Source organism: Rhodococcus sp. OS5 (assembly GCF_056837585.1).
Map to the genome: position 1 here is coordinate 5,447,906 of NZ_CM166368.1, position 227,223 is coordinate 5,675,128.

General features: G+C 62.3%; 225 protein-coding genes and 1 tRNA gene (1 of these 226 running past the window's edge). 97 read left to right on the forward strand and 129 right to left on the reverse strand.

Going from position 1 to position 227,223, the window contains the following annotated elements; all coding sequences use genetic code 11:
• Window positions 1–225: 225 nt before the first annotated feature.
• A complete protein-coding gene (locus ACVZUB_RS25410) occupies window positions 226–828 on the forward strand; it encodes a TetR/AcrR family transcriptional regulator (protein WP_042448650.1) in 603 nt (200 codons plus the stop codon).
• Here the strand turns inward: ACVZUB_RS25410 and ACVZUB_RS25415 are convergent, their stop codons facing one another.
• Entirely contained in the window at window positions 829–1,422 is a 594-nt protein-coding gene (locus ACVZUB_RS25415) for a TetR/AcrR family transcriptional regulator (RefSeq protein ID WP_003940428.1), read from the reverse strand.
• A 117-nt stretch (window positions 1,423–1,539) separates the two neighbouring features.
• Between ACVZUB_RS25415 and ACVZUB_RS25420 the strand changes: the two genes are divergently transcribed.
• The 3 genes from ACVZUB_RS25420 to ACVZUB_RS25430 all read left to right on the forward strand — a co-directional run bounded on the left by ACVZUB_RS25420 (window position 1,540) and on the right by ACVZUB_RS25430 (window position 4,409).
• Window positions 1,540–2,301, forward strand: coding sequence for an enoyl-CoA hydratase-related protein (locus ACVZUB_RS25420; protein WP_003940058.1), 762 nt, complete (start codon window positions 1,540–1,542; stop codon window positions 2,299–2,301).
• 241 nt (window positions 2,302–2,542) lie between these two features.
• Window positions 2,543–3,058 carry an OsmC family protein gene (locus ACVZUB_RS25425; protein ID WP_030536951.1) on the forward strand — a complete coding sequence of 172 codons (516 nt, stop codon included), beginning with the start codon at window positions 2,543–2,545 and terminating at the stop codon, window positions 3,056–3,058.
• Window positions 3,059–3,095: 37 nt separating this feature from the next.
• Window positions 3,096–4,409, forward strand: a complete 1,314-nt coding sequence (locus tag ACVZUB_RS25430) for a bifunctional o-acetylhomoserine/o-acetylserine sulfhydrylase (RefSeq protein ID WP_003939848.1) — start codon at window positions 3,096–3,098, stop codon at window positions 4,407–4,409.
• A gap of 63 nt (window positions 4,410–4,472) precedes the next feature.
• On the opposite strand, the gene bphC is transcribed toward ACVZUB_RS25430, so the two are convergent.
• The 4 genes from bphC to ACVZUB_RS25450 form a co-directional block, all read right to left on the reverse strand.
• Window positions 4,473–5,393, reverse strand: coding sequence for a biphenyl-2,3-diol 1,2-dioxygenase (gene bphC / locus ACVZUB_RS25435; protein ID WP_007732786.1), 921 nt, complete (start codon window positions 5,391–5,393; stop codon window positions 4,473–4,475).
• Between the two features lie 35 nt (window positions 5,394–5,428).
• Window positions 5,429–6,607: an acyl-CoA dehydrogenase family protein gene (locus ACVZUB_RS25440; protein ID WP_003940250.1), complete on the reverse strand. Its 1,179-nt coding sequence runs from the start codon at window positions 6,605–6,607 to the stop codon at window positions 5,429–5,431.
• Between the two features lie 171 nt (window positions 6,608–6,778).
• Complete coding sequence (locus ACVZUB_RS25445) at window positions 6,779–7,648, reverse strand: alpha/beta fold hydrolase (protein WP_003940235.1); 870 nt, start codon at window positions 7,646–7,648, stop codon at window positions 6,779–6,781.
• 76 nt (window positions 7,649–7,724) lie between these two features.
• The gene (locus tag ACVZUB_RS25450; RefSeq protein WP_007729442.1) at window positions 7,725–8,633 is read right to left on the reverse strand and encodes an IclR family transcriptional regulator; all 909 of its coding nucleotides are present in this window, start codon (window positions 8,631–8,633) and stop codon (window positions 7,725–7,727) included.
• Window positions 8,634–8,771: 138 nt separating this feature from the next.
• Between ACVZUB_RS25450 and ACVZUB_RS25455 the strand changes: the two genes are divergently transcribed.
• The 3 genes from ACVZUB_RS25455 (at window position 8,772) to ACVZUB_RS25465 (ending at window position 11,548) form a co-directional block, all read left to right on the forward strand.
• Window positions 8,772–9,647, forward strand: coding sequence for a TIGR03619 family F420-dependent LLM class oxidoreductase (locus tag ACVZUB_RS25455; RefSeq protein WP_482627869.1), 876 nt, complete (start codon window positions 8,772–8,774; stop codon window positions 9,645–9,647).
• 32 nt (window positions 9,648–9,679) lie between these two features.
• Window positions 9,680–10,171, forward strand: coding sequence for a nuclear transport factor 2 family protein (locus ACVZUB_RS25460; RefSeq protein ID WP_003939809.1), 492 nt, complete (start codon window positions 9,680–9,682; stop codon window positions 10,169–10,171).
• Between the two features lie 129 nt (window positions 10,172–10,300).
• Window positions 10,301–11,548: an Nramp family divalent metal transporter gene (locus ACVZUB_RS25465; protein ID WP_482627870.1), complete on the forward strand. Its 1,248-nt coding sequence runs from the start codon at window positions 10,301–10,303 to the stop codon at window positions 11,546–11,548.
• A 56-nt stretch (window positions 11,549–11,604) separates the two neighbouring features.
• On the opposite strand, the gene ACVZUB_RS25470 is transcribed toward ACVZUB_RS25465, so the two are convergent.
• Entirely contained in the window at window positions 11,605–13,200 is a 1,596-nt protein-coding gene (locus tag ACVZUB_RS25470) for an acyl-CoA synthetase (protein WP_482627871.1), read from the reverse strand.
• A gap of 369 nt (window positions 13,201–13,569) precedes the next feature.
• On the opposite strand from ACVZUB_RS25470, the gene ACVZUB_RS25475 reads away from it, so the two are divergent.
• Together ACVZUB_RS25475 and ACVZUB_RS25480 are read left to right on the forward strand one after the other, a co-directional pair.
• Complete coding sequence (locus ACVZUB_RS25475) at window positions 13,570–14,508, forward strand: 3-oxoacyl-ACP reductase (protein ID WP_007729451.1); 939 nt, start codon at window positions 13,570–13,572, stop codon at window positions 14,506–14,508.
• A 26-nt stretch (window positions 14,509–14,534) separates the two neighbouring features.
• Window positions 14,535–15,278: an SDR family oxidoreductase gene (locus ACVZUB_RS25480; RefSeq protein WP_054781716.1), complete on the forward strand. Its 744-nt coding sequence runs from the start codon at window positions 14,535–14,537 to the stop codon at window positions 15,276–15,278.
• Between the two features lie 22 nt (window positions 15,279–15,300).
• Here the strand turns inward: ACVZUB_RS25480 and ACVZUB_RS25485 are convergent, their stop codons facing one another.
• Window positions 15,301–16,206, reverse strand: coding sequence for an amidohydrolase family protein (locus ACVZUB_RS25485; protein ID WP_179090785.1), 906 nt, complete (start codon window positions 16,204–16,206; stop codon window positions 15,301–15,303).
• 125 nt (window positions 16,207–16,331) lie between these two features.
• Here ACVZUB_RS25485 and ACVZUB_RS25490 point away from each other — a divergent pair, with 125 nt between their 5' ends.
• The 3 genes from ACVZUB_RS25490 (at window position 16,332) to ACVZUB_RS25500 (ending at window position 19,076) form a co-directional block, all read left to right on the forward strand.
• The gene (locus ACVZUB_RS25490) at window positions 16,332–16,859 is read left to right on the forward strand and encodes a nuclear transport factor 2 family protein (protein ID WP_050654616.1); all 528 of its coding nucleotides are present in this window, start codon (window positions 16,332–16,334) and stop codon (window positions 16,857–16,859) included.
• 4 nt (window positions 16,860–16,863) lie between these two features.
• On the forward strand, window positions 16,864–17,997 hold the full coding sequence (locus ACVZUB_RS25495) for an oxidoreductase (RefSeq protein ID WP_003940612.1): 1,134 nt from the start codon (window positions 16,864–16,866) through the stop codon (window positions 17,995–17,997).
• A gap of 80 nt (window positions 17,998–18,077) precedes the next feature.
• Window positions 18,078–19,076 carry an MDR family oxidoreductase gene (locus ACVZUB_RS25500; RefSeq protein WP_482627872.1) on the forward strand — a complete coding sequence of 333 codons (999 nt, stop codon included), beginning with the start codon at window positions 18,078–18,080 and terminating at the stop codon, window positions 19,074–19,076.
• Window positions 19,077–19,081: 5 nt separating this feature from the next.
• Here the strand turns inward: ACVZUB_RS25500 and ACVZUB_RS25505 are convergent, their stop codons facing one another.
• A complete protein-coding gene (locus tag ACVZUB_RS25505; RefSeq protein ID WP_436382908.1) occupies window positions 19,082–19,633 on the reverse strand; it encodes a ribonuclease H family protein in 552 nt (183 codons plus the stop codon).
• Window positions 19,634–19,678: 45 nt separating this feature from the next.
• Here ACVZUB_RS25505 and ACVZUB_RS25510 point away from each other — a divergent pair, with 45 nt between their 5' ends.
• The 3 genes from ACVZUB_RS25510 (at window position 19,679) to ACVZUB_RS25520 (ending at window position 21,909) form a co-directional block, all read left to right on the forward strand.
• Window positions 19,679–20,632 (forward strand): DNA-3-methyladenine glycosylase family protein, encoded by a 954-nt coding sequence (locus tag ACVZUB_RS25510; RefSeq protein WP_042448519.1) that lies wholly within the window; start codon window positions 19,679–19,681, stop codon window positions 20,630–20,632.
• Between the two features lie 17 nt (window positions 20,633–20,649).
• Window positions 20,650–21,300 (forward strand): pyridoxamine 5'-phosphate oxidase family protein, encoded by a 651-nt coding sequence (locus ACVZUB_RS25515; RefSeq protein ID WP_007729471.1) that lies wholly within the window; start codon window positions 20,650–20,652, stop codon window positions 21,298–21,300.
• 111 nt (window positions 21,301–21,411) lie between these two features.
• Entirely contained in the window at window positions 21,412–21,909 is a 498-nt protein-coding gene (locus ACVZUB_RS25520; protein ID WP_003940625.1) for a hypothetical protein, read from the forward strand.
• A gap of 7 nt (window positions 21,910–21,916) precedes the next feature.
• Here ACVZUB_RS25520 and ACVZUB_RS25525 read toward each other — a convergent pair whose 3' ends face one another.
• Genes ACVZUB_RS25525 through ACVZUB_RS25545 form a run of 5 tightly spaced genes read right to left on the reverse strand, consistent with a single transcriptional unit; the run spans window position 21,917 to window position 26,030 of the window.
• On the reverse strand, window positions 21,917–22,306 hold the full coding sequence (locus ACVZUB_RS25525; protein ID WP_003940184.1) for an ArsR/SmtB family transcription factor: 390 nt from the start codon (window positions 22,304–22,306) through the stop codon (window positions 21,917–21,919).
• Window positions 22,307–22,366: 60 nt separating this feature from the next.
• Window positions 22,367–23,563, reverse strand: a complete 1,197-nt coding sequence (locus tag ACVZUB_RS25530; protein ID WP_003939885.1) for an acetyl-CoA C-acetyltransferase — start codon at window positions 23,561–23,563, stop codon at window positions 22,367–22,369.
• Between the two features lie 40 nt (window positions 23,564–23,603).
• Window positions 23,604–24,056, reverse strand: a complete 453-nt coding sequence (locus tag ACVZUB_RS25535; protein WP_003940415.1) for a MaoC family dehydratase — start codon at window positions 24,054–24,056, stop codon at window positions 23,604–23,606.
• 44 nt (window positions 24,057–24,100) lie between these two features.
• The gene (locus ACVZUB_RS25540; RefSeq protein ID WP_193594922.1) at window positions 24,101–24,847 is read right to left on the reverse strand and encodes a GntR family transcriptional regulator; all 747 of its coding nucleotides are present in this window, start codon (window positions 24,845–24,847) and stop codon (window positions 24,101–24,103) included.
• Window positions 24,848–24,878: 31 nt separating this feature from the next.
• Complete coding sequence (locus ACVZUB_RS25545; RefSeq protein WP_003940468.1) at window positions 24,879–26,030, reverse strand: acyl-CoA dehydrogenase family protein; 1,152 nt, start codon at window positions 26,028–26,030, stop codon at window positions 24,879–24,881.
• A 200-nt stretch (window positions 26,031–26,230) separates the two neighbouring features.
• Between ACVZUB_RS25545 and ACVZUB_RS25550 the strand changes: the two genes are divergently transcribed.
• From ACVZUB_RS25550 to ACVZUB_RS25560, 3 genes are read left to right on the forward strand one after another with little or no spacing between them, the layout of a single operon-like run.
• Entirely contained in the window at window positions 26,231–27,106 is an 876-nt protein-coding gene (locus ACVZUB_RS25550; RefSeq protein ID WP_482627873.1) for an HpcH/HpaI aldolase/citrate lyase family protein, read from the forward strand.
• On the forward strand, window positions 27,103–28,101 hold the full coding sequence (locus ACVZUB_RS25555) for a MaoC family dehydratase (protein WP_287981050.1): 999 nt from the start codon (window positions 27,103–27,105) through the stop codon (window positions 28,099–28,101). Before ACVZUB_RS25550 ends, ACVZUB_RS25555 begins: the two co-directional genes overlap by 4 nt.
• 31 nt (window positions 28,102–28,132) lie before the next feature.
• Window positions 28,133–29,353 (forward strand): CoA transferase, encoded by a 1,221-nt coding sequence (locus tag ACVZUB_RS25560; RefSeq protein ID WP_064074256.1) that lies wholly within the window; start codon window positions 28,133–28,135, stop codon window positions 29,351–29,353.
• Between the two features lie 66 nt (window positions 29,354–29,419).
• Here the strand turns inward: ACVZUB_RS25560 and ACVZUB_RS25565 are convergent, their stop codons facing one another.
• A complete protein-coding gene (locus ACVZUB_RS25565) occupies window positions 29,420–30,577 on the reverse strand; it encodes an acyl-CoA dehydrogenase family protein (protein WP_003940617.1) in 1,158 nt (385 codons plus the stop codon).
• 195 nt (window positions 30,578–30,772) lie between these two features.
• Between ACVZUB_RS25565 and ACVZUB_RS25570 the strand changes: the two genes are divergently transcribed.
• From ACVZUB_RS25570 to ACVZUB_RS25590, 5 genes are all read left to right on the forward strand, one after another.
• Window positions 30,773–32,236 carry an MFS transporter gene (locus ACVZUB_RS25570; protein WP_174519483.1) on the forward strand — a complete coding sequence of 488 codons (1,464 nt, stop codon included), beginning with the start codon at window positions 30,773–30,775 and terminating at the stop codon, window positions 32,234–32,236.
• A 134-nt stretch (window positions 32,237–32,370) separates the two neighbouring features.
• Window positions 32,371–33,501, forward strand: a complete 1,131-nt coding sequence (locus ACVZUB_RS25575; protein WP_030537190.1) for a thiolase family protein — start codon at window positions 32,371–32,373, stop codon at window positions 33,499–33,501.
• Between the two features lie 54 nt (window positions 33,502–33,555).
• Window positions 33,556–34,320: an SDR family NAD(P)-dependent oxidoreductase gene (locus ACVZUB_RS25580; protein ID WP_482627874.1), complete on the forward strand. Its 765-nt coding sequence runs from the start codon at window positions 33,556–33,558 to the stop codon at window positions 34,318–34,320.
• Window positions 34,321–34,361: 41 nt separating this feature from the next.
• Window positions 34,362–36,017, forward strand: coding sequence for a class I adenylate-forming enzyme family protein (locus ACVZUB_RS25585; protein ID WP_166503000.1), 1,656 nt, complete (start codon window positions 34,362–34,364; stop codon window positions 36,015–36,017).
• Window positions 36,018–36,070: 53 nt separating this feature from the next.
• Window positions 36,071–36,976, forward strand: coding sequence for an NAD(P)H-dependent flavin oxidoreductase (locus tag ACVZUB_RS25590; RefSeq protein ID WP_202427117.1), 906 nt, complete (start codon window positions 36,071–36,073; stop codon window positions 36,974–36,976).
• Here ACVZUB_RS25590 and ACVZUB_RS25595 read toward each other — a convergent pair.
• The 6 genes from ACVZUB_RS25595 to ACVZUB_RS25620 are packed head-to-tail and all read right to left on the reverse strand — an operon-like array spanning window position 36,973 to window position 43,016.
• Entirely contained in the window at window positions 36,973–37,869 is an 897-nt protein-coding gene (locus ACVZUB_RS25595) for a LysR family transcriptional regulator (RefSeq protein WP_003939949.1), read from the reverse strand. The genes ACVZUB_RS25590 and ACVZUB_RS25595 overlap by 4 nt on opposite strands.
• Window positions 37,870–37,872: 3 nt before the next feature.
• Complete coding sequence (locus ACVZUB_RS25600) at window positions 37,873–38,775, reverse strand: LysR family transcriptional regulator (protein WP_007729501.1); 903 nt, start codon at window positions 38,773–38,775, stop codon at window positions 37,873–37,875.
• 30 nt (window positions 38,776–38,805) lie between these two features.
• Window positions 38,806–39,618: an enoyl-CoA hydratase/isomerase family protein gene (locus ACVZUB_RS25605; RefSeq protein ID WP_064688122.1), complete on the reverse strand. Its 813-nt coding sequence runs from the start codon at window positions 39,616–39,618 to the stop codon at window positions 38,806–38,808.
• Window positions 39,615–40,376, reverse strand: coding sequence for a crotonase/enoyl-CoA hydratase family protein (locus ACVZUB_RS25610; RefSeq protein ID WP_065351440.1), 762 nt, complete (start codon window positions 40,374–40,376; stop codon window positions 39,615–39,617). The genes ACVZUB_RS25605 and ACVZUB_RS25610 overlap by 4 nt, the downstream gene beginning before the upstream one ends.
• A gap of 37 nt (window positions 40,377–40,413) precedes the next feature.
• Window positions 40,414–41,460, reverse strand: a complete 1,047-nt coding sequence (locus ACVZUB_RS25615) for an MBL fold metallo-hydrolase (RefSeq protein ID WP_116057842.1) — start codon at window positions 41,458–41,460, stop codon at window positions 40,414–40,416.
• Window positions 41,457–43,016: a long-chain-fatty-acid--CoA ligase gene (locus ACVZUB_RS25620; RefSeq protein ID WP_285182123.1), complete on the reverse strand. Its 1,560-nt coding sequence runs from the start codon at window positions 43,014–43,016 to the stop codon at window positions 41,457–41,459. The genes ACVZUB_RS25615 and ACVZUB_RS25620 overlap by 4 nt, the downstream gene beginning before the upstream one ends.
• A gap of 187 nt (window positions 43,017–43,203) precedes the next feature.
• On the opposite strand from ACVZUB_RS25620, the gene ACVZUB_RS25625 reads away from it, so the two are divergent.
• On the forward strand, window positions 43,204–44,148 hold the full coding sequence (locus tag ACVZUB_RS25625) for a LysR family transcriptional regulator (RefSeq protein WP_482627875.1): 945 nt from the start codon (window positions 43,204–43,206) through the stop codon (window positions 44,146–44,148).
• On the opposite strand, the gene ACVZUB_RS25630 is transcribed toward ACVZUB_RS25625, so the two are convergent.
• On the reverse strand, window positions 44,082–44,972 hold the full coding sequence (locus ACVZUB_RS25630; RefSeq protein WP_030537198.1) for a LysR family transcriptional regulator: 891 nt from the start codon (window positions 44,970–44,972) through the stop codon (window positions 44,082–44,084). The two genes, ACVZUB_RS25625 and ACVZUB_RS25630, sit on opposite strands and share 67 nt — an antisense overlap.
• A 212-nt stretch (window positions 44,973–45,184) precedes the next feature.
• Here ACVZUB_RS25630 and ACVZUB_RS25635 point away from each other — a divergent pair, with 212 nt between their 5' ends.
• Window positions 45,185–46,825, forward strand: a complete 1,641-nt coding sequence (locus ACVZUB_RS25635) for a chitobiase/beta-hexosaminidase C-terminal domain-containing protein (protein ID WP_482627876.1) — start codon at window positions 45,185–45,187, stop codon at window positions 46,823–46,825.
• Window positions 46,826–46,889: 64 nt separating this feature from the next.
• Here ACVZUB_RS25635 and ACVZUB_RS25640 read toward each other — a convergent pair whose 3' ends face one another.
• Window positions 46,890–48,080, reverse strand: a complete 1,191-nt coding sequence (locus ACVZUB_RS25640) for an acyl-CoA dehydrogenase family protein (protein ID WP_007729528.1) — start codon at window positions 48,078–48,080, stop codon at window positions 46,890–46,892.
• 310 nt (window positions 48,081–48,390) lie between these two features.
• On the opposite strand from ACVZUB_RS25640, the gene ACVZUB_RS25645 reads away from it, so the two are divergent.
• Window positions 48,391–49,611 carry an acetyl-CoA C-acetyltransferase gene (locus ACVZUB_RS25645; RefSeq protein WP_007729531.1) on the forward strand — a complete coding sequence of 407 codons (1,221 nt, stop codon included), beginning with the start codon at window positions 48,391–48,393 and terminating at the stop codon, window positions 49,609–49,611.
• A gap of 5 nt (window positions 49,612–49,616) precedes the next feature.
• Here the strand turns inward: ACVZUB_RS25645 and ACVZUB_RS25650 are convergent, their stop codons facing one another.
• The 5 genes from ACVZUB_RS25650 to ACVZUB_RS25670 form a co-directional block, all read right to left on the reverse strand.
• Window positions 49,617–50,813: a CaiB/BaiF CoA transferase family protein gene (locus tag ACVZUB_RS25650; RefSeq protein ID WP_063315750.1), complete on the reverse strand. Its 1,197-nt coding sequence runs from the start codon at window positions 50,811–50,813 to the stop codon at window positions 49,617–49,619.
• A 72-nt stretch (window positions 50,814–50,885) separates the two neighbouring features.
• Window positions 50,886–51,626: a 3-oxoacyl-ACP reductase FabG gene (fabG, locus tag ACVZUB_RS25655; RefSeq protein WP_003940214.1), complete on the reverse strand. Its 741-nt coding sequence runs from the start codon at window positions 51,624–51,626 to the stop codon at window positions 50,886–50,888.
• A 42-nt stretch (window positions 51,627–51,668) separates the two neighbouring features.
• The gene (locus ACVZUB_RS25660; protein WP_007729538.1) at window positions 51,669–52,835 is read right to left on the reverse strand and encodes an acyl-CoA dehydrogenase family protein; all 1,167 of its coding nucleotides are present in this window, start codon (window positions 52,833–52,835) and stop codon (window positions 51,669–51,671) included.
• Window positions 52,836–52,955: 120 nt separating this feature from the next.
• Window positions 52,956–54,476 (reverse strand): acyl-CoA synthetase, encoded by a 1,521-nt coding sequence (locus tag ACVZUB_RS25665; RefSeq protein ID WP_063315749.1) that lies wholly within the window; start codon window positions 54,474–54,476, stop codon window positions 52,956–52,958.
• A 45-nt stretch (window positions 54,477–54,521) separates the two neighbouring features.
• Entirely contained in the window at window positions 54,522–55,319 is a 798-nt protein-coding gene (locus ACVZUB_RS25670; RefSeq protein WP_003939812.1) for an enoyl-CoA hydratase, read from the reverse strand.
• Window positions 55,320–55,428: 109 nt separating this feature from the next.
• Here ACVZUB_RS25670 and ACVZUB_RS25675 point away from each other — a divergent pair, with 109 nt between their 5' ends.
• Window positions 55,429–56,859 carry a coniferyl aldehyde dehydrogenase gene (locus ACVZUB_RS25675; protein ID WP_007729546.1) on the forward strand — a complete coding sequence of 477 codons (1,431 nt, stop codon included), beginning with the start codon at window positions 55,429–55,431 and terminating at the stop codon, window positions 56,857–56,859.
• A gap of 36 nt (window positions 56,860–56,895) precedes the next feature.
• Here ACVZUB_RS25675 and ACVZUB_RS25680 read toward each other — a convergent pair whose 3' ends face one another.
• The 9 genes from ACVZUB_RS25680 to ACVZUB_RS25720 all read right to left on the reverse strand — a co-directional run bounded on the left by ACVZUB_RS25680 (window position 56,896) and on the right by ACVZUB_RS25720 (window position 66,803).
• Window positions 56,896–58,818: an SEC-C domain-containing protein gene (locus tag ACVZUB_RS25680; RefSeq protein ID WP_234551272.1), complete on the reverse strand. Its 1,923-nt coding sequence runs from the start codon at window positions 58,816–58,818 to the stop codon at window positions 56,896–56,898.
• 35 nt (window positions 58,819–58,853) lie between these two features.
• Window positions 58,854–60,746, reverse strand: a complete 1,893-nt coding sequence (locus tag ACVZUB_RS25685; protein ID WP_234551271.1) for an SEC-C metal-binding domain-containing protein — start codon at window positions 60,744–60,746, stop codon at window positions 58,854–58,856.
• Between the two features lie 18 nt (window positions 60,747–60,764).
• Window positions 60,765–61,442, reverse strand: coding sequence for a GAP family protein (locus tag ACVZUB_RS25690; protein WP_030537205.1), 678 nt, complete (start codon window positions 61,440–61,442; stop codon window positions 60,765–60,767).
• Between the two features lie 49 nt (window positions 61,443–61,491).
• The gene (locus ACVZUB_RS25695) at window positions 61,492–63,045 is read right to left on the reverse strand and encodes an acetolactate synthase large subunit (protein ID WP_063316036.1); all 1,554 of its coding nucleotides are present in this window, start codon (window positions 63,043–63,045) and stop codon (window positions 61,492–61,494) included.
• Window positions 63,046–63,195: 150 nt separating this feature from the next.
• Complete coding sequence (locus tag ACVZUB_RS25700; RefSeq protein WP_482627877.1) at window positions 63,196–64,770, reverse strand: polyamine aminopropyltransferase; 1,575 nt, start codon at window positions 64,768–64,770, stop codon at window positions 63,196–63,198.
• The gene (locus ACVZUB_RS25705; protein WP_042448576.1) at window positions 64,770–65,273 is read right to left on the reverse strand and encodes a DUF350 domain-containing protein; all 504 of its coding nucleotides are present in this window, start codon (window positions 65,271–65,273) and stop codon (window positions 64,770–64,772) included. The genes ACVZUB_RS25700 and ACVZUB_RS25705 overlap by 1 nt, the downstream gene beginning before the upstream one ends.
• Entirely contained in the window at window positions 65,270–65,686 is a 417-nt protein-coding gene (locus ACVZUB_RS25710) for a DUF4247 domain-containing protein (RefSeq protein WP_037128670.1), read from the reverse strand. The genes ACVZUB_RS25705 and ACVZUB_RS25710 overlap by 4 nt, the downstream gene beginning before the upstream one ends.
• On the reverse strand, window positions 65,674–66,174 hold the full coding sequence (locus ACVZUB_RS25715) for a DUF2617 family protein (protein ID WP_063315746.1): 501 nt from the start codon (window positions 66,172–66,174) through the stop codon (window positions 65,674–65,676). The genes ACVZUB_RS25710 and ACVZUB_RS25715 overlap by 13 nt, the downstream gene beginning before the upstream one ends.
• Window positions 66,171–66,803 carry a DUF4178 domain-containing protein gene (locus ACVZUB_RS25720; protein WP_050654601.1) on the reverse strand — a complete coding sequence of 211 codons (633 nt, stop codon included), beginning with the start codon at window positions 66,801–66,803 and terminating at the stop codon, window positions 66,171–66,173. The genes ACVZUB_RS25715 and ACVZUB_RS25720 overlap by 4 nt, the downstream gene beginning before the upstream one ends.
• 171 nt (window positions 66,804–66,974) lie before the next feature.
• Between ACVZUB_RS25720 and ACVZUB_RS25725 the strand changes: the two genes are divergently transcribed.
• Together ACVZUB_RS25725 and ACVZUB_RS25730 are read left to right on the forward strand one after the other, a co-directional pair.
• Window positions 66,975–68,288 (forward strand): YhgE/Pip domain-containing protein, encoded by a 1,314-nt coding sequence (locus tag ACVZUB_RS25725; RefSeq protein ID WP_063315745.1) that lies wholly within the window; start codon window positions 66,975–66,977, stop codon window positions 68,286–68,288.
• A 99-nt stretch (window positions 68,289–68,387) separates the two neighbouring features.
• Window positions 68,388–69,764: an NAD-dependent succinate-semialdehyde dehydrogenase gene (locus ACVZUB_RS25730; RefSeq protein ID WP_039973099.1), complete on the forward strand. Its 1,377-nt coding sequence runs from the start codon at window positions 68,388–68,390 to the stop codon at window positions 69,762–69,764.
• Window positions 69,765–69,898: 134 nt separating this feature from the next.
• Here the strand turns inward: ACVZUB_RS25730 and ACVZUB_RS25735 are convergent, their stop codons facing one another.
• On the reverse strand, window positions 69,899–70,177 hold the full coding sequence (locus tag ACVZUB_RS25735) for a hypothetical protein (RefSeq protein WP_058037626.1): 279 nt from the start codon (window positions 70,175–70,177) through the stop codon (window positions 69,899–69,901).
• Window positions 70,178–70,444: 267 nt separating this feature from the next.
• On the opposite strand from ACVZUB_RS25735, the gene ACVZUB_RS25740 reads away from it, so the two are divergent.
• Window positions 70,445–70,669: a hypothetical protein gene (locus tag ACVZUB_RS25740; protein ID WP_482627878.1), complete on the forward strand. Its 225-nt coding sequence runs from the start codon at window positions 70,445–70,447 to the stop codon at window positions 70,667–70,669.
• A gap of 4 nt (window positions 70,670–70,673) precedes the next feature.
• Here the strand turns inward: ACVZUB_RS25740 and ACVZUB_RS25745 are convergent, their stop codons facing one another.
• Window positions 70,674–71,507 carry an alpha/beta fold hydrolase gene (locus ACVZUB_RS25745; protein ID WP_482627879.1) on the reverse strand — a complete coding sequence of 278 codons (834 nt, stop codon included), beginning with the start codon at window positions 71,505–71,507 and terminating at the stop codon, window positions 70,674–70,676.
• A 74-nt stretch (window positions 71,508–71,581) separates the two neighbouring features.
• Between ACVZUB_RS25745 and ACVZUB_RS25750 the strand changes: the two genes are divergently transcribed.
• The 5 genes from ACVZUB_RS25750 to ACVZUB_RS25770 all read left to right on the forward strand — a co-directional run bounded on the left by ACVZUB_RS25750 (window position 71,582) and on the right by ACVZUB_RS25770 (window position 77,475).
• Window positions 71,582–72,061: a MarR family winged helix-turn-helix transcriptional regulator gene (locus ACVZUB_RS25750; RefSeq protein WP_054781681.1), complete on the forward strand. Its 480-nt coding sequence runs from the start codon at window positions 71,582–71,584 to the stop codon at window positions 72,059–72,061.
• Window positions 72,058–72,690 carry a 5-oxoprolinase subunit B family protein gene (locus ACVZUB_RS25755; protein ID WP_058037624.1) on the forward strand — a complete coding sequence of 211 codons (633 nt, stop codon included), beginning with the start codon at window positions 72,058–72,060 and terminating at the stop codon, window positions 72,688–72,690. The genes ACVZUB_RS25750 and ACVZUB_RS25755 overlap by 4 nt, the downstream gene beginning before the upstream one ends.
• Window positions 72,687–73,550 carry a 5-oxoprolinase subunit C family protein gene (locus tag ACVZUB_RS25760; RefSeq protein WP_058037623.1) on the forward strand — a complete coding sequence of 288 codons (864 nt, stop codon included), beginning with the start codon at window positions 72,687–72,689 and terminating at the stop codon, window positions 73,548–73,550. The genes ACVZUB_RS25755 and ACVZUB_RS25760 overlap by 4 nt, the downstream gene beginning before the upstream one ends.
• A 46-nt stretch (window positions 73,551–73,596) precedes the next feature.
• A complete protein-coding gene (locus ACVZUB_RS25765) occupies window positions 73,597–75,147 on the forward strand; it encodes a bifunctional 3'-5' exonuclease/DNA polymerase (protein WP_063315744.1) in 1,551 nt (516 codons plus the stop codon).
• Window positions 75,148–75,249: 102 nt separating this feature from the next.
• On the forward strand, window positions 75,250–77,475 hold the full coding sequence (locus ACVZUB_RS25770; RefSeq protein ID WP_482627880.1) for an MMPL family transporter: 2,226 nt from the start codon (window positions 75,250–75,252) through the stop codon (window positions 77,473–77,475).
• A gap of 4 nt (window positions 77,476–77,479) precedes the next feature.
• On the opposite strand, the gene ACVZUB_RS25775 is transcribed toward ACVZUB_RS25770, so the two are convergent.
• Genes ACVZUB_RS25775 through ACVZUB_RS25790 form a run of 4 tightly spaced genes read right to left on the reverse strand, consistent with a single transcriptional unit; the run spans window position 77,480 to window position 79,959 of the window.
• Window positions 77,480–78,325 carry a DNA-3-methyladenine glycosylase family protein gene (locus ACVZUB_RS25775; RefSeq protein ID WP_007729596.1) on the reverse strand — a complete coding sequence of 282 codons (846 nt, stop codon included), beginning with the start codon at window positions 78,323–78,325 and terminating at the stop codon, window positions 77,480–77,482.
• Complete coding sequence (locus ACVZUB_RS25780) at window positions 78,322–78,921, reverse strand: methylated-DNA--[protein]-cysteine S-methyltransferase (RefSeq protein WP_482627881.1); 600 nt, start codon at window positions 78,919–78,921, stop codon at window positions 78,322–78,324. The genes ACVZUB_RS25775 and ACVZUB_RS25780 overlap by 4 nt, the downstream gene beginning before the upstream one ends.
• Window positions 78,918–79,472, reverse strand: coding sequence for an RNA polymerase sigma factor (locus ACVZUB_RS25785; protein ID WP_080961251.1), 555 nt, complete (start codon window positions 79,470–79,472; stop codon window positions 78,918–78,920). The genes ACVZUB_RS25780 and ACVZUB_RS25785 overlap by 4 nt, the downstream gene beginning before the upstream one ends.
• Window positions 79,459–79,959 (reverse strand): methylated-DNA--[protein]-cysteine S-methyltransferase, encoded by a 501-nt coding sequence (locus tag ACVZUB_RS25790; RefSeq protein WP_003940613.1) that lies wholly within the window; start codon window positions 79,957–79,959, stop codon window positions 79,459–79,461. Before ACVZUB_RS25790 ends, ACVZUB_RS25785 begins: the two co-directional genes overlap by 14 nt.
• 144 nt (window positions 79,960–80,103) lie before the next feature.
• On the opposite strand from ACVZUB_RS25790, the gene ACVZUB_RS25795 reads away from it, so the two are divergent.
• The gene (locus ACVZUB_RS25795; RefSeq protein ID WP_007729604.1) at window positions 80,104–80,649 is read left to right on the forward strand and encodes a hypothetical protein; all 546 of its coding nucleotides are present in this window, start codon (window positions 80,104–80,106) and stop codon (window positions 80,647–80,649) included.
• A 4-nt stretch (window positions 80,650–80,653) separates the two neighbouring features.
• Here ACVZUB_RS25795 and ACVZUB_RS25800 read toward each other — a convergent pair whose 3' ends face one another.
• From ACVZUB_RS25800 to ACVZUB_RS25815, 4 genes are all read right to left on the reverse strand, one after another.
• A complete protein-coding gene (locus tag ACVZUB_RS25800; protein ID WP_030537223.1) occupies window positions 80,654–81,391 on the reverse strand; it encodes an SDR family NAD(P)-dependent oxidoreductase in 738 nt (245 codons plus the stop codon).
• The gene (locus ACVZUB_RS25805) at window positions 81,388–82,413 is read right to left on the reverse strand and encodes a phosphotransferase family protein (RefSeq protein WP_007729609.1); all 1,026 of its coding nucleotides are present in this window, start codon (window positions 82,411–82,413) and stop codon (window positions 81,388–81,390) included. Before ACVZUB_RS25805 ends, ACVZUB_RS25800 begins: the two co-directional genes overlap by 4 nt.
• Entirely contained in the window at window positions 82,410–83,621 is a 1,212-nt protein-coding gene (locus tag ACVZUB_RS25810; protein WP_482627882.1) for an acyl-CoA dehydrogenase family protein, read from the reverse strand. The genes ACVZUB_RS25805 and ACVZUB_RS25810 overlap by 4 nt, the downstream gene beginning before the upstream one ends.
• 75 nt (window positions 83,622–83,696) lie before the next feature.
• Window positions 83,697–85,475: an ABC transporter ATP-binding protein gene (locus ACVZUB_RS25815; RefSeq protein ID WP_058226602.1), complete on the reverse strand. Its 1,779-nt coding sequence runs from the start codon at window positions 85,473–85,475 to the stop codon at window positions 83,697–83,699.
• Window positions 85,476–85,570: 95 nt separating this feature from the next.
• On the opposite strand from ACVZUB_RS25815, the gene ACVZUB_RS25820 reads away from it, so the two are divergent.
• Window positions 85,571–86,158: a TetR/AcrR family transcriptional regulator gene (locus ACVZUB_RS25820; protein ID WP_030537226.1), complete on the forward strand. Its 588-nt coding sequence runs from the start codon at window positions 85,571–85,573 to the stop codon at window positions 86,156–86,158.
• Here the strand turns inward: ACVZUB_RS25820 and ACVZUB_RS25825 are convergent.
• Entirely contained in the window at window positions 86,093–87,628 is a 1,536-nt protein-coding gene (locus ACVZUB_RS25825; RefSeq protein WP_058226603.1) for a helix-turn-helix transcriptional regulator, read from the reverse strand. The genes ACVZUB_RS25820 and ACVZUB_RS25825 overlap by 66 nt on opposite strands.
• Window positions 87,629–87,799: 171 nt before the next feature.
• Here ACVZUB_RS25825 and ACVZUB_RS25830 point away from each other — a divergent pair, with 171 nt between their 5' ends.
• From ACVZUB_RS25830 to ACVZUB_RS25855, 6 genes are all read left to right on the forward strand, one after another.
• Window positions 87,800–88,174, forward strand: a complete 375-nt coding sequence (locus ACVZUB_RS25830) for a PLDc N-terminal domain-containing protein (RefSeq protein ID WP_482627883.1) — start codon at window positions 87,800–87,802, stop codon at window positions 88,172–88,174.
• Window positions 88,171–88,608 (forward strand): DUF6325 family protein, encoded by a 438-nt coding sequence (locus ACVZUB_RS25835; RefSeq protein ID WP_007729624.1) that lies wholly within the window; start codon window positions 88,171–88,173, stop codon window positions 88,606–88,608. Before ACVZUB_RS25830 ends, ACVZUB_RS25835 begins: the two co-directional genes overlap by 4 nt.
• Window position 88,609: 1 nt before the next feature.
• Window positions 88,610–88,918, forward strand: coding sequence for an SHOCT domain-containing protein (locus ACVZUB_RS25840; protein WP_007729626.1), 309 nt, complete (start codon window positions 88,610–88,612; stop codon window positions 88,916–88,918).
• 65 nt (window positions 88,919–88,983) lie between these two features.
• Window positions 88,984–89,961 (forward strand): DUF1214 domain-containing protein, encoded by a 978-nt coding sequence (locus ACVZUB_RS25845; RefSeq protein WP_003940299.1) that lies wholly within the window; start codon window positions 88,984–88,986, stop codon window positions 89,959–89,961.
• Between the two features lie 27 nt (window positions 89,962–89,988).
• On the forward strand, window positions 89,989–90,402 hold the full coding sequence (locus tag ACVZUB_RS25850; RefSeq protein WP_020970904.1) for a phage holin family protein: 414 nt from the start codon (window positions 89,989–89,991) through the stop codon (window positions 90,400–90,402).
• A gap of 38 nt (window positions 90,403–90,440) precedes the next feature.
• Window positions 90,441–91,262, forward strand: coding sequence for a tyrosine-protein phosphatase (locus ACVZUB_RS25855; protein ID WP_042448676.1), 822 nt, complete (start codon window positions 90,441–90,443; stop codon window positions 91,260–91,262).
• On the opposite strand, the gene ACVZUB_RS25860 is transcribed toward ACVZUB_RS25855, so the two are convergent.
• On the reverse strand, window positions 91,249–92,178 hold the full coding sequence (locus tag ACVZUB_RS25860) for a DMT family transporter (protein ID WP_058226604.1): 930 nt from the start codon (window positions 92,176–92,178) through the stop codon (window positions 91,249–91,251). The genes ACVZUB_RS25855 and ACVZUB_RS25860 overlap by 14 nt on opposite strands.
• An 82-nt stretch (window positions 92,179–92,260) precedes the next feature.
• Between ACVZUB_RS25860 and ACVZUB_RS25865 the strand changes: the two genes are divergently transcribed.
• Window positions 92,261–92,839 (forward strand): TetR/AcrR family transcriptional regulator, encoded by a 579-nt coding sequence (locus ACVZUB_RS25865; protein WP_047272072.1) that lies wholly within the window; start codon window positions 92,261–92,263, stop codon window positions 92,837–92,839.
• Window positions 92,840–92,890: 51 nt separating this feature from the next.
• Here ACVZUB_RS25865 and ACVZUB_RS25870 read toward each other — a convergent pair whose 3' ends face one another.
• Window positions 92,891–93,517 carry a TetR/AcrR family transcriptional regulator gene (locus tag ACVZUB_RS25870; protein ID WP_030536574.1) on the reverse strand — a complete coding sequence of 209 codons (627 nt, stop codon included), beginning with the start codon at window positions 93,515–93,517 and terminating at the stop codon, window positions 92,891–92,893.
• An 89-nt stretch (window positions 93,518–93,606) separates the two neighbouring features.
• On the opposite strand from ACVZUB_RS25870, the gene ACVZUB_RS25875 reads away from it, so the two are divergent.
• Entirely contained in the window at window positions 93,607–94,068 is a 462-nt protein-coding gene (locus ACVZUB_RS25875; RefSeq protein WP_003940411.1) for an SRPBCC family protein, read from the forward strand.
• 2 nt (window positions 94,069–94,070) lie between these two features.
• Here the strand turns inward: ACVZUB_RS25875 and ACVZUB_RS25880 are convergent, their stop codons facing one another.
• From ACVZUB_RS25880 to ACVZUB_RS25890, 3 genes are all read right to left on the reverse strand, one after another.
• Window positions 94,071–94,718 (reverse strand): TetR/AcrR family transcriptional regulator, encoded by a 648-nt coding sequence (locus ACVZUB_RS25880; RefSeq protein WP_007730038.1) that lies wholly within the window; start codon window positions 94,716–94,718, stop codon window positions 94,071–94,073.
• A 97-nt stretch (window positions 94,719–94,815) separates the two neighbouring features.
• A complete protein-coding gene (locus tag ACVZUB_RS25885; RefSeq protein ID WP_003939707.1) occupies window positions 94,816–95,577 on the reverse strand; it encodes an SDR family NAD(P)-dependent oxidoreductase in 762 nt (253 codons plus the stop codon).
• A 73-nt stretch (window positions 95,578–95,650) separates the two neighbouring features.
• Entirely contained in the window at window positions 95,651–96,796 is a 1,146-nt protein-coding gene (locus ACVZUB_RS25890) for an acyl-CoA dehydrogenase family protein (protein ID WP_007730036.1), read from the reverse strand.
• Between the two features lie 140 nt (window positions 96,797–96,936).
• On the opposite strand from ACVZUB_RS25890, the gene ACVZUB_RS25895 reads away from it, so the two are divergent.
• From ACVZUB_RS25895 to dprE1, 3 genes are all read left to right on the forward strand, one after another.
• Complete coding sequence (locus ACVZUB_RS25895; RefSeq protein WP_030536572.1) at window positions 96,937–97,545, forward strand: TetR/AcrR family transcriptional regulator; 609 nt, start codon at window positions 96,937–96,939, stop codon at window positions 97,543–97,545.
• A 26-nt stretch (window positions 97,546–97,571) separates the two neighbouring features.
• Complete coding sequence (locus ACVZUB_RS25900) at window positions 97,572–98,150, forward strand: DUF7822 domain-containing protein (protein WP_064687765.1); 579 nt, start codon at window positions 97,572–97,574, stop codon at window positions 98,148–98,150.
• A gap of 62 nt (window positions 98,151–98,212) precedes the next feature.
• Window positions 98,213–99,625, forward strand: a complete 1,413-nt coding sequence (gene dprE1 / locus ACVZUB_RS25905) for a decaprenylphosphoryl-beta-D-ribose oxidase (RefSeq protein ID WP_058226678.1) — start codon at window positions 98,213–98,215, stop codon at window positions 99,623–99,625.
• Window positions 99,626–99,633: 8 nt separating this feature from the next.
• Here dprE1 and ACVZUB_RS25910 read toward each other — a convergent pair whose 3' ends face one another.
• Window positions 99,634–100,875: an RNA polymerase sigma factor gene (locus tag ACVZUB_RS25910; protein ID WP_482627884.1), complete on the reverse strand. Its 1,242-nt coding sequence runs from the start codon at window positions 100,873–100,875 to the stop codon at window positions 99,634–99,636.
• A gap of 6 nt (window positions 100,876–100,881) precedes the next feature.
• Window positions 100,882–101,226, reverse strand: a complete 345-nt coding sequence (locus ACVZUB_RS25915; protein ID WP_003939718.1) for a YciI family protein — start codon at window positions 101,224–101,226, stop codon at window positions 100,882–100,884.
• A 140-nt stretch (window positions 101,227–101,366) separates the two neighbouring features.
• Between ACVZUB_RS25915 and ACVZUB_RS25920 the strand changes: the two genes are divergently transcribed.
• Both ACVZUB_RS25920 and ACVZUB_RS25925 read left to right on the forward strand, forming a co-directional pair.
• On the forward strand, window positions 101,367–101,843 hold the full coding sequence (locus ACVZUB_RS25920; protein WP_003940372.1) for a DUF309 domain-containing protein: 477 nt from the start codon (window positions 101,367–101,369) through the stop codon (window positions 101,841–101,843).
• Window positions 101,843–102,481, forward strand: coding sequence for an LON peptidase substrate-binding domain-containing protein (locus ACVZUB_RS25925; RefSeq protein WP_064073901.1), 639 nt, complete (start codon window positions 101,843–101,845; stop codon window positions 102,479–102,481). The genes ACVZUB_RS25920 and ACVZUB_RS25925 overlap by 1 nt, the downstream gene beginning before the upstream one ends.
• 6 nt (window positions 102,482–102,487) lie before the next feature.
• On the opposite strand, the gene ACVZUB_RS25930 is transcribed toward ACVZUB_RS25925, so the two are convergent.
• From ACVZUB_RS25930 to ACVZUB_RS25945, 4 genes are read right to left on the reverse strand one after another with little or no spacing between them, the layout of a single operon-like run.
• The gene (locus ACVZUB_RS25930) at window positions 102,488–103,303 is read right to left on the reverse strand and encodes a mycofactocin-coupled SDR family oxidoreductase (protein WP_007730029.1); all 816 of its coding nucleotides are present in this window, start codon (window positions 103,301–103,303) and stop codon (window positions 102,488–102,490) included.
• A 58-nt stretch (window positions 103,304–103,361) separates the two neighbouring features.
• Complete coding sequence (locus tag ACVZUB_RS25935; RefSeq protein WP_482627885.1) at window positions 103,362–103,988, reverse strand: LutC/YkgG family protein; 627 nt, start codon at window positions 103,986–103,988, stop codon at window positions 103,362–103,364.
• A complete protein-coding gene (locus tag ACVZUB_RS25940; RefSeq protein WP_058226613.1) occupies window positions 103,985–105,505 on the reverse strand; it encodes a LutB/LldF family L-lactate oxidation iron-sulfur protein in 1,521 nt (506 codons plus the stop codon). The genes ACVZUB_RS25935 and ACVZUB_RS25940 overlap by 4 nt, the downstream gene beginning before the upstream one ends.
• A complete protein-coding gene (locus tag ACVZUB_RS25945; RefSeq protein ID WP_162114553.1) occupies window positions 105,502–106,251 on the reverse strand; it encodes a (Fe-S)-binding protein in 750 nt (249 codons plus the stop codon). Before ACVZUB_RS25945 ends, ACVZUB_RS25940 begins: the two co-directional genes overlap by 4 nt.
• A 98-nt stretch (window positions 106,252–106,349) precedes the next feature.
• Between ACVZUB_RS25945 and ACVZUB_RS25950 the strand changes: the two genes are divergently transcribed.
• Both ACVZUB_RS25950 and ACVZUB_RS25955 read left to right on the forward strand, forming a co-directional pair.
• On the forward strand, window positions 106,350–107,060 hold the full coding sequence (locus ACVZUB_RS25950; protein ID WP_007730027.1) for a FadR/GntR family transcriptional regulator: 711 nt from the start codon (window positions 106,350–106,352) through the stop codon (window positions 107,058–107,060).
• A gap of 53 nt (window positions 107,061–107,113) precedes the next feature.
• Window positions 107,114–107,187 (forward strand) — tRNA-Met (locus tag ACVZUB_RS25955).
• A 97-nt stretch (window positions 107,188–107,284) separates the two neighbouring features.
• Here the strand turns inward: ACVZUB_RS25955 and ACVZUB_RS25960 are convergent.
• Genes ACVZUB_RS25960 through ACVZUB_RS25995 form a run of 8 tightly spaced genes read right to left on the reverse strand, consistent with a single transcriptional unit; the run spans window position 107,285 to window position 114,260 of the window.
• Window positions 107,285–107,911 carry a TenA family protein gene (locus ACVZUB_RS25960; protein WP_218695752.1) on the reverse strand — a complete coding sequence of 209 codons (627 nt, stop codon included), beginning with the start codon at window positions 107,909–107,911 and terminating at the stop codon, window positions 107,285–107,287.
• Complete coding sequence (locus ACVZUB_RS25965; protein ID WP_003939869.1) at window positions 107,908–108,660, reverse strand: glutamine amidotransferase; 753 nt, start codon at window positions 108,658–108,660, stop codon at window positions 107,908–107,910. Before ACVZUB_RS25965 ends, ACVZUB_RS25960 begins: the two co-directional genes overlap by 4 nt.
• The gene (locus ACVZUB_RS25970) at window positions 108,653–109,744 is read right to left on the reverse strand and encodes a phosphotriesterase family protein (protein WP_007730025.1); all 1,092 of its coding nucleotides are present in this window, start codon (window positions 109,742–109,744) and stop codon (window positions 108,653–108,655) included. Before ACVZUB_RS25970 ends, ACVZUB_RS25965 begins: the two co-directional genes overlap by 8 nt.
• Entirely contained in the window at window positions 109,699–110,742 is a 1,044-nt protein-coding gene (locus tag ACVZUB_RS25975; RefSeq protein ID WP_007730024.1) for an ABC transporter permease, read from the reverse strand. The genes ACVZUB_RS25970 and ACVZUB_RS25975 overlap by 46 nt, the downstream gene beginning before the upstream one ends.
• The gene (locus ACVZUB_RS25980; RefSeq protein WP_003939830.1) at window positions 110,739–111,509 is read right to left on the reverse strand and encodes an ATP-binding cassette domain-containing protein; all 771 of its coding nucleotides are present in this window, start codon (window positions 111,507–111,509) and stop codon (window positions 110,739–110,741) included. The genes ACVZUB_RS25975 and ACVZUB_RS25980 overlap by 4 nt, the downstream gene beginning before the upstream one ends.
• 2 nt (window positions 111,510–111,511) lie before the next feature.
• Window positions 111,512–112,519 (reverse strand): substrate-binding domain-containing protein, encoded by a 1,008-nt coding sequence (locus ACVZUB_RS25985; RefSeq protein ID WP_019745494.1) that lies wholly within the window; start codon window positions 112,517–112,519, stop codon window positions 111,512–111,514.
• Window positions 112,516–113,415, reverse strand: coding sequence for a carbohydrate kinase family protein (locus ACVZUB_RS25990; protein WP_165638957.1), 900 nt, complete (start codon window positions 113,413–113,415; stop codon window positions 112,516–112,518). The genes ACVZUB_RS25985 and ACVZUB_RS25990 overlap by 4 nt, the downstream gene beginning before the upstream one ends.
• A gap of 2 nt (window positions 113,416–113,417) precedes the next feature.
• A complete protein-coding gene (locus ACVZUB_RS25995) occupies window positions 113,418–114,260 on the reverse strand; it encodes a BtpA/SgcQ family protein (RefSeq protein ID WP_003940276.1) in 843 nt (280 codons plus the stop codon).
• A gap of 234 nt (window positions 114,261–114,494) precedes the next feature.
• On the opposite strand from ACVZUB_RS25995, the gene ACVZUB_RS26000 reads away from it, so the two are divergent.
• Complete coding sequence (locus tag ACVZUB_RS26000; RefSeq protein WP_003939717.1) at window positions 114,495–115,520, forward strand: LacI family DNA-binding transcriptional regulator; 1,026 nt, start codon at window positions 114,495–114,497, stop codon at window positions 115,518–115,520.
• Here the strand turns inward: ACVZUB_RS26000 and ACVZUB_RS26005 are convergent.
• The 4 genes from ACVZUB_RS26005 to ACVZUB_RS26020 form a co-directional block, all read right to left on the reverse strand.
• On the reverse strand, window positions 115,481–116,563 hold the full coding sequence (locus ACVZUB_RS26005; RefSeq protein WP_030536559.1) for a M20/M25/M40 family metallo-hydrolase: 1,083 nt from the start codon (window positions 116,561–116,563) through the stop codon (window positions 115,481–115,483). The two genes, ACVZUB_RS26000 and ACVZUB_RS26005, sit on opposite strands and share 40 nt — an antisense overlap.
• Before the next feature lie 26 nt (window positions 116,564–116,589).
• Window positions 116,590–117,207, reverse strand: coding sequence for a sortase domain-containing protein (locus ACVZUB_RS26010; RefSeq protein ID WP_047272058.1), 618 nt, complete (start codon window positions 117,205–117,207; stop codon window positions 116,590–116,592).
• Window positions 117,179–118,876, reverse strand: coding sequence for a hypothetical protein (locus ACVZUB_RS26015; RefSeq protein WP_482627886.1), 1,698 nt, complete (start codon window positions 118,874–118,876; stop codon window positions 117,179–117,181). The genes ACVZUB_RS26010 and ACVZUB_RS26015 overlap by 29 nt, the downstream gene beginning before the upstream one ends.
• A 133-nt stretch (window positions 118,877–119,009) precedes the next feature.
• A complete protein-coding gene (locus ACVZUB_RS26020; protein ID WP_003940498.1) occupies window positions 119,010–119,582 on the reverse strand; it encodes a peroxidase-related enzyme in 573 nt (190 codons plus the stop codon).
• A gap of 154 nt (window positions 119,583–119,736) precedes the next feature.
• Between ACVZUB_RS26020 and ACVZUB_RS26025 the strand changes: the two genes are divergently transcribed.
• Complete coding sequence (locus tag ACVZUB_RS26025) at window positions 119,737–120,615, forward strand: AraC family transcriptional regulator (protein ID WP_063315728.1); 879 nt, start codon at window positions 119,737–119,739, stop codon at window positions 120,613–120,615.
• 63 nt (window positions 120,616–120,678) lie between these two features.
• Here the strand turns inward: ACVZUB_RS26025 and ACVZUB_RS26030 are convergent, their stop codons facing one another.
• Together ACVZUB_RS26030 and ACVZUB_RS26035 are read right to left on the reverse strand one after the other, a co-directional pair.
• Entirely contained in the window at window positions 120,679–121,326 is a 648-nt protein-coding gene (locus ACVZUB_RS26030) for a CoA transferase subunit B (protein ID WP_007730017.1), read from the reverse strand.
• Window positions 121,323–122,069, reverse strand: coding sequence for a CoA transferase subunit A (locus tag ACVZUB_RS26035; RefSeq protein ID WP_007730016.1), 747 nt, complete (start codon window positions 122,067–122,069; stop codon window positions 121,323–121,325). Before ACVZUB_RS26035 ends, ACVZUB_RS26030 begins: the two co-directional genes overlap by 4 nt.
• Window positions 122,070–122,240: 171 nt before the next feature.
• On the opposite strand from ACVZUB_RS26035, the gene pcaH reads away from it, so the two are divergent.
• Genes pcaH through ACVZUB_RS26065 form a run of 6 tightly spaced genes read left to right on the forward strand, consistent with a single transcriptional unit; the run spans window position 122,241 to window position 128,169 of the window.
• Entirely contained in the window at window positions 122,241–122,960 is a 720-nt protein-coding gene (gene pcaH / locus ACVZUB_RS26040; RefSeq protein WP_007730015.1) for a protocatechuate 3,4-dioxygenase subunit beta, read from the forward strand.
• Window positions 122,953–123,594 carry a protocatechuate 3,4-dioxygenase subunit alpha gene (pcaG, locus tag ACVZUB_RS26045; RefSeq protein ID WP_042446987.1) on the forward strand — a complete coding sequence of 214 codons (642 nt, stop codon included), beginning with the start codon at window positions 122,953–122,955 and terminating at the stop codon, window positions 123,592–123,594. Before pcaH ends, pcaG begins: the two co-directional genes overlap by 8 nt.
• An 11-nt stretch (window positions 123,595–123,605) precedes the next feature.
• Window positions 123,606–124,934 carry a 3-carboxy-cis,cis-muconate cycloisomerase gene (gene pcaB / locus ACVZUB_RS26050; protein ID WP_218695751.1) on the forward strand — a complete coding sequence of 443 codons (1,329 nt, stop codon included), beginning with the start codon at window positions 123,606–123,608 and terminating at the stop codon, window positions 124,932–124,934.
• Complete coding sequence (pcaDC, locus tag ACVZUB_RS26055) at window positions 124,931–126,112, forward strand: bifunctional 3-oxoadipate enol-lactonase/4-carboxymuconolactone decarboxylase PcaDC (protein WP_218695750.1); 1,182 nt, start codon at window positions 124,931–124,933, stop codon at window positions 126,110–126,112. The genes pcaB and pcaDC overlap by 4 nt, the downstream gene beginning before the upstream one ends.
• A complete protein-coding gene (locus tag ACVZUB_RS26060) occupies window positions 126,109–126,933 on the forward strand; it encodes an IclR family transcriptional regulator domain-containing protein (protein ID WP_007730008.1) in 825 nt (274 codons plus the stop codon). The genes pcaDC and ACVZUB_RS26060 overlap by 4 nt, the downstream gene beginning before the upstream one ends.
• A gap of 24 nt (window positions 126,934–126,957) precedes the next feature.
• Window positions 126,958–128,169: an acetyl-CoA C-acetyltransferase gene (locus ACVZUB_RS26065; RefSeq protein ID WP_030536550.1), complete on the forward strand. Its 1,212-nt coding sequence runs from the start codon at window positions 126,958–126,960 to the stop codon at window positions 128,167–128,169.
• Here the strand turns inward: ACVZUB_RS26065 and ACVZUB_RS26070 are convergent, their stop codons facing one another.
• Window positions 128,170–128,709 (reverse strand): MarR family winged helix-turn-helix transcriptional regulator, encoded by a 540-nt coding sequence (locus tag ACVZUB_RS26070; RefSeq protein WP_232329925.1) that lies wholly within the window; start codon window positions 128,707–128,709, stop codon window positions 128,170–128,172.
• Between the two features lie 72 nt (window positions 128,710–128,781).
• Between ACVZUB_RS26070 and ACVZUB_RS26075 the strand changes: the two genes are divergently transcribed.
• The gene (locus ACVZUB_RS26075) at window positions 128,782–129,507 is read left to right on the forward strand and encodes an SDR family NAD(P)-dependent oxidoreductase (RefSeq protein ID WP_058226621.1); all 726 of its coding nucleotides are present in this window, start codon (window positions 128,782–128,784) and stop codon (window positions 129,505–129,507) included.
• Here the strand turns inward: ACVZUB_RS26075 and ACVZUB_RS26080 are convergent, their stop codons facing one another.
• On the reverse strand, window positions 129,508–130,227 hold the full coding sequence (locus ACVZUB_RS26080) for a dienelactone hydrolase family protein (RefSeq protein ID WP_058226622.1): 720 nt from the start codon (window positions 130,225–130,227) through the stop codon (window positions 129,508–129,510). It lies immediately after the preceding gene.
• A gap of 46 nt (window positions 130,228–130,273) precedes the next feature.
• Window positions 130,274–131,323 (reverse strand): ABC transporter substrate-binding protein, encoded by a 1,050-nt coding sequence (locus ACVZUB_RS26085; protein WP_223304582.1) that lies wholly within the window; start codon window positions 131,321–131,323, stop codon window positions 130,274–130,276.
• Between the two features lie 346 nt (window positions 131,324–131,669).
• Here ACVZUB_RS26085 and ACVZUB_RS26090 point away from each other — a divergent pair, with 346 nt between their 5' ends.
• Window positions 131,670–131,873: a cold-shock protein gene (locus tag ACVZUB_RS26090; RefSeq protein WP_003939930.1), complete on the forward strand. Its 204-nt coding sequence runs from the start codon at window positions 131,670–131,672 to the stop codon at window positions 131,871–131,873.
• A gap of 69 nt (window positions 131,874–131,942) precedes the next feature.
• Here the strand turns inward: ACVZUB_RS26090 and ACVZUB_RS26095 are convergent, their stop codons facing one another.
• The 4 genes from ACVZUB_RS26095 to ACVZUB_RS26110 all read right to left on the reverse strand — a co-directional run bounded on the left by ACVZUB_RS26095 (window position 131,943) and on the right by ACVZUB_RS26110 (window position 135,670).
• Window positions 131,943–132,671 (reverse strand): Clp protease N-terminal domain-containing protein, encoded by a 729-nt coding sequence (locus ACVZUB_RS26095; protein ID WP_482627887.1) that lies wholly within the window; start codon window positions 132,669–132,671, stop codon window positions 131,943–131,945.
• Between the two features lie 70 nt (window positions 132,672–132,741).
• Window positions 132,742–133,527, reverse strand: a complete 786-nt coding sequence (locus ACVZUB_RS26100) for an alpha/beta fold hydrolase (RefSeq protein WP_482627888.1) — start codon at window positions 133,525–133,527, stop codon at window positions 132,742–132,744.
• Window positions 133,528–133,610: 83 nt separating this feature from the next.
• Window positions 133,611–134,603: an ABC transporter substrate-binding protein gene (locus ACVZUB_RS26105; RefSeq protein ID WP_007729992.1), complete on the reverse strand. Its 993-nt coding sequence runs from the start codon at window positions 134,601–134,603 to the stop codon at window positions 133,611–133,613.
• 428 nt (window positions 134,604–135,031) lie between these two features.
• Window positions 135,032–135,670, reverse strand: a complete 639-nt coding sequence (locus ACVZUB_RS26110; RefSeq protein ID WP_003939783.1) for a DUF2461 domain-containing protein — start codon at window positions 135,668–135,670, stop codon at window positions 135,032–135,034.
• 80 nt (window positions 135,671–135,750) lie between these two features.
• Here ACVZUB_RS26110 and ACVZUB_RS26115 point away from each other — a divergent pair, with 80 nt between their 5' ends.
• The gene (locus ACVZUB_RS26115; RefSeq protein WP_007729990.1) at window positions 135,751–136,602 is read left to right on the forward strand and encodes a mechanosensitive ion channel family protein; all 852 of its coding nucleotides are present in this window, start codon (window positions 135,751–135,753) and stop codon (window positions 136,600–136,602) included.
• Between the two features lie 94 nt (window positions 136,603–136,696).
• On the opposite strand, the gene codB is transcribed toward ACVZUB_RS26115, so the two are convergent.
• Together codB and ACVZUB_RS26125 are read right to left on the reverse strand one after the other, a co-directional pair.
• Entirely contained in the window at window positions 136,697–138,028 is a 1,332-nt protein-coding gene (gene codB, locus ACVZUB_RS26120; protein ID WP_063315722.1) for a cytosine permease, read from the reverse strand.
• Window positions 138,025–138,489 carry a nucleoside deaminase gene (locus ACVZUB_RS26125; RefSeq protein WP_003940577.1) on the reverse strand — a complete coding sequence of 155 codons (465 nt, stop codon included), beginning with the start codon at window positions 138,487–138,489 and terminating at the stop codon, window positions 138,025–138,027. The genes codB and ACVZUB_RS26125 overlap by 4 nt, the downstream gene beginning before the upstream one ends.
• Window positions 138,490–138,664: 175 nt before the next feature.
• On the opposite strand from ACVZUB_RS26125, the gene ACVZUB_RS26130 reads away from it, so the two are divergent.
• Together ACVZUB_RS26130 and ACVZUB_RS26135 are read left to right on the forward strand one after the other, a co-directional pair.
• On the forward strand, window positions 138,665–140,185 hold the full coding sequence (locus ACVZUB_RS26130) for a PucR family transcriptional regulator (protein ID WP_223257826.1): 1,521 nt from the start codon (window positions 138,665–138,667) through the stop codon (window positions 140,183–140,185).
• A gap of 26 nt (window positions 140,186–140,211) precedes the next feature.
• Window positions 140,212–140,856, forward strand: coding sequence for a formylglycine-generating enzyme family protein (locus ACVZUB_RS26135; RefSeq protein ID WP_063316032.1), 645 nt, complete (start codon window positions 140,212–140,214; stop codon window positions 140,854–140,856).
• Here the strand turns inward: ACVZUB_RS26135 and ACVZUB_RS26140 are convergent.
• Together ACVZUB_RS26140 and ACVZUB_RS26145 are read right to left on the reverse strand one after the other, a co-directional pair.
• Window positions 140,839–141,414: a P-loop NTPase family protein gene (locus ACVZUB_RS26140; RefSeq protein WP_064073890.1), complete on the reverse strand. Its 576-nt coding sequence runs from the start codon at window positions 141,412–141,414 to the stop codon at window positions 140,839–140,841. The two genes, ACVZUB_RS26135 and ACVZUB_RS26140, sit on opposite strands and share 18 nt — an antisense overlap.
• Window positions 141,415–141,432: 18 nt before the next feature.
• Entirely contained in the window at window positions 141,433–142,542 is a 1,110-nt protein-coding gene (locus tag ACVZUB_RS26145) for a DUF6670 family protein (protein WP_064073889.1), read from the reverse strand.
• Window positions 142,543–142,688: 146 nt separating this feature from the next.
• Here ACVZUB_RS26145 and ACVZUB_RS26150 point away from each other — a divergent pair, with 146 nt between their 5' ends.
• Genes ACVZUB_RS26150 through ACVZUB_RS26160 form a run of 3 tightly spaced genes read left to right on the forward strand, consistent with a single transcriptional unit; the run spans window position 142,689 to window position 144,961 of the window.
• The gene (locus ACVZUB_RS26150; RefSeq protein ID WP_037128701.1) at window positions 142,689–143,531 is read left to right on the forward strand and encodes an alpha/beta hydrolase; all 843 of its coding nucleotides are present in this window, start codon (window positions 142,689–142,691) and stop codon (window positions 143,529–143,531) included.
• A gap of 2 nt (window positions 143,532–143,533) precedes the next feature.
• Window positions 143,534–144,100: a nucleotidyltransferase family protein gene (locus ACVZUB_RS26155; RefSeq protein ID WP_037128704.1), complete on the forward strand. Its 567-nt coding sequence runs from the start codon at window positions 143,534–143,536 to the stop codon at window positions 144,098–144,100.
• Between the two features lie 57 nt (window positions 144,101–144,157).
• Window positions 144,158–144,961, forward strand: a complete 804-nt coding sequence (locus ACVZUB_RS26160) for a transglutaminase-like domain-containing protein (RefSeq protein WP_064073888.1) — start codon at window positions 144,158–144,160, stop codon at window positions 144,959–144,961.
• 9 nt (window positions 144,962–144,970) lie between these two features.
• Here ACVZUB_RS26160 and ACVZUB_RS26165 read toward each other — a convergent pair whose 3' ends face one another.
• The 5 genes from ACVZUB_RS26165 to ACVZUB_RS26185 form a co-directional block, all read right to left on the reverse strand.
• A complete protein-coding gene (locus ACVZUB_RS26165) occupies window positions 144,971–145,942 on the reverse strand; it encodes an alpha/beta hydrolase (protein WP_054825391.1) in 972 nt (323 codons plus the stop codon).
• A gap of 143 nt (window positions 145,943–146,085) precedes the next feature.
• A complete protein-coding gene (locus tag ACVZUB_RS26170; protein ID WP_482627889.1) occupies window positions 146,086–146,523 on the reverse strand; it encodes an SRPBCC family protein in 438 nt (145 codons plus the stop codon).
• 10 nt (window positions 146,524–146,533) lie between these two features.
• Complete coding sequence (locus tag ACVZUB_RS26175; protein WP_482627890.1) at window positions 146,534–147,073, reverse strand: LiaF domain-containing protein; 540 nt, start codon at window positions 147,071–147,073, stop codon at window positions 146,534–146,536.
• A 46-nt stretch (window positions 147,074–147,119) separates the two neighbouring features.
• A complete protein-coding gene (locus tag ACVZUB_RS26180; RefSeq protein ID WP_030536532.1) occupies window positions 147,120–147,650 on the reverse strand; it encodes a gluconokinase in 531 nt (176 codons plus the stop codon).
• A gap of 12 nt (window positions 147,651–147,662) precedes the next feature.
• Window positions 147,663–149,051 (reverse strand): GntP family permease, encoded by a 1,389-nt coding sequence (locus ACVZUB_RS26185; protein ID WP_003939838.1) that lies wholly within the window; start codon window positions 149,049–149,051, stop codon window positions 147,663–147,665.
• 133 nt (window positions 149,052–149,184) lie between these two features.
• Between ACVZUB_RS26185 and ACVZUB_RS26190 the strand changes: the two genes are divergently transcribed.
• Both ACVZUB_RS26190 and ACVZUB_RS26195 read left to right on the forward strand, forming a co-directional pair.
• Window positions 149,185–149,913: a FadR/GntR family transcriptional regulator gene (locus ACVZUB_RS26190; protein ID WP_047272025.1), complete on the forward strand. Its 729-nt coding sequence runs from the start codon at window positions 149,185–149,187 to the stop codon at window positions 149,911–149,913.
• Between the two features lie 97 nt (window positions 149,914–150,010).
• Window positions 150,011–151,018, forward strand: coding sequence for an NAD(P)H-dependent glycerol-3-phosphate dehydrogenase (locus ACVZUB_RS26195; RefSeq protein WP_003940093.1), 1,008 nt, complete (start codon window positions 150,011–150,013; stop codon window positions 151,016–151,018).
• A gap of 54 nt (window positions 151,019–151,072) precedes the next feature.
• Here ACVZUB_RS26195 and ACVZUB_RS26200 read toward each other — a convergent pair whose 3' ends face one another.
• The 4 genes from ACVZUB_RS26200 to ACVZUB_RS26215 all read right to left on the reverse strand — a co-directional run bounded on the left by ACVZUB_RS26200 (window position 151,073) and on the right by ACVZUB_RS26215 (window position 155,496).
• On the reverse strand, window positions 151,073–151,909 hold the full coding sequence (locus tag ACVZUB_RS26200) for an SDR family oxidoreductase (protein WP_256082574.1): 837 nt from the start codon (window positions 151,907–151,909) through the stop codon (window positions 151,073–151,075).
• Window positions 151,910–152,082: 173 nt separating this feature from the next.
• Window positions 152,083–152,802, reverse strand: coding sequence for a M50 family metallopeptidase (locus ACVZUB_RS26205; RefSeq protein WP_003940327.1), 720 nt, complete (start codon window positions 152,800–152,802; stop codon window positions 152,083–152,085).
• Entirely contained in the window at window positions 152,799–153,986 is a 1,188-nt protein-coding gene (locus tag ACVZUB_RS26210; RefSeq protein WP_042924931.1) for an ATP-binding protein, read from the reverse strand. Before ACVZUB_RS26210 ends, ACVZUB_RS26205 begins: the two co-directional genes overlap by 4 nt.
• A gap of 469 nt (window positions 153,987–154,455) precedes the next feature.
• Window positions 154,456–155,496, reverse strand: coding sequence for an NAD(P)/FAD-dependent oxidoreductase (locus tag ACVZUB_RS26215; RefSeq protein ID WP_482627891.1), 1,041 nt, complete (start codon window positions 155,494–155,496; stop codon window positions 154,456–154,458).
• A 662-nt stretch (window positions 155,497–156,158) separates the two neighbouring features.
• Here ACVZUB_RS26215 and ACVZUB_RS26220 point away from each other — a divergent pair.
• The 4 genes from ACVZUB_RS26220 to ACVZUB_RS26235 are packed head-to-tail and all read left to right on the forward strand — an operon-like array spanning window position 156,159 to window position 161,553.
• Entirely contained in the window at window positions 156,159–157,796 is a 1,638-nt protein-coding gene (locus tag ACVZUB_RS26220) for an ABC transporter substrate-binding protein (RefSeq protein WP_134929666.1), read from the forward strand.
• A gap of 36 nt (window positions 157,797–157,832) precedes the next feature.
• The gene (locus tag ACVZUB_RS26225; protein WP_099698652.1) at window positions 157,833–158,786 is read left to right on the forward strand and encodes an ABC transporter permease; all 954 of its coding nucleotides are present in this window, start codon (window positions 157,833–157,835) and stop codon (window positions 158,784–158,786) included.
• A gap of 1 nt (window position 158,787) precedes the next feature.
• A complete protein-coding gene (locus tag ACVZUB_RS26230; RefSeq protein ID WP_047272016.1) occupies window positions 158,788–159,639 on the forward strand; it encodes an ABC transporter permease in 852 nt (283 codons plus the stop codon).
• Window positions 159,640–161,553 (forward strand): dipeptide ABC transporter ATP-binding protein, encoded by a 1,914-nt coding sequence (locus ACVZUB_RS26235; protein ID WP_482627892.1) that lies wholly within the window; start codon window positions 159,640–159,642, stop codon window positions 161,551–161,553.
• A 789-nt stretch (window positions 161,554–162,342) separates the two neighbouring features.
• Here ACVZUB_RS26235 and ACVZUB_RS26240 read toward each other — a convergent pair.
• From ACVZUB_RS26240 to ACVZUB_RS26265, 6 genes are all read right to left on the reverse strand, one after another.
• On the reverse strand, window positions 162,343–162,666 hold the full coding sequence (locus ACVZUB_RS26240; RefSeq protein ID WP_083056531.1) for a putative quinol monooxygenase: 324 nt from the start codon (window positions 162,664–162,666) through the stop codon (window positions 162,343–162,345).
• A gap of 122 nt (window positions 162,667–162,788) precedes the next feature.
• A complete protein-coding gene (locus ACVZUB_RS26245; protein ID WP_083056529.1) occupies window positions 162,789–164,255 on the reverse strand; it encodes an NAD-dependent succinate-semialdehyde dehydrogenase in 1,467 nt (488 codons plus the stop codon).
• Entirely contained in the window at window positions 164,252–165,640 is a 1,389-nt protein-coding gene (gene gabT, locus ACVZUB_RS26250; RefSeq protein ID WP_083056527.1) for a 4-aminobutyrate--2-oxoglutarate transaminase, read from the reverse strand. The genes ACVZUB_RS26245 and gabT overlap by 4 nt, the downstream gene beginning before the upstream one ends.
• A gap of 23 nt (window positions 165,641–165,663) precedes the next feature.
• Complete coding sequence (locus ACVZUB_RS26255; RefSeq protein ID WP_235867987.1) at window positions 165,664–166,425, reverse strand: maleylpyruvate isomerase family mycothiol-dependent enzyme; 762 nt, start codon at window positions 166,423–166,425, stop codon at window positions 165,664–165,666.
• Window positions 166,426–166,467: 42 nt separating this feature from the next.
• Window positions 166,468–168,117, reverse strand: a complete 1,650-nt coding sequence (locus ACVZUB_RS26260) for an amidohydrolase (RefSeq protein WP_083056523.1) — start codon at window positions 168,115–168,117, stop codon at window positions 166,468–166,470.
• An 88-nt stretch (window positions 168,118–168,205) separates the two neighbouring features.
• Entirely contained in the window at window positions 168,206–169,534 is a 1,329-nt protein-coding gene (locus ACVZUB_RS26265) for an MFS transporter (protein ID WP_054827038.1), read from the reverse strand.
• 150 nt (window positions 169,535–169,684) lie between these two features.
• Between ACVZUB_RS26265 and ACVZUB_RS26270 the strand changes: the two genes are divergently transcribed.
• Window positions 169,685–170,860 (forward strand): PucR family transcriptional regulator, encoded by a 1,176-nt coding sequence (locus ACVZUB_RS26270; RefSeq protein ID WP_197686823.1) that lies wholly within the window; start codon window positions 169,685–169,687, stop codon window positions 170,858–170,860.
• Window positions 170,861–170,916: 56 nt separating this feature from the next.
• On the opposite strand, the gene ACVZUB_RS26275 is transcribed toward ACVZUB_RS26270, so the two are convergent.
• Window positions 170,917–171,930 carry an AraC family transcriptional regulator gene (locus ACVZUB_RS26275; RefSeq protein WP_083056519.1) on the reverse strand — a complete coding sequence of 338 codons (1,014 nt, stop codon included), beginning with the start codon at window positions 171,928–171,930 and terminating at the stop codon, window positions 170,917–170,919.
• Window positions 171,931–172,104: 174 nt separating this feature from the next.
• Between ACVZUB_RS26275 and ACVZUB_RS26280 the strand changes: the two genes are divergently transcribed.
• Window positions 172,105–173,235, forward strand: a complete 1,131-nt coding sequence (locus tag ACVZUB_RS26280) for an MFS transporter (protein ID WP_197686822.1) — start codon at window positions 172,105–172,107, stop codon at window positions 173,233–173,235.
• Between the two features lie 87 nt (window positions 173,236–173,322).
• Here the strand turns inward: ACVZUB_RS26280 and ACVZUB_RS26285 are convergent, their stop codons facing one another.
• The 8 genes from ACVZUB_RS26285 to ACVZUB_RS26320 all read right to left on the reverse strand — a co-directional run bounded on the left by ACVZUB_RS26285 (window position 173,323) and on the right by ACVZUB_RS26320 (window position 183,058).
• The gene (locus ACVZUB_RS26285) at window positions 173,323–174,699 is read right to left on the reverse strand and encodes an amidase (protein ID WP_083056515.1); all 1,377 of its coding nucleotides are present in this window, start codon (window positions 174,697–174,699) and stop codon (window positions 173,323–173,325) included.
• Entirely contained in the window at window positions 174,696–175,892 is a 1,197-nt protein-coding gene (locus ACVZUB_RS26290) for a YlbE family protein (protein ID WP_172403432.1), read from the reverse strand. Before ACVZUB_RS26290 ends, ACVZUB_RS26285 begins: the two co-directional genes overlap by 4 nt.
• Window positions 175,893–175,981: 89 nt before the next feature.
• Entirely contained in the window at window positions 175,982–176,869 is an 888-nt protein-coding gene (locus ACVZUB_RS26295; RefSeq protein ID WP_047271999.1) for an alpha/beta fold hydrolase, read from the reverse strand.
• A gap of 42 nt (window positions 176,870–176,911) precedes the next feature.
• The gene (locus ACVZUB_RS26300) at window positions 176,912–178,462 is read right to left on the reverse strand and encodes a sodium:solute symporter family protein (protein ID WP_047271997.1); all 1,551 of its coding nucleotides are present in this window, start codon (window positions 178,460–178,462) and stop codon (window positions 176,912–176,914) included.
• On the reverse strand, window positions 178,462–178,701 hold the full coding sequence (locus tag ACVZUB_RS26305) for a hypothetical protein (RefSeq protein ID WP_047271996.1): 240 nt from the start codon (window positions 178,699–178,701) through the stop codon (window positions 178,462–178,464). The genes ACVZUB_RS26300 and ACVZUB_RS26305 overlap by 1 nt, the downstream gene beginning before the upstream one ends.
• A gap of 374 nt (window positions 178,702–179,075) precedes the next feature.
• Window positions 179,076–180,080 (reverse strand): helix-turn-helix transcriptional regulator, encoded by a 1,005-nt coding sequence (locus ACVZUB_RS26310; protein ID WP_065351475.1) that lies wholly within the window; start codon window positions 180,078–180,080, stop codon window positions 179,076–179,078.
• A gap of 517 nt (window positions 180,081–180,597) precedes the next feature.
• A complete protein-coding gene (locus ACVZUB_RS26315; RefSeq protein ID WP_054827031.1) occupies window positions 180,598–181,623 on the reverse strand; it encodes a hypothetical protein in 1,026 nt (341 codons plus the stop codon).
• Between the two features lie 106 nt (window positions 181,624–181,729).
• Window positions 181,730–183,058, reverse strand: coding sequence for a hypothetical protein (locus tag ACVZUB_RS26320; RefSeq protein ID WP_139799808.1), 1,329 nt, complete (start codon window positions 183,056–183,058; stop codon window positions 181,730–181,732).
• A gap of 350 nt (window positions 183,059–183,408) precedes the next feature.
• Between ACVZUB_RS26320 and ACVZUB_RS26325 the strand changes: the two genes are divergently transcribed.
• A complete protein-coding gene (locus ACVZUB_RS26325; RefSeq protein WP_482627893.1) occupies window positions 183,409–185,364 on the forward strand; it encodes an ABC1 kinase family protein in 1,956 nt (651 codons plus the stop codon).
• A 14-nt stretch (window positions 185,365–185,378) separates the two neighbouring features.
• Here the strand turns inward: ACVZUB_RS26325 and ACVZUB_RS26330 are convergent, their stop codons facing one another.
• From ACVZUB_RS26330 to ACVZUB_RS26345, 4 genes are all read right to left on the reverse strand, one after another.
• Window positions 185,379–186,110 (reverse strand): hypothetical protein, encoded by a 732-nt coding sequence (locus ACVZUB_RS26330; protein WP_054188440.1) that lies wholly within the window; start codon window positions 186,108–186,110, stop codon window positions 185,379–185,381.
• Between the two features lie 38 nt (window positions 186,111–186,148).
• Window positions 186,149–186,433: a hypothetical protein gene (locus tag ACVZUB_RS26335; protein WP_003939785.1), complete on the reverse strand. Its 285-nt coding sequence runs from the start codon at window positions 186,431–186,433 to the stop codon at window positions 186,149–186,151.
• 127 nt (window positions 186,434–186,560) lie between these two features.
• Window positions 186,561–188,168 carry an AMP-binding protein gene (locus tag ACVZUB_RS26340; RefSeq protein WP_482627894.1) on the reverse strand — a complete coding sequence of 536 codons (1,608 nt, stop codon included), beginning with the start codon at window positions 188,166–188,168 and terminating at the stop codon, window positions 186,561–186,563.
• A 103-nt stretch (window positions 188,169–188,271) separates the two neighbouring features.
• A complete protein-coding gene (locus ACVZUB_RS26345; protein WP_039973125.1) occupies window positions 188,272–188,463 on the reverse strand; it encodes a hypothetical protein in 192 nt (63 codons plus the stop codon).
• A gap of 25 nt (window positions 188,464–188,488) precedes the next feature.
• Here ACVZUB_RS26345 and ACVZUB_RS26350 point away from each other — a divergent pair, with 25 nt between their 5' ends.
• Complete coding sequence (locus ACVZUB_RS26350; protein ID WP_003940315.1) at window positions 188,489–189,004, forward strand: CGNR zinc finger domain-containing protein; 516 nt, start codon at window positions 188,489–188,491, stop codon at window positions 189,002–189,004.
• A 10-nt stretch (window positions 189,005–189,014) separates the two neighbouring features.
• Here the strand turns inward: ACVZUB_RS26350 and ACVZUB_RS26355 are convergent, their stop codons facing one another.
• The 3 genes from ACVZUB_RS26355 to ACVZUB_RS26365 all read right to left on the reverse strand — a co-directional run bounded on the left by ACVZUB_RS26355 (window position 189,015) and on the right by ACVZUB_RS26365 (window position 191,584).
• Complete coding sequence (locus ACVZUB_RS26355; RefSeq protein ID WP_075834517.1) at window positions 189,015–189,647, reverse strand: hypothetical protein; 633 nt, start codon at window positions 189,645–189,647, stop codon at window positions 189,015–189,017.
• 87 nt (window positions 189,648–189,734) lie between these two features.
• Window positions 189,735–190,271, reverse strand: a complete 537-nt coding sequence (locus tag ACVZUB_RS26360) for a hypothetical protein (RefSeq protein WP_007729952.1) — start codon at window positions 190,269–190,271, stop codon at window positions 189,735–189,737.
• Window positions 190,272–190,420: 149 nt separating this feature from the next.
• A complete protein-coding gene (locus ACVZUB_RS26365; protein ID WP_482627895.1) occupies window positions 190,421–191,584 on the reverse strand; it encodes an LLM class flavin-dependent oxidoreductase in 1,164 nt (387 codons plus the stop codon).
• 157 nt (window positions 191,585–191,741) lie between these two features.
• Here ACVZUB_RS26365 and ACVZUB_RS26370 point away from each other — a divergent pair, with 157 nt between their 5' ends.
• From ACVZUB_RS26370 to ACVZUB_RS26380, 3 genes are all read left to right on the forward strand, one after another.
• Window positions 191,742–193,073, forward strand: a complete 1,332-nt coding sequence (locus ACVZUB_RS26370; protein ID WP_075834521.1) for an MFS transporter — start codon at window positions 191,742–191,744, stop codon at window positions 193,071–193,073.
• Between the two features lie 141 nt (window positions 193,074–193,214).
• Window positions 193,215–193,880, forward strand: coding sequence for a TetR/AcrR family transcriptional regulator (locus tag ACVZUB_RS26375; RefSeq protein ID WP_003939987.1), 666 nt, complete (start codon window positions 193,215–193,217; stop codon window positions 193,878–193,880).
• Entirely contained in the window at window positions 193,877–195,532 is a 1,656-nt protein-coding gene (locus ACVZUB_RS26380) for an FAD-binding dehydrogenase (RefSeq protein ID WP_019745556.1), read from the forward strand. The genes ACVZUB_RS26375 and ACVZUB_RS26380 overlap by 4 nt, the downstream gene beginning before the upstream one ends.
• Before the next feature lie 8 nt (window positions 195,533–195,540).
• Here the strand turns inward: ACVZUB_RS26380 and ACVZUB_RS26385 are convergent, their stop codons facing one another.
• Together ACVZUB_RS26385 and ACVZUB_RS26390 are read right to left on the reverse strand one after the other, a co-directional pair.
• A complete protein-coding gene (locus ACVZUB_RS26385; protein WP_153211511.1) occupies window positions 195,541–195,678 on the reverse strand; it encodes a hypothetical protein in 138 nt (45 codons plus the stop codon).
• A gap of 47 nt (window positions 195,679–195,725) precedes the next feature.
• The gene (locus ACVZUB_RS26390; protein ID WP_482627896.1) at window positions 195,726–198,092 is read right to left on the reverse strand and encodes an arylsulfatase; all 2,367 of its coding nucleotides are present in this window, start codon (window positions 198,090–198,092) and stop codon (window positions 195,726–195,728) included.
• Window positions 198,093–198,209: 117 nt separating this feature from the next.
• Here ACVZUB_RS26390 and ACVZUB_RS26395 point away from each other — a divergent pair, with 117 nt between their 5' ends.
• The 3 genes from ACVZUB_RS26395 (at window position 198,210) to ACVZUB_RS26405 (ending at window position 201,292) form a co-directional block, all read left to right on the forward strand.
• Entirely contained in the window at window positions 198,210–198,860 is a 651-nt protein-coding gene (locus tag ACVZUB_RS26395; RefSeq protein WP_482627897.1) for a DUF2254 family protein, read from the forward strand.
• The gene (locus tag ACVZUB_RS26400) at window positions 198,847–199,365 is read left to right on the forward strand and encodes a DUF2254 family protein (protein WP_482627898.1); all 519 of its coding nucleotides are present in this window, start codon (window positions 198,847–198,849) and stop codon (window positions 199,363–199,365) included. Before ACVZUB_RS26395 ends, ACVZUB_RS26400 begins: the two co-directional genes overlap by 14 nt.
• A gap of 94 nt (window positions 199,366–199,459) precedes the next feature.
• Window positions 199,460–201,292: an APC family permease gene (locus tag ACVZUB_RS26405; protein ID WP_482628553.1), complete on the forward strand. Its 1,833-nt coding sequence runs from the start codon at window positions 199,460–199,462 to the stop codon at window positions 201,290–201,292.
• A gap of 8 nt (window positions 201,293–201,300) precedes the next feature.
• Here the strand turns inward: ACVZUB_RS26405 and ACVZUB_RS26410 are convergent, their stop codons facing one another.
• Complete coding sequence (locus ACVZUB_RS26410; RefSeq protein ID WP_047271961.1) at window positions 201,301–202,374, reverse strand: VIT1/CCC1 transporter family protein; 1,074 nt, start codon at window positions 202,372–202,374, stop codon at window positions 201,301–201,303.
• A gap of 25 nt (window positions 202,375–202,399) precedes the next feature.
• The gene (locus tag ACVZUB_RS26415; RefSeq protein ID WP_003939910.1) at window positions 202,400–203,245 is read right to left on the reverse strand and encodes an alpha/beta hydrolase; all 846 of its coding nucleotides are present in this window, start codon (window positions 203,243–203,245) and stop codon (window positions 202,400–202,402) included.
• A 190-nt stretch (window positions 203,246–203,435) separates the two neighbouring features.
• On the opposite strand from ACVZUB_RS26415, the gene ACVZUB_RS26420 reads away from it, so the two are divergent.
• Entirely contained in the window at window positions 203,436–204,077 is a 642-nt protein-coding gene (locus ACVZUB_RS26420) for a DUF4232 domain-containing protein (protein ID WP_063315626.1), read from the forward strand.
• A gap of 1 nt (window position 204,078) precedes the next feature.
• Here the strand turns inward: ACVZUB_RS26420 and ACVZUB_RS26425 are convergent, their stop codons facing one another.
• The 3 genes from ACVZUB_RS26425 to ACVZUB_RS26435 are packed head-to-tail and all read right to left on the reverse strand — an operon-like array spanning window position 204,079 to window position 206,428.
• A complete protein-coding gene (locus ACVZUB_RS26425) occupies window positions 204,079–205,149 on the reverse strand; it encodes a hypothetical protein (RefSeq protein WP_064687790.1) in 1,071 nt (356 codons plus the stop codon).
• Window positions 205,146–206,015, reverse strand: a complete 870-nt coding sequence (locus tag ACVZUB_RS26430) for an ABC transporter ATP-binding protein (RefSeq protein WP_063315624.1) — start codon at window positions 206,013–206,015, stop codon at window positions 205,146–205,148. The genes ACVZUB_RS26425 and ACVZUB_RS26430 overlap by 4 nt, the downstream gene beginning before the upstream one ends.
• A complete protein-coding gene (locus ACVZUB_RS26435; RefSeq protein ID WP_003939899.1) occupies window positions 206,012–206,428 on the reverse strand; it encodes a GntR family transcriptional regulator in 417 nt (138 codons plus the stop codon). Before ACVZUB_RS26435 ends, ACVZUB_RS26430 begins: the two co-directional genes overlap by 4 nt.
• A gap of 308 nt (window positions 206,429–206,736) precedes the next feature.
• On the opposite strand from ACVZUB_RS26435, the gene ACVZUB_RS26440 reads away from it, so the two are divergent.
• Genes ACVZUB_RS26440 through cobU form a run of 4 tightly spaced genes read left to right on the forward strand, consistent with a single transcriptional unit; the run spans window position 206,737 to window position 210,845 of the window.
• Entirely contained in the window at window positions 206,737–207,696 is a 960-nt protein-coding gene (locus tag ACVZUB_RS26440; protein WP_063316028.1) for an ABC transporter substrate-binding protein, read from the forward strand.
• Window positions 207,697–207,703: 7 nt separating this feature from the next.
• On the forward strand, window positions 207,704–208,738 hold the full coding sequence (locus tag ACVZUB_RS26445; protein ID WP_042447095.1) for a FecCD family ABC transporter permease: 1,035 nt from the start codon (window positions 207,704–207,706) through the stop codon (window positions 208,736–208,738).
• Window positions 208,735–209,523, forward strand: a complete 789-nt coding sequence (locus ACVZUB_RS26450; protein WP_058226645.1) for an ABC transporter ATP-binding protein — start codon at window positions 208,735–208,737, stop codon at window positions 209,521–209,523. The genes ACVZUB_RS26445 and ACVZUB_RS26450 overlap by 4 nt, the downstream gene beginning before the upstream one ends.
• Window positions 209,523–210,845: a bifunctional adenosylcobinamide kinase/adenosylcobinamide-phosphate guanylyltransferase gene (gene cobU / locus ACVZUB_RS26455; protein WP_064687792.1), complete on the forward strand. Its 1,323-nt coding sequence runs from the start codon at window positions 209,523–209,525 to the stop codon at window positions 210,843–210,845. Before ACVZUB_RS26450 ends, cobU begins: the two co-directional genes overlap by 1 nt.
• A gap of 2 nt (window positions 210,846–210,847) precedes the next feature.
• Here cobU and ACVZUB_RS26460 read toward each other — a convergent pair whose 3' ends face one another.
• Complete coding sequence (locus tag ACVZUB_RS26460) at window positions 210,848–211,633, reverse strand: IclR family transcriptional regulator (RefSeq protein WP_019745572.1); 786 nt, start codon at window positions 211,631–211,633, stop codon at window positions 210,848–210,850.
• Complete coding sequence (locus ACVZUB_RS26465) at window positions 211,630–213,168, reverse strand: APC family permease (RefSeq protein ID WP_064687793.1); 1,539 nt, start codon at window positions 213,166–213,168, stop codon at window positions 211,630–211,632. Before ACVZUB_RS26465 ends, ACVZUB_RS26460 begins: the two co-directional genes overlap by 4 nt.
• A gap of 348 nt (window positions 213,169–213,516) precedes the next feature.
• Between ACVZUB_RS26465 and ACVZUB_RS26470 the strand changes: the two genes are divergently transcribed.
• From ACVZUB_RS26470 to ACVZUB_RS26505, 8 genes are all read left to right on the forward strand, one after another.
• Complete coding sequence (locus ACVZUB_RS26470; protein WP_063315621.1) at window positions 213,517–214,107, forward strand: MauE/DoxX family redox-associated membrane protein; 591 nt, start codon at window positions 213,517–213,519, stop codon at window positions 214,105–214,107.
• A 44-nt stretch (window positions 214,108–214,151) separates the two neighbouring features.
• A complete protein-coding gene (locus ACVZUB_RS26475) occupies window positions 214,152–214,760 on the forward strand; it encodes a redoxin domain-containing protein (protein ID WP_019745575.1) in 609 nt (202 codons plus the stop codon).
• 75 nt (window positions 214,761–214,835) lie between these two features.
• Window positions 214,836–215,507: a methylamine dehydrogenase light chain gene (locus tag ACVZUB_RS26480; protein ID WP_064688132.1), complete on the forward strand. Its 672-nt coding sequence runs from the start codon at window positions 214,836–214,838 to the stop codon at window positions 215,505–215,507.
• A complete protein-coding gene (locus ACVZUB_RS26485; RefSeq protein ID WP_003940153.1) occupies window positions 215,504–216,823 on the forward strand; it encodes a hypothetical protein in 1,320 nt (439 codons plus the stop codon). The genes ACVZUB_RS26480 and ACVZUB_RS26485 overlap by 4 nt, the downstream gene beginning before the upstream one ends.
• Window positions 216,820–218,409: a multicopper oxidase family protein gene (locus ACVZUB_RS26490; RefSeq protein ID WP_482627899.1), complete on the forward strand. Its 1,590-nt coding sequence runs from the start codon at window positions 216,820–216,822 to the stop codon at window positions 218,407–218,409. Before ACVZUB_RS26485 ends, ACVZUB_RS26490 begins: the two co-directional genes overlap by 4 nt.
• Window positions 218,410–218,436: 27 nt before the next feature.
• Window positions 218,437–218,784 carry a plastocyanin/azurin family copper-binding protein gene (locus tag ACVZUB_RS26495; protein ID WP_003940240.1) on the forward strand — a complete coding sequence of 116 codons (348 nt, stop codon included), beginning with the start codon at window positions 218,437–218,439 and terminating at the stop codon, window positions 218,782–218,784.
• Window positions 218,784–219,107, forward strand: coding sequence for a cupredoxin domain-containing protein (locus ACVZUB_RS26500; protein WP_080712742.1), 324 nt, complete (start codon window positions 218,784–218,786; stop codon window positions 219,105–219,107). Before ACVZUB_RS26495 ends, ACVZUB_RS26500 begins: the two co-directional genes overlap by 1 nt.
• Window positions 219,108–219,181: 74 nt before the next feature.
• Window positions 219,182–220,018 (forward strand): hypothetical protein, encoded by an 837-nt coding sequence (locus tag ACVZUB_RS26505; protein WP_050656036.1) that lies wholly within the window; start codon window positions 219,182–219,184, stop codon window positions 220,016–220,018.
• Window positions 220,019–220,113: 95 nt separating this feature from the next.
• Here the strand turns inward: ACVZUB_RS26505 and ACVZUB_RS26510 are convergent, their stop codons facing one another.
• The 6 genes in view from ACVZUB_RS26510 to ACVZUB_RS26535 are tightly spaced (at most 25 nt apart) and all read right to left on the reverse strand, a layout consistent with a single transcriptional unit that may run on beyond the window.
• Window positions 220,114–220,803 carry a SanA/YdcF family protein gene (locus ACVZUB_RS26510; RefSeq protein ID WP_482627900.1) on the reverse strand — a complete coding sequence of 230 codons (690 nt, stop codon included), beginning with the start codon at window positions 220,801–220,803 and terminating at the stop codon, window positions 220,114–220,116.
• A 25-nt stretch (window positions 220,804–220,828) separates the two neighbouring features.
• Complete coding sequence (locus ACVZUB_RS26515; protein ID WP_338926299.1) at window positions 220,829–222,562, reverse strand: ABC transporter ATP-binding protein; 1,734 nt, start codon at window positions 222,560–222,562, stop codon at window positions 220,829–220,831.
• A complete protein-coding gene (locus ACVZUB_RS26520) occupies window positions 222,559–224,373 on the reverse strand; it encodes an ABC transporter ATP-binding protein (RefSeq protein WP_233405587.1) in 1,815 nt (604 codons plus the stop codon). The genes ACVZUB_RS26515 and ACVZUB_RS26520 overlap by 4 nt, the downstream gene beginning before the upstream one ends.
• On the reverse strand, window positions 224,370–224,717 hold the full coding sequence (locus ACVZUB_RS26525; RefSeq protein WP_050656040.1) for a cupredoxin domain-containing protein: 348 nt from the start codon (window positions 224,715–224,717) through the stop codon (window positions 224,370–224,372). Before ACVZUB_RS26525 ends, ACVZUB_RS26520 begins: the two co-directional genes overlap by 4 nt.
• 10 nt (window positions 224,718–224,727) lie before the next feature.
• Window positions 224,728–226,290, reverse strand: coding sequence for a multicopper oxidase family protein (locus ACVZUB_RS26530; RefSeq protein WP_482627901.1), 1,563 nt, complete (start codon window positions 226,288–226,290; stop codon window positions 224,728–224,730).
• Window positions 226,287–227,223, reverse strand: the 3' portion of a protein-coding gene (locus ACVZUB_RS26535; protein WP_482627902.1) for an ABC transporter substrate-binding protein. Its footprint extends 86 nt past the window's final position; the window shows 937 of its 1,023 coding nt (coding positions 87–1,023); its start codon lies off the right edge, out of view; it ends in the stop codon at window positions 226,287–226,289. The genes ACVZUB_RS26530 and ACVZUB_RS26535 overlap by 4 nt, the downstream gene beginning before the upstream one ends.

Below are 227,223 nucleotides of genomic sequence, written 5' to 3' on the forward strand. Positions count from 1 at the left end.
GACTGTCAAGATTTTGTTACACGCTCGTCAAAGACCAGGGGTTACACTGATTCGGACGCGGTGATCGTGCCGCTGTGGAAACCGCAGGGAACAGGACGTGCCATCGTGACCACGACAGTCGAGAAGCCTAGTGAGGCAGGGAAAAAGGCTGCACCTAGCTCACCGGGCCAGCAGTCCGACTCCGCGAAGCGGTCCGACTCCGCCAAGCGGTCCAACGCAGACAAGGTGTCGCGTCGCCAGGTCGACAAATTCTCCGAGCGACGTGATCAACTCGCCGAGGCCGCACTGCAAACCCTGGCCGAATTGGGCTACGCACGCACGAGCCTGCGCGAAATCGCCCAGAATTCGGAGTTCTCCCACGGCGTCCTGCACTACTACTTCAGCGACAAGGTCGATCTCATCACCCACTGCGTGCGCCACTACAAGGCACGCTGCGTCACCCGCTACGACGGCATCGTCGCCACCGCGAAGACACCGGAGGAACTGAAAACCGGTTTCGGCGCACTGCTCGCCGAGACCATGATCGAAGAACCCACGATGCACCGCCTCTGGTACGACCTGCGCGCGCAGTCGATGTTCGAGGAGTCGTTCCGAGCCGACGTCGCCGCGATCGACGAGAGTCTCGAAAACATGATCTGGCGCATTGTTTCTCGCTACGCCGAGCTTCTCGACGTAGAGGCATCGGTCACCTCGGCGGCGATGTACGCAATCTTCGACGGCCTGTTCCAGCAGAGCCTGCTGCGCCATCTGTCCGGCGATCAGACTGCCGCAAACTATCTTTCGGAGAGCGTCCAGCAGATGCTGCCTCTGGTAGTGCCCACTCCCTGATCAGCGAGCAGCGATGCCTTCCGCGACGTACCTGGCTCCGCGATCGAATTCTCCGACCACGTCGTAATCGGCGTCTTGCCGCCAGAAGCGGACCAACGCTCCGTACGTACCACCGATCATCTGTGCGAGAAAGAGCGGCGGGTAGTCCGATCTCACTTCGCCGGCTTCGATACCGGCAGTGACGATCCGCAGAAGTTCCACGTGGAACCGATGATCGTGGGCCGCCCCCGCTCCGGAGGAGGCGAAGTCGCGCTCGAGTTCTGCAGTCACCATGCGCAGATAGCGCGGGTGCATGATCGCTTGCTGCGCAAAGTCCTGAAAAATCCGGGAGATCCGATCAGAAGTCGGCATCGGCGATTCCATGAGCTGATCCACCAGTGCCGCAAGCTGATCGAGATGATCACTGTGCAACGCCTCGAGAACCGAGTCCTTGCCCTGGAAGTAATTGAAGAAGGTGGCTCGCGACACCTCGGCTCGCTCGGCGATGTCGTCGACGGTCGTGCTGGCGAAACCCTGCGCCGAGAACAGAATTCGAGCAGCCGAGAGCAACCTGTCGTTGGTGTCGCGCTTGTTCTGTTCTCGTTTGGAAATCACGTCGACCTGCCCTTCTCCGCCTCAGAACACAGTCTTCGCCACAGTCCGGAATGTGTCCAATGTCCGTCCCGTCAGGTGACGCACCTCCGCCTCCGATAGGTGGACTACAGTCCAATTATGTCGACTGTTTCCACCGAACGCCATGACCGCGTTCTCATCGTCAGGATCGAACGCGAAGAACGCCGTAACGCGATCAACCGTGAGACTGCCGAGGGAATCGAAGCCGCGCTGAATCTTCTCGACGACGACCCTGATCTGTGGGTCGGCATCATCACCGGAACCCCCAACATCTTTTGCGCCGGAACCGATATCCGAGAGCGGGCCGACCTTCGCATGCCTCGCGGCGGTGAGTACGGCGTCATTCGGCGCCGGCGGAACAAGCCCCTGATCGCTGCAGTCGAGGGCTACGCGCTTGGTGGCGGTTTCGAAATCGCACTGGCCTGCGATCTGATCGTCGCCTCTGCCACAGCGCAATTCGGCCTTCCCGAAACCAAACGCGGTCTGGTTGCGACGTCCGGCGCACTCTTTCGGGCTCCTCGCGCGCTTCCGATCAACGTCGCCCGTGAACTCTTGATCACCGGCCGCACACTCGATCCCGAACGGGCAAAGGACCTCGGCGTCGTCAATGCAGTCACTGCCCCTGGTAAGGCACTCGACGAGGCACTGGTGATGGCAGCGGAGATCTGCGAGTCCTCCCCCACCTCCGTGAGTCTGAGTCTGAAGGCCATCGAGGCTCTCTACGCCGACGCCGACGCCGACGGATGGAAGGTCACCGACGACGCCAAGGACGCAGTGTTGCGCTCTCCGGACATCGCCGAAGGACTCGACGCTTTCGCCACTCGTCGGACACCCCGATGGAGCGGACTGCCGCCCGCATGACAGACCACAATCCGAGACAGATTTCCTATACGTCTGGTCGGAAAGGGTATGAACCGGTTACAGTCTCTCCTGTGACGGGAATCGGCGCATACGAGACGGGCACGCTGCTGACGCGGCGGCGCCATGTCGACTTTGCGCATGTCTGTACATCCGGGTGTCCGATCTACTGATCGGACCTACGACGTGAGCGCCGCTCACGTCGATACTCGTATGTACACCCAGATCAGGGGACATTTCTGTCATGACCACCGCCTCCATCTCACACCTGAGTTCCGTCGTAGCAGCCAACGCCGACGCCATCGACAAAGACGCGAGCAAAGCACACGTCGTATTCAAGGCTTCCGCCCAGGCGCACGACGCCGTTGCCAGCACCATTTCTATCGGTAAGTACAGCGTCGAGGTCGACGAGCCGCCGGCCCTCGGCGGCGAGAACACCGCAGCCAATCCTGTCGAGTACTACCTTGCTTCCCTGCTCTCCTGCCAGGTGGTCACCTACCGCGTCTGGGCGGACAAACTCGGTATCGCTCTCGACGACATCTCGGCCAGAGCCGAAGGTGACCTCGACGTTCGTGGATTCTTCGGCTTCGACGACGCCGTCCGTCCGGGATTCTCCGAGGTCCGCGTGGTCGTCACCCTGACCGGCCCCGAAACCCGCGAGCGCTACCTGGAACTGCAGGAAACAGTCGACGCCCACTGCCCCGTACTCGATCTCACCCGCAATCCCGTCCCAGTGCATACAGTCGTCGAAACCGCCTGACCCGCACCAACCCACCTTCACCACGGAGTATGAATTCATGAGCGAGAACACCCCCGTCGATACCGATCCGACCGCCGATTGGTCGTTCGAAACCAAGCAGGTCCACGCCGGACAGGGCCCGGACAGCGCTACCAACGCTCGGGCGCTTCCGATCTACCAGACCACCAGCTACGTCTTCGACAACACCGACCATGCGGCGGCGCTCTTCGGCCTCGCCGAGCCGGGCAACATCTACACCCGCATCATGAACCCGACGCAGGACGCCGTCGAGCAGCGCATCGCCGCCCTCGAAGGCGGAGTCGCGGCTCTGCTGGTTGCGTCCGGTCAGGCCGCCGAATCCTTCGCGATCCTCAACCTCGCCGAGGCCGGGGACCACATCGTCTCAAGCCCTCGCCTGTACGGCGGCACGTACAACCTCTTCCACTACACGCTGCCCAAGCTCGGTATCACCGTCGACTTCGTCGAGGACCCGGACAACCTCGATCACTGGCGTGAGGCAATCCGTCCGAACACCAAGGCGTTCTACGGCGAAACCATCTCCAACCCCAAGAACGACGTGTTCGACATCCCCGGCATCAGCGCAGTCGCCCATGAGCACGGCATCCCACTGATCGTGGACAACACGGTCGCAACTCCGTATCTCATTCAGCCGCTGAAGCACGGCGCCGACATCGTCGTCCACTCCGCCACCAAATACCTTGGCGGACACGGCACCGCGATCGCCGGCGTCATCGTCGACGGTGGCACCTTCGACTGGACCCAGGGACGCCACACCAACTTCACGACCCCCGACCCCAGCTACCACGGCGTCACCTTTGCCGATCTCGGTGCACCCGCCTACGCCCTCAAGGCACGCGTTCAGCTTCTGCGCGACCTCGGCTCGGCCATCGCACCGTTCAACGCCTTCCTCATCTCGCAGGGTATCGAGACACTGAGCCTGCGCATCGAGCGCCACGTGTCCAACGCCCAGAAGGTCGCGGAATTCCTCGAGGGCCGCGCCGAAGTCACGTCGGTCGCGTACGCCGGACTGGAATCCTCGCCCTGGCACGAGCGTGGAAAGCAGCTGGCTCCCAAGGGAACCGGCGCCATCGTCGCGTTCGAGCTCGCCGGTGGAGTCGACGCAGGCAAGAAGTTCGTCAACGCCCTGACGCTGCACAGCCACGTCGCCAACATCGGTGACGTTCGCTCACTCGTCATCCACCCCGCGTCGACGACGCACTCGCAGCTCACCCCCGAAGAGCAGCTCGCTTCGGGCGTCACGCCCGGGCTCGTCCGCCTCGCGGTCGGCATCGAAGGAATCGACGACATCCTCGCCGACCTCGAAACCGGTTTGGCAGCAGCAGCTTCCTGATCTATCGCACGAAAAAGCTCGGCCCCGATATGCATTGGGACCGAGCTTTTTCGTTGCGAAGAGCTAGCTCTTGGGAGTGAACGCAGCCAGCGGTTCACTGTCGGACCAGTCGTGGCCCCAGTAGCTGTCCGCCGTGATTTCCTCAGCGGTGTAAAAGGCTTCGTCGACAAGCATGCCTTCGCAACCGAACTCCAGATCCCATCCACCCGGTGCGCGCACGTAGAACGACACCATCTTGTCGTTCGTGTGGCGACCCAACGTCGAGGAGATCGAGAAGCCGAGCTTGGCAACACGATCGAGAGCCTGACCGACGGCGTCGAGAGTCTCGGCTTCCATCATCAGGTGCACGAGACCGGGCTCGTCAACCGGCGGCGCCGGGCACAACGCCAGGCTGTGGTGGCGCTGGTTGACACCCATGAAGCGAACGCGGCGAGCCGGCGGCGGCGCATCGATACCGCCGAGACGGATGGAACCGCGCGGGAGGAATCCGAGCACCTCTGTGTAGAAGGTGTATGCCTCGTCGAAACGCGTAACCGGAAGCACCACATGGCCGAGGCCCTGATCGCCGGTGACGAAACGGCCGCCGTGCGGGGTGACCAACGGGCTGTGGTCGAGTACCGGTCCGAAGAAGACCTCGACTCGGTTGCCGTTGGGATCGTCGAATGCGATGACCTGCTCGGCATCGCGGTAGCTGGCGTCGACCTCGGAAAGAACCTCGACCTCGACTCCGGCCTTCTCCACTGCTTCACGAACACGCTGGAGCGCGAACTGATCTCGCACTTCCCAGCCCACTGCGAGAGCCTTGTCCGTCTCACCGGGCAGGACGATCAGTCGCGCACGACGCTCGTCCAGGCGCAAGTAGAGGCCGTCGGCTTCCGGGCCACTACCGACCGCGAGGCCGAGTCCGTCGACCACGAGCTCGCGCCAGCGAGCCACGTCCTGCGTTTGGATCCTGAGATACCCCAGGCCCCGAATTTCAGTCATGCCTAACCGTCCTTGCTTCGAAAGTATTTGTGGGACTAGATCATCGAGCGGTGGATACCCTGCGGTTCGCCACCGAGCTGCGAGAGCGTCGACGCATGGAAAATGGAACCGGGTACGTGGATCGCATGCGCGAGACCGGCATGAGCGTCACGCCAGAACCGCTGCATCGGCGTGTTCAACTGCAAAGCCCCACCACCGGAACGAGCAAAGATCTCGTCCACCGCACGCACCGCCCGCCACGCCGCAGCAGTCTGCGTACGGCGACCGATCGCACGAAGCTCGAACGAAACTTCCTGCCCCTTCTCCGTCATGTCCCAGAAACGATCCACCGTCTCCAAGATCGCAGCCCGAGAAGCAGCGATCTCGGCCGCCGCCTCACCGATCGCGAACAGCACGTACGGATCTTCCTTGATCGGAACACCACTGACCGTCACCCGCTCACGCTGCGCCGCCATGTTGCACGCCAACGCACCTTCGGCGATACCGATCAACGACGAGGTGATCCCCAACGGGAAAATGCACGAGAACGGGAACTTGTACAACGTCTCCGTACGACCCGCTTCCTTCCACGCCGTCCCGTCGTACACCTTTCCGGCGTCGATCGTGCGGTAGGTGGGCAGGAACGCGTCCTTGACGATCAGGTCCTTCGACCCGGTTCCGCGCAGGCCCACGACATTCCAGCTGTCCTGGTCGATGTCGTAATCGGAGCGCGGCAGCAGTACGTGCAGGTGCTTCGGCGGCATCAACGGCTTGCCGGACTCGTCACCGACCATCGCGCCGATCATGATCCAGTCACAGTGATCGGTACCGGACGAGAACGACCAACGACCGTTGAGGATGTACCCACCCTCGACCGGCCTCGCCACACCCATCGGCGCATACGGTGACGCCATCCACGTATCGGGATCGGTTCCCCACACCTCTTCCTGAGCCTTGCGGTCGAAGAACGCAAGCTCCCACGGATGCACACCGACGATGCCGCTGACCCAGCCCGTGGCACCGTCCATCGCACCGATAGCCATTGCCGTCTCGGCGAATTCACGCGGATGCGCCTCGAGGCCTCCGAACTCCTTCGGCTGGAACATCCGGATGACGCCGGAGTCGCGCAAGCGCTTCGCGCTGCCGTCCGTCAAGCGCATCAGCTTGTCGCCCTCGACCCCGTCGGCGCGGATCTCGTCGGCGAACTGTGAGATGTTGTCCAGAACCTGACCCATGATTTTTCCGGCTTTCTGGTTTCGCTACCCGGCGAGTGCCTGGGCAGAATGAAAATCTGTTGGTGAAACGGTGGCAGGTAGCCCACCGAAGTGCAGAAACGCTTCCCGGTGAGTGGGAGCACCCCTGTGCGCCTTTTTGGTAGTGGGGGCTACCAAAAAGGCGCACCGTCCTTACTTGCCTTCTGGACGCGTCAGAAATGCCAGAACGGACGCGACCCAGGCGTCGCGAGCTTCGATCATCGTCCAGTGTCCGCAGTTGGGGAAGATGTGAACTTCGCCGTTGGGGATGTCGCGCATCGGCAGAATCGCCATGTCCACGGGGCTGACGCGGTCGTCGCGTCCCCAGGTCAACAGCGTTGGCGCCTTGATCTTGTTCAGCTGCGCCCAGTACGGCACGGCGGTCGACGCAGCGGCAGCCGCGCCCATGGCGGCCATGGCCTTGCTGCTGTACATACGACGGGCGATCTCGAGCGTCGTCGGCTCGGTGGCCAGGGCCCAACGCTCTTCGATGAGCTGCTCGGTGACGACGGCACGGTCGAAGACCATCGAATGCAACCAGCGGACCAGGGCTTCGCGGGTGGGGTTGTCGGTGAACTCCATGAGGAGTTTGATGCCTTCACCGGGCCCCGGCGAGAAGGTGTTCTTTCCCATGCCGCCGATGGTGACGAGCTTGCTCACCCGGTGCGGCTCGTCGATCGCGACCTTGGTGGCGACGATGCCGCCCATGGAGTTACCGATCATGTGGACCGGGCCGAGGCCGAGGCCGTCGAGGAACATCCCGACCGACGCCTGCGCCATCATCATCGGATGGTCGGGGCCGGGATCGCTGACGCCGAATCCGGGGAACTCGAGAACGTAGCAGTGGAAGTGCTTCGCGAAGTCCGCGAGAACGCCGCGGTAGTTACGCCAACCGGTGACGCCGGGGCCCGATCCGTGCAGCAGCAGGAGCGGCGGGCCGTCGCCGGCTTCGTGGTACCGGAGCACACCGAGATCGGTCTGCAGTTCCTTCAGAGTTCCCTCGTAGCTCAGTTCAGTCGTCATGGTCCGAACCGTGCCATCAGTACCGCTGAGCTGCTATGACTCGTCCCGATCAGCGAGACAAGTCGATCAAAATATGTCAGATCCAGTGGTCGGACGACGCTGCCAGCAGGCGATCCATCGTCTCCGCCGAGAACGTATTGGTCGGAACGGGAGGCGTTTTGCGGCCGCGGCGAGGAGCACCCAGTTCGGGGTACAGCGTCCGTGAGACCTCGCGAGCCGCGTCGACGACCAGCGGAGCAACTCGCTCGAGCTGAGCGGTCCGCATGTCACCACACAACGCGATGCTGCCGACGGGACCCTCGTGTCCGCGAATTGCCGAAGCCACACAAGCGACTCCACGCGCTGACTCCCCGCGTTCGAAGGCCAGTCCCCGACGCTGACGGATGCGGTTCAGTTCCTGGTGGAGCACAGCGACGTCGGTGATCGTGTTCTCGGTGCAGCGGGGAAGAGAAGCCCCGAACAGAGCGTCGACGCGCTCGGGGTCGATCCACGCCAGCATCGCCTTGCCACCAGCCGTCGAATGAGCGAGCACTCTGCCGCCGACGCGGGACGGGAGCGCCGCGGCGAATCGTCCGCCGACCTTGTCGAGATAGACGCTCTCGCGTCCGTCGAGCACCGACAGGTGAACGACCATGCCGGTCTGCAGGTGCAGTTCGTGCAGAAGCGGTGCAGCGGCTTCGCGGATCTGGCTGTGGCCGCCGTCGCCACCACCGAGGCCGAGCGCGCGACGCCCGAGGCAGTAGCCGAACGATGCGTGATCGACCCAGTCCAGCTTGACCAGCTGATCGAGAATGCGGTGGACCGTGGAGCGCGGCAACTGAGTACGGCACGCGACCTCTTCCAGCGTCAGCCGCGCGGCGCGGCCGTCGAATGCGTCGAGAATCAGTGTCATCCGCTCGACCATCGACGGCGGCAGATCCTTCTTGGGTTGCCCACCGGCAGTCTGGACGGTGGACAGTGTGTCGTTCATGTCAACAATGGTCATGGACGCCTCCCGAAAACTGGAATTGATTCTACCGACTATAACCCAGGTCACAGTTTCTGGAAAGTGAATCGATCTTTTCGATCCCGATCAGCGGTAATTCACCTGCCGCTGGGCGAGTGGGGACGCTATAAACGCCCGATGCACCTGGGAATCGTCACGCCGGTCCTGATTCAGCACCCGAGCACGCGCTCGGAGTGGGAGGCAAGTGCTGACATCGGCGAGATCGCCACAGTGGCCGCCACGGCGGATCGACTCGGTTTCCATCATCTGACCTGCAGTGAACACGTGGCGGTCCCCGAGGAGATTGCCACCGAGCGCGGCGGAACCTACTGGGATCCGCTCGCCACCCTTGGTTTTCTCGCCGCGCGTACATCACGAATCCTGCTGGCGACCCAGGTGCTGGTGTTGGGCTACCACCACCCCCTCGAGATCGCCAAGCGTTACGGAACGCTTGATCGCGTCAGCAATGGACGCCTGATACTCGGCCTCGGGGTGGGGACTCTGAAACAAGAATTCGATCTCATAAATGCTCCATTTCCCGACCGAGGAGCGCGCGCTGACGATGCCTTGGCCGCACTTCGGGCATCACTGTCGACGCCGACTCCGGAGTATCACGGCGAGTTCTACGACTACTCCGGATTTGTCGTCGAACCCCACGCCGTCCAGAAACGGGTGGCGCTGTGGATCGGCGGCCGGACCAAGAGATCGCTGCGCCGGGCCACCACACACGGCGACGGGTGGGTGCCGTTCGGGCTGCGATTCTCCGAACTGAAGGAAATGCTCGATGCCACGACGCTCCCCGACGGATTCGACGTGGTGCTTCCCGCGGGTGCGCCGCTCGATCCTCTCGACAATCGCGAATCCACCCTTCGCGCCTTGACTCGCGTCCGCGACGCCGGGGCGACCATCGCCAGTTGCTCGGTCGGCGCTCGAAGCGTCGAGCACTACTGCGAACAACTCGAAGAACTTCACCGAATCGCCCTCGCCGAGGGCTTTTCTTTCACCACTTCCTGATTCGCCGACAATCCAATGCAAAGGACGTACCGATGACCGACTCGACCGCCCTGATCGAATCCCTGCTCGCCCGAGTGGAACTGCTCGAGGACAAGCTCGCGATCACCGAACTGCTGACCACATACAGCCCTGCCGTGGACAGCGGATCAGCCGACGAGGTCGCGAACCTGTGGCTCGAGGACGGCGTCTACGACGTCGATACCGGTGCGATGCACGGCCGCGGCGAACTGCGCGCGATGGTTCACAGCGCCTCACACCAGAACTGGATCATGAACGGCGCGGCCCACATGATGACACCCGCGCACATCCGCATCGACGGCAACAAGGCCGTCGCGACCTGCCATTCGCAGTTGGTCATCAAAGATCCCGAGAACCCGACGGGATTCAAGGTCCTCCGCATCACCGCAAACCGTTGGGAACTGATCAAGACGGACGGCGAGTGGAAGGTCGAACTGCGTACCAACGCCCTCCTCGACGGCCGACCCGAGGCTCGCGCTCTCCTGGCTGCCGGCGTGACGGCCTAACCGGCCTGTGCGCGGTTAGGGACCCTCTGCGGTCGCTGACCGCGCACAGCTGTTGAAAGTTCGGCTCCCCGAACTCTATAGTTCACTTATTCGAACCAACAGGTCCGAGTACGTGTGACCAGGAGACCGATGAGCACCAGTACGCAAGAGCCGACGACTCCGCGCCGACGACCCACGGGGAGATCCATCGCCCTGCTCGGTCCGGCGTTCGTCGCGGCAATCGCGTACGTCGATCCGGGCAACGTCGCCGCCAACCTCACCGCCGGCGCCAAGTACGGCTACCTCCTCATCTGGGTACTCATACTCGCCAACGCGATGGCCGTCCTCGTGCAGTATCTGTCCGCGAAACTCGGTCTCGTCTCCGGCAGATCCCTGCCCGAAATGCTGGGTCAGCGCCTGCGTAAGAACAACCGCCGCGCCTTCTGGCTCCAGGCCGAGATGATGGCGATCGCGACCGACGTCGCCGAAGTCATCGGCGGCGCCATCGCACTCAACCTGCTCTTCAACATCCCGCTCTTCCTCGGCGGACTGATCACCGGATGCGTGTCGATGGTCATCCTGACGATCCAAAGTCGGCGCGGACAGCGCACTTTCGAGTTCGTGGTCATGGGATTGCTGGCCATCATCACCATCGGCTTCCTGACCGGGCTCGCCTTCACCGACGTCTCCGGCAGCGAGGCCGTCGCCGGACTGGTCCCCCGCTTCGAAGGAACCGAGACCGTACTGCTCGCCGCCAGCATGCTCGGAGCAACGGTCATGCCGCACGCGATCTACCTTCACTCCGCATTGGCACGTGATCGCCACGGCCACATCAAACCCGGCCCACGGTTGCAGCGATTACTCAAAGTCACCCGTTGGGATGTCGTCGTCGCGTTGATCATCGCCGGTGGCGTGAACATCGGCATGCTGCTGCTGGCCGCTTCGGCGCTGCGCGGAGTACCCGGCACCGACACCATCGACGGCGCGCATGCCGCGATCGAGAATTCGCTCGGCCCGGGCGTAGCCGTGGTGTTCGCGATCGGCCTCCTCGCCTCCGGACTCGCGTCGACCTCCGTGGGATGCGCGGCCGGCGCCGAGATCATGCATGGCCTTCTGGCCATTCGGATTCCGGTGATCACACGCCGGATCGTCACGCTCGTCCCGGCACTGATCGTGCTCGGACTCGGCGTCGACCCGACGCTGGCGCTCGTGCTCAGCCAAGTGGTCTTGAGCCTGTGCATCCCCTTCGCGATCATCCCGCTGGTGCGAATGACCTCGGACCCCGAACTCATGGGCGACGCGCGCAATGCCCCGCTCACGACCGTCGCGGCGTGGATTGCGGCGGGCTTGATCGTTGCACTCAACGTCGCTCTGCTGGTTCTGACGGTGACAGGCTAGAGCACCGGAGCCACCCAACGCGTCCCTCACAAACGCGCTGGACGGCTCCGGCCGGACTAGGAGACTTGCTCGGCGAGAGTGGCCTTGGCCCAGCGATAGTCGGCCTTTCCGCTGGGAGAACGCCTGATCGACGGAACGTTCATGACGGTGCGCGGCACTTTGTACCGAGCGACCTGCGACGCGCAATGCTCACCGATCTCGGCAGCGTCCGGGACGTCGAAGCCTTCGCGGGTCGTGATGACCGCAGCGACGCGCTCACCGAACTTCGCATCCGGAATTCCCGCGACCACAGCGTCGAGCACCGCCGGGTGACTCTTGAGCGCCTGCTCGACCTCTTCCGGATACACCTTCTCCCCGCCGGTGTTGATGCACTGAGAACCACGTCCCAGCAAGACGATCGAGCCGTCGGCTTCCACGCGTCCGACGTCGCCGAGCACCGACATCCGCACCCCGTCGATCACCGGGAACGTAGCCGCGGTCTTGACCGGATCATTGAAGTAGCCGACCGGCACGTGACCGCTGCGAGCGATGTAGCCGGTCTCGGGCGATCCCGGCTCCAGCGGCCGCATCCTTTCGTCCACGACGCGGGTCTCGTCGCGAGCGGCGATGCGCATCAGGCCGTCTTCGCCGATCTCCAGATTGCCGTCGACGCCCGACTCCGAGGAGCCGAATCCGTCGCGGATCACCAGGTTCGGAAGCATCGACTTGAGCTGCTCCCGCAGTGAGAGCGAGAACAAGGCTCCGCCGGACGAGACCATTCCGACCGTGCTGAGGTCGTAATCTGCTGCGTTTGCTGCCAATTCGTCTGCGAGCGGACGTGCCATCGCGTCTCCGACGACGGTGATGGAGACGGCCTTCTCACTTCCGGCGAGCTGCAGCGTCGCCTTCGCGTCGAACCGCGCCATGAGAATTGCGTTGGCGCCCATGAAGAATCCGGTGAACAGCGAGTACGACGCCGCACCGTGCATCAGGGGTGCGGTACTGAGCATGTTCATCGCGGGGACGTTCGGCACCGCGGCGAACAGAGCCTCGGCGGTCGTGTGCGGCGGACCGAACGGATTTCCGCCGGTGAGCGCCGCGAAGTAGAAGTCTTCATGACGCCACATGACGCCCTTGGGCATCCCCGTCGTGCCGCCGGTGTAGATGACGAAGAGGTCGTCGTTGCTGCGGGGCGCGAAGTCACGAGTAGCGGGCTGCTCCGCGGCGGCGTCGGCGTATCCAACGACGTCGACACCTTCGATGTCGCCGACCACGGACTTGCCGACGACAACGACGTGTTTGATGCCGGGCACGGCCGGGAGAACCGTCTCCACCACCGGAGCGAACTCCTCGTCCACGATCAGTGCCACCGACTGCGAATCGTTGTACAGGTAGGTCAGTTCGGCGTCGACGTAGCGATAGTTGACGTTGATCGGGACCGCGCGAATCTTGAGGCACCCGAGCAAACTCTCGACGAACTCGATGCTGTTGCGCATGTGCAGAGCAACGTGATCGCCGGGCCCGACACCGACACTCGCCAGGTGGCGGGCGATGCGATTCGAGCCCTCGTCCAGCTCGACGTAGGTGCGACGACGAACATCGCACACGAGCGCCGTGCGGTCCGGAATCAGATCCGAGATGCCCTCGTACAGATCTGCCAAATTCAGTGACACTGCTGGTGCCTTCCTTGATGTCCGGCCCGGTGAATTCGGGGCCGACCGTACTGCGTTTTCGGTGAGAACTATCCGACCCTGGAGCCGACGAATGCGGCCGAGAACTGAGCGGATCGGTGGTGACGCAAACGCGTACGCGGTGGGATCGCCGCGTCGCCCCAAGGTGGCATGCAGCGCTCGTGACCCAGATCACCGCTCCCGCTGAGTGAGACTCCTCCTCAGTCGGCCAAACTTCTGTTCAAAACTAGAACTAATTCTGATTTCGCTCGAATGATTTTTTCGGAACGACTACCGAACTCTCGACTTCAAATTAGAATGAATACTAATTTTGCAAGACCTACCCGACCGCCCGGATCGAAGGAGCACGACATGACGCAATCACTGAGCTTGGAAGGCAAAGTTGCCGCCGTCACCGGCGCCGGCGCCGGCCTGGGTCGCGCCGAAGCACTCGGACTCGCGGCTGCCGGTGCAGCCGTCATCGTCAACGACATGGGTGCAGCGGCCAACGACGTGGTCGACGAGATCAAGGCCGCAGGTGGACAGGCACTCGCCATCACCGGCGACGTCTCCGACTGGTCGCTCGGCGGGCGCATCATCGAAGAGGCTGTCAAGAACTTCGGATCCTTCGACATCCTCGTCAACAATGCAGGCATCCTGCGCGACAAGATGATCTTCAACCTGACCGAATCCGATTGGGACGACGTCATCCGCGTGCACCTCAAGGGCCACGCCGCCACCTCGCACGCAGCCGCAGTCCACTGGCGCGCAGCCAGCAAGGCAGCCGACGCACCGGTCTACGGCCGCATCATCAACACCTCTTCCGAGGCCTTCCTCTTCGGCAGCGCCGGACAGCCCAACTACTCGGCAGCCAAGGCCGGCATCACCGCTCTGACGCTCTCGAGCGCAGCAGGTCTCTCCCGCTACGGCGTCCGCACCAACGCGATCTGCCCCCGTGCCCGCACCGCCATGACGGCAGAAGCCTTCGGCGAGAACAACACCGGCGTCGTCGGCCTCGATCCGCTTGCACCCGAGCGCGTCGCGACCCTGGTCAGCTACCTCGCATCCCCCGATTCCGACGAGATCAACGGACAGGTCTTCGTCGTCTACGGCAAGATGGTGGCGTTGATGGAAGCACCCAAGGTCGAGAACCGTTTCGACGCAGCCGGATCCGCGTTCACCGTCGAAGAACTCGGTGGCCAGCTCTCGTCTTACTTCTCCGGCCGTGGGCCGTACGAGACCTACGCCGCCTACAGCATCGCCGGCCTCGAAAAGATCGCACTTGCAGTCGACGAGACCGCAACAGTTTGAGCAGCACTTACGAAGAGGAGCGTTTCATGAGGTTGAACGGCAAGGTAGCGATCGTCACCGGCGGCGCCGGTGGAATCGGTCGCGCTGTCACCCGAGTCTTCGCCCGTGAAGGCGCGAAGGTCCTGTTCGTCGACATCAACGAGGAGCAGGGCCAGGCCCTCGAACAAGAACTGGCCGGCTCCGGCAAGTTCCTGAACGTCGACCTTGCTGCCGCCGGTTCGGCCGAGCAGATCCGTGACGCCGCGCTCGAGGCTTTCGGCAAGCTCGACATCCTGGTGAACAACGCTCACGCGTCCCGTCAGGCTCCGTTGCTCGAAACCACGCAGGACATGTTCGACCTGTCCTTCAACACCGGTTTCTACCCCGTTGTCCACCTCATGCAGGCGTGCCACGACGAACTCGCGAAGACCAAGGGTTCGGTCGTCAACTTCGCATCGGGTTCAGGTTTGGACGGAATGCCCACCCAGACGTCCTACGCTGCGGCCAAGGAAGCTGTGCGAGGCCTGACGCGCGTCGTCGCCAACGAGTGGGCGCCGGAAGGCATTCGGGTCAACGTGGTCTGCCCGTTCGCCGCCACCGAAGGCGTCGTCAAGTGGCAGGAAGCCTTCCCTGAGCGCGCAGCCGCATCGGTTGCCAAGGTGCCTCTCGGACGCATCGGTGATCCTGAAACCGACATCGCTCCCGTCGTGGTGTTCCTGGCGAGCGAGGATTCCAAGTACATGACGGGTCAGACGTTGATGGCCGACGGCGGCAGCATCAAACTGCGCTGAGTCGAAGTTCTTCTCGGTGAGCTCAGCTCACCGAGAAGAGCTTGGCGGCGTTGTCGTGCACGACGGCTCGCAGCCATTCGTCTCCGAGATCGAAGCGCGTAACCGCTTGCAAGGCTGTGAGATACGGGTACGGAATGTTCGGGAAGTCGCTACCGAACAGAATCCGGTCCTGCATGTCGACGAGCCGTGATACGTCTACCTTCGGGAAGGCACACTGCTCTTCCGTGAAGTCGGTGAACGCCATGGTCGTATCCAGGCGGACGTTGCCGTAAGCCTCTGCCAGATCGAGGAATTCGCTGTACTCGGGCATCCCCATGTGGGCGACGATCAACGACAGGCGCGGGTACCGTGCGAGCAGCGAAGAAATGCGATCAGGTCCCGTGTACTCCCCCGGCGCCGGTCCCGATCCACAGTGAATCACGATGGGCGTCTCGGAGTCCTCGAGTTGCCCCCAGACCTTGTCGAGCAGAGGGTCGTTCGGATCGTAGTTTCCGACCTGGATGTGGGACTTGAAGATTCGCGCGCCCGACTCCAATGCCTTGCCGACGTACGACGCCGCCGACTCCTCGGGATAGAACGTGGCTGTGTGCAGGCAATCGGGCGTTTGCGCGGCAAATTCGACGGCCCACTGATTGAGCCACTCGGCCATCGCGTGCTTGTGCGGGTAGATCATCGACGTGAAAGCCCGGACACCGAACTCGCGGAGACGGTGTACCCGCTCCTCCTCGGCAAGTCGGTAGGCGATGGGCCAAGGACGACCGATCATCGGTCCCGCCGAATCGAAGTAACCCCACACCTTGTCCATGACGCTCTTCGGCATGAAATGGGTGTGGACGTCGATCACGCCAGGAACACCCAACTCGCGCCAAAAAGCCCGAACCTCGGCGATCTCCTCCGGTCCGGTCGATGGGACCTCTTCGGTACACACGTCTGACACCCCTTTCGTTCGCTCGACCATACCGAGTGCCGTCGCGCTCACCGGGACAGGTCGTTGACGGCCCGCCCGGAGCACCCGAATGTGAACCCATCTTGCCGATCACCGTTGGAGGTTGAATGTCTCAGGCCGAGTCCGAAGTGGGGTCGATCAGTGCCGTCGAGGAACTGCTCGCAATCGAGGAAATCAAGCGTGTGTTCGCCGCGCGCCTACGCTGCATGGACACCAAGCAGTGGCACGTCTACCCAACCCTGCACACCGCAGACGTCGTCAGCGAGACGTGGGGCGGACTCCCGACAGACAAGCAACCCAAGACCGGCGACACCTCGAACCAGGTAGTGGGCATCGACAAACTCACCGCGGCAATTCGGAACATGCTCGACGGCGAAATCCCCCTCACCACGGCGCACCACGCACACACTCCCGAAATCGTGCTGACCTCGCCCACCACCGCAACCGGCATCTGGGCGATGGAGGACATGCTGTGGTGGAACGACGGCGAGAAAGAACTGCACCTACACGGCTACGGCCACTACCACGAGAAATACCGCAAAGAAGACGGCAAGTGGCTGATCAGCTACCGAACCCTCACCCGGCTCCGTGTCGACCAGGACCCCGGATTCTTCCGATTCATGAAAGCGCTGTGACGAAGTGACCAACCCGCTGTTCCAACCGCTCCGCATCCGTTCGCTCGAACTGTCCAACCGCATAGTCATGTCGCCGATGACGCGCACGTACTCCATCGAGGGCGTGCCCGGCCGCGACGTTGCCGACTACTACCGCCGACGAGCTGAGGGCGGCACCGGACTGATCGTCACCGAAGGCGTCGCGATCGATCACGAGACTGCTGTCGACCACGCCAACGTCCCCAACCTCCACACTCCCGCTGCTCAGGCCGGATGGCGGAAGGTAGTCGACGACGTGCACGCTGCGGGCGGCAAGATCGTGCCTCAACTCTGGCACGTCGGACCTCTGTGGGGCGCGATGACGCAGATGGACCCCTCACTCAAGCCGATGCGCCCCTCTGGCGAATGGGGCCCGCTCGGCGTCACCTCGTACTCCGCTGCCTACGTCGAACGCGCACAGGCCAGCACCGAAGCGATGACCGAGCAGGACATCCAGGACGTCATCGACGCGTACGTCCGTAGCGCGAAGCACGCCGTCGAACTCGGCTTCGACGGCATCGCGATCCACGGCGGTCACGGCTACCTCCTCGATTCCTTCTTCTGGGAGGGCACCAACCAGCGCGACGACGCGTGGGGAGGCGACCTGGAGCGTCGTACCAGGTTCCCGGCCGCCGTCGTCGCCGCGATCCGCGCGGCCATCGGACCGGATCTGCCGATCATCTACCGTTTCTCACAGCACAAGCAGCAGGATTTCACCGCGAAGATCGCGGAAACCCCCGAAGAGTTGGGCGTCATCCTGGGCGCGCTGGTCGACGCCGGAGTCGACGTTCTCGACGCCAGCATCAGGCGTTTCGACGTGCCGGCCTTCGAAGGCAGCGATCTCTCGTTGGCGGGTTGGGCGAAGAAGCTGACCGGCGCCGTCACGATGGCCGTCGGCAGCGTCGGTATCGGAAAGTCGCTGCGGGACAGCCGCATCGAAGGCGTCGCACCTGTAGTCGACAACATCCCACAGCTCGAGGAGCGCATCGGCAGCGGAGAGTTCGATCTGATCGCGATCGGCCGTCTCCATCTCGCCGATCCTGCATTGGCAACTACCCTGCGCGCCGGTGGCCCGCTACCGGCGTTCGATCGAGCGGTGCATGAGGGCAGCTTGATCTAGGGGCTCCGCCCCTGTGCGCCTTTCTGGTAGTTCGCACTACCAAAAAGGCGCACAGGGCCGAAGGCCTTTATGTTCGACCCATGACTACTTTCAACGCCTGGGTCGCCCGCGACAGCGACGGCACCATCGACTTCGCCCCCGAAACCGTCGACGAATCCTTCCTCCCGGCAGGTGAGGTCACCATTCGCGTCGAGTATTCGAGCGTCAACTACAAGGACGCGCTCGCGGTCACGCCGAAAGGCGGGGTGGTTCGCGATTACCCGATCGTCCCCGGCATCGACGTCGCCGGCGAGGTCCTCGCCTCCGAGTCCGACGCATTCGCCCCGGGAGACAAGGTCGTCGCACATGGCTACGAGATCGGGACCGCCCGCAACGGCGGCTACGCCGAGATCGCCCGTTTGCCTGCCGAGTGGGTCGTGAAGCTCGACGGCATTTCCACCGCCGACGCTGCCGCGATCGGCACGGCAGGATTCACCGCAGCCATGAGCGTCCAAGCCATTCTGGCCAGCGGAGTGAAGCCCGCCGACGGTCCCGTCCTGGTGACGGGCGCGAGCGGCGGAGTCGGCACCGTCAGCGTCGACCTTCTGGCAAGCGCAGGCTTCGACGTGGTCGCCTCCAGCGGTAAGCCCGGCGCGGCAGACCTTCTGACGTCACTCGGTGCGTCTTCGGTGATCGGCCGGCTCCCCGAGGATCCCGACGCCAAGCCTCGCCCGCTCGGAAAATCTCAGTGGGCGGCGGCCGTCGACTGCGTCGGTGGAAAGACCCTCGCTCACGTTCTGAGCACGATCAACTACGGCGGTGTTGTCGCTGCCAGCGGATTGACCGGCGGCGCCGCGCTGCCTACGACCGTGCTGCCGTTCATTCTCCGCGGAGTCTCACTGCTGGGCATGGACTCGGTATTGATGCCGATCGAACCCCGTCGCGCGCTGTGGACCCGGCTGGGCTCCGACTTGGCCCCACGTCATCTGAAGGAGATCACGAACCTCGTTGCCGTCCGCGACGTCGTCTCGGTGATCGATCAGGTACGCGAAGGCAAGTACACCGGCCGGGCGCTGGTTCAGGTTGCCGACGGATTCTGAACCGCTCAGAAAAGTGTGAACAGATCTGCCGGTTCTTCGACCGTCGTGGACTTCTCCTTGTAAGGAGAGTTCACGGCGGTCGGTTCCTTCTTCACCGGGGCAGCAAGCGGCACCGATGCGATGTCCCCCGAGACGATGGCGCGTGCGGCTTCGCCGGCCAGCTTGTCTGCCATTTCGTTGTAGTGGTTGCCGACGTGCCCGCGCACCCAGCGAAAGCGCACCGGTCCGACACGATCGGTGATGGCTCGATCGATACTCTGCACCAGATCGAGGTTCTTGACCGCCCCGCCGCTCGCGGTCTTCCAGCCCTTGCGCTTCCAACTCGGCAGCCATTCCGACGCGCACTTGATGGCGTACTGCGAGTCGGATTCGATGAGCAGAGGATCAGCACCGGGATGGGCGACGACGGCCTCGAAGAGCGCACGCAACTCGGCAATCTGATTGGTACCGGACGCTTCTCCGCCGGACATGCTCGGACCCTCGTGATTGACCCACGCCCAGCCGATAGCCCCACCGGGGTTTCGCAGACAGGATCCGTCGGTGCTCACGATGATCATGGCTCGGACAATACGTTGCGCCACCGACACACGCCTTAACGGAGGATGGACGGTGGCGATACGCTGACCTCGATGACGCCGCTATCTCCGGTCGACGAAGTCACGGTGACTTCTCAGCGACCACTCGATGCCGCGCTGACGCTCAGCCCGCATCAGCGCGGACCCGGCGACCCCGCACATCGACGGTCAGCCGACGGAGCGATCTGGCGAGTTTCCCGCCAACTTTCGGGTCCTGTGACCTACCGCATCACCCAGTCGGATCGCCATACGGTCCGGGTACAGGCCTGGGGTCCCGGCGCCACGGAATTCCTGACCGGCGCCGAAGCGCTGCTCGGTCTCGACGACGAGGCCGAAGATTTTGCCCCCGAACATCCCAAGCTCGCCGAAGCTCATCGACGCTTCCCTCATCTGCGCATCGGCCGCACCGGCCGCGTCATGGAAGCTCTCGTTCCCGCGATCCTCGAGCAACGAGTCCACGGCATCGACGCATTTGCCGCGTGGCGCCGCCTGCTGACCAAGTTCGGGGAGCGCCCACCCGGCCCCGCGCCCGACGGAATGCGAGTTCCACTCACCGCGGACCAATGGCGTCGAATGCCGTCATGGGAATTCCATCGCGCGAACGTCGATCCAGCGAGGTCCAAGACGATCGTTCAGTGCGCTCGCGTCGCCGACCGCCTCGAGCAGGCATCCACGTTCCCCAGAACCGAGGCGACCAAACGGTTGCGAGCGGTACCCGGCGTCGGGATCTGGACTGCCGCCGAAGTGGCTCAGCGTGCATTCGGCGATTCCGATGCACTCTCGGTCGGCGACTACCACCTTTCTGCCGTCGTCGGGTGGTCACTGCTGGGTGAACCGATCGACGACGCCCAGATGGTGCAGTACCTCGCTCCCCTTCAACCGCATCGATACCGCGCCGTGAGGCTTCTGCAGGTCAGCGGGCAAGCCGTCAAACCCAAGTTCGGTCCGCGAACTGCCGTTGCCGACCACCGTTGGCACTGAGCATCAGGAGTTGGAAAATGTCGACCCGATACGCACACATCGCCTTCTCCCCCGCTGCGGTGGAGCGTCAGCGGTCGACCGGAAGTTTCACCGTGTACGGTTCGAAACTCGATCAGCCCGACGAAGGCCCGATGGAATTCGATTTCCGCGCGCAGGGATTCGTGAAATCCGTGGATTCCTTCTTCATGTCCACGGTGACGCCCGACGGTTGGCCGTACGTCCAACATCGCGGCGGCCCGCGCGGATTCCTGCATGTGTTGGGCCCGAATCGAATCGGATTCGCCGATCTCCCCGGCAATCAGCAATTCGTGACGCTCGGCAATCTGGAAGAGAACAATCGCACCTCGCTGTTCGTCATCGATTACCCGACGCGAACGAGATTGAAGATCTACGGGCGCGCGCAGGTGATCGAAGCGGACGAGGACCCTGCACTACTGCAACAGCTCTTGCAAGTCCCCGGCGGCACCATGACGGCAAAAGCCCAGCGTTCCATCGTCATCGACGTCGAAGCGTTCGACTGGAACTGCAGTCGAAACATCACGCCACGCTTCGACAAGGAGCGCATGGACGAATCCCTCGCTCTGGCACGCCAACCCCTGCAAGCCGAGGTAGATCGGCTTACTGCCGAGGTCGAAGAATTGCGTGCGCGGTTGTCGAAAAACGAATGAGACTAGGCGGTTTCAGGGCACTCGGAGTCGGGTAGCCACCAAACACGGCCCGTCGCGCGGAGACGACGGGTCCCGTTGTGCCCGAGGAGGTCCGCACGATCGATCCAGACGGTGGAGTTCTGGTTAACGAACTGCACCGCCACCATTCACGACTGGTTCCACACAGACAGATTGGCCGTCCCCATGAAACTGTCCCGAACTCTCACCATGTCCGTTCTCGTCGTCGCCGCAGTCGGCGCCGGAGCCGGCACCGCGGTCGCAGCGCCCCCGAATGCGGGCTTCGATCCGTCCCAACCCCTACTGACACCGACCGCAGAGTCGAACAGCCAGGCGGCGTTGATGCTCTTCCCCGGTAACGATCCGAAGCAGGCCGCGTTCGACACGATGGCCAACGAGGTCAATATCGGCTGGAACAACGGTGGTCTGCAGTCGACCCTGATCGGAGCCAACCTCGGCGTCGGAATCGGCTGCCTGTCGATCTTCCCGAACTTCATCGCCGGCTGCATCGTCGGTGGAGTCATCGGCACGGTTGCCGGAGTCGGCGCAGGAATCACCAACGGAAACCCGAACGCTGCGCCGGCCGTCGAGAAGTTCTTCGCGACTCCTTGAGTAGCGCTCAGCTGTGCGTGTGCCCGGGGGTGGGTGTCTCGTCGTGAAAATGTGTGGCGCCGATCGAATGCAGCAGCTGGTGAACGGTGTCGTCCGCCAGTTGGTATCGCATCGATCGGCCGTCGCGGGTCGCGCTCACCCACCCCTGGCTACGCAGTAGCCGCAGCGCATGTGAGACGGCTGTGCCGCTCATCCCCAGCGCCACGGACAAATCCGTGACGCAGATACCCGGTGCGTGATGAAGGCAGAGCAACAGACGCAGACGATTGGTGTCGGAGAGAAGCTCGAAGCGACCGGACCAACTGGTGACGTCCAAACCCTCGAGTGCGGCCCTGGCGCGACGAACATCCTCGACGCTCAGCGCGCCACTGGTGTCTGCTGCGCCTGCATTCGTCAACCGACTGCCTCCGTAGAACTTCCGATCCCCCGCCGCAAGTGTACCCAGAAGCGAACCTCGTCAGGCAGACTCCACCACGGCCGCCATACCCTGGCCACCGCCGATACACATGGTCAACAGCGCTTTTCCGCCGCCGCGTCGGCCGAGTTCGTGAAGCGCGGTTGTTGCCATACGCGCACCCGTCGCTCCCACGGGGTGCCCGAGCGAGATGCCGGAACCGTTGACGTTCAGGCGATCGAGGTCCTCGAATCCCCATTCCTTCACGACGCCGAGAACCTGGCACGCAAACGCCTCGTTCAGCTCGACCAGATCGAAATCGGCAAAGCCTGCCCCGGTGCGAGCAAACAGTTTCGAGACGGCGGCAACCGGCCCGAGGCCCATCAGCGCCGGTTCACAACCGGCCGCGGCCCAACTGTCGAGGAACCCGATGGGTTCCAGCCCCAGCTCGTCCAGACGATCCTCGGCGACCACCAACATCGCTGCCGCAGCGTCGTTCTGCTGGCTGGCGTTACCGGCGGTCACGACGCCTCCCTCGGTTACCGCACGCAGCCGTGCCAAGGTTTCGAGTGAGGTATCCGGACGGATCCCCTCGTCAGCACGAAACTGTGTGACGTTCCCTTTTCGATCCGTCAGTTCGACGGCGACGATTTCGGCATCGAAGCGGCCGGATTCTCTTGCCAGTGTTGCCTTTCGGTGGCTGTCGACGGCGAAGGTGTCCGACTCTTCCCGCGTGATCCCGCAGCGTGTCGCGACGTTCTCGGCCGTTTCGATCATTCCGCTGATCCGGCCGAAACGCCACTCGGGTTGCGAGCGCTCGCGGCCACGATCGAGGCGGTCGAACAGTTGCAGCCCACCGGATCTGGTGCCCCACCGCGCTCCGGTGGTGTAGTGCTCGATCCCGCTCATCGATTCGACGCCACCCGCGAGAACCACGTCGGCCGCACCCGTCTGGACCATCATGGCCGCGGTAACGATGGCCTGCAGACCCGTTCCACATCGGCGATCCGTCTGGAAGCCGGCTACCGAAATCGGCAACCCGGCCTCGAGCGCCGCCCACCTTCCGATGCACGGTGCCTCCGAATTGGCATACGACTGCCCCATCGCGACGTCGTCGATGCGGGACGGATCGATTCCGCTACGACGCACGGTCTCCTTGACGACGGTGGCAGCCAGACTTTCCGCAGGCACGTCACGAAGTGCCCCTCCGAAACGGCCCACCGCGGTTCTGACCGGCGCGACCAATGCTGCTCGTTTCACAACTGACCTCGAATCTCGTTCTGGAAGAATGGAAAAGGATTCAGGAGACCAACAGGCGCACGGTATCCGCTACCAGCGCAGGTTTACCCGCTCCTTCGATTTCGATCGTGTACCGCACGACTATCGTCGCGCCCTTCGCGGTGCGCTCGAAGGAAAGAATCTCCGCACCTGCCCGCACCGAAGAACCGACCTTGACCGGTTCGGGGAATCGCACCTTGTTGCTTCCGTAGTTCACGGTCATGGAGATTCCGTCGACACGCATCACCTGAGCGCCGAGCACCGGCAATAACGAAAGAGTCAGATAGCCGTGGGCGATGGTGCCGCCGTACGGACCCTGCGCTGCGCGCTCGGGATCCACGTGAATCCACTGGTGATCCTCGGTGGCGTCGGCGAACTTGTCGATCCGATCCTGTGTGACCGGGAACCACGCGCTGTAGCCCAAGTGCTCACCGACAGCCGTCTCTACTTCGTCGATTCCGTTGAAAATTCGCATAGTTCTCTCCTGAAAGGTGTTGAACAGCAAAGAAAAGTGCAGCGCTAATGTACGCCGCGGCGCAGCGTGACCCGATACGTGTACTGCTCCGGCAAGAAATAGCTCACCGACAACTCGTTGGCAACGCCCTGCGCGTTGGAGTACAAACGGTCCACCCGCAACATGGCGTGGCCGATTTCGCAATCGACGTCCCTGGCAACGTCCGCCGTGGCCGGGGACACCGTGATCGATTGTGCTGCTTCGACAATCGGACTGTCGATCAGCGGTTCCAGCAAGCCGATCACCGTATTGGCGCTCACCGCACCGGCCGCCATGGCGGGCAGGTCGATGATCTGCCGCGCGATCGCCTCCGGCAGATGCGCCGTCGTCTGCACGAACGGAACTCCCTCGTGTATCCGCCGGAAGACCACGGTGTACACGACGTCGGTGTCGAGCCGAAGCCGACTGGCCGCCTCGATGTCCACGCGCCGTTGCAGCGGTGACACAACTTCCATCGTCGTGTCCCGCGAAAGGTTCATGAGATCTTCGATGGATCCGAGATGACGGAGATAGCGGCCGCTGTTCTCGGTCACGAACGTTCCGCGCCCGGGTACTCGGTACACGATGCCCTCGGCAACCAGATCGTGAAAGGCTCGGCGGACCGTCTGCCGACTCACGCCGTGATGCTGCGCCAGTTCGGATTCGGTGGGCAGTTGAATGCCGTCGCGGTAGGTACCGGCAGAGATCTGCTGACGAAGCTCACGAGAGAGGCGTTGGTACGCCGGCTCCGTCTCTCTTTCCTTACCGCTCATAGCGACATGATCCTACTTGCTCACCGGTCCGTCACAGACCGCCGCGGGCAACCAGCTGCGAAACGATCACGTTGCGCTGAATTTCGTTGGTTCCCTCCCCGACGATCATCAGTGGTGCATCACGGAAATACCGCTCGACGTCGTACTCCGTCGAGTAGCCGTAACCGCCGTGGATGCGGACGGCGGACAAAGCGATTTCCATCGCCACCTCGGAGGCGTACAGCTTGGCCATGCCTGCCTCCATGTCGCACCGCTCGCCGCTGTCGTACATCTGCGCCGCGTGCCACGTCAGCTGCCGTGCGGCCGTCAGCTTCGTTGCCATGTCGGCGAGGTAATTGCCGATCGACTGGTGCTTCCAGATCGGCTGGCCGAAGCTCTCGCGCTGCTGCGCGTAGGCAAGTGAATCCTCGAGTGCGGCCGTGGCGACGCCCAGTGCGCGGCAAGCCACCTGGATACGGCCGGTCTCGAGCCCCTTCATCATCTGCCCGAAACCCTTTCCGGGAGTACCGCCCAGAATGGCCGACTCGGAGATGCGGTAATTGTCGAAGGACAGTTCACAACTCTCGACGCCCTTGTATCCGAGCTTCGGGAGGTCGCGGGAGACGGTCAGCCCTTCGCCGTGCTCGACGAGAACGATCGAGATGCCCGCATGACGAGGGCTTGCGCTTGGATCGGTCTTGCACAGCAAGGCGATCACGCCGGATCGGCGGGCATTGGTGATCCATGTCTTGGCGCCGTTGACGACCAGATCTGTGCCGTCGCTCTTGGCGTTGGTTGTCATGGCCTGCAGATCGGAACCTCCGCCGGGCTCGGTGAGGGCCATCGTTGCCCGGATCTCGCCGGTTGCCATTCGCGGCAGGTACTTCACCTTCTGTTCTTCGGTACCGAACAGCGAGATGAGCTTGGCGACCACAGTGTGCCCGCCCATCGCTCCCGCCAGGGACATCCATCCGCGCGACAGTTCTTGCGTCACCTGCGCATAACAGGGCATGGACACCGGCGATCCGCCGTACTCCTCGGGAATCGCGAGCCCGTAGATCCCGATCTGCTTCATCTGATCGATCCACTTCTCGGGATACTCGTTCGCGTGCTCCACCTCCTGGACCGTGGGCTTGACCTCTCGGTCGACGAACCGGCGCACGGTTTCGATCAGGAATGTCTCTTCGTCGTTGAGCTTGAGCATGAATCCGCCTCGACTTGAAATAAGTTTGTACGGCCATATTTCGATATTGTTCGCGCAATGTCAATACCGCGCCTTGACATCGATACGCAGCAACTGCCAGCATCGAGGCAGTTCGGTGCACATCAACGCCGTTCACGGCAGCTCATCCACTTCACAACTGGCCGTACATTTGATTTCCAGATCGAGGTAATCGACACACTATGGACGAGAACCACTACCGCGCCACCAGACGTCGCGCGTCCCTGGTCGCGCCGGGTTCTGACGAGCGCAAGGCACGCAAAGCACTCTTCTCGAACGCAGACGAGGTGATTCTCGACCTCGAAGATGCCGTCACTTCGGCGAACAAGGACCTGGCGCGAACCCTCGTGAGCACCTTGGTGCACGAGTTCGGTAGGGCGCGCACCATCTCGGTCCGAATCAACGGCCTGACCACACCATGGGCCCGCGACGACCTGATCGCCTGCGGCGCCCTCGGAGAATCGCTGACGAGCGTGATCGTCCCAAAGGTCGAGTCCGCCGACGAACTACTCGAGGCCGAGCACATCCTCTTCACTGCCGGTGGGCACCACACCACCCTGCAAGCCCTGATCGAAACTCCGCTCGGCGTCCAGAATGCCGACTCCATCGCCCGCGCGACTCCTCGTCTCCAAGCCGCGATCATCGGATACGCCGATCTCGGTGCAGCGCTCGGCCGTTCACGCTCGCCACTGCCTGAACAATGGCTTGCCGTCCAGGACAGAATCCTGATCGCCTGCCGCGCAGCCGGCGTCGCAGCCATCGACGGGCCCTTTCTCGGCATCACCGACGACGACGCTTTCCGCCGCGCCGCGCACTGGACCAGCGCTCTCGGGTTCGACGGCAAATGGGTCATCCACCCGGCGCAGATCGACTCGGCCACTACCGCATTCACTCCTTCGGACGACGCCGTCAATGACGCCCGACGGGTACTGACCGCACTCGAAGAAGCCGAAACCCTGGGTTCGGGTGCCGCCCAACTCGACGGCCAGATGCTCGACGAAGCTGTGGCCGTGGCAGCGCGTCGTACGCTTGCCCGAGCCGAAGGAGTCACCGTATGAGCGAGCACTACGTGGGAGGCCCGTACTTCGACGAGCTCACCCATGGTCAGATCTTCGACGAAGCCCCCGCGGTGACGTTGACCAGTGGACTCGCCGCCTCCCATCAGGCGATCCTCGGTGACCGCATGCGCTTGCCTCTCGACGCACATCTGTCGTCGAGCGTCACGGGTTCCGCTGCACCAGTGGCAAATCCAGGACTGGTCACCGACATCGCCATCGGTCAGTCAACCGTGGTCACACACCACGTCAAGGCAAACCTCTTCTACCGTGGACTGCGATTCCACCGTTTCCCGGTACTCGGTGACACCCTGTACACGCGCACCGAGGTTGTCGGTCTACGCGAGAACTCGGCCAAGCCGGGACGCGGCGCCACCGGACTTGCCGCGCTACGGATGACGTCTGCTGATCAGAACGGCAACACGGTCCTCGACTTCTACCGCTGCGCCATGCTCCCCCTGAGCCCCGACCCGATCGAGGCGAGAACTCGCCACGCCGACGACCTCGGGGCGATCGGTCCGTCCGAACCGGCTCCGTACGTATCACCTGACGGTTGGGACCTCGACACGTATCGAGAGCGGGTACCCGGCAGGCACTTCGATTCCGATTTGGTGGGCTCCGTCTTCCACAGCAGCGGCGACGTCGTCTCCAGCGCACCCGAACTTGCCCGGCTGAGCTTGAACATCGCAGCGACGCACCACGACGATCGCGTCGGCGCCCACGGTCGCCTCGTCTACGGCGGCCACACCATCGGGATCGCACTCGCCCAGGCGACTCGCGCTCTGCCCAACGTGGTGACGGTTCTCGGGTGGCACTCGTGCGATCACACCGGACCCGTTCACGAGGGCGATACCCTCACGAGCGAACTGCACGTCGAAAACTCGTCGCCCCTCGAACACGGAACCGCAGTGCAACTGCGTTCGCTCGTGTTCTCCCACAATGCTTCTGCAACACAAACTCCGGTTCTCGACTGGCGTTTCACCGTGTTGATGGCATGAGCACACACTCTTCTATCACGGAGGACCACACATGACTCAGAGCCCAGGCCCGCTGTCCGGGCTTCGCATCGTCGAGGTCTCGAGCTTTGTCGCCGCGCCGCTGTGCGGACTGACGCTCTCCCAACTCGGCGCCGAGGTGATCCGGATCGACCCGATCGGAGGTGCCTCCGATTACAACCGCTGGCCCGTCACAGACAAGGGCGAGAGCATCTACTGGACCGGACTCAACAAAGGCAAACGGTCATTGTCAGTGGACATGCGCGCCGAACGCGGCCAAGAACTGATTCGCCGACTGGTCACGGCGCCGGGACCTGGCGGCGGAATCCTGGTCACCAACGCCGGCGGCCGTAAGTGGATGAGCCACGACTCCCTGGCCCAGTTGCGTAGCGACGTCATCACCCTCGAGATCCTCGGACGCCGCGACGGCAGCCCCGGAGTCGACTACACGGTCAACGCCGCCTTGGGATTTCCACAGATCACCGGCCCCGCCGACTACGCCGGAGTTGTCAACCACGCACTGCCCGCCTGGGACGTCGCATGCGGGCTCTACGCCGCCCTGTCGATCACTGCCGCAGTGCGCCAACGTGACTCGACCGGACATGGATCTCGGATCACGCTCCCACTCGAAGACGTCGCATTGGCCACCGCGGGAACCCTCGGTTACCTCACCGAAGTACAAGTGAACGGTCGCAGTCGCGAGTCCGGCGGAAACGCCGTCTACGGCACGTACGGAATCGATTTCGTCTCCAGCGACAACGATCGGTTCATGATCGTTGCACTCACTACCCGCCATTTCCGCGACCTTGCGTCGGTCACCGGCACCACGGCGGCTGTCGACGCTGTCGAAGCTGCACTCGGAGCCGACTTCTCCACCGAAGCGGATCGCTACCGTCATCGAGAGGTACTCACTGCTCTGTTCTCACATTGGTTCCGGGAACACAGCGGCGCCGAGATCGCTGCAGCGCTGGACACATCGTCGGTTCTGTTCGAGAGGTACCGCAGTTTCGAGGAAGTGGTGAAATCTGGCGAACTGGAGAACAACCCGATGTTCTCCGCACTCGATCAACCTCGAATCGGAAGCTACCTGGCTGCCGCCAATCCTGCCTCGTTCGACGGCGCACACCTGGGTACCGGACCCGCCTCCGAGGTCGGCGGCGATTCGATCGCGGTGCTCGCCGACATCCTCGGAACCAACGCCGATCACGCATCGACGCTGATCGCGGACGGCGTGGTCGGGGTTCCGGCGAACTGACCTACCCGGAAGATGTTTTCGGCCTCGGAACATTTGTTCCGAGGCCGAAAACATGTCGAGAGTGCGTCAGAGACCAAGATCCTTCGCGATGATGGTCTTCATGACTTCACTTGTGCCACCGTAGATTCGTGTGACACGCGTGTCTGCGTAAAGACGCGCGATGGGATACTCGGTGATGTAGCCGTACCCGCCGTGCAATTGGAGGCACTTGTCGATCACTCGACCTGCCGCCTCGGTGCAGAACAGTTTCGCCTTCGCTGCGTCGGGAATCGTCAGAGTGCCGCGGTCATGACATTCGAGTGCGTTGTCGGACACCAGCTGGATGGCATCAACCTCGGTAGCGCATTCGGCCAGAACGAATTTGGTGTTCTGGAAGGCCGCGACCGGCTTGCCGAACACCTTGCGGTCCTTGACGTAGTCGATGGCAAAGCGAAGCGCTGCACTGGCAGTGGCGGCCGCTCCGAACGCGATGGTCAACCGCTCCTGAGCCAGGTTGTGGGTCAGATAGCTGAAGCCGTCGCCCTCTTCTCCGAGTCGGTCCTCGACGGGCACCTTGACGTCGACAAACGAAAGCTCCGCAGTGTCGGAGGTCTTGAGCCCGATCTTGTTGATCTTGCGCCCCACCGAGTATCCGGGCGACGACGTATCGATCACCAGAATCGACAACCCCGTGCGCCGGTTCTCCGCTGTGCTGGGCGCGGTACGGCACACCACCAGGACGCGGTCGGCAAGTACTCCACCGGTGATGAACGTCTTGGAACCATTGACCACGTAGTGCGTACCGTCCTCCGACAGCTTGGCCGTGGTCGCGATGTTCGCCAGATCCGATCCTGTTCCCGGTTCGGTCATCGCAATCGCGAACATCAGATCTCCGGAAGCGAAGCCCGGCAACCAGCGGCTCTTCTGTTCTTCGTTCGCGTACTCGAGCAGGTAGGGCAGGATCAGGTTCGTATGCACCGACTGCGAGCCGAACGACGCCCCGGCGGCAGCAACTTCCTCGGCGACGACGACGTTGAACTTGAGCGACTTCTCGCCGCCTCCGCCGTATTCCTCCGGCACCTGAATTCCGAGTACGCCCAGCTCTCCGAGTCGTCGGTAGAAGTCACGGGGCGGGTGACCGTCCTCTTCCCACTTCTCGTGGACCGGGGTTACTTCCTTCGCGATGAAATCGCGAACGGTTGCCCGGAATGCCTCGTGATCCTCGTTGAACACGGTGCGCTGCATGTATGAACTCCAGTCGGTCAAGGGGACAGGGTGATCCTGATCTCACCTTGCCTCAATGTTCCGCATTCGATCCAACACTCATCGGCTATGCGTCCGATAGGGCGTACCAATATGGCCTGACCTGCGATACATAGGCAACCGCTATCGTTCCGATCATCGACGCGACATTGCTCAAAGTGATCCAGAACACGTTGAATGAGTCAGCCGGCAAACACACCACCATCGATCGCTTCGAGGCCGCGCTTCGAGCACGATCGCATCCGCCCACCAGTCTCGAAGGGACGCCACGTGACCCCCATCGCGCCACAGCGTAACGACGTCCAGCCCGAAGCAACAGCAACGCCAGATTCGTCAGCAGTTCCCGTCTTCGGTACCCGCAAGCGTGCGTGGACGATGACCGGGCTCGTCGTTTTCCTCTACATCGTCAACTACGCGGACAAGGCAGTCCTCGGAATCATCGCTCAGCCCCTCGCTCGTGAGCTCGGACTGAAGTCTTCGCAAATCGGCATGGTCGGCTCGCTCTTCTTCCTGATGTTCTGCATCGGTGGATTCCTCGCCGGACCGCTCAACAAGTACCTGACCCTGCGTTGGGCGCTGTTGATCCTGGCCGCAATCTGGTCCGTGGTCATGCTCCCCCTCGTTCTCGGCGCCAGCCTCGCGATGTTGATCGTCTCGCGCATGCTCCTCGGATTTGCCGAAGGCCCCAGTTCGGCGCTGATGCACACCGCGGCGTACTCGTGGCACCCGCCGGCCAAGCGCGGCCTTCCCGGCGCAATGCTCGCCGGATCCGCCTCTGTCGCAAAGATCGCCCTCGCGCCGGTACTGACCTTCATCGCCGTTCATTACGGCTGGCGCGCAGCAGTTCTCTCGCTCTCCGTTCTCGGTCTCGTGTGGATGGGTTGCTGGCTGGCCGGTTGGTCCGAGGGCCCGTACACGAGCAAGGCCGTCAAGGCGACCAAGACTGCAGATACAGAAGCAACCGAGGCAGCCGGGACAGCCACGAAGGCGGTCACCGAGCCCAATGTTCCGTGGCGCAAGATCCTGCTCTCCCGCACCTTCGTCAGCTGCTGCTTCCTCATCGCGACCATCTACGCGCTGACCACCGTCGTTCTCACCTGGTTGCCGTCGTACTTCGAGGTCGGCCTCGGATACAGTGCGATGCAAGCCGGTTCGATGTTCGCGCTGCCCTCGATCGTCGGTCTCGTCCTCATGATCACCTCCGGTTCCGTCACGGACAAGTTGATCGGCCGCGGCTTCACCTCTCGTACGGTTCGCGTCATCGTTCCCTGTGTCGGCGTTCTGATCTGCGGATCGATTCTCCTGTTCCTGCCACAGATCTCCACCCCCATCGTCGCTGTCGCCATGGTCTCGATCGGCTACGGGTTCTCGGCAATCACCTTCCCGCTCATCAACGCTGCGATCTCGGAGCTGTGCCCGCCGCAGCAGACTGCCGGAACGATGGGATTCTTCCTCGCCATCATGTCGATCGGTGGCCTGATTGCTCCTTACGCAACGGGAGTCATCGTGGACAACGCTGCAACCCCGGCCGACGGTTACGCCCAGTCCTTCCAGGCAATCGGCGTCATCGGAGTGATCGCCGCGGTTCTGGTCCTCGTCTTCGCCAATCCCGAGCGCGATCGCAAGCTCATCCGAGGCTGAGTACTCCACGTATAGCCATTCGCTAACAAAGCCATTCACCGAAAGACATTGCCGGGTCGACCCGCTCGTGATCGACTCGAGACACGCCCCGACCGCACAGTCGCAGAACCGGGCACGAACAGCAGGAGAGATACATGCGAGATGCCGTCATCGTCGACGCAGTACGTACACCGATCGGCCGTCGCGGCCGCGCCCTCTCGGAGATCCATCCGGCCGAGTTGTCCGCCCATGTACTGCGTGCGCTCGCTGAACGGACCGGACTCGACGCGGCGACGGTCGACGACGTGATCTGGGGTTGCGTCAGTCAGGTCGGCGAGCAGGCCGGAAGCATCGCCCGCACAGCGGCACTCGCTGCCGGCTGGCCCGACAGCGTTCCCGGCGTCACACTGACCCGGGCCTGCGGATCGAGCCAGCAGGCAGTTTCCTTTGCTGCGGCCACCGTCATCTCCGGTCAGAACGACGTGGTCGTAGCCGGAGGCGTCGAATCGATGTCACGAGTACCGATGGGTACCGCCAGCAAGAACGGTGAGCATTTTCCGGCTTCGGTACTCGAACGCTACGGGGTGGACGGTTTCAGCCAGGGGACCGGCGCCGAGATGATGGCCCGGAAATGGGCACTCACACGAACAGCTCTGGACGAATACTCCCTCCGCTCACACGAACTCGCGGCCCGTGCCACCGATGAAGGGGCATTCACCGGGCAGATCACTCCGATCGCGGGCTTGTCCCAGGACGAAGGCATTCGGCGAGGCGGAAGTGTGGAGTCGCTCGCGAAGTTGCCCCCGGCCTTCGACACCGACGGTGCCATCCACGCCGGCAACTCTTCTCAGATCTCCGACGGGGCGGGCGCCACACTCGTCACGACCAGCGAGTACGCCCGGGCACGCGGGTGGAAGCCGCTCGTTCGTATTCACACCGCAGTGGTCGCAGCCGACGACCCGGTCATCATGCTCACCGGTCCGATTGCCGCCACCGCAAAGGCATTGGACCGCTCCGGATTGTCCATCGACGACATCGGCGCCTTCGAGATCAACGAGGCATTCGCCCCCGTCCCGCTTGCCTGGCAGGCTGAAACCGGCGCAGCCATCGATCGTGTGAATCCGCTCGGCGGCGCTATCGCGGTCGGCCACCCACTCGGCGGATCAGGTGCGATCTTGATGACTCGCCTGGCACATCACATGCGCGACAACGGAATTCGCTACGGTCTCCAGTCGATGTGCGAGGCCGGCGGCATGGCCAATGCGACCATTCTCGAATTGATCTGACCCGACAACGCTTTCGGGCCGACACGTCATCCAGCAGGAAAGAAGAATTGATCCATGAAACTCGAGGGACTTTCCACCGCGATCACCGGCGGCGCTTCAGGCCTCGGCCTGGCAACCGCTCGACGGCTGCTCGACGCCGGAGCGCAGGTCACGTTGATCGATCTGCCTTCGTCCGACGGTAAGCAGGTGGCGGCCGATCTCGGTGCTGCCGCACAATTCGCCCCGGCCGACGTCACCGACAGCGAACAATTCGCCGAAGCACTCGACGCGGCGCACGAGCGCGGCGGCCTCCGCGGCGTCGTCCACTGCGCGGGCGCCGGGCGTCGTATGCGCATTCTCGACAAGGACGGAAAAGCCGGATCGGTCGAAGATTTCGAGTTCGTCGTCAAGCTGAATCTTGTCGGTTCGTTCAACGCACTCCGTCTCGGCGCCGAGCGGATGGCGGAACTCGACGCCGTGGACGGTGAGCGAGGTGCCATCGTCATGACGGCGTCGGTCGCAGCATTCGAAGGTCAGATCGGTCAGATCAACTACACAGCGTCCAAAGCCGGCATCGTCGGTATGACGGTCACCGCTGCCCGCGATCTCGCCAGCCGCGGAATCCGCGTAAACACCATTGCTCCCGGCATCATGGACACTCCCCTGCTGGCGCGCCTACGCGAAGACGTGCGCACGGCCCTCGAAGCCTCTGTTCCCAATCCCTCACGACTGGGTCGTCCGGACGAGTTCGGCCAGCTCGCCGTCTCGATGCTCGAGAACGGCTACCTCAACGGCGAGACCATCAGATTCGACGGCGCTATCCGAATGGCTCCCCGGTGACGGGCACCAGCGTGATCGCCAATCCACAACTGCGGCACAACATGCAATACCCGGATACCACCATGGCGTACTGGGCGCCCAGCATGGCGGCGCTCTACGGTGACCGCCTCGCCGTCGTGGACGGCGAACGTACGTGCACCTTCCGCGAACTCGGTCAGCGCAGTGCGCAATTCGCCGGCGCACTGCGGCAAGCCGGGGTGGGCGTCGGCGACGTGGTGTTGATGCACCTCGGGAACTGCGTCGAGTTCCTCCAGGCTTACTACGGATGCCTACAGGCCGGGGCGACAGTCACATTGGTCAACCCACTGCAGCCAGAGCTCGGCCTGCGCAAGCAGATCGAAGAGACGTCCGCCGTTGCTGCAGTGACTCAGAGTTCGCAGCTGCACGTACTGCTCGCGGCCGCTTCAGGAACCTCCGTGCGTACGATCGTGATGGTCCAGGACACCGAGGGCGCGCTCGACACACCGGAGTCGGTCGTCGCATTCGACTCCTTCATCGCCGATCTACCCACCGAATTCACCCCTGCCTCGGTTCGTAGCGACGACATCGCACACATCGCGTTCACCGGCGGAACCACCGGAGTCTCCAAAGGTGTTCGTGTTCTTCACCGCAACGTCGTCGGCAACATCACGCAGATGTGTGGGTGGAGAACCGGTCACGAGTTGGAAGCAGGTCCTGACGGTCTCGTCACGCCTCGACGCATCGACGGCCTCGACGTGCTCGGTCCGACGCCCGGGACCGGGGCGACCATCGTGGTCTCCCCTCTCTTCCACGCACATTCGTTGCTCAACACGTCGTTCCTGTTGATTTCCGGTCTCACCCAGGTATTTGCCGGTCGGTTCGAACCCGGCCGGATGCTCGAGCTGATCGAAAAGCACGAGGCCACCTATCTCACCGGGTCTCCCGCTATGTGGCACGCACTGTCGGTTCATCCCGACGCTACGGTGCGCAACACCGACAGCGTGTGCGTCGTGTCTTCGGGTGCTGCCCCGATCGACAGTGTCACGCTCGCCGCACTCCGCCGGGCATTTCCCAAAGCGCTCGTCGTCGAAGGCTACGGGCTGACCGAGGCCACCTGTGTGGTCACGGCCGCACCGCTGATCAACGGCTCGGAATATCGGCAGAGCAGCGTCGGCCTCCCGATCTTCGACACCGAAATCCAGATTCGCGATCAGCTCGACCGGAAGACCGTTCTGGGCGAGAACGAACGCGGCGAACTGTGGGTGCGTGGGCCTCAGGTCACCGACGGCTATCTCGGACACCCGGAAACCACCGCAGAACAGTTCGTCGACGGCTGGTTGGACACGGGAGACATCGCGTACCTGGACTCGGACGGATACCTCTTCATCTGTGACCGGGCCAAGGACATGCTCATCTACAAGGGGTACAACGTCTATCCGCGGGAACTCGAAGAGATTCTGGTCTCGCACCCGGCGATCTCGACTGCCGCGGTTGTCGGCCGCGAAGTGGGGAGCAACGGCCAGGAGCCCGTAGCCTTCGTGGTGATGATTCCGGGCGCCGAGTTCGACGCCGAGCAGATCAAGGCGTTCGTCGCCGAGCAGGTGCTGCCGTACAAGAAGATTCGCGAAGTCGTCGAGGTAGAACTCCTTCCGACATCGGCTGCCGGTAAGGTCCTCAAGACCGACCTCCGCTCGAGACTTCTCGAATCCGTCGATCAGAAAGGCGGTTCCAGGTGACGACCTTCGCAGACCTGACGTCGCAACTGCGTGTCCCGGTTCTCGCTTCACCGATGTTCATCATCTCGACCCCTGACCTCGTCATCGCGCAGTGCACCTCTGGCATCATCGGGTCCTTCCCGGCACTGAATGCTCGTCCGCAGTCGGCACTTCGGGATTGGCTCAAACTGATCACCGTGGCTCGTGAGGAACATGATCGTGAGCACCCGGAGAATCCGTCGGCGCCATTTGCCGTCAACCTCATCGTCCACCGGTCCAACAACCGCCTGGAAGAGGATCTGGCGACCATCGCCGAGTTCGAGGTTCCGATCGTCATCACGTCCCTCGGCGCTCGCACCGACATCAACGACGCAGTCCACGCATACGGCGGAATCGTTCTCCATGACGTCATCGACAATCGCTTTGCACGCAAGGCGATCGAGAAGGGCGCCGACGGACTGATCGCGGTAGCTGCCGGGGCCGGTGGTCATGCCGGTAGGCAGTCACCGTTTGCCCTGATTCGGGAGATTCGTGAGTGGTTCGCCGGTCCACTGCTGTTGTCAGGTGCCATCGCTCATGGTGATTCGATTCTCGCTGCGCTCGCGGCCGGGGCCGATTTGGCATACGTCGGATCAGCTTTCATCGCAACCGAAGAGGCTAACGCGGATCCTGCGTACAAGGAGATGATCGTGGGTTCAGGGGCCTCCGACATCGTCTATTCCAACCTGTTCACCGGAGTACACGGAAACTACCTGCGGGGCAGCATCGTTGCCGCCGGCTTGGACCCCGACAACCTGGCCGAATCCGATCCATCCGCAATGAGTTTCGCGACCAACGACACCGATACCAAGGCCTGGCGTGACATCTGGGGCGCCGGACAGGGCATCGGAGCGATCGATGCAGTCCTTCCGACGCATGCAGTAGTAGAGCGTCTCGCCGCCGAGTACTCTGCCGCGCGAGAACGTATCTGCCGACTCTAGTGCTGTGACCGGCGTTCGTCGGACAGGTACTCGTGGATCAGGTTCACGAATACCTGTCCCACCGGCGACAACGTCGAGGGGTCGAAGGCGAGACCGTACGCACGCAGGAATCTCGGCTCGCAGGCCCGTTCCACCACCTGACCAGGCATCGATTTCGCCACCGAGCGCTCGACCAACGAACCGCCGAGTCCGGCGATGACCATCGGGAGCCGCGACTCCCGTTGCTCGGTCACCACCGCGAGTTCCGTTCTGGTACCGGCCTTTCGGATCGAATCTTCGATCGCGTCACCCATCGCTGCCCCGCGAGGAACGAATACCATGGGAATGTCCGGCATTTCCGAAAGGCGTACCGGCCCCTCGGGTAGTTCCGTTCCCGCCGGGTAGACCAGGCGGTATTCCTGCTCCCCCAATTCGACGATTTCGAGCCCTTCGCCCGCCTCGAGCGGCAGATGAGCCACCGCGAATTCGCAGTGGCCGTCCCGGATGAGACTTTCCAGATTGTCCTCACGCTCGAGTTCCGAGAATCTGACTCGTGCTTGCGGATACCGTCGACAGAACTCCGCAATCAGATCGACGATCGTCCCCGAGGTCAGTGCAGGGAAAGCCATGATGTCGAGGCGACCGACGATGGCGCCATCGGATGCCGTCAACTGTTCAGCCGCCGCAGCTACGTCTCGCAAGACCTGTCGACTCGGGCCGACCAGACTGCGACCGGCAGCACTGAGCACCATGCCTCGCCCGATGCGATGGAACAGCCTCACCCCCAGTTCACGTTCGAGCCCGCGCAACGCTTGTGACACGGTCGGCTGAGCAACGCCGAGAGCCGCTGCGGCGCCGTTGATCCCCTTGTTCTCGACCACTGCGAGGAAGTACTCCATCTGCCGGAACTCCACAGTTCACTCCTCTTCCGTGGACGGAACGGCGGAGGTGGCCATTTCCGCAGCCGTCGCGATGAATGCAGCGGCCGCCGGGGATTGCTCGCCCGAGCGATAGACGATACCGACGTCGCGTGTCAGCGGCGGATCGAAGGAGAAGGCGCAGACGTCTGTCATCTGCTGTTGTGCAACCCTTCTCGGCACTACAGTGGCGCCGATTCCTCGACGCACGAGTTCCCACGTGGTCACAGGGTGGACACAGTCCACGACTACGTTCTCGGCGCCTTCGCTGAGCAAGCCCCGGAACTGATTCGATTGATCACCGAGATCGACCACAAGCGGCAAACTGTGCAAGAGCGCTCGCGGAACCGGATCCGCCAACGGCGTTGCAAGTCGGCCGGACAACGACGCATGGGTGGCGAGCACCAACTCCTGAGTGGCAATCGGAGCCGTGACCAAACCTTCGTACCCGATACTCAGATCGGTGACGCCGACCTCGGCCGACCCTCGCCGCAACGCATTGTCGACCCCGGCCGGGCCGTACGTGTCGAGAACACGCACGACGATCTTCGGGAAGTTGGCCCGGAATCGCCGGACCAACTCGACCATCGGATCGATCGAGAACGCCGAGTACGAGACGACGTCGACACGACCGAACTCGAGTTCGCGAACGGCGGTCACTTTCGCCTTCGCGCGCTCGACGTCGGCAAGGATTCTCCTGGCCGCGAGATCGAACGTGCGGCCCGCGTCGGTAAGAACCAACCGCCTGCCCGTCCGGTCGAACAGCGTGGCGCCGAGTCGACGCTCGAGCGTACGAATTGCCTGTGACAGCGAGGGCTGCGAAATGTAGAGAGCCTGAGCGGCCTTCGTTATCCCACCGTGGTCGACAACAGCGACGAAGTAGGTGACGAAGTGCAGATCCACTCATCCATCATACGACCAGCGATCCGTCGCTCACTCCACCCGAGTTGCCCCTGGTACGGCCCACTCTCCGGTGAAGATCGGCTCCCGCTTTTCCACGAAGGCACGAACCGCGTCGGTGGCATCCGTCGCAAAATTGACCGCTTGCGCCCTCGCCTCGTTGTCCAAGGCCTCCCGCAACGAGAGGGAGGTGTGACGTTCGAGCATGGCGGCAGACTGACTCAGTGCGGCCGGCGGGCCGGCGGCGAGCCGCTGCGCCAGTGTTGACGTGTGTTCGTCCAGCTCGGCCGGTTCGACCAGATAAGTCACCAACCCGAGCTCGTAGGCTTCCTGTGCGTCGATCGTCTCGGAAAGCATCACCAGTCGCTTGGCTTGTTGGAGGCCGACCAGTCTCGGCAGGATCCACGAACCACCGAAGTCGACAGACAACCCCCGTTTGGCAAAGATCTGGCTGAACTTCGCACCCTTGGCCGCCACGACGAAGTCGCAGAGCAACGCCATGTTCCATCCGGCTCCGACGGCAAACCCGTCGACCTTCGCCACCAGAGGTTTGGGAAACTCACTCAGTGCGATTGCCGTTGCGTTGATGACACGCATGCGATCGAGCGGGTGCGACGAGCCACGCTTGTCCAGATCGGAGCCCGCGCAGAAGGTCCCATCCGCGCCGGTCAGGATCACCGAGCGAATCTGCGCGTCCTCTTGAAGTTCGAGGACTGCTTCACGTAGAGCGATCCAGGCGTCGAGATCGAGAGCGTTGCGGCGGTGCGGCCGACAGAGAACAATCGTCGCGACAGCACCGTCTCGTTCGATGCTTACGGCCGCACGCTCGATCGTCTCGGCACTCATGAACCACTCCACACGGGAGAGCGCTTCTCGGCAAATGCCGTGGCGCCCTCCTTGGCATCACGAGAGGTGAAGACCGGATCGATGAATTCGCGTTGCGCGACAAAGGCATCCGGATCGGTGTACTTGGCGGACATTGCCAGTACCTGCTTGGTCGCGCGAACAGCCAGTGGACCGTTAGCCGCTACTCGGGCCGCAAGCTCGCGTGCGACGGTCAGCGCGTGTCCCGGTTCGGCGAGCCGATTGACCAAGCCGTGATGATGCGCCACGGTGGCACTGAGTGGATCCCCCGTGATCGCGATTTCCATGGCCAACTGATACGGAAGAATTTTCGGCAGACGTAGGAGTCCGCCGGCGGCCGCGGCAAGTCCCCGCTTCACTTCGGGCAGGCCGAATTTCGCGTCCGTGGACGCCACGATCAAGTCGGCCGCCAAGGCCAGTTCGCAACCGCCGGCGAGTGCCCAACCTTCGACGGCTGCGATCAGCGGCTTCGACGGCGGTGCCTCGGTCAGACCGGCAAAACCACGACCCGGTAGCGATGGCCGCTCTCCGCGCGCAAATCCCTTCAGATCCATACCGGCGCAGAAGGTTCCACCAGATCCGGTCAGAATGCCGATGGTGAGATCGGCCCGTTCCTCGAACTCGTCGATGGCCGCAGCCAAGGCTTCGGCAAGTTCGAGATTGACCGCGTTCTTGGCCTCGGGACGATTGAGGGTGATGACGGCAACGCCGTCGGCGAAGTCGGTGAGCACGACGCTCATGTTCGGTTCCTACTTCCGTGATGAGATTCTTGAAAGGTCACTGCGCGCGAATGCTCCAGCGCACGGGTGTGCCGCCGGACGGTGTCACGATCTCCCGCTTCGCCAAAACAACAAGATGAGCATGGGTTTCGCGGACTGCCAAGCGAAGTAGTCGCGGCGACATCTGTTCGAACGGGCGAGACCAGGAGATCGTGCGTGAGAGTTCCCAGGCCGTGGATTCAGGCTCATCCTGCACCGCAGCCACGATCTCCGCCAATCGCTCCTCGTGGTGCCCCATCAATTGACGTGCACGATCGGCGATCCCACGGAATCGATATTCATGTGCCGGAAGCACTTCGCACTCGCCCAGTGTTGTCGTCGCCTCGAGCGAGAGAAGATAACGATGAAGTGGGTTCTCGAGTTCACCGGGAATCGTGGAGATGTTCGGGCTGATCCTCGGCAGCATGTGATCGCCGCTGAACAACAAGCCTCTGTCCTCTTCCACGAAACAGAGATGTCCGGGAGTGTGCCCCGGTGTCCATTGGGCGCGGAGATTCCAACCGGGTAGGTCGAGTGAATCCCCTTCTCCCAGAACGATGTCGATGGTTTCGTACTCGGCGAACCGCACCAGGTCGACCCGAGACGCGTCGAGCACTTCGGCCGGTGCGCCGAGTTCGGACAACTGCAGGTTCCAGCCACTGATGTCGTCGCGGGTCTGTTCGGGCCCGTGGTACCCGAGGAGCGTCGCGTCGGCCACGTGCATCGCAAGTGTCGCGCCGCTGACCTGCCGAAGACGCGGCGCCAGGCCGAAGTGATCGGGATGCAGGTGCGTGATTGCCGCATAGCGCACTTCGGAAACGTGGTATCCGATCGATGCTATGCCGTCGACGAGAGCCTGCCAGGACTGTTCGTGATCCCAACCGACGTCGATGAGGGCAAGTCCGTCGTCGAGCGCGAGTGCGTAGACGAGTACGTAGCGCAAAGGGTTGTCCGGCATAGGAACAGGGATCGACCACAATCCGTCCCGCACCTGTTCGACCGGTGGAAGGACTTTGTTCGCCCATGCCTCACGTTGTGCGACACCGACGTCTTCGGTCACGATCATGATGCTTCTCCGCTCGCGTTCAGCATGGTCCGCAGGCTCGACTTGAGCAGTTTTCCGCTCGCGTTGCGAGGTAGGGAGTCCACGAAATGGATCTGGCGAGGTTTCTTGTACGACGCCAACTTCGCTGTGCTGAAAGCGATCAACTCGTCGACGCTCGGCACGTCGGCACCGTCGACCAGTTTGACCACTGCGGTCACGGATTCACCCCAGCGCTTGTCGGGAACCCCGACCACCGCAACCTCGGCGACCGAGGGGTGCTCGGCCAGAATGGATTCCACCTCGATCGGATAGACGTTCTCTCCGCCGGTGATGATCATGTCCTTGAGTCGATCGGTGACGAACAGATACCCCTCGTCGTCCAGATGGCCGGCGTCCCCCGTTCGGAGGAAACCGTCGTGGGTGAACAATTCGGCGGTCTCACGGTCACGTCGCCAGTATCCGCGAGTGTTGTTTCTACTGCGCGCGACGATCTCACCGGAATTATTGGGCGGCAATTCCTCACCAGTGGTGACGTCTCGAATCGAGATCTCGACGCCGATCATCGGCTTGCCCGCAGAGCGAAGCAACTCCGAACGCGGCCCGCTCACATGATGGTCGTAAGCACGAAGGACGGATACCGAACCCGTCGTCTCGGTCATCCCGTATCGCTGAACGAATTTGCAGTTCAAGACAGTCATCGCGTGGGCGAGGAGCGCCGGAGTGATCGGTGACGCCCCATAGGCGACCACCTCCAGGCTGGTCAGATCGAAACTGTCGAGAGTCGGCAGATCTACCAGCGTCTGAATGACTGCAGGCACCAGAAATGCGTGGGTGACGCGGTGGGTCGCGATGGCATCAGCGACCCGAGCAGGCGCCATGTCTCCGAGCAGCACCAAAGGCACTCCGGCCGACAAGCATGTACTCATCCAGCCGGCACCGGCGATGTGAAAGAGGGGAAGTGCATCGAGTGCGACTGTATTCGAACCGAATTCGTAGACATCGAACCCCTCGGGCTCGTTGTACAGATTCCGGTGAGTGGCCACGACGCCCTTGGGCCGGCCGGTTGTCCCGGACGTGTACAGCTGCAGAACTGCTGCGTCCGGATCGTGCCCGTGTCCGGGGTCGACACCGGTCCCTGATGCCACGAACTCCGCCCAGGTTCGCGAATCCGGCAGGCCCCCTGCAGCTCCCACGGTTATGACCTCGATGTCCGGCAACGCTGCGGACATCGCCGCCGCCCCCGCGGCGAACTCGTCATCGACGATCAAGACGTCGAGCTCCGCGTCCTCGGCGATGTCGACGAGTTCGAGTGGGTTGAGCCGCCAGTTCAACGGGATGAACACAGCGCCTGCCTTCGCACATGCGATGAAGGTTTCCGCACCTTCGAGCCCCATCCGCAGTAGCGCACCGACACGAGCACCCGTTGTGGTCACTTCTGCCAGCGCACTCGCCAAGGTGCTGGTCTCGCCATCCAGCTCAGCCCAAGTCAGCGTTCGGTCGCCGCACGTGATTGCCGGATCGGACGGCCGTGTCGACGCCGAGTGGCGTATCCGGTTGGGTAGGTGAAGCTCGCTCACATCACGCTCCTGTGTTCCAGGTACTCACCGAGCACGAACCGCGGTCGGTGGTACTGGAACAGTCGACCATCGCTATGGCCTGCGCCACAAAGACGAGAAGGCGCACAGAGCCATAGCTCAGACCTATGTCCGCAGGTCGCAGCAAGTCACCGCCGCCAAGGCTCCGTCATCTGGGAGAATTCGTCAGATGCAGGCACCCGGCATGGACATACGCAGCGCGCAGTATCTCGTCGCGGTCGTCGATCACGGCAGCGTCACTGCCGCCGCGGACGTCCTGCGTATCTCGCAACCGTCCCTCTCGCAGGCCGTGCGCAACCTCGAACGAGCTCTCGGAGCCACACTCTTCGAGCGCACCACTCGCGGTCTGGCTCCCACCACGGTCGGACTGGCAGTTGCCGATTCTGCCCGTACGTTGCTCGCCGACGTTGCTCGGGCCGAGGCCGCGGTGGCTGCGGTAACCGCTTTGCGCGCCGAGGAACTCGCCATAGCAGTTCAGTCCGATCTCGCCATCGACCCTGTTGCAGAGGTCGCCGGACGCCTCCATCTGACGGCACCCGGAATTCGGTTCTCCACGAACGCCTCCGCCAACGCACAGGACGTGCGCGCGCTCGTCAGAGCAGGTACGTGTGAACTCGGGTTTCTCGAGACCCACCCGGGTACCGAAGTCTCCGACGGGCTTCGAGAAATTGCCGTGAGCACCCAGGAAACGGTCTTGTCGATCCCCATTCGCCTGGCCACAGACCTCCCCGATCCGGTTCCGCGCACCGTGGTCGCGCGCCTGCCAATGGTGGTCGAGGCATCCGCAGTTCGGCGCGGGCACTCGATCGACGACGATCTGGAACTCACCGACGTCGTCGTGGAAGTGCCAGATCGCCTTGCTGTCCGGGAAATGGTCGGGCAAGGTGTAGGCGCCGCGCTGCTGCCCAGATCGATCGCCGAACAAGACTCACCGGCATCTGAGGTTCGCTCGCTTTTCCCACCGATCACCCGGCAGACGATCTTGGTCTACCGCGACGGCCCGCTCTCACCGGCCGGGTCTGCGTACATCGAGAACATCTCCCCACGTCACAAGCCCTCCACGAACAGCCTGCCCAACGGCGAGAGCGTCTCCGGATCGAACTCGACGCCGTAATTCAGTGAGATCGCCGGCTCCACCGGAAATATCTCCGCGCCGGACGCGACCGATCTCTCGGCCAACGAACGCTCCATGAATGCCATGCCCAAACCAGCAAAGACGAACGCGCCGACGGTCTCCCGCTGCGCCAACTCCGTCGACATCCGAGTCCGGGCCCCGGCGGCCTGCAGAGACGACTCGATGGCAAGCCGAGCCCGCGAGTGTTTGAGCACACCCACCACGGGGAGATCGGGCAATGCCGTCAATGACACCGGCTCTCCCGCAGCGGGTTTCACACCATTCGGCCAGACGTCGGGATGAACCCCCGACGGCACTGCCAGCCAGTACTCGTTCACCCCCAACACTTTCGTGGACAGCGCCGACATGTCGGGTGGCCAATAGCTGAAGACCACCTCGCACGCGCCGTCTGCCAACACCTGCTCAGACGTTGCACCCTGCGGCAACTCACCGACCCGAACGGTCACAGCAGGCCACCGCTCACGAAAGTCTGCCACGATGCGTGCGATCGGACCTTCGAGACCATGTGCCGCGGAGCAGATGTCGAGCCGGCCACGAGGCTCGTCGGCCGTACCGATCGCGACGTCGAACGCGGCCGCGCTGCTGCGAGTCATCTGCCTCGCCGGCCCTACCAACGCCCGACCTGCTGCCGTCAGCACCAAACCGCGACCGACACGGTGAAACAGTTCGACTCCGAGTTCGCGCTCGAGGCCACGAATACCCTGCGACAGCGACGGCTTGGTGACCGACAGATTCTGCGCAGCCGTCGACAAGGACTCACCACCGGCAACGGCAAGGAAGTACTCGATCTGACGTAGGTCCACTCCATCGACTTTGCCATAAACGCAGACAGGTATACCGGTACCAAGCACTGCAGGGTGTTCACACACGCTTCATCAATCGGACATTCAGGACACACCTTCTTCTACCCGGCGCCACCTACCGTAATTGGTCCAGACCAATTACGGATAGGTCTGAACCACCGCGTCGAAGACAAGGAATCCTCGTAAGACGTACGACCATCGCGATAGCAGCCGTGACCGCGGCTCTCGCCGTTCCCGGCATCGCCCCCGCCGAATCCCACGCCGAACCCGGCTGGGGCAGTTCGTCCTTCGAATGGGGCAGCTCTTCGGGCGAGAACAACACGCCGCCCGCAGCGCCCGGCGTCAGCGTCCCCGGCGGACGGTACGAGCACCCCGTCGACCTGACCTTCACCGCCGAGCGCGGCGCCACCGTCCGCTACACCGTGGACGGAACGACACCCACCACCGACAGCCAAGCTGCCACGCCGGGACGTCCGCTGCACATCGCACAGGACACCAACGTCACTGTCGCAGCTTTCCGCGGCGATCACGCGAGCGCGGCCGTCTCGTTCGGCTACCTGATCAAGACCTCGGAAAAGCCGCTGGCTCAGGTCGTCGTGATGTCCGACGTCCACGTCGGCGATCACGCGAACAACGACAAGAAGTACGAAAGCTTCTTCGACACAATCGGTTCCATCTACCCGAAACCCGACGCCATCCTCTCCAACGGGGACATGATCAACGACAACGGAGACGGCAAGGGGCCCGACCACAAGATCGTCGCAGAAATCTTCCAGGCAAACCTCGCCCGAAAGGGCATGAACGACACACAACTCCTGATCTCCAACGGCAATCACGATGCAAGTCTCGCGGCGATCAGAGCCGGATATCCGGCGGAGTGGTTCCCGGATTCCGGTGGCGGATACTACGAATCCGACGTCAATGGTGTCCATCTCTTCACGGTCAACACCGAAACCTACAACAATGATTCAGCGCAACGCAATTGGCTGAAGTCCCGCCTGACCGAAATCACCGCGGAGTCCGGGAACCTGACCAAGCCGATCCTGGTCCAGGGACACCGGCCGGCAAGCAACACAGCCATGGACGGGCAGCAGGCGTCGAACCCTCGATTGACCGAAGACCTGAGTGCCTTCCCTCAGGCAATCTTCTTCTCCGGGCACTCACATCTGAACAACAACGACGACCGGTCGATCCATCAGCGTGACTTCACGTCGGTCAACGACGGCTCGATGTCGTACATCGAAATCGATCACGGCTACCAGATGGTGACCGAGTCCGGTCTCGCGAACCGTTTCGAATCACCCACTGCCCAAGCGCTCTTCGTCGAGGTCTACCAGAACCGCACGGAAATCAACCGAATCAACATGGCGGCAGACAAGCACGACATCTACGCCGGTGGCGCGTGGTCAGCCAACTGGCAGCCTCCGTACTCGAGCGCGGGCACGCTGAGCGGTTCGGGGTGGACAGTCGAACTCGACGGGTCGACCAACCAGCAGATCAAGGACAACTTCCGCTACACCTCGGGCGCACGGAACACGCACGCGCCGGAGTTCACCTCGAGCACTCCGCTCTCGGTGACGACCGGCGAAAACGGTGCGACCGCACTGAGGATCGCGCAGGCCAAGGACGATCAGATGGTGCACCACTACGCCGTCGAGGTCACGGACACAGCCACCGGAGCGAAGGTGGTCTCGTCGAAGGTGCTCTCGGACTTCTACTTCATGCCGCGGCCGAACAGCCTCGACATTCCGATTCCCGATGCCGCAGCGGGCACCGCGTACGAAGCCCGCGTCGAAGCCGTTGACGCATACGGCAACCGGTCACCGGTGACAACCCTGGCCTTCACCCGCTGACGTCCTCCCGCTGACCCGACACGACAAAGCGGCACCGCGCATATTCGCGGTGCCGCTTCTCGGCTCAGTTGTACGTGCGAAGCAGGCCCTTGCTGATGATCTGCTTCTGGATGTCGCTGGTGCCTTCACCGATCAGAAGGAACGGCGCCTCACGCATCAACCGCTCGATCTCGTATTCCTTGGAATAGCCGTATCCGCCGTGGATACGGAAGCTGTCCTGGGTGACCTCCGAGCAGAATTCACTCGCCAGATACTTCGCCATACCCGCGGCGACATCGTTGCGCTCACCCGAGTCCTTGAGCCTGGCAGCGTTGACCATCATCAGATGTGCCGCTTCGACTTTGGTGCCCATCTCGGCGATCCGGAACGCGATGGCCTGATGCTCGGCGATCGGCTTGCCGAAAGTCTCGCGTTGCTTGGCGTAGGTGACAGCCAGTTCGAAAGCGCGCTGGGCAATTCCGCAGGCACGCGCGGCGACGTTGACCCGGCCGACCTCGACGCCGTCCATCATGTGCCGAAATCCCGAGCCAGGGGTGCCACCGAGAACCTCCTCGGCTCCGATCTCGAAACCGTCGAAGATCATCTCCGTGGTGTCGATTCCCTTGTACCCCATCTTCTCGAGCTTGCCCGGAATGGTCAGGCCCGGGAGTACCTCGCCGAAACCTGCGGGTTTCTCGATCAATATCGTCGTCAGATTGTTGTGCGGCTTCTCCGCGCCCTCGTCCGTCTTGACCAGGACTGCCACCAAGGTCGAGGAACCCCCGTTGGTCAGCCACATCTTCTGGCCGGTGATCACGTAATCGCCGGAGTCCGTCCGCTTCGCCTTGGTCGATATGGCAGCAACATCGGAACCGAGGGCAGGCTCCGACATGGAAAATGCACCGGTGAGTTCCCCGGACGCCAAACGCGGCAGGTACTTCGCCTTCTGTTCCGGCGTCCCGTGCGCCGAAATCATGTGAGCCACGATGAAATGCGTGTTGATGACACCGGACACGCTCATCCATCCACGGGCCAATTCTTCGACGCACAGCGCGTAGGTGAGCAATGATTCGCCGATACCCCCGTACTCGGGGTCGATGGTCAGTCCGAACAGACCCATGTCCTTCATCTGCTTGACGATGTCGGTCGGGTACGTATCCGAGTGTTCGAGTTCCTGCGCCGCGGGGATGACCACACGATCGACGAACTCGCGTACCGCCCCGACGATATCGGTCTGAGTTTCGGTCAATCCCGCCGTCTGCGCCAAACGAGTCACTGTTCCACCTGTCAGTCGGTACTTCGTGCCCTCCCGGTCGACGAAATTGATTCGACTCCAGGAACTTTCATCCCGCCGCGACGTGTGTGCGGCAGAGACGCTGTATCCATTCAATCCCCGAAGGGTATATGTGTCAAAGTCGATTTCGCATACGAACCGTATGGCGGAAACTATGTCCGAACAGGTCGTTCCTGCTGTTGACAACCGCGCCACGCGTGCTGGATATTCGAGTGGCCAGGTCGCGACGGGCCCTTCGATCGGCCCGTTCACGCGACGCATTCCCCACCTCTCCTCGAGACAGGCGCATTCCATGCACGACGCAGTCATCTGTGAACCCGTTCGCACCCCGGTGGGCGGATTCGGCGGAGTCTTCAAGGACGTTCCCGTCACCACTCTCGCCGGCACTGTTGTGCGTGGCCTCGTCGAACGAACCGGCATTGCGTCCACCGATGTCGACGACGTCATCTTCGGTCAGGGGTACGCCAACGGAGAGGCCGCGGCCATCGGACGAATCGCGGCACTCGACGCCGGTCTCGACGTGTCCGTTCCCGGAATACAACTCGATCGCCGTTGCGGTTCGGGATTGCAGGCGATCATCTACGCCGCGATGCAGGTACAGACTGGGATGAGTGATCTGGTCATCGCCGGCGGCGCCGAGAGCATGAGCGGAACCGAGTTCTACTCCACCGACATGCGTTGGGGCACAAAGCGCCCTTCCGTCGAGTTCCACGACCGATTGGCCAAACCGCGCACGAACTCCGGCGGAGTCAACTTTCCGGTGGAAGGCGGCATGATCGAGACCGCTGAGAACTTGCGCCGGGAGTACTCGATCACCCGCGACGAGCAGGACCGATACGCGGTGCGATCGCACGAACGGGCCGTTCACGCCCAAGACAGTGGGTACTTCGACGACGAGACCATTCCCGTTTCGGTGCCCGGACGCCGTGGTGAGCAGACAGTCGTCACCCAAGACGAGCATCCGCGCCGAGGGATACAACTGTCCGATCTTGCTGCACTGCGCCCCATTCGAGGTCGCGTCGACCCTGAAGCAACAGTCACCGCCGGAAACGCCTGCGGCCAGAACGACGCCGGAGCCGCGGCCATCGTCACCACTGCGGCCAACGCCGAACGGCTGGGCCTGCGGCCGTTCGCGAAACTGGTCAGCTGGGGTGTGGCCGGTGTGGAGCCGAACCGGATGGGCATCGGACCGGTGCCTGCCGTGGCGAAGGCTCTCTCCCGTGTCGATCTGTCGCTGGACGACATCGACCTCATCGAAGTCAACGAGGCCTTCGCCGCCCAGGTTCTCGCGTGCGCCAAAGCCTGGGGATTGAGCGCGCAGGACATCGAGGAACGCTTCAACGTCAACGGTTCCGGAATCTCGCTCGGACATCCTGTCGGCGCTACCGGTGGGCGGATCCTCGCCAATCTGCTGCGCGAACTCGACCGGCGCCAGGCACGGTACGGGATCGAGACCATGTGTATCGGTGGCGGACAAGGGATTGCCGCGGTGTTCGAGAACCTGCGACGCTAGAAGCGTTAACCGATCGATCCGTCGCGGCGAAGTTCCGCGATCCGGTCGCCCGTAAGTCCCAACTCGGCCAGCAGAGAATCCGTCTGCTGGCCGAGTGCCGGAACGTCACCCATGCTCATTTCGACATCCGAATACGTCATCGGAGGCAGCACGGCATCGATCGGACCGTTCTCGGTGCCCACGGACCGCCACCTGGCACGCTTCTCCAGCTGCGGATGTTCCAGCAGACCGGCCATGTCGTTGAGTGCCGCGGCCGGAACACCAGCGGCGGCCAGACGCTGATCCAGATCTGTCGTCGAGTACAGACGCGTCAGAGAGCCCACCAATTCGTCCACCTCGCCACGGTTTTCGACGCGCACGATGTTGGTGCGGTAACGCGGATGATCGACCAGATCCTCTCGCTCGAACACGTCCACCATCAGCGCTCGCCATCCACGATCGTTCTGGACGCCGATCAGGATTTCGCCGTCGGCCGTGGGATACGAATCGTAGGGAACAATCGCGGCATGGCCGAGACCGACACGTGGAATCTGCTTGTCCGCATACATTTTCATGTACATCGGATGGCCCAGCCACTCGACGGTGGAATCGAACATCGAGACCTCGACGAGCGCTCCCTTGCCCGTTCGCTCTCTACGGAACAGGGCGCTCAGAATCGAAGTCAGCGCGTACATTCCTGCCGCGATGTCGGAGACCGGGATGCCGGTCTTGGTGGCCGTCTCCGGTGTGCCTGTCACGGAGATCATTCCGGTCTCGGCTTGGACCAACATGTCGTAGGCCTTACGCTCGCGCCGCGGGCCGGCACTGCCGTAGCCGGACATGTCGATCACGATGAGCCGTGGGTATTTATCGCGCAGTTCCTCCGCGCCGAACCCCAGTCTCGCGGCTGCGTCGGGAGCCAGGTTCTGCAGGAACACATCGGCTCGCGCGACCAGATCGAGAAGGATCTGCCGGCCGGGGTCCGACTTCACGTCGACGGCGATCGATTCCTTGGAACGGTTGAGCCACACGAAGTGTGATGCCTGACCGTGAACCGCCTGGTCGTAGTGACGCGCGAAGTCACCCTCGCCGACGCGTTCTATCTTGATCACCCGCGCACCCATGTCCGCGAGATGTCTGGTGGCGAGCGGTGCCGCCACCGCCTGTTCGAGTGCAACTACGGTGATTCCGTCGAGCGGAAGATCCGAGTTCGGCTGTCCCATGTCAGTAGTCACCCCAGAAGTTTTACACCCAGAATTCTCACACTCTGAATTCTTGCACTCGAACAGGACGGATCAGATGTGGCGGCCGCCGGTGATCTCGAGAACCGTGCCGGTCATGTAGCTCGAGAGGTCGCTCGCGAGGAACAGCACAACCGAAGCAACTTCCGAAGGCTCGGCTGCGCGCCCCATCGGAATCTCGGCAAGCTTCTCGTTCCAGATCCGTTCGGGCATCGCCTCGGTCATCGCCGTGCGGACCAGTCCGGGCTGAACGGCGTTGACGCGAACGTTCTTGAACGCGACCTCTTTTGCCGCGGCCTTCGTCAGACCGACGATCCCGGCCTTCGCGGCCGAGTAGTTGGTCTGCCCGAGCATGCCCACCTTGCCGGAGATCGACGAGATGTTCACGATCGCGCCCGTCTCACGCTCGCGCATGCGGGCGGCGGCAGCGCGTGTTCCGTTCCAGGCGCCCTTGAGGTGAACGGCGATCACGTCGTCGAAGTCCTGCTCGGTCATCTTCCGCATCGTGGCGTCGCGCGTCATGCCGGCGTTGTTGACCATGACATCGACTGGACCGAAAGCGCTTTCGGCCAGATCGAGCATGGCCTCGACCTGTCCGGAGTCACGCACGTCGCAGGAAGCGAAACGGGCGACCGACTCTCCACCGAGTTCGGCGACCGCAGCCGTTCCCACGGTTTCGTTGATGTCGCCGAGAACGACGGTCGCGCCTTCCTTGATGAAGGTGCGCGCAATTTCGAGCCCGATGCCCTGTGCTCCTCCGGTCACTACCGCAACCTTGCCGTCCAACAATCCCATGTCCACTCCGTTCGTGAGGTTAAAGCTCGTCTGGAAAATGTGTCAGCGTTGGTTTTGCTTTTTCGCTTGCGCCACGAGCCCACCACCGAGAATCAGACGCTGGATCTCGCTGGTTCCCTCGTACAGGCGCAACAGGCGAACTTCACGGTAGATGCGTTCGACCGGCACACCGCGCATGTACCCGTTGCCCCCGTGGATCTGCACGGCGAGATCTGCGACCTTGCCCACCATCTCGGTGCAGAAAAGCTTTGCCGCCGAAGGCCCGAGACGGCGATCCTCACCGCTGACGTACCGCGCGGCCACCTCGCGCACCATCGCGCGCCCTGCCATCACACCGGCTTGCTGGTCTGCCAACATCGCTTGAACCAGCTGGAAGTCGCCGATCGCGGTGCCGCCCTGTTCCGTGACCACGGAGAACGCGACAGATTCGTCGAGCGCTCGCTGTGCTGCTCCCACCGAGAGCGCCGCGATATGGACTCGTCCGCGCGCGAGAGACGTCATCGCTGCGCGGTATCCGGTGTCCTGGTCGCCACCGACGAGGGCCGACTCGGGAACCCGGACGTTGTCGAAGGTGACCTCGGAGGTCCAAGCACCTTCTTGACCCATCTTCTTGTCCTTGGGACCGACCGTGACACCTGGCGTGTCAGCCGGAACCAGGAACACTGCAATTCCCGGACCATCGGAATCCGCCGGGCGAGTGCGCGCGAACACCACGAACAGCTGCGCCAGTGGAGCATTGGTGATGAACCGCTTGTTGCCGTCGATCACCCAGTCGGATCCATCCAGCACTGCCTTGGTCCGAAGGCCGGCCGGGTTGGAGCCCGCGCCCGGTTCGGTGAGAGCAAAGGAAGCCACGACATCACCGGAGGCGATGCGCTCGAGCCACTGAGCCTTCTGCTCGTCGGTACCGAAGCCGACCAGCACCTGTCCGGCAATTCCGTTGTTGGTACCGAACATCGAACGCAGCGCCAGAGACGTGTAGCCGAATTCCATTGCCAGTTCGACGTCTTGGGTGAGGTCGAGTCCGAGCCCACCCCATTCCTGAGGGATCGCGTAACCGAAGAGCCCGATAGCTGCGGCCTTCTTGCGTATGTCCTCAGGAATGGCGTCGGTGTCGGCTATCTCCTGCTCACGCGGAACTACTTCCTTACGGATGAACTCCCGCGCAGTCGCCAAGATATCTGCGAAGTCATCTGCGTCGACCTGCATTCCCACCACTCACCTTGCTGTTTCCGAAGTCCATGCCGTCCCCCGAAGTCAATACCGTGAGGCAATCGGAGTCAAAGACCTGAAAACGAACCGAAGGTAAGGCAGAACCTATAGCAAGCTTCAGACGGTGCGCAGTTCCCGCTTCAGTAGCTTGCCGCTCTGGTTGCGCGGAAGCTCGGCCACGAAACGGACATGCTTGGGCACCTTGAACGGAGCGATTCGCTCCTTGACGTGGGCAATCAACGCCTCGGGCGTCAACTCGTCGTTGCCGTCCTTTAGCACGACGATCGCGGTGACGGCCTCGATCCACTTCTCGTCGGGCGTACCGATCACGGCAACTTCTGCCACGGCGGGGTGCGTGTAGACCGCATCTTCGACCTCGCGTGACGCCACCAGGATGCCGCCGGTGTTGATGACGTCCTTGATCCGGTCGACGACCGTGATGAACCCTTCTTCGTCCCGCACGACCAGATCGCCCGAATGGAACCAGCCGTCACGGAAGGCCTCGGCGGTGGCTTCCGGATTCTCCCAGTAGCCGTTGCACAGCTGCGGTGAGCGGTAGAGAACCTCGCCGGCCTCACCGTCGGCGACATCGTTTCCGTCGGCGTCGACGACGCGGGTTTCGACGAAGAACACCGCGCGACCACAGGAAGACGGGCGATCAGCATGCTCGCTGGGCTGGAGAACTGTTGCCAGTGGGCCGATTTCGGACTGGCCGAAGCAGTTGTAGAAACCGATGTCCGGGTAGCGCTCGCGCAGACGATTGAGCACGGTGACCGGCATGATCGAGGCGCCATACTGCGCCTTCTTCAGCGACGACAGATCGCGGGTCTCGAGGTCCGGATGGTTGGCCAGCGGCACCCACACGGTCGGCGCCAGGAACAGCGATCCGATCTTTTCGGCTTCGACACGGCGCAGGATTTCCGGGATGTCCGGCGCCTGCATCAGACTGACCGTCGCGCCGACGGACAGGTAGGGCAGCATGAAGACGTGCATGCCCGCGGAGTGGTACATCGGCATGCAGATCAGCGGGTTGTCGTTCTTGTCGAGGCCGAGCGCGATCACCGAGGACACATACTCGTGAACCAGTGCACCGTGAGACATCATGGCGCCCTTGGGCTTCGAGGTGGTGCCCGAGGTGTACAGGAGTTGCGCCAGATCGGTCGACGTCGCACGCGGTTCGAAGACCGGCACCTCGCCTGCCTCACCGATCGTGACGACGGACAGTTCCGCGTCCCGCAGTGCGATCACGTGATCGAGATCGAGGTCGGAGCGTACCGAGTCGAGTGTCGGCGCCAATGCCGGATCCACCAACACCGCGCGGGCGCCTGACTGCGCCACGAGGTACCGGAGTTCCTCCCCCTTCAGTGCGTAATTGACGGGAACATGCACCAAACCTGCTCGTGCACAGGCAAGAAATCCGATTGCATAGGCGTCGGAGTTGGTTCCGTATGCCGCGACGCGGTCGCCGTGTTCGAGCCCCAGACCGAGCAAGTAGGCGGCGACCCGCGTCACCGCGTCGTCGAGTTCGCGGTAGGTGCGAGTGCGATCTTCGAAGACGACGGCTACACGGTCGGGGTACTTGGCTGCCGAGCGCCGAAGCACTCCGTCGACAGTGTTGGTGCGTGGATCCAGGCTCATGCGCCTCAGGTTATAGGACGTCCAACTAAACCGGAAGAGCGATCGTTACTTATTGCGCCATTCGGGCTTTCGCTTGTCTACAAAGGCCTGCATACCTTCCTGAGCGTCGCAGGTCACGGCGTTGGTTGCCATAGTTTCCGCCATCGCCTCGTACGCCTGCGCTTGTGGCAGATCGATCTGGCGATAGAACGCCTGCTTACCGATCTTCACCGTCAAGGGGCTGGCCGTCGTGATCTTGGCGGCCAGTTCGCGCACCTCTCGGTCCAGGTCTTCGGGCGCGACGACGAAGTTCACCAGACCCCAGTCCGCAGCGGTGTCGGCGTCGATCGTCTGCCCGGTGAGCAACATCTGCATCGAGCGCTTGCGCCCTACTGCCCTGCTCAGCGCCACCATGGGCGTCGAGCAGAACAGTCCGATCTTGACGCCCGGCGTGCCGAAGACAGCATTCGACGCAGCAACAACCAGATCACACGACGCGGCCAGTTGGCAGCCCGCCGCGATAGCCGGGCCCTGTACTGCGGCAATCACCGGCTGCGGAATCCGCTGTACGGTCTCCATCATCTCGGTACAGCCGTCGAAGATCGCCCGCTCGTCCTCGAGGGTTCTCCCGATCATCTCCGTCAGATCGTGTCCGGCGGAGAACACCGGGCCTTCGGCGCGCACGATCACGACCCGCACGCGCTCGTCTACAGACAATTCGACAAGGGCAGCCGTCACCTCACGCATGGTCTCCGCCGAGAGCGGATTGCGCCGCGCCGGCCGATCGAGCGTCAGGAAACCGAGTCCCACCGATTCCTCGACGGAAATCTTCACTGCAGTGTCTTCTACCTGTGTCTGCGACATGTGTTCTCTCTACCAATCGAATCCGTCCCGGTCAACGAGACGAAAAGGACATCCACTCGCACCGCGTCGATACGGTCCGGTCAATACTTCGCCACTACGAGGAGTGCCCATGAGCACCGATGCCGCCGTCACCACTGATCTCGAAGAGATTCTGCGCGCTCAGCAGGAAGCAACTCGAGCGGCTGGTCTTCCGTCAGCGCAGACACGACGCGAGCGCATTCAACGCGTCGTCGATCTCCTGGTGGCAAACCACAAGGATCTGACCGAGGCGATCAACGAAGACTTCGGCGGCCGAATCCCGGCCTACTCGGTGATGAATGACGTTCTCGGGTCGATGGTTTCACTCAAGCACGTTCGTGATTCGCTCGAAGAGTGGATGATTCGCTCACCGAGAGCTACCGGCGCGATGCAGGACCAGTTGGGTGCCACGGCGTACGTGTCGTACCAGCCGAAGGGTTCGATCGGCATCATCGGAACCTGGAATGCTCCCCTGTTCACTCTCCTGAGCCCGCTCGCCTGCGCCCTCGGAGCAGGAAATCGCGCCGTTCTCAAACCGTCGGAGATCGTGCCCAATACTGCGGCCGTCCTGGCCGAGGCGGCGCGTCGAACTCTCGACCCCGTGGAGGTCGCGGTGGTGACCGGCGGCCCGGAAGTCGCTGATCTGCTGACGTCGCTGCCTTTCGACCACCTCGTCTTCACCGGCAGCACGACCGTCGGAAAGCTGGTCATGGCCAATGCTGCGAAGAACCTGGTGCCGGTCACCCTCGAACTCGGCGGCAAGTCACCGAGCGTCTTGAGCCGCAGTGCCGATATCAGCTCTGCTGCTTCGCGTTTGGCTATCGCGAAGTCCACCAACGCCGGTCAACTCTGTGTCTCTCCCGATCTGATCTACGTTCCGCGCGAGAACACGGAAGCATTCATCGACGCGTTCACCGACCAGTTCACGGGACTGTTTCCCACGATTGCCGACAACAAAGACATGGTCTCGATAGTCAGCGATCGTCACCTCGCACGCATCGAGGGGTACATCGCGGACGCCGAAGAACGTGGGGCACGAATCATCACCGTTCCCGACGAAGAACTCTCCGCAGACACTCGTCGTCGCCCACTGCGAATCGTGGTCGACCCTCCGACCGACGCGCAGATCATGAAGGAGGAGATCTTCGGGCCGGCCGTCGTCGTCTTGCCGTACGACCAACTCGACAACGTCGTCGCCGACATCAATTCACGACCGAAACCGTTGGCGCTGTACTACTTCGGAACCGATCTGGACGAGAAGGAATCCGTACTCGAACGCACCGTCTCGGGCGGCGTCACCATCAACGACGCGATGTCTCACCCCGGGCTGAGCGACGCACCCTTCGGCGGCGTCGGGGCTTCGGGTATCGGGCACTACCACGGCCGCGAGGGTTTCCTCGAGTTCAGTCACGCCCGAACGGTATTCGAAGCAGCGCAGCATGACCCACGCGGTGAATGGGGAATGCTCCCGCCGTACGGTGAGGGTTTCGAGCAGATGATGTTGGCTCAGGTAACGCCCTAGGGCCTCCGGCCCCGTGCGCCTTTTTGGTAGTTCGCGCTACCGGAAAGGCGCACCGGCAAGGCCGCGGCTGAGGAACTCCACCAGCTGACCCGGTTCGGTATCCACCGACTCGATCAGTTGGATCAACTCCTTCTTGTCTTCTACCGCAAGCGGTTCGATGCCACCGAACGTGCGCATCGTGGACCCGGCCGGAAGAACACGAGCACACACGAGTGTGCCTGGCTCGAGGTTCAGCGAGCCCCACTCGTCCGTGACCTTCACCAGATGCCCGTTGCGGACGTCGCTGAGGGTCACCAACTGTCCCGGCTCCGTCGAGGCGACCTTGTACACCGAGCGCGGAATCGACAACCACTGATCGGCCAGTTCGCGTTCGTCGGCAGGCAGCAGTTCTCCGCGGCGCTCGACAAAAGCTGCGAAAATACCCGCATCGAACAAGGCAGCGTCGACGGCCAAACCACCTTCGACGGCCAGCGTCAGTGCTTCTTCGCTGTTGAACTGCTCGGCACGGATGAGCGCAAGATCGAACACGGCGTCGAAGTACTCCGGCGTGCGCGAGAACAACTGAGCCTTGACGTAGAGCCAGCTGGCCCGGTCGTCGAACGTCACCTCGGACTTACCGAGATGGCAAACCTTGAACTTTCGACCGGAACCGCACCAGCACTTGTCATTTCGTCCGAGTTCGGGGTGCTCGGCCGGGGCGTAGCGCTGAAGAACCTCGTGCAGAACCTCGGACTCGCCACCCTCGATTCGGCCCAGCAAAGCCAGCGCGCGCGTCACATCGCTTCGATCGGCGGCCAGTAGCGCCAGATCGAAGATCGCGGGAGTCCAGTCGGGATCGAGATCGTGCGCTGATTCGTACGACGCCTCAGCGGCCAGGATCTTGCCGAGACGATCCGAAGCCTTGCCCGCCAGCCAGTGCGCTGCCGGCTTGACACGACGCGACCCTTTTTCGGCGAGAGCAGTTGCAACAGAATGCAATACGGAATCATGATCGTCGAGTTCGGACAACAGCTCCAACGCTGCCGCAGCCGCGGGCGGCTCGGCGAGGCCGGCGAAGGCCTGCGGATCCTCCTTGATCTGCTTGCGCGCCCAGTCCGAGACATCGTCGACGCCTTCGGCTTTCGCGGTCATGACCACATCGACGAAGGCGATCACCGACGCGGCTTCTTCGGGGTGCAGATTCTCGCGGACCTCGAGCATGCGAGCCCGGTTCGCCAGGTGGTATGCCTCGAAATCGAATCCGTCGACCGCAACGTAGTCACCGTCGCGGACGTAACCTGACGCCTCGAGCATCTCGCCCAGCGGGGCGGTCGGCTGACGGAACAGCGACGGCTCGTCGAGCATCAACTGCCAGACAATGGCATCGAGGGTGTCAGCACCGATGTCGGCAAGGACCGTCGCCAGGTGCTCGCCGAATCCGGGTGCGGGATCCAGTACCTCGGGGATGGTGCAGAGCGTCAGCTCACGGTCAGCGACGAACAATCCGATCAAGTCACCTGCCGAGCACTCGGCAAGGGTGTCGGTGTCGAGTAGAAAGCCTTCGTCGTGTGGGAACTCCGGATCTTCGATCCCACGATCAGCCAACAGGTCGTCGTCTATCCCGCGGTGCACGACGCTGATGCCATGAATCTCGTCGTCGTCACGATCGAGGAACACCCGCAGCATCATCAGATCGGGGTTCGCGTCGAGAACGCCGGACTTTATTTCGGCTTCGGTGAGCCGATGGGTCAGCACTCGATGCTCGAACAACGTGTCGAGGGCGGCGTACCGTTCCTCACTCAAGTATCCGAGCAACGGGTCCTCGACGTACTCGACGAATTCGGTCATGTCCTCGGCTGTGCCGTGGCCGGCGTCAGCCAACAGAGTGCCCCAGTCCGCCGCTGTCTGCGGGCCGTGCTCACGCAACAACTCCATCGCGGCTTCGGCGATCAAGTCATTGGCATCCATCGGTTCGTTCACCTATCCAACTTTAACGGGGTCGACTCGATACATCGTCACCGGTCATCGGTCGAGTGATCGGCGCCTCCACGCAACTCGCGCACCAGTTCTTCGGCCTCGAGATCTTCGGAAGCGAGAACCTCGAGCACCCTCGCAGCCTGCGATTCCGTTGCCATGACCACAACACCCACCGCAAACGCGCCAGTGGGGGCCGTCAGGACCCGAGCACTGATCACATCACCTGGCTTGCCTTCGACCGAGTGAGCAACCGTGACGGTCTCCTTGGACCCACGATCGAGCAGCACGACGCCGGTGTCGGACGTTTCGATCACCTCGTACACCGACCTCCGGATTCCGAGCCACTGTGCGGCTGTCACAACTTCCGCCTCCGGAAGTAGTTCGCTGCGTCTGGCCAAGAATTCGGCAAAGATTCCACCCTCGAACAGAGCGACGTCCAGTGCCGAGCCGTCGAAGATCGTGGCCGCGATCAGTTCGTCCTCGGAGAGACTTTCGTTTTCGAGATCGTCGAGCCCGGTCACGATGTCGACGAATTCGGAGGCGAACGCAAACAGGCATGCCTTCTTGTACAGCCACCGACCGTCCGCCTTGACGGATTCATCGGTCTTTCCGAGGTGGCAGACCTTGTACTTGCGGCCGGAACCGCACCAACACTTGTCGTTTCGTCCGAGTTCCGGGTGATCGGCTGGGACGAAGTCCTGCAGTACGGCGTAGAGATTCTCTTCGGTTCCGCCGTCGATCCGCCCGAGCAGTGACAGCGCCCGGGTCGCGTCGCCCCGGTCCGACGCGAACTGAGCCAGCTCGAACAAAGCCGGACCCCAACCGGATTCGGCAAGGACCGCTTTCTCGTAGTGCGCTTCCGCTTCGAGGACGCGTCCCAGCCGATCGACGGCCTTACCGGCGAGCCAATGAGCCGCCGCCCGCACCGACCGTGGCCCTCGCTCGGCCAGTTCGGAGGCAAGCGCTTCGAGGATTGCGTCGGTCACCGGGTCCTGATTCCGAAATCCGAGATCGAACACGGCCACTGCAGCACCCGGATCTGCCAGTGAGACAAAAGAGTCCGGAGCAGCGCTCACATGACGGTGGGCCCAGTCCGCGATATCGAAGTCGGCGATGACCGCGTCGGTGTATCCGCGGTCCGCCAGATCGACAAACGCAACGGCAGAGACTGCCTCGTCGTGGGTCAGGTCGTAGGTACTGGCCGCCAAGGCTGTCCGAATCTGCAGGTCGTAGGCGTCGAAGTCGAATCCCCGCCGAGCCAGTAGCTCACGCTCGTGCTCGTAACCTGCCACCTCGAAGATCTCACCCAGCGGCGCAACAGGAACCGTGAAGAGTGACGGATCCTCGATCAGGAGTTGCCAGCACACAGAATCCAGGGCCTCGACTCCGTCCTCCTCGAAGAGTTCGCCGAGCGCCGGAGCAAGATCGGGTTCGTCCTCGATCTCGACCAGACGAAACGCAAGTGTTCCGTCTTCGACAGCCAAGCCGACGAGATCACCGTCGGCGCACTCGCCGAGGGTTCCGGCCGGAAGTACCACAACTCGTCGACTCCGGAAGGGAGCAGCTCCGCGTTCGGAGGCTGCTTCTTCCGCCAGGGCCACCCGGATCGCCCCGTCGTCGTCGCCGAATGCCAAGATCGGTTCCAGGTCGGGGCTCGCGTCAAGGATGTCCGACGCAATTTCGACTTCGCTGAGCCGGTGAGTGAACACGAGCCCTTCGAGGACCGTGTCGAGAGCGACGTACTTTCCGTTGGGCAGGTACCCGAGCATCGGTTCGGACAGGTACTCGAGTACATCGGCCAACTCGGTCGCAGTTCCGTACTCCTCGAGATGGGTCGCCCACTCTTCGAGACTCAGCGGGCCTTGCTCGCGCAGAACAGCCAAAGCAGCGGAGGCAATGGAACCGGCAGCGTCGTCGTCGAAATCAGTCACCCGCCAATGGTAGGCGACCTATTGCAGCCCACTGAGCCCCTCGCCCAGCACGGTCGCACCGAGGATCGTCAGGATGACCGTCATCATCACCGCGTTGTTGGCGGTCATCCATGCCTTCGCGGACGCGAGGATCTCGTCGGCACGCTTGCCGGAGAACACCTTCACCAGGATCGGCGACGCGATGCCGACGCTCGCGATGACCGTGAAGATCACCGCGGCAACAATCTGTTGGGCAACGACATTCGTGGCGACCGCGATAGTGGCCGCACCGGATACCGCCAGCGCTGCATTCTTGGGATTGACCGCCGCGGACAAGAACGCCAATCCGAACGCCTTCCGCGGAGTCAACCCGTCGACGCTCTTCATCCACTTCGGAACTGTCGGCTCACTCCCGTTTCGCGGACGCGCGCGCCACTGCTTGTATGCCAAGCCGAACAGGACAAGACCCAACACGATTCGTACGACGCTCGACCACACCGAAGTCTGCGACGACTCCGACTCCGCAAACGAATAGTCCGCGATCACGATGGTCACCGCGACGACTGCCGAGATTCCGAGGACCCACCCGAGTAGAAAAGATGCCGCCCCTCGATGTGCTCCAGCGGTGATCATGACGAGCACGATCACCGCCATGGGCATCGAGACGAAAAGCAGGCCGAGGGCAATCGGAAGAGACAAACCGATCGCAGCTAGCACCGAAAACCTCCAGTTGAATGCACGATCGACGATCGATTCGAGGTCGAAATCACGACGTCGGAGGCAGCATGACCTCGATGAGATGCGGGCCGGGTTCCGCCAGCGCTGCGGCAAACTGTTCGGCCAACTCCTCCGCTGTGTTCGCCCGCGACGCGGGCACTCCCAACCCCTCGGAGATCTTGACGTAGTCCATGTTCGGAGATGACAGATCCAACATCGACTGTGCGACGACGCCGCCACCTTCTGCGCCGACTCGTTGCAGTTCGCCACGCAGGATGGCGTATGCGCGATTGTTGAGCAGAATCGTCGTGACGTTCAACATCTCTCGCGCCTGCGTCCACAACGCCGTGATGGTGTACATCGCGCTTCCGTCGGCTTCGAGATTGATCACCGGTCGCTCCGGCGCTGCCACAGCGGCGCCCGTCGCCACCGGGATGCCCTGGCCGATGGCACCTCCGGTGAGCGTGAGCACGTCGTGGCGCGGCGCTCCGGCAAGGGCAATCGGGATCGCCCAACCGGAAGTCGCCGCCTCGTCGGAGATGATGGCGTCGCCTGGCAGCAGGGCGCCGATCACGTCGGCCCAATTTCGAACGTCCAGAGGCCCGCTCGGCAGCGCCGGCCGATTCGCTTCCTGCAAAACAGGTTCGACTCCCGGTGCCACGAGTTCGGCCACTGCCTCCAGTGCACCGGCAACATCGTCGCCGACGCTTGCCAGCGTTGTCACCGCAGCACCCTCCGGTGCCAGATCGCTCGGTTTTCCGGGATACGCAAAGAACGAGACCGGCGAAACCGCTCCGGCCAGAACCAGCTGAGTTGTTCCGCGAAGTTGTTCGGTGGCGTGCTCGGCGAAGTATCCCAAGCGCTCGAATGACGGTAGCCCCGCACCGCGTTGAAGCCTGGCTGGAAAAGTCTCGATCAGAATCTGTGCACCGGTCGCGACCGCAATTCGGGAAGCGGCGCGCAGCCCAGCTTCGGAACAGGCTGCGCCGCCCAGCAGTAGCGTGGCGCGACCCTCGGCATTGAGCGCGCCCACCACCGAGTCGATCTGTTTTGCAGAAACTTCCGCCCGCGGCGGTATGTCCCGAGGACCCGCAAGAACTCCACCTTCGCCCCACGAGACGTCGGCAGGGAGGACAAGTGTGGCAATGTGCCCGGGCGGATTCATCGAGGCGGCAACGGCGTCGGCCGCGTCGCTACCGACGGTCGCGGTGGATTCGGAACGTCGACTCCACCCCTCCAACCATTCGGTCAGCGCATCGATGTTCGATTCGAGAGGAGCGTCGAAACCGTGGTGGTAGGTCGCGTGGTCCCCGACGATGTTCACGATGGGGGTGTGGGCGCGGCGCGCGTTGTGAAGGTTCGCCAGTCCGTTCGCCATACCGGGGCCCAGATGGAGCAGCGTCGCGGCGGGCTTTCCGGCGATCCGTGCGTAGCCGTCCGCGGCACCGGTCACGGCGCCCTCGAACAAGCCGAGTACCGCACGCATCTGCGGAACGGAATCGAGTGCGGCGACAAAATGCATCTCGGACGTTCCTGGATTGCCGAAGCACACCTCGACGCCCGAGTCGACCAGGCTTTGGATAAGCGACTGTGCACCGTTCATTTCGATCACCTCTTCTTCATGAAAAGCTGCGAATGCTTCCTGCGCTTCATCGTGAGCAACCGAACTCCCGGTGCGTGCTCCTCGATCCGAACAGTCATCCGTACCTCCGTCGTGGCCGAGAGTCTCGATTCAAGCTACTCGGTCGGGAGTTCAGCGTTCGTAGCCCTTGCGCATATCGTCGACGATGCGTGGCCGGTCGAGCGTCGAGGGCTCCAACTCCCGCCTCGGGCGATCGCGAGGAAACACCGAGGCCGACGCCAGCGTCGGCTCGTCGAGGAACCGTAGTTCCGGCACATCAGCGGGCAGACGAAGGTCGGGTGGAGTGGATCCCGCTTGCGCGAGCACATATCCCCAGTCACCGAAGCTCGGCACGAAAACGTGGTAGGGCGAGACACTCAGTCCGACAGCCGATACCGTCGACACCGTTCGCCAGTACGCATCCGGCGTCGAGTACGGGCTGCCGGATTGGACGACCATCAGCCCGCCCGGATTCATCGCGGCAGCGGCAAGTCCGTAGAACTCCATCGAATACAAGCGGCCAAGTGCGGGGGTGTCGGGATCCGGGAGGTCGACGATCACCGCATCGAAACCCGGTTCCGGACGCTCTCGCAGCCGCCGAAACGCGTCGTCGAGTACGACGTCCACCCGTGGATCCTCGAGCGCTCCCTCGTTCAGATCACGAAGACGCGTGTTGGCCAACTCGATGACTGCCGGATCGAGTTCCACTTGAACGATCTGCTCGACGCTGTTCATTCGCAGCACTTCCCGTGCAGCGAGGCCGTCACCGCCGCCCAGAATCAGCACGCGCCGGGGGTCGTTCACCAGGGCCGGATACACCAGCGACTCCGTGTACCGATGCTCGTCGACACTGGAGAACTGCAGGTCTCCGTCGAGGAACAGGCGCACGTCGTTCCCCCGCTCGGTGACGACGATTTCCTGGTACACCGATCGCTCGGCGGCCACCACGGGATCGGTGTAGAGCCGCTGCCTCGACGTGGTCTCGATGTCCGACGCTGCGATCAGCAACCATCCGATCAAACTTGCTGCCAACAGCATTGCGACGACGGCGATCGATCGTGCGCGCAGGCTGAGCTGCCACCGAAGGAGTATCAGCGCGACCACTGCCGCAGCCACGAGATTGATCATGCCGGTGAGTGCGGCACCGCGAATCATTCCCGCCCACGGCAACAGTACGAACGGCCACAGCAGACCACCGATCAATGCGCCGAGGTAGTCGGCGGCATTGAGGTTGGCCAGTACCTTTCCGGTGCTCTGTGCGTCGTTGTCGCTGCGACCGGACTGCAGGAGCGTCATCAGCAGAGGCACTTCGGCACCGACGAGGATGCCGATCAGCGCGGTCGCCGCCACCAGAACTGCTGCGCTGGAACCGAAGAACGTGAAGGTCACGTACAGCGTGACGGCACTGAATCCGCCGATCAGCCCGAGCAGTATCTCGACCGTCACGAACGAAACGGCAGCGTGTCCCAGCAGAGGTTTGGCGGCCAGCGCTCCGATACCCAGAGCCGCAACAAATCCCGCGACGATCAACGACGTCTGGGTGATGCCGCCGCCGGTCAGGCTCACGCTGAGTGTCAACAGGGCCAGCTCGTAGATCAGGCCACACGCAGCGCACGCCGCAACAGCCGCAAGGAGAAGGACGCGTGCGCGCGGGCCGAGCATCGTCGAACGCTCGTCAACTGTCACATCGGGATCAGCGGCAACCATCAGGTGAGCGCTGCGGCGTTCACCAAACCGATGGACAGCAAGCTCACACCCACAGCCCACGCGGCGCCACACATCTTCGGATCCTGCACCAGCGCAACCAACTTGCCGGGAAGGAATGCGTTCATCAATCGCAGCGCGATCGCTTGCAACACGATCGCGAACAGTCCGTACACCGCGGAGTCGGCGAGTCCCTGAGCAAAGCCGTCCGAACTGGTCAGGATTGCCGTCACCACGATGATCGCCAGCGCAAGATGATTGGAGGCCAACAGAATCGCAGCGTTCGGGTTCTTGTCGACGTAAACCTGGTGGCGGAGATTTCCGGGTGTCATGAGGTCGAGGACCAGGAATCCCGTCGCCAGAACCGCTGCACCGACGACGAAGTAGGCGAGGGTGCCGAGAACGCCCCCGACGAGCAATGCCGGATCCACCGTCCCGATCTCGACGGAAGTGGATGCAAAGATGTTCGTCACGCCGTTCTCCTTCTCATTGAGCATTACCGTCATTTGGCACTACCCGAGCCGCCGCTGCCACTGCTTCCACCCGCCGGGGATCCCGGGTTGAAGCCCGGTCCCAGGTACGCGTATCCGCCGCTGCGATACGTGCCGTCGATGTCCTCTACCTTGATGGTGCTGCCACCGCCCGAAGCCGAACTGACAGTGACGATGTCGTCGTCGTAGCGCAGGTATTCGTTGCCGCCGTCAGCACTTCGCGCCGCTGGTTCGTCCGCGTCGACAATCCGTGAGACGGTCGTGCCCACTGGATCTTTCGACGAGTACAACACGACGTCGCCATCCTGGGACGTCTTGGAATAGTTGTCCGCGATGAAGTCTTTGGCTCCACCACCGCACGCCGACAAGACAATTGCGGCCGCCAGCATCACCGGAGCCAACCACGTCCGCCCCCTCACGGCTGCCACCTGCTGCGTGTCTTCACGATCACTCCTGTCCCCTCCCCCGGGTACAAATGCCAACTCTGCCAACTCCACCCCTGGCGGTCTCGCACGCCATACAAAGCGGTCAAAGCCGTGTCGTCACCGGGAAAGGATCCGCAGATCCAACCGTCGTGGCCGGCGGACTCTTTCAACGACGCAGCTTCCGAGTCGAATTCGACCCGGTCCATCACCAGTGAGGAAGACTCGAACCGGTAGTTTTGCGTGGACTCCACTGCGGGCAGTAGTTCACCGCCGACTGCAAGAGCATCGCACGAAACCTGTTCGGTCAGTTTCTTTCCCGACGCCCAGGCCGTCACCACGTGCGAAGCCCCCAGCACTCCGAGGGTCAGCGTCGCGTCGGAAGTTCCGATCACCAACTCGGCGAGGGTCGGTGGCGCAGGAGCTCCCAGTACCAACCCCAGTGCCGAGGCATCCACGTCGGTCGGCTCCACGTCGAGTAGATACAGGCTCATTCCGGGGGGCCCGAGTGGATGACAGTGAGTTCGCTGCGAGTGACCGCCCGTCCCGTGGAAACCTCCCACGACTGTCCGCGCGCCCACTTCTCGAATGCAATCAGGCCGGTCTTGTCTGCGGTCGCATAGTCCGCGTATTCCATCGAGCCGGAAGGGGCCGTACCCGTCGTACCCTCGGCCGTGAACTTCGCCGTTCCACTTTCGATCTTGCGGTGAACCTTGTCGTCGAGAATGACGTCGCCGTTCGGGACCAGGTTGGTTCCTTCTCGACGCATCCAGAGAGTCATCTCCAATTCGCCCTCGTCGTCCTCGACCGTCAACCAACGACGACCGGTCGAACCGTCGAGAAGGTGCTCACGCCAGATGTACCCCTCTTCGTCGAGCGTGATGGTCCCTCGAACAACATGGTCGATACCCGCGTACGTGATGATGTCACCGACCCCGATCTTGTGGGGGTCGTACACCTCGGGATAGTCGGCGAGCGGGTCGACGCGAGCATTCGGCTTGCCCTGGCGTCCACGCAGGACCACAAACACGACGGCAGCGATCACTACGAGTATCAGGACAACTATCAGCACGTTGGTCAACGGTTTCTCCGAAATCGTCTCGGCAGGGTTGCCGCGGGCCATACCCTACCGATCCGTTCTCAGCCTTTTCGGATGAGACTGCCGGCAATCCGGCCTGTCGCCGACCGGACAGGTCTCCAGCGCCGCGGGCAGATCGAAAGACTGCCCCGGCGCACCTTTGCGTTTACGCTCAGCCCGAGGAACTCCGCGCGAACGAAAGCCGGTCGACTGACGATGAGCAAGAACACGGAGCCGTCTGCCCGCACCGTCATGCACACACCACGATTCTGGTTGACACCATTGATAGTGGTCACCCTCTTGATGTCTGCGCTGGCAGCGTTGTACATGGGCGGAATACTCGACCCCAAGAAACACCTGGACCAGTTCCCGATCGCCCTGGTCAACCAGGACGAAGGCGACACCCTCCCCGGTGGCGACCCCGCCGACCGCAAGAACTTCGGAAACGACATCGTCGCCGGCCTCGAAAGCGGAATCGACCACCAGAAGATCGACCTGCAGCAGATCGGTATCGCCGAAGCCCAATCGCGGTTGAGCTCCGGCACGCTGTACGGCGCGATCGTGATTCCCAGTGATTTCACGAAGAGGACGATCATCCTGGCGGAGGCCAGCGTCGTCGCCGGTGACGTAGAGCAACCGATCATCACGATCTACACCAATCCTCGCGCCGGTTCCGTCTCGGCATCGCTGGTCCAGTCGATCGGAACCACAGCCCTCGCCTCGGTCAACAAGAACATGGGCGAGCAACTCACCGCCCTTGTCACCGCGCAGTTGGAAGCGGGAGGCACCGGAGCCCAGATCTCCGGAGCGAGCCGCCTGCTGCTCGAAAACCCGGTGAACGTACTCACGGTTGCCCACGATCCACTTCCCGACGGAACCGGATTCGGTTTGGTGGCATTCTATTTCGCGCTGCTGTTGGTCCTTGCGGGATTCACCGGAGCAACCGTGGTCAATTCCTTGGTGGACGGCATGCTCGGATACGCGCCTACCGAATTCGGTCCACTCTTCGTTCAGAACGACGTTGTGGGTATCAACAGGTTTCGAACGCTGCTCGTCAAATGGGCATTCATGATCGTGTTGTCCGGCATAGTCTCCGCGTTGTTCCAGTGGATCAGTCGCGCCCTCGGAATGCCGGTCACTCACGGGCTTGCATTGTGGGAGTACGGCGCGCTGGTCATCACAGCGGTGGGCATCACGGCGATGTCGGTGATGGCCGCGTTCGGCTCGTTGGGCATGTTGATCAACCTGTTCGTGTTCGTCATTCTCGCGCTGCCCTCGTCCGGTGGCACCATCCCCCTCGAAGCCAGCCCCAGGTTGTATGCCTGGCTGGCGCAATTCGAGCCGATGCACCAGATCTACATGGGCACGCGATCGATCCTGTTCTTCGGCGCACGCGGTGAGGCAGGCCTGCTGCATGCCGTCTGGATGACGTTGGTGGGGCTACTGATCGGCGTCGTACTCGGCATCGTGACCACCCGTTTCTACGACCGCAAGGGCTACGAGCGCACCCATCGTCCCAAGGTGGCGTGACATGGTACCCAGCCGGGATTTGATCGAAACCTGTTGAGCCGATTCAATGTGATTGCGCGTTTCGGGAATCTTCGAGCCCCTTCCGCACGTTGTACAACTATGGCTAATTACAAAACAGTCAATCCCGCGACAGGTGAAACCGTCAGGGAATTCGATACTTTGGATGACGCCGGAGTTGAAGCCGCACTTGCGAACACGCATCGCGGCTACTTGACCTGGCGCAACAGTGCGCCACAGCAGCGTGCGGCAGTCCTGAGCAAGACCGCCGAACTGTACACAGAGCGCGCAGACGAACTGGCCCGAATGATCTCCTTGGAGATGGGTAAGCCGGTCCGCGAGGCCAAGGGCGAAGTACAACTCTCGGCCGCGATCTATCAGTGGTATGCAGACCACGGTCCGGCACTGCTCGAGGAAGAACGACTCGACGTTCCCGGGGCCGAGGAGTCGGTTGTGTACCGGCGACCGATCGGCGCTCTCATCGGCGTCATGCCGTGGAACTTCCCGTACTACCAAGTCGCCCGCTTCGCGGCACCGAATCTGATGCTCGGTAACACGATCATTCTCAAGCACGCATCGAACTGTCCGCAGTCGGCGCTGCTGATGGAAGAGATTCTGCGACAAGCCGGATTGCCGGACGACGCCTACGTCAACGTCTTCGCGACCAACGAGCAGATCGCGGACATGATCGCCGATCCCCGAGTTCAAGGTGTGTCACTGACCGGCAGCGAACGCGCCGGAACCAGCGTCGCCGAAACTGCCGGACGCAATCTCAAGAAGGTCGTCCTCGAACTCGGCGGATCAGACGTGTTCATCGTCCTCGATTCCGACGACATGGATGCCACCGTCAAGTCCGCAACCAAGGCACGTCTGTCCAATGCCGGCCAGGCCTGCAACGCGGCCAAGCGTTTCATCGTCACCGAAGATTTCTACGACGACTTCACCAACAAGTTGGCGACGTCCTTCGAATCCGTCACTGCCGGTGACCCGTTGGACGAATCCACAGTGTTGGGTCCACTCTCTTCGCAGAGCGCGGCAGATACTCTGATCGAGCAGATCGACGACGCTGTGTCCAAGGGTGCCACGCTGCTGACCGGTGGAAAGAAGATCGACGGCCCGGGCGCCTACGTTCAACCGACATTGCTCGCAGACGTGACACCGGACATGCGGGCCTACAGCGAAGAACTGTTCGGACCTGCCGGAGTCGTCTACAAGGTCAAGTCGGCCAGCGAGGCTGTGGAACTTGCCAATTCGTCGGTCTACGGCCTGAGCGGATCCGTCTGGAGCAGCGATCTCGATTCCGCCCGGTCGGTCGCTGCAGATCTCGACGTGGGAATGGCGTTCGTCAACGAGCACGGAACGACGTTGCCCGGTCTGCCCTTCGGCGGAGTCAAGCGCTCCGGAGTCGGCCGCGAGCTGGGTCCGTGGGGAATGGACGAGTTCGTCAACAAGAAGCTGCTCCGCGTCTCGAAGAAGTAGTTCGACACAGAAGTAGTTCGACACAGAAGTAGCTCGACACAGAAGTAGCTCGGCGCAAAGAAAGGCCCTGACCTCGATGGAGGTCGGGGCCTTTCCTCATAACCCACGGACCAGCAAGCGGGTCCGCTGCCTGGTCACTCGCTTGCCGGCGTGGCACCCCCACGAGTGAGGCTCCACCCGAACCTCGTCGCGATGACAGCTGACCCCCAGCCCAACAGTGCACCCACCAGTGGAGCAGCGACGGCGGTGTAGATCGCCTCGTTGGAAACACCAACCGACACGGCGGAGTCACCGACGAAGGCGAAATCGGTTCGGGAGGCGAAGGACGCCCACTCGATCAGGCCGGAGACAACAATAATCAGGAACCCCAGCAGGAAGCCGAAGCCGGCCAGCAGAACGTGAAGTGCGCGCATCCGGTCAGTCTGCCTGTAACACCCACCCAGATAAAACCGACCTGCTGGTATGACACTTTCACGAATCGCTCGAACTACCGTAGTCGCCGCTGCCCTCTGCGCGAGTGCAGCCATCTGTTCCGCGACGTCAGCTTCCGCGGACGTAGTCGACGTCACGATCCTTCGGGTTTCAGCAGCGGGCCGACGACGTCGTACGGAGCGGGCTGCACGTATCTGGTGGTTGCCAGGACAGCAGCGTTGAACGAGCCGAACGTCTCGATTGTCGACATGAACCGAGCGTCGACCATGTTCCCGCAGGAACTGATCTGGGACACCGTCAATCCCTACTTCACCTTGCCGGTCGTACTCGGCCACGCCGTCACGCTGTGGACTCCGACTGCACCGGGCGAACACTCTCTGATGGCCTACCAGACGTCCGCGGGCGGGCCGGTCACAACGGTCGATGTCAATCCGGCGACACCGATCGGTCCGGGGTGCGTCGTCGCACCCTGATCCGCTAGCCCTCCAAGAAGTCGACGAGCACCCGGTTGATTTCATCGGCGGGAACCATCGGAATGCTGTGATGCGAAGAAGCTTTCAGCACCTCGACACGCGCTGCGGGAACCCTCTCCCGCACTGACTTCGACACGGTTTCCGGATCATGCACCCGTCCGTCTTGTGCGAGGACCACCAGCAACTCGACATCCAGTGCGCTCAAGGCCTCCTTCGAAGGACGTCGAGGCACTACGAGATCGGGTCGCGGTAGATCCGAAGTGCCCACTTCCACAAGAGACAGCCAGTCGGAGTCGATACTCAACTCACCTGTCTCCCAATCCAACAGTCGCCGTCGGCGCGCTCGCGACGGGGAGAGCAACAGCGGAAGCGCACGCAGAAGGTAGCCCGCCTTCATGCCGGAGAAACTCGAATTAGGATCGAGCAGAACAAGTTTCCCGACACGATTCGGTCGATGCAGCGCAAAGGCCAACGCAATCATTGCGCCATAGGAATGTCCGATCACATCAACGGTGCCGGCCCCGGTGCAATCGACTATCGAGTCCATCCACTCGATCAGATCGTCGACGGACTTCATCGGATCACCATTCGGAACGCTCCGCCCGGCATCGCCCATGGTGTCGACAGCAAAGACACGCCGGGATTTCGACAGCGCCCCAACATTGTCGAACCACACCGTCGAAGTGGCACCTCCCCCGGACAGAAGGATCAACGGCCGCGAGTCTGCATGCCCACAGACGTTCACATGCGTGTTACCGAACCGCCCCGCGAGATCCACACCCAGCGGTTTCTGCGGCCATTTGGTCAGTACAGCGTCGTATGCGCGATTGAAGTCCATCCCCCACCCCCATTTCCCTCGATTATCGAGATAGTAGACAATCGAGAGACAACACACCAGGGCTGGAGGCATCCTTGAGCGTCGGCGATGCAGAAGACGAAGCGATGGCGATCGTCCACTCGCTTCGCGCACTGACCGTCGACTTGAACGTGGCGGTTTCCGGCTTTGCGAACAAGTACAAAATGCACTCCACCGACGTGCGCGCGTTGATCTGCCTTCTCGATGCCGAGCGCTCGAACACATCGGCGACGCCAGGTTGGTTGGGCTCACAGCTCGGGATCAACTCGGCGTCGGTGACTGCACTGGTCGACCGGATGGTCAAAGCGGGGCACGTAGCTCGGGAGCGGGACTCAGCAGACCGTCGACGGGTGCTCTTGCAGGTCACACCATCGGCGGTCACTCTGGGCGAGAGCTTCTTCGGCCCCCTCATTTCACGCGCTGCGAGCACCGTCGGGAATTACACCGCCACAGAGCGAGCCACCATCGAGAGTTTCATCGCCGCGATGCGAGCGGACGTGGAGCGGACTCGAGTCGATAGGGAGCCCTCCCTGTGACTCGCATACTTCCCGCGGGAGAACGCGCATTGCTCGTGGACTTCGATTCCGAAGCTGGCGTTCTCGCGTTCACCGAAGCACTGACGCGTAACACCCCGGTCGGGGTCGAAGACTTCCTCCCCGCAGCTCGCACGGTCCTGGTCACGTGCACCCCGGCGGCAGATCTCACGTACGTCCGAAAGCGCTTGAACGATCTCGAGCAGACCGATTCTGCCGCGACCACAGACGAGCATTTCGAGATGGATGCACTCACCATCGCCGTCAGGTACGACGGGCCCGACCTCGACGACGTCGCACAGTCACTTGGTATGAGCCGATCCGAGGTGGTTGCGGCCCACACCGGGGCAATGTGGCGTTGCGCCTTCATCGGATTCGCACCCGGCTTCGCCTACCTGACTTCAGGCGACACTCGGCTCGACGTTCCGCGTCGAACGCAATCACGAACCGCTGTGCCTGCCGGTTCCGTCGCCCTGGCCGCTGGATACAGCGCGGTCTACCCGCGTGCATCACCGGGTGGCTGGCAGATCATCGGGAGCACCGATGCCGTGATGTGGGATCTGAACGCCACACCACCGGCCACCGTTCAGCCCGGCAGACGCGTGCGCTTCGTGAACGAGGAACAACGATGAACGGCCTCGAGATACTCGACACCGGGCCGCTGAGCCTGATCCAGGACCTCGGACGGATAGGTCATCTTCGCTCGGGTGTCGGGGTTTCCGGTGCGGCAGACAGGCGATCTCTCAGGCTTGGTAATCGGCTCGTCGGCAACAACGAGGGCGCAGCCGGTGTCGAGGTCCTCCTGGGTGGGCTGAGTCTTCGGGCGCAGCAACCGACAACGATCGCGTTCACCGGTGCGCCTGCACAGGCCTACCGCGACGGCATTCCGGTCGGGCATTCGAGCGTGATCGATCTGCGGGCTGGGCAGACCGTCCGCCTGGACTACGCACCGAGTGGACTGCGGACGTATCTGACCGTCCGAGGCGGCATTGTGGTTCCCGAGATCCTGGGATCGCGCAGCACCGACACGATGTCCGGGATCGGTCCGGCGCCTCTCGAGCCTGGTGTTTTTCTCCCGATCGGGCCATCGCCGACCACGTTCTCAGCCGTCGACCTCGCACCGGTGCCGCCGATGGCAAACGAGACTCTCGCCATTCGAGTGGTGTTCGGTCCTCGCGCAGATCGATTCACCAACCCCGAAACACTCCTCCATGGCCGATGGGCGATCTCGACCGACTCGGACCGAATCGGCGCACGCGTCGATCGCGTCGGCGCCGACGAACTACTTCGAAGAACAGACGACACCGAACTGCCCACCGAAGGCGTGGCACTCGGATCGATCCAGGTACCACCCAGCGGCCAACCTGTCGTGTTCCTCGCCGATCACCCCATCACCGGCGGCTATCCGGTGGTGGGAGTGGTCGCGGACGCAGATATCGACCGACTCGGCCAAGCCCGCCCGGGTCAACACATCCGGTTCGTCAGGGCCTGAGCACGCCGAGCGATAGCGTGTCGGACCCAGCCGTCACACTGATGTCGTGCGAGTTGTCCTGGTCCCCGGTAGTACGACGTCCACGGGAGCTGTGACGGCAACTGTCCTACGGACCGATCCCGCTGGAACGCCGCTCGCCGATCCCGTCGAATACCCCGACCTGATCGCAGCGGTACGCACCATCGAGGAAGCCGAGCACCCGCGGTGGGTGTGGCCGAGTACGGCGACCGTGTACCCACCGCTACTGCGGGCAGGCGTACGGGTTCAACGGTGCCACGACATCTCCCTGACCCGCGCGATACTCGGAATGCGCGCCGGCAAACCGTCACCGCCCGCCGACGAGTTCGACGACGATCGACTCGGACTCTTCGACACTGCACCCGTTCTCGATCCCCTCGCCGTCGTCACCGAATTCGCCGAGCAGCGCGCAACCATCGGCACGGACGCTCGACTGGACTTGTTGATCGCAGCAGAATCGGCCGGCGCTCTCAGCGCCGCCGAGATGACGCACACGGGCCTTCCGTTCTCGACGCAGAAGCATCGCGAACTCCTCGAAGAACGGCTGGGGCCGCGGCCGACGGGATACGACCTCCCCGCTCGTATGCAGGAACTTGCCGCCCAGATCAGTGAGGTCTTCGGGCGCACCGTCAATCCTTCGTCTTCGGTGGAGATCACCGAGGCGTTCGGACGTCAGGGCATCGAACTACCGTCGACGCGCAAGTGGTTTCTGCAGGAAATCGATCATCCGGCTGTGCCGCTGCTCCTACGTCACCGCGAACTCGCCAAGCTGTACAGCACCAACGGTTGGCAGTGGATGGACAGTTGGGTGCGGGGCGATCGATTCCGCCCGATCTACGTTCCCGGTGGTGTCGTGTCCGGCAGGTGGGCGAGCCGGGGCGGCGGGGCCCTCCAGATTCCGAAGACCATGCGCTCGAGCGTCGTCGCCGATCCGGGCCACGTGTTCGTCGTCGCCGACGCCGGTCAGCTCGAACCCCGAATTCTGGCCGCCATGTCCGGCGACCGCCGCATGATGGCCGCCGCCGGCGACGACGATCTGTACGCACTTGTCGGTGCCGAAGCCTTCGGCGGTGATCGCGCAAAAGCCAAGGTCGCAATCCTCGGAGTCCTGTACGGGGCGACGGCGGGTGAAGCCAAAGCACTGCTCGTCTTGTTGCGGAAGCGATTCCCGGTCGCCGTCGAGTACGTCGAGCAAGCTGCCAAGGCAGGTGAGCGCGGCGAGGTGGTGAAGTCACTGCTCGGCCGGGCCTGTCCCCCACCGTCTCCCGACTTCTACTCCCACGGCGACGCTCACGCCCGCGGTCGTTTCACGCGCAACTTCGTCGTGCAGGCGACTGCGTCCGAGTGGGCGCTGTGCCTCCTGGCCGACCTCAGGCGCCGCCTCGCCGAAGATCCGGACGGCGAGTTGGTCTTCTTCCAGCACGACGAGGTAGTCGTGCATACCCGCAACCCCGAAACCGGTACCGCGCACGTGCTGGCCGCAGCTGCTTCGGCAACTCGATTGTTGTTCGGCGACACAGTCGTCCGTTTTCCCATGGACGTCGCAGCCCGCGAGACATACGGCAAAGGCACTTCGTAGCGTCGTCAATTCCACGCCAAGTGGTTCCACCGCGCCCGTATTGCGTGTTCTACTGGAAAACGTTGCTTTGTTGGTGCTGGTCGACTGCGTTCGAGGAGAACCATGACCAAGCTGGACACAACTGACGCAGAACGGAACGAGCGCGGAGCCGTGAAGCGCCTTCGCGTGCCGATCTTCACCGTGATCGCCCTTGCGATCTTCGCCTTCGTCGCAGGCGGATTCGGCGGTTCTTTCCAGGGCAAACTCGCCGAGGTTCAAAAGAACGACAACGCCTCGTACCTCCCGAGTTCCGCCGAATCGACAATCGTCAGCAACCAATCCGCGAACTTCCTCGCAGTCGAGACGATCCCTGGATTTGTTCTGTTCCATAGAGATTCGGCCCTCACCGAGGCGGACAAATCTGCAATCAACTCGGCCTACGGCGCCATTGCCGGCATCTCCGGGGTAGACGCCGACGGTATGCAGCCCACTCAGTACTCCGCCGACGGCACAACTGCGTCGATCTTCGTGCCACTCGTCGCCAAGGACGGAGACACATCCGTGGCAGGCGATGTCCTGGCGACCACCGAGCAGAACGTCATCGACGCAGCAAAACAAGCAGCTGGTGATGTCGAGGTACTCCCAGCCGGGCCAGGTGGGCTACTCGTTGCGTTCATCGACGCCTTTGCCGGTCTGGACGGAGCGCTCCTTGGCGCGGCACTCCTGGTCGTGATCCTCATCCTGCTTGTCGTGTACCGATCGCCGGTGTTGTGGTTCTTCCCGCTGTTCTCCGCGCTCCTCGCCATCGGTTTGTCGTCGATGGTGATCTATTTTCTCGCGAAAGCCGAATTACTCACTCTGACCGGACAGTCTCAAGGCATCCTTTTCGTGTTGGTGATCGGTGCCGGTACCGACTACGCCCTACTCTTGATCTCTCGCTATCGCGAAGAATTGCACACGTATCCCAACCGCTTCGACGCGATGATCAAGGCCTGGCGCGAGTCTGCGCCGGCCATCACCGCTTCGGCTGTCACCGTGATTCTCGGTCTGCTTTGCCTGACGTTCTCTCAACTCAACTCCAACAAGAGCCTCGGACCCGTCGCCGCCATCGGGATCGCCTGCACCTATCTGGTGATGATGACGTTCATGCCGGTCGCTCTGGCCGCCACCGGACGGTGGGTCTTCTGGCCGCGCAAGCCCAAGGTCGATCACGCCGCAGACCTTACGACGCACGGGATGTGGGGCAAGATCGCCGAGGCCGTCGGTAGCAAGGACCGCCCACTGTGGATCGGCGCCACAGTGTTGTTGATCATCCTGTTCGCGGCCGGGATCGGCAGTCTCGAAACCGATGGCCTGACATCCACCGAAAGCTTCACCAATCGTCCCGACGCTGTTGTCGGACAAGAACTCTACGACTCGAAGTTCGATCCCGGAGCCGGCGCACCGGCCGTGATCACCGCAAACGCCGACCGGGCCGACGCCGTCATCAAAGCAGCCAGCGGCGTCGAAGGTATCTCGCAGGATCCCGGCGCCGTCTGCACCCAGGTGGACGTCGCAAAGGTCAGCGAGCTGATCAAGACCAACCCCGCTGCCGTCGCACAAGCCGCCGCTGCGGGTTGCGCCCCTGCGGCTTTCACCGTTGCACCGATCGACGGCCGAACCATGATCAATGCAACCCTCGCCGACTCTTACGATTCGCCGCAGGCACTCGAAACTGTCAAGCGACTGCGGACTGCCGTCCACGACGTGCCCGGCGCCGACGCGCTCGTCGGCGGCAGCACGGCCACCACCCTCGATGTCCAGGCCGCCTCGGTCCGCGACAGAAACCTGATCATCCCGATCGTGCTGGTGGTGATCTTCCTGGTCTTGGCCGCTTTGCTCCGCGCTCTGCTGATCCCGGTGATTCTCATTGTCACCGTGGTACTTTCCTTCGCGGCGACCCTCGGTGTGAGCGGATTCTTCTTCACACACGTATTCGGGTTCGCCGGGGCGGATCAATCGTTCCCGCTGTTCGCCTTCGTCTTCCTCGTCGCGCTGGGTATCGACTACAACATCTTCCTGATGACCAGAGTCCGGGAGGAGACCGGAGAATTCGGCACCCGCGCAGGTGTACTGCGCGGTCTTGCGGTGACGGGCGGTGTGATCACGTCAGCCGGAATCGTCTTGGCCGCAACATTTGCCGTACTGGGCATCCTGCCACTGGTCTTCCTCGCCGAGATCGGATTTGCCGTGGCCTTCGGCGTGCTGCTCGATACGATCATCGTGCGCAGCGTCCTGGTGCCGGCACTCTCTCACGACATCGGGAAACGTATTTGGTGGCCGTCCGAACTGGCGCGCGCGAAAGACTGACCGACTACAGAAACGCTTCCTTGGTCCACAGATGAAAGAGCGCGTAGGCTCGCCAGGGTCGCCAGCGCTCGGACAACGCTGCGGCTTCTTTGGCCGTCGAGACCCCCAGCGCACGTTTCAACACCAGATCATCGGGTACGAATGCGTCGCGATCACCGAGAATCCGGACGGTGAGATAGTCAGCGGTCCACGGTCCGATTCCCTTTAGCGCCAACAGCTCTCGCCGAAATTGGACAGGATCCGCATTCCAGGAGAGGTCGAGGCCGTTCGCTGCCGCAGTTGCCAGCGTGTGCACTGTTCTTGCGCGCGCTGTGGTCAATCCGACGGCTTTCTGTATGCCCTCGGTTGATTGCGCTGCAACCATGTCCGGATCAGGGAAGGCAAGAAAATCCCCTTGCACCGGCGCTCCGAATGCGCTGACAAAACGACCACCGAACGTCCTCGCCGCGCCGAGCGAAACCTGTTGTCCCAGAACGGTGAGCACTGCGGTCTCGAACCCGTCCACCGAACCGAGCACACGCAATCCTGGACGGGCGGCAACAAGTGGGGCCAACAACTCATCACTACCGAACGCCGCTTCGACAGCAGTGTGATCGGCGTCGAGGTCGAGCCAACGGCGCACGATCACCTCCAGAACTGCGGAATCCGTTACCGGCACATCGGAATCCACGACGACACCGTCGTCGGTCCACGACACCGACACGACAACGGGTCCGGAAGGCAACGGTACGACTCTGGTGTGAACACCGTCGTCGTGACGCTCGAGGCCTGCGACGCAGTGAGCCCGCAGGGCACCGGTGAGCGGTTCGACTGCATAGGGCGCCTGAAAGCGCAGCGTCACTGCGCTCACCGGCCGGCTTCCAGATCCAGCAGAATCGCTTTCAGTTCGGGGCCACCCGCGTACTGCCCGAGGCTGCCGTCGCTGCGCACCACCCGGTGACACGGGACCACCAACGGCAGCGGGTTCTTTGCGCATGCGGTCCCTACGGCACGCACCGCACGTGGGCTTCCCGACGCTGCTGCGACCACCGAATAGCTTGCAGTGTGGCCGTATTCGATCTCGGGAAGATGACGCAACACTTCGCGTCGAAACCCTTTCGCGAGTTGGAAATCCAAGCGCAGATCGAATTCTCGACGCGCACCGGCAAAGTACTCGTCCAACTCGCGAGTGACAGTGTCCAGCCTGCGCGGGTAATGAAGCACACGAGGGCTGACGGTGTCCGCCAATCGTTCCAGAACGAGGTCGTGCCCTTCGACGGCAAAGGCAACCCGCACCAGGCCGACATCAGTTGCCGCCAGCAGCAGCTTTCCGACCGGCGAATCGACGGTTCGATATGCCACGTCGATCAATTCGGCTTCGGACGCCTGAGCAGCCAGGCGCGCCCGTAGGCGGATCATGGCGTCGGCGTCAACGGCTGGAAGTGCCTCGAACACATCGTTACTCATGAGTGACTCCCTTCCGCAGCGGTAGCGGACAAGTAGGTTCTTCGTAGGGTGGCGATACCGTCGGCACCCGCGCGTCTGGCGGCTGCCGGCGTGTTGCCGAGGATGTCCGCGATCTCTGCGTACGGCAGCCCACCCAGAAAGTGATAGGCGACCGCCGCACGTTGTTTGAGTGGTAGTTGTTCGAGTGCGTCCCAGAGTTCGTGATCCCACGTGCCCGGCACGCCGATTCGCGTCGGCAATTCCGGAACGTCGTCTGTCGGCACGGCCACGCGGGCACGCACTCGGGTGATGTCGATCGCCTTGCGGTGCGCGATGGTGACCAGCCAGGCTTCGATGTTCGCGTCCGGGTTCAGATCCGGGTATGCCCGCATCGCCGCGATGAACGTCTCGGACCACGCGTCCTCGGCGTCGACGGGCCCGACCACCGCGCGGCAGACACGGAGGACCACTGCACCGTATTCGGTCACGACGTCTTCGAACGGTTTGAGTGTCACGACCGGTAGACGTTCCCGATCACCGAATTGTGAGCCGAGCGCATCAGAAGAGGACATCCGATTCGCCGCCGTGCTCGCGGTCGAGCAGGAACCGCTTACGTTCGAGGCCGCCGGCGAAACCGGTCAGACTTCCGTCGCTACCGACCACGCGATGACAGGGAACGATGATGCTGATCGGATTCTTGCCGTTTGCCGCGGCGGCGGCACGGATCGCAAGCGGGTTACCCAAAGTTTGCGCGAGCTCCATGTAGGTCCAGGTTTCGCCGTACGGGATCGTTCGCAAGGTGTCCCACACCCGCTTCTGGAACTCGGTACCCACGGGCGCCAGCGGCACGGAGAACTCCGTGCGATCACCCTCGAAGTACTCGGTGAGCTGCGATTCGACTTCACCGAAGACCGCCGAGGAACGATCACCGAACGTGGACTCGTCCGGCTTGTGGCGATGCTCCGCCATGTACAGACCGCAGAGGTCGTCACCTGCTGCTACCAGCGTCAACGCTCCGATCGGCGAGTCGATCACAGTGTGCGTACGGATAGCCGTCATGTCTCGATCCTTCCAGGTTGCGCGGTGCGGCAGGCAGCGGGTGAAGTGATTGTCCGCGCAGGCACCGACACCTCGAAGACGCCGCGGGCCTCGTGAATGTGAGATTTACCTGTACTTTGACGTCACATCAGGCAGTATCGAGGGATGGCTCTAGTTTTGCCCGGCAGCTCCACCGTCGTCCGCTCCGTCGGCGACGTGGTGCACTGGTCCCTGTCCACGGTCGCTTTTGCGGTCACCCTGCCCACTCGACTCGAGGCGCTCCTCTTCTCGGTCGAGAGGTTGGTGGCGCGCATCAACCAGATCGCCGACAACGCCGACCGCGTCGTCATCGGAGCTGCCGCCGTGACCGTTCGCGCTGAGACACTGGTCGAGGCCGTCGAGCAGACGTCGGACATCGCGGGACAACTCCTCGAGATCTACGAGCCCATCGCCCTACAGCTCGCGCCGCTGGCCGCCAGGTTCGCCGACGACCTTTCCGAGGCAGAGGTCAGCGCCGCGATCAAGCTGATCGACCAACTACCGGAGCTCACCGACCGGGTGGCCGCGGTGTTGCCCATCCTCGGAACCTTGGACTCCGTCTCGCCCGAGATCCACGAACTCCTCGGAGTGGTCAAGGACCTGCGGCAGGCGATCGTCGGGGTGCCTGGCTTTCACTTCTTTCGCAAGCGGGGCGAAGCCAAGCTGGATTGAAATTTCAGGCGGAGTAGCCGTTGGTCCCGGCCCGCGCCATGACGACCTTCGGAACGACCGCTCGAGACGAGAGCTTGAGCAGACCGTCCACCAACTCCACGATGTCGTCGACCTTGATCATGGTGTCCGGTGTGATCCGATCGTGTGTCCATGCCGACATGTCGGTGTCGACGTAACCGGGAGCGATGGCCGTCGCACTGACGCCGTTTCCGGATTCCTCGGCGTTGAGTGCCTCGACCATCGAAATCAGCGCAGCTTTGGTGGCTCCGTAGACGGCCAGGCCGCTCTCGGCATACACACCGGCCATCGAGGCGAGAGCGATCACCTTCGCTCCGCCGGCAAGGTCCGCGTCCGCCGCTGTACGCAGGAGCGGCAGCGACGCTTGCAATAGTGCAAACGGTGTTCGGAGATTGACGGCAACGGTCTTGTCGAAACGTCGCATCGGGTAATCCGCTACTCGCCCACTGGTTCCCACTCCGGCGTTGAGGACGAGAGCCCTCATGGAGCCGAATCGCTCATTGTGTGTGGCGACGAGTGCTGCGGCGAAGTTCTCGTCCGCCATGTCGCCGGCCGAGACGACGACGTCCGGCGATCCGGCGCGCGTAAGTTCTTCGGCGACAACGGCGAGCCGCTCGGTATCACGCGCTGTGATGGTCAGCCCGTACCCTTGCGAAGCCAAGCGTGTTGCGATGCCGAGCCCGATTCCCTTGGAGGCGCCGGTGACCAGTGCTGATCGAGTCATTCGAATTTCCCTTGCAGTGCGTTGAGTCCGGCCGAGATCAGTTCCGGCACAGAAGATCCAGCCTTGTCGAATCCCCCGCCGACGGTGGCTCCTGCTCGGAATCGGTGATCGATGCCCTGCGCCACGACGGCGAGTTTGAAGAACCCGAGCGCCATGTAGAAGTTCCAATGCGCCAGTTCACGACCCGACACGGACGAATACCGTTGCGCCAGATCGACAACGGACGGTAGCGACGGGCTCGTCCACGCAGCAGGCTCACCCAGAACCAGATCCAGCGCGGGATGCCGATAGACGCACATCATCGCGATGTCCGCCAGCGGATCGCCCAGCGTCGACAGTTCCCAGTCCACCACTGCGGCAACCTTGGTGACGTCGTTCGCCGCGAGAATCGTGTTGTCGATCCGGTAGTCGCCGTGCACGATCGACGAGGCTGATTCCGCCGGAATCAATTCCGCGAGGCTCGACGCCAACCTGTCCACGTCGGCCGAGTCCTCGGTCTTGACGCGTGACCATTGACCGGCCCACAACTTCACCTGGCGGGCTACGTAACCGTCGGGTCTGCCGAGTTCGCCGAGACCCACTGCGGTGTAGTCGACGTCGTGCAGTGCAGCGAGAACACGCACCAACTCGTCGGTGCACTGCGTGACCTGCGCTGCCGGAACAGCTTCCAACTCGGTTTTGGTTCGGATCACTTGACCGGTGACGAACTCGACCACCGTGAACGACGCACCCATCACCGAGGCGTCCTCGCACAGCACGACGGTCGGCGCGACCGGCACGGCAGTGTTCTGCAACGCCGAGGTGATTCGGAACTCACGCGCAACGTCATGCGCCGACGGCGTGAGGCCGGCCGTGGGTGGACGACGGAGAATCCACTTCGAGTTGTCGTCGAAGATACCGTAGGTGAGATTGGATTTGCCGCCTGAAATCAGTTCGGCTCGCAACTCACCGCTCACCTCGACGCCAGCGGCTTGCAGATACTTGTGGAGCGCCGCGAGATCGAGTCCTGGAAAGTCCGTCACTTCGACTCCTCCCGAGCAGCGCGCTTCGCAGCTCCGACAACACGTTTCGCAATTGCCCAGCGATGAACCTCGGACGGGCCGTCGTAGACGCGGAAGGGACGCACTTCGCGGGACAAGCGTGCCAGCGGCAGATCGCCGGACACGCCCATTCCGCCACACATCTGAATGGAGCGGTCCACGATCCGGAAGATCGCCTCGGCAGCGTAGGTCTTGGCGATGGACGTCGCGTTGCTCGCGTGCCCGCCCTGATCGAGTTCGAAGCAGGCCTGCACCAGAAGTGCACGGCTGGCTGCGATGTCGATCTCGTTGTCGGCGACCATCTTCTGGATCATTCCGAGATCACCGAGTTTCGAGCCGAAGCCTTCTCGTTCGGCAACTCTGGCCACGGCGACGTCGTGGCCGCGGCGCGCTGCACCGAGCCAGCGCATCACGTGCGTCATGCGGGCGGGACCGAGGCGAACCTGCGCGTAGGCGAAACCTTGATCGACCTCACCGAGAACGGCCCCGTCGGGTACGAAGAGATCCTCGAACGTGACCTCGCAGTGCCCACCGATCATGGCCTTGTCGAGGGTGTCGATGTGTCGACCCACTACCAGGCCGGGAGTGTCCGTCGGCGCCAAGAACATGGTCGCTCCGCCGCGCTGCCCGGGCTCGCCGGACGTGCGCGCCATGATGATGAAGAACCCGGCGCCGTCGGCGCCGGTGATGAACCATTTCTTACCGTTGATCTTCCAGCCACCGGGGACTTTTTCGGCGCGGGTGTTCAAAGCCGAGGGATCGGATCCCGCTCCGGGCGCGGGTTCGGTCATGGCGAATGCCGACCGCATGTCCCCGCTTGCGAGCGGCGCGAGGAACTGCTGCTTCTGTGCTTCGTTCGCCACGTGGGCCAGCATGTGAACGTTGCCCTCGTCCGGCGCCGCGATGTTGAGCGCCGTCGGCCCGAATAGCGAGTAGCCGGCTTCCTCGAAGACCGGCGCGCGATCACTCATGTTGAGTCCGTGTCCGCCGTACTCGATCGGCGCATGCGGGGCGAAGACACCGGCTTCTTTTGCTGCCGACTGCATCTCGATGCGGATTGCATCGCCACCCGCTACAGCGATGTCACCGGCGTGTTCGTCTTCGATGGGGAGCACTACGTTGCGCGTGAAGTCGCGCGTCTTCTCGATCAGCGCCACCACCTCGGGCGCGTACGTCAGATCGATTGCCACCAGCCACCTCCGAAAGAACATCCCGACCGAGCGATCGCTCGGTATCAGCACTCTCGCACACGCCGACGCGTCGGGTCAACAATCCTCGAGCATTGCCTCGCCCTGATCGAGCCGGCCGGCAACCACCATGTCGCGGTACAGATCGTCCTTGTCCATGAGCTCGTCATGGTTGCCGATGTTGCGGATCCGACCGTCTTCCATGACCACGATCCAGTCGGCGTCACGCACCGTCGAGAGCCGGTGAGCGATAGTCACCACGGCCCCGGTGCGCGCACGTTCGTTGATCGCGTCGACAATCGCGGCTTCGGTGAGCGTGTCGACCTGGGCAGTGGCTTCGTCGAGCAGAAGCAAAGCACTCGGCCGCAGAACTGCGCGCGCCATCGCGATCCGCTGACGTTGGCCGCCCGACAGCGAAGTGGCCGTCAGAGCGGTGTCGAGTCCGTTGGGCAGGGCCTCGATCGCGTCGTCGAGCCGGAGCAAGCGCAGAACGGCCTGGACTTCTTCGTCCGTCGCATCGGGATGGCTGAAGACGACGTTCTCCCGAATCGTTCCGGGCACCACCGGTGTCTCCTGCTCCACGTATGCGAGACTCTCGCGCACAGCGCGGTGATCGAGCGCGTCGTAACCGACTCCATGCAGGAGAACCTCACCCGATCGAGGTTCGACAAATCGCAGCACGGTCGAGAGCAAGGTCGTCTTTCCTGCACCCGACGGGCCGACGATGGCCATGTGCCCACGCGTCGGAATGACCAGCGAGACATCGCGCAACGCCGGCTGGTTCGATCCGTGGTAGCTCACGGTGACGTCGCGCAACTCGATCAGCGGCGCGGCAGCGTTTGTTTTCGCGACCACGTCCACGACCTCGTCGTACTGCTCGGTGGGCAACGACTGCATCTCGCGAATCCGGATAGCTGCCGCGATTCCCGACTGAACGGAGGTCACGTTCTGCGCAAGCTCCGACACCGGCCCCATCAGGGTGAAGGCGTAGAGCAGAAACGCGATGAGCGTCGAGACTGCCATTTCGCCGTCGGCGACTCGCCAGGCACCGAAGCCCAGGATGGCAATGATCGATCCTTGAATGGCGGTCCACGCGACAGTCCACGCGGTTGCCGACACTCGCACCGCCGTGATCGCATGCTTTTTCGCATCGGACGCATTGTTCGTCACCAGAGCCCCGACGCGATCCTCGGCGAGGGAAACCTTGACCGTCCGGATCGCACGCAAGCCACCCTCGAGAACGCCGCCGAGCTGACCGAGCGATTCCTGGGTTCGCGCTTCCGCTGCGGAAATCCGAGGCATCAGAACCGCAAAGAGTATGGAGGCGAACACGATTGCCACCATGGTGACGCCCAACAACGGCAGATCCAGTACGCCCATCAGAACAATCGTTCCGATGGTCAACGCGGCTGCGTTCAGAATATTCACCGCGGCCGACGACGCAGCCTCCCGCAGCAGCAAGGTGTCAGACGTGACCCGGGTGACCAATTCACCCACGGATCGCGATTGCAGCGCCGGCACCGTCGCCGCGAGGAATCGCTTCACCAGCGACGACCTGGCGTCGAAGACAACTTTCTCGGCGGCGGTTCCGAGAACGATCCACTGAGCACAACCGAGCACTGCACCGACGATCAGAAGGACGACGAGCGTGAGGATAGGTCCTTTCAGCGACGCACCGGTATCGAGGGTGTCGAGAACCCACTTGGTGACCATGGGCGTTGCCAGCGTCGCCGCGGAGCCGCACAGCGCCAGTACCAATCCGAGAAGGAGCGACGGCAGATGCGGTCGAGCGAACTCCGAGAGGACGCGGAGATTGCTCCATTTCGGTGCGGGCTGAGAAGCGTCGGATTCAAGCATGAATTTATGGAACACGAATGTTCCATAAAGGGCAAGAGAAATTCCGATTCGGAAACACTGGATACCGAAACCGGACACGGCTACGCTTCGGATTCGTGACAACGATCCACAGCGCACCAGAACAAAGCGCGACCCGCGAGCGCACACGGAAGGCCATCCTCGATGCTGCCGTTTCGGTGTTCGCATCCAAGCCTGCTGCGACCCTCAGCGAGATCGCTTCGGCCGCAAAGGTCGGCCGGACCACTTTGCACCGCTACTTTCCCGAACGGTCAGACCTGGTCGACGCAGTCGCGGCCGAGGCCACCCGCGCCGTCGGAGAGGCAGCAGCAGCAGCTCGACTCGGCGAGGGTACCGGAGCCGAAGCACTGGTTCGCCTGTGCCATGAATACTTCGAACTGGCCGACCTCTTGACGGTCCTGTTCTTCACTCCCGGTGTGTATCAAGAAGATTCGTTTGCCGAGTCCGCGTCGAACGACGACTCAGTCACCGATGCAATCGAGCGCGGACACTCCGACGGTTCCATCGACCCCGACATGGGTTCGGACTGGGTGCAGAACCTGCTGTGGTCACTGCTCTACACGTCGATGGACTACGTGAACCGCGGTTCCGGGACGCGACTACAAGCCTTGGATCTGACGGTTCGCAGCCTCCGCCGCGGAATCGCCCCCGATCCCGCGGTCTAGGTTGTCGGCTGCTTGAACAGCGGCACGCCGTTTGGTCACGCCTAGTTTGCGGTAGATCGAGCGAATGTGAGTCTTCACAGTGGGATAGGCGATGCCGAGGTGCGCAGCGATCTCGTCTGCAGTCATCGTAGTTCGCAGAAAAGTGAGGATCTCTTTCTCACGTTCCGTCAGGACTCCGGCGAGCTTGGCAGAGAGCTGGCCCCGTTTTTCCAGAATCGTGCGTAGGAGCTCCTGGTGTCTCGACCCCTGTGTTGCGTGCGCGTTCAACAGATCGACGATTACCGGATCGCCGCTCAGAAATGGGGCGAGAATCCGCTCGGGGATTGCTTCCGCCAGCGCACGATCCAACTGCTCGTGCGCCTGCGGTCCACGCCCGGCGACGGAGCTCAGGGCGGCAGACGTGACAAGGGTGCTCACCAGCGCATATCGCGGCAGCGCGGCCGAGGTTGCCAAGCGAAGCGCTTGAGCCGACGGTTCCGGATCCCCCATGACTCGGTAGAGCTCCGCGAGAAGCGCGTGAGCGACCGCAGCACCTGTTCTGGTCAGCGTGGGCATTGCGATGCGGCGAGCTTGCTCGTCCTGTCCTTGAGCGTGGGCGAGCCAGGCCGTGGTGACGCGCCGCAGCGTATCCCAAGGAATGCCGTGCTTGTCCGCAGTGCTCACGCCTCGCAGCAGACGAGCGGCGTTGTGGTACCGGTCTTCCCGGTTCAGAGCGATCAGGCTCATCACCAGGTACAGACGGGCGAGCGCCTCGAAGTTGGTTCCGGGACTGCCCTCCACGATGATCGAGTCGAACTGAGCGATCGCCTCCTCGAAGTCGCCACGCCAGTAAGCGATGCACCCCCGATTCGACTGTGGGAGACCACCTTCGAAGCGTTCCCAATCGGACGCCACATCTCGCGCAGGAAGGCCGTCGAGGATCTGTTCGGCTTCGGTGAATGCTCCCGCGTGGGTCAGCGCAAAGGCCAAGTTGGACTGTGCAAGACGCAATGTCTCCGTGCGCGACTGCAACTGCGCCTCGTCGCCGGCGGAGCGAAGTAGCGCGATGGCACGAGGAAGGTCACGACGAAGCCTGACCTCGGTCCATCCGAGGAGGAAAAGCGCGGACGGGTAATCGTCCTCGGGCTCGCACTGGGCGAGCGCGTGACGCGCGCGATCGGCGATGACGGCCTTGGTCGAGGTGTCCGGAGCGAGCAGCAGGTCGGTGAAGCAGACGACAAAATCGTCGGACGCCACCCGCAGACCCTGCCCGCGGAGAAACTCAGCGCCGTACGGATCACCGCTGAGATCGCGGCAGCACGCTCGTATCAGCAGGATGTGCGGATCGTGGGGATCGGGATGAGCAAGGCAGAGCTGCTCGAGTTCCCTGGTGTGAGATTCGAGAATCAAACGAAGCCAGTTTTTCCGCAGGACTCGTCGAGCCTGCTCCGCCTCACCAGAGGCGAGTGCGTCACGCACGGCTTCGATCATGTGTCGAAGATACTCGAGACGTTCGATGTCCGTGGAAATCCGGTCTCATCCGCTTCGGATTAGGCCGCGATCGAAGCCCGCCGATACCGGTGAGAATTGCCGGAATCAACCGAAATGCGTGAGTCAGCGGAATACCGTGTGCGCAGGCCTTACACGAAACGGATAAGACACATGAGCTTCTGGGAAAGCCTCGGCTGGATGCTGTGGGCGACCGTCTTCATCGAATATCTCTTCGCGCTGTTCGCGATCATCGCCGACCTGTTCCGCGACCACAAGCTCAGCGGTTGGTTGAAGGCCGTTTGGGTGTTCTTCCTGCTCTTCCTACCGATCCTGACCGCCCTCGTCTATCTCGTCGCCCGCGGCGAAGGGATGACGGAACGCAGCAACAAGGCCGCACGCGACGCCGAGAAGGCCGCCGAATCGTATATCCGCGAGGTCGCGGGGAAGAGCCCCAGCGAGGAGATCGCCGCAGCCGCAGCACTGCTCGAAGCCGGAGCGATCAGCGAGGACGAGTTCGCCGCACTCAAGCTGAAGGTCCTCTCGTGAGTGCCGCGCGTTTCGGCCCCGTCGACTTCTACCTTCTCGGCCTGCCTGGGCAGAGCCTCGACCCGGCCGCGCTCTCCGCACTGACCGACCTTACGGATACCGGCCTGGTGCGGCTGCTCGATCTGATCGTCATCTCCAAGTCCGAGGACGATGAACTCACCCTCATCGAAGTCGAGGAGTTGCCGAACGGCTTCGAGATCAACGTCGAGATGCTCGGCGCGTCCGGTCTGCTCGGGCATGAGGACATCACCGAACTCGCGGCAGCCATTCCCACCGGCGCTGCAGCGCTGCTGGTCGCGCTCGAGCTGGTCTATCAGCGCGAACTCGCCGCCCGCACCGCTGCGTCAGGCGCGGTGCTACTGGGTTACGAGCGGATACCCGCACCCGTCGTCAATGCCCTCATGGACACGATCATCCCGAAATTGGAGGTCTGACATGCCGTACATCCCGAGACGAGGCCGCCCCGGACTGCTGGGCCTCGCCGCCCGCACCGCGGTCGTCACCGGTACCGCGACCGCCGTCAGCGACGGTATGGCCACCCGCCGGCAAAGGAGAGCTCAGGCCGACTACGAGCAGGCGCAGTACGAATTCGCCCAGCAGCATGCCGCACTCCCGATGCCCACACCCGCACCCGCGGCCCCGGTCGATCTCGTCGCCGAGTTGCAGAAACTCGGCGACCTCAAATCACAAGGCCTGCTGAGTGACGCCGAGTTCCAAGCCGCGAAAGCACGACTGCTGGGCTGATTCACCCCGACGGGCCATGGATTACCGCGCCCGCTTCCGTACCCCGACACCGATTGGAACCCACTATGTCCACGATCGCCGTCAACGTCCTGAACTTCAATCGGGCAGAGTCCGATCTCATGTTCGCTCGCCTGGCCGCGGGCGTCGGCCTGGGCACGTGGAACCACACTCGTGATCTCGGGTCACTCGACAACCAGCCGATCATCCGCCAGAACCGCGACACTCTGTACAGCAGCGCGATCATCGACGTGCGCGAGAACGTCACCATCACGGTGCCCGATACCGGCGAGCGCTACATCTCCGTGTGGGTGGTCAGTCAAGATCACTTCGGTCCCGTCATCCTGCGCGACCCGGGAGAGCACCTGCTCACGCGTGAATTGGTCGGGACCGACTACGCCGCACTGATCGTGCGCATCCTCGTCGATCCGAACAGCCCCGAAGACGTCGCCGAGGTGAACCGGTTGCAAGACGCCCTCAACATCGACGGCGGCGGAACGGGAGAGTTCCCGTTGCCCGACTACGACGAGCAATCGCAGACCGAGACCCGCGACGCACTCCTCGCACTCGCGCGTGGCATCACCACGTACGACCATTCATTCGGTACCGCTGCGGAAGTCGATCCGATCAGGCACCTGCTCGGTACCGCATCCGGCTGGGGTGGCCTTCCCGAGTACGAGGCCACCTACGTCAACTTCGACGAACGTCTCCCGGTCGGGGAATACCGTCTCCGCCTGAACGATGTTCCCGTGGATGCGTTCTGGTCGGTCTCGCTGTACAACGCGGCCGGATACTTCGAAGAGAACGCTCTGGGCGTCAACAGCATCAACAGCCTCACGGCCACCCCAGACTCCGACGGCAGCACCACCATTCGCTTCGGGGTCCATCTCGACGGCGTCGCGAACGCACTGCCCATCATGCCCGGGTGGAACTACGTACTGCGCCTGTACCGCCCCCGTCCCTCCGTGCTCGACGGCACCTGGACGGCGCCTCGTCCCGAAGCCCTGCAGCAAAGCGTTCCCCACGCACACACCACTCTCGGGTGACTCGACCTGATCACGGAGGTACAAGCCATGCGTCTGTTATTTCAGCTCATTTCGCAATGTGTTCTCGGCGCGATAGCGCTGATCGTCGTGCATTTTGCTCTTCCCGGGGTCAGCCTGAGCGTGAACGGCTTCTTGGCCGCTATCGGTGTATTCACCCTCGCACACATGATCCTCGGCCCATTCGTGCTCAGCGTGGCACTGCACTACGCGGCTCCGCTCGCGGGTGGTGTCGGCTTGGTCGCCACACTGCTCGCGCTCTGGGTTGCGACCCTGGTCCCCGACGGTATCGAGATCAGCGGCGTCGGGTCCTGGATCCTCGCCCCGATCATCGTGTGGGTGATCACGGCATTGGGCGGGTGGATCTTCATGGCTCTCGTCATCGACAAGTGGATCAAGAGACGCAATGCCGAAAAGCTCGTGCGCAGTGTGCAGAAGGCATGAATGATCAGTTCGGAAACGGAACCCACAAGGAGTCAGCCATGCCAACTCACCCGCTCGATCGCCGCGTTCTCCTGAAGACCGCTCCGAACTTCCGGGACCTCGGTGGCATTCCTGTTGCAGACGGCACCGTCCGCGCGGGCGCGCTCTATCGTTCGGCGACTCTGGCGAAACTCGACGGCGACGACCTTGCCGCGGTCGCCGACTTGGACGTGCGGACGGTATACGACCTGAGGACCGCCGCCGAGCGCGACGGCGCACTCGACAATCTCCCTGACTCGACGCGCACAGTCTGGCTCGACGTACTTGCCGACAATGCCCAAAACGCCGCGGCCACTGGACTACTCATGACGGACCCGGTCGCATACGCCGAGACCATCAGCGACGGACGTGGGATCGCACAGATGGAGGAAGCCAACCGCAACTTCGTCAGCCTGCCGTCCGCTCTCGACGCCTATCGCACGTTCTACCTCGACCTCATCGACGAAAAACGCTCCGGGGCAGCACTTTTCCACTGCACCACCGGCAAGGATCGAACCGGGTGGGCCGCGACCTCTTTCCTACTCCTCCTCGGGGCCGACGAAGCCGATGTACGCGCCGACTACCTGGAGACGAACACCGATCTGGCTCCCATGACAGAACCGATCCTCGACTTCGCCGCGAGCAAAGGCGTTGACGCAGAAGTGCTACGACCCCTCCTCGGAGTCCGTGACAGCTATTTCGACGCAGCTCTCGACGAAATGCGCACGCACTTCGGCACCGTCGAGGACTACGCAATCAACGGACTGAAGCTCACCGCAGAGCAACTCACCGCGCTCCGCGAGCGGTTCACATCCAGGTCGGGAGTCATCAGCGCGAAGTGATCGGAGCCCTTACCGAACAGGCATTTTCGCCCTCTCCCCGCTTTTTCTGGTGATTGTCCGCCCGGGTGACCACGACGACGGCGAGGATCCCCACCGCCAAGCCGAGCGCGGTGAACGCAGTGAACGATTCTCCGAACATCAACGCGCCCCAGACCGCGGTGACGGGGGCGATCAAGAACATCAAGGTGTTGACGGACGTGATGCCGATGCGACGGAGCAGTAACCAGTACAGCCCGTAACCACCGAACGTGGACAGCACGACTAACCAGAGCAATGCGATCCAGAATGTGTTGACGCTTGGTGGTACGGCGACACCTGAGGCCACCGCCAGTGTCGTGAAAACTATTGCGCTGGTAGAGCAGTGGATGGCCAAAGCCTGCAGTGGCGGTGTAGACGTGGGAGCGCGTTGTTGGACGAAGGTGGATGCAACCAGGCTGAGCATCCCCAGGAACGGAATCGCGTACGCCCACCACGGCGCCGATGTACCGGCCCCGGCATCGGCTGCCGTGACCATCACGACGCCGCCCATTCCGATCGCCAACCCGACCCACTGCATACGCGGGACTGCGACACCGAGGACCGGACCGAGCAGCGCGGCAGCCACCAGCGGCTGAATACCGTCGATCAGCGCAGTTGTTCCGGTGTTCACGCCGAGATCGACTGCCCAGTACACCGACAACAGGTAGCCACTCTGGGAGAGCATCCCGATCACCACCTGCCTGCCGAGAGCCCGTGGTGTCGGCATCGTGTTCTGGCGCCGGGCGGAGAACCAGACAATCGGGAGCAGTACCACCGCGAGCGGGAGAAAACGCCACATCAGCAGCGTGGGGACCCCGGCACTGCCGGCGCCTAGTTTGGCTCCGATGAATCCCGAACTCCAGCACGCGACGAACAGGACCGACAAGGTAGCCGTCACGGCAGATCTCGAGGTCACGATCCGAGGTATACCGATCTGTTTACTCATGAGCCCGACTATACAGATCGGTATACTTTTGTCCATGGCAGAGGAATCCACACCCGAATTGACTCCGAAAGCGCGTCGCATTCTGGAGTCTGCGTCGAAGCTGTTCTACGAAAAGGGGATTCATGCCGTAGGCGTGGATACCGTCGCACTTGACGCCGGGGTCACGAAGAAGACTTTGTACGAACGGTTCGGCTCGAAAGACGGTCTCGTCGTTGAATACCTGAGGGCTCGAGATCGGCGGTGGCGAATCTTTCGCGACGAGAAGCTCGCATCAGCCGGAGCTAGCCGCGCCGAACAGTTGAGTGCGGTATTCGACGCTTCCGCCTCCTGGTCCAAGGCGAGCGGAGGCAAGGGGTGCAGCATGATCAACGCGCACGCCGAGTTCAGCGATCACTCACATCCGGTGTTCGCTGTCATCGCCGAACAAAAGCGGGAGATGTCAGACCTTTTCCGGCGCATTCTGGCGACGGACGGACTAGCCGACGAACGTCTCGTCGAGGCAATCATGCTGCTTCACGAAGGTGCCCTTGTCGCAGACGGGATCGGTATCGGCACCGACCCCTTCGGTGCCGGCCGGAACGCAGCGCTCGAATTGCTCAAAAATTCAGACTGATTCGCGCAGTTGCGTCAACAGATCACTCCCCCATCCGCTTCGCCCCCACAGTCACTCCCCCACCCGCTTCGCCCCCACCATCCGACGCGCTATCTCCAGATACCTCTCCACCAACTCGTCCGGAGACAACTCACCGTCCGGTCGGTACCAGACCGCGACGGCGACGCACATCGTCACCACGGCTCTGCTGGCGTCCTCGGGATGGTCGGCTTCGAACACGCCCGAGGCGACGCCGTCGAGGACGATCCGGTCCACCTGCTTCTGCTGTTCGTCGCGCTGGGCGATGTAACCAGCCCGGCTGTCGGGCTCCATGCTGCGGATCTCCGAGGAGGCGACGAACGACTGCTCGCGTCGAAACATGTGGAACCGCAACAGAGATTCGATCACCGCGTCGAAGCGATCGGAGGGATCGTCCCCGGCATCGAGTTCGGCGGCGCGGCTTCGCTCCAACAACTCCGTCATCACCACGGTCGCCAGACCGATCAGCAGAGCTTGCTTGGACGGGTAGTGGTGGTAGAGCCCCGGCACCGACAGCCCGGACCGCGACGCGACGTCACGGATCGAAGTCCCGTGATAGCCCTGCTCGACGAACGCCTCCAACGCCGCAGCGAGCGGTTTCGGTAGTCCCAGGTCTTCGTAATCGCGCCAGGACCCGCGTACCGGAAGCTCGTTCGTCATACCGATACCGTAGATCGCTCTTGCGCCGCCGCCGAACACGTCGGAGCCATTGGTTAGAGTCGGTGTTCACCGAAAGACAGGGACCAGTCATGATCCATGTTCGCCACACCGCGGTTGCTGCCGTGCCGGTTGATGTCGCCTTCGACTACATCGACAACTACCGCAATGTCCCGACGTGGATGTTCGGTGTTTCCGAGTTCACCCCGTTCGGAGAGTTCGATCAGGGACTCGGCGCCACGTTCGACGCGGCCATGCAGATCGGGCCGAGCACGTTGCGCTCCAAACTCGAGGTCACCGAGTGGGAGAAGAATCGGATCATCAAGCTGTCCTCGCTCGGCGGTGTATCCAACTCGTCCACGTGGGAGTTCGCCGCGATCGACGATTCCAAGACCGAGCTTTCCGTCGACTTCGCCTACAAACTGCCCGGCGGCATTGCCGGCAAGGCACTCGGCCGATTGATCGGGCCGTTCGTCGAAAACGCTGTCAAGAACAGCGAGGAAACACTGCGCCACAGCCTCGAGGAGCAGTTCGCGGCCCGCGGCGAAGGCTGAAACTACCCGCGGTCGCCTTCGAGTCCCAGCGCGTTGGCCCACACCTGAGTAGCCGTCTTGACGACGTCCTCGAACGGGACGGGGTTGCCGTCGGCGCCAGGTTCCTCGGAGACGAATGAACTGTAGGCAAGACGGCTCACCATCGCCGACAGTGCTCGGGAAGCCAACAGCGGGTCCAACGAGGCGTCTGCCTTGCCAGCTGCTTGCAAGCGTTCGATGGCTCGGGCATTGCGAGAAATGAAGGTCTCGGCTCGGTCCCGACGCAGTTTCGCGAAGGCCGGGTCGATGTGCGATACCTGCTCGAGTAGGCCCATGAGTTTGGCGTTGCGGCGAAAAGCCGTCAGGTAGGCACGGTTGCTCGATTCGAGGACCGCATACGGATTGTCGACGTCGCGGACCCGTCCCATGCCTGGGTGCAGCATGTCTTCCTGCGCGACGTCGAGAACTGCGGCGAAGATCTGCTCTTTGTTGTCGAAGTAGGTGTAGAACGTGCCGGTGGAGCAGTTCGCTTCCTTGGTGATGTCCGTGAGACGGGCGTCGAGATACCCTGCGCGCTCGAACACCGTTCGAGCCGCTGCGACCAGAGAAGCCCTGGTCCGGACGCCGCGGGCAGTCACCGGCAGGTCACGCAGAAGCTCCGTCGCAGCCATGGATGGTGGCGGACGGTCTTCCCAGTTCTCCTGAGGTTCGGCGCGAGAGGTCACCAGCTACTTATACGGCAAAGCCGGCGACATCTCGGCATCGGCGTCAGGTGATGGTGATTCCTCCGTCGACGGCGATGGTCTGACCGGTGACGTATCCGCCGGCCTCGGACGCGAGCCACACCATGGTGGCCGCGAGCTCTTCCGGATCGCCCATGCGGCCGAGGATCAGGCGCGGAGCCATCGCGTCCAAGTAACCGTCGTTGTATTGGTCTGTCATTTCCGACTTGAAGAAGCCGGGCGCGATCGCGTTGACGCGAATGCCCTTGCGCGTTCCCCACTGCTGTGCGAGGTCGCGGGTCAATCCGACGACGCCTGCCTTGCTCGCCGCATAGGCGGCCTGTGGGAGTCCGGCGGTCGTCAATCCGAGAATGCTCGAGATGTTGACGATGGAGCTGCCCGGGAGCATGACGCGGCCGCAGGCCTGCGCTGCCCAGTAGGACCCATTGAGGTTGATGTCGATGACGGCGCGGAACTGGTCCGGGGTCTCGCGGGTCGCCGGAACGGCAGTTCCGACGCCGGCATTGTTGACCAGCACGTCCACGCGGCCGAACTTCTCCATCGCGGCGTCGACCATGTTCTGAGCCTGAGCCGGATCGACGATGTCGGTGGCCACGCACAATGCTTCGCGGCCTGCGTCACGCACGAGCTTGGCCGTGTCTTCGAGCTTGTCGACGCGGCGAGCAGCGAGGACGACGTCCGCGCCGGCCTCTGCTGCGGCTTTCGCAAACGCCACCCCGAGGCCCGACGACGCACCGGTCACGATGACCACTCGATCGGTCAGAGAGAACTTGTCGAGAACAGACATGCGCGGTGATGCTCCTGTGTCGTCGGGTTCGGGAAGTGGCGGTTGCAGTGACGTATCGACTGCAGTTGCGAAATTACAGGCCGAGATCGCGGCCGATGAGTTCCTTCATGATCTCGTTGGATCCGGCCCAGATCTTGGTGACGCGGGCGTCCATCCACGCGCGAGCGGCGCGGTACTCGGTCATGAAGCCGTAGCCACCGTGCAACTGAACGCAGTGATCGAGGACCTCGTTCTGCACCTGCGCGGTCCACCACTTAGCCTTCGCGGCGTCGATGGCGGTCAGCTCGCCGGCAGCGTGTGCCGCGACGCAGTTGTCGACGTAGGCCTGGGTGACCTCGATGCGGGTGACGAGATCCGCGAGAAGGAATTTGTTCCACTGCAGCGAGCCGATCGGCTGACCGAAAGCCTTGCGGTCCTTGGCATATTGCAGCGTCTCTTCGAGGATCGGAGCGGCGTGCGCGATGTTGGACACCGCAGCGCCGACGCGCTCCTGCGGCAGCATTTCCATCATGTGGATGAAGCCGCGGTCGATCTCACCGATGATGTTGGTGGACGGCACGCGAACGTTCTCGAAGAACAGTTCGGCGGTATCGGACTCGTGCTGGCCGACCTTGTCGAGCTTGCGTCCGCGCTCGAAGCCTTCCATGCCGGTCTCGACGGCAAAGAGGGTGATGCCCTTGGACTTCTTCTCGGGACTGGTCCGAGCCGCCACGATCACGAGGTCGGCGTTGTAGCCGTTGGTGATGAAGGTCTTGGAGCCGTTGATGATCCAGTCGTCGCCGTCCTTGACCGCAGTGGTCTTGAGCGAGGCGAGGTCGGATCCACCGGAAGGCTCGGTCATGCCGATGGCCGTCAGCATCTCACCGGTGCAGAACTTGGGCAGCCAACGCTGCTTCTGCTCTTCGGTGGTGAGCTGAACGAGGTAGGGAGCAACGACGTCGGCGTGAATGCCGAAGCTCGAGGCAACAGCTGCACTGGCGCGCGAGAGCTCTTCGGCCAGAACCGCGTTGAAGCGGTAGTCGCCGGCTTCGCTTCCGCCGTACGCCTCCGGAACCTCGAGTCCGAGGAAGCCGTTGCGTCCCGCTTCGAGCCAGATTTCACGATCGATGAAGCGCTGGTCGATCAGCTTCTCTGCGACCGGAAGGATGTTCCGGTTGACGAATTCGCGAGCAGATTCGCGAAATGCCTCGTGATCGGGTCCGTACAGAGTGCGACGCATGACGAGTTGCTTCCTTTCGGCGTGGCAATGCCACACGTAACGATGTTCCTAAGCATTCGCTTAGAATCTAAGCACCTGCTTATAGTGAATCGAGAGCGGGATATTGTCAACATCGAAATCCGTCACACCTGGAGGAAACCGTGAGCGATTCACCTGACGTGGTGATCAGCCCCTCCAAAGCTGCGGCCCGTATCCGCGCGGCAGCCGTGGACGCTTTTGCCTCTGCCGGCTACGGCGGCACCACCACCCGTGACATCGCCGCGCGACTCGACATGAGTCCCGCCGCCATGTACCCGCACTACCGCTCGAAAGAAGAGCTGCTTTTCGCGATCAGCTTCGAAGGCCACACCGAAGCGTTGAAGGTGGTCGAGGGCGCCGACCGACCTGGTGAAGAACCGTCCGTTCGTTTGCAGGAACTGATCAGCACCTTCGCCAGTTGGCAGGCCGGGCACCATTCACTCGCTCGCGTTGTCCAGTACGAACTCACTGCCCTCACACCAGAGCACTACCGAACCGTCGTCGCGCTTCGCCGCAGCACGACGCGGGTGGTCCGGGAGGTTGTCGATGCCGGCGTGCAGTCGGGCGATTTCACGATCCCCGATGCCGAAGGCGTCACCCTCGCCTTGATGTCCCTGTGCGTCGACGTGTGCCGCTGGTTCCCGGCCGGCAACTACACGAATCCGGAAGACATCGGAAAACTGTACGGAGACCTGGCATTGAGGATGGTGGGCGCCGCCCGAATCAGGTGACGCCGACCGCAGAAAGGACTCGGCCAGTGGCCAACCGCACCTATCTCTACTCGACCCCTGTTGCCCCGCATGAGAATCCGGCTGCCGCTCGCACCCGTGGACTCAAAGGAATCTCGGAGTGGTCGTACGCGATACCACTGGTCCCCCGGATCCTTGTGTCCGTGAATCCGCTCCCCCGCCAGTCGATCATCTGGGACGACACCCCCGACCTGATCGCGGTCACCGCGCCCTGTGGTCCTGGTATCGCCCGGCTCGAAGACTTCCTCGGCCGCATCGATCACCCCGCACTCGGCACGATGGCCGGCGATGCGCTGCGTTTCCTGCACAGCCACACCGAACCCGACCACTACTTCGTCCTCGAGTGCGGCGAGATCTTCGACATGGACGACGAACCGTTCGCCGAACAGGGCGCGGCCCTGATGACCGGTCTGGCGGACATCGACGCCGAGATGGAGGCGGCTCTGGCCACACTCGCACCCGCCAAGCCGCGCTTCTGGGAGCGGCTGTTCACGCCGACTCAGGAGAGCGTCGAGGAACCGCTACGCGAGCTCGGCCTCGGTTACTGGTCCGAGACCCTGTACTTCGATCTCGACGTCCCTCGATAAGAGCACCGGCGCAACCAAAGGTTTCAGACCGGGTGGTCCGCAAACAGGTACCCTCGGATTTCGTGTCCGACTACGCCACCGATCTGCCAACCGCTGCGTCCACCGTCCTCGGCGGTTGGGGTCGCACAGCCCGAACTACCTCGCACGTCGTTTCGACCCCTGATGTAGAGGCGATCGCTAAGGCCGTCGCCCGCGTCGCAGACGACAACGCGGACAAGCCGTTGCACCTCCGACGTGGAGTCATCGCTCGTGGTCTGGGCCGGTCTTACGGAGACAACGCGCAGAACACCGGCGGCTTGGTCATCGACATGACCGCCTTCCGTCGAATTCACAAGATCGATGCCGAGTCCCGTCTCGTGGAGATGGACGCGGGAGTCTCTCTCGATCAGCTGATGCGCGCGGCACTACCGTTCGGCCTCTGGGTCCCGGTTCTCCCCGGAACACGCCAGGTAACCATCGGCGGAGCGATCGCCTGCGATATTCACGGCAAGAACCACCACGCCGAGGGCAGCTTCGGAAATCATGTCCGCTCGATGAATCTGCTCACTGCTGACGGCAGTATCCGAACATTGGAGCCGCATGGCCCGACATCCGAGCTCTTCTGGGCTACCGTCGGCGGGATCGGACTGACCGGGATCATCCTGCGCGTCACCCTCGAGATGACGCCGACCGAAACGGCGTATTTCGCCAACGACGGCGCTCTGACCGCGAGTCTTGATGAAACCGTCGCTTTTCACAGCGACGGCAGCGAAGCCGACTACACGTATTCGAGCGCCTGGTTCGATGCAGTCAGTGCGCCGCCGAAGCTCGGCCGGGCCTCGATCACGCGTGGTTCGTTGGCGACCGTCGACCAGCTTCCGCTGAAATTGCAGAAGAATCCGTTGAAATTCGATGCGCCACAACTGTTCACGACACCGGATGTTTTCCCCAACGGCTTGATGAACAAGCTTTCGGCGTCAGCGATCGGCGAGTTCTACTACCGCACCGGCGGCAACTACGTCGGGAAGGTGCAGAACCTGACGCAGTTCTACCATCCGCTCGACCTCATCGGTGAGTGGAACCGTGCCTACGGGTCCAAGGGATTCCTGCAATACCAGTTCGTGGTGCCCGTCGACGCGGTGGACGAATTCAAGAGCATCATCCGCGATATCCAGCGTTCGGGACACTACTCAGCTCTCAACGTCTTCAAACTTTTCGGCGAGGGAAACGCAGCGCCACTGAGCTTTCCGATGTCCGGGTGGAACGTCGCCTTCGACTTCCCGATCAAGTCCGGCCTGGGTGAGTTCGTCGCTTCCCTCGACAAACGGGTACTCGAATTCGGCGGTCGCCTCTACACCGCCAAGGACTCTCGGACTACCGCAGCAAGCTTCCACTCGATGTATCCGCGAATCGACGAGTGGATCCAGATACGCAGAAATATCGATCCGACAGGTGTTTTCGTGTCCGACATGGCCCGAAGACTCGAATTGGTCTGAGGCGCCGCTCAGTCCGAGATCTCACCCAACCGACGCTCCAGGTAGGCCCGCTCCGGTTCCGTACCAACGAGTTTCAGAGCTTGTCGGTACGCGGATGCCGCTGCGTCGGTGCGCCCCAACCGAGCAAGTAGTTCGGCTCGTGCAAGGTGATACGGATGGTAGTCGGCAAGTTTGGGCTCCGCTGCCAGTTCCTCCAGCGCAGTCAGCCCGACTTCCTCGCCGTCGCGCATCGCCAACGCTACTGCCCGATTGACGGCCACGACCGGCGACGGAGTCAGCGTGAGGAGCACTCCGTAGAGAGCGCAGATCTGTGGCCAGTCGGTGCTCTCCACATCTGCGGCCTCGTCGTGCAATGCGGCGATGGCGGCCTGCACCCCGTACGGCCCCGGCGCTCCCCCGGTCAACGCGACCACGACGAGGTCGCTGCCTTCCTCGATCATCGGCTGGTCCCAACACCCGCGATCCTGGTCTTCGAGGAGCACGATCCCGCCGGCGGCGTCGGTACGGGCATCCCGACGCGCGTGGACGAGAAGCATCAATGCAAGCAATCCGGCGATCTCGCGCTCATCGGGAAGCAATGCGCGCAAGATCCTCGCCAGCCTGATCGCCTCCACCGCCAGGTCGACGCGTTGCAGATCCGGACCCGAACTCGCTGCGTACCCCTCGGTGAACACCGAATAGATCACCTGCAGAACACCGGGCAGACGCTCCGGGAGTTCTTCGGCGCTGGGAGTTCGGAAGGGAATCCGAGCCTGACGGATTTTCTTCTTCGCACGCACGATCCGCTGCGCCATGGTCGCCGAAGGCACGAGGAAGGCCCGAGCGACTTCGGGCGTCGTCAACCCGCCGAGGCAACGCAAGGTGAGTGCGATTCGGTCGTCCTCGGCCAGCGCTGGGTGCGAGCAGGTGAAGAACAGCTGCAACCGCTCGTCGGGAAGTTCTCCGTCGACCGTGGGCGGCGCCGGGTCGGCACGATCGGCGTCCACCTGCATCACCGCCAATCGCGCCGCATAGGCCTGATCACGACGAAGCCTGTCGACGGCTTTACGACGCGCCGTGGTCAGCAGCCAGGCGCCCGGTTTAGCCGGCACTCCGTCCACGGGCCAGTGCACCAACGCGGCCTCGACGGCTTCGGAGGTGACTTCCTCGGCCAGATCCAGATCACCGAAGCGGCAGACGAGCGAGGCCAAGAGTCGTCCGCGTTCCTCCCGGAACACTGACTCGATGGAGTTCTCGGCCTGCTCGTCCACGGCGAATCAGTCCCCGAACCCGGCCAGTGGACGCACCTCGACGCTGCCGCCGTCGCGCGCGCCGGGGCACCGCGCGGCCCATGAAAGCGCCGCATCCAGATCGGGAACGTCGATGACGTCGTAGCCGCCGAGGATTTCACGGGTTTCTGCGAAGGGTCCGTCGGTGACGGTCTTTTCTCCGGACTGCGAGACCCGAACCGTCGTCGTAGTCGTCAGGTCGGCGAGGGCATCGCCGGACACCCAGATCCCGGCATCCTTCATTTCCTTGTCGTATTGCTGCCAGTCCTCGAACGTGCACTGGGGTTCGGTGTCTCCGCCGGGTGCGGTGTAGATGAGCAACATGTACTTCATGACTGACTCCTTGGTCTGTTGTTTTTCTTGCGGCTTTCTTGCCTTACAACATGACGACGAACGGTTCTCCCCGGAATCGACAGGCGACTCGAAAAAACTATTGGCGAGTTCGGCCGAGGCGCTGCCGTTAGGCTGAGTGTATGACCGAACGCGACCGGGACGCCGCTGGGAAACCCCTCAATTCGCGGCCCCGTGACGGACTCGGACGTCCACTGCCACGCGACGCAGCGGGCGGTGTCCCGCGCATTCCGGACGATGTACGCCTGCCACCAGACGAGTCGATCACCGAGGCGCAGCGCCTCCTCGACCACGGCATGCCTTTCCACGCACACGAGATTCTCGAAGGAACGTGGAAAAGCGCGCCGCCCGAGGAACGTGACCTGTGGCAGGGACTGGCTCAGTTGGCCGTCGGGCTCACCCATCTGCTTCGGGGCAACAACACCGGCGCCGTCTCACTCCTCGGCCAGGGTCACGACCGCATCAGGCACTACGAGGTCGAGAGTCCGCACGGCCTCGATATCCCCGGTCTACTGACGTGGTCCGAGCACCTGCTCGCCGAAATCGATCGCCCCGGCGATTTCCCCGCCCCTCCGATTCCGAGGTTGAGAATCCCCTGATGCCCATCTTCCCCATGTTTCCGCTCGGCTCCGCTTTGCTACCGGGTGAGGTGTTGCCCCTGAACATCTTCGAACCTCGGTATCGCGCACTGGTCGAGAACGTTCTCGAAGCTGCCGACGGCCCACTGTTCGGAGTAGTGCTCATCGCTCGTGGCCACGAGGTCGGTGGCGGCGAATCACGTCACGACGTCGGCACTCTGGCTCGGATCGAGTCTCATGTCGCCATGGGTGCCGGGCGGTATCAGTTGTATTGCCGGACCGAAGACCGCATCCGGGTCAATCGATGGCTGCCGGACGATCCCTACCCACTTGCCGAGGTCGAATTGTGGCCTGACGAGAACAACGGAACACCAGTCACTGCTTACGAATACGACTCGCTCCTCGAGCGCATCGAGTTCATGTACGGAATGTTGGGAAAGCTCGCACTTCGGGCCGGCGAACAGACTCCGCGAATGCCCGTCCCACCGGATCCCTTGGATCCGCTGGGTTCTCGGCTGTATGCCCTCGCCAGGAGCATTCCGATGGGTGACGCCGATCGCCTGGCGATTTTGACCGCGCCAGGCGCCGACGAACGTATTCGCGCACTCTCGGAGGCAGTCGAGAACACCATCGAGGTCGCGCAGTTCAATCTCCTCTGAGCGCAACTACGCCATCGTCTGACCCATGTCGATGACGATCTTCGTCCCGGTGACCGCGCGGGAGAGGTCCGTCGCGAGGTAGACAACAGCGTTGGAGATGTCCTCGACGGTGGTGCGCGGGACGGACGTGAGCGGCCACTTGTACGAGTTCATGTACTCCGGATGAGTAGTGAGTACCTTACCGACGTTGGGATCGTTGCCCATCTCGGTCTCCACCGCGCCAGGGTGGATGGTGTTGACTCGAATGTCGAAGCTTCCCAATTCCGTTGCAGCAGTGCGAGCCAAACCCACGAGGCCGTGCTTGGCCGCCGAGTAGTGCGCGCAGCCGGGCGCTTCGGCGACGCCGGCAGCACTGCTCACAATCACGATGGAACCACCGTTGCCGGCTTCGATCATTGCAGGAACCGCAGCTGTCATCGTGCGCCAGACACCATTGAGATTGATGTCCACCAGCGTCGACCACTGCTCTTCAGGCATCTCCCAGAAACGGTTCCACGTAGCGATGCCCGCATTGGCAATCACGACGTCGAGGCGACCGAACTTGTCGACGCCCGACGCCACCGCCGCACGCAGTGCCTCGAGGTCACGGACGTCCGCTACAGCGGTGACGATCTCGCGCCCCTCCGCTCGCACGAGACGAGCCGTTTCTTCGAGGTCGGCTTCAGTCGCGGCCGCGTAACCCACGTCTTCGGACACCGACGCGCACACGTCGACAGCGATGACGTCTGCACCTTCCTGCGCGAGTCGAATCGCGTGATTGCGTCCCTGACCCCGCGCTGCACCGGTGATGAAAACGACCTTGCCTGCCAACAGTTGTGTCATGGCCGGGACGTTAGACGCTGATGTGGCCCGCTGCCTCCGAGTTCCCGCTCGACGGGAATCAACCGTCGACGATGACGACGTGAAGATTCCTCGGACCATGGACACCTTCGACGCGCTCGAGTTCGATGTCGGAGGTCGCCGACGGGCCGCTGATCATGGTGGCGGGGCGCTCCGGTGTCAGCTTCGCAATCGCCTCCGGCACTCCCACTTCCACACTGCTGCGATACACGACGCAGATGTGTGTGTCCGGTACCAGCGTCAACGCACGGCGTCCCTGCGATGGACCGGCGTCGAGGAAGATGGTGCCGGTTTCGGCGCACGATACCTTCGAGCCGGTAACAACGGCGTCGAGGTTCTCGAGTTCAGGAGCCGGTACGTCCGGGCTGTCCACCACCAGCGTTCCGTCGAATCCGGCTACCCATGATCGGTCGAGGCCGGCGGGGATCCCCAGACTGTGTAGTCCGTGCTCTCTCAGTATTCCGGCGACGGCCTCGGCGATTTCTGTTGCAGCGCAATGGTGAACGTGCGCCTTGTAGTCCACCAGACGGTCGACGAACAAATCGATGAGTTCCTCGTCGGACATGGTTCTGCCAGTCCGGTAGTTTCGCGGTATCTCGCCTTCGCGGGCGGGCGCCAAGGTGATGGCATCACGAATGCGTCCGAGCACCACTTCACGTGAATTCATCTGTCCGCCTTCCCGTCACGACGAGCCTCGTCCAATGCCGCGCGGCCTTCGTCGGAGTCCCACCAGGATCGGAAGGTCTGCTTGGGCGGTGCGGGAATGTCTCTGGCAGCTGTCCAACCGTTCAATGGAGGTGGCAACGTAGAGATCTTCCCTTTCCTGCCGGCCACGACGCGTCCGAGCCCGGCAGCTTTCTGAGCCAACGTCCACCGGCCCTCGGTCGACATCGCCAGAGAGGCGGCTTTCATCGCCAAAGACTCTGCCGTGACACCAGATTGCTCGACCTTCTGGTGCCGCAATTCGACGAGCAGCGAGGGTATGTCGATCTTGACCGGGCAGGCGTCGAAGCACGCACCGCACAGACTCGAGGCAAAGGGAAGCGTCGAGTTGGGATCGTCTTTGCCATGCATGCCCGCGAGCTGCGGAGTCAGCACCGCGCCGATCGGTCCCGGATAGGTCGATCCGTAGGCGTGACCGCCGGTGCGCTCGTAGACCGGGCACACGTTCAGACACGCCGAGCACCGTATGCAGCTCAGGGCTTCCCTCCCGATCTTGTCGGCAAGCGCGGCAGTCCGACCGTTGTCGAGGAGGACCAGGTGGAACTCCTGTGGACCGTCGTCGGGCGTGACGCCGGTCCACATGGAGGTGTACGGGTTCATCCGCTCCCCCGTCGAGGACCGCGGCAGCAATTGCAGGAAGACCTCCAGATCCTGATACGTCGGCAGAATCTTCTCGATGCCCATCACGGTGATCAGTGTTTTCGGCAGGGTCAGGCACATTCGCCCGTTGCCCTCCGACTCCACGACGGTCAGAGTGCCCGTGTCCGCGATGCCGAAATTGGCGCCGGAGACGGCGACCGGCGTCGTCATGAACTTGTGGCGCAGAAACTTTCGTGCAGCAGCGGCAAGTTCGGCCGGGTTCTCCCCGAGGTTGGGGTCGACATCTGGCATCTCACGAAGGAATATCTCCCGAATCTCGGACCTGTTGCGATGGATCGCGGGAACCAGGATGTGCGACGGTTTGTCGTGGCCGAGTTGGACGATCAATTCCGCGAGATCGGTCTCGTAGGCGGTGATTCCGTGGGCTTCGAGATGCTCGTTGAGACCGATCTCCTGCGTGGCCATCGACTTGACCTTGATGACCTCGTCGGAGCCGGTGGCTTTGACAAGTTCGGTCACAATGGCGTTGGCCTCGTTGGCATCCGCCGCCCAATGCACCTGCCCACCGCGCGCGATGACTGCAGCCTCGAACTGTTCGAGCAGTTCCGGCAACCGCGCCATGACGTCGGCCTTGATCGCCGAACCCGCGTCACGCAGCTCTTCCCAATCGGGCAGCTCTCCAGTCACGTTGATGCGCTTGGCACGGATGGTGTGCGTCGCCTTGCCGATATTGCGTCGCAGTTGCGCGTTGGCCAGCTCGTGATGTGCTGCGACGGGGAATTTCTCAGTACCTCGCAGGAACCCTGCACCCTCGGGCGACCTCGGCGGGAAGCTGGGCAGACCCAGCGTCACAGCGCTCATGCGTGCACCCGGCTTTCCACCGACGCCAGAATCTCCGCGAGGTGAATGGTCTTGGCGCCCATCTGCAGTCGTGACATACCGCCACCGATGTGCATGAGGCAGGACGAGTCTCCGGCGCTGCAGAATTCGGCGCCGGTGTCCGCAACGTGGCGAATCTTGTCCGCCAGCATGGCCGTCGAAGTCTCCGCATTCTTGATGGCGAAGGTGCCGCCGAATCCACAGCAGGAATCTGCTTCGGGGAGTTCGACCAGATCGATGTCGCGGACGTTGCGCAGCAACTGAAGTGGCTTGTCCCCCACCCTCAACATGCGCAGTGAGTGACAGGTCGGGTGATAGGTGACTCGGTGCGGGAAGTACGCGCCCACATCGGTGACCCCGAGAACGTCCACGAGGAATTCGGAAAGCTCGTACGTCTTTGCCTTCACGGTCTGCACCTGTCCACACAGCGACGCGGTGCCGTAGCGCTCGGCGACCATCTCGTGTTGATGACGGACCGAGCCGACGCACGACCCCGATGGTGCGACAACGGCGTCGATCGACGCATCACCGAAAGTATCGGCGTAGTTCGCGACCAGCGGTAGTGCGCCCGGCTGATAGCCGGTATTGACGTGCATCTGCCCGCAGCAGGTCTGCCCGGACGGAAACACGACGTCGTGCCCGAGACGGGTGAGCAGGAGGGCGGTGGCCTTGACGGCGTCGGGAAACATCGTGTCCCCGATGCAGGTGGCGAACAGCGCTACTCGCATGTGGTTCCCCGCAATCTGTCGGTGTGGTCTGACCACAGTAATACATCCCCGGACAGGCCACCCCATAAACGGCGTCCACCCGGTTATGCTCTTGCCTCATGCCGACCGAGCCGAGCCCGCGAGCGTGGGAACAAGTACTGAGCCACCTCGAACGTCGGCTCGTTTCAGGCGAGGTGTCTCCTGGCCAGCGCCTGCCGGGAGAGAGAATTCTGGCAGCAGAGTTGGGCGTCGGACGGTCATCGGTCCGAGAAGCGTTGCGGGTCATGGAAGCACTCGGCCTCCTCAAGGCGCAGACTGGATCCGGCCCGACGTCCGGCGCGATGATCGTCGCCAAACCGACCGGCGGCATGACCATGCTGATGCGGATGCAGGTTGCAGCACAGGGCTTTCCGGTATCGGACGTAGTGAAGACACGACTCGTGCTCGAATCCGAGGTGATGCAATCCCTGGCATCGCGGACCCCGACACCCGACCTCCGCGCGGCCGTCGAACTGCTCGACTCGATGGAGGACGCAGCTCTCTCGGCCGAGGAATTCTTGCTACTCGACGCACAGTTCCACGTGGCGCTCGCCGACGCGGCGGGCAATCAGGTGATCGCAGCCATGATGACCGGCCTGCGCGAGTCCATCGAGGACTACGTTCTCGCGGGCGTCCAGATCGACAGCTGGCCGAGCACCTGCATGCGACTGCGTGACGAACACCGAGGATTGGTGGATGCGGTCAACGCGGGTGACGGCGAACTCGCACGTCAGCGCATAGTCGGACACATCCGCGGTTACTACTCGGAAAGCGCGCACTCCAGCCGGTGACAGGGGGCGGTAATTGCGCCTCCAGAAGTCGTGTACTGTTGGTTTCACACCGACGCGGGGTGGAGCAGCTCGGTAGCTCGCTGGGCTCATAACCCAGAGGTCGCAGGTTCAAATCCTGTCCCCGCTACAAAGAAGAGGCCCGTAGATTGCGAAAGCGACCTACGGGCCTTTTGCTGTGCGCCTTTATTAACCGCCGGGGGTTAATAAAGGCGCACAGCAGTGGTTCACACCACCACGTTGTGAAAATCGATCTCTGCGGCCAGCATGCCCGAGAACCACCGATCCAGGTCCTCGTCGGTGACGGACTTCGGCATGGCGTCCACTTCGCACGCCAGCACCGCCACCTGGGACACGAACGGCGGAGCGACATGCATGTCCACCCAGTCCTGCAACGCTGGTTCGCGATCTACCTTCACTGCCGCCGCCTCCCGGCACCACGACAGATACAGGGTTTCCGCGGCGTACATGCCCACCAGCGCCGCCGCCCTGCCCTCTTCGCGAGCGAGAGTCAAGGCGTGCGTCGACAGCACGGCCGACTCCTCGACCAGCGCCGCTGCGTCACCCTCGTACGGGAAGCGGGAACGCAACTGCGCGAAATACTCGCGCTGCTCGCCCACCAGGTTCGACATCGACGTCACGTGGTCGAGCGCGTCGTCGAGCGTCGGGGATTCGGCGACCACCAACCCCAACACCTTGACGGCCGTCAGTACAAATGCCTCTTCGATCACGAGGTACCGGCGGAATCCCTCATCACTCAACGTCCCGCCGATGGTGTCCTCGATGAATGGAACCGCCCGCGCGGCAGCGAGATTACTCTGCTGCCGCGCGAGCAGGTCTGAGGAGCGACTCATTCGCCGGCGACCCAACTGATCAAGCCGTCGAACAGGTCGGTGTATCCGGGCCACTGCTCACAGAACTCCGGCGGAGCCCAGTGCGGCGAGCAGTCCGAGGTGAAGACGATCGAGCGTCCGGCGCCGTATTCACCGGCAGCGACAAGCGGATCGCCGTTGATGGTGGCGGGAACCACGGCACCGTCCTTCGCGACGACGCGGTTGTATCCCAGGAGCGCCGGCCAGGAATCGCCGGCACCACCGAGAGCCGGGTGAGCAGCATCGACGACGGTGGGAACGATCCCAGCCGGTGTCTCGACGCGATCGTCTTCGGCCAGCATCGTCACGGGCAGTACCTCGGCGATCGCGGTCTGGCGGAAAGCTGCTCGCGCCTGGAACCCGGAGAACGAGAGGTAACCACCGATCATCATCAGTGAGCCGCCGGCGTTCACCCAGTCACGAAGCGCGACAAGGCGATCCTCGCCGGCGCGGAACTGGTCGAACACGCCGGGAGCCAGCTGCAGCGAGTTCGCTCCGATGTCGGAGAGAACGACGACGTCGAACTGCGACAGTGCTTCTGCGGTACCGGGGAACTGCGTCGGCACCAGGTGTGCGGGCATGTGTGTCACGTCGTGGCCACGTGAGGTGAGCGCATCCCGAAGCGGGCCGACTCCCTCGACGTAGGAATGGACACTGAACTCGTCGACGCCCTTGACGTGCGTCGACGTCGTCATCCAGCTCTCGCCGGCGATCAGTACTCGTTTACCCATGACTGCTTCTGTTTCCTTTCGCGGCCTGCTCGAAGAGCGACCTCGGGTTGTCTCGCATCAATGCGGACACTTGCTGGGGATCTACGCCTGCGCGCACCAATCGGGCGGCGAAGGCGAGTGGTACGTAGGAGAATCCGTTTCCGCCGTGCTTTCTGAGCATTGATTTGAGGAAGAGGTCGTGACTGAGCAGGAGCTGTGATGCGTGACCGGAGGTGACCAATCCGGCTACCGCAGTGGCTGTTTCCGCCGGATGCGGAGAAAGACCCTCGCCGGGGAAATCGAAAGGCATCCCGATCATGTCGAACTCGAGAAAGACACCGCGGTCGGCGAGCGATCGTTGGTAGTCGGCGTCGTGTCCGGACGGGTCCATGTGGCACAGGACCACTGCTTGCGGATCGACGCCCATCTCGTCGACCACGATGTCGACGACGTGATGTCCCACGCGCTGCCAGCCCGGAAGGTGGACGAACAGGGGCACGTCCACCTCGCGCTGGGCGATGCATGCCGCCCGCAACGCTTTCGCCTCGTTCTGAGTGAAGAGCGGGGAGACTCCGATCTCCCCGATCACGCCAGGAGCCAATTCCTTTGCCGGATCGAACTCCTCGACGAGCGAACCTGCCAGATCGTCGACACCGAGTTCGTGGACCTCGACCGGATGGGTCGTCTCGAGGTACCACCCTGAACCCATGATCACTCGCACGTCTGACTTTCGCGAGAACTCCGCCAACTTCTCCGGTGCCCGGCCCAGTCCCGGCGGTGTCAGATCGACGATCGTCCGACCACCGAGGCGGGCGAAGTCCGCAAGGTCTTCCACCACGGCCGATCCGTCGTCGACTCGACAATTGTCGAGACTGTAGTACGGATTGTCGTGAAGAAGCCAGGCATCCTCGGCGCGTACCGGACCGGCCAACCGCTGTGCCACAACCGGATCCGGGGCCTCGGTGTACGCACCGGTGACGTCGTTGTGCAGATGTTCGTGTGGGAGAACCAGTCCGAGTTCCGAGCTGTCCACAGTTCCCGTGACAGTACGAACCTTGCTCATGAGCGTGCGGGCCCCGACGGTGCGGACTGCAGGTGTCGCCACAGCGCGCTCAGCGTGTGTCCGCGCATGTTGATCCAGATGGCCAGTAGCAGAACGACACCGGTGATGATCGGCGTCAGGAACGGGCTCACGCCGAGCAGGGTCAATCCGTTGGCGATGATTCCGGTCAGGACGGCGCCGATGACGGTACCGATCACGGTGCCGCGACCGCCGAAGAGATTGGTGCCACCGAGAACCACCGCGGTGATCACGGTGAGCTCGAATCCCGTTGCGGAGTTGGCCGAACCCGAGCCCAGTCGAGCCGCGATCAGCAGTCCCGCGATGCCGGCAGCCAGGCCGGTGAAGACGAGCGTCATCATGAGCACACGACGCGTGTTGACACCGGACCGTCGTACGGATTCGACGTTGGAACCGATACCGGTGACGTAGCGCCCGAAGCGCATGCGGTTGAGCGCAATTGCTCCGATGACCACGACGACGAGAGCAATCCAGGCGCTGGCGGAGAACCCGAGGAATTCCGAAGTTCCGAGCTTCGCGAAGTAGGTGTCGGCCGGAACCGGAACGGAGAATCCTTCGGTCCGATACAGCGCGATACCGCGAATGACGGACATCGTCGCCAGGGTCACGATGAACGGCGGAATACCCTGATAGGCAGCGAGCCATCCGTTGACCAGGCCCCAGGCCGCACCCATCACCGGGGCGGCGACGAAGACCAGGGACGAATCGACGCCGGCCTGGATAAGCTCGGCACTCATCGCCGCGACGAACGCGACGATCGCACCGACGGACAGGTCGATCTGACCTGCCGTGATCACGAAAGTCATCGCCACCGCGATGATCAGAACCGGAGCGATCTGGGTTGCCAGGTTCGACAGGTTCGTGAATGTCAGGAACGACGACGTGGTCGCCGAGAAGACGGCTGCGACAGCAACTGTCACCGCCAGCATCGCGAGGGTGGGCTTGTTGACGCTGTCCCACAAGGAGGGTTTCGCGGCGAGCTTGCGCTCGATCGGCGCCTGGGTCTTCTCGAGAGTGGTCATGCCGTGGCTCCCTGTGTTGCTGCCGATGTCCGTTGCGGCACCGGAGTTCGAGTGATGAGTCCGACGAGGGACTCGATGTTGAGGTCGCCGATCGGAACGTCGTCGACACTCTGCCCCTCGTACATGACCGTGATTCGGTCACACACGCGGAACAGGTCCTGCAGGCGGTGTGTCACGAGAATGACGCCCACGCCGGCCGCTGCGACGTCCGTGATCAGCTTGAGCACCGACTCGACCTCGGCGACGGCAAGCGCTGCGGTGGGCTCGTCGAGGATCAGTACGTCTGGGCGGAAGGAGACTGCGCGGGCGATCGCGACGGTTTGCCGCTGTCCGCCGGACAGTTGCCCGATCTCCTGGTAGGTCGACTTCACCTTGACATGCAGGTCGGCAAGAATGTGAGCCGCCTTCTCGTGCATGGCATGCCGGTCGAGGAAGGGGCCTTTTCGCGGTTCTCTGCCGAGGAACAGGTTGCTGGCGACGTCCAGCGTGTCGCACAGAGCCAGATCCTGGTAGACGATTCCGATCTTTTTCTGCTGGGCGTCGAGAGGCGTCGAAAAGCGCACTGGTTCACCGTTGACGCGCATTTCGCCACCGTCGTGCTGAACCGCACCGGCGAGAATCTTCATCAGAGTGGACTTACCGGCGCCGTTGTCGCCGACCACTCCGAGTACTTCACCCTTCGCCAGCCGAAGGTCCACTCCTTGAAGGGACTTCACCGGTCCGTACGACTTGGTGATGCCCGAGAGTTCGATCAGTGGAGGTGCCATGATTACTTCTCCAAGTAGTACATGTAGTCGGCCACGTTCTCCGGGGTCACGATCTGGGTGGGAACCGGGATGTTTGCCGGAGCGCCGCGTCCGCAAGCCAGGTCGATTGCCGAATTCATTGCCTCATGGCCGAATTCGAAGGTGTTCTGCTGGACCACGCCTTTAAGCCAACCGGCTTTGAGTCCGCCTACCGCCTGATCCGAAAGATCCCAACCGACTGCTTCGATGCGATCCTGCGCCTTCTGACTGTTGACCGCCGCGACGAGACCGATCAGTGCCGGCTCACCGGTTGCGTAGACGTACTTCATGTCGCCACCGCCGGTCAGCAGGTTCTCCGCCGCGGTCTGTGCGTTCTCCTGAATGTTACGTCCGTCCACGACGGTGCCGACGGTCATTCCGCGGCCGGTCACGGTCTCCGTGAAGCCCTTCTGCCGCTCCAACTGAACAGTGCTGTTGAGCGCGCCGACGATACCGACCGTTCCGGTGTTGTTCGCGACGTCGGCCAAGGTGTTTCCGATCTTGGCACCACCCTCGGCGTTGGCCGTACCGACCTGAGTCGACAGTGCCGGATCGTCGATGGTCGCGTCCACCGCGACGACGGGGATGCCCGCGTTCTTGGCCTTGACCACCGACGGCTTGATTCCGTCCGTGTCGATTGCATCGACGATGATCGCGTCGACTCCGGCGGCGATCAGATTGTCGAAGGCGTTGGCCTGCGCGACGGAATCGTCGTTGCCGCTGATGATCTGCAGGTCGACGCCTGCCTTGTCCGCGACGTTCTTCGCGGCATTGTTGATCTGGTTGAAGTACAGCGCCTGGAGGTTGATGGTCACCAGACCGACCTTGAGCTTGCCGTTCGTCCCGTCACAGCTTTCGGCGACCCGGGTCGGCTGCGGGATGGACGAGCCCCCCGATGCGTCCTTCGAGTCACTCGACGAAGCCGAGTCACAAGCGGTGAGCGTGAGCGCGACTGCAGCTCCCAGCGCCAGAGGCAATGCACGTTTCATCATCGAGTCTCCAAAAGGGTGTGAGGGGTCAATGTTGCTGTGAAGCTGTCCAATTCATCTCGGGTGGGGCATCCGCGGGGGCCTGCGGTGGCGCAAGCCAATGCAGCCGATGCCCCGGCGAGTCGTGCGGCGTCCACCGGTGAGCGCCCGGCGTCGACAAAAGCGATGTACGTACCGCCGAAGCAATCACCGGCCCCGACGGCATCGACGACGTCGACCACTACTGCCGGTTCGCTCGTCACCTCGCCGTCCGGTGTGGCCAGTGTCCAACCTCGCGAGCCGTCGGTCACCAGCAGGTGGGTGTGGTGCTCGGCGGCCAGAGTCTGCCACTGGTCGAAACCGATCCCGAACTCGCCTTCCCACAGGGCACGCCCTACGACGACGTGGTCGGCCAGAGCGAACGCGCGCAGTGCCGCGGCTTTGTTTTCACAACCGTCCAGATCGATTACCAGACTTACGCTTCCCGGCAATCCCTCTGGCAGGAAGCCCGCACGGTATCCGTCGAGGAACAGCCGTCCACCACCGGCAGCAGCCAATCGGGTGATGACAACCCCGATTCGTTCGGCATCGTTCGGGTCGTCCTGGCTGATGATTGAGCGATCGCCGTCCTGCGCGATGAGAACAACTGCCGTCGACAGGAACGCATCTCGCGGCGACCAACTGGTGTCGACGCCGTCTGCCTCGAGGGATTCGAGAAACTCGGTGGACCGCGCGTCCGGGCCCACGGCACCGGCAAAGATCACTTGCGCGCCCATTCTGGCCGCGGATACCGCAGCATTTGCATTCATTCCACCGTCGATCTGACTGATGGCCGTTGCCTGAACGCGCTCACCGAGTACCGGTACGTGTGGGACATGTACCGTCACATCGTTGTTGGCGTATCCACAAAAGACAATCATGGTTACTTTCCTGCGGCCCGGGACAGTTCGCGGACCTTCTCGCCTGCGACCCGTCCCCACCAGCGTCCATTGTCCTTCACCGAGGATGCAACTATGGCGCCGTCGCATTCCTTCATCAGCGCTGCGACATTGGCAGCCGTGATGCCGGATCCGATGATCACGGGAAGAACGGTGTTGTCTCGGATCACGGAAACCTCGTCGACCGAAGCGGCGTCACCGGTGCGCGAACCCGTCGCGATCAGAACATCTGCGTCGAAGAACTCGGCGTCTTCGGTCTGTTCCGCGACAGTGCGGTCCGCGACAATGGCATGCGCACCGTGCTTGACGTGCACGTCAGCGAAGATCCGGACCGGGTCGGCACCGATGCGATGGCGGAAGCGCGTCGTCTTGGCCGCCTGACCCTCGATGAATCCCTCATTGGCAATGTAGGCATTTGCCCACTGATTGACGCGCACAAAACTCGCGCCTGCCGCCCACGCTGCGGCCACTCCGCACTCGCCGGCGTTGGACAGGATGCTGACGCCGACCGCCTTGCCGAACTCGCCGACCACCGCTGCCGTGATGACTCCCATGCTGGCGGCGGTTTCGTATCCGTGTTCGCCGGGCTTGAGGAACGGTATGTCCCAGTGATTTTCGACGATCACACCGTCGAAACCGTTGTCGACATACGCGTGTGCTTCCTCGACGGCGAAGCGAGCAATTTCCGAAACCGGCTGCCCGGTGTAGTGCGGGCTGCCCGGCAGGGCCGGGAGGTGAATGGCCCCGATGAGAGATGGCGTGCCGGTGAACATCTCTGCCAGCGCCGAGGGCTTGGGCGGAAAGACTCCGAGCGGTGATGCGGTCACTTCAGCTACCCCATTCCATGCGCAAGATTTGCGCTGTATGTCCATGCACAAGATCTGCACACGATGTAATCGATTGCCTTGATGAATTAGCAGGTTATGCGATCAACACCGGGTTGTGTCAAGGATTTCACAATTCGAATTTGTAAACGATTGCCTCAATCGCGTTACATGCGGGACACTGGACCGTGCGGTTCGATAACCTCGGACCCGAATCGAGCAGAAAACGGGGGACGCATGCGCAAGGCGACCATTCGCGATGTCGCGGAACTGGCCGGGGTGTCGACGGCCACCGTGTCGCGGGCACTGTCCGGATCCCGCCCTGTCTCGGACGAGCTTGCAGCGACGATCAAACGAGCCGCGGACTCTCTCGGATACTCGGGAAACATCATCGCCAGCTCACTGCGTCGTAATCGGACGGACACTGTCGGAATGGTGGTTCCGAGTATCGCGAACCCCTTCTTCACTTCGCTGGTGGTCAACGTCGAACACGTCCTCGCTCGGCGCGGACTACAACTGTTCCTGTGCGATTCTCGTTCCGATCCCGACGTGGAAGCGCAGCGACTCAAGTCGCTCGTCTCCCGGCAAGTGGACGGAATCATCATCAGCCCGTGCCACGGCGAACTGAGTGCCGAGGCCGTCCGAGCCAGCGCGGCAACGCTTCCGGTCGTTCAACTGGACCGGTTTGCAATGGATACCCAGACGGACTGGGTCGGCGTCGACGACGACGCCGCTCAATCCCTGGTGATGGAGCATCTGTCGGAGCGTGGCGCGCAATCAGCCGCCTTCATCAGTTCCGAGCTGACCAATTCGTCAACAGAACTTCGCCGGGCCGGCTTCTTCCGCCACGCGGATCGAATGGGCATCGAAACTCGTGACGAGTGGACACAACTCGGCGAGTACTCGATCGAGTGGGGGCGCACGGCATCCAACATCATCCTGACCGGCAAAACTCGCCCCGACGCCCTGGTCTGCGCCGACGACTTGATCGCACTTGGCGTGTTGCAGACGTGTCACACATTGGGCATCGACGTTCCCGGCGACGTTCTGGTCACCGGTTTCGACAACATCCCGTTCTCCGAATTGTGCAACCCGCCGTTGACCACCGTCGGGCAGCCGCAGGAAAGAATCGCGGAAGAAGCTGTGCGACTTCTGGATCAGGCGATGAACAACTCTTCCGAGTCGACAGCCCACATCGCGCTTGCTCCTGAACTGATTGTCCGTCAGTCCACCGTCGGCCAAGCGGCGGCAACCGCACCGTAAGCAGCGATCGCATCGTCCAGTTCGGAGACCTTGACGCTTTCGTTGGCCGCATGCATCAGCGAGGGAGTGCCAGGGCCCCAGATCACGACGGGAGCACCAGGGGCGGCGGCGGCCAGTACCGAAGCGTCGGTGAAGTACGAAACCGGTTCGGTTGCAACAGGGATAGGCAGGGTGGCCAACCACGGGTCCGACGCGTCGGTACGCACACCTCCCAGATGAATCGACGTCTCCACCGAGTCGACTTCTGGTTGGGCTCGCCACCACGCGAGCAGGTCGGCGCCGTCTCCCACCGTGCGGTGATCGATCACCGCACGTGCACTGTCCGGCACGATGTTCGGAGCCGAACCCCCGCCGACCAAGCCGAGGTTCCAGGTTTCGGCACCCAGAAACGCGTCGGACGACAGCGGAAGCTCACGCCGGGCTCGGTCGACGACGTCAAGCAGTTTGAGGACGGCGTTGGTTCCTCGCTGCGGCGTACTCCCGTGCGCGGCTTTTCCTTTGACGGACACTTCGAGCCACAGTGCGCCGCGGTGCCCCAGGTTGATGCGATTGCCGGTCGCCTCGGGAACGATGACGGCCCCGACCTCGAGATTCGCAACGGCGTCGGCCGAACGAACAGCCCCGAGCGATCCGATTTCCTCGTCGCTCGTCAGCAACAGCGCGACCGGGACTCCACGTTCGAAAGCGTCGACAACCGCGGCAGTAGCGGCAACAAGGCCGGCCTTCATATCCGATGTCCCTCTGCCGAGGAACAATTCGCCGTCGACCTGTGCGGCATACGGATCGAACTCCCAGTCGGAGACAGTGCCCACCGGCACCGTGTCCACGTGGCAGGCGAACAGGAGTCTGGCTGCCGAGGGTGCAGCTTCGTTGGTGATCAAGGCCCAGGGATGATTGCCGGTCAGGTCTGACTCCACCTTCGCCTGTGGCGCACGTGAGAGAACCAACGAGACAATCGAATCCATCGCCCGCTGTTGAGGAGCGGACTCCCCCGAGACCGTGTCGAGAGCTACCAGTTCCGAGAGAAGTCCGAGGGAATCCATGTACCTATTCTTGCACTGCCACGGATTCAGTGCGCTGCCAGCTGGGCGATGACAACGTAATTGTCGTCGGTCGACTCTCCTTCGACGACATCACAATTGGCGAGGATCAGCCGTCCCGGAACCGATTCGCGCAACTCGTGAGCGCCCAGCAGCGAACCTTTGTGCAGCGGCCCGACTGTTTCGACGTCGTACTCGAGTGTGCCGTTCGGTGTACCCAGGAGAATTCGATCGCCCGGCTCCACTACCCGGAGCGCCCGGAACGGTGCTTCGCGAGTGGTGTAGTTGTGGCCGACCACGACAACTGTTTGTGTGGTCGACGTTCCCGGCATTCCGCTTTCACCCCACCACACCGGCAGTTCGTCGACGGGATTCAGTTGCTGCCCACTCTCGCCGCCGCGCATCAGTTTCTCCGAGTGCAACGGACTGCTCAGGTACGTGACCCCGGACGCAGACCTCAACTCGATCCTCTCGGGTTCTGCCGGATCGACGGTCACCGAAGCCGGTGCAGCCGCGATATGCGACTGCACCGGCGAGCGGTCAGGTAGCGATCCCGCGTTCTCGCCCGAACATCCGGATACGAGGAGGGCGAGGATCGCTACCGCCGAGAGACCGAGGCTACGCAGACGTGTTGCCCGGGCCGTCATGACGCTTGCGACGAACAACCACCGTCGTAGCTGCTGCGGCGGCAGCGCCCACGACTCCGACGCCGATCAATACAGCCGGCAGGTTGGAGTTGCTGCTACCGCTGGTGCTGCTGCTTGCGGTGTCACCGAGAGCAAGGTCGACCGGGGGCAGGCTTCCGGCGAGCGCCGGATCGCCGTCGGCATCGGTTACGTAGTAGTCGACGACGTCGAAGGCTCCCTTGTTGTTGTAGTAGCCGACCAGCTTGACGCCGGTCTTGTTCACTACAGCGGTGGTCTCGTCGACCTTCGTGACCCCGGAGCCGTCGTCAGTGTGCTCACCGATGATCACTTCACCGCCGACGCCTGTTCCGTTGTCGATCTCCTTCTCGCCCTTTGCCTTGAGCTCGTCGACGATCTTCTGCGTTGCATCCGCTTCGGCCTTTGCGGCGGCTGCAGCGGCCTGAGCTTCCTTGGCCTTTGCTGCCGCGGCGTCGGCTGCGGCCTTCGCGTCTTCGGCGGCCAGGTAGAGATCCTGCGCCTTCTTGCTCGCCGCTTCGGCAGCTTCGGCCTTCTTGGCGGCTTCGGCAGCCTTTTCGTCGGCGATGGCTCGCTTGTCGGTGGCAGCCTCGCCCGCAGCATCGGCTTCGGCCTGGGCCGTCTCCGCGGCCTTCTGCGCAGCGTCGGCATCCTTCTGCGCGGAAGCCGCAGTAGCCGCCGCTTCATCTGCGGCCTTACGGGCGGCGGTAGCAGCTTCTACCTCGGTGGCAGCTGCGGACTCGGCTGCCTTGGCCGTGGTTTCAGCGGCGGTGGCCACCTTCTGAGTTTCCTTGACGGTGATCGCGAGCTGCTTGGCGTTCCAAGCCGCGGCCAGCGCCTGAGCCTTAGCGACGGCTGCCTTCGCGAAATCCCAGTTCTTGAAGGCTTCCTCGGCTTCCTTGTTCTTGTCCGCAACCAGCTTGGCGTTTGCATCCGCGGCAGCCTTCGCCTCATCGGCCTTGGCCTGCAGAGCATTAGCCTCGGCGCGCGCCTTTGCTGCCTCTTCGGTCTTGGGCCCCGAACCGGCGGCCTTCGCAGCCTCCTCGAGTTCCGCAGCCTTGGCTGCGGCCGCGTCGGCTTCTGCCTGAGCTGTTTTTGCTACCTCCTTGGCATCGGCCGCCGCGGACTCCGCAACCTTGGCCGCCTCTTCGGCTTCCTTGGCAGACTGTTCCGCGGCCCCGGCCTCCGCCTTGGCCTTGGTCGATTCGACCGCCGCCTTGGTTGCCTCGACGCTCGCCTGGGTCATTGCCTCGGTCGCCTTCACCGAAGTGTCTGTCGCTGCGGACGAGTCGACCCCTGCCGTCGCGGCTGCTTCGGCGGCCTTCGCTGCCGCGTCGGCAGCTGCCTTGGCTTTTGCTTCGGCTTCCGCCAGTGCTGCAGCGTCCGTACCAGCGGTTTCGGCACTGCCCGTGCCCGCGACCCCGGCTTCAACCTTCTCCGGCGTGGTCTCGGTGCTCGTCGCCGCGTCGGCGTCGGTGGTGGCAGCTGCCTCTTCCTCGGCGCAGGTCACCAGCGGATCAGCGCTCGGGGTACACACGGTTTCCGGCTCTGCCGATGCAATTCCCGTGCCGCCCACCGCCAATCCGAGAGCTAGTACGGCACCGGCGGCCGCAGAGCGGACCCTCCGAGAATGGGCGATGGACTTCTCCGACATAGCGCTCAACCTTTCGGCCTTCTTTACGAAGACGGCAATTCCGGCGTGGACAGCCTTTACTTCGTCGGCTGACTTCCAGACGTTACGACCGGTCGGTCCGAAAAATTGAGAGCTGCTGCTCTACCCGCAGGAATCAGGACCGCGGAACGCGCCCCATCAGGTAGAACTCCGGATTGGGCAGCATGCCGGAGAAACTCGCCATGCGATTGCTGAGCCCGAAGAATGCAGTGATCGCGGCGATGTCCCACGCGTCCTCGTCGCCGAAGCCGTGCACACGGAGGGCGTCGAAGTCGGCGTCGGCGATTTCGTGTGAGGCGGAGTTCACCTTGGTGGCGAAGTCGAGCATCGCGCGCTGACGATCGGAGATCTCTGCGGTGCGATAGTTGACCGCAACCTGGTCGGCAACCAACGGCTTCTTCTCGTAGATACGCAGAATTGCGCCGTGCGCGACAACGCAGTACGTACATTTGTTGGCCGCAGAGATCGTGGTGACGATCATTTCTCGATCACCCTTGGTGAGTGCGGAATCTTCCTTGAGCATGATCGCGTCGTGGTATGCGAAGAATGCCCGGAACTCGGCTGGGCGCCGAGCGAACATCAGGAAGACGTTGGGCACGAACCCCGACTTCTCCTGGATCTCGAGAATCTTGGCGGCGATGTCCTCGGGCACCTCGGTCAATTCAGCCTGCGGAAAACGGGTGCTCACTGTGCCTCCTGGTCAACCATCGATGTTCGATTCAAGATAATGATGATTAACTGAGTTGTCCAGATGCATTTCCTGCCCTACTTTTTCGGGCACGGATAGTCGGGTACGGCCCAAGTGATCTGCGTAGCGTGAAACCCGTGAACAGGAAGACACGATGATCGACGGACTGAACCGCGCGCTCGACTACATCGAAAGCAATCTGAGCGGCGAGATCGAGACAGCCGAGATGGCAAGGCTGGCAACCACCTCGGAGTATCACTTTCGGAGGATGTTCTCGGCCCTGGCCGGCATTCCCGTATCCGAATACATCCGTCGACGTCGACTCACCCTGGCTGGTGCCGAGTTGTCCGTCAGCAGATCAGGAGTGTTGGAGACCGCCGTGAAGTACGGCTACTCGTCCGCGGAGGCCTTCACACGAGCGTTCACCGCATTTCACGGCGTGAGCCCCGGCGCGGTCACACGCGCTCCCGCCGTTCTCAAATCCCAACAGAAACTTGTCATTCACGTGACACTGGAAGGAGCCACACCGATGGACTACATGCTTGTGGACAAACCTGCCCTGACGGTAGTCGGGTTCAAGACCCGGGTTCCATTGGTTCACGAAGGTCCCAATTCTGCGATCGAAGATTTCACCCGCTCCGTGGACAAGGTTGCGTTGCGAGGGTTGCGCGAGCTCTCCGATCAGGACCCGGCGGGAATCGTCAGTGTCGTCGACAATTTGGCGCATCCCAGAACCGAAGGCACAGAACTGGATTACTACCTGGGAGTGGTCACCGGCAAACCTTCACCCACGGGTTTCGATGTGCTGACGGTCGACGCACACACGTGGGCCGTCTTCACCGCCGACGGGTCGGAAATCGAATCTGTGCAGTATTTGTGGCGAGATATCTACACGGAATGGTTCCCTGCCAACCCTTTTCGCTCCGTACCTGGTCCCGAGATCATGCGTACCGAATACAACGACGATTTCACCGTCGCACGGTTCGAGCTCTGGATTCCGGTCGAGAGCGAGCTGAACGACGTCGGGGCGTAAAACAGCCGCCAGGTCGGATGGAAGTCACGACCCGGCGGCTGAGCCATCAGATGAAACAGACTGTCAAAGAATCAGTTTCGCTCCGGTAGCAGCAACCACGTCCTCGACGCTGATGCCCGGCGCCGTCTCCACCAGGCGGAGACCGTCGTCAGTCACGTCGATCACGGCCATGTCGGTGATGATTCGCTGGACGCAGCCCTTACCGGTCAGCGGAAGCGAGCACTCCTCGACGATCTTGTGCTCACCCTTCTTCGAGACGTGCTCCATCATCACGATGACGCGCTTTGCGCCGTGGACCAGATCCATCGCGCCGCCCATGCCTTTGACCATGTGGCCGGGGATCATCCAGTTCGCGAGGTCTCCGGTGGCACTGACCTGCATGGCACCGAGCACGGCAACGTCGACCTGGCCGCCGCGGATCATGCCGAACGACGCTGAGGAGTCGAAGAACGACGCACCGGGGAGAACGGTGATGGTCTCCTTGCCCGCATTGATCAGCTCGGGATCGAGTTCGTCCTCGGTCGGGTACGGCCCCACGCCCAGAACGCCGTTCTCCGAGTGCAATACAACGGTGATATCGGTCGGGAGGTAGTTCGGAACCAGCGTCGGCATACCGATGCCGAGGTTCACGTACTGCCCGTCCTCGAGTTCGCGCGCGACGCGGGCCGCCATCTCTTCGCGGGTGAGTTTGGTGGGTAGTACAGAAGTCATGCTCGTACCGTCCGATTCTCGATGCCGACCGTCACGGGGCCGACGTGGACAACACGCTGAACGTGAATGCCCGGCGTGTGGATCTCGGCGGGGTCGAGCTCACCCGGCTCTACGAGGTGCTCGACCTGCGCAATGGTGATGCGCCCCGACGTTGCTGCAGCCGGATTGAAGTTCTGGGTACTCGCGCGGTAGACGAGGTTGCCGTGCCGGTCACCTTTCCAGGCATGGACCAGTGCATAGTCGGCGACGATGCCGCGCTCCATCACGTAGGTGACGCCGTCGAAGTCACGAGTTTCCTTGGGCGGACTGGCAACTGCGATGCCGCCGTTACCGTCGTAACGCAGTGGCAGGCCGCCGTCGGCGACCTGGGTGCCGACGCCGGCCGGGGTGAAGAACGCGGGGATGCCCGCTCCCCCGGCGCGCATGCGCTCGGCGAGCGTGCCCTGCGGCGTGAGTTCGACTTCCAGCTCACCGGAAAGGTACTGACGCGCGAACTCCTTGTTGGAGCCGACGTACGAGCTGACAGTACGACGGATACGCCCCTTCTCAAGAAGCACTCCGAGCCCGAACCCGTCGGTGCCGCAGTTGTTGCTCACCGTTTCGAGTGATGTCGCGCCCTGCTCGAGGAGCGCATCGATGAGGATTTCCGGCACTCCGACGAGCCCGAAACCTCCAACAGCGATCGTGACGCCGTCCGGCACGTCGGCGACGGCCTCGGCAGCAGTGGGAATGACTTTGTCCATCATGTCGATCACAGTAGCGCGACCCGTACGTATTGTGAACCCCCGTCCGCATAACGAACATTTTTCGCCCCCGGCATTGCCTGGGTCACATCTACGAACTATTCTGTTCGCAGAGCGCAACACATGTACACATTGCGAACAACTTCACGTAACCGAACGACGAGGTTCCCTATGCTGCATCTACCGCCGAGGTACCAGCGGCCGACTGGCGTCAACGCCCCGGCCGATTTCGCGGACTACAAGACGACTTCCCTTCGCCACCCGAAGCAGCCGCTGAAGCTGCTCCCCCAGCGGCTCACGGAGCTCACCGGGCCGGTATTCGGCGAGGATCGCGTCGGCGCCGGCGAAAACGACCTGACCATTGCCAACGGCGGCGAAGCACAGGGACAGCGCATCGTCGTTCACGGCCGCGTACTCGACGGCGACGGAAAACCCGTCCCCCACACACTGCTCGAGGTATGGCAGGCCAACGCAGGTGGACGCTACCGCCACACCGGCGACAACTGGCCCGCGCCGCTGGATCCGTTCTTCAACGGCCTGGGTCGCTGCGTCACCGACGCGAACGGCCACTACAGCTTCACCACGATCAAGCCGGGCGCCTACCCGTGGATGAACCACGACAACGCCTGGCGACCGGCCCACATCCATTTCTCGCTGTTCGGCACGGCATTCACGCAGCGCCTCGTGACGCAGATGTACTTCCCCGACGATCCGATGTTCTTCCAGGACCCGATCTACAACGCGGTACCCGAAGCAGCACGTCACCGCATGGTCAGCGTCTTCGACTACGACGCCACAGTCCCCAACTGGGCTCTCGGGTTCCGCTTCGACATCGTCCTGCGCGGCCGTAACGCCTCCGTATTCGAGAACGAGGAAGACCACGATGACTGATCACACCGCGAAGCCCGCACCCACTTATCCGGTCGTCCCCGGCGACTTCACCACCGCCCCCTTCGGTGTCACGCCCTCTCAGACCGTCGGGCCGTACTGGCACATCGGCCTCCCCTGGACGGACGGCCCCGACGCCGCTCCCGCCGATGCCCCCGGACGAATCACGCTGGCCATCACGGTGATCGACGGCGCCCGTACACCCGTCGCCGACGCGATGATCGAAACATGGCAGGCCGATACGCTCGGACGCTTCAACCATCCGGACGATCCCCGTGGCGCAGTGGAGCTCACTCCGGCTGGTTTTCGCGGATTCGCCCGCAGCGCAGCGGATCCCACGGGCACTGCATTGGTCCACACTGTCAAGCCCGGTGCGCAGCCCACTGAAACGGATGCGGACGAGGCCCCACACGTGAACGTGTCGGTCTTCGCTCGCGGCATGCTCGACCGCCTGGTCACCCGCTTGTACTTCCCCGAAGACGCCGACGCACACGCAACAGATCCGGTGCTGTCCTCACTGAGCGAAACCGAACGCGCGAAGCTGGTTGCAACCAAGGTCGACGGTGGGTACTCCTGGACGGTCTATGTTCAGGACGAGGACGCGAACGGCGTCGAGACGCCCTTCTTCGAGCTGTAAGAGGAGTACACATGCCCACTCGCGGCGCACTGTTCGACCCGGTGTTCGGGGCCACCCGCGTATCGGAGCACCTGTCCGACCAGGCGTGGGTCACCGCGTTGCTCGACGTGGAGGCCGCACTGAGTTGTGCGATGGCCACCGTCGGATTGGCGGACGGGGAACATTGCGCCGCGGTGGCTGCTGCTGCGGCCGAACTCTCACAACCGGGTGGTCTGGACATCGTGGCGCTCGGCCGGGCGTCGGCAGCCGGTGGAAATCCCGTCATTCCGCTGGTGAAGACGCTTCGCGAAAGGGTGGGACAGGAAGGTGTGCCTGCCTCCGTGGTGCATCCGGGAGCCACCAGCCAGGACATCATGGACTGTGCGCTGATGCTGTTGACGCGACGCGCGGGCGCGGTGGTTCTGGCCGACCTGACGCGCGCCGCCGATTCCGCCGCCCACCTCGCCCGCCTCCATCGCTCCACTCCGATGGTCGCGAGAACTCTGGGCCAGCAAGCACTTCCGACCACTTTCGGCCTTCTGGCATCGAGTTGGTTCACGGCACTCGACGCCGCAGCGATTCGCCTCGAGATCGTGCTGTCCACGTTGCCGGTTCAGTTCGGCGGAGCCGCAGGAACACTCGCTGCGTTGTATCCCGACGGGCTCAGGATCGCCGACGCGCTGGCCGACGAACTCGGTCTGGCCAGGCAGGTCACTCCGTGGCACACCGACCGCGTGACCATCGCAGAACTCGCGACCACACTCGGTATCGTCGCCGGCGCCGTTTCCAAGCCCGCCACCGACATCTCCGTCATGGCGTCCACCGAACTGTCCGAGGTCGCCGAGAGCGCTCCGGGCGGCTCTTCGGCCATGCCGCACAAGCAGAATCCGGTTGCCGCGATCACCGCCCGCGCGGCAGCGCGACGTGCTCCCGCGCTGGTGGCCACAGCCCTGTCGAACATGGATCACGAATTCGCTCGCGCCGCAGGCCCCTGGCACGCCGAGTGGGAAACCGTCACCGATCTCCTGCGTCTGGCAGGCGGAGCGGCGCACCAGCTTTCCGTGAGCCTCACCGGCCTGCAAGTACACACCGAGTCGATGGCTCGCAATCTCGACATCACCGGTGGCCTGATTCTCGCCGAGCGTGTCACCAAGGCCCTGTCCGCACACACTGATCGAGCGCGCGACATCGTCACCGCGGCAGCCACTTCCGGAACCAGATTGGATCGTGATCCCGCCATCGCAGAGCACCTGAGCGAAACCGAGATCGCCGAACTACTCGACCCCGCACACTATCTGGGCCACGCCACCGATCTGGTCGACCGCGCCCTCGCCGAACGCTCCACAGGAGGATCTCGATGAGCGTCGCGCTCAACTTTCAACAGACCGGCAATCTCGATGCCCCGGCAGTGGTTCTCCTGGGTTCACTCGGATCCGATCTGTCCATGTGGCAGCCGCAGATTCACGCGCTGTCGAATCGCTACCGCGTCATCGCCGTCGACCATCGCGGCCACGGCAAGTCACCGGTGGCTACGGGCCCCTACTCAATTGCCGATCTCGCCGGCGATGTCATCGCTCTCCTCGATTCGCTCGAACTCGAGTCCGTACATCTCGTCGGGCTCTCCCTCGGCGGCGCTGTCAGCCAATGGATCGCCGCGCACCACCCCACTCGCGTCGAGACGTTGACGTTGATGTGCACGTCCTCGCAGTTCGCCCCGGCTCAACCGTGGATCGATCGTGCGCAGGCTGTCCGTGCGGACGGCATCGCGTCCATCGCGGCCGCCGTCGTCGGACGCTGGTTCACGCCGGGACTGGCCGAAAACGATCCGGAGCTTGTCGCCCGCCACGTCGCGATGGTCGAAGCCACACCCGACGAGGGCTATGCCGCCTGCTGCGAGGCGCTTTCGACGTGGGACGGCCGCAACGACCTGGCCCGCATCGTCGCTCCGACGCTCCTCGTCGCGGGCGAGCAGGATCCGGCGACGCCTCCGTCGACGTTGGGTGCGATCGCCGACGGCATCGCCGATGCGGTACTGCACGTGGTCGATCCGGGCGCACACCTGGCCAACGTCGAACAAGCCGGGCGCGTCACCAAACTACTTGCAACGCATATTGCCTCGCACACATCTGCGCTCGCCCAACGTAGCGCCGCGGTGTCGGCCGGCATGACCGTACGACGCCAGGTGCTCGGCGACGCCCACGTCGACCGTTCCATTGCCGGTGCCACCGAGTTCACCGCCCCTTTCCAGGACTTCATCACTCGCACGGCGTGGGGTGACATCTGGTCGCGCCCCGGCCTCGATCACCACACCCGCAGGCTCCTCACTCTCGCGATCCTCACCGCCGTCGGCAACGAACACGAACTCGACATGCACATTCGCGCTGCGCTGCGTGCCGGGATCGATCCCGACGAACTCGTGGAAGTATTTCTCCATACCGCGGTCTACGCGGGTGTGCCGAACAGCAACTTGGCTTTTGCGCTGGGAAAGCAAGCACTCGCGGACCTCTCGGCCGAACCTGAGGAGAACGAGACAACATGAGTGAGAACAGCAGCGAGCAGGCGCCGGGACCGTCCCCGGACTACGTGCAGTCGCTGGCCCGTGGGCTTTCCGTCATCAAGGCTTTCGACGGTGAGCACCCGCGTCGCACCCTCAGCGAGGTTGCCAGGCACACCGATCTCACGCGTGCGACCGCTCGCCGCTTCCTGCTCACACTCGTCGAACTCGAATACGTACGTACTGACGGTTCGGTGTTCTGGTTGACGCCCCGTGTCCTCGAACTCGGCTACAGCTACCTCTCCAGTCTGTCCCTTCCCGAGATCGCCGGGCCGCATCTGGAAGCCTTGTCCGCCAAGGTCCGTGAATCCACGTCCGTGTCGATCCTCGACGGTGACGACGTCGTGTACGTGGCTCGTGTTCCGGTCAGCCGCATCATGACGGTGTCCATCACCATCGGCACGCGCTTTCCCGCGTACGCCACATCCATGGGTCGAGTTCTGCTCGCAGGCTTGCCGGACGACGCACTGGACGCCTACCTCGCCCGAGTGTCCTTCGCCCGCCTGACCGGCAAGACCATCTCCACCGCCGACGGACTGCGTGCCGAACTCGAGAAGATTCGCGCCGACGGGTTCGCGATTGTCGATCAGGAACTCGAAGAGGGTCTGCGCTCGCTCGCCGCACCCATCCGGGACGCGACCGGTGACGTGGTCGCGGCCGTCAACATCTCCACCCAAGCCGCCCGCTACAGCGCCGAAGCTGTTCGCGGTGAACTGGTTCCGGCCGCAGTCGCCACCGCGGACGCCATCTCCGTCGATCTCGGACGTACTCAGTCGTCCAACAATCACTCGGCTGCCACCCGCTGACCGAGCAGACCCAAGGAAGAACCAATGCCTGACGTTGTCATCTGTGAACCGCTCCGTACCCCTGTCGGCCGCTTCGGCGGTGTCTTCCGTGACGTAGCCCCGGAAGATCTCGCCTCGACGCTGATCACCGAACTCGTCACGCGTACCGGCATTTCCGGCGCGGAGATCGACGACGTCATTCTCGGCCAGGCTTCGCCGAACGGTGAGGCTCCGGCGATCGGACGCATCGCGGCGCTCAACGCGGGTCTGGGCATCGATGTTCCCGGCATGCAGGTGGATCGCCGGTGCGGGTCGGGATTACAGGCAGTCATCCAGGCCGTCATGCAGGTTCAGTCCGGTGGCAGTGACCTGGTCCTCGCGGGCGGTGCCGAGTCGATGAGCCAGGCCGAGTTCTACGCAACCGGAATGCGTTGGGGCGTCAAGGGTGAAGGAGTTGCGCTCAGCGATCGTCTCGCGCGGGCCCGCGTCACAGCCGGCGGACGTGACTTCCCGGTTCCCGGCGGAATGATCGAAACGGCAGAGAACCTGCGCGCCGAGTTCTCCATCAGCCGCGAGGATCAAGATGCACTCGCGGTTCAATCCCATCAGCGTGCAGTCGCCGCACAGAAGAACGGCGTCTTCGCCGAAGAAATCGTTCCGGTATCCGTTCCGCAGCGCAAGGGCGAGGCCCTGCTCGTCGACACCGACGAGCATCCACGCGCCGACACCTCGATGGAATCGCTTGCGCGCCTTCGTCCCATGCGCGCAAAGATCGACCCCGACTCCACCGTGACTGCAGGTAATGCCAGCGGTCAGAACGACGGCGCAGCACTGGCGATCGTCACCACCGCCGACAAAGCTCGTACCCTCGGACTGCGACCGCTCGCACGCCTCGCGAGTTGGAGCGTTGCGGGCGTTCCGCCGCGCACCATGGGCATCGGCCCCGTACCGGCGTCGGAGAAGGCACTCGGCCGCCTCGGATTGACCCTGGCGGACATGGACGTCATCGAACTCAACGAAGCCTTTGCGGCACAAGCACTTGCAGTCCTGCAGAGCTGGAATCTCGAGGCCGACGACCCACGCATCAACCCCAACGGCTCCGGCATCTCCCTCGGACATCCGGTCGGAGCTACGGGTGGACGAATCCTGGCCACCCTGTTGCGCGAGATGGACCGTCGCGAAGCGCGTTACGGCCTCGAGACGATGTGCATCGGCGGCGGGCAGGGCCTGGCTGCGGTCTTCGAGCGCCTGTCCTGATCAAGCCCCGACGTGCGGGACGCCGGAGTCACCGAGTTCGCCGCGTAGGCCGTCGAGAAAGACACGCAGCAGGTCGGTGAGTTCGGCCTGCTGCTGCTCGGTGAGAATCGACGTCAGTCCGGCTTCACGGCCGAGGACTCGGTCCACCAATTGCTCCACCAGTTCGTGACCGGCGGCAGTGAGGGTCACGAGCACTATTCGTGACCCTTCCGCGGCGGAAGACCTCTCCACCAGACCCGCATTCTCCGCGCGCGCGAGTCGCTGCGAGATCGCACCGGCCGTGACTCCGGTCTGCTCGGTGATCTGGCGAGTCGTCAACTGATACGGCTCGCCGGATCGCCGCAGGACACTGAGCAGGTCCAGCGTCGCGGTGTCCGCACCGGCCGAGGCGAGTACCCGTCGGCGATCCTCACCGAGCAGCTTGGCGCACATCCACAGCCTGGTCACGATGCCGATGCCCTCTACCGGCGTGCCCGGCCTTTCGCGAAGCCAGGCCAACGCGACCGCGTCCACCGCGTCGTCCGGGTTGTAGTCGCCCACCACTGCACACCTCGTTTAGCTCTAAATGATACGTTCTTCGTATAGGTCTAAACGTAGCTCACGGAGGTAGGCATGACACGCACAGTTCTGGTAACCGGCGGCGGAACAGGGATCGGACGCGCAGTTGCAGCGGCGTTCGCCCGAGACGGAGACACAGTTTTTGTCACCGGCCGACGCACGGAAACACTCGAAAAGACCGCGGAGGAGTTGGGCGATAATGTTCACGCCTTGACGTGTGACAACTCCGACCCGAAAGACCTGAAGCGGCTGCAGGATTCACTTCCGGGAACCATCGACGTCGTGGTGCACTGCGCCGGCGGCAACACGGACTTCGATCGCGAAGCGCCGTCAGATCTGGAATCCCTGGCCGCCGGGTGGCGGGCCAATCTGGACTCCAATCTGATCTCGGCAGTGTTGACCACAGCAGCAGTTCGAGATCGAATCCCCAGTGGCGGTGCCGTCATCACCATCGGATCGATTGCCGCCGACAAGGGAGCTGGAGCGTACGGCGCTGCCAAAGCAGCAGTTGCCACGTGGAATATCGATCTGGCCGCCGAACTGGGCCCAGAAGGCATCACCGCGAACATCGTCTCCCCCGGTTACATCGCCGACACCGAGTTCTTCCGGGACTTTCTGACGGACGAGCGTCGCGCGATGCTGATCGAATCCACCAGCACCAAGCGCGCCGGAACCCCGGACGACATCGCATCAGCCGTCCATTTCTTGGCCTCACCGGGTGCCCGGCAGATCACCGGTCAGGTATTGGCAGTCAACGGCGGCGAGAGAACCAGTCGCTGATCACGCCAGGTGGCGCTCGAAGAACGAGTCGATTCGCTTCCAGGCATCCTGTGCTGCAACAGGATCGGGACCGATTCCGAGAATGCGCTCCAAAGGACGAAGCACCTTGGGTCCGGCCTCCGCGTCGTTGAGGAACGCGTGGCCGGCGGTGGGGTACTCCTTGACGTCGTTCTCGATACCGGCATTGCTGAGCGCCGTCTCCAGCTTCGCTGCAGCACCCCGGAGCGAAAAGTCCTTGCCTCCGAAACTCCCGACGATCGGGCACGCATCCACCACGGCCTCATCGAGTTTGCGTGGAAGCTGACCGTAATTGACCGAGGCAGCGTCGAAATCTCCGGCGCTGACCAGCGCGAAGCCGCCGCCCATGCAGAATCCGATGACACCGATCTTTCCGGTGCAGTCCCGGGATTCCACCAGCCAACTGCGAGCGACTTCGATGTCGGTGAACGCCTTGCCGTGTCCTCGAAGCATCGACGTCATGGTGGGCACTAGGCACCGCTTCGCCCCGCCCGCGCTGTAGAGGTCGACAGCGAGCGTCAGGAATCCCGCAGCGGCCAGCCGCTTGGCTTGCCGCTGCATCACCTCCTCGAGCCCGAAGGCCTCGTGAATCATCACTACCCCCGGCCACGGGCCGGGGGTAGTGGGGGTTTCGAGTATCGCTCGCAGCGGTTGTGATCCGCCGACTACTGCGGCGCGGCCCGTCAGATCTATGTCCACCATGTTTCGATGCTAGGCCGACGCAGGGTCCGTACGCTCAGAAGCGAGGTCAGGGGAGTTGTTTTCCCTGGCCCGCCGCAAGCCCGGTCAAGACCTCGGCGAGCTGCGGCAAGGCGTACGGCGCGCTCAGTGGACCGAAATTGTCGACAAAGGCATTCGAGAGCAGAAGTTCGACCGGCGCATAGGCTCGCGCCTTCACCGCGGGGAGGTTCTGGAAAACTGCGAAGTTCTCCAACCTCGTCGTCGCTTCCTGATCAGAAGCGAGGCTGAGCAAAATGTCTGCGGGTGCGAGTACCTCCGCCTGCTCCATCGACAGCGCAGTCATCTGCTCGGCGTTGTATCCGCGATAGTCGAGTCCGAGTTCGCGCAGCAGAACCCCGGGCGCACTGGCATCCCCCTGCACATACAACTGATCGCCGTACATCGAGCCGATCATGATCGTCTTGCCACCCAAGCCGTTCAGGGAAGCTGCGGTGTCGGAGATCAGAGCGTCGGTCCGGGCGATCGCTGCAGCAGCAGCCTCGTCGACAAATGCGGCCTGCCCGACCGTGGCGACGCCGTCACGCCACGAGGTGGTCCAGTCCAGCGCGATGACCGGAGCGATCTGACTGAGCCTCTCGGCTGCAGGTTCGAGATAAGTCTTCATTCCGATGATGAGGTCCGGCGAGTAGCGCGCGATGATTTCCGGGTTGATTTCGCCTGTGGTGCCGAAGCTTTCGAGGTCGGCTATTCCCGCGGTGCTCTGCCAAGGCAGTGAACCGCGGTCCCACGATCCTGTGTTGCCGTAGGCGACTGGGTGAACGCCGAGCGAGAGCAGGAATTCCAGATCCGTGAAGTCGCTGGCAACAACGATCCTTTCCGGCTTTCCCGAGATCGTGGTGGTTCCGAGCGCATTGATCACCTCACGTTGTTCGCCGGCATCAGAAGCATCTGATGTAGTCGAACACCCCGCAAGGATGGCGGCCGCCGCCAGTGCGCCGACCCCGAAGAACCCGCGGCGACTGAGCTGGTCCACAAGTTCAGACGTCGTGGATTCACAAATCGTTCCGTACATGTATGCACTCTCCTTCTCGGCGACTGCTGCGCGCGCCGAGGGCACAGCGAAAGAGAGGTTAGCCCACCCTCATCTTCCATAGGGTTCCTACGTTTGCGATTCCGAGAGATCGGAGCGATAAAAATGGACCGTTCTCGAGCGGACAAGTACATTCCCGCTGATCTATCACCGCAGGCAGTTGGGCGAGCCACCAGTCCCTGCCTTCTGCGATCGGGTCGCTCCAGCGTCGAAAATCAGTCGAAGATCAGTTGCCATTCCCTCCTCGAAAGCTTCCGAATTACCGTCTTTTGCACGTCGCCCACCGTTCGACTTGCGCGGCGTGGGAGGATAGACATATCGAGATCGGGACTTCGATGTGAGGGCCCGGATCGAGTTTGTAGGGAGTATCGGTATGGCACAGGGCATCGTGAAGTGGTTCAACGGCGAAAAGGGCTTTGGTTTCATCGCTCCCGACGACGGAACACCGGACGTGTTCGTTCATTACTCTGAAATCTCGGGCAACGGCTACAAGTCGCTCGACGAGAACCAGCGTGTGGAGTTCGAGGTTGGCCAGGGCCAGAAGGGTCCTCAGGCCACCAATGTGCGCGCTGTCTGATCAGTGACACAAGAAGAGGGCCGCACCCGCAAGGGTGCGGCCCTCTTCTGCATCGGATTCACCTCTGAATCACTGATCCTGAATGACGGCCAACGCTCCAACGATGTTCGACTCCGCCACCGACTTCGAGATTCCGAGATCAGCCAGAACACCTGATCCGTCTTCGAGTTCGAGCAGTGCGAGCAGGATGTGCTCGGTTCCGATGTAGTTGTGGCCCAGGCGAAGAGCCTCACGGAACGTCAGTTCCAGGACCTTGCGCGCACGAGCGTCGTACGGAATGAGTTCTGGTAGTTCGGAAGTCGGAGCCGGTAGTACACCGGCCACTGCAGCTCGGACGGATCCGAGCTCCACCCCCTGCGCCACTATCGCCTTCGCAGCCAACCCGGCAGGCTCCTCGACGAGCCCCAGGAGCAGGTGCTCCGGCCGGATCTCTGCGTTACCGGCGGCGCGGGCTTCGTTCTGCGAGGCCATGACGACGTTCTTCGCCCGGGGAGTGAACCGGTTGAACCCTTCGTTCGGATCCATCGGCTTCTGATCACTCGGCGCCTTGGGAACAAAACGCTTCTGCGCAGCCTGCTTCGAGACACCCATGCTCGCGCCGATCTCCGTCCACGACGCTCCCGACCTGCGCGCCTGGTCGACGAAGTGGCCGATCAGGTGATCGGCAACTTCACCGAGATGATCAGCGGCAATCACGGCGTCGGAGAGTTGGTCGAGAGCATCGGTGTGCACCTTCTTGATCGCGTCGATGAGGTCGTCGAGTCGAACCGTGTTGGTCATTTCCACTGGTTTGCTCATGCGTCAACCATAGGTTGACGCAATCGAAAGCGTCAACCCTAGGTTGACGATCGTTTTCGCCGCCCAGTGCTCAGCCGGAAAAGAATTCACGCAGAGCCGGGACAATAGCGTCGTCGGCGACGCCGTGGCCCTGACCGGGGATCTCCAGAGTCTTTGTCCCCGAGACTTGTGCGGCAATTCGCATTGCCGAAGCAGGCGCCCATTGACCACTGCCACCGCCGTACATGACCAACGTGAGGACGGTAATCGAGGCCAGCCAATCGAGCGACTCGCAGCCGTGATCACACACCGCGACGTCGTAAGGCAAGGTGTGCGCGATGGCGCACATGTCGGGCCAATCGGCACTCCGCTTGATCTCGTCGACCATCTCCGGAGACGCGCCGGTCAGATCCAGAAAACGCGTCACAGCACCTTCCCTGTCGCCGCCCGCAATCAATCGCTCCAGGTCACTTTGGGCAGTCTCGTCACGCTGGTCGTCGTCCATGTACGGCGCCTCGTAGACGGCGAGCTTACGCATCGGAACGGCCTGCGCAGCGGCCTCCAAAGCCAGCGCGGCACCCGACGACAATCCGTAAACGAGCGGTGTTTCACCGGTGGCAGCGACGACCGCCCGCAAGTCCTCCACCTCGGCGTCGATCGAGAACGCGCGACTGTCACCGCTGTCCCCGCGTCCGCGCCTGTCGTACGAGTACACCGTGAAGTCCGCCGCCAACTCTGCAGCCAGGGAATCGAACCATCCGCGGTCGCAGAACGCTCCGGCGACCAGGACCACTGCTGGTCCGGCACCGGAGCGTTCGTATGCGATGGTCGTACCGTCGCGGGATTGCACTACCGCTGGGGATTGCTCTGTTTGCACGTCGATCTCCTCAGGTCTGGTCAATGCCTACCTGATTAGACCGCCCGCGTTACCTAAACTCATCGGTCCGGTCGGCAGAGGCTTCAGCTGATCTTGTTGTACAGGGCATCCCAACCCTGTGCCACGTACGAAATCGTGTAGATCGAACCGTAGAACGTAGAGCCACCCAGACTGGTGACGTTGCCCGCCTGCACTGCCGGGAGTCGCTGCCACAGCTTGCTCGCCACCAATGCCTGGTACGCGGCACTGTCCTCGTTCTCGGTGATCATGAAGCCGTCGACGCCGGCCAGCACGTCGAGGCCTTCGAGGCTGACGCCGCCCTCGGGATCGAGCCCCTCCGAGGTGGCGGTTTTGCCACCGATGTCGCCGAGCGTCATGTCGCTGGGCTTGTCGCCCTTCTCGGAGGTACGGATGCTCGTGACGTACAGCGTGTTCGTGTCCGGCATGAACGAGACACTGGCGACGGTCTTGGACGCAATCTTCTCGGCATGACGACTGCGGATGTCGGAAATCAGATTGTCGTAGTCGAGCGTCAATCGATCGAGTGTGGCCGTTCGACCGAGCCAGCCCGACAACCGCGAGAGGTTTGTGCGCCAGTCGTCGGTGAACTCTGTCGTCAGAACCGGTGCGATGGTGGACATCTCGGCCACCGGCCACCACTCGCTCTCGTAGTTCAGGCACACGATCAGGTCGGGCTCGAGCGCCAAGATCTGCTCGCGGTTGGGGATCTCCGACAGGAACGGTACCGACGAATCGATAGGCACCCACGGTGTCGCCTGGGCGTACGTGTAGCCGACGAGCGGAAGTTCCAGAGCTACAGCAGGTTCGAGGTCGAGCCGAGAGTCGATCGCGACAACTCTCTTCGGATTGACAGGAATGTCGTACGTTCCGAGAGGTGTCGTCACGGAACGCATTTCGGTTTCGCCCGAACTGCTTCCGCTGTCACCGCACGCCGCCAGGAACGCGCCCAGTCCGGCGATTCCGGCGCCGAAGCCGAATTGCCGACGAGTGAGATCCGAGACGAGGCGGTTGTCGGAGTAACCCTCGGGAAGCAAGAGCGTGGATTGAGCGGGCATGCGTGTCGAACCTCCAAAAGAAATGAATCATCCACTGTTGCGAGCGGATAAGGATGCCCTAACAGCGTACGCAGGGAGGGTCGTCGCGATCGGCCCAGAAATAGTCGAATCAGGCCAATTCGCACCCCTTACTTGTCGAGTTTGCGCATCTCGACGAAGTAGACCGCACTGAACGCGAGGTAGGTGCCGACGATTCCGAGGACCGAGATGATCAGGACGAGGGCGAGAAACATAGCCATGATGGTCTCCACTGACACGGGTTGTTCACGATGTCGATCGAGAGAAAATGGCTTCGAACTGCGGCGCTGCGACTCGAAGCGGGGCCGAAACTTTCGGTTACACACACCACGCTAGCCCCAGGCGTCTCGAGTTTTGATGAACTCGAGGTGAACTCTCCTACGGCTACGTCACACTTTTCTGTCGGACGGTCAGTTCGGTCCGAGCACCTGTCCGGACCATTCGACCAAAGGCGTCAGTGCGCGCCACGCTGTGCGAACTTCCTTCAATGTCCTGGCGCTGTCTAGCCACGACGGGCTTGGGTAACTACGACCAGCGGTCAGCGACTTGTGACGCAGCAATTCGATCCGCGGGTGATCGACCGTGTATCCGCGAGGCGCCGTCTTGAGCTTGTCGCCGCCGATCGTGAATCCGGCCTTCTCGACGGAGGCCAGGATCTTCTCGAGCTCCGGCCCTCGAACGTCGTCGTCGACAGCCGCACGATAACGCGCGATGGTCTCCGAACTGCTGGCGTAGAAACCACCGGCCACCATCAACCCTGCCGCGTCGATCTGCACGTAGTAGCCACAGCTCTCGGCGAGACCGACGAACGCTCCCTGGTGCGTCTTGTACGGGATCTTGTCCTTCGAGAATCGAACGTCACGATACGGCCGAAAGAGCTTGGCCGTGCCGAATTCGTCCTCCAACGCCGCGGTCAACGACGCCATCGGACGACGAACCACTTCGTCGTACGTCTCCTTGTGCGCTGCCCACCAGGTCTTGCTGTTGTCGGCTTCCAGGTCTTCGTAGAAGTCGAGTGCAGCAACGGGTATGCCAGTGAACGCAGCCATGGCGTAAGCCTAGCTGCCTGTTCGGCTTTGGACCGTCTGCCCTGCACCGATGCCCGGATCGGCCCGAATCCGTAGACTGTATGGAGATGATTTCCGAAATACAAGCATGGGAACTGACCGATACCAACCGAGACTGGTTGATTCACCGACCCGTCGAGATCGCGATCTACGTGGCACTCGCAGTCGTTCTGCGCTTCGCACTGCACCGCGGGATCGATCGAATGTCGAAGCCTCGCAAGTCTCCGAACGCCAAGGTGAACGAGCGCAGATCGCAGCGAGCCCGGACCATCGGTTCGGTACTCAAATCGACGGTGTCCATCGTCATCCTGGTCTGGTGTGTGCTGCAGATTCTCGGCATCCTCGGGATCAACGTCGCGCCGTTCATCGCATCCGCCGGCGTCATCGGCCTTGCCATCGGTTTCGGTGCACAAAACCTGGTGCGTGACTTCCTCTCCGGCATCTTCATGTTGCTCGAGGATCAGTACGGTGTCGGCGACGTCGTCGATCTCGGCGACGCGGTCGGCACCGTCGAAACAGTGGGCCTGCGCGTCACCACGATTCGAGATGTCAACGGCACCTTGTGGTATTGCCGCAACGGCGAAATCCTGCGAGTGGGCAACATGAGTCAGGGTTACGCCACTGCAGTTCTCGATCTCCCGATCGCCCACAATGCGAACGTGCACAAAGCGTGTGAGGTGGCGACGCGAGCTGTCCTCGAGGCGGCAGAGTCCGAACCGATCAGGGCGGACATGATCGACAAGCCGGAGATGCTGGGAGTCAATTCGGTTACTGCCGAGGCAATTACCATTCGAGTGACGGCGCAGGTCAAGCCTGGGCGCCAATGGGCAGTCCAGCGCGCATTTGCGCGCTCGGCGCTGACTGCGTTCGAAGAGCAGGGAATCGAGGCACCTTACCTGCCTGTTCTGCGCTGACGGTTGAGACGGAATCGTCTACCCTTTCCATCAATTACGCGAGCCCCCGGCGCGGTCGATACCGCCGGGGGCTCGCTGGTGCCTGAAGCATGATTCAGACGGTGGAGGTCGAGACCTCCCGATCTGCCGATCTGTTGCCAAACGCCTTGTGCAGGAACATCGTCAGAGCAATGGCTACCACGATTCCGATCAGCGGTGGGATTCCCACCTCGAACTCACCGGAAAGCCAAGCGAGGAACGCTGCGACGGCATAGACGGCCAGGTTTCGCCAGTGGACCGGCTGCGGGGTGTATCCCTCGGGAATGCCTCGCCGCCACCGGCACAGGAAGTCAGCGATGATCACGCCGCCCAATGGCGGGATGAAAGTTCCGAGCAGACTCAGGTAGTCGACCAGATGGTTGTGCACACCGGTCAGAGCGAGCGCCGTGCCGATCACACATCCACCGATGACGAACGGGGTCTTGCGAGGCTTTCTGAACAGTTCGGCACCGGCCACTCCGAAGGCGTATGCGGTGTCTGCGTTGCTCTTCCAGAGGTTTCCGAACAGCAAGACCAGGCCCCAGCCGACAAGCCCGAGGTTGTAGAGGATCAACACGAAGTCACCCTCGTGGAACGTGATGGCTCCGATGGCGCCGAACAGGATCATCAATCCGTTTCCGAGGAGGAACCCGATAACGCAGGCCCACACCGCTTGTGATCCGGAGCGAGCAAATCTGGTCCAGTTGGGCGCTTGCGTTCCCGCCGATACAAACGTGCCGACGACAGTGGTGATTGCGAGCGCGATCGTCATGGTCGTCTGCGGTTGAACCGAGACCAGGCCGGAGAATCCACCGACCTCTTCGAGGGACCGGAACACGACCCAGCAGGCCAACGCCAGGATCAAGGGCGTCGAGACGAGCGAAACCCAGTACATTCCGCGGTAGCCGTAGCAGGCGGTGACGCACATCAAGATGCTCGCCGCGATCATCACCGACGCCCGCGCGAGATAGGACTCCCAGCCCAATGCCTGCGCGGTGAGATCACCGATCGTGCCGATGATGACTCCGTACCAGCCGATCTGAGTACCGCCCAGCAGGATCGAAGCGAGCTTGGACCCGCGAGTGCCGAAACTGTAGCGCGCCATCACAACTGTAGTCAGTCCGGTTCGGGCTCCGACGAACCCCATCATGGCGACGTAGACCCCCAAGATGGCGGATCCGGCGGCGATCACCACCATCAGTTTCCAGAACGAGAACGCGGTACCGAGCGCTGCTCCGGCCAACATCGTCGGCGTGAAGATGGTGAACCCCAACAACACGACTGCGAGCGAGAAGAACGGCTTTCGTGCATGAAGCGGAACCGGAGTGACGGGATAGTCTGGATCGATCGGGGGGCCTGCGCTCTCCGAATCGCCTGCGACCGTGGCAGGTTCGACGGCGCTGCTCATACAACTTCGCCGATGTCTTCGAGCCACAGGCTCGGGCGCTCGGCCAGCATGCGGTCCATCAGTGCCACACACTCCGCGTCGTCGACGACGTCGACCTGAATTCCGCTGCTGCGCAACCATTCCTCCGACGCCTCGAACGAACGATTTTCGCCGACCACGATTCGAGGGATCTCGTACAGGCGCGCAGTTCCGGCGCACATGAAGCACGGCGACAAAGTCGTGTAGAGGACACACTCGCGATACACCGAGGCCGGCAGTCGTCCGGCGCGCTCGATGCAGTCGGTCTCGCCATGACGGATGGCGCTGTTCATCTGGACCCGACGGTTACGTCCGACTGCGAGAACCTCGCCCCGGTGAATCAGCGCCGCGCCGATCGGCACGCCGCCCTCCTCCCAACCGATCTTCGCCTGTTCGATCGCAAGTCCGAGAAAATACTCATCGGTGTGTGCCGGATGATTCATGTGCGCTCCTGGAGTCTGACCAAAATCGTCGATTGTGGCTCGTGTCACAATCCGACCACGGTGGTAACAGCCCGACAAGGGACAACCTGTCAGTTCGGCAGAACTAGCTCTATGACGAAGTGCCCCCTCGGCGGACGATATAGAAATGCTCCCGACTCTGCGACAAGTTCTTGCGATGCCCTCGTTCAAGGCCGCCGCAATCGAGGTGCTCGCGGGCGACGTCGATACCGCGGTGGTCCGCTGGGTCCATTCGTCCGAGGTGTACGAGATGGGTGGGCTGCTGTCCGGAGGTGAGGTCCTTCTGACCACGGGCCTCGGTCTGCACGGGCGATCTCCCGAGCAGCTCACCGCCTACATCGACCAATTGGCGGACGCGGGATGCGTCGCACTCGCGATGGAAGTCGGGCGCTCGTTCCTCACGGCCCCTCCCGAACTCGTCGAAGCTTCGCGCCGACGGGGACTCGCGTTCTTGGCCCTGCACGCAGTAGTGCCCTTCGAGCGGATGGTCGAAGACTTTCACGACCTCATGCTCCGCCGCACTCTCGGTTCGGCGCAAGCGGGCGAGCCTGTCTGGCAAGAACTTCTGAGTCTCGTGGTTGCAGGCCAGGGCATGACCGCGCTGCTCGACAAGGTGTCACGACTCGCGGGGTGCGGCGTCGATCTGCTCGACGCGGATGGCAGAACCGTCGAGCGCAGCACAACCGGCGCAGAGCGATCCGAGACCGAACGCACTATCCACGACGTACGCGGCCCGACGAACTCACTCGGTCGACTTGTCCTGTGCGGGCCGGCAACCACACGCCGAACCGCCGTCGCAAACTGCGCCGCCGTCGCGGTAGCTCTGGAACTCGGCCGTCACGGCGATCTCGGCCCAAGACAGTCACTCGCCCAATCGGTGATCACCGACGTGGTGGGCGGTGTGCTCACATCGCACGGCGACTTGTCCGAGCGACTGACAGCCGCCGGGTGGACGCCGTTGTCGGAGGGGCACCACGTCCTCGTCGCCGCTGTCGACATCGATCGGCAAACGCCGGTTCGAGAGCTCGCTGACCAAGTACGCGACGCCGTACGGGCCGTGCTCGGCTCCTGTGTCGTCGGGACTGCGGCCAATCACGTCATCGTGCTCGCGCATGGGTGGGCGTCCGCATCCCCCGCTCGAGTGCGGACTGCGTTCACCGAAGCCGACGAGCTGCTACGCCGCGGGCCGGGCGGTTCCGCGGTACGCACGCTCGGAGTGGCGACGCCGGTCGAGGATCTGTCGGGCGTCGGTGCGGCGGTCGCGCAAGCTCGCGAAGTCGTCCAGATCGCACGGCGTTTCGGCACCCGGACCGGAGTGATCCTCGCCAGGGACGTCGGCGTCCAACGACTGCTCGCCGCCGGCACGACGCCCGCTTCCTTGTCCTCGTTCGTCACGGAGCAACTCGGTTCGCTGATCGCTTACGACACAGCACATTCCGCCGACCTCGTCCGAACGCTCGACGCGTACCTCGCACATCGGGGCGGCAAGGCGAGAACCGCGGATTTCCTCGGCATTCGGCGTCAGTCGCTTTATGCACGGCTCACGCGTATCGAGAAGCTGATGGGTGTTTCCCTCGACGATCCGGCACAGGTGGTCTGCCTCGGGCTTGCGCTGACCGCATGGCGCATGCGCACCGGCCTTGATCCACAAGCAGCGTTCGAGCGTCTCCCCGGGTGAGCGACAACCTCTGCGATGATGAACGAATGACCGGAGCAGCGGAGTTGATGATCGAGATCCCTGCCGGCGAGGTGCACCTTCGGGACGACCGCAAAGGTACTTCGTGGACCTCGAAAGTCGAATCCTTCCGCCTCGCAAGCCATCTCACCACCAGGGCGCTGCTTCACGGAGATTCGTCGGACGATTCGAGCAAACCAGCGGTCGACCTTTCATGGAAGGACGCCATCGCAACCTGCAACACACTTTCGGCCGCGGACGGTCTGACACCCGCATATCGAGACGTCGACACCGATTCTCCGCAGTGGGACCGGGGCGCAACTGGCTACCGGCTCGCCACCGAGGCCGAGTGGCAGTACGCATGCAAGGCTGGCACCTCCGGCTACCGCTACGGCGAGATCGACGAGATTGCCTGGTACAGCGACAATTCAGAGGGTAGAGCGCATCCCGTCGGAACCAAGACACCCAACAACTGGGGCCTGTACGACATGATCGGCAATGTCTGGGAATGGTGCTGGGATCTCTACGACCCCGAGGTGTACGGCACGTACCGGATCTTCCGCGGCGGCAGTTGGGCCGAAAGTGAGCGCGGTTGTGGCGCTACCGTAAGGAGGCGAAGCCACCCGACGTTTGCTATCGACGACTTGGGATTTCGCCTAGCTCAGACGATCTGAGGGCAGACGGCCGAGGACTTCGAGCACAGCCTCGATCTCTTCTCGACTGCGAAGCCGAACTATCGGCAACGACGGCACATCGACAAGGACCGTGGCCATTCGCTCCTCGTTGCGTCCGTCGGTTCGCCAGGCCCAGCGCACCACGTGATCCGGATCGAACAGAATGGTGTGCAGTGGCGGCTCCATGTTGCGATTCCACAACACCTCTCGCTGCAATCGCCGACGCACGGTTCGTGTGATCACCTGGCGCATCACCGTCCGCCGAGGCAGATCCAACCACAGCATCAGGTCCGCACGCTCGGCCAGAAGTCGACGCACCGCACCGTACTGCCACTCGGTCACCCAGGCCGGCTCGCTGGAAAAGCGTCGTACTTCGGTTTCGAAACTGTCGAGCGGAATCCAGCCGGGCCCGTGGAACAGCGAGTCCAGCTCAGTGTGTTCGATCTCGAGAAGCCGCCCGATTCGACCGGCGAGAGTCGTCTTTCCGGCACCGGAAGTCCCCGCGACAAGGATCTTCTGCGGACGAATCGTCAGCGCGGCGGGGTCTACGAAAGGCACCGATACACCCTAGGGGCCTTACACTTCGCAGTCCACCCATTCGATGTAACCGGTGCCGTTGATCGACGCACCGTCGAAGCTTCCCCGGTAGGTGTACGCGCCGACGTATCCCTTGCCGTGACCGTAGCGCCACTCCGAGTCGATCTCGGCCTCGAACTCCACGACCGTCCTACCGTAATCGCGCACCTGCCAACGCAGTACGCGCGGCACACGCATCTCGCGACCCTGTGGGTCGACGTGCAATGCGTCGGCGTACTCGAGCACGTCGAACTCGACGTCGTCGAAGACCTTCGCACTACCGTCGACAGTCCGAATGTAGGCGAGCTTGCACGCCGTAACGCCTGACGCTCGAACATCGGTGAGCAACAACTGATGCCGGTCGTCCAGTTGAACGATCTGGTAGGTGAAAAAGTCGGCCGGGAGCTTCCACGACTCGGGAAGCGCGCGGCGAGTCAACGATTGCGGTGTCATGCACCGCGCGTACTCGACGGTGCACGGAGCCGAAATACTCACCGGTCCATCCGGACTCGCAATTGTTCCGGAGCACTGTGCCAGCAGACTGACGTGGTCGTAGACGGGATTACGCACGAACCACGACGCTTGGTCCGTTGCCACGATCTCGAGATCGACGTCGAATGAGTCGTATCGCCCGGTGACACGGAAGTTCGGATAGCTGTTCTCGATGATCAGGTTGTCACCGAAGGCGATTCGCGAACCATCTTCTTCGAATGCACACTCATCGGCAGCGTCGTACGCCCGGTAGAAGTGATGGCCCGGCGCTGCGGTGGAACTCAGCACGGTTGCGGTGTTTCGCGCGTCTGGTGCAGCGAGATAGTCGTTGTCGAACACCACCGTCCCGGTTGCACCGATCAACGTCATGGTGTTGAGGTAACGGAGAGGCCCTGGCAGCCGGGGAACGAAGATCCCGTAGTGCGTCCACGCGAACTTCCGCGAAGCCAGGTGCGGACGCATCATGTCGGGCCGATCGAACGGGCGTACCGATTCCGCCATTCGCTTGTCGATCAGCGGTAGCGCGCCGTCCAGCAAGGCCCGAACCGCGGGTCGCCACAATCGGCGCGAGCGGGTGGCGGGAACAGGGTCGGAACGATCAACGGTTTGTCCGGTCACGCCCCTAAGTTAATGTAACCAGACGTAACAAACAAGTGTCGAATTTTCCTCGACGACCTCACACCCTGAACACCCGCGCCCTGCGCACGCGGCGAATAGCATGTGAGAATCCGCGTACCGGAACCGGTCGCAGAGAGGGCGCAACAATGCAGCACGAAGAGTCGTCGTTCACCGGAGTGGCCGGCACCAAGATCGTCTACGACGTGTGGACACCGGACCGCGAACCCACCGGGGTTCTCGTCCTGTGCCACGGACTCGGCGAACACGCGAGGCGCTACGACCATGTTGCTGCGCGGCTCGGGGAACTCGGGCTCATCGTGTACGCACCCGACCATCGCGGGCACGGACGCTCTGGCGGCAAGCGCGTTCACCTCAAGGAATTCTCCGACTTCACCGACGACGTCCACACGTTGTTCTCGATCGTGACGGCGGCACATCCCGGCAAGGACAAGTTCCTGCTCGGGCACAGCATGGGCGGCGCGATCGCCCTTTCCTACGCCCTCGACCATCAGGCCGATCTCAAAGCCCTCGCCCTGTCCGGACCTGCGGTGATCATCGCAACCGGCACTCCGAAGATCGTGATGCAGCTGGGCAAGATCGTCGGCAAATACCTCCCGGACGTGCCCGTCGAGAACCTGGAAGCTGCTGCCGTATCGCGTGATCAGAAGGTCGTCGACAAGTACAACGCCGACCCGCTGGTTCACCACGGCAAGGTTCCCGCCGGCATCGCGCGCGGCATGATCACCGCCGCGGAAGGCTTCCCGGCGCGGCTGCCCTCGCTCACCATTCCCGTACTGCTTCAACACGGCTCGGACGACCGTTTGACGGACCCGGCCGGCAGCAAGCTCGTCGCAGATCTGGCCGGCTCTTCGGATGTCACCTTGAAGGTGTACGACGGCCTGTACCACGAGATCTTCAACGAGCCTGAGCAGGAAGAAGTTCTGAACGATCTGGTCGAGTGGCTGCGTCCGCGGGTCACCGGAGCATAGTCATGTCTACGTGCGGGATCCTGCTGGCGGCAGGGGCCGGATCCCGCATGGGCAAACCCAAAGCGCTCGTCACAAACACCGAGGGTCAGTCTTGGCTCCACCACGGGGTGACGACACTGCAGTCCGCAGGCCTCTCACCGGTCATCGTGGTGCTCGGCGCGCAGGCAGAGGACGCCCTCGAACTACTGCCCACCACCGATGTCATTGTGGTGATATCGGATTGGCAACACGGAATGAGCGCGTCACTGCGCTGCGGACTCGAAGCCGCCATGCGAATCGACGACGCAGATGCGGCAGCGATCTCCCTGGTCGACGTCCCGGACCTCAACGCAGACACCGTGACGCGGATCGTGGGTCACAGCTCCCCATCACGAAACATACTGCGAAGAGCTGTCTTTCACGGCCGTCCCGGCCATCCCGTCCTGATCGGACGCGATCACTGGCCGACGCTTGCAAAGTCACTCACCGGGGACGGCGGCGCCAACACCTACCTACGCGAACACGGGGTCGAGTTGGTGGAGTGCAGCGACCTCAGCAGCGGCGTCGACGTCGACTACCCCGAAGCCTGATCGCACGTCACAATCCTCCAGGTGGTGGGTGTCCGTATTCGGTGTAAAGATGGCCCGATGAAACGTACCGTCGCCGCCCTGCTCGACATCGAGATCGACGAGGCGACCAACCTGGAGTTCAAGATCGCGGTGACGCGCGCGCCGGGTGTCGAACTGCTGGAAACGATGTCGTTCGTCCATGACGGCAATCCGCTCGAACCCCGCGAGATCACCGCCGAACACGGTACCCGGATCCACCTACTCGACTGTGCTCCAGGCAAACTGATCGTCAGCTACGACGCAACCGTCATCGGCCGCGCAGAACCGGCGTCGGTCAGCGACTACGACGTGTCGAAATATCTGCGCCCCAGCCGGTATGCCGAGGCCGACAAGTTCTTCGGTTTTGTCGCCGGGCAATTCGATCTCGCCACTCCCCCGGCCGAACTCCTCGTCGAAGTCACTCGCTGGGTGAGTACACATTTGAGTTATGTTCCCGGCACCAGTCGCGGCACCGACAGTGCGGTCGACACCTTGCTCGCCGGCGCCGGAGTGTGCCGCGACTACTCGCACCTGACCATCTCACTGCTGCGCGCCGTGGGGATTCCCGCTCGACTGGTGGCTGTCTACGCGCCGGGCTGCGATCCGATGGATTTTCACGCCGTAGTCGAAGCCAATATCGACCACGTCTGGCGCGTGGTCGATGCAACGCAATTGGCGCCGCGCAGCAATCTTGTGCGCATCTCGACCGGCCGAGATGCCGCAGACACAGCCTTCCTCGACAATCACGGCGGTTCGATCACGTTGCACGCCTCGGAAGTTCGCGCAGTCGTCGACGGCGTTCTCGACAACGACGACTACGCAACACTCACATCGATCGGCTGAAAAGCAGCGTCAGGCGCTGATCTGGTTCTGCGATGCCATCGTTCGCTCGAGGAACTTGATCGTGAGATCGACGATCGCCTTCCCCTCCCGAAGAGCTTTCCCGATCACCGGGAAAGCATGGATCTGCCCACTCCAGATGTGCGTTTCGACGGCTTGTCCTGCCTTGATCAAGTTTTCGGTCATGATCTCGACGTCCGGACGCATCAGTTCGTATTCGGCGGACACCAGGAACGACGGCGGAATCAGACTGGCGTCGGCGTTGATCGGCGACTGCGCACCAGGAATCTCGTCCGGACCCTCGAGCCACCGGTCCTTGAGCTTTTCGACCTGTGACATCGGTAGGTAGGCATCACGTTTCATGAAATCGGGATCATGGTCCTCGAGGTTCACGTTGAGAAGAGGGGAATATCCCACCACGGCAGCGGGCCGCGTGATTCCGCGCAGTGCGGTAATTTCGGCGACCTTCATGGCCAGGTATCCGCCCGCCGAGTCACCGGCAACCACAATCTTGTTCGGGTTTTCGGCTGTCTCGAGCAACGCGGTGTACGCGGCCATTGCGTCCTTGACGGAGGTGCCGATGGAACCTTCCGGCAGCTGGCGGTAGCGCACGGAGATCACCGGTACTCCGGCCTTCGCAGAGAGCAAACCGCACAGTGCCCGGTGCGTTGCCAGACCGCAGAAGACGAATCCCCCTCCGTGGAAGTAGAGGATCGTGGCGCCGGCCAACTCGCCCTGCGCTTTGCGTGGATGCTGCACCTTCTCGCTGGGCACACCACCCAGCGTGAAAGGCTCGATATCGAGGTTCTTCGGCTTCGGCAGTTTGTCCGCCATCGCGTCGAGTCGCTCGAGTTGGCGGATACCACGTTCGGTGGTCGGCCAGAGGGTGAACATCGGCTTCACGAACGTCCTGGTCAGGCAGAAGATAACCCGCGCTCGCGGACTCACGTTCCAATGCCATACCGTCGAATCTCGCGTCCGCATAGCGTCCTCCCAGGTCAAGCCGTTTTGTGCATTTGAGTTACACATACTTGTCGGCTGCTGATGTGAACGATAACTGACGCTGCGTCAAAATGACACGACGGGTATGGATCAATTGCTCGAGCGTGTGCAAGTTCTGGTCGCGATCACGGCCGGGAGAGATATGCGCACAGTCCGCGGCGCCCTCCACGCATCATCGCTTCATGATTCCACTCGAACAGCGGCTTCGCGACCTTCGCGGCCAGACCAAGCGCTCCGGACACCGCTACCTGTTGCCGAAATTCGGCTGCGCAACCAGATCCAGCGGGGCGCACCGCCCAGCTACTCCACCCGGTCATTGCGCCGGTGAGACGCACTTTCAGATAGCGGTCAACTGAGTCTTCCACCTCGCGTCGCCCGAAGACCAGCAGCGTCAGAGGGACAGCGCTGCGGATGGACATGGAGCCTGAATGCTCGTCGATCGTCCCGACTCGGCGTATCTGAGGCCACCACTGCGAATACCGTTCGGCATCCGCGAGAACCTCGTAGACGCGGTCAGCAGAGGCAGGAAGCGTCCAGACGCTGTGGAAGTCGAAGTCGGTCACGGCGTCCGAGCTAGCCGGTACGCACGGTGAGATCGCCGAACAACGAATACGCGACGACACGAATAACCGGTGCACCTGGGCCGGGATCCTGTCGACCCCCGTCGAATTCCCGATCTCCGAAAAGGTCGAAGCCACCCAACTCGACTGAAACACACTCCGGAACCCGCAGCCTCGTGTCCCCGAAGATCGACACGATGGTGATCGTCGAGGAGGACGCTGTGATGGTTGCCGATCGCAGATCGAACTTGACGTCCCCGAACAACAGCAGAGCGAGTGTCTTTTTCGCCAAAGACCAACGGCCGGAGCGCTTCGTGTCACCGAAGACACCGACGATCGTTGCTTGCGGCGGCGACACCACAGCAGGTGGTGCCGCACTGAACGGCACGATCTGCTCGAGCTGCCCTCGATCTGCGGTGGGCGACCACACCACTGCCGCCTTGTCCGAGTACTCCTCGAGGGTCAAACGCCCCTCACCCACCGCGACTTCCAGACGCGCTTGGGCATCGACACGCAATTGATCGACGTCGTGGCCTTCTTCAGCAGCAGTCACCCAAGCACCGTAACCCGAACCTCGGGTGCTTACACGCCGGGCTTGCTCAGTATTCGAATGTCTCCACGCGTCGCAGGATCTCCTCCGCGATCTTGGCGGGACTCCCGCCCACGTCGACGACGATGGCCTGTTCGTCCGGGTCGACGGCCTCGAGTGTCGAGATCTGGGAGTCGAGCAGCGAGGCGGGCATGTAGTGATCGAGGCGAGCGGTCAATCGCTGGCCGATCTGATCCCGCGAACCGGCGAGGTGCACGAACACGACGTGCTCACCGCGAAGCACGTCGCGGTAGCTGCGCTTGAGTGCCGAACACGTGACGATGCCCGGCTGACCGGCGTCGGTATGGCTCTTGATCCAGACGGCGATCTTGTCGAGCCAGGGCCAGCGGTCTTCGTCGTTCAACGGATGCCCGGTCGCCATCTTGTCGATGTTCGCCTGCGGGTGGAGATCGTCGCCTTCTTGAAGGTCCCAACCCATCGCTCCGGCGAGCATGCCGCCGACCGTCGACTTTCCCGAACCCGAGACACCCATCAGGACGAGCACGGGATACTGCTTCTGCTGTGCCGCTTCGGTGTTCATGTGCTCGCCTACCTAGATGAATGCGCTCAACACGAGCACTCCGGCCAGGCCCGATACCGAGATGATGCATTCCATCACGGTCCAGGTCTTGAGGTTCTGTACCACGCTGACGCCCAGATACTCCTTCACCAACCAGAATCCGGCGTCGTTGACGTGCGAGAGGAAGAGCGAGCCCGCACCGATCGCCAAGACCATCAGCGAGACATGTGCGGACGAGAGGTCTGCCGCAACCGGAGCGAGGATGCCCGACGCCGTCACCGTTGCCACCGTTGCCGAACCTGTTGCGACGCGGATCAATACCGCTACCAGCCAGGCCAGGAACAGCACGGGGAGGCTGCTGCCCTTGATCGCGTCGGCGATCACTCCGGCGATACCGGTGTCGATCAGGACCTGCTTGAAACCACCACCGGCGCCGACGATCAACAAGATGCCTGCGATGGGAGGTAGGGAACTCTCGAGTGACTTCGAGATGGCCTTGCGGTCCATTCCGCCGCCGCGACCCAGCAGCACCATACCGACCAGAACCGCGAGACCCAAAGCCACAACGGGTGTTCCGAGGAAGTCGAGGACGGACTTGGGGAGTGCCTCGGAATCGGGTGCGATCACGTCTGCAAATGCTTTGCCCAGCATGAGAACAACCGGGAGGAGGATCGCTGCGAGAGTAGCCGCGAACGAGGGACGCTGCTTCTTCTCTTCCTCGCCTCGATCTTCGCCTGTGACAAAAAGATCCGGGACCTTCACGTCGACCCACCGCGCGGCGTACTTACTGAAGACCGGTCCGGCGAGAACAACAGTGGGGATCGCGACGAGGACACCGAGTGCGAGGGTGAGGCCGAGGTTTGCGTTCAAAGCCGAGACTGCAACCAGCGGCCCGGGGTGCGGGGGAACCAACCCGTGCATGGCCGAGAGGCCGGCGAGGGTGGGGATCGCGATGCGCATCAGGGACAAGCCGGAACGCCGCGCAACGAGGATGATGACCGGCATCAACAGGACGAGACCGATTTCGAAGAACATCGGCAGACCGATCACTGCGCCGACCAGAGCCATGGTCCACGGAAGCGCCTTGGTGCTGGAACGGCCGACCAGCGTGTCGACCACTCGGTCGGCACCGCCGGAATCGGCGAGGAGTTTGCCGAACATCGCGCCGAAACCGATCAGGATTCCAACGCTTCCCATTGTCGACCCGAAGCCTGTCGCGAATGCCGCGACCGACTCGGCCGATCCGAGGCCGGCCGCCAGACCGACGCCCACCGCGCCGATGGACAGCGCGAGGAAGGGATGCAGGTCCAGCCAGGTGATCAACGCGATGATGACCGCGACGCCGGCGACTGCAGCGATGATCAATCGTGCGTCGCTACCAGCGGGGACGACCTCGGCCGCCAGCAATGCTGTGGTGTTCATAGGGACTCCCAGTCCGATGAGTGATTGAGGTCACTGTTCCTTAATTAACCTACAATTTCAAGAGCAGACACTAATTTGTAGTATTTATTCGGCTTCCACCGGGCTTACTCCATACGCATGGGACGATCTACGTATGCCTTCTGTCCCGTTTCAGCAGTTACACGACTCGATGCTGGAACAGCTCGGCCAAGACATAGTCGGTGGTGTGCTCGCTCCGGGAACCACGATCTCCGCCGACGAGGTGGCAACGCGATACGACGTGTCGCGAACCGTCATCCGCGAAGTTGTCCGCGTTCTCGAATCCCTCGGACTTGCCTCGGTTCGTCGACGCGTCGGAATCACCATCCTGGGCTCCGAACACTGGAACTCGCTCGACCCCAATGTCATCCGCTGGCAACTGGCCGGTCCTGATCGGTTCGAGCAACTTTCGATCCTCAGTGAACTCCGTTCCGGCATCGAACCTCTGGCTGCGCGACTGGCCGCAACTCGCGCCACACCTGAGCAGTGCGGCGCTCTCACTGCAGCCGTCATCGGCATGTCAGCTACCTCGCGCGCTGCCGATACCGACGCATATCTCGGCCATGATTCCGACTTTCACCGCACATTGCTCGCCGCTTCCGGCAACCCGATGCTGCGGGCGATGTCGCAGATCGTCGTCGAGATACTCGAAGGCCGCACCCGCCACTCGTTGATGCCCCACGAGGCCGACCCCGAAGCGATTCACCTGCACGGAGTGGTCGCATCTGCTATTCAGGCCGGGGACGCCGACGCCGCGGAAGCCGCCATGCGCTCGATCGTCGCGGAATCCGCAGAAGCGGTCGAAACAATGCGCGAAAGCCCCGAACCGCCGCCTCATCTGTAAGTCGAGCCACAGACTCGGCGGAATTGGCCCGCAACTGCTCCGCAAGTGGAACGCTTGGCGCCATGACAGCACTCGCTACCCAGAACAGCGCACTCTGATGGCCCGCCCGGTACGCGTCGTCGTCCTCGGTGCCGGATCGTGGGGAACCACGGTGGCCGGCCTCGCCGCCCGCAACACCCCGACCCTGTTGTGGGCACGCAATTCCGAAGCAGCCGACGAGATCAATTCGCAACGGACCAACTCCAAATACCTTGGTGAGCGCAAACTTCCCAAGGGGCTCAAGGCAACCTCGGATCTGGTCGAAGCCGCCCGCGAAGCGGACGTACTCGTATGCGGGGTGCCATCGCACGCCGTTCGCTCCACCCTCGCCGAGATCGCCAACGAGGTTCGGGCGTGGGTCCCGGTGTTGTCACTGTCCAAGGGCCTCGAGCCCGGCACCCGGCAGCGTCCCACCGAAGTGATCGCCGAGTGCCTGCCCGGCCATCCCGTCGGATTGCTCGCGGGCCCCAACATCGCCAAAGAAATCGTCGACGGCATGGCCGCGGCATCGGTCGTGGCCACCCAGGACGATCGTGTCGCCGCCGCGCTGCAACCCCTGTTCGCATCGTCGGTCTTCCGCGTCTACCGCAACACCGACGTACTCGGCTGTGAACTCGGCGGCATCCTCAAGAACATCGTTGCCATCGCCTCGGGCATGGCTGACGGTCTGGGGGTCGGTGACAACACTCGTGCGATGGTGCTCGCACGCGGTCTCGCCGAGATGACCCGACTCGGTGAGGCGATGGGCGCCAACCCGCGCACCTTTGCCGGCTTGACGGGCGTCGGCGATCTGATTGCCACCTGCATGGCTCCGACTTCTCGCAATCGTCGCGTCGGCGAAGCTCTGGCGCAGGGATTGACCGTCGAGGAGGCTGTAGCCAAGCTCGGCCAGGTTGCCGAGGGCGTCAAGACTGCCCCCACCGTCATGGATCTGGCCCGTGAATACGGTGTCGACATGCCGATTGCCGCGGAGGTCGAGGCCGTCATCGGCGGTCGCCAAAGTGCCAGCGACGCATATCGCGGACTTCAGAAGGTTGCCCCGGGCGGCGAGCACGAAGTGGCGTGAGGAAGATCTACAGGTATCTAGCGATTTGGCTAGATACCTGTAGATCGCCCGAGATCACGGAATTGGAGCGTCGACGAAGATGTCGATCGCCAACGGTGACTCACCGCCGTACTGCGAGAAATCCGAGATCCCCGCCTCGCGCAAGATCTCGACGTCGAGCACTGTACGACCGGTATCCGTGCCGGCGGGACGCCCGAGAATCTCGACAGCCGCATCGGCCATGATCTCGGGTGAACGCGAGTGCTCGATACTGTCGTCTCCCCCGAGCAGGTTTCCGACAGCGGCCGTGGCGATCATGGTCTCCGGCCACAGGCAATTACTCGAAATCGGTGCACCTGAATACTCTGCGGCGATGCCCAAGGCCGCCAATGTCATTCCGTATTTGGCCAGCATGTAGCCCGGATGAGCACCCAACCAGTGCGGCGAAAAGTTGAGCGGCGGCGACAGCGTCAACACGTGCGCGTTGGCCGAAACCTGAAGGTACGGAAGGCACGCGCGGGTGAGCGCGAAGGTTCCACGGACGTTGACCTGCTGCATCAGATCGAATCGCTTCATCGCGAGATCTTCGGTTTTCGAGATGTCGAGGACGCTCGCGTTGTTGACCACGATGTCGATGCCACCGAAGTGCTCTACCGCTGCAGCCACGGCCCGCGCGATGTCGTCGTCGTTCCTCACGTCGCCGACGACCGGAACGGCATGACCCTCGAGCTCGTTCAACTCGTCCACAGCCGTGTGGACAGTTCCGGGCAGCCTGGGATCCGGCGTATCGGTCTTGGCGAGCAACACGATGTTTCCGCCGCGGCGCGCTATCGCACGGGCGATGGCAAGTCCGATGCCACGGCTTCCCCCGGACATGATCGCGGTTCGTCCGCGGAAGTTCTTGTCGTCCAAAACGAATCCTTGTCATCGTCGACGGTCTTCGTCGTTGCGGGTGTGGCCGCGTGAAGTCCCCACACGACCACTCGTCGACTTCCACGATATGAGCGCCTTCATGCGATGACTACGTCCGCAGAGCATCAACAATCGTTGGTCCGTTGTCCTGACGGGACAACGGATCAATCCGGTCAGCCACCCACCGGGCGCAGAATCCACCATCCGCCGAGCACGAGCACCGCGACGTTCACGAGCAGGAACAACCCGACCCAGACGATCGCGGGTATCGGTGAGAGCCTGGCCAATTGGTCGGCGTCCGAGTCCGGTGCCCCGCCTCGTCGCATTCGCTGCCGTTGAAGTTCCACGACCGGGCGTGGTCCGGCAAAGAGGAGGAAGAGCGTCAGGAAGTACGCTGCGGCCACTTGCTGCTCCTGGGTCCCCCACCAGACGAGCCCGAACAACACGGCTCCCACGACTGCAAGTGAGAAGACTCCGTAGAGGTTTCGGATCAGGACCATCATCACCGCGATGACGAATACGCCGATCCACAGCACCGAGACCGCACGCTGCGCGCCCAACAACCCGGCCGCGCCGAGTCCGAGAATCGACGGTCCGACGTACCCCGCGAACGTCATCAAAATGACGCCGAAGCCGGTCGGTTTGCCCGACGAAATCGCGACACCCGACGTATCCGAATGCAGGCGAAGACCTTTCAACCGTCGACCGACCAGGACGGCGACGATCAGATGAGCGCCCTCGTGTGCGATGGTGACGACGTTGCGGGCGATCCGCCACAGGTGTGGTTCGAGAACGATGATCACGGCGATCAACGCGGCCAGTTGAACCACCCAGGCCGGCGGATTGGGACTGAGCGCCGCCACCCGATCCCACGCGGTTTCGAGCGCGTTCACTCCGCTTGTCCGCGCAGGTATCGGCCGAAGTGCGGGACCGTGAATCCGATGGATCCACGTTCTGCCGAATAGATCAGCCCCTTCTTGATCAGTCCATCGCGTGCCGGCGACAGGGAAGCCGGTTTGCGCCCCAACTCGACGGCGATCTTCGCGGTTGCGACGGGCCCGTCGTCACCGGCGAGATCGGCCATGGCGCGCATGTACTCACGCTCCGCAGGTGTTGCTCGCTCATACCGCGATCCGAAGAAACCGACAGCGAGTTCTTCCTCAGCCGTCGGTGCGCCGACGCGCACGTCTTCTGCCGTGATCGGACTCGACGCCGCCACATCCCACGTGGCTTTCCCGTAGGCCTGAACGAAGTACGGGTACCCGTCAGCCGCTTCGTACAGAGCGTCGAGCGCGGATTCGGTGAACTCGACCTCCTCACGCTCGGCAGGCGCAATCAGTGCCTGATCTGCAGCTTCACGCTCGAGGCGGTCGATCCGGTGGTAGCTGAACAGGCGCTCCGAGTAGCTTTTCGACGCCGACAGCACAGCAGGCAGATGCGGAAGCCCCGCCCCGACGACGATCAACGGTGCCGCGTCCTGACTCAACTCGTGGCAGGCCCCGCAGATCGCCGAGACATCCGCTGCTCCGAGGTCCTGCATCTCGTCGATGAAGATGGCGATCCCGACGCCGACATCCCTGGCCAGCGACGACGCGTCGAGCAGCAACTCGACCAGGTCGATCTCGATGTCGCCGCTGTCCGCGCGACCTTTGATCGCGGGTGCGTCGATGCCTGGTTGCCAGCGCTCGCGCATTCCCTTGTCCGCAGTGGCGCGTAGGGCAAACGATTTGAGGACTCCGAGGAACTGCTCGACTCGCTCCGGATCGCGATGGGAGACCGCGATCTCTCGGACTGCCATGTGGAGCGCTGACGAGAGTGGGCGTCGTAAATCCTGATCGGGGCGCGCCTCGATCTTGCCTGTCCCCCAGCTTCGGGAGATCGCGGCCGAACGCAACTGATTGAGCAGGACGGTCTTGCCGACGCCACGCAAGCCGGTGAGGACAACACTTCGTTCCGGGCGGCCACGCGCAATTCGCTCGAGAACGACGTCGAAGGCGTCGATCTGCTTGTCGCGCCCAGCGAGTTCCGGCGGGCGTTGACCGGCACCGGGGGCATACGGATTGCGCACGGGGTCCATGCCCATCGACGGTACAAGCAGGGTAGACGAATATCCCGCTCTCTAGCGCGTGTCCTAGAGAGAACTAGTAACTGCTATTGCACCCCGTGAACCTCGTACTATCGCCGTATGCAATGGCTTCGGGCGGGGATCGGAATCATCGCGGGGGGCGCGCTATGGGTCATGTCGTTGCTCGCGTCCACACCAGACACGCTTTGCCAGGACAACTATCCCGCCCCCGACTCGCCTGGTCCGGGATACTTTTCAGCTGTGTGGAAGGCACATCGTCTTCCGCTGCCTGTGCCAGCAGCCAGATGCACGACACATCTAGTCGATGTGGACTCCACGGCTACCTCGGTCGTCGTGGACTGGCCGATGGCCAGTTTGGGGGTTCTCGGCATTACCCTCGTGGTGGTCTCGTTGCTAACCCTAAAACGCCCTACCGAAAACTGAGCGCCCAGCATCCCGTCTACCTGTTCGAGCCCGACCGCTAGATGAAGTCCCCGGCCACGTGGGCCCCAATTGCTCCGGCCAGAATGATCGCAGGATGCGCCGCGGCCAGATAGAGCCCCGACACGTCTTCGGCGAAGCCCAGCAGTGGCCGGCCACCGCGTGGAATGGGACGGTCAGCGACTACCGCCTCGATCAGTTCCACTTGGTCACCGTCCTCGAGCTGACTGCGGATCGCGTGCAGCGTCGGCCCCGCAAGCTCACGAGCATCTCCGGAGAACCCGAACGGAACATCCTCAGCCGCAATCAGTGTCGTGTCGTCCAATTGCCGGATCTCGAAATCCGGAGAGGAGAGTATTCCGTTCACCAATGGGTGGGGCGTCGAGAATCTGATGAGGCAACACGGGGAGGCGTCGACCTCGACGTCGACTCCCGCCGACGCCGCGAGTCCAGGAATCGCGGTACCCGCAGCGAGCACGGTGGCCGACCCGTAGACGGGACCGTCGGCAGTCATTACTCCGCACACTCTCATGCCCTCCGTGAGCACCCCGAGCGCACTGACATCGGAATACACTGTGGCACCGTACTCTTCGGCACCTCGCAGGAGCGATCGAGCGAACGCAACCGGATCAACGCCACCGTCATCAGGCGCGCAGGCTGCCACTAACGGGGCCGTCCGTAATCCCGGCTCACGAGCAAGGATTTCCTCTTTACCGATGAGGTCGACGGGATGGCCGAGTGCTCGATGCGCGTCGACGAACTTTCGAGTCTCCGCTTCCGTCGTCTCCCACGTGATCGCGCCTCTGCGGCGCAGACCGAATGGCTCGACGAGTTCGCGCTCCAGTCGGTCGAGCTCGAGTGCGGCGCCATGTCGGAACGGATCGGAGTAGGTTTCTGCTGCACTCTTCGAGAGGCCGACCCAGGCAAACGAGTTGCCGGTCACCCCTCCCGCCACCGAGCCCCGCTCGAGCACGGTGACTCGGAGACCAACGCGCGCCAGGTGATACGCGATCGACGCGCCGACGACACCGGCACCAATCACCAGGATCGGGCTGTCGTTTCGACCATTCGGATGCGTCACCAGTGGACCATATCTGCGAGCCGCAACCTGGATCCACTCGATTTGGATGCGAGGACTTCGGCGGTTAATGGAGGACTAGGCCTGTTCCCGCTCGGCGGCGAGAGCGACCGCCCGTTCGAAGGTATGGACGAGCACTGCACGCCGAGCACCCTAAACTCGAGCCACTCCCCACGCGGTGAACCTGCGGTCACCAGTCATCGGAGTACACGCAGCAGTTCCCAAAAGAGAACAACAACCGCCCGTGGGCACCGACAGGCCCGCCAGACCGGGCGTAAAGCCCGCCCAGTCTTGTCGCCAAGTCGCCGATCAGGTAACCCGAGGTCATCCGCGCGCTGATGCTTTGAGGCTGTCGACATTGGCGACGGGTCGCACTGGTGAACGCCCAGTCGTGGCCGAGGCCCTAAAGAAGCCCTCCAACAACCGATCCCGACTTCAGGTCGCATCACCCCCAGAACACCGAAACTGAAATCCCGGCTTCCGTCTGAACGCGTTGGCGTGCAATCTTTGCTCTGACTCTGTATCTCGGGACTTTCCAAAGCACTCTTCCGATCGTCGAAAAATATCCGCGCTGGATTCGACAATCGTCTAACGATATGTGACCTACATCTCCGTAGCGTTACCCGTCATATCCGGTTGGGTTTTCGTGAACAGGGAGTTGACGCTTGAAGAAGCCAGTTCTACATCGCGCGATGCGCGCTTACACGCGAACCGCCACGTACGCGGTATCGGCAACAGCACTCGTCCTCGTGGTTTCCGCGTGTGGCTCCGCACCGGGCGCCACACAGACTCGAACGATCACCGACGATCCGATACCCGCCTTCACCTTCGCTCTTGCAGCGGCTCCGATCTCCTTAGATATCACTAAGGATTTCGGTCCTTCCATGCAGGTTCAGACCCTGTTCACCGAACCGCTGGAACGGCTTTCCGGTGAAGGAGAGTTGCGACCTCATCTCGCCGAAGCCGTATCGGTTCCTGACCCGACGACCATCGACTACGTCATCCGGTCCGACGTGCGATTCTCCGACGGAACTCTACTGACCCCGGAGGACGTGATCTGGAGCCTTCGGCACGTCTCTGATTCCGCAGCCGGGGCGCAAACTGCCGGCGAGCTGGAAAGTCTCGAAAGCATCGAACAAACCGGACCGATGCGGGTGACTGTGAAGTTGTCGCATCCCGATCCGGTTGCCAGGCAGAGCATCGCGCTATTCGGACTGATCCAACAGGCAAGGTTCGCTGAAGAACATGCTGCCGAATTGGGTACTGCGCAAGCGGTTCCGGTGGGCACTGGCCCGTACCGGGTCCAAGAATATTCAAGTTCCGGTGTGCAACTTGTCCGTAACAATGACTACTGGTCGGAGCAACCTGCACCGGAAACGCTGAAGTTCGACGTGATTCCGGACGGCAACACCGCTCAGTTGGCAATGCGATCCGGCGACATCCAAGCTGCGAATGTGGCCGACATCAAGAAGCAGTCACAGTGGAAGCAGATCGGTGGAATCGACACGATCGAGGTCCCTCTGACCAAGCTCACGTATTTGACGTTCGATACCAGTACGAGTCCGTTCGACGATGTCCACGTGCGGAAGGCCGTCGCGCACTCGATCGATCGAAAAGGAATCGCAGAGGCGGCATTCGGCAACGACTCCGCGATATTGAAGGGTTTGGCAACTCCGGAAATGTTGACCGGTGTCGCCGGTTCCCCTGGGAACGCGCAATCCTTCCTGGACGGAATCGGCGGAATCGAGTTCGACAGTAACCTTGCGGCGCAAGAACTTGCCGCCTCGTCGCACCCCCAGGGATTCACGGTGGAGGTCCCCTACACCGACAACGTGAACTGGACGGAACTGACGGTACTCAACCTGCAACAAAACCTGGCGCCACTCGGTGTGACCGTTGTTCCAAAGCCCATCACCCAGACCCAATGGATTTCCGACCTGTACGCCCACAAGGTTCCCGGAATCGGATTCCTGTCGATTACCGCATCGACGCCCGACCCCAAATTGATCGGCTCCGTCGTCGGAAAGGAGAACGCTGTCGCACCGAAATTCAACGCCTCGAATTGGTCTACCGATTCCGTCGAACAGGCGCTGCCCGTCCTGAACGGATCGACCTCACCCCTGGACCGATGGACTGCCGCCCAGACCATCTTGACCGGCATCCACGAACAACTTCCGTACGTCCCGCTGTTCAATCCGAATCTGGTCTACGCAATTGCCGACGGGTTCGCCTTCGATCGCGACATGTCCTTCTACGACTTCGTCAACGGTTCGTGGGTTACCGCGGTGAAGGCAACGTCGTGAACGACTATCTCTCCCACACAACGAGGTTCGATTGAGATGGCAGTAGCGGCGTTCATCGGCAAGCGACTCGTGGTGTCGGCCGCGCTGCTTCTGGTAATCAGTTTTCTGGTGTTCAGTCTGCTGTCGGTGACGCCAGGCTCTGCAATTGCCGTCCTTGTCGGCTCTCGTCCGAGCACACCCGAACTGATCGCGGCCCTGGAGGCACGACATCACCTCAACGATCCTTTCCTTGTTCAGTATTGGCACTGGTTGGTCGATGCACTGCAGCTCGATTTCGGGACGTCGACCAGATCAGGTGCGCCGGTGACCGGCATCATCACCGATCACCTACCGGTCTCGATCCAACTGGCGGTGTACACACTTGTTTTGGTGGTCGGGATCGGGGTCCCCTGCGGAATGTCAGCGGCGTATCAGCGCGATAAATGGGTGGACAGAGGTATCTCGATGGCTTCCGTAATAGGTATGAGTGCACCAGGTTTCGCAGTCGGAATGTTGCTGATTTTCGTATTCGGACTCGAGCTCGGACTGTTCCCCGTTTACGGCGTGGGCAATGGATTCTTCGATCGCTTGGTGCACCTCACCCTGCCAGCAACAGCACTCGGCATCGCGCTCATCGCACTGCTGATCCGGCAGACACGCGCCGGAGCGCTCAACGTGCTCCGGCAGGACTACATGACATTCGCGAAAGCTCGTGGTCTCGACCCCTCACGGGTCTTCTTCCGATATGCGTTACGGAACTCCGCAATGCCGGTGGTGACTGCGGCCGGTCTGATACTGATCGCTGCGCTGTCCGGCGCCATACTCGTCGAGACCGTGTTCTCCGTACCGGGAGTCGGTTCGCTGATGGTGCAGTCGGTCACCGAAAAGGACCTACCCGTCGTACAAGGGTTGGCCGTGTGTCTCGGCGCCTTCGTGATTGTCGTCAACCTGGCGGTGGACGTGGTAGCTCTCCTCGTCGACCCGCGCATGCGGTACGCAGGAAAGGGATGACATGACTGCACTCACCGATCGCGAAAAGAGCAGGCAGGGATCGCGAATTCCCATCACCGTTGTGATTGCACTGGTGATCCTCGGTGTGATGGTATTCGCGGCTGTCGCCGGTCGGCTCATAAGCCCTTACGACCCTTACACTCAGGATCTTCTCCGCGGTGTGACCGGTTCCGATCGCACACACTGGTTAGGCACCGACGATATGGGACGCGATGTCCTCTCCCGTTTGATCGACGGTACCGGCCGCTCCGTGCTCGGACCGCTGTGCGTAGCGATGGGAACAGTGATAGCCGGCGCATCCGCGGGGCTGGTCGCCGGATATAACGGCGGTGCACTCGACAACGTCCTCAACCGATTCGCAGACCTCGTGTATGCCCTGCCCGCGCTCCTCGTCGCCATCGTGCTCCTGGGGATTCTCGGCGGGAGCTACTGGCTGACTGTGGCGATTCTGGTTTTCCTGTCAGTACCGAGCGCCATCAGAATAGTCGGCAGTGTGACGCGCGTCCAGGTTCGTCTGCCGTACATCGACTCTGCGAAGACCCTCGGATTGACCGACTCACGGATCATGATCCGCCATGTGCTGCCCAACATCGCGCCCACCGTGCTCGCCGTCTTCCTGCTGGATTTCGTCGGAGCGTTGGTCGCCTTCTCGTCGTTGTCATTTCTCGGTATCGGTATCGCCCCCGGGGCTGCAGATTGGGGATCGATGCTCTCCCAGGGGCAATCGATGATCTCCGAGAACCCCTGGGTCGCAGTTGCCCCCGCAGCCTGTCTCATCCTGACCGGCAGCGCCGCAACTATCTTCGGCGACTGGTTCTTCAAACGGCTGTCAGACTCAGGAGAACGGAAGTAGATGACTGTGGAAGATGTGACAGTACAATCGGAAACGGCCGATGCGAATGGCCCCCTCCTGAAAGTTTCCGGGCTATCGGTGTACGCGAACAGGTCGCAGGTGCTCGTCAGCGATGTCAACATCACGGTCCCCCGAGGCGAGACTCTCGGGATAGTCGGCGAGTCTGGCAGTGGAAAATCGATGGCAGTTCGTTCGCTTGTCGGTTTGCTACCGCCGGGAATCTATGCACGAGGAGCAGCAGATTTCGACGGAATCCCGTTGATCGGCACACGCGAACGTGAACTGCGATCGTTACGGGGCTCCCGAATCAGTCTTTTGATGCAGGACCCGTTCAGCATGCTCAACCCCATCCACACGGTAGGCGAGCACGTGCGGGAGACACTCCCGCCAAATGTCAGAAAAGGCGGACGCCAACAAGTTCGGGCCGAAGTTGCTGCGCGTCTCGCGGAGGTTGGCTTGGATCCCGCCGTCGCACAAAAGTACCCCTTTCAGCTCTCCGGGGGGATGCGGCAACGAGTTGCCATGGCGGCCGCGCTTGCCGGCGATCCGGAGTTGCTGATCGCCGACGAACCGACAACTGCACTGGACGTGACCACCCAGGACGAAGTCCTCCGACTTCTCGCCGGTCTACAGAAGTCACGAAACATGGCGCTCATCTTGATCACTCATGATCTGCACGTGGCGATGGACGTCTGCGATCGGATCCAGGTCATGTACGCCGGACGCGTGGTGGAGGAGGCTACGGTCGCCGATCTTGCCCGCACCCCGACGCATCCCTACACACGTGGGCTGATGTCGGCCAGTCCCCCTGTCGATCGTCGAGTCGAACGGTTGACGTCGATTCCCGGCAGTGTGCCCAGAGCCGCAGCCGTCGAGGCGATCTGCGCATTCGCTGACCGATGCGAATGGTCTGTCGGCGAATGCTTTTCAGCCCGACCAGCTCTTACTCCCATCACGATCGAACACGCTTCGGCTTGCATCCGGATCGATCGGATTCACGACGAGTTTCCCCGCGGTTCCGAGTTCGAACCACCTCTACCTCAACAATCCGAGTCACGATCTTTCGACACCATCGGCCCACCGATAGTCGAGGTTGCGAACGTACACAAGGTATATCGCGCCAAAGCGATGTTCGGCAAGCCCAAGGACTCGCACGCCCTCCGCTGCGTGACTTTCTCGATCCGCGCCGGCGAATCAGTGGGACTGGTAGGTGAATCCGGCTCAGGGAAGACAACTATCGCTCGTGCTCTCCTAGGTCTGGAGCACGTCACCTCCGGCCGGATATCGGCATTCGGCAGAGAGCTCGCGCCCACTGGATCCACTGCGCGAAAAACCAGAGTCGAGTTGGCCCGGGAGATCCAAGTAGTGTTTCAGGATCCGTACGCAGCGCTCAATCCATCCCGAACCATCGGTGCAGCCTTGCGAGAAGCTATAGCCGTACGAACCGGAGCGGACAAACGCGATAGCGATTCCGTAGCCTCGGAAGTCTCGGAGTTACTCGGCAAGGTGGGACTACCAGGCAGCTACGCCGCTCTCCGTCCGGCTGCGCTCTCGGGTGGCGAACGTCAGCGCGCCGTGATTGCCCGGGCAATTGCCGTTCGACCCAGGCTGCTCATCTGCGACGAACCTGTTGCCGCCCTGGACGTGTCCGTGCAGGCCCAAATTCTCGAGCTGCTTCGCTCTATCAGAGCGGAAAACGGGATGAGCATGCTCTTCATCACTCACGACTTAGCAGTCGTGAGGCAGATGACCGATCGAACAGTGGTTCTCTACCGGGGTGAAATCGTAGAAGCCGGCGAGACAGAGGCCGTGCTCGACGCACCAAATCACCAATACACACAACGACTGCTCGCATCGGTTCCATCCTCCATTTCAGCAGTTGTGCAACGTAGTTCAAATGCAATCCCGAGGTAGCACTGCTGGATACGGCGACCGGGCACCCACTCTTGAACTGCCGGCACGCAACACGAATGCCGACCTCGGATTTGCATGGAACATCCGCCGATCCTGCACCTCCCGACGGACCGACACGGATGCACGGACTGCCACAGAAAACACCACTTCGTGAACCCGAAGCCGTGACGCCGAAAGACATCGACGTACAGCATCGCCAAGGCCTTGCAAGGCTGCAGACGATATCCAGCTTGAGATCGGATAGTCGCCGCGTCCGACGAAAGAGGACCACCCACCGTCATCGGCCATCTCGGCGAGCCCGTAGGTCCGTCCCACGTGGCGGGCGAGCACTGTTGCGCGTTGTACCCAGCGCCCGTCATCTACACCCAGTGACGATCCTGGGCGATCCTGCAAACAGGCTGCCGGTTCCGAACACCACGGGCACGGCAGCGAACCTGAGAAGCATTGCCGTCGAACCGTATCGGAGGCCACCCTGCATCTGGTTAGTGGTGGAACGCGTGTCGGCAAACTGCCGACGAAGCTTGCGCCAGCGGCGAACTTTTCGTTCGGAACGTACGTGACTCGTCTGATTTCGGCTCCGTTGAACCCGACGCCTTCCGCCGGTTCGAGTGCCAGTCGGCTGCAGCAATGCTCTTGCCGAACATCGCGTGAGCGTCGTCGGAGGACGCGTCTACTCGTCGGGATCTCTTGGCGAGAAAATTCGGTCCTCCATCATGCCACCAGTCGGGCCGACGATTGCCGGGCCGGCGATTGTAAGGATGATGGGACGCGACTCGGTGGCCTTGGCCATCAGCGATCACCCTCGTCTGAGTACGTGCGCACGATGCGATCAGTGAGAAGTGGAAGGATCTTGTCCGTGCCGATACATATGAAGTGCGGCGATGTTCGGTGCGCTTCGAAGCCGACTTCGTCGATATACATCTCGAGGATGGTTACGTGTAGCGGATTCTCGACGTTGCGGAAGTACTCGTAGCCGAGATTGGCCGGCTCGTTCCGGCTTGCCTCAGCGAGTTGGGCCAGATGGCCGAGCGCCTCGTCCGCGGCTTCCTCGTCCAGCCGGTATTCGGCGATTACCCGAAAGTTCGACGTAGCACGTTGTGTGCTCTCGGTCACGAAACTTCCTCTCTAGTAGTAGATTACGAGCAGAACACAGTGCCGGACTGCAACTCAACGACGATTACGTTCGGTACGGGCCCTGGCGCCTGCTGACGCTTTTCGTGCGGTCGATTCAAGTGTCATCGGGGTGTCAATGTGTACTTCGTGGACAAAAACTCGCGAATTCCTTCGAAGCCGCCTTCTCTTCCGATCCCCGAATGCTTGATGCCGCCGAAAGGCGCTGCTGCATTCGAGACGAGACCGGTGTTGAGGCCCATCATCCCGGTTTGAAGTTTTTCTATCATTCGCTGGCTTCGGCCGACGTTCTCTGTGTAGACATAGCTGACCAAGCCGTACTCGGTGTTGTTGGCAATGTGCACGGCCTCGTCCTCGGACGAAAAGCGAGTTATTGCCAGCACTGGTCCGAATATCTCTTCGTTCACCATCCGAGCTTCGGGCCCGATCTTGTCGATCACGGTCGGTTGAAAGAAGTTGCCTGGGCCGACGATGGCCTGACCTCCGGTGACAATCTCCGCGCCGGTGTCCACTGCGTCAGCGACGAGACCTTCTGTCTTCGCGATGGCGTTCTTGTCGACCAGTGCGCCGATGTCGTAACCTTCGTCGGCCCCACGACCAATTTTCAACGCAGCAACCCTTTCACTTACTCGACGAACAAATTCGTCGGCCACGGAATCGTGTACCAATATGCGGTTTGCGGCGGTACATGCCTGACCGATGTTGCGGAATTTTGCGAGCATCACGCCGTCGACCGCTCGGTCGATATCTGCGTCCTCAAAAACCAGGAAGGGTGCGTTGCCGCCGAGCTCCATCGAAGTACGCAATACGTTCTGCGCAGCAGCTTCGAGGAGTTTGACGCCAACCGCCGTCGAGCCTGTGAAGCTCAGCTTGCGAAGGCGTGGATCCGATAGCAGGGCACTGGACTGAGCGCTGGGATTCGACGTGGGCACTACGTTCACCACACCCGGCGGAAGTCCTGCCTCTTCCAGCAGCTGCACCAGGTAGATCGTGGTCAGCGGAGTGAGTTCCGCCGGCTTGATGATAGTGGTGCAACCGGCGGCGAGTGCCGGAGCAATCTTGCGGGTTGCCATCGCGAGTGGGAAGTTCCATGGTGTGATGAAGTAGCAGGGCCCCACAGGGAGGTGCGACACTGTGATGTTGCCTGACCCCTCGGGGTTTCGGCGATAGTCTCCGCTGACGCGTACGGCTTCCTCGGAGTACCACCGAAGGAACTCTCCACCGTAAACGACCTCACCGCGCGCTTCGGCGATCGGCTTCCCCATTTCCAGGGCGATGAGCAGAGCAAACTCTTCTTTGCGATCCATCAGCAAGTCGAATGCTCTGCGGAGGATGTCCGAACGTAGGCGGCTAGGTGTTTCGGCCCACTCTTGTTGTGCTGCAACGGCTGAATCGAGGGCGCGAATGGCGTCGTCGACCGTTGCGTCGGCAATCGTCTTGATCACATGCCCGGTTGCGGGGTCTTCGACGGTGAAGGTCGCGCCCGAACTCGATGTCGCCCATGTTCCGCCGACGCCGATACCGGTTTCGACACGGTTGAGTAGGTCCTGTTCATGTGGCTTCAATGTCATGACTGGCTTTCCTTTGTGGCTGAGGTCGGGGCGTTCGTACGGAATCCGTCGGCCACGACGCGTAGACCTTCGCGTAGCAGTTCGTCCGAAATTGCGAGCGGAGGGAGAAATCGGATGACGTTTCCGTAGGTGCCGCAAGTAAGAACCACTACGCCATGATCCGCGGCGAATTTTGCGACGGAATCGGTCAGCGCCGGGTTCGGATCTGTGCTGTCGGGGTGTACTACTTCGATGGCCTTCATCGCGCCGCGGCCTCGGATGTCACCAATACGGTCGTCCGAGGCGCCCAGTTCGGTGAAGACCTCATCGATGATCGCCGCGATTTCACGTGCACGAACAACCAGGTTGTTCTTTTCGTACGTTTCGATTGTGGAGAGCGCCGCGGCGCAGGAGATTGGGTTTCCGGCGTAGGTGCCCCCGAGAGCGCCGGATTGTGGTGAATCCATGATCTCTGCGCGGCCAGTGACCGCGGCCAGTGGCAATCCACCCGCGATACCTTTTCCTGTTGCGATGAGATCAGGTACGACTCGCTCGTGGTTCGCAGCGAAGAGATCACCGGTACGGGCGAACCCGGTTTGGACTTCGTCGAGGATGAATACGACGCCGTTGGCAGTTGCCCATTCGGATAGAGCAGGCAGAAAACCGGTCGCGGGTTCGATGAATCCACCCTCGCCCTGGATGGGCTCGATGACGATTGCTGCGAGATTGGAAGCGCCGACCTGTCTTTCGATCTGCAGGAGCGCAATTTCTGCCGCCGCCACTCCGCTCAGCCCATCGCGATATGGGTACGAGGTTGGAACACGGTAGATCTCGGGCGTGAACGGACCGAAGCCGTTTTTGTAAGGGGTGTTCTTCGCAGTCATGCCCAAGGTGAGGTTGGTTCTGCCGTGGAACGCGTGATCGAAGACCACAACCGCATGTTTGTTGGTGAAGGAGCGTGCGATCTTGATCGCGTTCTCGACGGCTTCGGAACCGGTGTTGAACAGTGCTGTGCGCTTCTCGTGGTCACCGGGGGTGATCGAGTTGAGCTTCTCGGCGACCGCAACGTAGCCGTCGTATGGGGTGACGGTGAAGCAGGTGTGAGTGAACAGTTTCGCTTGGCGAGTTATGGCTTCGACAACGGCTGGAGCTGAATTGCCGACGCCGGTGACGGCAATGCCCGAACCGAGATCGATCAGAGAATTGCCGTCGGCATCGATCAAGATCCCGCCTCCGGCTGCGACGATCGATATGGGTACAACGTGCCCTACACCGGCCGCAACGGCCGCCTCTTTTCGACGCATAAGCACCTGCGATTGCGGTCCTGGAATTGCGGTTACGAGTTCTCTATGTTGCGACACCAGCGGGCCGCCCGTTACTGACGAGACTGACAATTCGTTCCTCATTTTCGTGTTGTCGATAGTGAGCGTCAGAGCCAGCGCGGAGCTGTCGGGGCTGTGCCGATCTCGCGGCCCGACGTGTCGACCGCGGACACTGCGATGTTTCTGCGGCCGGTCACCCACATCAGCAGATTCGGAAGCGACCCGGACACCGCCGTGCGTGCCGTGGTCGAATCGGCGGTGGTGATGTGACTCGAAGCCGGTTCGAACTCTTCACCGGTGTCCGCAACTGTCATGTGCACGCGATAGTCGTCTCGGGTGGCCCACGTATCCAGGACATTGTGAATTATTCGTCGCTGCACCGCTGGCGGTATGTCCGCTGCACTCGCCGAATAGTTGAGATCGATTGCGTGTAACCACAATTCGCGAGATCGCATCCACACTGTATCGACGACCGGTATCCGCACACCTTGAGCGTTGCTCACCTCGGTAGACCAGCGATTGTCGGGGACTGCGCTCCAGGCGATTTCGAGCGCTCTCGCCTCCCTGTCGCAGAGTTCACGGAGTTCGACATTTGACAGTGGTGCTGCACTGCCGATTTCCCGGCTCCGCGCATGGGCAGACTCGTACATCGGTTTCTCGATGCCTGTCGTCGCCCAATCCACCAGGCGGCCGAGGGCGCGGGCGTTGAAACCGACGTGCGCGATCACGTGCGCGCGAGTCCATCCTGGAAGCAACGAGGGTCCACGTAGTTCGTTGTCACCGAGTTCACGCAACGTCCGGTCGAAGTGCGTTTGTCCGGCTTTCACGTAGCCGAGATCGACGGCGAGTTCGTCAGCCGGCTCTCGCATCACGTTCACGGCATTCTCCTTCACAAGATTACGAGTAATTCTTCAGCGAGTCGGTCGGGCATCATGGGTTAGGTTTCCTCCGAGTATTGTTGCGACGACGTCGATCTCCGATATGTTTGGCGCGGTGAGCGGCGACGACGAGAACACGGCGAAGTCCGCAAGTTTTCCCCGTTCGAGGGTGCCTTTGTCGTCGATCTGACCGGTCGCGCGCGCAGCCCATTCCGTGTGCGTTCGAAGGGCTTCCTCCGGTGTGATCGCCTCGTTCGAGCCCAGGACGAATCCGGTGTCGGTACGACGATCGACGGCCGACTGCATACCTCTACGAAGATTGTTGTCGGCGACAGGAAGGTCTGATGAGCCTGCGAGTATTGCTCCCGCATCGATGACTGATCGCCCACGGTAGAGCCACGGTTCACGGTCGGTCCCGACAAGATCGACAATCTGATCGCCGAGCGGCCCGATGAAACCTGCCTGGGGGGTCACAGCAATAGCAAGATCGCCGGCACGCCGCACTTGATCCGGTCGAGCGATGCCGAAATGTTCGATACGGCACGGAGCTGTGTGGCGGCCGTAGCTCTTCTGTGCCTCCTCGATCAGGTCCAGGGCCAGGTCTATTGCTGCGTCTCCGATTGCATGCAGCGCAAGCGGCCACCCCGATCGATATGCCGCGAGTGCACGCTCTCGATACAGTTCCGGCGTGTCGAGGAGGTAGCCCCGGTTGTGTTCGTGGCCGCAGAAGTCCTCTGTCACAGCGGCGGTCGCCCCGAGCAAAGAGCCGTCGAGGAAAACCTTGACGTGCCCCAACTGAAGGTGGGAATCGCCGAAGCCGTAACGAATCCCGAGGTCCAAGCCCACTCCTGTCCCCTCGCCGCAGAAGTCCGAAGCGTTCGCGGCAAGGGGATGAAGGGCGTCGATTGCCGGCATCAACTGTGCACGGGCGTGCAGATGATTGCGATCTGCGGCCGATTGATAGGCCGCGATTTCGATGGAGCTGTGGCCGATCCAACCGCCACCGACACCGGCTTCTGTGAAGCTTGTTATCCCCTGTGCAGCAAAGCGTTTGGTTGCTTCGTCGATTGCCTCAGCGAGCCGCTCGGTGGAGTAGGGCAAGAGCAACGCCTGCACCAAACCTTGCGCCGACTCTTCAACGACACCGGTAGGGCGGCCCTCGTCATCCCGCACGACGACACCTCCGACGGGAACTTCGAACCCGTCGTCAAGCGCACCGATGAGACGCAACGTAGCGGTGTTCGCAATCGCAGCGTGACCAGAGATGTGCCGTAAGTACAGTGGCCGGTCTCCCGTCACGGCGTCGAGCCGATCGATAGCAGGGAATTCGCCGCCATAGTGCCCCTGGTTGAAACCTGTGCCGTGGACCCAGGCATCGGCGTCATCACCGATACGCTCTACTTCGGCCTCGATCAGCCTGTAGAGATCCTCGAGACTGGCGGCGCGGCTGAGGTCTATCGACGCCAATCCAAGTCCCCACCAGACGGTGTGACAATGAGCGTCGATCAGACCGGGCGTCACACAGGCGTCTGCGAAGTCCAGGGTTCGTATCGCCTCGATACCGGCGACCTCGTCGTCGAACCCGACGATACGGTCACCGATTACCCCGACAACCGAAGCGATCGGCCGATGAGGATCCATGGTGATGATTTCGCGCGCCCGCACAATGAGATCGAGTTGCATAAGAGAAATGTCCTTGTCCAGTAATCGAGCCGCGTCTGATCCAGCGGTACGAGGTGCGATGTTTCGCACACCAGCCGCGCTACGTTTCTCAGTGCTTGAAGCCGGGAAGGTCCACGCTGAATTTCGGCGCGATCGCTCCTGCCGATGCGGTGATCAACGAGATCAGCGCGAGAACCAACGCAGCTGGCCACCAGTGATCATGAGCTGCAGCTACGAGGCTGGTAACCAGAAGTGGAACGAATCCTGCAATCATCGCGGCGGTGTTGTTCGCGACGGCAACACCTGTGAATCGGGTTCGCGCCGGAAAGAGTCCGGTCAGAACAGCTCCTGTACCTGCGTAGGGAAACGACAACGTCGCCACTGCCAACGTCATCGACAGAACGATGAGCACGGGAACGCCCGAAGTCAGTAGCAGAAAGGCCGGCAGAGCGACTACGGCAGAGGCGATCCCGCCCCACAAGATCACTCGACTCGAACCGAACCGCGCGCCCAACCGCCCGCTCAACAAGATCACGAAGATCTCGACTACGGCCGCGACGATAGTTCCGAGCAGCATCAACGATCGGCTGTATCCGAGTACGTTCACTCCGTACCACACACAGAATGTCGTGACGAGGTAGAACCCGCCCATTCCGAGAAGTGAAGCCGCCATTCCGATCAGAATCTGACGCCAGCTGTGTTTGAAGGCTGTGCTCACGGGATTGGTCGCCAACTCCCCAGCTTCCTCGAGCTGACGGAAGACAGGGGATTCTTCGAGTTTGCGCCGAATGTAAACCGCGACAAGAAGTAACGGTAACGAGAGGAGGAAGGGAATGCGCCAACCCCAGGATTCGAAGTTCTGCTGCGAAATTGCAATGGTGACCAGAAAAAATCCACCAGAAGACAGAATTGTTCCGATCGGAGATCCGATGAGGGGAATCACTGCGTATCGCGCCCGCATATGCAGTGGCGCGTTCTCCACCACCAGGGTCAAGGCACCTGACCATTCCCCTCCTACGAAAAGTCCCTGCACGATTCTCAGCAGCACGAGCAGCACCGGCGCCGCGATGCCGATCGCTGCGTAGGTGGGCAGTATGCCGATCAACGCGGTAATGATGCCGATACCGACGATGGTGATCATCAGCGTCTTTCGGCGGCCGATCCGATCGCCCATTGCACCGAAGACAATGCCGCCGATCGGTCGGGCCGCTACCCCTACTCCGAAAGTGGCGAACGAGGCAAGTGCGGCCAAGGTTGCGTTGCCGCTGGTGAAGTACTGAACATTGAACACGAGAGCGGCCGCGGCACTGAACAGGAAGAAGTCGTAATACTCGAGCACGGAACCGACCAGAGCGCCGAGTGCGACCTTGTTTGCGCTCTTCTTGTCGAGCTCATGAACGGCTCCGAACTCGATCGACGTCGATTGTGTGTACGTCATAACTCTCCATCAGGGATGAGGGATTCGGTCTGCTTCTGTCCCCAGGGGATTTCGGCCTGCCGCAAGCATTTCAGGTTATTCGCTCACTGTCCCTAGGCATTCCCCGCCGATTAGCGCTGCGAATTTGTGCATATGCCCTATTCTGACTTGGTGAACCATTTCGCCCCTTCACGACCGGGCAACGAGCCGGACGCCCGCGACTCAGGAAGATGGCAAGAGCTGCTCGACAGCCTCGACGTCGCCGAACTGACCGACACCTTCGTCAAACGTGTCGCCTCGATCGCGGGCTACGACTCGTCGCCGCTACCGACGTCCGAGATCGAACGCACAGGCCGGATGGCCTTCTCCGCCATGCTCCAAGGTCTGCGCGCGGGAGGTCTGCCCGATTTCGTCCCCGTCGCAAACGATGTCGGCATCTCTCGTGCACGGGCAGGGATCCCCATCACCTCATTGATGACCGCGATCCGATTGGACTACAACGTGCTGTGGGAGGCCCTCACCTCCGCGTCGTCAGCGAGGGATGCCGAACTGTTGGTCCGACACACGTGGATCGTGCTTCGCACCGTCGACGAGTACGCCGCACAGACACAAGCGGCCTACATGGCCGAACGAGAACGCATGCTGAGAGAGGAATCGTCTGCGCTGCAAGGACGCATCGCAAACCTGTTCCAGGATCCCCGATCCACAGACGCAGATCAACTGGATGCAATTGCAGCCGAACTCCGAATCCCACAACGCGCCCCCCTTCTGGTCATCGGAGCTGCCGGTGACGACATCCCGGCGCTACGAGTGTTCATCTCCGAAACCGAGCGCTCCGGACGAACGGTGTACACCCACTACCTCGGCGACGTCCTGATTGCCTTCACACGCAGATTCGACCTCGACGGACCGCAAGTCACCGATGTCGGCCGGAACCTCCTCAAGCTTCGAGTCGGAATTGTCAACGCCGACACCGGTCTGTCAGCCCTTCGCGCGGCGGCCAATACCGCACGAGCTCTCACACGAACAATCACCAGCGAAGACCACGCGGCTCTCACCTGGGACCGAGGGTGGGCGAGACTGGCCAAACTAGGCCTACAAGAATCAGGAAACGGGCTACTCACCGACGTAGATGACGCCTTGGCGACCTGCGGAGACGCGGAGCGGGCCCGTCTCGAAGAATGCGTGCGCAGCTATCTGAAAACAGGCAGTATCGGGGAATCGGCAAACGAGCTGTTCTGTCACCGCAACACCGTGTCCAATCGCCTTCATCGATTTGCAAAACTCACCGGTTTGGACCCCACGATTCCTGAACAATCCGCGAGACTCGTAGTGGGTTGGGCATAGAAGCACTCGAAACCCCTTCCCCTTTTACCTTCTCGGGGCGATCGCTGTCGGAGGCATCACGCAACGAACTGTATGGGCGAGGTAGCTCTGCGTGCGCTGGGAGGCTGCCCGGTAACGCGTTTGAAAGCGCGGCTGAACGCAGCTTGAGAGGTGTAACCAAGACTTCGAGCCATGGCTTCCACCGACATCGTGTCCTGGGCCAGCCACTGGCTGGCAAGAAGCATTCTCAGTTCCGTCGCGTACCGCAGAGGCGGTACGCCGATCATCGCATGGAAGCGCTCCGCGAACACCGATCGGGACACATGGCACTGCGATGCCAACTCCGCTACCGTCCAATGATGTCCGGGATCCCGGTGGACAGCCAAGATGGCTCCCGCCAGTCGCGGATCGCGCAGCGCAGCCACCAGTCCAGAGGCATTGTCGCAGCCACATTCAACCCACCCTCGCACGATCATCGCAGCCACGACTTCAGCGAGACGCGCTGAAACACCAGCAAAACCGACACGCGCCGAACAGGTCTCACGCCTCATCGCAGCAAGGATCGGTAAAAGTCCGGGATATCGCTCCCCCTGGGCGTCGGCGATCATGATCTCGGGCATGATACGACTCAGGCCTTGCATCCCGCCAAGATCGAATTCCATGTAACCGGTGAACAATACGGCGCTGGGAGACAGGTCGGCGGCGAGGCCGACATTCACGTCCCCCACCGCATCACCGAGGGGTTCGGAGTCGTAGCTGTCGATGCCCTGAACCACTACGCCCGGCCCGGACAGCCACTGATGGGGTCGACCGTGCGGGATGAACACAGCGTTACCCGCTGACAGTTCGTGGACGGTGCCGTTCTCGGCACGCAGGAACGCGTGACCGACTGCGAGAAAGTGGAAATAGGCACGGCCCGGTTTCGCAGCGAAGCCGATGCCGAATCGCGGACCGGCATGAACGCGACGGTACTGCACTCCACGCAACCGCATACTCGTCAACAGTTCGCTGATGAGGTCGGAGGACGAGGCGAACGTCCCGGCAGCCGACTCGGCCGGACTCTTGATCAAAACGGCCGGATCCTCAGTCATAGATCATCCTGAAAGTCGTATCTAGTGTTGACTCAAAGCCTTTCATGCGATCCAGGAGAAGTACAACCGTTGTCCAGTGATGTATGCAGCACCGCGCCCGATACCCGACCAGTCCGAGCAGCCGCAGTTGTCGACCCGCCACCGCTGCCGGTAACACCGAAGTGGATGGCGGTGATGTCACTGGCCCTGGGCGTATTCGGACTGCTTACGGCCGAGTATCTTCCGGCCAGTCTGTTGACCCCGATTGCCGATGATTTGGGTGTGCCGGAAGCACTGGTGGGCCAAGCAGTCACCGTCACGGCTGGAGCAGCAATCCTCTCTGGACTACTGACGGCAAGCCTGACACGACGGATGGACCGGCGGATTGTTCTGCTCAGCTTCACTGTGCTGATGATCGCATCGAACTCGCTCGTGGCCCTGGCCCCGAACATGGTGGTGCTGTTGGCGATGCGGATCCTGCTCGGCATTGCGTTAGGTGGTTTCTGGAGCATGGCGGCTGCCACGGCGATGCGCCTGGTACCGGAATCGTCGGTACCTCGCGCTGTATCAATCATTTTCAGCGGTATCGCCGTAGCAACCATCGTGGCCGTGCCGCTCGGTAGTTACCTCGGTGAACTGTCCGGTTGGCGCAGTGCCTTTTGGGCCACCGCAGCCCTCGGGGTCCTGACGCTTGCCTTCCAGCTGTTCGCGTTGCCCCCGATGGCACCGCGGCACGAGGCACGGTTGAGAACTTTGTGGTCGGTGTTGGTACATCCACGCTTCGGGATCGGCATCGTCGGCATGTTGCTCGTCCATATCGGGCACTATGCACTGTTCACCTACATTCGGCCGGCGCTCGAAACCATGGTCAATGTCGGCACCTCCACCTTGACTGTTCTATTGTTCGCCTTCGGAGTGGCGAACTTGGCAGGCACACTTGTCGCCGGATGGCTCCTCCAACTCAGCCTGCGTCTGACATTGGCGCTGATGCCCTTACTGATCGGGATAGCTGCCCTAGGTCTGGCACTGGTGCCTGCAACTCAGAGCGTAAGCGCAGCCTTGGTGGTGTTGTGGGGCTTGGCATTCGGCGGAGTTTCGGTGGCGTGGTCGACGTGGGCGACCAGGACCGTGCCCGACAAGGCGGAAAGTGCAGGCGGGATCGTGGTGGTCGGTGTCCAGTCCGGAATCGCTGCAGGTGCCGCAGCAGGCGGTGCGATGTTCGGAGCCGGGGGTGCCATGGCGGTGTTCTCGGTTTTCGGAGTCGTGCTGATTGCGTCAGCATTGTTCATCACATTGTCCGTGAAGAACCCCGATCACCTTGCGTGACATCGGTTACCTGCATCCGACAGCAGACTGGGACTACGAATCAGCGAGGTCAGCTGATCGGTGCGCGAGCAGCGTGATCTGGCCCGGTCAACTCTCGAACAGCTTCCGCGCCTCGAGCTTCGCCGCGAACGACAGAAGACCAGCCTCGGTGTGTGGGCGTCCGACGAGCTGTACACCGACAGGTAGACCGTCGACGTCGGCTGCTGGAATGGACACTGCGGGCAGTCCGATGAGACTCCACGGCGCGGTGAGTGAGAGTAAACCACTTGGAACGTCGACCGGCTGATCCTCGACACTCACCCGACGGCTGAACAGCGGCGGTGCCGAAAAGGGAATCGTAGGCAGCGCAATGAAATCGACCGCACTGAGTAGCTGAGCAACACCTACATGGAACTGTTCACGAATCGCGATCGCCTGCAAGAACTGCGAATCGGTGTACGTGCCGCCCATCTCGAGACGCTCACGCACCTCTGGGTCGTAGAGATCGGGTGCGAGACTGAGCCGTTCGGCGTGGACCGCGTGAGCTTCACGCCCTTGGATGACACGATAGGAGAAGCGAAGTGCCTCCGCGCCGTGGATATCTATTTCGTCGGTGAGAAATGGTGCGACCAGATCGCGGGCAGAACGGGCAATCGATGGTTGAGTGGCATGAATTGATCTCGGCGATATCCAGCGAACGCGCACACCGGCGACGGAAGTGCACTCGGCCGGTGGTGAGAAATCGTCGATCAACGCCGACAGTACGACGTGTGCATCAGCCGCACAGCGAGCCAGAACGCCCACAGTGTCCATCGAACTGGCCAGAGGAAGTACTCCGTGCGTGCTGATCGTCCCTTGTGTGGGGCGAATGCCGACGACGCCGCAGTATGCGGCGGGGATTCGCACGGAACCACCGGTATCGGTGCCGAGTGCGACTGGAACGATGCCGGCAGCGACGGCGGCCGCCGAACCGCTACTCGACCCTCCGGACATGTGCCCTAATGCATGTGGGTTACGAGTGGGTCCAGTTGCAGCACGATCCCCCGTCGGACCGTTCGCGAATTCATGCGTCGTCGTCTTCCCGATCACTATCGCACCTGCTCGTCTGAGCCGCTCGACGCAATCTGCATCGCGAGCGGCGATCCGATTCACGAAATGACGCGAACTGGCGGTCGTCGGCAGACCTCGTACATCGATCATGTCCTTCACCGCTATCGGCACCCCGTGCAGCGGACCCCGGTCAGCACCTGCGGCCAATTCTCGATCGGCTGCGGTTGCGGCTGCACGAGCTCCGGCCACGTCGATGGTGACGAACGCGTTGATTGTCGATTGCGAGCGCTCGGCCTCCTCGATAGCAATCCCGATCAAGTCCGCTGACGTGACCCGACGTGCCCGAAGGTCCGCAGCCAGGTCCGTGATGGTTCTTCGGCTGAAGTAGCCGCCAGTCGCGGATACGTGGACGCCCGAAGGGGGATTCTCCGTCATGCCGCCGACACGGTGAGCGCCGCGATGGCCTCGCGGAAGGGTTCGATCGGGGCGATGAGCAGACCGGCGCCCGCGTGTCCGCCTTCACGCAGGGCGGCACCCATGTGGATACGTGGAGTGATCGCGGTGGAAACCACACGTGCCGCGTCGATTCCGAACGGAACGCCACGAAACCCTAGATACGGAATCTTCCACTGGGGGTGCTCGGTGTGAGTAATGCCGTACATTGCCTCCGTCGTTTCGACCATGTTCTGCGCTGATCCGCCGCTGTAATCCTGGAGCGAAAAGGCTGCCGCCGCTGAAAGGCCGCCGAGCCCCACCGTCTCGGTGATCAGGCTCTCCCCGCCCATGTACGCAGTATCCTCAGCGGTGATCCCGTCGAAATATTTCGCCTGCAACGTGGGAATCGGCGCGCGAAACCATCGCTGGCCGGTGCCAGCTGTACGAATCGCGAACTCCTTCCCGCTCAACGCCATAGCGGTGACGATGCTGCTGTGCGGTGTATCGCTGGCGGTTGTCGCGACGCTCTTGCCCGTCGCCATCGCGACATGGAGAAAGAACAGGTCGTTCCGACTGAGAAAGTTCAGAACGTCGCGGGTTGCTGCGGTGAAGCCATTGGCCTCGAGAACAGACTCGCAGATCTGCTCGAAGAACACCGCTGTTGCCGCTGTATTACGGCTGTGCAAGTCATCGCCCATACCGAGGGCACGCCGAATGATGGGACTGGTGTGTAGACCGCCGTTGTGTCGTAGTGCCGCTGAGAGGGCTGGGCCGAGCACGTCCTTGATCCAGGTCAATTGTTGATGTACAGCCTCGTTCCATACCCCGTAGGTGAGGCGCTCGCGGGCACTTCCCTCGTAGAGAACGCAGTGTCCGCGCGAACCCGACATCGAATCTTCGACAACGAGGACAGGCATCGACGCCGTCGTCACCCCGGTCAGCGAGCCTACGCACCCGTAGTCATGGCACGGCCGGACGAGGATGTCTCCCGCATGCAGGAGAGCGTCGGCCTCTTCCACCGAGTTCGCGAGCCCCTCGAAAAGTGCTGCTCCCAGTATCGCTCGGCGCTGGCCTCCTTCGTATGCAGGCCAGGGCAACGGGGCTCCCGAGGTGAGGATGGTGTGGCGGGTCATGCCGGGCAGCGCATCGAGTGCCGGGGTGACATCGATCAGGACGGGGTCTGCTTGCAGCATCGCATTCACTGCGACCGTATTTGCATGAATTCGCCTGTCCGACAATAGGTCTTGCATAGAATCCGCCTTTTGCTCGAGCTGTGTGTCGGTCATGCCCACCGACCGAGGAAATCGATCACAGCAGCATTGACTTCAGCGGGTTTGGACGCACTCAGGAAGTGATGCCCGTTCGGGATCGTCTCGAGGCGCACTTCGGCCGCACGGGTGAACAGTTTGATTTCGTCCTCGGCGTTGGCCACTGAATAAACCTGGTCTGCGGTGCCGTGGAGCCACAGAACCGGCTGCGTCACTTCGTCCAATCGCCCGAACAACCCGTCGCGATCACGGAGATTGATCGTGGCGAGCCGCAGTCGGTGCCGGCCGGCGTCGCCGGAGTAGTTCGTGCGGTAGATCTCGAGCCACCTCACTCGGTCTTCCGGGCTCAAGCCTCCCAGCGCAGCGTCGAAGGTGGCATCGACGAAATCATCGGGAACAACCCAGTCGTCGTCGACCGGCTCGCCGAAGGCCTCGATGTAGGGGGTGCAGAATCCCGGCCCGTCCCAGCACCCGAGGTCGCGGCTGCGTTGACTCTCGACGTCCAGCGAGGTACCCAACGGAATCAGGCCTTTGACTACCTCTGGTGCCAGCAAGCCCATTCGGGTGGCAATCCACCCCCCTTGCGAAGTCCCCAAGACGAATGCGTTCGGAATGTCCAGTGCCGCAAGAGCCTGCAGGTTCGCAACTGCGCTGTCCCAGTAGGTGAAATGCTTGTATGTCGAACGGGTTCGGCCATGACCGTACGGCTCGAGGGCCAGTAGGTTGGCCCTGTCGGTCAGCGCAGTATCCGCGAACTGGTCGCGGTACAACTCCGCAGAGGTGGTGTACGAGTTGATCATGACCAGGGTCGGCAATTCGGGGTTGTAAGGTCGCCCGAACGTGGCCCCTATGACCGAGCCGCCGAGGTGGGGGATGGTGATGGTTTGATCGAACGTGCTCATGAACTCAATTCCTCTTCTTTGTGGGGCAGTCCCGAGATCGGGTCACGGTAAAGGTGCGGGCGCTATCTGGCCGGCACTCGGTATGGGTGTTGTCTGGCCTGGGCTGCGGGACGGCTCTCGGGCCGACTCGAAGAGCTGATCAACTCGTTCCAACTCTTCCCGGTCACTGGCTCGAAGGAGGCTGACCGCGACGAAGACGACAAGATTGGCTACGAGGCCGACCAGTCCGGAACCTAACCCCTCAAGCCACGGCACTGCCCCGCCTTGGTCCATGTACGGAACCGTCAGCGCCAGAGCGATTACCGCACCGACGAGCAGCCCGGCGATTGCGCCGTCCCTGTTACCTTTGCGCCACATGAGTCCGCCGAAGATCGGTACGGCAAGTTGGATGATGGCTTGATACGCCAACTGCGTGACGCCGGCCAAGTTGGGTGAATCGTAGATGCGGTACGCGATGATCGCGGCAACTATTGCGGTAACTGCCATCGCAGCCTTGGCGAGGTAGAGCTCCTGCTTGTCCCGCAGTGGGTGAACGACAGCAACGATGTCGTTCGCAACTTGAGTGCCGATCGCTTGGGTGACGCCGTCGACGAAGCCCATTCCCGCCGCGAAAACTATGACAAGCGCGATCGCCAACAACCAGGTACCACCGGCGTCCTGCGCGATCGCGAAGAACGACGATACTGGATTGGCAGCGGCGAAAGGGATCGGCGCCGCGCACAGCGCGACAAACATGAGTAGAACGCAGAACACGAAGCCGATCGCCATTGTTTGCAGCGAGCCCTTTTTCACTTCACGCACGCTGGCCGCAGTGTAGATTCGCGTGAATATCATAGGCCAGCAAAGACTCCCAATGATTCCGGCGGCAACGATGCCGAAGTAGTAGAGTCCGCCTTCATCGGATCCGAAGCCGGGCAGGCTCAGTTGAGCGTCGGTAAGCTTGCTCATGTTCGAGATGCCACCGAAGTAGAAGAACAACAGGCCCAGGCACAAAATGGCCGATCCGATGTAGGCAACAATCCCCTGGACCATATCGGTGAGGATGAGACCCCTCATACCCATCTGGACGGTCCAGAACTGACGCACGACCAATACTGCAATCCCGATCAGGATGGAGTCGGCGTCAGAGAGTTTACCCAGCGATGCCCACTGAACTACCGCGCCCATTGCAATGAGCCCGAGAACGAGCCAGGGCACGAGGGCGACGACACTGATGGCGCTTCCGATCAACTTCAGGCCGCGGCTGTTGTACCGCAGGTCCAGTAGATCCGCCTGGGTCCGCAGGTCGAACTTCTTACCCCACTTCCATACTGGCCGGGCGATGAAATACATCGCGAGAACACCAAGGACGGAGTAGACGAGAAAGTACAACCCGATCACGCCACTAGCAACGGTCAGACCGAAAACCGCGGTAAAAGTCGAACCGGGCCACCACGAATTCGTGTACGCCATCGACACGAACCAGCTCGAAAACGAGCGCTCACCGACGGCGTAGTTGCTGAACGTCGCGACGCTTTGCCGGTTCTTGGAGATGTGAAGGACAACAACGATGACGACGAAGAAGACGCCTAAGGCGCCAAAAGTGACGATCATCAGTCCACCGCTCCCTGACGACACTCGGTGACCCAGAGACCGGTGACTGCTGCGATCGCAGCTGCGGACACGAGTATCAGGTACCAGACCGAAATCGGTACGCCGATGACCAGACCGTGCTGGTGGGACATTGCGATGTACAAAGGTGGCCAGAGCGCGATCATATTGATCAGCGCGAATAGTGCGCCGAAGGCGATGTTCCTCGCTGGGGAACGACTGAATAAGCCAGTGCGTTTCATTGATACTCTTTTCGTCTCTGCAGGCCGTCAACAGGGCCGGCTGGGCGGCGTATAGCCAGATGAAAAGCGTATGAACAATCACATTCCTCGACCATCGGTCAGTTGACGTATTTTCCGCATACCTCCGGTCGGACATCGCATGCGGACACGACAAACCGAACGGGCGAAATGTACTGGGGCATCGAGAATTTCATAACCGGAACTGAACGGGTGAGAATCCGCCACTAAAGACGCGGCTGCTGCATCATCAACGGAGATTCATCTCCCCTCACAGCGCCTTTGGCGCTACCGTAGGGCTTTGGTTTACGCCCGTTCCGACTCCCCCGACTCGCTGGTCGTTGCGGTCACCCTGACGACGGTCGCACTCCGGGTCCTCACATCTCGCTCGCGAGCAACAGTCCTGCTTCCACAGCAAGCGCGGCGAGCTGCACACGAGATTGGCTCCCGAGTTTGACGAGAAGATGCTCGACGTGGGTCGAAACGGTTCTAGGACTGATGAACAGCTTCTTCGCGATCTGGGGATTGGAACAGCCTCGGGTGACCCAATGAAGAATTTGCACTTCCCGGCAGCTCAACCCGAACGGCCACGGAATCCGACGTTCAACGACCACGAGGGACGTTCCGGGACCCGCCGACAACTCGATCCGATGGCACGAACCATCCGACTCGGCCCACAAGTACTGCGCCGGTCGGCCAGCCCAATCCCGGATCGCTGACGCCAACCACCTGCGCGCAGACTCTCCAAGAACCGGACCCGCCGTATGACCTGGCAGCTCCGAAATTGCGCCTGTATCGGTGACTATGACGGCGTGCGCTGCCACCCCAGCCCGTTGCACGGCACCATGAGCGCTCCGGAAGAGATCACAGACGTCAGCGAGTACAGGACGGAACCTCTCGATCACGCTAAGAGCCTCGTTACTGGCGTCTTTGGGGCGCGCCCAACTCACGTGCAGAGCACCGGTATATCGCCCACCAGGCAACCTCAGACACATGGTCGCGCCCTCCTTGAACCCAGCGGGAATCAAGAATCCCTCGGCGGACTGAGTCTGCGCGAACGGGATGTGCCAATCCCTCTGCAAGTCCAGCCAACGGAGGGCGTGCGGAACCTGGGTATGCAACAAATGAAAGCCCGGATTCCCGTCGACGAACGCGTCGTTCATATGTTCGTCGAGCTCCCGCGTGTAGCCTTCGCTCGCCAACGTGACGTGCCTGTGACTTCCTGAACCCGCATCCCATGCCGTCAATGCGTATCCGTCCCATGGAATCGAATCACGCAGGACTCTCATTGCAGCAGAAGCGCGCACGTGGACATCGGATAGTTCGACGAAACGGCCATCGTCCGGCGGGATCATGGCGGGAAGCAAAGCGTGGATCTGCATACGATACTCCTGGATCCGACTCCCCCAAGTACGTATAGGCTCTCATTGTCTCGCCAGTCAGGCAACATCGGGGAACGAGAGGGAAACCGGCGGCAGAGCCACACGCAGTGGTCGAAAAGTGGCTGGGTTTACGCCCACCCGGCGATCGGCTCGAGCAAGCTGGGGTCGCTATCCCCGGCATTTTTGACGGCAGTCGAGACTTTGCAAAGCTCCGATGCGGCACCCGCAATCGAACTGTCACTGGCGGCAACCGCTGACAAACAGTGCGCGCAGATTGGCTGCAAGTTGACCACCAATGGTGAATCGGCAATCGTTCGCGCAGCGATCAAGGGTATACCGTTCGGCACCATCACAATTCACACTGAATCAGGGCCGATCCACACCGAATCGTTGTCGAACACCGGGACCGGCGGAGGTGCGTTCGTCGCCGCGGTGGGCAGTGCAGCAAGTTTCCGGCCATGTTCGATGACGCTGCCAGATGCCCGTTCTCCTTGAAGAGTGCCTATCGCCCTCAGTCTCAGTCGCCGTTCGAACCGCCGAATACAAGTTCAGGCGTGCCCACTACCGATAGGCCGGGGTGTAGTTGCTGCTGTAGGGACTCGATCCCGGCGGTGTCGAGTGTTCCGTGGTGAATCTGGCAGACCCAGTCGAAATCTTCTGTAGACCAGGCGATCTGATATCCGTAAGTCTTGGTTTTCCACGGCTGGTTCGATCGTGGCCTCCGGGCGATCCATCCCGCTTTATCACCGAGTTCTGCGGCGAATGCGCCGGTTTCGGGTTCGATCGAGTGAACGAAGCGTGGGGTCAGGTCCGTCAGCATGGGCACCCTGATGGGTTCGGCGGCGATCTCCTCATGAAACCAGCTCATCGACTCCTGCGCCGGCGTTACTGGTGGCCCGCCGCGACCGGTGAGGCTCCTCGATTCTGCATCGGTGGTGACCGGACCGTCCCAGGTGAACAGGGAGAGTTCGAGGTGCTCCCCCACTCTGAGGTCGGTGTATGCGGCGCCGTCGATACCGTCGCCGGAGTGTTGGGCAAGTACCGCACCGGTTTCGGCGTCGACGACAAGCCGCAGCGACGGCTTCGGCAGATTCCGGCTCTCGCGTGGGGCGAGATCCACCGACCAGCATCGACGGCCGAGGAACTCGACGTCTGTCACCGGCCCTGTCGGGCGTGAATGATCGTTGCCGACCCAATGCTCAACGCGCGGGGTGATCGCAAGGTATCGGCCCGCGCCGGGCGAGTGCACGTGATGGAGTTCGGTGCAGCGCGGTTGGTCTGGGTCGGCGGTGAAGTCCCAAGCGGTGGTGCCGTCGCTGACGAACATCACCTGCCCGTCGAGTGACTCGATCCTCGATCGGCGCCCCCACCGATACAGATGCACGCCGGGGAGGCGAACGGGAAGAAACACAGGTTCTTCACCGTAGCTGCCGAAGTAATAGTGAAACGGTTCGTCGGAATTGCGGTACGGGACCACGACCCCGTGGACCGGTTGCCGCGGTCCGTCGGCCAAGGTCACCAACATCTGCACCCATTCGGTCATCACTGCCTCCGTTATGCATTCGGGTATCGGTCGTCTGCGGCCTAGGTCAACGCGCCTCCCCCTGGTTTCGGTGAGCTTTCCGGCCCGATCGCCTGCGCCGCTCAGCTCAGACATGCAGGACTCCCGCGATCGCTTCGGAAGCCGCGGGGTAGGCGCGGGTGTCGGCTTGTTCCCTCAACTCTGCCGAGGCGTAGGACAGGAGATTGTCGAGACGAACACCAAGCTCGTCGTACAGATTCAGCCGAGCTGTCAACATCAGTCCCGGGTAGTCACGATGCCGGAATCGGACATGGATCCGGCCGCTCGGCCAGTGGCCGACGTACGTGGCGCTCACCTGATCGACTTTGTCCGAGAACCGCATTCGGTCGAGACCGCGCAGGCAGTACTGCACGTACCCGTGATGATCGAGTGGCTCAGGCCCGACAGGCCAGCACCGATCGGTGATGTCGATGCCGCCGGTGATCAGCGAATGGATGCCGCCATCGACCCCGGTGGAAAGTACCGACCGACCGCCGGCAGGACGGGTAGCGGTCCTCGCGACCAACCACAGCCTCCTGGCCCCTGCGACCCCGTGGGCGACATCCATCCCGGGCAGCATCAAAGTCGTCACCGGCGACGGAACCTCACCACGGTAGGCCCGTACAGTTGTGGCGCCACGCGCAATGGGGTCTTTGCCCCAGTACCAGCGCACGTTGCCATCGAATGCGCGCTTGCGGCGATGGTTTTCGTTGTACGACACATCCGCATACTCGCTGGCGTACCCGACCTGCCGATTTTCCGCGCACAGGTAGGTGTTGCGGTCGATGCGCAGCGGGGCCGGATCATGCAGAGGTATCTGCAATACCGATGAGCTGTAACGCAACTCGAACCCGGCCCGCTTTCCTCCCGTGCCGTCCACGCGCGGCACCCGTTCCCACGGATCGTGCTCGACACCGAGATAGAGCGAGGATTCGTCGAACTCGGCCGACACGATCGCCGCGGCATCCACTTCGACCAGACGCATCCCACCACCCGGCTTGGTCACCAGCAGCGCCGGTTTGCGCCTCAGCGTCCGTGGCGGAATATCCGGCGAGGGTGAGATGTCGTTGTGCCTGCGTGTAGTCGTCATACACCAGGCGCCGGCGCGTCCCGCGCCGATCAGATGGTGCCCTTCGGTGTATTCGGACCGGTCGATGCCGTCGGTACCGACGTGAACCAAAGGGCCGTCGCGGTGATTCTGTATCCACAAACCGGACTCGTCGGCAGAGATCTGTGCTGGGCCGAATCCCGGAGGGGTCGGAGGAAGATCGGTCCACGCCACCAACCCCGCCAACGATTCTGTGTGCGGATCAATCAGTGCCGCAACGGGTTGACGCTCGTCGACCACCCACAGGTGAGCAGCGGCGAAGAAGACATATCGAGGGCGCAGGAACCTACGCCGGAGGTGGGCGCTCATGCGCCTTTCTGCAGAGTCATGACATCGACGGTACCAGCGAAACCGCATCGTGTACCGCAACGGTCGCCCGACTGGTTCGATTTCAGGGCTGCCGATCGCGCAACTCCTCGACGATAATCCACTGCGATCGAGGGTTGAGCGCACCGTGCGCTGTGATTGTTTCTTTGCTGCGGTGCACTATCTTCTTTTTGGACGTTCGATCAGGACGGGTCGACATCGGAGCGAATGAACTCCAAAGTGCCCGAGCACGTTCGACGCTTGGGCACTGTCGGACTTTGTTACCCGTCAGTCGGGGTGGGCTCAGGGTTTTCCTGGATGAATCGCAGATTGCAAACCCGTACGCTATCGCAATGGACTTGATGGTCTGGATCGTCACGACGCCATTTCTTGCAGCAGCACTGGCGGGCGTGATGCGACGAACGCTGGGGACGAGAGTCGGATGGCCGCGAACCCTTGCGGTCGCGGTGATAGCACTCTCGGTGGGGGTTCCACTGTCGGGATACGTCGCAACACTTGCAGGAATTGCCAGCCAGGACGATCAACTTCTGGTGAGCGTAGGAACAGCGCTCATATTCTTCGGAGTTGTCGCGCTCTGGGTGTTCGCAGCATGCCTGGCCGCATTGGTTTTCCTCGAAGTTGTCCTTCCAACAGGGTCCATCCCCGGACCGCCAGAAGCATTGCAGCGCAGCCGCAAATCGTGGCGACGAACCAAGCGATACGTCCAGATCATGGGCATCGTCGTGCGAGCGGGAGGCGGGCCCGCTCTCCGTGCTGGGCCATCAGCGCCTCAGTTCGGGGACGCGCTGGTGGAAGTAATCAACCGGTGCGGTGTCACTTTCGTCAAGCTGGGACAGATCCTCGGCACGCGAGACGACCTCATACCACCCGAGTTGGCTCGCACTCTCTCGTCTCTGCAAAGTTCGGCACGACCGGCTGATCCAGTCCGCATTGCGGAGCTACTGGCATCGGAACTCGGCGACGCACCAGAGTCGGTGTTCGCATGGTTCGATGTGGAGCCGTTCGCCGCCGCCTCTGTCGCACAGGTACATTCCGCGCGCACCGTTGAAGGCGTCGACGTTGTGGTGAAGGTTCAACGGCCCGAGGCGAGCGCACAAGTGAGCGTGGATTGCGATATCTTCCTTCGCGTGTCATCCCGCGCGGAGACCCGTTTTCCCTGGGCACGCGATATCGGCGTTCACCGACTCGCCGGGGGCCTCGTCACGTCACTGCTCGAGGAACTCGACTACCGCACCGAAGCAGCGAATACCGGCGCGATTGCTTCCACCATGTCGAACCGCCCGGATATCGTCGTTCCGCACATCTACCCCAACCTCAGTAGCGGACGGGTGCTCGTGATGGAACGTCTTCACGGCACACCGCTCTCCGACGGTGAGTCGGCGCTCACCGGCCTCGACCGCGACACCCGCAGCAGCATCGCCAACGAACTTCTTGCGTCGTTGCTCGACGGGATCTTTGTCCACGGCGTGTTTCACGCGGACCTGCACCCCGGCAACATCATGATCCTCGATGACGGCCGGGTCGGGCTCCTCGACTTCGGCGCAGTAGGGGTTCTGGACGGCGAGACACGGATCTTGTTCGCCGTGCTCCTCAACGCTGCCCTCGCAGGTGATCCGGTGGCGACAGTCGACGCGATGCTGATGGCATTCGACGTGCCGCCCGAAGTTGATCGCGGAGCACTACGTCACCAGGTGGGCCGAGAGATCACCCTGCTCAGTGTCCAACCCAATGTTTCCATGGCATCGTTCGCGCGAATGTTCACTGTGCTTCGCGAACACCGAATCGGAGTGCCGGGAGACGTCGCCGCCGCTTTCCGTTCGCTCGCGTCCTTGGAGCGCGCCCTGCGGCTCCTGGATCCGCAGATCGACCTCGTCGCTGCTGTTCGGGCCGAAGTACCCCGACTGTTGACCCATGTCGCCAGCCCGACTGCAGCAGCGCAGGCAATCCTGTCGACGACGGCGGTCACAACCGCGGTGGTCAGGCGCCTGCCTGGTCAGCTCGATCAGATCGCGACCTCGATCGCGTCGGGAAGCTTCACACTTCGCACTCGCTCGGTCGCACACCCCGACGACAGGCGATGGCTACGACGGTCGGCGAACAACGCCCTGGGTATGGCGGCGGGGGTGACCGCGCTGATTGTCGCGGCGATCCTTCTGTTCGTACCTGGCGGACCACAACTCACACCTCAGCTGTCGGGCTATGCACTCGTGAGTGCGGTACTGGGCTTCGTCGGCGTCGTTCTGTGCATGCGGACCGTGTTCCGTTTGTTCACACTCGACAACCGGTAACCAGTAACTGATGTTCATCGCTTGATCTCGATGTCGTCGAAGTCGAGCGCCAGGAGCGTCGGCCGCGAGGGAACGCGGCCGCCTGGGCCTCTCGGGAGCACACGTCGTCGAGTGGGAAAGGTGAGACCGTCGAACTCGCGATGCTGGTCGCAGTAGAGAGCAGCTTTCGCCCAGCTGCCTACCGGTTCGGCGACGAAGTCGTGACGGCGGATGAGGCCACCGTTGTCGACATAGAAGGTCTGCTGCCGGCAATGGGTATCGATCGCCGGCGCGAACGTTGCTTGTAGTCGTCGCCATTGCTGCCCGGATTCCTGCCAAGGTTCGGCTTCGGTGACAGTGATGTCGTCGCGGGCGAGCAGCAGCGGTGCGTTCAGATAGTTCCAAAAGGCGTAGCCGGCAAAGTAAGCGGTGTCGAGCGCGTCCCAGTGGAGGTTGCGCCGGACTCCACTCAACCCGAAAAACTCTGGACGTGGGTCGGTTCGACTCCCGAGTTCTTCGCCGTCACGAGTTTCGATCCGCACGACGCCCTTGTCGAACACAGCGCACTCGCCGACACGCGGAAAGTCTTGGAGGACAGTGCGTTGCTCGGCGACTTCAACCTCGACCGTGAACTTCGCCAGCTTGTTGCCGGGGAAGCGCTGAGGCAGCAGACCGCCCAAACGTCCCCGTGCCGTGATCGCTGAAACAGACTGCCAACGTTCGACTCCGCCATGTGCGGTGAGGACTTCATCGAGTAGTTCGGTCATATGTCGACGCTCTCCGTCCCCTGACGGAACTGTGGAAATCAGCGATCAGACGGACGCGTAGTTGTAGTTGCGTTCCTCCCGCGGTACCACTGCCACCCCGCGGTGATGATGACAGCGCCGGCAAGGGACCCGAGGATGCCGCTCGGGCGCAATGATAATCCGTCGCCTGCAATCAAACTCACGAGCAATCCGCCGACCAGCGAACCACCGATTCCCGCGATGAACGCGAAGGTCCAGTCCACTCGTGCGGTCGTTTTCCCCAGAATCAGCTGGGCTCCCGCTCCGATGACGATCCCGAACAGGAGTATTCCGATGATGAGCATGAGACAAGGCCCTTTCGTGGAGTGACGACGCAAGGCGCGAACGACTTACTCTGCACCATCTTTCCGGTATGTCTCTTATGTCGTGGTGAAATCCGTGTGAAAGGTCGTCGTCGCCCATTCCACGTTGCTAGGTCGATGCCAGTGTCGTCGCCCAGCGGTAGTCCGCCTTACCAGCCGGGGTTCGCTTGACTTCATCGACCAGCACGATCGTGCGCGGCACCTTGTAGCCGGCCAACGTCTTGCGGCAATGTTCCTGTACCGCTTCGAGAGTCAACTCGTCGGATCCGGGGTAGGTCGCGATCACCGCTGCGACCTGCTGCCCCATGCGCGGGTCGGGCGCGGGGACAACGAGTGCGTCCGATATTGCCGGATGCGCGTGAAGGGCGGCCTCGACCTCTTCGGCGAAGACCTTCTCGCCACCGGTGTTGATGCACTGCGAGCCGCGACCCAGGAAGACAATCGTGCCGTCCGCTTCGACCTTGCCCATGTCGCCGAGCACCGAAAGACGGGTGCCGTCAGCGCGGGTCGGGAACGTGCGGGCGGTCTTCTCTTCATCCTTGTAGTACCCGAGCGGGACGTTTCCGATACGCGCGATGTAGCCCACGTCGTCGGAGCCGGCGGGGATCTCTTCGAGCCGCTCGTCGACCAGGATCATGTTCGGCGAGGGCGGCATTCGCAGATTCCCCGCCTCGTCGATGGAGAAGGCGCCGTCGTTACCGGACTCCGAGGCTCCGAAGTTGTCGCGCAACAGCAGGTCCGGCTTCACCGCCAGCATGCGATCCCGAACGCTGGTGGACCAGATCGCACCACCCGAGGTGATCGAGAACAGGGTGCTGAAATCGACCTCGTCTTTGCGTCGTTCCATCTCGTCGACCAACGGCAGTCCCATGCCGTCACCGACGATCAAGATCACCTGTACCGAATCCTTCTCGATCGCTTCGACGACCTTCTCCGCAACGAATTCTCGTCGTAGAACCACGCGCGCGCCGAGGGTGAGGAACGTGAACAGCGAATACAACGCTGCGCCGTGCATGAGGGGGGCGGCAATGAGGAACGAGAGTTCCGGAAATTCCTTTGCAGCGCTGGCTATCTCGGCGAGGTCCTGTCGAGCTTCCTCGCCGTACGGATTTCCGCCGGAGAGCGGCTTACGGAAGAAGTCGTCGTGACGCCACGTGACACCCTTCGGGTATCCGGTCGTCCCGCCGGTGTAGAGCAGGTACACGTCGTCGCCCGAACGAGAATCGAACTCCCCTACCGGTGACATCTCGCGAGCGTCGTCGAAGGAAACCACCGACACTTCACGCGCTTTCGCGGCAGCGACCAGTTCGGCCTCGACCTCGCCGATCACGATCACCGTCTTCACCTTCGGGCATGCACCGAAAAGGGAAGCAAGGACACGCTGATGCTCGGGGAGTTCCACGACCACTGCGACCGAGTCGGAGTTGGTGAAGATGTACTCGAGCTCGGCGGGCGTGTACCGGTAGTTCACGTTGATCGGGACCGCACGGATCTTGATCAACCCGAGGATCGACGTGACATGTTCGACGCTGTTCTTCAGGAACAGGGCTACATGATCGCCGCGCGAGATGCCGGCTTGCGCGAGCAGGTTGGCCGTTCGGTTGGCTTCCGCGTCCAGCTCAGCGTAGGAGAAGTTCTCTCCCTCGTAAGTCAAGGCGACGCGATCAGGCACCGAGCTGGCGACGGTTTCGAATACATCAGCGAGGTTGAACTGCATCGTCTTCCCTTTCAGAGTCTGCGCCGCGATACCGAGGCATACAACCCTGAATCTAGAACACGTTCCATGTCACCCGAGGCAAAACGGAGCGATTAGCTGACCATTACCTGGACCTGACCTTGATCGGCGCAGCGACGGCCGAGCCCGCACCGCCCGACACCCATTCGGCGAGCAAGGTCTGCCACGACCCGCAATGGCAGCGCAGGTAGGTGACCGTCCCCTCGCTGGTCCGATGCCGAGATTCGATCTCCCAGCGGTGGATGCAACTTATCGGCGCGAAATCTGTTTTCTTCATACGACGAGCATGATGTAATGGCATTGTGCATCTCAACCCTTACGGCGAATATGCGGTGACGCTGGCCGCCGACCTGGCCAATCGAAATCCCGAGACCTTGGCCGAACTCGTCGAACGCTGCGTCGATGCAGGCATCATTCTCGATTTCCCCATCGCCGAGAAGGACCTCGACGAGACCCTCGACCTTCTGATCGAGTGGTCGAAAATCGTCGACGTCACGGAGGAGGCAGCCCGCGCCGAGTTGGTGAACGTCATGCTCGAGCAAGCGTCGGCGTATCCGCGCATGACCAACCATGCAAACGACGGGTGGCATCTGCACTACCGCGATCCGCAACAGTCGCTCGCCGAGGTCCTCAAGGCCCTCTTCTCGGTAGGCACGGCGCTGCACCTCGTCGGCCGCGGAATGCACAGATTAGGTCGGTGCACCCTGGACGAGTGCACCAACATCTATGCGGACACCTCACGCAACGGCAATCAGCGGTACTGCTCCCCCACGTGTGCGAATCGCGACGCGGTGCGACGCCACCGCGCGCGCAAGTGAGCCGGACCGACTACGACGTGGGACCCACTACCTCGAAATCCGAGCCACCTTGGTAGTCGAACTGGAAGCTGCCGCCGCTGCTTCCCGAGCTGATTCGATTCCACGCGTCGATCAAGTCCTGGACCGTGATATATCCCAGGTCCTCCAAAGAACCTGAGAGACTTCCGGTTCCGGCGCCCTCGAACCAGCCGCCGACCACAACGGCCTGCGGAATCGCGATAGTGGGGTTGGTCGGATCGAGCAGTCGAACGCACGCTCCCGCAACGGCGTACACCCCGGCCGGCAGATTGCCGACGGTCCGCGTGATCGTCTGCCCAGGCGAAACAGCAAACAGATCGAGGATGTTGCTGACGGTCGGATACACCAACACGCCGGGCTGGAGCAGCTTTGCCGGATCACGAATCACGTCGGGGACATCTCTGGCGTTGAGGATCGCCACTGTGCAGTTGATGAAGCTGAACCGCGGGTTCGGGTTGGTGATGGTGAAGGTGATCGCATTGTCCGCTGCGCTCACCGACATCGGAGGCGGGAGAATCGCCGGTGCTGCGGACGCCGTCGCCGGAGTCATGACAACAAGTCCCACGACGGCGGCCGACGCCGCGACAATGCTTCCGAGAACGCGTTTGAATCCACGACTTCGCATTTCCGAACCTCCAGGCAAGTCGGTCAGATCACCAGATGCCTGAAGAATAGACCGCTCAGTCGGAAAATTGGGGAGACAGACGGTGAGCTACCCGAAAAGTCCTTCGAGGCTGCCGCTGCCGAACAGGTCGCTCAGGCTTCCGGTATTGATGCCGCTGAACGGTCCACCGATGACAACGAGGCTCGGCACGCCAGGAACAGGCTTACCCAACGTCTCCAGATCGAGAAGATCGGAGCAGGCACCGAGCACGGCGTAGGTTCCGTCCGGAACATCGGTCACGGTGTTGGTGACCGTCTGCCCCTTACCGACGGCGAACAGTGAGGACGGGTCGGTGATCTTGGGGTACACCACAAGGTTCGGATCGAGCAGCTTGAGCGGATCATCAAGCACAGCAGCAGAATCCGCGGCGTTGACGACAAACGCCTGGCACAACGGGGCAATGCCCGTGTTGTTGTTCGTGATCGTCAGTGCCAGATCGTTTCCGGTCACCTTGTACGAGACGACCGGCGGGACCACCTCGGCCGACGCAGTTGCAGGATTGACCATCGCGACGCCTGCCGCGGTTGCAGCGGCGACTGCCACGGTTCCCACGACGCGACGTACTCCACTCGTGCCCAGCTTCATCGAGGATCCTTTCGTACTGCGCCTTGAGTTCGGCAACAGTGCGCAGCCTAGAACGGATCTACTGACCGAATTGCGTGAATAGTCCCGGAGGGAGGCCGTGCCCGAAAGATCGGGACAAACGTCCCCTTCTCGAAGAGCTTGCTTTCGACTCAGTTCCCACTGGAGACGAAGGGCGTCCGCACCGGTCCGCCGACCGAACCGTGCGGTGCTACCAATCCACGCTTTTCGAGGATCGGACGCACACCCTCACCGAACTGATACGCCTCTTCGAGATGGGGATAGCCCGACAATACAAAGTGATCCAGGCCGATCGCCGCGTACTCGGCAATCCGATCAGCCACTTCTTGGTGCGAACCTACCAATGCGGTGCCTGCACCCCCTCGCACCAATCCGACGCCGGTCCACAGGTTCGGCGCAATCTCCAGCGACCTCGCTCCGACGCCCTCCTTGTAAGCCGAACCGCCGCCGTGCAATTCGAGCATTCGACGCTGACCTTCGGAGCCGGATCGCGCAAGACTCGCCTGAGTCTGCTCGACGGTCGCCGGATCGAGCGCACTGAGCAGCCGATCCGCTTCTGCCCATGCCTGTTCCGAGGTGTCCCGGCTGATGACATGCAGACGGATTCCGTAGTCGAGGTGACGACCTTGGACTTCCGCGAGGTCGCGGATCCAGGCGATCTTGGCGGCAACAGCGGACGGCGTCTCACCCCACGTGAGATACGTATCCGCGTAACGCGATGCGACGGTTCCGGCCGCCGGCGACGATCCGCCGAAGAAGATGGGCGGTACCGGATCCGGAATACGCTGCAGCGTAGCCTTTTCCACGTTGACGTACTCGCCGGAGAAATCAACCGGACCGTTACCGGACCACAACTGGCGGATCACGTCGAGGAACTCGCCGCATCGTGCGTACCGTTGGTTCTTGTCGAGGAAGTCACCGAACGTGCGCTGCTCGTGGTCCTCCCCGCCGGTCACGACGTTGAGCAGCAGACGACCGCCCGACTGCCATTGGAAGGTTGCGGCCATCTGGGCGGCCAGCGTCGGGCTGAGCAATCCCGGTCGCAGAGCAACCAGAAACTTGAGCGTCTCGGTGGTCTCGAGCATCATCGCTGTCGTCAGCCATGCGTCTTCGCACCACGCGCCGGTCGGCGTGAGGACGGCCTCGAAGCCGTTCGTCTCGGCGGCCGCGCCGATCTGATTGAGGTATTTCAGCGTCGCCGGACGATCACCGGACATCGAGCTGCCGTGCCCACCCGCCATCAGATTCCGGGAATCACCGTAAGTAGGCAAGAACCAGTGGAAGCGCAGTGACACGGTGATTCCTTTCGTCGACGAACAGGCAGAACTCTTCTGTCATTACAACCACAGTCCACCTCGAAGAACAGGGTTGAAATCACCCTGATCGCTACGGGTGCCCACTTTCGGCTCCGGCGATACCTTCGTGAATTTGCACCGCGACCCGGGGGCTCCGATGACCACGTTTGCCGAAGTCGAGCACAATTCACCGTTCTCGAACGAGACCGACGACGAGCGGCGATCCAGACTGAGAACCGTCGTCGCCGCGAGCCTGCTCGGCACGACGGTCGAGTGGTACGACTTCTTCCTCTATGCGACGGCCGCGAGCCTCGTCTTCAACCAACTGTTCTTCCCCAACCAGAGTTCCTTTGTCGGGACCATGCTTTCTTTTGCGACCTTCGCGGTCGGCTTTCTCGTTCGCCCCATCGGCGGAGTGGTGTTCGGTCACATCGGCGATCGCATCGGGCGCAAGAAAACGCTTGCCCTCACGATGTTCATCATGGGTATCGCGACGGCGCTCATGGGCGTCCTTCCGACCGCAGCTCAAATCGGGGTCGTTGCACCGATTCTGCTTCTGCTGCTTCGTATCCTGCAGGGATTTGCTCTCGGTGGTGAGTGGGCCGGAGCCGTTCTTCTGGCGGTCGAACACAGTCCGGAGAAGAAGCGCGGGCTGTTCGGCAGCATCCCGCAGATCGGACTGGCTCTCGGCTTGGCTTTGGGCACAGGAATGTTCGCACTACTTCAAACGGTCTTCGACGACGAACAGTTTCTCCGTTTCGGCTGGCGCATAGCCTTTGTTCTGAGCTTGGTACTCGTGATCGTGGGGTTGGTGGTCCGTTTGAAGGTCGACGAGACGCCGGCATTTCAGGCCGTTCGCGACCTCGAACAGCGCTCATCCGCCCCGCTCAGGGAAGTCTTTCAAGGAAGAGTCGCGCGAAACACCTTACTGGGCATGCTGTCTCGCTGGGGCGAGGGCGCCGCGTTCAACACCTGGGGCGTCTTTGCAATCACGTATGCAACCAAGACTCTGCATTTCGAAAAGGTTCCGGTACTTCTTGTGGTCACCGTGGCCGCAGTAGTGATGGCGATCTTGCTGCCGTTTTCCGGTTCACTCGCTGATCGGTTCGGCCCGCAACGGGTCTACATCGTGGGCATCGCCGCGTACGGCCTCGCGATCTTCCCCGCCTTCGCACTGTTCGGTACCGAGAATCTCCTGCTCTTCGGAGTCGCGATGGTCGTGGTCTTCGGAGTGATTCATGCCTTGTTCTACGGCGCCCAGGGAACGCTGTATGCGAGCCTCTACCCCACAGAAATCCGGTACACCGGGTTGTCGGTCGTTTACCAGTTCTCGGGTATCTACGCCTCCGGCGTCACACCTCTGATTCTGACGGCACTGATCGGCGCCAGTGGCGGTCCGCCCTGGCTGGCATGCGGATATCTGGTGGCCACCTCGGCGATCAGCGTCGTCGCCACTGCGGCGATCAGGAAGCGTGATCTGCATCTGTAGCGATCACACCTGAATATTCACTTCTCTTGGACATTTACTAGATACCCATAGAAATACCTGCGAAGAAGAACAGATCGAGATACGCCTACGCATCGGATACATCGGTGTATCGTTTGGGGTCCCACCCTGACGGAGGCGCCGATGACGACTGGAACGGACAACTCGCCGGCCAAGCGTGTCACCAAACGCCGTGGTCAGACCCGGCAGCGCCTGCTCGACGCGGCTGCAGATGTCTTCTCCGAAGCCGGGTTCGGGCACGCCACGGTCGAGCAGATCTGCGAACGCGCCGGATACTCCCGAGGCGCGTTCTACTCCAACTTCGATTCACTCGACGAATTGTTCTTCGCGATGTGGGAGCAGCGATCCGCAGCAATGCTCGCCGATCTGCGGTTGGCGACGGAGTCGATCACCGCCGGTAACACCGTCGACATCCATGCCGCTGTCGCCCGGATCGTGGCGGTGGTTCCGGTCGACCCGCAGTGGTACCGGATCAACGCGGAATTCACAGCCCACGCGCTCCGCAACCCGGCACTTCGCAAAGCCCTTGCCGACCGTGAAGACGCGATCCTTCGCACCCTGTTGCCCATCGTGGAGTCCGCACTCAGCGACGTCGGGCGAACAATCGTCGGCGACCCGACGGCGTTGGGACGGGCATTGGTTGCAGTGCACGACGGCACCAGCGTGCAGTGCCTCGTCGATACCGACACCAACGCCGCCTTTGCACTGCGCCGCGATATCTTCACTCGAATTCTGCTGTCCTACAGCGAAATAATCCAGAACAACCAATCGGAAGAGGAGTTGTCGTGAGCGAACAAGCTGACGTCATCGTTGTCGGGGCAGGGCTGGCGGGACTGGTCGCCACCTACGAACTGACGCGCGCGGGCCGCAAAGTCCTTGTCGTGGAACAGGAGAACGCTGCCAACCTCGGCGCGCAGGCATTTTGGTCTCTCGGCGGACTCTTCCTCGTGAACAGCCCCGAACAACGCCGACTCGGCATCAAGGACTCCCTCGAGTTGGCGATGCAGGACTGGATGGGCACAGCGGGATTCGACCGTGAGCGCGAAGATCACTGGCCTCGCCAGTGGGCCAAGGCGTACGTCGAGTTCGCGGCCGGCGACAAGCGTCAGTACCTGCACGATCTGGGGCTTCGCCTGATGCCGAATGTCGGCTGGGCCGAACGTGGCCGCGGAATGGCTCTTGGACACGGCAATTCGGTACCGCGCTTCCACCTCACCTGGGGCACCGGACCTGGCGTCGTCGATGTCTTTCTGACCAAAGTGATCGCCGCTCAGAAGCGTGGACTGGTCACGTTCAAGCACCGCCACCAAGTCGATCAACTCGTCGTCACCGATGGTGCGGTCACTGGTGTACGCGGAACCGTCCTCGAACCTTCCAGTGATCTGCGCGGCGTGAAGAGCTCGCGCACCCCCATCGGCGAATTCGAGTTCGCCGCACAGGCCGTCGTGGTCACCTCCGGTGGAATCGGCGGCAACTACGAACTGGTGAAGAAGAACTGGCCCGAGCGACTCGGCAAGGCACCCAAGCACATGCTGACGGGAGTACCGGCGCACGTCGACGGGCGCATGCTCGAAATCACCGAATCCGCGGGCGGAAACATCGTCAACCGCGACCGCATGTGGCACTACACCGAAGGCATCCAGAACTGGAATCCCATCTGGCCCAACCACGGAATCCGAATCATCCCCGGACCGTCCTCGATGTGGTTCGACGCCACCGGCAAGCGTCTGCCGGTCCCCAACTTCCCCGGCTTCGACACGATGGGAACTTTCAAGTACATCCTCGACAGCGGCCACGAGTACACGTGGTTCATCCTCGACCAGAAGATCATCGAGAAGGAGTTCGCACTCTCGGGATCGGAACAGAACCCTGACTTCACCAACCGCGACTTCAAGCTCCTCCTCGAACGAATCAAGAAGGGCGCGCCGGGACCGGTCGAGGCGTTCAAGCAGAAGGGCGCGGACTTCGTGGTGCGCAACAACCTTCGCGATCTGGTCGACGGCATGAACGCCCTCACCGACGAACCGCTCCTCGACTACGAGGACATCGAACGCGAGATGATCGCCCGCGACCGCGAAGTCGACAACAAGTACAGCAAGGACTTCCAGGTCACCGCCATCCACGGTGCCCGTAATCTGTTGGCAGACAAGATCGTGCGCGTCGTTGCACCGCACAAGATCCTGGACCCCAAGAACGGCCCACTGATCGCGGTCCGGTTGCACCTACTCACACGCAAGACCCTCGGCGGCTTGGAAACCAACCTGGATTCGCAGGTCATCAAGGCCGACGGCAGTGTCTTCGACGGCCTGTACGCAGCCGGTGAAGTCGCGGGCTTCGGCGGCGGCGGCGTCCACGGTTACAGCGCACTCGAGGGGACCTTCCTCGGCGGCTGCATCTTCTCGGGCCGCGCAGCCGGACGAGCATTGGCGCGCGACCTGTAGCCCCGAAATCAGGCGAGCGAATGCGTGACCAGAATGTGGTGGGCACGCATTCGCCGCGCCTCGTGCACGGATTGATGGTGGTGATGGTGCGTCGGCCCGCGCGCGTGGCGGACCAGATCGTGAACAGTTCGGATGACGGTCGGCATTGCGACCCTCCCTCAGGAGATTGTGACTGCTGCTCTTGCCTGTGGAATCACTGTCTGGACACCGCCACTCGCGCCACCTCCTCCGGATCGATGAGGTGGGTATGGTCGTCGTCACCGACATCGATCTGCACGACGTCGATACGTGCGTTGAATGTGGTTGCGCCACTGTAATCAACACTGACAGGCATGCCGTAGTCATCCCCGATGTCGGTGGTCTCGTCCGCGGAGAAGACCATCGGTTGCGTCTGCTCGACGCGACCTGAGCCCACTTCGCGACCGTCGTGATAGATCGTGACCCCACCGCCTCTCGCGAGACCACCTCCGTCGTAGGTGAACTCAGCTCTGATCTGGTGTGACCCTGCCGGAATGTCAACGTCGGAACCGATGACGAACTCGGTCATGCCCAATAGGTTGTAGACGAATTTGGCGCGGCCTTCCCGCGTGTAAAGTGCCCAGCCACCAAATCTGCCTCCCTGCGCGATCATCACACCGTTGGCAGTAATGCCATCCGCGACGTCGACTGTTGCTGTGACACTGAACGATCGGTTCTTGATACTCAGCACGCTGTGCTCGCTCAGCCGTTTCATTCCGGGAAACAGAACCTGTCGGTTCCCGGACACCAACTGCGGACGCCCCGCGATGTGAGGGTTGAACCTCTCGAATCTTCGGTCGTCGATCGGAAGCACGTTGTACTTGACCGCTTCGATCAACCACAAGCGTTGCAGTGCAGCGAGTTTCTCCGGTATCTCAGCCGACAAGTCTTTGGACTGCGTCCAATCCTGAGACCCGTCGTAGAGCTCCCACACGTCGTCGTCGAGTGCGGGGAGTGCCTCCGCGAACAGCCACGGAGTGCTGTGCCTGGTGACCGCACTCCAACCCTTGTAATAGATTCCACGGTTGCCGGCCATCTCGAAGTACTGCAGATCGTGACGTTCGGCGACTTCGGCGTCGTCGAAGGTGTAGACCATGCTGGTCCCCTCGATGGGTGATTGCTGGACGCCGTTGACAAAGGTCGGTTCCGGTAGTTTCGCGACCTCGAGGATCGTCGGTGCAACGTCGATGACGTGGGTGAACTGCGACCGCGTCTCCCCCTTGGTCCGAATCCCTGCAGGCCAGTGCACGATCGTCCCGTTACGGGTGCCACCCCAGTGTGACGCAACCTGTTTCGTCCACTGATACGGCGTACACATTGCCCACGCCCACCCCACGGAATAGTGGTTGTATGCGTCCTTGGTACCGAATTTGTCTTTCACTTCCGCCATGAACTCGGGTGTTTCGATGGCGGCGAGTCCGTTGAAGTTGGCCATCTCGTTGAAAGCGCCGTTGATCGTCCCCTCTGCGGATGCTCCGTTGTCTCCGATGATGTAGTACACGAGAGTGTTGTCGAGAGCTCCGAGTTCTTCGATCGCATCGACAAGCCGGCCGACATGGAAATCGGTGTGTTCGAGAAATCCTGCATAGACTTCCATTTGGCGTTCGAGGACGGGCTTCATCTCCTCACTCATGTCCTCCCACGCCGGGATGACCTCGGGACGCGGGGTGAGGACCGCATCCGCGGGAACGACCCCCCGCTGCTTCTGCTGCTCGAGAATCGATTCGCGTTGAGCGTCCCAACCTCCTGCGAACCGGCCCTCGTACTTGTCGGCCCACTCCTTCGGAACATGGTGCGGTGCATGTGTGGCGCCGGGTGCAAAGTAGACGAAGAACGGCTTGTCCGGAGCCAATGACTTCTGCATCCGAACCCAGTCGATCGCGTGATCGGCAAGGTCCTCAGTGAGGTGGTAACCCTCCTCCGGTGTCTTGTCCGGCTCGACAGGCGCGACGCCCTCGTACAGCGCCGGGTAATACTGGTTGTTCTCCCCGCCGATGAATCCGTAGAAATGCTCGAATCCGCCTTCTCCCGTCGGCCACGACGTGAACGGTCCCACCGGGGATGTTTGCCACGGCGGAACCTCGTGACACTTGCCGAACTGCGCCGTCGAGTATCCGTTGAGTTTCAACGTCATCGGCAGTGCGGCTTTGGTATTCGGCCGCAGGCCGGAAAGACCAGGAGCCGAGGTAGCGGTTTCGGTGATCGATCCCATGCCGACCGAATGATGGTTGCGCCCGCTCAGAAGAGCGGCGCGGGTCGGAGCACACAGTGCCGTCGTGTGAAACCGCGTGTACGTGAGCCCATTACTTTGCAATCGCTCAGCAGTCGGTGTGTCCGCTGGTCCTCCGAAGGCACTGCTCGCGCCATATCCCACGTCGTCCAACAGGACCACCAGAACATTGGGTGCGCCGGCCGGCGGTAGTAGCGGAGTGATCGGCGGAAACTCGGTGTCCGGATCCTTCGCGTCGTACGTCACCAGACCAAGATGTTGTCGATCCGGAATCGGTAGTACGGCGCGGCTCTGGTCTGTCGGATCCGTCATGACGTCTCGCCTTCTGTCTCTCACATGGCTCTTTCAAGCGTTTCAGGATCACGACGACGTCGACATCATCCGTTTCGGGTGAAGGCGCACCATTGCCGCAGCGTGGAGGCTTGAAGTGTGGATCAGCCCGGACGTTTCGCTCCCACCCCGATCGGGCATGCCTTCCTCGTCCCCCGGCGCCGTGTACGTGCAGGCCTGACCCAGATCCTGTGCGTCGTCGTGGGACTGGCTGCCGGACTGGGGATGCCGTATGTCCGGAGCGGCCCGATGATTCCCGCCCGTCAGGTCAGCGAGATGCTCGTTGCCCTCGGACTGGGGTTACTGGGTGTAGTGGCAGTGATCTTCTCGCTGCTGTTCCTCGTCGTCCAGTGGGCCGCGACCACCTTCACTCCTCGCTTGTTGTTGTTCCGCGACGACCCCATCGTGTGGCGGACGTTTGCCTTCGCGATAGGCCAGTCGGTTTTCGACATCACGGCGGCGCTCGCCATCAGCAACGAAACGGACGTGTCGGTGATCGTGCCCAGCCTCGCAGTGCTGGCGCTCTTGGCGACGCTGACGCTGATCAGGCTGCTCCAGCTGCGCGCATTCTCGGCCATCCAGTTGGCTCCTGTACTGACCACGATCTCGAGTCGTGGCCGAGCAGTCTTCGCCGCCGTGTACCCCACCACTGATCTGGAGTTGCTTCCTCTACCAACACTTCCGGTGATCACGACAATCGAGTGGCATCGACCGCCGGTCCATGGTGGTCCTCCGAGTGTCGCCGGGTAGCACGCTGCGAGACGGATTGCCGCTCGCCGACGTCTACGGCGGACCCATGCCCGCCAACACGATCCTTGACGCCTTGGTCAGTGGGAGTGAGCGGACCTTCACCCAGGACCCCCTACTCGCGATTCGGTTGTTGGCTGACATCGCGCTCAGAGCGCTCTCACCCGCTATCAACGATCCTGCGACGGCCGTGCAGGCTCTGGACGAGATCGAGGACCTCCTCTCTCTGGTGGCCTCCGTACGCGCAGATTCGATCCGGGCCGTCGACGAGCGTGGTGATCTGCGTGTGGTGATTCCACTGCCCGACTTCACGAGCTTCGTCAGAACCGGACTGGACGACGTCATAGCCTCGGCATCGAACTCGCCGCTCGTTCTGGGCCGTCTTCGCGACCTACTTTCGCACGTCGCCGCCCAATCGGAGTCTCGGAACCGCGATATTCTCGCCAAGCGCGCTCGCTGGATTGATCAGCTGTCACAAGGCTTCCCGCGACTCGAACCCCCGTTGTGAACCCGTACAGATTTGCGGGCCATCGCGTCAATGCATCGTCAAGATCAGTCTCAGAGCTACGGGAAATGACGATACTGACTCGGTGAGACATGCAGTGATACTCGGACACCGTGGAGTCATATCGTCGACGACCCGCCCGGCCCGTGGGCCAGAGAATCAGAAGCTCTCCGTCGCAACCGGACTGGCAGGGCTTTCGCTCGACGCGATGGCCTCGGTGTCGTACGGGCCAGAAGCCATCGTGTTGGTGTTGGCCCTCGCCGGCGGCGCAGGGATCGGGTTCACCGTGCCGGTGACAATCGCCATCGCAGTGCTGCTTGTGGTCCTGGTGGCGTCGTACCGCCAAGTGATCGCCGCATTTCCCGAAGGCGGTGGCGCCTACGCCGTCGCAAAGAAGCATCTGAGCCCGCGGGCAAGTTTTACCGCCGCCGCGTCGTTGATCGTCGACTACACCCTCAACGTCGCGGTATCGATCGCAGCCGGTGTCGCGGCTCTGACCTCCGCCTTCCCCGCACTTCTCCCCCACACGGTCTGGATCGCACTGGCGATACTCGGCGGCATCACGGCACTGAATCTGCGGGGTATCGCAGATTCCGCGCGGGTATTCATGTTGCCCACCGTGATCTTTGTCGTCAGCATCTTCACGGTGATCGGTGCCGGACTGCTTCGGGAAAACCCTGCCGCCGCAACGGCTCCCTTTATCGTCGACAATGCACACACGATCGGCATTCTCCTTCTGCTCAAGGCATTTTCGAGTGGTTGCGCCGCATTGACCGGTGTCGAAGCCATCGCCAATGCCGTACCCAGTTTCAAGAAGCCTCGCGTGCGTAGCGCTCAGCGCGCCGAAGTAGCTCTGGGAATCCTTTTGGGCACCATGTTGATCGGCCTTGCCGTGTTGATCGAGAAGTTCTCACTGGCCCCAGTCCCTGGAACAACGGTCCTGTCGCAACTCACTTCCGCTGCCCTCGGAAATGGTGTGGGCTACTACGTCGTCCAATTCTCCACTGTGATTCTGTTGGCGTTGGCCGCGAATACCTCGTACGGCGGACTTCCGAACCTGATGCGAATCCTCGCCGACGACAACGTGCTCCCGCACCGCTTCAGCCGGAAGTCGACGCGCGACGTCTTCACGTACGGCGTCTTGTCGCTCGGAGGCGTCGGTGCACTCCTGCTCATCGGATCCGGCGGAAACATGAACACCTTGGTGCCGCTGTTCGCCATCGGTGTGTTCATCGGATTCACGCTCGCGCAGTTCGGCATGGTGCGCCACTGGCTCGCCGAACAGACGCCGGGCTGGAAGTGGCGCCTAGCGCTCAACGGTTTCGGGGCTGCGTTGACTTCGATCGCAGCAGTGGTGACGACCGCCATGAAGTTCACCGAGGGCGCCTGGCTGATCGCTCTCGCGCTCCCTGTGCTCGTCCTCGGCATGGAACGCATCCGCGGTGCGTACACACATATCGGTACGCGGTTAACCGTTCAGGGTGAGAACGATTCTCTGTCCATCGGATACAAACCAGCGGTCCTAGTACCCGTGTCCGAAATTACGTCGCTCTCCACCCGCGCGATGGCCGCGGCAACGGCGATGTCGTCACAGCCCATCGCAATTCGAGTCTGCCTGGCCCACGAATCGACGACGGACTTCACACGCCGATGGCAAGCCCGACATCCGAATTCGCGTTTGATCGTCATCGAGGACACCGAGAATTCCGTGGGGAACACCCTCGCCCGATACATCCGCACACACTTCCCCCACCGAGAGACCTTTGTTGTCGTCGCCACCATCGACCCGGCGACCAGATGGCACCGGTTCCTCCCGAGCCAACGGACCGATGAGATCGCTCATGCACTGCGCAAACACACCGAGGCCGTGGTGTGCCAGATTCCGGTTCGGATCGATCCGGCTCACCGCGATCCCGCCCTACGCGCGTAAGCCGACGCTCAGAGCGAAGTCCCGAACAACATGCCGAGCAGATACGTCGCGCCGGCAGCGCCGTAGCCGATCGCAAGTTGGCGTAGCGCCCGCTTGAATGGCGGCCCGCCCGAGAGCAACCCGACCACAACGCCCGTCGTCAGCAACGCGATCCCCACGAGAACAGATGCGACGATCAGAGCCGTCATGCCTTCCAGGCCAAACAGATACGGCAGCACCGGAATGATTGCGCCCGAGGCGAAGAAGCAGAAACTTGCCGCCGCTGCGCCCAACCCGGTTCCGACGGCTTCATGGTCGTCGACAACGTCAGCGGCGCCGAAGGTGCTGTTCGCGAGGACCTCGGCGGCGCGCTGGTCCGCATCCTCGGCGGACATACCGCGGGCCCGGTAGACCAGGGCCAATTCGTTCGCGTCGACGTCGAGCAGTCCGACAGCTTCGCTGGCAGCCGGACCAGGATTGGACGCTTCCAACAACTCTCGCTGCGAGCGGACGGAAACGTACTCGCCGGCTCCCATCGACAGGGCGCCGGCCAGAAGCCCGGCCATGCCGGTGATCAGAACGATCTGATTGGAGACGCCGCTACCGCTGATGCCGAGCACGAGAGCGAGATTGCTGACGAGGCCGTCGTTGGCTCCGAAGACGGCGGCACGAAACGTCCCCGAAAGTCTGTTCCGACCCCGAGTGGCCAAGGCCCGCACCACTTCTTCGTGGATCTTCTCGTCCGCGCCCATCGATGCAGTCGCGTCGGCGTCGTTGGGATACGGGGATCGCGTCTCCGCGCGCTGCGCAAGAGCGAGCACGAAGACGGAACCGAAGCGCCTGGCCAGAAAGCCCAGTATCCGAGTGCGGATATCGCCGCGAAGTGGTTTGCCGACGTGATCGCCGAGTAGCGCTCGCCAGTGCGCCTCGTGTCGACCCTCCGCGTCGGCCAGTGCGAGAAGGATTTCGCGCTCCTCGCCGCTGCGCCTACTCGCGAGGTCTCGGTAGACGGCGGCCTCGGCTTGTTCGTCGGCGAGGTATCGTCTCCAGCGCTTGACATCTCGCGGGTCTGGATCGGGTCGTGCGGCCGGAACTGTGGACATCGTGTTCCCCTTTCCGGTGAGGCGGTCACGCTTCGAGTACGCGGTCCATCCACGTCGTCAGATCGTTGATGACGTCGTCGCGGTTGGTCTCGTTGAAGATCTCGTGTCTGGCGCCCGGATAGGTGTAGTAGGTGACGTCTTCGATCCCCGCCGAGTTGTACCGTTCGACTGCGACGTCGGTACGGCTCAGTGCGGCGTTGAGAGGATCCGAGGTGCCGACGAAGACCAGGATCGGAAGGTCTTGTCGCACGCCCTCGACGTCGACGAACCTCGGTCCCGCTGCGATAAGTCCGCCCATGCCGGCGTCGTCCAGGCTGAAACCGCACAGCGGATCGTTGATGTACAAATCCACCTGCGCTTCGTCACGGCTGAGCCAGTCGTGCGGAGTACGGGCCGGTTCGAATTCCGCGTTGAACTGGGCGAGGACGTCCGGGCCGTCGTTGACGAGGCTCTCGATCAGTTGATCGACCGCGGTGGTCCCCGACAGTGCGACGGCGTCGATCAGGTGCGAATGATCGAGGATGTACTGCTGCGAAGCGAACGAACCGAGGCTGTGGCTGAGCAGTACGACGGGCAGGCCGGGGTGTTTGTCGCGGATGATGCCCGTGAGGGTCACCATGTCTGCCACCAAGCGGTTCCAGCCGTCGTCGCCGATGTTGCCTGGGCCGGCGTGCATGCTCTCACCGTGGCCGCGGTGGTCCGCCGCGTAGACGTGGAAACCGCGAGCATTCAGGGCTTCGGCAACGTGTGCGTAGCGTTTTGCGTGCTCACCCATACCGTGCGCGAGTTGAACAACCCCTCGAGGTTCCTGCTCGGTGGGCCATTCGTGGACATGAATGACCACTCCGTCGTCGCTGGTGAAGGTGAACATGCGCTACTCCCGGTGGTCGCGATCCGGACAGGTCATTTCTCATGCTAGATCCGCAGCGGCAATCCATCCGGGAAGTAGGTCCTGATCACCGGCGAGCCTGATTCGTTTCTGCACATCCGGCCTCGGATTCGGATATACCGGACACGGATGTTCGGAAACAGTTGTCGACCAGCCTGAGGAGTACAGAGCGATGAATTCGAACCGCATGCGCAACGTCGGCTTGTTGGCGGCTCCACTTGCTGCTCTCGCCCTTCTCAGCGGTTGCGGTTCGGATGAAACGGGAACGGCCGAGAGTTCACCGGCACCCGCCTCAACGACGACCGCCTCTGCGCCGACGACCCAGACCGGCACCGCTTCACCTTCGACGACCCATACCGACCACACCCAAACCACAACCTCGACGGCACCCAATCCCGAAGGCTGCGCGATCGGGGAACTGAACGTCACCCTCGGCGAGTCGAGTGGCGCCGCCGGTTCTGTGGAGCTTCCGGTGGTCTTCACCAACACGGGCGGCCGCACGTGCACGCTCGACGGTTTCCCCGGCGTCTCGTATGTCACGGGAGCGTCCGGAAGCGAAGTGGGTGCTGCAGCCGGCCGCTCCGGATCCGGTTCACTCGTCTCCCTTGCCCCTGGCTCTGCCGCAACGTCTTTGGTGCGAGCTACGAACGTCGAGAACTACCCGGCAGATCAGTGCGGCCTGACCGACGTTGCGGGACTGAGGGTTTACCCACCCAACAGCTACGACTCGGTCTTCCTCGCCTACCCCACCAAGGGTTGCTCGATGACCGGCGCGAACATCAACCAGCTGACGGTCGCGCCGGTCGCCCGCTGAGTCACGGCTTGAGGCGTCGTAGACCCCAGAGCGCCGGCAGGAGGAACAATCCCGAAAGGAACAGGACGAGTGCAGCTTCCGTGAATTGGAAACGCCAGAACCGATCATCCGAGTGGTAGCGAACTTCGTAGTGGTCGACCCCGTGCTGCCGCAAACAAATCTCCATCTCTCTGTTCTGCTGCGCTGAGAGCACATCCATGCGGAGGCTGTACTCGGCGCCGGTCTCCTCCGGGCGCTGGTCGTACGGGTCCTCATCGCCTGATCCACCCCACGTGCACTCGTCGTATTTGACGTCGACCCAGTTACCTCGGAGGTCGACATATCCCTGCGCGAGTTCCCAATTGACCGCGGGGATACTGGTATCGCTCGAATAGTAGGAACTGAATCCGGCGACGGGTGACGTTCGGACACTCGGCTCGGCGTAATCGGGTCGTGCAACCAACTGAAATGCTGCCAGGATCGCAACAACACCGACCATCGTGATCGCCATTGCGCCGATCGAACTACGCACCAGCAAAGCCAGTGCTGCTCCGAGCATGAGTGCCATGAATGTGTATGCACCCAAGACCAGTCCGCTGGATTGAAAGAGCGGATACGACAGGTTCGATATCTCGACGAAAGTCGAACGCCCGGCAACAAATGCATACCGGGAGTTGTCCGGGAGAGATCGAGCCCATTGCAGTGCAAATCCGAGCAATGACGAAGCCACAGAAATCGGCAGGAAGACGATTAACACCCGGGTCCAGAACCAACGAGTCCGACTGACCGATTGAGTAAGCCCCAGTACGTGTGTTCCTTGTTCGACATCCCGCGAAAACACGGTGACACCGATCAACACGCCGAGGAACACCGGCAGAGCAGTAGCAACCACTGTCGTCAGTGTGAGAGCAGTCTCTGCCGTGCAGATAGCGGTGATGTCATCGAAGCAACTGAGAGGCGATCCGAAGAGTTGGGCTTGTCCGCCGCTCTTGATGATCGCACCACTCGACAAGACAATGACTGCTAATGCCGCGAGGAATCCCAACGACACAACGAGCGATGTCCGGTGATGCCGCCACGTAACCCAGATCATGCCGCCACCATCGTTTCTGCGCTCAGGTGCCCGAGCACCACGTCGTCGAGAGTTGCGTCGTCGATCACCCAGCCGTCCCGAGGGCTCGGACGCATTCCCTCCACCACGTGAGAATTCGACCGCATCCCCTTCTCGGTATGAATGACCGCACCGGCGCCGACCACGTCCGAGGGATCGCCGTCCCCGATCAATACGTAATGGGCAGCGATCAATTCATCCAACGGACCGGACAATCTCGCGTTTCCGCCGCCCAGCAGAAGAAGTCGATCCGAGACGTCTGCCAATTCGGAGACGATGTGTGAAGACAACAGAACCGTGGTGCCGTACTCGGCAACGTCTTCGAGCAGAGTGGTCGCCACAGACCGCCGCGCCACGGGATCGAGATCTGCCAGAGGCTCGTCGAGTAGAAGCAACTGCGGCCTGCGTCCGAGCGCCAAAGCCAGTGCAACCCTGGTTCGTTGACCTGGTGACAGAGTCTTCGCCTTCGCATCGAGAGAAATTCCAGCGCGCTCCACCAGATCCAGAGCGTACTTCGCATCCCACTCGTCGTTGGTGTATGCGCCGAATCGAAGAAGTTCTGCCACAGTGAATTTGGGGTACAGGGGCTTGTGCTGAGCGAGGTACGACAGGCCTGGGCAGATGCCGTCCTGATCCGGCGTGCTGCCCAGGACGGTGATCGAACCGTGGTCAGGCATCGTCAACCCGACCGCCAAGGACATCAGTGTGGACTTGCCCGCTCCGTTCACCCCGACCAGGGCAGTGATGCTTCCTGTCGCGACCTCGAATGTGCAGGCGTCGAGCACCTTCTTCTTGCCGAAGCGCTTGTCCACGTCCTGCATTGTCAGTGCCGATTCTTGCGCAGTCATGATGTCTCCCCCTGCTTTCCGGACGGATCCGTTTCGATGAACGTCTTCTCGAGCTCCAAACTCACCAATGCTTCGATGTCCGTGCGCTCGAGTCCGGCGGCCACGGCATCTGCCACCCAACGCGCCAACTCACGACGTAGCGCAGAGCTTTCCGCCATACCGGGCTTGGCCAGGGACTTCACGACGAACGTGCCCAATCCGGGCCTCGGGGCGACAAGTCCGTCGCGCTCGAGTTCCTTGTAGGCCTTCAGGACTGTGTTCGGGTTGATCGCGAGCGCTCCCACGACGTCCTTGGCTGTGGGCAGCCGATCCCCGACTTGGAGATCACCGAGCCTGAGCGCCTGCTTCACCTGAAGGACCAATTGCACGTAAGTGGGAATGCCGGATCGGCGGTCGATACGGAAGTCGATCATCCGAACCCTTTCACTAGTTCATTAGTGGAATAGATATTTACCCTGCCTTGACCTCCCGGGTCAAGCCAGACGACCCCTGTAAAGTGCAGATGCCCCGGTTCACCGGGGTGCCACGCTGCTCGTGTGAAGTTCGGTGAAACCCCGGCACTGTCGACGCAACTGTGAATTCGCCCGTCACTACTCGAGGCGAACGAGTCAGGTCACCGGCCTCGTGGCGACACGATGGTTCTCGGACGAAGGACCGCTCGTGGCGCTTCGCCTCGCGGCCGCGCTGCTCGCGACCCTTCGCCACTAGCGGAGGGGTGGCTGTGAGTACTCGGCCGACACGTAAATTCAGATCTGTACTTGCAGCACTGACGGTGAGCACCGCACTGCTTGCCGGTGCGTGCAGTAGCTCGACGTCCGATGCACCCGCAACCACAGCGGCCTCGGACGGCTCGTTCCCGGTGACTGTTGTTTCCGGTCCCACGGATTCCGGCACGGACATCACCATCGAGTCACGTCCGCAGTCGATCGTGTCACTCAGTCCCAGCGCCACCGAGACCCTGTGGGCCGTCGGCGCGGGCGATCAGGTGAAGGCCGTCGACAATCAGTCCGACTACCCGGCCGGTATCCCGGTCACCGATCTCTCGGGCTTTCAACCGAACGTCGAAGCCATCCTCGGCTACGCACCGGATCTGGTGATCGCATCGGATGACATGAACGATCTTGTCTCCGGACTGCAAAAGGCGAAGGTGCCGACACTCCTACTACCGGCAGCGACGAGCATCGACGACGTCTACGCCCAGATCGAGCGCGTCGCGAAGGCCACCGGCCACGAGGACAAGGGCACCGAAGTTGTCGACACCATGCGCTCGGACATCGACGCCGCTGTCGCCAGTGTTCCTGCGCGCCAACAGCCGCTGACGTACTTCCACGAACTCGACTCCTCGCTCTACACCGTCACGAGTTCGAGTTTTGTCGGGCAGATCTACTCGCTGTTCGGAATGAAGAGCATCGCCGACGCCGCGGGGCAGGGTGACTATCCGCAGTTGTCCGCCGAATTCGTGGTACAGGCCAATCCCGATCTCATCTTTCTCGCAGACTCCCAATGCTGCGGAGTGACAGCAGAATCCGTCGCCGCTCGACCCGGGTGGAGCGGCATGAAAGCGGTTACCGGCAACCAGATCCATGTGCTCGACGAAGACCTCTCCAGCCGCTGGGGACCTCGTGTCGCCGACCAGGTGAAGGCCGTCGCTGCCATCGTTGCCCAAGTTCCCACGGCCTGAGCACTCGATGATCAAAGCCGGTATCTCCCAACATCGGACCGCCGTTCTGCTCGGCGCCGCGCTAATTCTGTGCGCCGCCTTGCTGATCGGTGTTCTGGTGGGGCCGGCCGGTTTGACGCCTGATCGGACCATTCTCGAACTTCTGGACGGAATACCCGGCATCCATATAGATTCCGGCCTCACCGCAACACAGCAGGCCATTCTCTGGCAGATCCGGCTTCCGCGAGTAGTCCTGGGCGCGTTGGTCGGAGCAATGTTGGCGGTAGCCGGCGCCGCCTACCAGGGCGTGTTCCGCAATCCCTTGGCGGATCCGTATCTCCTCGGAGTTTCCAGCGGAGCCGGACTGGGCGCAACCCTCGCCATCGTTTCGGGTGGAGCGCTGGGCATGTTCGGAATTCCCATGGCCGCCTTCGTCGGTGGTGTGCTGGCAGTGTTCGCAACTTATTCGCTCGGTCGAAGCATTGGCGGGCCGCAGAACGCGGTAGTCATCATCCTCGCCGGTGTCGCAGTCGCAGCGTTCACGAATGCAGCGCAGACTTTTGTTCAGCAGCGGTTCGACGATTCACTGCGCGAGGTCTATTCCTGGCTACTCGGCGGACTGTCCACCGACGGTTGGTCGGAAGTTCTGGTTGTCTTGCCGTACGTCGCGCTGGCATCTGCCGTCATCCTGGTACACCGACGCGTACTCGACGTGATGGCCGTAGGTGACGTCGAAGCCGCCAGCCTCGGCGTCGACCCGGCCAGATCACGCCTGGTGCTGGTGCTCGCCGCAACTCTGGGAACGGCCGCGGTCGTGAGTGCAAGTGGACTCATCGGCTTTGTCGGAATCGTTGTTCCCCATGCGGTTCGACTGGTCGTCGGCCCGTCTCATCGGCTGCTTCTCCCCCTGTCACTCATGCTCGGAGCGGCGTTTCTTGTCCTCACCGACGTTGCCGCCCGCACGGTCATGGCACCGGCCGAACTCCCCATCGGAGTTGTGACCGCGATGATCGGCGCTCCGTTCTTCCTTCTGGTTCTGCGCCGCAGCCGGGTCTCGGCATGACCGACAGCGCAGTGCGGTGCCGCGACCTCCGAGTCAATCTCGGCGGCAAGGACGTCGTCGACGGCATCGATCTCGATGTGACACCAGGCGATTGGGTTGCCGTGGTCGGGCCGAACGGCGCCGGCAAGACAACCTTGATGCATGCCCTCGCTGGATTGATTCCGTCTACCGGTGAGCTCTCGGTCGGGGGACTGAGTCCTCGCAATTCCAGCCGCAAGGCGATGTCCGCCGTCGTCGCGTTGATGCCTCAGCGTCCGGTAGTACCCGAGGGCTCAACGGTCAAGGAACTGGTTGCGCTCGGCCGCACTCCGTATCTACGACGATTCGGAACCGAAACCGCCACAGATCGTTCGGTGATCACTTCGGTGATCGAAAGGCTCGACCTCACCGAGTTCGCAGATCGACGAGCCACCGAACTTTCCGGCGGCGAATTGCAACGCGTGGTCCTGGCTCGGGCACTGGCTCAAGAGCCGCAGGTATTGCTCCTGGACGAACCCACCAGCGCCCTCGACATCGGTCACCAGCAGCAGGTTCTCGACTTGGTGGAGGAACTGCGAGAAGACGACAACATCACGGTCATCGCCGCGATGCACGATCTCACTCTCGCGGGTCAATACGGTCGACGAATTGTGCTGCTGGACAAGGGCAGCGTGGTTGCCGACGGTACACCCTCAGCGGTGCTGGAGGCAGATCTCCTCGGCCGCGTGTACGGCGCTCGCGTCGAAATCCTGGAACGGCCCAGCGGTCCCATCGTTGTTCCGATTCGGCAGGAAGGCACCCGCTGATGGAACTGGTGATGCTCGGCACCGGCGCTGCCGACGGTTGGCCGAACCCGTTCTGCACTTGCCCTTCCTGCCTGGCGGCATTGTCGAATGAAACCATTCGCGGACACACCGCTGCCTTGCTGGACAACCGCATCCTGTTGGACTGTGGACCCGAAGTACCGCGCGCCGCGTCGCGATTCGGTCGCACGCTGGCACACGTCGAACACATCCTGCTGACGCATTCTCATCCTGATCACCTCGGCCCGATGGCATTGCTGTTCCGGTCCTGGGCGTCTCGCACCGAACCGCTCCAGGTTCTCGGACCACCCGACGCGCTCGCTCCCTGCCGAGACTGGGTGGGCCCGGATGACCCGGTGACCTTCACACCGCTCGAGACCGGCCAGTCGATCATGTTGGGCACCTATCGTGTTCGCGCACTCGAAGCCGCGCACGAAGTAACCACCCTTCTCTACGACATCACCGACGCATCCGGAACCCGAATCTTCTGGGCCACCGACACCGGGCCTCTGCCCGAAGTCACTGTCGACGCCCTTGCCGACGCCCGTTTCGACGCCGTCTTTCTCGAAGAGACCTTCGGCCACAAGACTGACCACGGCACCGGGCACCATGATCTGCCGAGTTTCGCGGAGACGGTGAGCCGACTACGCAATTGCACCGCGATCACCGATCGAACCGATGTGGTCGCCGTACACCTCGGGCACCACAACCCGGTCGAAAACGAACTCTCGGAAGCACTTCGAACGTCCGGGGCGCGAGCGGTTCCGGATGGAGCTGTGCTCGAGATCGGGGTAGGACAGAGCCATCGAACCCTGGTCACCGGTGGCGCCCGCTCGGGCAAGTCCACTTACGCGGAGGGCCTGCTTGCCGGCTACCGGCACGTCACGTACATCGCCACCGGGGATCCGCAGGACGACGATCCCGACTGGATCGAACGAATTGCGTCGCATCGCGCGCGGAGGCCGTCGACGTGGACGACGGTAGAGACCTCCGAAGTGACCGAGATTCTCGCAACCGCAACAACACCGATCCTGCTCGATTGCCTAGGCACGTGGTTGACCGCATGTCTGGATCGACATCAGGCGTGGGCGACAGAAGATCTCAGCGCCGTCCACGCAGATATCGACCGGTTGGCCGACGCCTGGACCGCCTGTCCGGTACCGATTGTCGCCGTCACCAACGAAGTCGGAAGCGGCGTCGTCCCGGACACGAAGTCCGGGAGACTGTTCCGCGATCTACTCGGTCTGGTGAACAGCCGCATCGCCAGTGAATCGGAGTCCGTGGTCCTGATGACCGCCGGGCTCCCCCTGAGCCTGCGCGTGTGACGTCAGAGCAATCCGGTGAGCTGACGCGCGCAATCGAGTAGGAAACCGACCAACTCTCGATCCTCGTCCGTCACTCGCCCGCTCGCTCCCTGAACACACAACCCGCCGGCCACCTGGTCTGCGTGATCTCGAACCGGTACTGCGACCGCGGATCGACCCAGGCGGCATTCCTGGTTCTCGAATGCAAAACCCTGCAGGCGAACAGACCTCAACTGCTCATACAACGCATCGAAATCACCGAGGGTGAACTCCGTGACCCGGCGAAGTTCCAAACCCGAAAGCAACCGCTCGTCGTGCGCCAACAGAACCTTCCCCAGCGCATTCGCGTGAAGGTTCTTGGCCAGTGCCGCTATTCCGATGATCTCGTGATCCGGATCCTTGTCGACGAACCTCAAGCGCCCACCGGCGAATGACGCGACGTGCAATCCGAACCTCGTGTGTGTCCGCATGTCCTCGACGCGCTCGTGCAGCGTCGGCGCCGGACCACTCGACGACGCCGCATGCGAGAGCTCGGCAGTCCGACGTCCCAACGCGAACCCTGACAGGTCCGGCACCCGCACGAGAAAGCCCTCCGCCACCAGCAGATTCAGCATCCGGTACGCCGTGGCCGATGGAACGCCTGCAAAAGTGGCGATCTCCTTCGCGGTTGTTCCCGGTCCCAGATGAGCCACCGCCTCGAGCATCCCCAGCGCCTTCTGAACCGCACGCGGTTGTTGTCCACTGAAGTGGGTCTCTTCGCCGATCTGTTTGCCTGATCGTGGACCAGCGGTTGCACGGTCCGCGGTCACCGCCCATGCTCCGGCGAGTCACCCTCGGCGGTCCCACGATCCGGAACGAGTCGCCTTCGCCCGTCACCGTCGATCAGCAGAGTGCCCGCACCGGGCAACAGGTCCGCCGTCTCGACGCTGTCGAAAGCGCCGACCATCAGAAGGCTTTCCGGTCTGGCTCTACGGAGCAATGAACTCCACACTGTCCCCGACACAGCAACAGCAAGAGCAGCGATCGGCAGTGCCCACATCCCGTGAACCGCACCGTCGAGAACGATGTAGACCAATAGACCAGCACCGGCGACGCTCACGGACACAGTGCATATCCGGGTCAGCGAAGTATGTTCCCCGATTCGGCGCAAGAACTTCCACGAAGCAAAGGCCACCAGCGTGTAAGCGCAGACCAACGCGGTCTCCACCACCCCGTCGAAGGATCCCGAATCGTCGCGAACCGTATCCGAATAGATGAATACGCCCGCCGCACTTACCGCGACGAACGCAAGTACCGCAACGTACGGGGTACGAAATCGTCTGTGCACGCGAGCGAGCGGCGCAGGCAGTACCCGTTCGATCCCCATCGAGTACAACAACCGCGAACCCGCCTGCGCACAACCGAGAGTGGATGCGAACCAGGAACACGTCATTCCGATCTTGACTGCCAGAACCACTTCCGCGCTGGCTCCGGATGCCGTTCCTTCGAAGTACGCTCCGACGATCGTTGCGCCGTGACCGGTCATCGCCGCCCAGGCCGCAAAAACGAAGAGGACCCCGCAGATGATCGGCGAAATGAGAACCGTGCGTGTGACGCTGATGAGTGGTCGTTTCGCTTCCGGGCCGAAGAAGGCCGAGCTTTCGAAGCCCGCCATGCTGAGCACCGTCAGCATCGCGAGAAACGGAACTGCACTCAGCGACGGATTCGGCAGGGCAACAGCAGTTGTCGTGTCACTGTGCGTCGCCAGCATGACCACGACGATGAGAATCAACGAGCACGCTTCGACGACCAGGATCGCTCGGGTGGCGAACCGGACGCCTCGCACTGCAATCCACGCGACGGCCACGGCAATCGCCACCGTCGTGATCACCGTCGCGGCAGTTCCTCGCACGTCGGGGCCGACAATGGCGATGGTATCGAGCAGACTCGGAACTGCCTGCGAGAAAACCGAAACCGAGATTCCGAGATACCCGAGTACCAGTGCGGCGCCCGCCGTCAGTGTCGCCCGGATACCGGAGCCTTGGAAGACGAAGCTGTACAACGATCCTGCCGCGGCCAGCCTCCGCGTGAACTGAGTGATGCAGAACGCAACGAGAAACACCGCCGAAGTTGTCGCAGCAATCGCAGCCAACCCGACGTAGCCGGGACTGTAGGTGATCATCCACAGGGCGATGAACACCATTCCCGTTGCCGGAGCGATCGTGGAGAGTGATTGCCCCAACAGGTCGATCGGGGTCAAACGTCCTCGTCCGAGACCACGGAGCGGGGAGAACACGGGCTCACTGTGTTGATCCGCATTCTGCGCTCGCGTGATCGCCGCACGCAGTGCCGCACTCACGGCCATGTGTCACCGTCCGTCGCGTCCAGGCCCGAACCTACGAGCGAATTGTCAGAATTCGGTCAAGTTAGTCCGCTTATGTTTCCGCGCAGTTTCCACGATGGCGCGCACAGAACTTTCAAGTGAGAATCCGACTCTGTTTCCCACCCAGCGTCATGCCGGATCAAGGGCGGCCGACGGTATCCGGCCCCTCCGGCAGCACCTTGAACTGCGAGTTCTCCGATTCTCACACGACAACTGCTCTCTCAGTTGCACCTCGTCCAGGCGTAGCGCGGTCGACGCGGGTTCGCAGCATCGCCCGTACAGGATGTGTCCCACACACCACCGGCACTACCCGAGAGGAACGGAGGAAGCATGGACTTGGTCAGCGCCACCACTTCGGCGATCATCGGATTTGTTCTCCTGCTCGCCGGCATTCCCAAGCTGAACGACCACGACGGGGTGCTTCGTTCGGTGCGCGGATACAAAGTGTTGCCGGTGCGACTCGAAGTACCGCTCGCTCGCATCCTTCCCGTCGCGGAAACCGTCGTAGGCATCCTTCTGGTTCTCGGCGTGGCCCATCGCCTCGCCGCCTTGGTTGCTGCCGTCATGTTCGCGTCGTTCTTCACGGGCCTCACGATCAACCTCCTGCGTGGGCGACGCGATCTGGACTGCGGATGTTTTGCATTCGGAGTCGGCGAGATTCCGCGTATCGGATGGTTCCACGCCGTTCGCGCCGGAACACTCGCGGTGATCGCTGTGGCACTGTCGGTCACCGCCGGACAGGCTGAGATCGGCGTCCAGGTCGTGGCGACGACCTTCGGATTCCTCCTCGTTCTGGCGGGAGTTGCGCTCGCACAGATTCGTTCGGTGGTCCACCTCGGACGACGCCCGGTCGACGACTACCTGTCGAGCGCCTCCATCCGCCTCCGAACCGCCGAAACCGCGTCCCGGTACGGCTCGTGAACTTACATCCCCACCACTGAAAACTCGAAGGCAGGACTACCACGATGACCACTTTCCTCCTTGTCGCGACAGTGATCCTGGTGATCGCCGTAGCCGTACTGTTCTTGATGGTTCTTGCTCTGGCTCGTGAAATCGGCCGCGTACAAGTACGTCTCGGACCTCTCGGTGCCCGGATGATGGATACCGGGCCCAAGGTCGAACAGGCCGGCCCGTCGTTTGCCGGTCTCATCGATCAGGAAGGACGGACCGTCGGAGTCGGTGGTCACCGCGACAAACCTCAACTCCTGCTGTTCACAGCACCGAGTTGCTCGACGTGCAAGAGCCTTCTTCCCGGCGTAAGGGCAATGGCCCGAGCCGAATCGGATCTCGACGTGATCATCATCTCCGACGGAACACCCGAAGAGCATCGCGAGTTCCTGGCCGGCAGCGGGATCGGTTCCGAGCTCAGTTACATCGACGCTCGAGACGTCGGTATCGCATACCAGGTGGGCACCACTCCGTACGGCGTGATTCTCGACGAGCACGGCAAGATCCGAGGAAAGGGCCTGTGCAATCACATGGCTCAGGTGGAAAGCCTGCTCAATGCGCTCGAATCCGGCACCCCCTCACTCCAGCACCTTCATGCCCAGGCGAAATCCGGCAGCGCGGCCTGATCTTCCTGCACAGTTCGATCCTCTTCACGAATCAGGAGAAAATCGTTGGACGACAATGAATTCCCGCAGCACAACATGACGGAGAACCGATATCCCGTCGACGAGGCGACAGTTCAGGCCCAGGCCGAATGGATGGCGGGCCAGGGCGGTTCGCTCACCAGTCGAACCGGACGCAAACTCTCCGAACGCGTTTCGCGGCGGTCCATGATCAGCCGGATCGGCAAGTGGACCATGGGTGTGTCAGGAGTGGCACTGATCAGCACACTTCCTGTGACACGTAGTGCCTTCGCCCAAGAGCCCGAGGTTCCTGCGCCGACACCTGGCCCCGAGCCTCTTGTCCCTGTCTACGACGGTAAAGATCCGGCCGAGTGCGAGTACTGGCGCTGGTGCAACATGGACGGAACGTCCTGTGCCGCATGCAACGGCGGCGGTGTCACCACCTGCGCCCCCGGCAGCAAGCCCGGCGCAGAGTTCTGGGTCGGATGCTGCACCAACCCTGATACCGGCAAGACCTATCTGATCGCCTACTACGACTGCTGCGGTGCACCTTCGTGTTCCAACGCATTCTGCGGCGAACCGGACATGCAGGCCGTGATGTACAACCCGGTCTCCGGAAGCTACGACCAGGAAATCATCTGGTGTGTCTCCGACGAGTCTCAGGCATACACCTGCACGATGGCGCCCATCATCGGTGAGGACTGCCAGACTCGACCGGCCGAGCGCCCCAAGGTCGGTGCCGGATCATGAGCAGTCCGCGAACCCGAAAACTGGCGCGACCCGCCGTTGCCGTCATCCCACTCACCGTCGTACTCGCGCTGGCCGGCTGCAGTTCGTCCGACAACGACGAACCTTCCAGCGCAGGTGATGTCACCTATCCGACAGTTCCGTTCACTGCTCCCGGTGAAGGAATCTCCCTCGGTCACGACGACCAGGAAATCGGCGACACCATTCCCGAGCCGTTGCACGTCGGTTCGATCACCCCGATCGCAGCTGACCGCTTGCTGGGCGTCGAAGGTGGATTCGGCCAACTCGAGCTCAGCGTCAACGTCATCGATCCGAAAACCGGTGTGGCCGAGAGCCGGATCACCGTCGGCCCGGGTATCTGGGATCCGGTCATTCACGGATTCGTCGGGGATTCCGCCGAGGATCCTGCGGTGCTCGCTGCCGAGGTGTGGCGCCCCCGAGGTTCCCGCGGCGCGGCAGATTTCACGGTCAGCACCTACTCCGGAAACCTGCTGGAACCAGCCGAGGTCATGCTTCCGGACGTCGCACGCGTACATTCACGTCCCGGCTCGAACGCCGTGACCTCCGACGGTAAGTTCTTCGTCACGTGGGACGACGGTTTGTACGGCATCAGGGTGGTCGACCTCGAGAAGAAGGAAGCGACCGGTGCACTCCAGATAGTCGGCTGCGGTCCGTTCACGTGGATGGTCGATCACGAACTGTACAGCGTCTGCGAGGACACCCGGGAACTGCTGCACGTCACGATCGGTGACGACGGAGTTCCGAAGGAAACCGCCCGAAGCAAGGTCCTACCCGAGGATTTTGTCTCCACCCGCAAGGTCACGTGGGCCTCGGAAGCACAAAAAGCCTTGCTGGTCAGTGAGAACGGCGATGTGTACGTCTTCGACTTCTCCAACGGACTGCCTCAGGAAGGTGTCAAGCCGATCGGAAACGCCGGGCAGGACTCCGGTCGATTCTCGGAGAACGTCATCAACGCCGACGCAACCCGGCTCGCAATCGCGTACACGGACACGGCGATTCATCCGGACTCTGCTCGGGGAGGCTCACTGGTCAAGATCGACTTGTCCGATGCAACGACCTTCGCCCCGGTGAAGAGCTTGACGCTTGCAGACCTCGGCTTGACAGACATCAAGAGCATGACCTTTTCCGTCGACGGCGCCACGTTCTACGTGCTCGGTTCGGGACCTGAGGTCGAAGGCTCCGCTCCGCAGAAGATCGTGGGTTACAACGCGAGCACCGGCGAGCAGGTCAGTTCCGTCGATGTCTCGGGCAACGTCGGGGATGTCAGCGGGTTGATCACACCAGAAGTACTCCGATGAGTCGTCCCGGATCCGGTGTGGTGATGGGCCGGCGCCGCTTCCTGAGTTTGGGAGCACTCGGCGCCGGAGCACTCGGGCTCGGCGCAATGGGGACGATTGCCGGATGCAGTTCCACTGCAGCATCTCCGACGCCGACGACCGATCTCGACTACATCCTGCCCACCGACCCGGAAGTTGCCGCCGCAGAATCGGCGCGAGCCTGGAACGGGACCACCGCTGCGTTTGCCCTTGCCGCCGGATTCTCGACGGTAGATCTTGGCGGACGCCTCGTGGACACGTGGACGTACGGAGGCGCTGCGGTGGCTCCGGAACTTCGCCTGAAGTCCGGTGACCGGGTGAACGTCAGCGTCCAGAACGGCCTCGACGCCGAAACAACACTGCATTGGCACGGAATTCGAATCCGCAACGACATGGATGGCGCGGCACCCACCACGCAGGCTCCCATCGGCGCCGGTTCGAGTTTCGAGTACAACTTCATCGCACCGGATCCGGGAACGTACTGGTACCACTCGCACAGCGGATTACAAGCCGATCGGGGGCTGTTCGGCGCCTTGATCGTCGAGAACCCGAACGACATCACCGGGGCCGACATCGATGCCGTTCTGGTGCTCGACGACTGGCTCGACGGATTGGGTACCACACCGGATTCCGTCCTGATGGCCCTGAACCCGGCAATTTCGGGCGGGCACGGCGGACACGGCGGTGGGGCAACAACTCCGGCGGAACACTCGGAAGCCGACATGTCCGTCGCGCAACAGTTGGTGAGCGGCGGACACGGTTCTTCCGAACCACTCGGCGGGATGACTCAACACATCGCGTATCCACTGCACTTGATCAACGGGCGGCCACCCAACGATCCTGCTGTCGTGACTGCAGCGCCCGGTTCGACCCTGCGACTGCGAATCATCAACGCAGCCGCCGAAACTCCGTACCGGTTTGCTGTGGCCGGTCACGAGATGACAATTGTCGCTACCGATGGCTACGACGTGGAACCAACTCCCGCCGACACCATCATCGTCGGAATGGCGCAGCGCTACGACGTGCTGGTGACGGTGAAGTCGGGAACATGGCCGGTGGTGGCGAAGGTCGAGGGCCGAGATGGTTATGCGTCGACCGTCCTACGCAGCACCGACGCGTTGGCGCTGGCGAACCCGGATGTCGGCGGAAACCTCTCGGAACTGGCCGGCCGACTGGTCACCGAAAGCGAACTCCGGCCCACGGAATCCGCACGGCTCGAGACGAAATCGCCTGATCGCGACTACCGCATCGAGTTGATCCAGGCCGGCGATCGGTACGTCTGGGGAATGGCGGGGGCCGATGCAGGCAAGCTCGTCATGAAACAGGGCGAACGGGTCCGGATCACGATGAAGAACGCGTCCACGATGTGGCACCCCATGCACACCCACGGCCACACGTTTGCGGTACCGGATTACGGCGGACTTCGCCGCGACACCGTCAACGTCCTACCCGGCACCGAGCTTGCCATCGAGTTCGACGCCGACAATCCCGGCGATTGGATGTTCCACTGCCACAACGCCTACCACTTCGAGGCCGGCATGACGGCAAATCTGCGTTACGTCCGCTGACAAGTCGAAGAATGGAGAGAACACCTCATGAAGAAACTCGTTCCCGCTTTCCTGGCCGCGTGCGCTGCCCTGAGCCTCACCGCCTGCAGTAGTGATGCCGGTGCGTCGTCGGACGAACCTGCAGTCGTGATCGAGGTGAAGAACATGGCGTACACACCGGCATCGGTCACCATCGAGAAGGGACAGACCGTCGAATGGAAGTTCGACGACAGCGGACTCCCCCACGACGTGGTCGGCAACGGTGATCTCGACGGGAAACTGAAGAGCGAGTTGCTCACCGAGGGAACCTTCTCGTACACGTTCGACGACGCCGGAACCTTCACCTACCACTGCACGCCCCACCCGATGATGGTGGGCACCGTGATCGTTCAATAGTGAGGAGGTGGATCGCCGGCTTCGGCCTCGCCGTCGCGGCGACGTGTGTCCCAGCTTGCGGCACAGAAGATCCCGTCCCCGACGTGGTGGTCGAGATCAGCAATGTTCAGTTCAGTCCGATGGACGTCACCGTGGAGCACGGCGGCACCGTCGAGTGGCGCTTCGACGACGGTGGACTCCTGCATCATGTGGAATCACCCGGCCTGTTCGACAGTGGTATCACCGGAGACGGAACGTTCCGGCACACGTTCGAGAGCGTCGGCGTCTACGAGTATTCGTGCTCCGTGCACCCGTACATGATCGGAGTCATCACAGTGCTGTGAACACTGGCTCATCACTTTTCGCTGCGACTTCGGCTCGACACTTTTCCTGAACCACAAACACTTCGGAGGATCTGATGACTACTGTTCTCTCACACGGCCCACTGCAGACCGATGTCCCTGACATCCGGCCGACCCTTCAAGGCTCGGTCGGCACCGCGACCCGTGTCAGCCTCGTCGCGGCGGGCGCCGCTGCGGGTGCCGGCCTCGCACTCGTGGCCACGCCATCTGCGACAACAGCTTTGACCACAGCTGTTATCGGCGCCGGACTGGTTACGTCGCTGGCCGCGAACTGGTCGACCTGCGGAATGTCCGTCGCCGGAGTTGTTGCCGCGCCGAAGCAAGTCGATCGGAAGGGATCCTCGACTCCCGTCCGCCGACTCGGCTGGCACGCTCTGGGTTCGGTCACGACGGGAGCCGTCACCGGGGCATTGATCGGCGCTCTCGGTGCGGCGATGTCCGGGTACGTGCCGGTCGGCTGGGCGCTGGGCGTCTGGGCCGTCGTCGCGGTTGCATACGGGCTGCACGAGTTGGGTGCGGTGAGCATGCCGACTCCGATGCGGCGCCAACAGCTTCCGCGCCATCTGCGCCGCACCATGGCGCCGTGGAAGGTCTCGCTGATCTTCGGCGCGATCATCGGTCCGGGATTTCTGATCTTCATCCGCTCGAGTGCGTACTACCTCTTGGCACTCGGCGTCATGGCTTCGGGTACACCGGCTCTCGGGGCGGCGCTGTTCACGGTCGTATCCCTTGGCCGCTGCATGCCCAGCCTCGCGGCAATCGTGCACACCAAGCGTGGTGGCTCGATGCCGGGATTCCTCTCGATCATGTGCGTCGTGGACCGTCGCGTGCAGAGCGTCACCGGCGCGGCATTGATCGCACTGGGAGCATTCGCCGCCGCAGCACTGATCTGACTGTCGAGCTAGCACCCTTCACCTCGAGTGAACACACGCTCCGACTCTCCGGAGCGTGTGTTCACTCGACAGAAACCGTGCGCACTCACCCCGCGTCAGGGAAACGACAGCGCCACCTGGACCGAGTCCTCCGACGGCGACGTCACCTTTGCGTCCCGGCTCCACAGCATGTCGAGCGCCGCCTTGGGCTTGGCAAGAACCCACTCCCGGGCGGCGTTCTTGATCAGCGTCGGAGTTGCGCACCCGCAATCGCTGTTCACCCCGTCTGCGTCGATGCCGACGTCTCGGCACAGCGCCACAGCGCGGGGCACGTGATACCCCTGAGTGACGATCAACGCCTTGGTCACCCCATACGTATGTATGGCCCGGAAGCAGGTGTCGTAGGTGTCGAGGCCGTACGGATCCCCCACGATGCGACGCTCATCGATTCCCTGCTCCACCAGGTAGTTCGTCATCGCGGCGATCTCGTCACCCGAGCCGCCGTTCGCGTCGCCGGAGACCAGGACCGCTTTAGCCTTTCCCGCTTCCACCAGTTCTACTGCTGCGTCCAGCCGCCCTTTCAGGAAAGCCATCGGCTTGCCGTCCTTGATCTGCGCGCCCAGCACGATCACGACCGGAGCATCGGGAGCATCGGCGGCGTCCGACGTGTGGCCGGCCGACGCCACGGAAATCCACACGATCGAGCCTGCGTAGACAACCGCTCCGAGCACCGCAATGCCTGCGACCCAACGAGGCCACCGGCGCTTGCGCGGCGGTTTCACTGGATCTGCAGCGGCTTCGTCCATTCGTCGATCAAACCACACGGTTTCTTCACCGCTTAGGCGCTCGGTCGATCCTCCATCCCTCCGCGCCACTGCGCTCGGCCCACAAATCCGAGTACTTCCCACCTCGCGCGATCAGGTCTTCGTGGGAGCCGACCTCCTCCACCCCACCGTCTTCGAGGTAGACGATGCGATCTGCTCCCTCAATAGTCGACAGGCGATGAGCGATGATCACCACCGTTCGACCACGGGCCAATCGGTGAATTGCCTCGGTGATGGCGACTTCGTTCTCTCCGTCGAGGGCGGAAGTCGCTTCGTCGAGAAGAACAATCGGAGTGTCCTTGAGGAATGCCCGCGCAATCGAGACCCGCTGACGTTCACCGCCGGACAGCAGTGATCCGCCTTCACCTACCCTGGTCTCCTCACCGCTCGGCAAACGGTCGATCACTTCGCCTAGCCTGGAATCCACCACTGCTTGACGGACCTCCGACTCGGTGGCATCCGGTCTCGCCAACCGAACGTTCTCCAGGATGGTTCCGTCGAACAGGTAAACCTGCTGTGAGACAGTCGATATCCGAGACATCAATGCTCTCGTTCCGATCTCGCGAACATCGGCTCCCCCGATGGTTACCGCACCTTCGTCTACGTCCCAGAATCTGGAGATCAGCCGAACCAGAGTTGTCTTTCCGGAACCGGAAGGACCGACCAGAGCGGTGACCGAGCAGTCCGGGAACTCGAGGCTCACGTTACGAATCACGCGATCCGGGCCGTAGCCGAAGGAAACCGAATCGAACCGAATATCATACGAAGTAGGCTCTTTCGGCACCTCAGGCTCCGCCAGCACCGGTACATCGATCATCTCTCGGACAGATCCGAGCGACACCCGGGCCAGTGAGATACCTTCACCGAATCCTGCGAGCATCTGCATCGGCTCCACGAACCTCACGGCCAACACGAGAACAACGATCACGCTTGCTGTGTCGATGGACCCGGTGGTGACCAGCAGTGCCGCCAGTACCAGGACGGTGAGAAAGGCAACCTGAACGACGATCATGAACCGCAGCAGATACTTGTCGACCGATCCGATTTCCTGCAGGTGTGCGTCCCGGTTGGACACAAGAGCTTCGTCCAACCGAGTCCAGCCTTCGCCGCTCTTACCGGCCGAACGTAGAACTTGCTGCGCCTGTGCATATTCGACGACGCGCGATGCCAACTCGGATTCGCTCTTGCCGATCGCCTCGTATTCGGGAACAACCGCACGCTGCACGTTGCGGTAAGCCCGAATCCCCAGTGGAACGAAGACGACCATCGCGAGAGACAGTCGCCAGTCCACAAACAAGACAGCGATCGCCACTGTCGCTGGAGTCACCGTGACGGTGACGAGTTGCGCGATGATCATTCCCGGGATGCTCATCAAGATTGCCGTGCCCTCGGTGACCAGGCGAGTGAACGCTCCACGATTTGCCTTGCTGAACCACCCGAGCGGAACCTGCACCAAGTGCTCACCGAGGCGATGCATGATTCCACCGGCAAAACCATCGATTCCGATGCGGTACGCCCGATTCTCGGCGATCCACCGTACGGCGCCACAGGCTACCGCCACGAGAGCAGCAGTGACAACCCACGGAACTGCGGCGTCGTAATCGCCGCGAACCACCGCTTTCAGGATCGGAATCATCAGTGCAAAGACGACACCCTCGAGTATCCCGGCGAGCGTGAAACCTGCTATCTGACCTCGCATCCCGTTGTCGCGCCCGAGGATTTCGTCCAGGTCTCGAATCATTGCAGCGCCTTTCGCGGAGAGATGTCTTCGACGAGGGGGTTCTGGAGCGCCCACATCCGCGCGTAGGTTCCGCCGAGCGCCGACAACTGTTCGTGCGTACCCTTTTCCACGATCCGCCCGGCGTCGAGAACGAGTATCTGATCGGCGTATCGGACGGTGCGCAGTCGATGAGCGATCACCATCAGGGTGCCGCCGTCCGCACTGATCTCACCCAGTGCGCGTTGAACGGCCGATTCACTGTGGGGATCGGCCTGCGAAGTCGCCTCGTCCAGGATGACGATCGGCGGGTTCTGAAGGATGGCGCGGGCGATCGTCAGGCGTTGCTTCTCCCCACCCGACAGCTCACCGCCCGAACCACCACCGATCTCGGTGTCGTACCCGTCCGGCAGTCGCATGATCACGTCGTGAATCTGCGCCCGCCTCGCCGCTGTCTCCACTTCCAGATCCGTTGCATCCGGTCGACCGAGCCGAATATTCTCGCGCACGCTGTCCCGCAGGAGCACAACATCTTGGAAGACGATGGCCATCGATCTCAAGACTTCGCGACTGGACTGATCTCGTAAATCGCTTCCGCCCAGTCGAATAGACCCGTCCGTGACGTCCCAGAACCGCGGAAGTAGACGCACCAAAGTGGTCTTTCCGGAGCCGGAGGGGCCAACGATCGCGGTCACGGTGCCCGGTTGCATCTCGAAGGAGATGTTCTCGAGGACGCGCTGCCCAGTGGTGTATTCGAAGCCGACGCTGTCGAATTCGACCAAAGTGCTGCGAGCAGGCACTGCATCCTGAGGTTCGGCCAGCTCTGGTTCGCCGAGGATGCTCTCGACGTGAGTCGCTCCCAGTTGGCCTTCGCGGTAGAGGTTGGCCATCGTTCCCATGTGCAGAACCGACGACGGAACACCGATTCCGACGACCAGAAAGGCAACAAGAGCTACCGGGGTAATCCAACCCCCGGACAACATTGCAGTTCCCGTCGCCGTGATGACCACGATGAGTACCGCCGGTGAGAGGAGGATCGACATCGCGACCACCGGCCTTCCCATCCCCGACATCCATCGCACGCACACCGCAACCATCGAATCGACAGCGCTCGAGTAGCGCGCGAATGCGCGACTCCCACTCCCGTACGTCTTGACAACCTCGATACCGTCGCCCAGTTCTACTGTCGCAGAGGTCAATGTCGACATTGCAAGATTCCAGGAGTCGACGTTCGTTCGATAGGCTCTGCGCATCGACGGCGCGGCGAGAGCGAGACACACTCCGATGTAGCCGACCAGGACCAGGCTGAACTTCCAGTCCATCGCCACCAGATAGATCAGGGCCACTATCGGCGACAGGATCGCGGGCACCACGTCGGCGGGAAGGTGAGCGACGAGAAGATGCATCCGCTTCACGTCGTCCGTCATCGCCTGCTTCACTTCACCGGTGCCACCATTTGCAAACCACCCCAGAGGAACTCGGGACAGATGCCGAGCGATACGCGAGCGGATCGAGTATTTGAAATGCGCGTCGGCGGTGTGGCACACGGTCAGCGCTGCGTTGTAGACGACAAAACCGAGAATTGTGCCCGCTGCACCGATTGCGGCCCACATCCAGACCAGGTTCAACGACGAGCCGGTCAGGAGCACCCGCGCGATCTCGACCACCGCAACGTAGGGCAGGAATCGCAGTGGCACCGACAGTGCCGACAGACCCGCCCCTAGGAGGAGTTGATTTCTCACCGGCGCGATCATCCTGCCCAAAGCGTCTCGGTCGACGAGTCCAGGCGAGTCTTCCGGGGCTGCGGACTCGTTCACTTTCATTGCCGCACTCACTCTTCGACGATGATCGTGCCGGTCATGTTCGGATGTGGTGTGCACGTGTAGGTGAACGTTCCGGCTTTGTCGAAGGTCTGACTGTAGGTTCCGCTTCCTTGGAGATCGCTCTTGATCCCCAACTCGGCGAACACGACATCGTGCGGCATTCCCTGGTCCTCGAAAATCCACGTGACGGTCTGTCCTGTGTGCACGGTGACGGAGTTCGGTGTGTACGCAAGGTTTTTCACCGAGATCTCGACCGGCGCTTGCTCGGTAGATCCCGTCGAATCGTTGCCGCACGACGTCAGTGTGAATACCACTGCAACAGCGATCAATGTGGTCAATCCGGTGCGAACTGACATTCTGCTCTCCTCATCGAACGTAGTGGAGGTCGGCAGTCATCCCGGCCTCGAAGTGGTACGCGTTGTGACAGTGAAACATCCACCGTCCTGGATTGTCGGCGTCGAAGTCGATCGCCATTTGTGTACGCGGAAGTACGATCACGGTGTCTCGGCGAAGCCCGCCGTAGGAGGGAACCGAGAAGGTGTGCCCATGGGTGTGCATCGGGTGCCACATGTCGGTGTCGTTGTTCATGTCGATTCGTATTCGCTCGCCCTGCTTCATTCTCAACCGACCTGCATCGGCGCCCGCCATTCCCCAGAGGTATCGATCGCCGGCCTGAATGAGATCCACCGAATACGCACGATCCGGTGCCCTCTGCTCCAGCGCTCCTGACGGGCGAAGCTCCGATTCCAGAACGAGCCGACCGCCGGAACCTGACAGCACTGCAGGCGAAGTCAGGTCGACGACCGCTACCGAATCCGGCGTCCGAAGCAGGCACGCGACGCCACCTGACTTCCCTTCCACCTTCGCGGCGATGGGCCACGAGCCGGACTGCACCGTCACCAATACGTCGTATCGCTGCGCGGGTGCGATCAGAATCTCGTCTCCGGCTGTGTAGGCAACGTCCTGCCCGTCAGCACTGACAACGGTCATCTCGTGCCCGGCGACCGAGAAACGGTACGGAGTCTCTGCCCCGGCATTGATCACCCGCAATCGAAGCCGAGTTCCGGCCGTCGCACTGACGACGAAGGGATCTTCCACAGGCCGTCCGTTGATCAGGTGCAGTGGATACGTGATGTGCGTTGCCATTCCACCGAGCGCCTCGGAATTTCCGTGACCACTGCCGAGAAGTTCTGCGGCAGAATCAATCTCTGCACCATCGACTTCCGGTGGAGTGCCGCCGTGCCCGTGGTGTCCTCCCTGCACGTCCGGTGACAATGCGCGAAGCACTGCATCCGGGGTTGTTCCCAGCCCGTCGAGCCAGTCGTCGATCACGATGACGACGTCCTCGTCGGCTCCGGTCCGGTCGTTCGGGTCCTCGACCACGAGTGCACCGAATAACCCTCGATCGGCCTGCAAGCCTGAATGGGAGTGGTACCAATATGTTCCGTGATCCGGGGCCACGAAGTCGTAGGTGAACTCGGCACCTGGTTGGATTCGTTCCTGGGTGACCGGCGGGACGCCGTCCATGTCGTTGCGGATCGCAATGCCGTGCCAGTGCACCGAGGTCTCCGTCGGAAGGTCGTTCTGCAAAAGAACGTTGAGCTGGTCTCCCTTGGAGATTCGAAGCTCCGGGCCAACTGCTTCCGCACCGTACGACCATGTGTCGACCTCTCTGGCGCCCAGACTCACCCGAGCCGGTGCAGCTGTCAGATTCCGTTCGACTGTGCGCCCGCTATGAAATCTCGCCTGTTCGGCAGCACGAACTTCGTCGTCGAACGGTGAAATCTCAGAACCGGTTTCGTTCGCCGAACCACGGCTGCACGCACTCAGTGCCACAGAACCCAAAGCCGCAGAGCCCAAAGCCGCAGAGCCGAGCGTCACCGCTCCCCATCGCAGAGCCAGGCGCCGACTCAACGCTCTCGAACTCATGCCGTCAGCGCCGTGAATTCCTGATAGCGCGTCGCGGCAACAGCTTCGGTTCCGGTGCCGGTCAGATTGCCGGCAGCCATGGCATCTATGTCCTCGATCATCCAGAAGGTGGCGAAGGGATGAGTGGCAAGCCACATGTCTCCGTTGACCTTGGCCACTCGGTTCTCCTGCACCGCTGAAATACTCGAGAATCCGGGAACACCGGCAACCTTGCCGAACTCGTACACGCCCTCGTCGAACACGGCTACGATCCGAGCATCCTGCGCCGGGATCGCCTCGTCGGACAGGGGCGCATACGGCAGTCCTCCAGCGGCATTCGCTCGCTGGGATTCCGGACGCCCGAAGCCGCTCTCCGCCAACAGCAACGACGGCGGCGCCTGCTCGGTGGTGGTGGCAAGGATTCCAGAACTGCTCATCAGCACCGACACGGTGTTCACTTCACCACCGGACCGAGCAGAGACGTCAGCGATCTTGCCCTCCAAAGCGACAGTCAGCTTGTCGGCAACCGACTGACGATCAAAAGCGCGTCCGAAGAAGGCAAGATTCTCACGCCACGGAGTGGTGACGGCCGGGACCGGCACTGTGGGTACGGTCGACGCAAGGGAGTCGTAGTAGCTCCGATCGCCCATCGACGTGAAGATGACCAGTCCGGGATCCTGGGCGAGGACCTGCTCGATCGGGGGTGCACCGAGCGGCGGCACCGTGACCACCTCGGTACCCGCTGACGCCAAGATATCCTGGCCGATCTCCGATCCCCACGACGTGAAGACCACATCAGGGGTGATGCCGACGGCAAGGAGACCGAGTGCGGCGTATTCGTCGAGGGAAACAACTCGCCCGAGGTCGCCCGGAACCGACGTCTCACCGAATTCGTGGGACACAACACGCGTTCCCTCGGCAGGTTCCGTCGTCGGTCCCGCCTCACTCGAGCTA

Coding starts and splice junctions, on each gene's coding strand:
- ACVZUB_RS25475 (WP_007729451.1), top strand. CDS start 13,570: ATGACGCAATCACTGAGCTTGGAAGGCAAAGTTGCCGCCGTCACCGGC.
- ACVZUB_RS26255 (WP_235867987.1), bottom strand. CDS start 166,425: ATGCGAGAGCCGGCTGACGAACTCGCCGTCGATCTCGGCTACGTGAAA.
- ACVZUB_RS25545 (WP_003940468.1), bottom strand. CDS start 26,030: ATGCTCAAGCTCAACGACGAAGAGACATTCCTGATCGAAACCGTGCGC.
- ACVZUB_RS26225 (WP_099698652.1), top strand. CDS start 157,833: ATGGCAGTAGCGGCGTTCATCGGCAAGCGACTCGTGGTGTCGGCCGCG.
- ACVZUB_RS25795 (WP_007729604.1), top strand. CDS start 80,104: ATGGCTCTAGTTTTGCCCGGCAGCTCCACCGTCGTCCGCTCCGTCGGC.
- ACVZUB_RS26185 (WP_003939838.1), bottom strand. CDS start 149,051: ATGAACACCACAGCATTGCTGGCGGCCGAGGTCGTCCCCGCTGGTAGC.
- ACVZUB_RS25950 (WP_007730027.1), top strand. CDS start 106,350: ATGCCGACCGAGCCGAGCCCGCGAGCGTGGGAACAAGTACTGAGCCAC.
- ACVZUB_RS26510 (WP_482627900.1), bottom strand. CDS start 220,803: ATGGACGAAGCCGCTGCAGATCCAGTGAAACCGCCGCGCAAGCGCCGG.
- ACVZUB_RS26005 (WP_030536559.1), bottom strand. CDS start 116,563: ATGGATTCCCTCGGACTTCTCTCGGAACTGGTAGCTCTCGACACGGTC.
- ACVZUB_RS26315 (WP_054827031.1), bottom strand. CDS start 181,623: ATGACCGAATGGGTGCAGATGTTGGTGACCTTGGCCGACGGACCGCGG.
- bphC (WP_007732786.1), bottom strand. CDS start 5,393: ATGACTGAAATTCGGGGCCTGGGGTATCTCAGGATCCAAACGCAGGAC.
- ACVZUB_RS25650 (WP_063315750.1), bottom strand. CDS start 50,813: ATGGGACAGCCGAACTCGGATCTTCCGCTCGACGGAATCACCGTAGTT.
- ACVZUB_RS25800 (WP_030537223.1), bottom strand. CDS start 81,391: ATGACTCGATCAGCACTGGTCACCGGCGCCTCCAAGGGAATCGGGCTC.
- ACVZUB_RS25425 (WP_030536951.1), top strand. CDS start 2,543: ATGACCACCGCCTCCATCTCACACCTGAGTTCCGTCGTAGCAGCCAAC.
- codB (WP_063315722.1), bottom strand. CDS start 138,028: ATGAGCAGCGCCGTCGAACCTGCCACGGTCGCAGGCGATTCGGAGAGC.
- ACVZUB_RS26480 (WP_064688132.1), top strand. CDS start 214,836: ATGACGGAGAACCGATATCCCGTCGACGAGGCGACAGTTCAGGCCCAG.
- ACVZUB_RS25460 (WP_003939809.1), top strand. CDS start 9,680: ATGACCGACTCGACCGCCCTGATCGAATCCCTGCTCGCCCGAGTGGAA.
- ACVZUB_RS25965 (WP_003939869.1), bottom strand. CDS start 108,660: ATGGGTAAACGAGTACTGATCGCCGGCGAGAGCTGGATGACGACGTCG.
- ACVZUB_RS26295 (WP_047271999.1), bottom strand. CDS start 176,869: ATGAGCACGTTCGATCAAACCATCACCATCCCCCACCTCGGCGGCTCG.
- ACVZUB_RS25960 (WP_218695752.1), bottom strand. CDS start 107,911: ATGAGTCGCTCCTCAGACCTGCTCGCGCGGCAGCAGAGTAATCTCGCT.
- ACVZUB_RS26230 (WP_047272016.1), top strand. CDS start 158,788: ATGACTGCACTCACCGATCGCGAAAAGAGCAGGCAGGGATCGCGAATT.
- ACVZUB_RS26025 (WP_063315728.1), top strand. CDS start 119,737: ATGATCGACGGACTGAACCGCGCGCTCGACTACATCGAAAGCAATCTG.
- ACVZUB_RS26010 (WP_047272058.1), bottom strand. CDS start 117,207: ATGACGGCCCGGGCAACACGTCTGCGTAGCCTCGGTCTCTCGGCGGTA.
- ACVZUB_RS26160 (WP_064073888.1), top strand. CDS start 144,158: ATGAAACGTACCGTCGCCGCCCTGCTCGACATCGAGATCGACGAGGCG.
- ACVZUB_RS25625 (WP_482627875.1), top strand. CDS start 43,204: ATGCAGGCACCCGGCATGGACATACGCAGCGCGCAGTATCTCGTCGCG.
- ACVZUB_RS26265 (WP_054827038.1), bottom strand. CDS start 169,534: ATGACGTACACACAATCGACGTCGATCGAGTTCGGAGCCGTTCATGAG.
- ACVZUB_RS26125 (WP_003940577.1), bottom strand. CDS start 138,489: ATGAATCATCCGGCACACACCGATGAGTATTTTCTCGGACTTGCGATC.
- ACVZUB_RS25885 (WP_003939707.1), bottom strand. CDS start 95,577: ATGTCTGTTCTCGACAAGTTCTCTCTGACCGATCGAGTGGTCATCGTG.
- ACVZUB_RS25825 (WP_058226603.1), bottom strand. CDS start 87,628: ATGATCGAAGCCGTGCGTGACGCACTCGCCTCTGGTGAGGCGGAGCAG.
- ACVZUB_RS25715 (WP_063315746.1), bottom strand. CDS start 66,174: ATGAGCCTGTATCTACTCGACGTGGAGCCGACCGACGTGGATGCCTCG.
- ACVZUB_RS26430 (WP_063315624.1), bottom strand. CDS start 206,015: ATGACTGCGCAAGAATCGGCACTGACAATGCAGGACGTGGACAAGCGC.
- ACVZUB_RS26425 (WP_064687790.1), bottom strand. CDS start 205,149: ATGATCTGGGTTACGTGGCGGCATCACCGGACATCGCTCGTTGTGTCG.
- ACVZUB_RS25830 (WP_482627883.1), top strand. CDS start 87,800: ATGAGCTTCTGGGAAAGCCTCGGCTGGATGCTGTGGGCGACCGTCTTC.
- ACVZUB_RS25975 (WP_007730024.1), bottom strand. CDS start 110,742: ATGACCACTCTCGAGAAGACCCAGGCGCCGATCGAGCGCAAGCTCGCC.
- ACVZUB_RS25430 (WP_003939848.1), top strand. CDS start 3,096: ATGAGCGAGAACACCCCCGTCGATACCGATCCGACCGCCGATTGGTCG.
- ACVZUB_RS25925 (WP_064073901.1), top strand. CDS start 101,843: ATGCCCATCTTCCCCATGTTTCCGCTCGGCTCCGCTTTGCTACCGGGT.
- ACVZUB_RS26530 (WP_482627901.1), bottom strand. CDS start 226,290: ATGAGTTCGAGAGCGTTGAGTCGGCGCCTGGCTCTGCGATGGGGAGCG.
- ACVZUB_RS25670 (WP_003939812.1), bottom strand. CDS start 55,319: ATGTCGCAGACACAGGTAGAAGACACTGCAGTGAAGATTTCCGTCGAG.
- ACVZUB_RS26090 (WP_003939930.1), top strand. CDS start 131,670: ATGGCACAGGGCATCGTGAAGTGGTTCAACGGCGAAAAGGGCTTTGGT.
- ACVZUB_RS26155 (WP_037128704.1), top strand. CDS start 143,534: ATGTCTACGTGCGGGATCCTGCTGGCGGCAGGGGCCGGATCCCGCATG.
- ACVZUB_RS25880 (WP_007730038.1), bottom strand. CDS start 94,718: ATGGCTGCGACGGAGCTTCTGCGTGACCTGCCGGTGACTGCCCGCGGC.
- ACVZUB_RS26515 (WP_338926299.1), bottom strand. CDS start 222,562: ATGATTCGAGACCTGGACGAAATCCTCGGGCGCGACAACGGGATGCGA.
- ACVZUB_RS26195 (WP_003940093.1), top strand. CDS start 150,011: ATGGCCCGCCCGGTACGCGTCGTCGTCCTCGGTGCCGGATCGTGGGGA.
- ACVZUB_RS25445 (WP_003940235.1), bottom strand. CDS start 7,648: ATGACGACTGAACTGAGCTACGAGGGAACTCTGAAGGAACTGCAGACC.
- ACVZUB_RS26465 (WP_064687793.1), bottom strand. CDS start 213,168: ATGGCCGTGAGTGCGGCACTGCGTGCGGCGATCACGCGAGCGCAGAAT.
- ACVZUB_RS25555 (WP_287981050.1), top strand. CDS start 27,103: ATGAGCGAGCACTACGTGGGAGGCCCGTACTTCGACGAGCTCACCCAT.
- ACVZUB_RS26505 (WP_050656036.1), top strand. CDS start 219,182: ATGACTACTGTTCTCTCACACGGCCCACTGCAGACCGATGTCCCTGAC.
- ACVZUB_RS26190 (WP_047272025.1), top strand. CDS start 149,185: ATGCCTTCTGTCCCGTTTCAGCAGTTACACGACTCGATGCTGGAACAG.
- ACVZUB_RS26415 (WP_003939910.1), bottom strand. CDS start 203,245: ATGTTCACCTTCACCAGCGACGACGGAGTGGTCATTCATGTCCACGAA.
- pcaH (WP_007730015.1), top strand. CDS start 122,241: ATGCTGCATCTACCGCCGAGGTACCAGCGGCCGACTGGCGTCAACGCC.
- ACVZUB_RS26305 (WP_047271996.1), bottom strand. CDS start 178,701: ATGAAACGCACTGGCTTATTCAGTCGTTCCCCAGCGAGGAACATCGCC.
- ACVZUB_RS26420 (WP_063315626.1), top strand. CDS start 203,436: ATGAATTCGAACCGCATGCGCAACGTCGGCTTGTTGGCGGCTCCACTT.
- ACVZUB_RS26435 (WP_003939899.1), bottom strand. CDS start 206,428: ATGATCGACTTCCGTATCGACCGCCGATCCGGCATTCCCACTTACGTG.
- ACVZUB_RS25845 (WP_003940299.1), top strand. CDS start 88,984: ATGTCCACGATCGCCGTCAACGTCCTGAACTTCAATCGGGCAGAGTCC.
- ACVZUB_RS26210 (WP_042924931.1), bottom strand. CDS start 153,986: ATGGACCCCGTGCGCAATCCGTATGCCCCCGGTGCCGGTCAACGCCCG.
- ACVZUB_RS25570 (WP_174519483.1), top strand. CDS start 30,773: ATGAGTCAGCCGGCAAACACACCACCATCGATCGCTTCGAGGCCGCGC.
- ACVZUB_RS26410 (WP_047271961.1), bottom strand. CDS start 202,374: ATGTCCACAGTTCCGGCCGCACGACCCGATCCAGACCCGCGAGATGTC.
- ACVZUB_RS26260 (WP_083056523.1), bottom strand. CDS start 168,117: ATGCAACTCGATCTCATTGTGCGGGCGCGCGAAATCATCACCATGGAT.
- ACVZUB_RS25815 (WP_058226602.1), bottom strand. CDS start 85,475: ATGCTTGAATCCGACGCTTCTCAGCCCGCACCGAAATGGAGCAATCTC.
- pcaB (WP_218695751.1), top strand. CDS start 123,606: ATGCCCACTCGCGGCGCACTGTTCGACCCGGTGTTCGGGGCCACCCGC.
- ACVZUB_RS25515 (WP_007729471.1), top strand. CDS start 20,650: ATGTCGACCCGATACGCACACATCGCCTTCTCCCCCGCTGCGGTGGAG.
- ACVZUB_RS25985 (WP_019745494.1), bottom strand. CDS start 112,519: ATGATGAAACGTGCATTGCCTCTGGCGCTGGGAGCTGCAGTCGCGCTC.
- ACVZUB_RS25930 (WP_007730029.1), bottom strand. CDS start 103,303: ATGACACAACTGTTGGCAGGCAAGGTCGTTTTCATCACCGGTGCAGCG.
- ACVZUB_RS26525 (WP_050656040.1), bottom strand. CDS start 224,717: ATGTCAGTTCGCACCGGATTGACCACATTGATCGCTGTTGCAGTGGTA.
- ACVZUB_RS26075 (WP_058226621.1), top strand. CDS start 128,782: ATGACACGCACAGTTCTGGTAACCGGCGGCGGAACAGGGATCGGACGC.
- ACVZUB_RS25455 (WP_482627869.1), top strand. CDS start 8,772: ATGCACCTGGGAATCGTCACGCCGGTCCTGATTCAGCACCCGAGCACG.
- ACVZUB_RS25550 (WP_482627873.1), top strand. CDS start 26,231: ATGGACGAGAACCACTACCGCGCCACCAGACGTCGCGCGTCCCTGGTC.
- ACVZUB_RS25440 (WP_003940250.1), bottom strand. CDS start 6,607: ATGGGTCAGGTTCTGGACAACATCTCACAGTTCGCCGACGAGATCCGC.
- ACVZUB_RS25785 (WP_080961251.1), bottom strand. CDS start 79,472: ATGTCCTCTTCTGATGCGCTCGGCTCACAATTCGGTGATCGGGAACGT.
- ACVZUB_RS25940 (WP_058226613.1), bottom strand. CDS start 105,505: ATGAGCGCTGTGACGCTGGGTCTGCCCAGCTTCCCGCCGAGGTCGCCC.
- ACVZUB_RS26135 (WP_063316032.1), top strand. CDS start 140,212: ATGACCGGAGCAGCGGAGTTGATGATCGAGATCCCTGCCGGCGAGGTG.
- ACVZUB_RS26000 (WP_003939717.1), top strand. CDS start 114,495: ATGCGCAAGGCGACCATTCGCGATGTCGCGGAACTGGCCGGGGTGTCG.
- ACVZUB_RS25560 (WP_064074256.1), top strand. CDS start 28,133: ATGACTCAGAGCCCAGGCCCGCTGTCCGGGCTTCGCATCGTCGAGGTC.
- ACVZUB_RS25915 (WP_003939718.1), bottom strand. CDS start 101,226: ATGAAGTACATGTTGCTCATCTACACCGCACCCGGCGGAGACACCGAA.
- ACVZUB_RS25590 (WP_202427117.1), top strand. CDS start 36,071: ATGTTCATCATCTCGACCCCTGACCTCGTCATCGCGCAGTGCACCTCT.
- ACVZUB_RS26490 (WP_482627899.1), top strand. CDS start 216,820: ATGAGTCGTCCCGGATCCGGTGTGGTGATGGGCCGGCGCCGCTTCCTG.
- ACVZUB_RS25585 (WP_166503000.1), top strand. CDS start 34,362: ATGCAATACCCGGATACCACCATGGCGTACTGGGCGCCCAGCATGGCG.
- ACVZUB_RS25780 (WP_482627881.1), bottom strand. CDS start 78,921: ATGAGTAACGATGTGTTCGAGGCACTTCCAGCCGTTGACGCCGACGCC.
- ACVZUB_RS25790 (WP_003940613.1), bottom strand. CDS start 79,959: ATGACGGCTATCCGTACGCACACTGTGATCGACTCGCCGATCGGAGCG.
- ACVZUB_RS25540 (WP_193594922.1), bottom strand. CDS start 24,847: ATGAGCGGTAAGGAAAGAGAGACGGAGCCGGCGTACCAACGCCTCTCT.
- ACVZUB_RS25980 (WP_003939830.1), bottom strand. CDS start 111,509: ATGGCACCTCCACTGATCGAACTCTCGGGCATCACCAAGTCGTACGGA.
- ACVZUB_RS26450 (WP_058226645.1), top strand. CDS start 208,735: ATGACCGACAGCGCAGTGCGGTGCCGCGACCTCCGAGTCAATCTCGGC.
- ACVZUB_RS25675 (WP_007729546.1), top strand. CDS start 55,429: ATGAGCACCGATGCCGCCGTCACCACTGATCTCGAAGAGATTCTGCGC.
- ACVZUB_RS26290 (WP_172403432.1), bottom strand. CDS start 175,892: ATGCTGCAAGCAGACCCCGTCCTGATCGATGTCACCCCGGCACTCGAT.
- ACVZUB_RS26495 (WP_003940240.1), top strand. CDS start 218,437: ATGAAGAAACTCGTTCCCGCTTTCCTGGCCGCGTGCGCTGCCCTGAGC.
- ACVZUB_RS25465 (WP_482627870.1), top strand. CDS start 10,301: ATGAGCACCAGTACGCAAGAGCCGACGACTCCGCGCCGACGACCCACG.
- ACVZUB_RS26445 (WP_042447095.1), top strand. CDS start 207,704: ATGATCAAAGCCGGTATCTCCCAACATCGGACCGCCGTTCTGCTCGGC.
- ACVZUB_RS25945 (WP_162114553.1), bottom strand. CDS start 106,251: ATGCGAGTAGCGCTGTTCGCCACCTGCATCGGGGACACGATGTTTCCC.
- ACVZUB_RS26115 (WP_007729990.1), top strand. CDS start 135,751: ATGGAGATGATTTCCGAAATACAAGCATGGGAACTGACCGATACCAAC.
- ACVZUB_RS26180 (WP_030536532.1), bottom strand. CDS start 147,650: ATGAACACCGAAGCGGCACAGCAGAAGCAGTATCCCGTGCTCGTCCTG.
- ACVZUB_RS26030 (WP_007730017.1), bottom strand. CDS start 121,326: ATGACTTCTGTACTACCCACCAAACTCACCCGCGAAGAGATGGCGGCC.
- ACVZUB_RS26235 (WP_482627892.1), top strand. CDS start 159,640: ATGACTGTGGAAGATGTGACAGTACAATCGGAAACGGCCGATGCGAAT.
- ACVZUB_RS26150 (WP_037128701.1), top strand. CDS start 142,689: ATGCAGCACGAAGAGTCGTCGTTCACCGGAGTGGCCGGCACCAAGATC.
- ACVZUB_RS26325 (WP_482627893.1), top strand. CDS start 183,409: ATGGACTTGATGGTCTGGATCGTCACGACGCCATTTCTTGCAGCAGCA.
- ACVZUB_RS25735 (WP_058037626.1), bottom strand. CDS start 70,177: ATGCGCGCACTTCACGTTCTGCTGGCCGGCTTCGGCTTCCTGCTGGGG.
- ACVZUB_RS26035 (WP_007730016.1), bottom strand. CDS start 122,069: ATGGACAAAGTCATTCCCACTGCTGCCGAGGCCGTCGCCGACGTGCCG.
- ACVZUB_RS25480 (WP_054781716.1), top strand. CDS start 14,535: ATGAGGTTGAACGGCAAGGTAGCGATCGTCACCGGCGGCGCCGGTGGA.
- ACVZUB_RS25840 (WP_007729626.1), top strand. CDS start 88,610: ATGCCGTACATCCCGAGACGAGGCCGCCCCGGACTGCTGGGCCTCGCC.
- ACVZUB_RS25870 (WP_030536574.1), bottom strand. CDS start 93,517: ATGACGAACGAGCTTCCGGTACGCGGGTCCTGGCGCGATTACGAAGAC.
- ACVZUB_RS25990 (WP_165638957.1), bottom strand. CDS start 113,415: ATGATTGTCTTTTGTGGATACGCCAACAACGATGTGACGGTACATGTC.
- fabG (WP_003940214.1), bottom strand. CDS start 51,626: ATGGGATTGTTGGACGGCAAGGTTGCGGTAGTGACCGGAGGAGCACAG.
- ACVZUB_RS25760 (WP_058037623.1), top strand. CDS start 72,687: ATGAACGGCCTCGAGATACTCGACACCGGGCCGCTGAGCCTGATCCAG.
- ACVZUB_RS26475 (WP_019745575.1), top strand. CDS start 214,152: ATGACCACTTTCCTCCTTGTCGCGACAGTGATCCTGGTGATCGCCGTA.
- ACVZUB_RS25665 (WP_063315749.1), bottom strand. CDS start 54,476: ATGAGCCTGGATCCACGCACCAACACTGTCGACGGAGTGCTTCGGCGC.
- ACVZUB_RS26285 (WP_083056515.1), bottom strand. CDS start 174,699: ATGACGGAGAATCCCCCTTCGGGCGTCCACGTATCCGCGACTGGCGGC.
- ACVZUB_RS25720 (WP_050654601.1), bottom strand. CDS start 66,803: ATGGCCCGCGGCAACCCTGCCGAGACGATTTCGGAGAAACCGTTGACC.
- ACVZUB_RS26470 (WP_063315621.1), top strand. CDS start 213,517: ATGGACTTGGTCAGCGCCACCACTTCGGCGATCATCGGATTTGTTCTC.
- ACVZUB_RS25705 (WP_042448576.1), bottom strand. CDS start 65,273: ATGACGGTAATGCTCAATGAGAAGGAGAACGGCGTGACGAACATCTTT.
- ACVZUB_RS26345 (WP_039973125.1), bottom strand. CDS start 188,463: ATGAAGAAAACAGATTTCGCGCCGATAAGTTGCATCCACCGCTGGGAG.
- ACVZUB_RS25935 (WP_482627885.1), bottom strand. CDS start 103,988: ATGAATTCACGTGAAGTGGTGCTCGGACGCATTCGTGATGCCATCACC.
- ACVZUB_RS25580 (WP_482627874.1), top strand. CDS start 33,556: ATGAAACTCGAGGGACTTTCCACCGCGATCACCGGCGGCGCTTCAGGC.
- ACVZUB_RS25725 (WP_063315745.1), top strand. CDS start 66,975: ATGAGCAAGAACACGGAGCCGTCTGCCCGCACCGTCATGCACACACCA.
- ACVZUB_RS25700 (WP_482627877.1), bottom strand. CDS start 64,770: ATGGTTGCCGCTGATCCCGATGTGACAGTTGACGAGCGTTCGACGATG.
- ACVZUB_RS25740 (WP_482627878.1), top strand. CDS start 70,445: ATGAACCGAGCGTCGACCATGTTCCCGCAGGAACTGATCTGGGACACC.
- ACVZUB_RS25645 (WP_007729531.1), top strand. CDS start 48,391: ATGCACGACGCAGTCATCTGTGAACCCGTTCGCACCCCGGTGGGCGGA.
- ACVZUB_RS26080 (WP_058226622.1), bottom strand. CDS start 130,227: ATGGTGGACATAGATCTGACGGGCCGCGCCGCAGTAGTCGGCGGATCA.
- ACVZUB_RS25505 (WP_436382908.1), bottom strand. CDS start 19,633: ATGATCATCGTGAGCACCGACGGATCCTGTCTGCGAAACCCCGGTGGG.
- ACVZUB_RS26340 (WP_482627894.1), bottom strand. CDS start 188,168: ATGCAGTTCAACCTCGCTGATGTATTCGAAACCGTCGCCAGCTCGGTG.
- ACVZUB_RS26335 (WP_003939785.1), bottom strand. CDS start 186,433: ATGCTCATCATCGGAATACTCCTGTTCGGGATCGTCATCGGAGCGGGA.
- ACVZUB_RS25490 (WP_050654616.1), top strand. CDS start 16,332: ATGTCTCAGGCCGAGTCCGAAGTGGGGTCGATCAGTGCCGTCGAGGAA.
- ACVZUB_RS26105 (WP_007729992.1), bottom strand. CDS start 134,603: ATGCCCGCTCAATCCACGCTCTTGCTTCCCGAGGGTTACTCCGACAAC.
- ACVZUB_RS26110 (WP_003939783.1), bottom strand. CDS start 135,670: ATGGCTGCGTTCACTGGCATACCCGTTGCTGCACTCGACTTCTACGAA.
- ACVZUB_RS26330 (WP_054188440.1), bottom strand. CDS start 186,110: ATGACCGAACTACTCGATGAAGTCCTCACCGCACATGGCGGAGTCGAA.
- gabT (WP_083056527.1), bottom strand. CDS start 165,640: ATGAGGAACGAATTGTCAGTCTCGTCAGTAACGGGCGGCCCGCTGGTG.
- ACVZUB_RS25875 (WP_003940411.1), top strand. CDS start 93,607: ATGATCCATGTTCGCCACACCGCGGTTGCTGCCGTGCCGGTTGATGTC.
- ACVZUB_RS26015 (WP_482627886.1), bottom strand. CDS start 118,876: ATGTCGGAGAAGTCCATCGCCCATTCTCGGAGGGTCCGCTCTGCGGCC.
- ACVZUB_RS26060 (WP_007730008.1), top strand. CDS start 126,109: ATGAGTGAGAACAGCAGCGAGCAGGCGCCGGGACCGTCCCCGGACTAC.
- ACVZUB_RS25450 (WP_007729442.1), bottom strand. CDS start 8,633: ATGACCATTGTTGACATGAACGACACACTGTCCACCGTCCAGACTGCC.
- ACVZUB_RS26095 (WP_482627887.1), bottom strand. CDS start 132,671: ATGAGCAAACCAGTGGAAATGACCAACACGGTTCGACTCGACGACCTC.
- ACVZUB_RS25855 (WP_042448676.1), top strand. CDS start 90,441: ATGCCAACTCACCCGCTCGATCGCCGCGTTCTCCTGAAGACCGCTCCG.
- ACVZUB_RS26320 (WP_139799808.1), bottom strand. CDS start 183,058: ATGAGCGCCCACCTCCGGCGTAGGTTCCTGCGCCCTCGATATGTCTTC.
- ACVZUB_RS26280 (WP_197686822.1), top strand. CDS start 172,105: ATGTCACTGGCCCTGGGCGTATTCGGACTGCTTACGGCCGAGTATCTT.
- ACVZUB_RS25660 (WP_007729538.1), bottom strand. CDS start 52,835: ATGCAGGTCGACGCAGATGACTTCGCAGATATCTTGGCGACTGCGCGG.
- ACVZUB_RS25920 (WP_003940372.1), top strand. CDS start 101,367: ATGACCGAACGCGACCGGGACGCCGCTGGGAAACCCCTCAATTCGCGG.
- ACVZUB_RS26300 (WP_047271997.1), bottom strand. CDS start 178,462: ATGATCGTCACTTTTGGCGCCTTAGGCGTCTTCTTCGTCGTCATCGTT.
- pcaG (WP_042446987.1), top strand. CDS start 122,953: ATGACTGATCACACCGCGAAGCCCGCACCCACTTATCCGGTCGTCCCC.
- ACVZUB_RS25615 (WP_116057842.1), bottom strand. CDS start 41,460: ATGATCGTGACCGAAGACGTCGGTGTCGCACAACGTGAGGCATGGGCG.
- ACVZUB_RS25745 (WP_482627879.1), bottom strand. CDS start 71,507: ATGGACTTCAATCGCGCATACGACGCTGTACTGACCAAATGGCCGCAG.
- ACVZUB_RS26360 (WP_007729952.1), bottom strand. CDS start 190,271: ATGAAGCTGGGCACGAGTGGAGTACGTCGCGTCGTGGGAACCGTGGCA.
- ACVZUB_RS26375 (WP_003939987.1), top strand. CDS start 193,215: ATGACGACTGGAACGGACAACTCGCCGGCCAAGCGTGTCACCAAACGC.
- ACVZUB_RS26390 (WP_482627896.1), bottom strand. CDS start 198,092: ATGACGGATCCGACAGACCAGAGCCGCGCCGTACTACCGATTCCGGAT.
- ACVZUB_RS25420 (WP_003940058.1), top strand. CDS start 1,540: ATGTCGACTGTTTCCACCGAACGCCATGACCGCGTTCTCATCGTCAGG.
- ACVZUB_RS25850 (WP_020970904.1), top strand. CDS start 89,989: ATGCGTCTGTTATTTCAGCTCATTTCGCAATGTGTTCTCGGCGCGATA.
- ACVZUB_RS26130 (WP_223257826.1), top strand. CDS start 138,665: ATGCCCTCGTTCAAGGCCGCCGCAATCGAGGTGCTCGCGGGCGACGTC.
- ACVZUB_RS26485 (WP_003940153.1), top strand. CDS start 215,504: ATGAGCAGTCCGCGAACCCGAAAACTGGCGCGACCCGCCGTTGCCGTC.
- ACVZUB_RS25605 (WP_064688122.1), bottom strand. CDS start 39,618: ATGAGTGCCGAGACGATCGAGCGTGCGGCCGTAAGCATCGAACGAGAC.
- ACVZUB_RS25730 (WP_039973099.1), top strand. CDS start 68,388: ATGGCTAATTACAAAACAGTCAATCCCGCGACAGGTGAAACCGTCAGG.
- ACVZUB_RS25510 (WP_042448519.1), top strand. CDS start 19,679: ATGGACGGTGGCGATACGCTGACCTCGATGACGCCGCTATCTCCGGTC.
- ACVZUB_RS26370 (WP_075834521.1), top strand. CDS start 191,742: ATGACCACGTTTGCCGAAGTCGAGCACAATTCACCGTTCTCGAACGAG.
- cobU (WP_064687792.1), top strand. CDS start 209,523: ATGGAACTGGTGATGCTCGGCACCGGCGCTGCCGACGGTTGGCCGAAC.
- ACVZUB_RS25565 (WP_003940617.1), bottom strand. CDS start 30,577: ATGCAGCGCACCGTGTTCAACGAGGATCACGAGGCATTCCGGGCAACC.
- ACVZUB_RS26245 (WP_083056529.1), bottom strand. CDS start 164,255: ATGACATTGAAGCCACATGAACAGGACCTACTCAACCGTGTCGAAACC.
- pcaDC (WP_218695750.1), top strand. CDS start 124,931: ATGAGCGTCGCGCTCAACTTTCAACAGACCGGCAATCTCGATGCCCCG.
- ACVZUB_RS25695 (WP_063316036.1), bottom strand. CDS start 63,045: ATGAACGGTGCACAGTCGCTTATCCAAAGCCTGGTCGACTCGGGCGTC.
- ACVZUB_RS26165 (WP_054825391.1), bottom strand. CDS start 145,942: ATGCGGACGCGAGATTCGACGGTATGGCATTGGAACGTGAGTCCGCGA.
- ACVZUB_RS25500 (WP_482627872.1), top strand. CDS start 18,078: ATGACTACTTTCAACGCCTGGGTCGCCCGCGACAGCGACGGCACCATC.
- ACVZUB_RS25770 (WP_482627880.1), top strand. CDS start 75,250: ATGACCAAGCTGGACACAACTGACGCAGAACGGAACGAGCGCGGAGCC.
- ACVZUB_RS25610 (WP_065351440.1), bottom strand. CDS start 40,376: ATGAGCGTCGTGCTCACCGACTTCGCCGACGGCGTTGCCGTCATCACC.
- ACVZUB_RS25535 (WP_003940415.1), bottom strand. CDS start 24,056: ATGCGAATTTTCAACGGAATCGACGAAGTAGAGACGGCTGTCGGTGAG.
- ACVZUB_RS26065 (WP_030536550.1), top strand. CDS start 126,958: ATGCCTGACGTTGTCATCTGTGAACCGCTCCGTACCCCTGTCGGCCGC.
- ACVZUB_RS26275 (WP_083056519.1), bottom strand. CDS start 171,930: ATGACTGAGGATCCGGCCGTTTTGATCAAGAGTCCGGCCGAGTCGGCT.
- ACVZUB_RS26310 (WP_065351475.1), bottom strand. CDS start 180,080: ATGCAGATCCACGCTTTGCTTCCCGCCATGATCCCGCCGGACGATGGC.
- ACVZUB_RS25890 (WP_007730036.1), bottom strand. CDS start 96,796: ATGCGTCGCACTCTGTACGGACCCGATCACGAGGCATTTCGCGAATCT.
- ACVZUB_RS25575 (WP_030537190.1), top strand. CDS start 32,371: ATGCGAGATGCCGTCATCGTCGACGCAGTACGTACACCGATCGGCCGT.
- ACVZUB_RS26355 (WP_075834517.1), bottom strand. CDS start 189,647: ATGCGAAGTCGTGGATTCAAACGCGTTCTCGGAAGCATTGTCGCGGCG.
- ACVZUB_RS26385 (WP_153211511.1), bottom strand. CDS start 195,678: ATGCCGACCGTCATCCGAACTGTTCACGATCTGGTCCGCCACGCGCGC.
- ACVZUB_RS25865 (WP_047272072.1), top strand. CDS start 92,261: ATGGCAGAGGAATCCACACCCGAATTGACTCCGAAAGCGCGTCGCATT.